197 protein-coding genes, 1 tRNA gene and 3 pseudogenes (2 of these 201 cut by a window edge) are annotated in these 230,686 nt (G+C 66.1%); 100 read left to right on the top strand and 101 right to left on the bottom strand.

What is annotated here, in order from left to right; all coding sequences use genetic code 11:
• The 6 genes from hisA to BM244_RS09500 all read left to right on the top strand — a co-directional run.
• Positions 1-158: the final stretch of a 1-(5-phosphoribosyl)-5-[(5-phosphoribosylamino)methylideneamino]imidazole-4-carboxamide isomerase gene (hisA, locus tag BM244_RS09520; protein WP_093399076.1), read on the top strand. It extends 580 nt beyond the left edge of the window; 158 of the gene's 738 nt are visible here — the last part of the coding sequence; its start codon lies beyond the left edge, outside the window; its stop codon occupies positions 156-158.
• Between the two features lie 253 nt (positions 159-411).
• Positions 412-1,182 carry an imidazole glycerol phosphate synthase subunit HisF gene (hisF, locus tag BM244_RS09515; protein WP_093398674.1) on the top strand — a complete coding sequence of 257 codons (771 nt, stop codon included), beginning with the start codon at positions 412-414 and terminating at the stop codon, positions 1,180-1,182.
• A 22-nt stretch (positions 1,183-1,204) separates the two neighbouring features.
• A complete protein-coding gene (locus BM244_RS23080) occupies positions 1,205-1,381 on the top strand; it encodes a hypothetical protein (protein WP_175518147.1) in 177 nt (58 codons plus the stop codon).
• 32 nt (positions 1,382-1,413) lie between these two features.
• Complete coding sequence (locus BM244_RS09510; protein WP_093398673.1) at positions 1,414-1,731, top strand: phosphoribosyl-ATP diphosphatase; 318 nt, start codon at positions 1,414-1,416, stop codon at positions 1,729-1,731.
• A 116-nt stretch (positions 1,732-1,847) separates the two neighbouring features.
• A complete protein-coding gene (locus BM244_RS09505; RefSeq protein WP_093398672.1) occupies positions 1,848-2,225 on the top strand; it encodes a histidine triad nucleotide-binding protein in 378 nt (125 codons plus the stop codon).
• 111 nt (positions 2,226-2,336) lie between these two features.
• On the top strand, positions 2,337-3,869 hold the full coding sequence (locus BM244_RS09500; RefSeq protein ID WP_093398671.1) for an amino acid permease: 1,533 nt from the start codon (positions 2,337-2,339) through the stop codon (positions 3,867-3,869).
• 128 nt (positions 3,870-3,997) lie between these two features.
• On the opposite strand, the gene BM244_RS09495 is transcribed toward BM244_RS09500, so the two are convergent.
• Complete coding sequence (locus BM244_RS09495) at positions 3,998-4,996, bottom strand: adenosine kinase (protein ID WP_093398670.1); 999 nt, start codon at positions 4,994-4,996, stop codon at positions 3,998-4,000.
• 499 nt (positions 4,997-5,495) lie between these two features.
• On the opposite strand from BM244_RS09495, the gene BM244_RS09490 reads away from it, so the two are divergent.
• Together BM244_RS09490 and BM244_RS09485 are read left to right on the top strand one after the other, a co-directional pair.
• Positions 5,496-6,185 carry an EI24 domain-containing protein gene (locus BM244_RS09490; RefSeq protein WP_093398669.1) on the top strand — a complete coding sequence of 230 codons (690 nt, stop codon included), beginning with the start codon at positions 5,496-5,498 and terminating at the stop codon, positions 6,183-6,185.
• A complete protein-coding gene (locus tag BM244_RS09485) occupies positions 6,182-6,553 on the top strand; it encodes a hypothetical protein (protein ID WP_093398668.1) in 372 nt (123 codons plus the stop codon). Before BM244_RS09490 ends, BM244_RS09485 begins: the two co-directional genes overlap by 4 nt.
• Here the strand turns inward: BM244_RS09485 and BM244_RS09480 are convergent.
• Together BM244_RS09480 and queG are read right to left on the bottom strand one after the other, a co-directional pair.
• Entirely contained in the window at positions 6,466-7,509 is a 1,044-nt protein-coding gene (locus tag BM244_RS09480; RefSeq protein ID WP_093398667.1) for a phosphatase PAP2 family protein, read from the bottom strand. The genes BM244_RS09485 and BM244_RS09480 overlap by 88 nt on opposite strands.
• Before the next feature lie 61 nt (positions 7,510-7,570).
• Complete coding sequence (queG, locus tag BM244_RS09475) at positions 7,571-8,635, bottom strand: tRNA epoxyqueuosine(34) reductase QueG (protein ID WP_093398666.1); 1,065 nt, start codon at positions 8,633-8,635, stop codon at positions 7,571-7,573.
• 44 nt (positions 8,636-8,679) lie between these two features.
• Here queG and BM244_RS09470 point away from each other — a divergent pair, with 44 nt between their 5' ends.
• The 4 genes from BM244_RS09470 (at position 8,680) to msrB (ending at position 12,765) form a co-directional block, all read left to right on the top strand.
• On the top strand, positions 8,680-9,606 hold the full coding sequence (locus BM244_RS09470; RefSeq protein WP_093398665.1) for an ABC transporter ATP-binding protein: 927 nt from the start codon (positions 8,680-8,682) through the stop codon (positions 9,604-9,606).
• A complete protein-coding gene (locus tag BM244_RS09465; RefSeq protein WP_093398664.1) occupies positions 9,603-10,838 on the top strand; it encodes an ABC transporter permease in 1,236 nt (411 codons plus the stop codon). The genes BM244_RS09470 and BM244_RS09465 overlap by 4 nt, the downstream gene beginning before the upstream one ends.
• 141 nt (positions 10,839-10,979) lie before the next feature.
• Complete coding sequence (locus BM244_RS09460) at positions 10,980-12,215, top strand: cytochrome P450 (protein WP_093398663.1); 1,236 nt, start codon at positions 10,980-10,982, stop codon at positions 12,213-12,215.
• A 49-nt stretch (positions 12,216-12,264) separates the two neighbouring features.
• Entirely contained in the window at positions 12,265-12,765 is a 501-nt protein-coding gene (gene msrB, locus BM244_RS09455; RefSeq protein ID WP_217649109.1) for a peptide-methionine (R)-S-oxide reductase MsrB, read from the top strand.
• Between the two features lie 371 nt (positions 12,766-13,136).
• Here msrB and BM244_RS09450 read toward each other — a convergent pair whose 3' ends face one another.
• The 4 genes from BM244_RS09450 to BM244_RS09435 all read right to left on the bottom strand — a co-directional run bounded on the left by BM244_RS09450 (position 13,137) and on the right by BM244_RS09435 (position 18,344).
• Complete coding sequence (locus tag BM244_RS09450; RefSeq protein ID WP_093398662.1) at positions 13,137-13,754, bottom strand: CHAP domain-containing protein; 618 nt, start codon at positions 13,752-13,754, stop codon at positions 13,137-13,139.
• A gap of 137 nt (positions 13,755-13,891) precedes the next feature.
• A complete protein-coding gene (locus BM244_RS09445; protein WP_093398661.1) occupies positions 13,892-15,769 on the bottom strand; it encodes a M1 family metallopeptidase in 1,878 nt (625 codons plus the stop codon).
• Between the two features lie 302 nt (positions 15,770-16,071).
• Positions 16,072-17,520 (bottom strand): MFS transporter, encoded by a 1,449-nt coding sequence (locus BM244_RS09440; protein ID WP_368086064.1) that lies wholly within the window; start codon positions 17,518-17,520, stop codon positions 16,072-16,074.
• Entirely contained in the window at positions 17,517-18,344 is an 828-nt protein-coding gene (locus BM244_RS09435) for an SDR family NAD(P)-dependent oxidoreductase (protein ID WP_093398660.1), read from the bottom strand. The genes BM244_RS09440 and BM244_RS09435 overlap by 4 nt, the downstream gene beginning before the upstream one ends.
• 130 nt (positions 18,345-18,474) lie before the next feature.
• Here BM244_RS09435 and BM244_RS09430 point away from each other — a divergent pair, with 130 nt between their 5' ends.
• Positions 18,475-19,263, top strand: coding sequence for an SDR family NAD(P)-dependent oxidoreductase (locus BM244_RS09430; RefSeq protein ID WP_093398659.1), 789 nt, complete (start codon positions 18,475-18,477; stop codon positions 19,261-19,263).
• Positions 19,264-19,419: 156 nt separating this feature from the next.
• Here the strand turns inward: BM244_RS09430 and BM244_RS09425 are convergent, their stop codons facing one another.
• The gene (locus BM244_RS09425) at positions 19,420-21,675 is read right to left on the bottom strand and encodes an NADP-dependent malic enzyme (RefSeq protein ID WP_093398658.1); all 2,256 of its coding nucleotides are present in this window, start codon (positions 21,673-21,675) and stop codon (positions 19,420-19,422) included.
• A 251-nt stretch (positions 21,676-21,926) separates the two neighbouring features.
• On the opposite strand from BM244_RS09425, the gene mutS reads away from it, so the two are divergent.
• The 3 genes from mutS (at position 21,927) to BM244_RS09410 (ending at position 26,353) form a co-directional block, all read left to right on the top strand.
• Positions 21,927-24,506: a DNA mismatch repair protein MutS gene (mutS, locus tag BM244_RS09420; protein ID WP_093398657.1), complete on the top strand. Its 2,580-nt coding sequence runs from the start codon at positions 21,927-21,929 to the stop codon at positions 24,504-24,506.
• 375 nt (positions 24,507-24,881) lie between these two features.
• Positions 24,882-25,841 (top strand): cation diffusion facilitator family transporter, encoded by a 960-nt coding sequence (locus tag BM244_RS09415; protein WP_093398656.1) that lies wholly within the window; start codon positions 24,882-24,884, stop codon positions 25,839-25,841.
• A 65-nt stretch (positions 25,842-25,906) separates the two neighbouring features.
• Entirely contained in the window at positions 25,907-26,353 is a 447-nt protein-coding gene (locus tag BM244_RS09410) for a hypothetical protein (protein ID WP_093398655.1), read from the top strand.
• Between the two features lie 61 nt (positions 26,354-26,414).
• On the opposite strand, the gene BM244_RS09405 is transcribed toward BM244_RS09410, so the two are convergent.
• On the bottom strand, positions 26,415-27,731 hold the full coding sequence (locus BM244_RS09405) for an Nramp family divalent metal transporter (RefSeq protein WP_093398654.1): 1,317 nt from the start codon (positions 27,729-27,731) through the stop codon (positions 26,415-26,417).
• 316 nt (positions 27,732-28,047) lie between these two features.
• Complete coding sequence (locus BM244_RS09395; RefSeq protein WP_093398652.1) at positions 28,048-28,671, bottom strand: DNA-3-methyladenine glycosylase family protein; 624 nt, start codon at positions 28,669-28,671, stop codon at positions 28,048-28,050.
• 60 nt (positions 28,672-28,731) lie between these two features.
• Between BM244_RS09395 and BM244_RS09390 the strand changes: the two genes are divergently transcribed.
• Complete coding sequence (locus tag BM244_RS09390) at positions 28,732-29,049, top strand: 2Fe-2S iron-sulfur cluster-binding protein (protein WP_093398651.1); 318 nt, start codon at positions 28,732-28,734, stop codon at positions 29,047-29,049.
• 165 nt (positions 29,050-29,214) lie between these two features.
• On the opposite strand, the gene rlmB is transcribed toward BM244_RS09390, so the two are convergent.
• The gene (gene rlmB, locus BM244_RS09385) at positions 29,215-29,958 is read right to left on the bottom strand and encodes a 23S rRNA (guanosine(2251)-2'-O)-methyltransferase RlmB (protein WP_056055070.1); all 744 of its coding nucleotides are present in this window, start codon (positions 29,956-29,958) and stop codon (positions 29,215-29,217) included.
• A 161-nt stretch (positions 29,959-30,119) separates the two neighbouring features.
• On the opposite strand from rlmB, the gene BM244_RS09380 reads away from it, so the two are divergent.
• The 8 genes from BM244_RS09380 (at position 30,120) to BM244_RS09345 (ending at position 41,875) form a co-directional block, all read left to right on the top strand.
• Positions 30,120-30,206, top strand: a tRNA-Tyr gene (locus tag BM244_RS09380).
• A gap of 185 nt (positions 30,207-30,391) precedes the next feature.
• Positions 30,392-32,788 carry a glycogen/starch/alpha-glucan phosphorylase gene (locus BM244_RS09375; protein ID WP_217649120.1) on the top strand — a complete coding sequence of 799 codons (2,397 nt, stop codon included), beginning with the start codon at positions 30,392-30,394 and terminating at the stop codon, positions 32,786-32,788.
• Positions 32,785-34,947, top strand: coding sequence for a 1,4-alpha-glucan branching protein GlgB (gene glgB / locus BM244_RS09370; RefSeq protein ID WP_093398649.1), 2,163 nt, complete (start codon positions 32,785-32,787; stop codon positions 34,945-34,947). The genes BM244_RS09375 and glgB overlap by 4 nt, the downstream gene beginning before the upstream one ends.
• Before the next feature lie 87 nt (positions 34,948-35,034).
• Positions 35,035-36,297: a glucose-1-phosphate adenylyltransferase gene (gene glgC, locus BM244_RS09365; RefSeq protein WP_093398648.1), complete on the top strand. Its 1,263-nt coding sequence runs from the start codon at positions 35,035-35,037 to the stop codon at positions 36,295-36,297.
• A 154-nt stretch (positions 36,298-36,451) separates the two neighbouring features.
• Entirely contained in the window at positions 36,452-37,900 is a 1,449-nt protein-coding gene (glgA, locus tag BM244_RS09360; RefSeq protein WP_093398647.1) for a glycogen synthase GlgA, read from the top strand.
• Positions 37,897-39,516 (top strand): alpha-D-glucose phosphate-specific phosphoglucomutase, encoded by a 1,620-nt coding sequence (locus BM244_RS09355; RefSeq protein ID WP_093398646.1) that lies wholly within the window; start codon positions 37,897-37,899, stop codon positions 39,514-39,516. Before glgA ends, BM244_RS09355 begins: the two co-directional genes overlap by 4 nt.
• Positions 39,516-41,042, top strand: coding sequence for an alpha,alpha-trehalase TreA (gene treA, locus BM244_RS09350; RefSeq protein ID WP_093398645.1), 1,527 nt, complete (start codon positions 39,516-39,518; stop codon positions 41,040-41,042). Before BM244_RS09355 ends, treA begins: the two co-directional genes overlap by 1 nt.
• Complete coding sequence (locus tag BM244_RS09345; protein WP_093398644.1) at positions 41,039-41,875, top strand: HpcH/HpaI aldolase/citrate lyase family protein; 837 nt, start codon at positions 41,039-41,041, stop codon at positions 41,873-41,875. The genes treA and BM244_RS09345 overlap by 4 nt, the downstream gene beginning before the upstream one ends.
• Positions 41,876-42,009: 134 nt before the next feature.
• Here the strand turns inward: BM244_RS09345 and BM244_RS09340 are convergent, their stop codons facing one another.
• Genes BM244_RS09340 through BM244_RS09320 form a run of 5 tightly spaced genes read right to left on the bottom strand, consistent with a single transcriptional unit; the run spans position 42,010 to position 45,924 of the window.
• Positions 42,010-42,303: a plasmid stabilization protein gene (locus BM244_RS09340; RefSeq protein ID WP_093398643.1), complete on the bottom strand. Its 294-nt coding sequence runs from the start codon at positions 42,301-42,303 to the stop codon at positions 42,010-42,012.
• A 48-nt stretch (positions 42,304-42,351) separates the two neighbouring features.
• Positions 42,352-42,933, bottom strand: coding sequence for an ABC-type transport auxiliary lipoprotein family protein (locus BM244_RS09335; protein WP_093398642.1), 582 nt, complete (start codon positions 42,931-42,933; stop codon positions 42,352-42,354).
• A gap of 8 nt (positions 42,934-42,941) precedes the next feature.
• The gene (locus tag BM244_RS09330; protein ID WP_093398641.1) at positions 42,942-43,907 is read right to left on the bottom strand and encodes an MlaD family protein; all 966 of its coding nucleotides are present in this window, start codon (positions 43,905-43,907) and stop codon (positions 42,942-42,944) included.
• Positions 43,907-44,815: an ABC transporter ATP-binding protein gene (locus tag BM244_RS09325; protein ID WP_093398640.1), complete on the bottom strand. Its 909-nt coding sequence runs from the start codon at positions 44,813-44,815 to the stop codon at positions 43,907-43,909. The genes BM244_RS09330 and BM244_RS09325 overlap by 1 nt, the downstream gene beginning before the upstream one ends.
• Positions 44,815-45,924, bottom strand: coding sequence for an ABC transporter permease (locus tag BM244_RS09320; protein WP_093398639.1), 1,110 nt, complete (start codon positions 45,922-45,924; stop codon positions 44,815-44,817). The genes BM244_RS09325 and BM244_RS09320 overlap by 1 nt, the downstream gene beginning before the upstream one ends.
• Positions 45,925-45,986: 62 nt before the next feature.
• Between BM244_RS09320 and BM244_RS09315 the strand changes: the two genes are divergently transcribed.
• Positions 45,987-46,691: an HAD family hydrolase gene (locus tag BM244_RS09315; RefSeq protein WP_254784362.1), complete on the top strand. Its 705-nt coding sequence runs from the start codon at positions 45,987-45,989 to the stop codon at positions 46,689-46,691.
• 241 nt (positions 46,692-46,932) lie between these two features.
• Here BM244_RS09315 and BM244_RS09310 read toward each other — a convergent pair whose 3' ends face one another.
• The 5 genes from BM244_RS09310 to BM244_RS09290 form a co-directional block, all read right to left on the bottom strand.
• A complete protein-coding gene (locus BM244_RS09310) occupies positions 46,933-47,547 on the bottom strand; it encodes an RloB family protein (RefSeq protein WP_093398638.1) in 615 nt (204 codons plus the stop codon).
• A gap of 82 nt (positions 47,548-47,629) precedes the next feature.
• Positions 47,630-48,937 (bottom strand): AAA family ATPase, encoded by a 1,308-nt coding sequence (locus tag BM244_RS09305; protein ID WP_175518146.1) that lies wholly within the window; start codon positions 48,935-48,937, stop codon positions 47,630-47,632.
• Between the two features lie 315 nt (positions 48,938-49,252).
• Complete coding sequence (locus BM244_RS09300) at positions 49,253-50,521, bottom strand: DUF445 domain-containing protein (RefSeq protein WP_244655486.1); 1,269 nt, start codon at positions 50,519-50,521, stop codon at positions 49,253-49,255.
• A 254-nt stretch (positions 50,522-50,775) separates the two neighbouring features.
• Positions 50,776-53,997, bottom strand: coding sequence for an efflux RND transporter permease subunit (locus tag BM244_RS09295; protein ID WP_093398635.1), 3,222 nt, complete (start codon positions 53,995-53,997; stop codon positions 50,776-50,778).
• A 4-nt stretch (positions 53,998-54,001) separates the two neighbouring features.
• A complete protein-coding gene (locus BM244_RS09290) occupies positions 54,002-55,192 on the bottom strand; it encodes an efflux RND transporter periplasmic adaptor subunit (RefSeq protein ID WP_175518145.1) in 1,191 nt (396 codons plus the stop codon).
• Positions 55,193-55,420: 228 nt separating this feature from the next.
• Here BM244_RS09290 and BM244_RS09285 point away from each other — a divergent pair, with 228 nt between their 5' ends.
• The gene (locus tag BM244_RS09285) at positions 55,421-56,158 is read left to right on the top strand and encodes an SIMPL domain-containing protein (RefSeq protein WP_093398634.1); all 738 of its coding nucleotides are present in this window, start codon (positions 55,421-55,423) and stop codon (positions 56,156-56,158) included.
• Positions 56,159-56,391: 233 nt separating this feature from the next.
• On the opposite strand, the gene BM244_RS09280 is transcribed toward BM244_RS09285, so the two are convergent.
• The 3 genes from BM244_RS09280 to BM244_RS09270 form a co-directional block, all read right to left on the bottom strand.
• On the bottom strand, positions 56,392-56,649 hold the full coding sequence (locus tag BM244_RS09280; RefSeq protein ID WP_056484797.1) for a GlsB/YeaQ/YmgE family stress response membrane protein: 258 nt from the start codon (positions 56,647-56,649) through the stop codon (positions 56,392-56,394).
• 93 nt (positions 56,650-56,742) lie between these two features.
• Positions 56,743-57,042, bottom strand: coding sequence for a CtrA inhibitor SciP (locus BM244_RS09275; RefSeq protein WP_056061087.1), 300 nt, complete (start codon positions 57,040-57,042; stop codon positions 56,743-56,745).
• 103 nt (positions 57,043-57,145) lie between these two features.
• Entirely contained in the window at positions 57,146-57,373 is a 228-nt protein-coding gene (locus BM244_RS09270; protein ID WP_093399071.1) for a hypothetical protein, read from the bottom strand.
• 196 nt (positions 57,374-57,569) lie between these two features.
• Here BM244_RS09270 and mnmA point away from each other — a divergent pair, with 196 nt between their 5' ends.
• The gene (gene mnmA, locus BM244_RS09265; RefSeq protein WP_093398633.1) at positions 57,570-58,691 is read left to right on the top strand and encodes a tRNA 2-thiouridine(34) synthase MnmA; all 1,122 of its coding nucleotides are present in this window, start codon (positions 57,570-57,572) and stop codon (positions 58,689-58,691) included.
• A 15-nt stretch (positions 58,692-58,706) separates the two neighbouring features.
• Positions 58,707-58,955 (top strand): UvrB/UvrC motif-containing protein, encoded by a 249-nt coding sequence (locus BM244_RS09260; protein ID WP_093398632.1) that lies wholly within the window; start codon positions 58,707-58,709, stop codon positions 58,953-58,955.
• A 134-nt stretch (positions 58,956-59,089) separates the two neighbouring features.
• Here the strand turns inward: BM244_RS09260 and BM244_RS09255 are convergent, their stop codons facing one another.
• From BM244_RS09255 to pdxH, 3 genes are read right to left on the bottom strand one after another with little or no spacing between them, the layout of a single operon-like run.
• Positions 59,090-59,881: a PhzF family phenazine biosynthesis protein gene (locus BM244_RS09255; RefSeq protein WP_093398631.1), complete on the bottom strand. Its 792-nt coding sequence runs from the start codon at positions 59,879-59,881 to the stop codon at positions 59,090-59,092.
• A complete protein-coding gene (locus BM244_RS09250) occupies positions 59,878-60,825 on the bottom strand; it encodes a cation diffusion facilitator family transporter (protein ID WP_093398630.1) in 948 nt (315 codons plus the stop codon). The genes BM244_RS09255 and BM244_RS09250 overlap by 4 nt, the downstream gene beginning before the upstream one ends.
• Positions 60,822-61,400 (bottom strand): pyridoxamine 5'-phosphate oxidase, encoded by a 579-nt coding sequence (gene pdxH / locus BM244_RS09245; RefSeq protein WP_093399070.1) that lies wholly within the window; start codon positions 61,398-61,400, stop codon positions 60,822-60,824. The genes BM244_RS09250 and pdxH overlap by 4 nt, the downstream gene beginning before the upstream one ends.
• A 113-nt stretch (positions 61,401-61,513) precedes the next feature.
• Between pdxH and BM244_RS09240 the strand changes: the two genes are divergently transcribed.
• The 4 genes from BM244_RS09240 (at position 61,514) to BM244_RS09225 (ending at position 68,885) form a co-directional block, all read left to right on the top strand.
• Entirely contained in the window at positions 61,514-62,395 is an 882-nt protein-coding gene (locus BM244_RS09240; protein WP_093398629.1) for a non-homologous end joining protein Ku, read from the top strand.
• A gap of 192 nt (positions 62,396-62,587) precedes the next feature.
• Positions 62,588-65,107, top strand: coding sequence for a DNA ligase D (gene ligD, locus BM244_RS09235; RefSeq protein ID WP_093398628.1), 2,520 nt, complete (start codon positions 62,588-62,590; stop codon positions 65,105-65,107).
• Between the two features lie 324 nt (positions 65,108-65,431).
• Positions 65,432-67,870 carry a circularly permuted type 2 ATP-grasp protein gene (locus BM244_RS09230; RefSeq protein WP_093399069.1) on the top strand — a complete coding sequence of 813 codons (2,439 nt, stop codon included), beginning with the start codon at positions 65,432-65,434 and terminating at the stop codon, positions 67,868-67,870.
• Between the two features lie 130 nt (positions 67,871-68,000).
• The gene (locus tag BM244_RS09225) at positions 68,001-68,885 is read left to right on the top strand and encodes a transglutaminase family protein (protein ID WP_093398627.1); all 885 of its coding nucleotides are present in this window, start codon (positions 68,001-68,003) and stop codon (positions 68,883-68,885) included.
• Positions 68,886-69,025: 140 nt separating this feature from the next.
• Here BM244_RS09225 and BM244_RS23075 read toward each other — a convergent pair whose 3' ends face one another.
• On the bottom strand, positions 69,026-69,172 hold the full coding sequence (locus tag BM244_RS23075; protein WP_175518144.1) for a hypothetical protein: 147 nt from the start codon (positions 69,170-69,172) through the stop codon (positions 69,026-69,028).
• A 94-nt stretch (positions 69,173-69,266) separates the two neighbouring features.
• Between BM244_RS23075 and BM244_RS09215 the strand changes: the two genes are divergently transcribed.
• The 6 genes from BM244_RS09215 to BM244_RS09190 all read left to right on the top strand — a co-directional run bounded on the left by BM244_RS09215 (position 69,267) and on the right by BM244_RS09190 (position 74,055).
• Complete coding sequence (locus BM244_RS09215; protein WP_093398625.1) at positions 69,267-70,202, top strand: DnaJ C-terminal domain-containing protein; 936 nt, start codon at positions 69,267-69,269, stop codon at positions 70,200-70,202.
• 82 nt (positions 70,203-70,284) lie between these two features.
• Entirely contained in the window at positions 70,285-71,160 is an 876-nt protein-coding gene (locus BM244_RS09210) for a YihY/virulence factor BrkB family protein (protein WP_254784361.1), read from the top strand.
• 23 nt (positions 71,161-71,183) lie between these two features.
• Positions 71,184-71,975 (top strand): enoyl-ACP reductase FabI, encoded by a 792-nt coding sequence (fabI, locus tag BM244_RS09205; RefSeq protein WP_060527290.1) that lies wholly within the window; start codon positions 71,184-71,186, stop codon positions 71,973-71,975.
• 60 nt (positions 71,976-72,035) lie between these two features.
• Positions 72,036-72,449 (top strand): endonuclease domain-containing protein, encoded by a 414-nt coding sequence (locus tag BM244_RS09200; protein ID WP_175518143.1) that lies wholly within the window; start codon positions 72,036-72,038, stop codon positions 72,447-72,449.
• Positions 72,446-73,513, top strand: a complete 1,068-nt coding sequence (aroC, locus tag BM244_RS09195) for a chorismate synthase (protein WP_093398622.1) — start codon at positions 72,446-72,448, stop codon at positions 73,511-73,513. Before BM244_RS09200 ends, aroC begins: the two co-directional genes overlap by 4 nt.
• Before the next feature lie 56 nt (positions 73,514-73,569).
• Positions 73,570-74,055, top strand: coding sequence for a hypothetical protein (locus BM244_RS09190; protein WP_093398621.1), 486 nt, complete (start codon positions 73,570-73,572; stop codon positions 74,053-74,055).
• A gap of 62 nt (positions 74,056-74,117) precedes the next feature.
• Here the strand turns inward: BM244_RS09190 and BM244_RS09185 are convergent, their stop codons facing one another.
• The 5 genes from BM244_RS09185 to BM244_RS09165 all read right to left on the bottom strand — a co-directional run bounded on the left by BM244_RS09185 (position 74,118) and on the right by BM244_RS09165 (position 79,944).
• A complete protein-coding gene (locus BM244_RS09185; protein WP_093398620.1) occupies positions 74,118-75,407 on the bottom strand; it encodes an adenylosuccinate synthase in 1,290 nt (429 codons plus the stop codon).
• 30 nt (positions 75,408-75,437) lie between these two features.
• On the bottom strand, positions 75,438-76,538 hold the full coding sequence (locus BM244_RS09180) for an ATP phosphoribosyltransferase regulatory subunit (RefSeq protein ID WP_093398619.1): 1,101 nt from the start codon (positions 76,536-76,538) through the stop codon (positions 75,438-75,440).
• The gene (locus BM244_RS09175; RefSeq protein WP_093399067.1) at positions 76,535-76,855 is read right to left on the bottom strand and encodes an endonuclease domain-containing protein; all 321 of its coding nucleotides are present in this window, start codon (positions 76,853-76,855) and stop codon (positions 76,535-76,537) included. Before BM244_RS09175 ends, BM244_RS09180 begins: the two co-directional genes overlap by 4 nt.
• Positions 76,856-77,007: 152 nt before the next feature.
• Positions 77,008-78,585 carry a phosphoglycerate dehydrogenase gene (serA, locus tag BM244_RS09170; protein ID WP_093398618.1) on the bottom strand — a complete coding sequence of 526 codons (1,578 nt, stop codon included), beginning with the start codon at positions 78,583-78,585 and terminating at the stop codon, positions 77,008-77,010.
• A 204-nt stretch (positions 78,586-78,789) separates the two neighbouring features.
• Positions 78,790-79,944 (bottom strand): phosphoserine transaminase, encoded by a 1,155-nt coding sequence (locus BM244_RS09165; protein ID WP_093398617.1) that lies wholly within the window; start codon positions 79,942-79,944, stop codon positions 78,790-78,792.
• 220 nt (positions 79,945-80,164) lie between these two features.
• On the opposite strand from BM244_RS09165, the gene BM244_RS09160 reads away from it, so the two are divergent.
• Genes BM244_RS09160 through BM244_RS09150 form a run of 3 tightly spaced genes read left to right on the top strand, consistent with a single transcriptional unit; the run spans position 80,165 to position 82,464 of the window.
• The gene (locus BM244_RS09160) at positions 80,165-80,878 is read left to right on the top strand and encodes a DUF4328 domain-containing protein (RefSeq protein WP_175518142.1); all 714 of its coding nucleotides are present in this window, start codon (positions 80,165-80,167) and stop codon (positions 80,876-80,878) included.
• Positions 80,862-81,533 (top strand): extensin family protein, encoded by a 672-nt coding sequence (locus BM244_RS09155; protein WP_093398616.1) that lies wholly within the window; start codon positions 80,862-80,864, stop codon positions 81,531-81,533. Before BM244_RS09160 ends, BM244_RS09155 begins: the two co-directional genes overlap by 17 nt.
• Positions 81,534-81,579: 46 nt before the next feature.
• Complete coding sequence (locus BM244_RS09150) at positions 81,580-82,464, top strand: LOG family protein (protein ID WP_056484830.1); 885 nt, start codon at positions 81,580-81,582, stop codon at positions 82,462-82,464.
• Positions 82,465-82,606: 142 nt separating this feature from the next.
• Here BM244_RS09150 and BM244_RS09145 read toward each other — a convergent pair whose 3' ends face one another.
• Complete coding sequence (locus BM244_RS09145; protein WP_093399065.1) at positions 82,607-83,323, bottom strand: c-type cytochrome; 717 nt, start codon at positions 83,321-83,323, stop codon at positions 82,607-82,609.
• Positions 83,324-83,480: 157 nt separating this feature from the next.
• Between BM244_RS09145 and BM244_RS09140 the strand changes: the two genes are divergently transcribed.
• Positions 83,481-84,383 (top strand): prephenate dehydratase, encoded by a 903-nt coding sequence (locus BM244_RS09140; protein ID WP_093398615.1) that lies wholly within the window; start codon positions 83,481-83,483, stop codon positions 84,381-84,383.
• A 143-nt stretch (positions 84,384-84,526) separates the two neighbouring features.
• Here BM244_RS09140 and BM244_RS09135 read toward each other — a convergent pair whose 3' ends face one another.
• The 3 genes from BM244_RS09135 to BM244_RS09125 all read right to left on the bottom strand — a co-directional run bounded on the left by BM244_RS09135 (position 84,527) and on the right by BM244_RS09125 (position 86,947).
• Positions 84,527-85,837 carry a sensor histidine kinase gene (locus BM244_RS09135; protein WP_093399064.1) on the bottom strand — a complete coding sequence of 437 codons (1,311 nt, stop codon included), beginning with the start codon at positions 85,835-85,837 and terminating at the stop codon, positions 84,527-84,529.
• 97 nt (positions 85,838-85,934) lie between these two features.
• Complete coding sequence (locus tag BM244_RS09130; RefSeq protein ID WP_056061146.1) at positions 85,935-86,600, bottom strand: response regulator transcription factor; 666 nt, start codon at positions 86,598-86,600, stop codon at positions 85,935-85,937.
• Positions 86,601-86,623: 23 nt separating this feature from the next.
• Positions 86,624-86,947, bottom strand: coding sequence for a hypothetical protein (locus BM244_RS09125; protein WP_093399063.1), 324 nt, complete (start codon positions 86,945-86,947; stop codon positions 86,624-86,626).
• A gap of 121 nt (positions 86,948-87,068) precedes the next feature.
• Here BM244_RS09125 and BM244_RS09120 point away from each other — a divergent pair, with 121 nt between their 5' ends.
• Positions 87,069-88,850 (top strand): ABC-F family ATP-binding cassette domain-containing protein, encoded by a 1,782-nt coding sequence (locus BM244_RS09120; RefSeq protein WP_093398614.1) that lies wholly within the window; start codon positions 87,069-87,071, stop codon positions 88,848-88,850.
• A gap of 124 nt (positions 88,851-88,974) precedes the next feature.
• Positions 88,975-89,199, top strand: a complete 225-nt coding sequence (locus BM244_RS09115; protein WP_093398613.1) for a hypothetical protein — start codon at positions 88,975-88,977, stop codon at positions 89,197-89,199.
• Positions 89,200-89,254: 55 nt separating this feature from the next.
• Here the strand turns inward: BM244_RS09115 and BM244_RS09110 are convergent, their stop codons facing one another.
• Genes BM244_RS09110 through BM244_RS09090 form a run of 5 tightly spaced genes read right to left on the bottom strand, consistent with a single transcriptional unit; the run spans position 89,255 to position 96,904 of the window.
• Entirely contained in the window at positions 89,255-90,058 is an 804-nt protein-coding gene (locus tag BM244_RS09110) for an ATP-binding protein (protein WP_093398612.1), read from the bottom strand.
• 53 nt (positions 90,059-90,111) lie between these two features.
• Entirely contained in the window at positions 90,112-92,109 is a 1,998-nt protein-coding gene (locus BM244_RS09105; protein WP_093398611.1) for a tetratricopeptide repeat protein, read from the bottom strand.
• Complete coding sequence (gene prsR / locus BM244_RS09100) at positions 92,102-93,460, bottom strand: PEP-CTERM-box response regulator transcription factor (RefSeq protein WP_093398610.1); 1,359 nt, start codon at positions 93,458-93,460, stop codon at positions 92,102-92,104. Before prsR ends, BM244_RS09105 begins: the two co-directional genes overlap by 8 nt.
• A complete protein-coding gene (prsK, locus tag BM244_RS09095) occupies positions 93,457-95,496 on the bottom strand; it encodes an XrtA/PEP-CTERM system histidine kinase PrsK (protein ID WP_093398609.1) in 2,040 nt (679 codons plus the stop codon). Before prsK ends, prsR begins: the two co-directional genes overlap by 4 nt.
• A 19-nt stretch (positions 95,497-95,515) precedes the next feature.
• Positions 95,516-96,904 (bottom strand): TIGR03013 family XrtA/PEP-CTERM system glycosyltransferase, encoded by a 1,389-nt coding sequence (locus BM244_RS09090; protein WP_093398608.1) that lies wholly within the window; start codon positions 96,902-96,904, stop codon positions 95,516-95,518.
• Positions 96,905-97,063: 159 nt separating this feature from the next.
• Here BM244_RS09090 and BM244_RS09085 point away from each other — a divergent pair, with 159 nt between their 5' ends.
• Positions 97,064-98,140, top strand: a complete 1,077-nt coding sequence (locus BM244_RS09085; protein ID WP_093398607.1) for a mannose-1-phosphate guanylyltransferase/mannose-6-phosphate isomerase — start codon at positions 97,064-97,066, stop codon at positions 98,138-98,140.
• Positions 98,141-98,574: 434 nt separating this feature from the next.
• Positions 98,575-100,389, top strand: a complete 1,815-nt coding sequence (locus BM244_RS09080) for a DUF885 domain-containing protein (RefSeq protein ID WP_093399062.1) — start codon at positions 98,575-98,577, stop codon at positions 100,387-100,389.
• Between the two features lie 254 nt (positions 100,390-100,643).
• On the opposite strand, the gene BM244_RS09075 is transcribed toward BM244_RS09080, so the two are convergent.
• The 7 genes from BM244_RS09075 to BM244_RS09045 form a co-directional block, all read right to left on the bottom strand.
• Entirely contained in the window at positions 100,644-101,873 is a 1,230-nt protein-coding gene (locus BM244_RS09075) for a glycoside hydrolase family 27 protein (protein ID WP_217649108.1), read from the bottom strand.
• On the bottom strand, positions 101,873-104,176 hold the full coding sequence (locus BM244_RS09070; protein ID WP_093398606.1) for a glycoside hydrolase family 3 C-terminal domain-containing protein: 2,304 nt from the start codon (positions 104,174-104,176) through the stop codon (positions 101,873-101,875). The genes BM244_RS09075 and BM244_RS09070 overlap by 1 nt, the downstream gene beginning before the upstream one ends.
• Before the next feature lie 144 nt (positions 104,177-104,320).
• Positions 104,321-107,857 carry a hydantoinase B/oxoprolinase family protein gene (locus BM244_RS09065; RefSeq protein ID WP_093398605.1) on the bottom strand — a complete coding sequence of 1,179 codons (3,537 nt, stop codon included), beginning with the start codon at positions 107,855-107,857 and terminating at the stop codon, positions 104,321-104,323.
• A gap of 7 nt (positions 107,858-107,864) precedes the next feature.
• Positions 107,865-108,929, bottom strand: coding sequence for a PLP-dependent cysteine synthase family protein (locus tag BM244_RS09060; protein WP_093398604.1), 1,065 nt, complete (start codon positions 108,927-108,929; stop codon positions 107,865-107,867).
• 8 nt (positions 108,930-108,937) lie between these two features.
• Complete coding sequence (locus BM244_RS09055; RefSeq protein WP_093398603.1) at positions 108,938-110,971, bottom strand: M3 family metallopeptidase; 2,034 nt, start codon at positions 110,969-110,971, stop codon at positions 108,938-108,940.
• A gap of 10 nt (positions 110,972-110,981) precedes the next feature.
• Positions 110,982-112,388 (bottom strand): L-serine ammonia-lyase, encoded by a 1,407-nt coding sequence (locus BM244_RS09050; protein WP_093398602.1) that lies wholly within the window; start codon positions 112,386-112,388, stop codon positions 110,982-110,984.
• Between the two features lie 164 nt (positions 112,389-112,552).
• The gene (locus BM244_RS09045; protein ID WP_093398601.1) at positions 112,553-113,218 is read right to left on the bottom strand and encodes a Crp/Fnr family transcriptional regulator; all 666 of its coding nucleotides are present in this window, start codon (positions 113,216-113,218) and stop codon (positions 112,553-112,555) included.
• Between the two features lie 115 nt (positions 113,219-113,333).
• On the opposite strand from BM244_RS09045, the gene BM244_RS09040 reads away from it, so the two are divergent.
• On the top strand, positions 113,334-114,113 hold the full coding sequence (locus tag BM244_RS09040) for a class II aldolase/adducin family protein (protein ID WP_093399060.1): 780 nt from the start codon (positions 113,334-113,336) through the stop codon (positions 114,111-114,113).
• Between the two features lie 25 nt (positions 114,114-114,138).
• Entirely contained in the window at positions 114,139-115,302 is a 1,164-nt protein-coding gene (locus tag BM244_RS09035) for an alpha-hydroxy-acid oxidizing protein (protein ID WP_093398600.1), read from the top strand.
• A 50-nt stretch (positions 115,303-115,352) separates the two neighbouring features.
• On the opposite strand, the gene BM244_RS09030 is transcribed toward BM244_RS09035, so the two are convergent.
• From BM244_RS09030 to BM244_RS09020, 3 genes are all read right to left on the bottom strand, one after another.
• Positions 115,353-116,111 (bottom strand): class I SAM-dependent methyltransferase, encoded by a 759-nt coding sequence (locus BM244_RS09030; RefSeq protein ID WP_254784360.1) that lies wholly within the window; start codon positions 116,109-116,111, stop codon positions 115,353-115,355.
• Positions 116,112-116,177: 66 nt separating this feature from the next.
• Entirely contained in the window at positions 116,178-116,450 is a 273-nt protein-coding gene (locus BM244_RS09025; protein WP_093398599.1) for a DUF1488 family protein, read from the bottom strand.
• Positions 116,451-116,540: 90 nt separating this feature from the next.
• Positions 116,541-119,747, bottom strand: a complete 3,207-nt coding sequence (locus tag BM244_RS09020) for an autotransporter outer membrane beta-barrel domain-containing protein (protein WP_093398598.1) — start codon at positions 119,745-119,747, stop codon at positions 116,541-116,543.
• Between the two features lie 136 nt (positions 119,748-119,883).
• On the opposite strand from BM244_RS09020, the gene BM244_RS22635 reads away from it, so the two are divergent.
• Positions 119,884-120,375, top strand: a complete 492-nt coding sequence (locus BM244_RS22635) for a hypothetical protein (protein ID WP_139226898.1) — start codon at positions 119,884-119,886, stop codon at positions 120,373-120,375.
• A gap of 129 nt (positions 120,376-120,504) precedes the next feature.
• Here the strand turns inward: BM244_RS22635 and BM244_RS09010 are convergent, their stop codons facing one another.
• The 4 genes from BM244_RS09010 to BM244_RS08995 all read right to left on the bottom strand — a co-directional run bounded on the left by BM244_RS09010 (position 120,505) and on the right by BM244_RS08995 (position 125,806).
• Positions 120,505-122,919 carry a TonB-dependent receptor gene (locus tag BM244_RS09010; RefSeq protein ID WP_093398596.1) on the bottom strand — a complete coding sequence of 805 codons (2,415 nt, stop codon included), beginning with the start codon at positions 122,917-122,919 and terminating at the stop codon, positions 120,505-120,507.
• A gap of 2 nt (positions 122,920-122,921) precedes the next feature.
• Complete coding sequence (locus tag BM244_RS09005) at positions 122,922-123,839, bottom strand: FecR family protein (RefSeq protein ID WP_175518141.1); 918 nt, start codon at positions 123,837-123,839, stop codon at positions 122,922-122,924.
• Positions 123,840-123,875: 36 nt separating this feature from the next.
• The gene (locus tag BM244_RS09000; RefSeq protein WP_093398594.1) at positions 123,876-124,388 is read right to left on the bottom strand and encodes an RNA polymerase sigma factor; all 513 of its coding nucleotides are present in this window, start codon (positions 124,386-124,388) and stop codon (positions 123,876-123,878) included.
• A gap of 107 nt (positions 124,389-124,495) precedes the next feature.
• Positions 124,496-125,806 carry a S1 family peptidase gene (locus tag BM244_RS08995; protein WP_254784359.1) on the bottom strand — a complete coding sequence of 437 codons (1,311 nt, stop codon included), beginning with the start codon at positions 125,804-125,806 and terminating at the stop codon, positions 124,496-124,498.
• Positions 125,807-125,901: 95 nt separating this feature from the next.
• On the opposite strand from BM244_RS08995, the gene BM244_RS08990 reads away from it, so the two are divergent.
• Complete coding sequence (locus tag BM244_RS08990; RefSeq protein ID WP_093398593.1) at positions 125,902-127,935, top strand: S9 family peptidase; 2,034 nt, start codon at positions 125,902-125,904, stop codon at positions 127,933-127,935.
• A 248-nt stretch (positions 127,936-128,183) separates the two neighbouring features.
• Here the strand turns inward: BM244_RS08990 and BM244_RS08985 are convergent, their stop codons facing one another.
• Entirely contained in the window at positions 128,184-129,119 is a 936-nt protein-coding gene (locus BM244_RS08985) for a DUF808 domain-containing protein (RefSeq protein WP_093398592.1), read from the bottom strand.
• A 133-nt stretch (positions 129,120-129,252) separates the two neighbouring features.
• Here BM244_RS08985 and BM244_RS08980 point away from each other — a divergent pair, with 133 nt between their 5' ends.
• The 3 genes from BM244_RS08980 to BM244_RS08970 all read left to right on the top strand — a co-directional run bounded on the left by BM244_RS08980 (position 129,253) and on the right by BM244_RS08970 (position 133,488).
• Entirely contained in the window at positions 129,253-130,275 is a 1,023-nt protein-coding gene (locus tag BM244_RS08980; RefSeq protein ID WP_093399058.1) for an adenosine deaminase, read from the top strand.
• Positions 130,272-131,252: a bile acid:sodium symporter family protein gene (locus BM244_RS08975; protein WP_093398591.1), complete on the top strand. Its 981-nt coding sequence runs from the start codon at positions 130,272-130,274 to the stop codon at positions 131,250-131,252. The genes BM244_RS08980 and BM244_RS08975 overlap by 4 nt, the downstream gene beginning before the upstream one ends.
• A 79-nt stretch (positions 131,253-131,331) precedes the next feature.
• Positions 131,332-133,488 carry a histidine kinase dimerization/phosphoacceptor domain -containing protein gene (locus BM244_RS08970; RefSeq protein WP_093398590.1) on the top strand — a complete coding sequence of 719 codons (2,157 nt, stop codon included), beginning with the start codon at positions 131,332-131,334 and terminating at the stop codon, positions 133,486-133,488.
• On the opposite strand, the gene BM244_RS08965 is transcribed toward BM244_RS08970, so the two are convergent.
• On the bottom strand, positions 133,489-135,768 hold the full coding sequence (locus BM244_RS08965; RefSeq protein ID WP_175518140.1) for a TonB-dependent siderophore receptor: 2,280 nt from the start codon (positions 135,766-135,768) through the stop codon (positions 133,489-133,491).
• A gap of 98 nt (positions 135,769-135,866) precedes the next feature.
• Here BM244_RS08965 and BM244_RS08960 point away from each other — a divergent pair, with 98 nt between their 5' ends.
• From BM244_RS08960 to BM244_RS08945, 4 genes are all read left to right on the top strand, one after another.
• On the top strand, positions 135,867-136,196 hold the full coding sequence (locus tag BM244_RS08960; RefSeq protein ID WP_093398588.1) for a hypothetical protein: 330 nt from the start codon (positions 135,867-135,869) through the stop codon (positions 136,194-136,196).
• Entirely contained in the window at positions 136,193-137,752 is a 1,560-nt protein-coding gene (locus BM244_RS08955) for a PepSY-associated TM helix domain-containing protein (RefSeq protein ID WP_093398587.1), read from the top strand. Before BM244_RS08960 ends, BM244_RS08955 begins: the two co-directional genes overlap by 4 nt.
• Positions 137,745-138,050, top strand: coding sequence for a DUF3325 family protein (locus BM244_RS08950; RefSeq protein ID WP_093398586.1), 306 nt, complete (start codon positions 137,745-137,747; stop codon positions 138,048-138,050). The genes BM244_RS08955 and BM244_RS08950 overlap by 8 nt, the downstream gene beginning before the upstream one ends.
• 85 nt (positions 138,051-138,135) lie before the next feature.
• A complete protein-coding gene (locus tag BM244_RS08945; RefSeq protein WP_093398585.1) occupies positions 138,136-139,482 on the top strand; it encodes an amidohydrolase family protein in 1,347 nt (448 codons plus the stop codon).
• A gap of 715 nt (positions 139,483-140,197) precedes the next feature.
• Here BM244_RS08945 and BM244_RS08940 read toward each other — a convergent pair.
• The 7 genes from BM244_RS08940 to rpmI form a co-directional block, all read right to left on the bottom strand.
• Positions 140,198-141,766: a peptide chain release factor 3 gene (locus BM244_RS08940; RefSeq protein ID WP_093398584.1), complete on the bottom strand. Its 1,569-nt coding sequence runs from the start codon at positions 141,764-141,766 to the stop codon at positions 140,198-140,200.
• Between the two features lie 341 nt (positions 141,767-142,107).
• Positions 142,108-142,989: an aldose 1-epimerase family protein gene (locus tag BM244_RS08935; protein WP_093398583.1), complete on the bottom strand. Its 882-nt coding sequence runs from the start codon at positions 142,987-142,989 to the stop codon at positions 142,108-142,110.
• A gap of 280 nt (positions 142,990-143,269) precedes the next feature.
• The gene (gene pheT / locus BM244_RS08930) at positions 143,270-145,768 is read right to left on the bottom strand and encodes a phenylalanine--tRNA ligase subunit beta (RefSeq protein WP_093398582.1); all 2,499 of its coding nucleotides are present in this window, start codon (positions 145,766-145,768) and stop codon (positions 143,270-143,272) included.
• Positions 145,765-146,877 (bottom strand): phenylalanine--tRNA ligase subunit alpha, encoded by a 1,113-nt coding sequence (gene pheS / locus BM244_RS08925; protein ID WP_175518186.1) that lies wholly within the window; start codon positions 146,875-146,877, stop codon positions 145,765-145,767. The genes pheT and pheS overlap by 4 nt, the downstream gene beginning before the upstream one ends.
• A 107-nt stretch (positions 146,878-146,984) precedes the next feature.
• Positions 146,985-147,314 carry a GIY-YIG nuclease family protein gene (locus BM244_RS08920; protein WP_093398580.1) on the bottom strand — a complete coding sequence of 110 codons (330 nt, stop codon included), beginning with the start codon at positions 147,312-147,314 and terminating at the stop codon, positions 146,985-146,987.
• 196 nt (positions 147,315-147,510) lie between these two features.
• Entirely contained in the window at positions 147,511-147,876 is a 366-nt protein-coding gene (rplT, locus tag BM244_RS08915) for a 50S ribosomal protein L20 (protein ID WP_056054375.1), read from the bottom strand.
• Between the two features lie 19 nt (positions 147,877-147,895).
• Entirely contained in the window at positions 147,896-148,099 is a 204-nt protein-coding gene (rpmI, locus tag BM244_RS08910) for a 50S ribosomal protein L35 (protein WP_093398579.1), read from the bottom strand.
• 168 nt (positions 148,100-148,267) lie between these two features.
• Here rpmI and BM244_RS08905 point away from each other — a divergent pair, with 168 nt between their 5' ends.
• Together BM244_RS08905 and BM244_RS08900 are read left to right on the top strand one after the other, a co-directional pair.
• On the top strand, positions 148,268-150,403 hold the full coding sequence (locus BM244_RS08905) for an AsmA family protein (protein WP_093398578.1): 2,136 nt from the start codon (positions 148,268-148,270) through the stop codon (positions 150,401-150,403).
• 193 nt (positions 150,404-150,596) lie between these two features.
• Positions 150,597-152,186, top strand: a complete 1,590-nt coding sequence (locus tag BM244_RS08900; RefSeq protein WP_175518139.1) for a hypothetical protein — start codon at positions 150,597-150,599, stop codon at positions 152,184-152,186.
• On the opposite strand, the gene BM244_RS08895 is transcribed toward BM244_RS08900, so the two are convergent.
• From BM244_RS08895 to BM244_RS08880, 4 genes are all read right to left on the bottom strand, one after another.
• Positions 152,149-153,294, bottom strand: coding sequence for a GNAT family N-acetyltransferase (locus BM244_RS08895; RefSeq protein ID WP_093399057.1), 1,146 nt, complete (start codon positions 153,292-153,294; stop codon positions 152,149-152,151). The two genes, BM244_RS08900 and BM244_RS08895, sit on opposite strands and share 38 nt — an antisense overlap.
• A 170-nt stretch (positions 153,295-153,464) precedes the next feature.
• A complete protein-coding gene (locus BM244_RS08890; RefSeq protein ID WP_093398577.1) occupies positions 153,465-153,929 on the bottom strand; it encodes a RidA family protein in 465 nt (154 codons plus the stop codon).
• Between the two features lie 214 nt (positions 153,930-154,143).
• Positions 154,144-154,770 carry a hypothetical protein gene (locus BM244_RS08885; protein ID WP_093398576.1) on the bottom strand — a complete coding sequence of 209 codons (627 nt, stop codon included), beginning with the start codon at positions 154,768-154,770 and terminating at the stop codon, positions 154,144-154,146.
• Positions 154,767-155,051, bottom strand: coding sequence for a DUF3572 domain-containing protein (locus BM244_RS08880; protein WP_056054478.1), 285 nt, complete (start codon positions 155,049-155,051; stop codon positions 154,767-154,769). The genes BM244_RS08885 and BM244_RS08880 overlap by 4 nt, the downstream gene beginning before the upstream one ends.
• A gap of 36 nt (positions 155,052-155,087) precedes the next feature.
• Between BM244_RS08880 and BM244_RS08875 the strand changes: the two genes are divergently transcribed.
• A complete protein-coding gene (locus BM244_RS08875) occupies positions 155,088-155,450 on the top strand; it encodes a response regulator (protein WP_093398575.1) in 363 nt (120 codons plus the stop codon).
• 343 nt (positions 155,451-155,793) lie between these two features.
• On the opposite strand, the gene rpmG is transcribed toward BM244_RS08875, so the two are convergent.
• Positions 155,794-155,961 carry a 50S ribosomal protein L33 gene (rpmG, locus tag BM244_RS08870; RefSeq protein ID WP_055881863.1) on the bottom strand — a complete coding sequence of 56 codons (168 nt, stop codon included), beginning with the start codon at positions 155,959-155,961 and terminating at the stop codon, positions 155,794-155,796.
• Between the two features lie 192 nt (positions 155,962-156,153).
• Between rpmG and BM244_RS08865 the strand changes: the two genes are divergently transcribed.
• The 6 genes from BM244_RS08865 to BM244_RS08840 all read left to right on the top strand — a co-directional run bounded on the left by BM244_RS08865 (position 156,154) and on the right by BM244_RS08840 (position 160,665).
• Complete coding sequence (locus BM244_RS08865; protein WP_254784358.1) at positions 156,154-156,486, top strand: hypothetical protein; 333 nt, start codon at positions 156,154-156,156, stop codon at positions 156,484-156,486.
• Positions 156,487-156,489: 3 nt separating this feature from the next.
• Positions 156,490-157,056: a TMEM165/GDT1 family protein gene (locus BM244_RS08860; RefSeq protein WP_093398574.1), complete on the top strand. Its 567-nt coding sequence runs from the start codon at positions 156,490-156,492 to the stop codon at positions 157,054-157,056.
• A 125-nt stretch (positions 157,057-157,181) separates the two neighbouring features.
• Positions 157,182-157,679, top strand: a complete 498-nt coding sequence (locus BM244_RS08855) for a Dps family protein (RefSeq protein ID WP_093398573.1) — start codon at positions 157,182-157,184, stop codon at positions 157,677-157,679.
• A gap of 69 nt (positions 157,680-157,748) precedes the next feature.
• Positions 157,749-157,934 carry a DUF1328 family protein gene (locus BM244_RS08850; RefSeq protein ID WP_093398572.1) on the top strand — a complete coding sequence of 62 codons (186 nt, stop codon included), beginning with the start codon at positions 157,749-157,751 and terminating at the stop codon, positions 157,932-157,934.
• A gap of 262 nt (positions 157,935-158,196) precedes the next feature.
• A complete protein-coding gene (locus tag BM244_RS08845; RefSeq protein WP_093398571.1) occupies positions 158,197-159,789 on the top strand; it encodes a cisplatin damage response ATP-dependent DNA ligase in 1,593 nt (530 codons plus the stop codon).
• A 111-nt stretch (positions 159,790-159,900) separates the two neighbouring features.
• Positions 159,901-160,665 (top strand): AcvB/VirJ family lysyl-phosphatidylglycerol hydrolase, encoded by a 765-nt coding sequence (locus BM244_RS08840; RefSeq protein ID WP_093399055.1) that lies wholly within the window; start codon positions 159,901-159,903, stop codon positions 160,663-160,665.
• Positions 160,666-160,884: 219 nt separating this feature from the next.
• On the opposite strand, the gene BM244_RS08835 is transcribed toward BM244_RS08840, so the two are convergent.
• Both BM244_RS08835 and BM244_RS23775 read right to left on the bottom strand, forming a co-directional pair.
• Complete coding sequence (locus BM244_RS08835) at positions 160,885-161,703, bottom strand: glutaminyl-peptide cyclotransferase (RefSeq protein ID WP_093398570.1); 819 nt, start codon at positions 161,701-161,703, stop codon at positions 160,885-160,887.
• A 46-nt stretch (positions 161,704-161,749) separates the two neighbouring features.
• Entirely contained in the window at positions 161,750-162,619 is an 870-nt protein-coding gene (locus BM244_RS23775; RefSeq protein ID WP_093398569.1) for a cold-shock protein, read from the bottom strand.
• A 303-nt stretch (positions 162,620-162,922) separates the two neighbouring features.
• Here BM244_RS23775 and BM244_RS08825 point away from each other — a divergent pair, with 303 nt between their 5' ends.
• The 6 genes from BM244_RS08825 to BM244_RS08800 all read left to right on the top strand — a co-directional run bounded on the left by BM244_RS08825 (position 162,923) and on the right by BM244_RS08800 (position 168,763).
• Positions 162,923-163,543 carry a ribonuclease D gene (locus BM244_RS08825; RefSeq protein WP_093398568.1) on the top strand — a complete coding sequence of 207 codons (621 nt, stop codon included), beginning with the start codon at positions 162,923-162,925 and terminating at the stop codon, positions 163,541-163,543.
• Positions 163,540-164,196 (top strand): LPS export ABC transporter periplasmic protein LptC, encoded by a 657-nt coding sequence (gene lptC, locus BM244_RS08820; RefSeq protein ID WP_093398567.1) that lies wholly within the window; start codon positions 163,540-163,542, stop codon positions 164,194-164,196. Before BM244_RS08825 ends, lptC begins: the two co-directional genes overlap by 4 nt.
• A 5-nt stretch (positions 164,197-164,201) precedes the next feature.
• Positions 164,202-164,750, top strand: a complete 549-nt coding sequence (locus tag BM244_RS08815) for an LptA/OstA family protein (protein ID WP_093398566.1) — start codon at positions 164,202-164,204, stop codon at positions 164,748-164,750.
• A 109-nt stretch (positions 164,751-164,859) separates the two neighbouring features.
• A complete protein-coding gene (lptB, locus tag BM244_RS08810) occupies positions 164,860-165,642 on the top strand; it encodes an LPS export ABC transporter ATP-binding protein (RefSeq protein ID WP_056474335.1) in 783 nt (260 codons plus the stop codon).
• 168 nt (positions 165,643-165,810) lie between these two features.
• Positions 165,811-167,310 carry an RNA polymerase factor sigma-54 gene (rpoN, locus tag BM244_RS08805; protein WP_093398565.1) on the top strand — a complete coding sequence of 500 codons (1,500 nt, stop codon included), beginning with the start codon at positions 165,811-165,813 and terminating at the stop codon, positions 167,308-167,310.
• A gap of 61 nt (positions 167,311-167,371) precedes the next feature.
• Complete coding sequence (locus tag BM244_RS08800; RefSeq protein WP_093398564.1) at positions 167,372-168,763, top strand: DUF418 domain-containing protein; 1,392 nt, start codon at positions 167,372-167,374, stop codon at positions 168,761-168,763.
• Between the two features lie 11 nt (positions 168,764-168,774).
• Here BM244_RS08800 and BM244_RS08795 read toward each other — a convergent pair whose 3' ends face one another.
• Entirely contained in the window at positions 168,775-169,773 is a 999-nt protein-coding gene (locus tag BM244_RS08795; protein WP_093398563.1) for a ligase-associated DNA damage response exonuclease, read from the bottom strand.
• 92 nt (positions 169,774-169,865) lie between these two features.
• Here BM244_RS08795 and lepB point away from each other — a divergent pair, with 92 nt between their 5' ends.
• Positions 169,866-170,804, top strand: a complete 939-nt coding sequence (gene lepB / locus BM244_RS08790; protein ID WP_093398562.1) for a signal peptidase I — start codon at positions 169,866-169,868, stop codon at positions 170,802-170,804.
• A gap of 56 nt (positions 170,805-170,860) precedes the next feature.
• On the opposite strand, the gene BM244_RS08785 is transcribed toward lepB, so the two are convergent.
• A complete protein-coding gene (locus tag BM244_RS08785; protein ID WP_093398561.1) occupies positions 170,861-171,466 on the bottom strand; it encodes a hypothetical protein in 606 nt (201 codons plus the stop codon).
• A 92-nt stretch (positions 171,467-171,558) separates the two neighbouring features.
• On the opposite strand from BM244_RS08785, the gene BM244_RS08780 reads away from it, so the two are divergent.
• The 3 genes from BM244_RS08780 (at position 171,559) to BM244_RS08770 (ending at position 176,613) form a co-directional block, all read left to right on the top strand.
• Positions 171,559-173,982: a ligase-associated DNA damage response DEXH box helicase gene (locus BM244_RS08780; RefSeq protein WP_093399054.1), complete on the top strand. Its 2,424-nt coding sequence runs from the start codon at positions 171,559-171,561 to the stop codon at positions 173,980-173,982.
• A 364-nt stretch (positions 173,983-174,346) separates the two neighbouring features.
• Positions 174,347-175,156 (top strand): retroviral-like aspartic protease family protein, encoded by an 810-nt coding sequence (locus BM244_RS08775; RefSeq protein WP_175518138.1) that lies wholly within the window; start codon positions 174,347-174,349, stop codon positions 175,154-175,156.
• Between the two features lie 59 nt (positions 175,157-175,215).
• A complete protein-coding gene (locus BM244_RS08770) occupies positions 175,216-176,613 on the top strand; it encodes a M20/M25/M40 family metallo-hydrolase (protein ID WP_093399053.1) in 1,398 nt (465 codons plus the stop codon).
• 199 nt (positions 176,614-176,812) lie between these two features.
• On the opposite strand, the gene BM244_RS08765 is transcribed toward BM244_RS08770, so the two are convergent.
• Positions 176,813-178,729: a potassium transporter Kup gene (locus BM244_RS08765; RefSeq protein ID WP_254784403.1), complete on the bottom strand. Its 1,917-nt coding sequence runs from the start codon at positions 178,727-178,729 to the stop codon at positions 176,813-176,815.
• A 226-nt stretch (positions 178,730-178,955) separates the two neighbouring features.
• On the opposite strand from BM244_RS08765, the gene pdeM reads away from it, so the two are divergent.
• Complete coding sequence (gene pdeM / locus BM244_RS08760; protein WP_093398558.1) at positions 178,956-179,618, top strand: ligase-associated DNA damage response endonuclease PdeM; 663 nt, start codon at positions 178,956-178,958, stop codon at positions 179,616-179,618.
• A gap of 163 nt (positions 179,619-179,781) precedes the next feature.
• Here the strand turns inward: pdeM and msrA are convergent, their stop codons facing one another.
• The 4 genes from msrA to pabB all read right to left on the bottom strand — a co-directional run bounded on the left by msrA (position 179,782) and on the right by pabB (position 184,020).
• Positions 179,782-180,441: a peptide-methionine (S)-S-oxide reductase MsrA gene (gene msrA / locus BM244_RS08755; protein ID WP_093398557.1), complete on the bottom strand. Its 660-nt coding sequence runs from the start codon at positions 180,439-180,441 to the stop codon at positions 179,782-179,784.
• Between the two features lie 64 nt (positions 180,442-180,505).
• The gene (locus BM244_RS23070; protein WP_175518137.1) at positions 180,506-180,655 is read right to left on the bottom strand and encodes a hypothetical protein; all 150 of its coding nucleotides are present in this window, start codon (positions 180,653-180,655) and stop codon (positions 180,506-180,508) included.
• A gap of 354 nt (positions 180,656-181,009) precedes the next feature.
• Complete coding sequence (locus BM244_RS08750; RefSeq protein ID WP_056054414.1) at positions 181,010-182,209, bottom strand: pyridoxal phosphate-dependent aminotransferase; 1,200 nt, start codon at positions 182,207-182,209, stop codon at positions 181,010-181,012.
• A gap of 50 nt (positions 182,210-182,259) precedes the next feature.
• Positions 182,260-184,020, bottom strand: coding sequence for an aminodeoxychorismate synthase component I (gene pabB / locus BM244_RS08745; RefSeq protein WP_093398556.1), 1,761 nt, complete (start codon positions 184,018-184,020; stop codon positions 182,260-182,262).
• 80 nt (positions 184,021-184,100) lie between these two features.
• On the opposite strand from pabB, the gene BM244_RS08740 reads away from it, so the two are divergent.
• The gene (locus BM244_RS08740; protein WP_093398555.1) at positions 184,101-184,778 is read left to right on the top strand and encodes an MBL fold metallo-hydrolase; all 678 of its coding nucleotides are present in this window, start codon (positions 184,101-184,103) and stop codon (positions 184,776-184,778) included.
• Positions 184,779-185,033: 255 nt separating this feature from the next.
• Here BM244_RS08740 and BM244_RS08735 read toward each other — a convergent pair whose 3' ends face one another.
• Together BM244_RS08735 and BM244_RS08730 are read right to left on the bottom strand one after the other, a co-directional pair.
• A complete protein-coding gene (locus BM244_RS08735) occupies positions 185,034-186,659 on the bottom strand; it encodes a M28 family metallopeptidase (protein WP_093398554.1) in 1,626 nt (541 codons plus the stop codon).
• A complete protein-coding gene (locus BM244_RS08730) occupies positions 186,656-187,099 on the bottom strand; it encodes an MAPEG family protein (RefSeq protein WP_093398553.1) in 444 nt (147 codons plus the stop codon). Before BM244_RS08730 ends, BM244_RS08735 begins: the two co-directional genes overlap by 4 nt.
• Positions 187,100-187,336: 237 nt before the next feature.
• Here BM244_RS08730 and rpmF point away from each other — a divergent pair, with 237 nt between their 5' ends.
• The 5 genes from rpmF (at position 187,337) to BM244_RS08705 (ending at position 190,397) form a co-directional block, all read left to right on the top strand.
• Positions 187,337-187,516: a 50S ribosomal protein L32 gene (rpmF, locus tag BM244_RS08725; protein ID WP_056054400.1), complete on the top strand. Its 180-nt coding sequence runs from the start codon at positions 187,337-187,339 to the stop codon at positions 187,514-187,516.
• 41 nt (positions 187,517-187,557) lie between these two features.
• The gene (gene plsX / locus BM244_RS08720; protein WP_056054397.1) at positions 187,558-188,586 is read left to right on the top strand and encodes a phosphate acyltransferase PlsX; all 1,029 of its coding nucleotides are present in this window, start codon (positions 187,558-187,560) and stop codon (positions 188,584-188,586) included.
• Positions 188,583-189,551: a beta-ketoacyl-ACP synthase III gene (locus BM244_RS08715; RefSeq protein ID WP_093398552.1), complete on the top strand. Its 969-nt coding sequence runs from the start codon at positions 188,583-188,585 to the stop codon at positions 189,549-189,551. Before plsX ends, BM244_RS08715 begins: the two co-directional genes overlap by 4 nt.
• A 95-nt stretch (positions 189,552-189,646) precedes the next feature.
• The gene (locus tag BM244_RS08710) at positions 189,647-189,946 is read left to right on the top strand and encodes an integration host factor subunit alpha (RefSeq protein ID WP_093398551.1); all 300 of its coding nucleotides are present in this window, start codon (positions 189,647-189,649) and stop codon (positions 189,944-189,946) included.
• Positions 189,947-189,953: 7 nt separating this feature from the next.
• Complete coding sequence (locus BM244_RS08705) at positions 189,954-190,397, top strand: MerR family transcriptional regulator (protein ID WP_093398550.1); 444 nt, start codon at positions 189,954-189,956, stop codon at positions 190,395-190,397.
• A 112-nt stretch (positions 190,398-190,509) separates the two neighbouring features.
• Here BM244_RS08705 and BM244_RS08700 read toward each other — a convergent pair whose 3' ends face one another.
• Positions 190,510-191,025 (bottom strand): Ros/MucR family transcriptional regulator, encoded by a 516-nt coding sequence (locus BM244_RS08700; RefSeq protein WP_217649107.1) that lies wholly within the window; start codon positions 191,023-191,025, stop codon positions 190,510-190,512.
• A 774-nt stretch (positions 191,026-191,799) separates the two neighbouring features.
• Between BM244_RS08700 and BM244_RS08695 the strand changes: the two genes are divergently transcribed.
• The 4 genes from BM244_RS08695 (at position 191,800) to BM244_RS08680 (ending at position 196,716) form a co-directional block, all read left to right on the top strand.
• On the top strand, positions 191,800-193,608 hold the full coding sequence (locus BM244_RS08695) for a diguanylate cyclase (protein WP_093399051.1): 1,809 nt from the start codon (positions 191,800-191,802) through the stop codon (positions 193,606-193,608).
• Between the two features lie 146 nt (positions 193,609-193,754).
• The gene (locus BM244_RS08690; RefSeq protein ID WP_093398549.1) at positions 193,755-195,470 is read left to right on the top strand and encodes a sensor histidine kinase; all 1,716 of its coding nucleotides are present in this window, start codon (positions 193,755-193,757) and stop codon (positions 195,468-195,470) included.
• Positions 195,467-196,075, top strand: coding sequence for a response regulator transcription factor (locus BM244_RS08685; RefSeq protein WP_254784357.1), 609 nt, complete (start codon positions 195,467-195,469; stop codon positions 196,073-196,075). Before BM244_RS08690 ends, BM244_RS08685 begins: the two co-directional genes overlap by 4 nt.
• A gap of 167 nt (positions 196,076-196,242) precedes the next feature.
• Positions 196,243-196,716: a PilZ domain-containing protein gene (locus tag BM244_RS08680; protein ID WP_093398548.1), complete on the top strand. Its 474-nt coding sequence runs from the start codon at positions 196,243-196,245 to the stop codon at positions 196,714-196,716.
• A gap of 202 nt (positions 196,717-196,918) precedes the next feature.
• On the opposite strand, the gene BM244_RS08675 is transcribed toward BM244_RS08680, so the two are convergent.
• The 5 genes and pseudogenes from BM244_RS08675 to BM244_RS23770 all read right to left on the bottom strand — a co-directional run.
• Complete coding sequence (locus BM244_RS08675) at positions 196,919-198,040, bottom strand: OmpA family protein (RefSeq protein ID WP_093398547.1); 1,122 nt, start codon at positions 198,038-198,040, stop codon at positions 196,919-196,921.
• Between the two features lie 119 nt (positions 198,041-198,159).
• The gene (locus BM244_RS08670) at positions 198,160-198,663 is read right to left on the bottom strand and encodes a DUF2793 domain-containing protein (protein WP_093398546.1); all 504 of its coding nucleotides are present in this window, start codon (positions 198,661-198,663) and stop codon (positions 198,160-198,162) included.
• 22 nt (positions 198,664-198,685) lie between these two features.
• Positions 198,686-200,146: pseudogene (locus BM244_RS08665) on the bottom strand (phage tail protein); the annotation flags it as partial.
• 153 nt (positions 200,147-200,299) lie between these two features.
• Positions 200,300-200,776, bottom strand: a pseudogene (locus tag BM244_RS23510) (phage major capsid protein); the annotation flags it as partial.
• A gap of 219 nt (positions 200,777-200,995) precedes the next feature.
• Positions 200,996-201,130 (bottom strand): annotated as a pseudogene (locus tag BM244_RS23770) (HK97 family phage prohead protease); the annotation flags it as partial.
• A gap of 877 nt (positions 201,131-202,007) precedes the next feature.
• Between BM244_RS23770 and BM244_RS08655 the strand changes: the two are divergent.
• Positions 202,008-203,927, top strand: a complete 1,920-nt coding sequence (locus BM244_RS08655; RefSeq protein ID WP_093398544.1) for a ribonucleoside-diphosphate reductase subunit alpha — start codon at positions 202,008-202,010, stop codon at positions 203,925-203,927.
• 139 nt (positions 203,928-204,066) lie between these two features.
• On the opposite strand, the gene BM244_RS08650 is transcribed toward BM244_RS08655, so the two are convergent.
• Complete coding sequence (locus BM244_RS08650) at positions 204,067-204,327, bottom strand: DUF2171 domain-containing protein (RefSeq protein ID WP_093398543.1); 261 nt, start codon at positions 204,325-204,327, stop codon at positions 204,067-204,069.
• Between the two features lie 71 nt (positions 204,328-204,398).
• Between BM244_RS08650 and BM244_RS08645 the strand changes: the two genes are divergently transcribed.
• Genes BM244_RS08645 through BM244_RS22625 form a run of 4 tightly spaced genes read left to right on the top strand, consistent with a single transcriptional unit; the run spans position 204,399 to position 207,305 of the window.
• Positions 204,399-204,602 carry a hypothetical protein gene (locus tag BM244_RS08645; protein ID WP_093398542.1) on the top strand — a complete coding sequence of 68 codons (204 nt, stop codon included), beginning with the start codon at positions 204,399-204,401 and terminating at the stop codon, positions 204,600-204,602.
• On the top strand, positions 204,599-204,787 hold the full coding sequence (locus tag BM244_RS08640) for a hypothetical protein (protein ID WP_060527255.1): 189 nt from the start codon (positions 204,599-204,601) through the stop codon (positions 204,785-204,787). The genes BM244_RS08645 and BM244_RS08640 overlap by 4 nt, the downstream gene beginning before the upstream one ends.
• A gap of 14 nt (positions 204,788-204,801) precedes the next feature.
• A complete protein-coding gene (locus BM244_RS08635; protein ID WP_056484648.1) occupies positions 204,802-205,854 on the top strand; it encodes a ribonucleotide-diphosphate reductase subunit beta in 1,053 nt (350 codons plus the stop codon).
• A gap of 5 nt (positions 205,855-205,859) precedes the next feature.
• On the top strand, positions 205,860-207,305 hold the full coding sequence (locus tag BM244_RS22625) for a P-loop ATPase, Sll1717 family (protein ID WP_139226894.1): 1,446 nt from the start codon (positions 205,860-205,862) through the stop codon (positions 207,303-207,305).
• A gap of 343 nt (positions 207,306-207,648) precedes the next feature.
• On the opposite strand, the gene BM244_RS08625 is transcribed toward BM244_RS22625, so the two are convergent.
• The 3 genes from BM244_RS08625 to BM244_RS08615 all read right to left on the bottom strand — a co-directional run bounded on the left by BM244_RS08625 (position 207,649) and on the right by BM244_RS08615 (position 210,962).
• The gene (locus tag BM244_RS08625; protein ID WP_254784356.1) at positions 207,649-210,249 is read right to left on the bottom strand and encodes a PAS domain-containing protein; all 2,601 of its coding nucleotides are present in this window, start codon (positions 210,247-210,249) and stop codon (positions 207,649-207,651) included.
• 168 nt (positions 210,250-210,417) lie between these two features.
• On the bottom strand, positions 210,418-210,639 hold the full coding sequence (locus BM244_RS08620) for a hypothetical protein (protein WP_093398540.1): 222 nt from the start codon (positions 210,637-210,639) through the stop codon (positions 210,418-210,420).
• Positions 210,636-210,962 (bottom strand): hypothetical protein, encoded by a 327-nt coding sequence (locus tag BM244_RS08615; RefSeq protein WP_093398539.1) that lies wholly within the window; start codon positions 210,960-210,962, stop codon positions 210,636-210,638. The genes BM244_RS08620 and BM244_RS08615 overlap by 4 nt, the downstream gene beginning before the upstream one ends.
• A 273-nt stretch (positions 210,963-211,235) precedes the next feature.
• Here BM244_RS08615 and bamA point away from each other — a divergent pair, with 273 nt between their 5' ends.
• Positions 211,236-213,827: an outer membrane protein assembly factor BamA gene (gene bamA, locus BM244_RS08610; RefSeq protein WP_093398538.1), complete on the top strand. Its 2,592-nt coding sequence runs from the start codon at positions 211,236-211,238 to the stop codon at positions 213,825-213,827.
• Positions 213,828-213,924: 97 nt separating this feature from the next.
• Here bamA and BM244_RS08605 read toward each other — a convergent pair whose 3' ends face one another.
• Entirely contained in the window at positions 213,925-216,294 is a 2,370-nt protein-coding gene (locus tag BM244_RS08605; protein ID WP_254784355.1) for a TonB-dependent receptor, read from the bottom strand.
• Positions 216,295-216,556: 262 nt separating this feature from the next.
• Positions 216,557-217,426 carry a 3-hydroxyacyl-CoA dehydrogenase NAD-binding domain-containing protein gene (locus BM244_RS08600; RefSeq protein ID WP_093398537.1) on the bottom strand — a complete coding sequence of 290 codons (870 nt, stop codon included), beginning with the start codon at positions 217,424-217,426 and terminating at the stop codon, positions 216,557-216,559.
• Between the two features lie 71 nt (positions 217,427-217,497).
• Between BM244_RS08600 and BM244_RS08595 the strand changes: the two genes are divergently transcribed.
• Positions 217,498-218,640, top strand: a complete 1,143-nt coding sequence (locus BM244_RS08595) for a DUF1176 domain-containing protein (protein ID WP_093398536.1) — start codon at positions 217,498-217,500, stop codon at positions 218,638-218,640.
• A 143-nt stretch (positions 218,641-218,783) separates the two neighbouring features.
• On the opposite strand, the gene BM244_RS08590 is transcribed toward BM244_RS08595, so the two are convergent.
• The 3 genes from BM244_RS08590 to BM244_RS23065 form a co-directional block, all read right to left on the bottom strand.
• Entirely contained in the window at positions 218,784-219,254 is a 471-nt protein-coding gene (locus BM244_RS08590; RefSeq protein WP_093398535.1) for a hypothetical protein, read from the bottom strand.
• 886 nt (positions 219,255-220,140) lie between these two features.
• Complete coding sequence (locus BM244_RS08585; RefSeq protein WP_175518136.1) at positions 220,141-220,692, bottom strand: hypothetical protein; 552 nt, start codon at positions 220,690-220,692, stop codon at positions 220,141-220,143.
• Between the two features lie 169 nt (positions 220,693-220,861).
• Positions 220,862-221,014, bottom strand: coding sequence for a hypothetical protein (locus tag BM244_RS23065; protein ID WP_175518135.1), 153 nt, complete (start codon positions 221,012-221,014; stop codon positions 220,862-220,864).
• Between the two features lie 304 nt (positions 221,015-221,318).
• Here BM244_RS23065 and BM244_RS08580 point away from each other — a divergent pair, with 304 nt between their 5' ends.
• Complete coding sequence (locus BM244_RS08580; protein WP_093398533.1) at positions 221,319-222,035, top strand: hypothetical protein; 717 nt, start codon at positions 221,319-221,321, stop codon at positions 222,033-222,035.
• 102 nt (positions 222,036-222,137) lie between these two features.
• Here BM244_RS08580 and egtD read toward each other — a convergent pair whose 3' ends face one another.
• The 4 genes from egtD to BM244_RS08560 form a co-directional block, all read right to left on the bottom strand.
• On the bottom strand, positions 222,138-223,115 hold the full coding sequence (gene egtD, locus BM244_RS08575) for an L-histidine N(alpha)-methyltransferase (protein WP_093398532.1): 978 nt from the start codon (positions 223,113-223,115) through the stop codon (positions 222,138-222,140).
• Complete coding sequence (gene egtB, locus BM244_RS08570; protein WP_093398531.1) at positions 223,115-224,383, bottom strand: ergothioneine biosynthesis protein EgtB; 1,269 nt, start codon at positions 224,381-224,383, stop codon at positions 223,115-223,117. The genes egtD and egtB overlap by 1 nt, the downstream gene beginning before the upstream one ends.
• Before the next feature lie 48 nt (positions 224,384-224,431).
• Entirely contained in the window at positions 224,432-225,016 is a 585-nt protein-coding gene (locus BM244_RS08565) for a cob(I)yrinic acid a,c-diamide adenosyltransferase (protein WP_093398530.1), read from the bottom strand.
• Between the two features lie 148 nt (positions 225,017-225,164).
• The gene (locus BM244_RS08560; protein WP_056052241.1) at positions 225,165-225,395 is read right to left on the bottom strand and encodes a twin transmembrane helix small protein; all 231 of its coding nucleotides are present in this window, start codon (positions 225,393-225,395) and stop codon (positions 225,165-225,167) included.
• Between the two features lie 83 nt (positions 225,396-225,478).
• Between BM244_RS08560 and BM244_RS08555 the strand changes: the two genes are divergently transcribed.
• Positions 225,479-225,829 (top strand): DUF3147 family protein, encoded by a 351-nt coding sequence (locus BM244_RS08555; RefSeq protein WP_093398529.1) that lies wholly within the window; start codon positions 225,479-225,481, stop codon positions 225,827-225,829.
• 306 nt (positions 225,830-226,135) lie between these two features.
• Here the strand turns inward: BM244_RS08555 and gluQRS are convergent, their stop codons facing one another.
• Positions 226,136-226,969, bottom strand: coding sequence for a tRNA glutamyl-Q(34) synthetase GluQRS (gene gluQRS, locus BM244_RS08550; RefSeq protein WP_093398528.1), 834 nt, complete (start codon positions 226,967-226,969; stop codon positions 226,136-226,138).
• An 89-nt stretch (positions 226,970-227,058) separates the two neighbouring features.
• Between gluQRS and BM244_RS08545 the strand changes: the two genes are divergently transcribed.
• From BM244_RS08545 to ppc, 3 genes are all read left to right on the top strand, one after another.
• Positions 227,059-227,625 carry an HNH endonuclease gene (locus tag BM244_RS08545; RefSeq protein ID WP_056052248.1) on the top strand — a complete coding sequence of 189 codons (567 nt, stop codon included), beginning with the start codon at positions 227,059-227,061 and terminating at the stop codon, positions 227,623-227,625.
• Between the two features lie 25 nt (positions 227,626-227,650).
• Positions 227,651-228,025, top strand: a complete 375-nt coding sequence (locus BM244_RS08540) for an EF-hand domain-containing protein (protein ID WP_093398527.1) — start codon at positions 227,651-227,653, stop codon at positions 228,023-228,025.
• A gap of 105 nt (positions 228,026-228,130) precedes the next feature.
• A protein-coding gene (ppc, locus tag BM244_RS08535; RefSeq protein WP_093398526.1) for a phosphoenolpyruvate carboxylase crosses the window boundary here: on the top strand, positions 228,131-230,686 show its 5' portion. Its footprint extends 120 nt past the window's final position; only the first 2,556 of its 2,676 coding nucleotides appear in the window; it begins with the start codon at positions 228,131-228,133; the stop codon falls past the right edge of the window.

Raw genomic sequence — 230,686 nt, 5'->3', positions numbered from 1 at the left:
CGGTGATCGCCAGCGGCGGGGTCAAGGGGATCGCCGAGATCCATGTGCTGGCTTTGCATGTGCGGGATGGTGTCGAAGGCGTGATTACGGGGCGCGCGTTGTACGATGGTCGGCTCGATCTCGCGGCGGCGATGAGCGTGGCAAAGGCCGCAGGATGATTCACGCGGAGACGCGGAGACGCGGAGATAGTGGTTTCGCGCAGAGACGCGGAGGACGCAGAGCCGCTTGTGGCGCCGCAGGCAGAAACTTGTTCGCGCAGAGGCGCAGAGGCGCGGAGAGTAAGAAGTTAGGCCTTGCTCCCTTCCTCTCTCTCAGCGCCTCTGCGCCGCTGCGCGAAATATTCTTCTTAGCGGCTTTGCCGCGTCTCCGCGTCTCCGCGTCTCCGCGTGAACAAAACCTTCGGCGCAGCGCATGACGGTCCGCGCGCGTGTGATTCCGTGTCTCGACGTTGCCGATGGGCGCGTGGTGAAAGGCGTGAACTTCGTCGAACTGCGCGATGCGGGCGATCCGGTCGAGCAGGCGCGGGCGTATGATGCGGCCGGGGCGGACGAGTTGTGTTTCCTCGATATCGGTGCTTCCCATGAGGGTCGGGGTACGATCCTCGACGTCGTGCGGCGGACCGCGGCGGTGTGCTTCATGCCGCTGACGGTCGGTGGCGGGGTGCGGACGGCGGACGATGCGCGCGCGCTGTTGCTGGCGGGGGCGGACAAGGTTGCGGTCAATTCGGCGGCGGTCGAGCGGCCGGAGCTAGTCGCGGATATTGCCGAGCGGTTTGGCAGCCAGTGCTGCGTCGCGAGCGTCGATGCGCGGCGGTCGGGCGAAGGCTGGGAAGTGTTCACGCATGGCGGCCGGCGCGCGACCGGGATCGATGCGATCGCGCATGCGCTGAAGCTCGCCGAACTGGGCGCGGGCGAGTTGCTCGTCACGTCGATGGACCGGGATGGGACGCGGAGTGGCTACGACCTCGACCTGATCCGGGCGATCTCGGACCGGGTAAGCGTGCCGGTCGTGGCTAGCGGCGGGGTTGGCGGGCTCGATGATCTCGTGGCAGGCATCCGCGATGGGCATGCGAGCGCCGTGCTGGCGGCGTCGATCTTCCATTTCGGGCAGGCGTCGATCGGCGACGCGCATGCCGCGCTGGCAGCGGCGGGAATCCCGGTTCGCTCGCCGGTGCGCGCTTGACGGTACCGGGTGGCTCGGTCCGATGATCGCCCTGCCCTTCCTCGCGGTGCAGTCGGGTCATAGCGGCATCGTTCATCCTCGGACCGGACCCGAACTGTCGGACGTCGCGCTGTTCGTGTTCGCGGTGATGGGCGTGTTCCTCGTGCGGCGGGCGTTGCGGAAGCGGTTCGCGAAGACCAAACCGCCCGCGGAGGATTGACCCGCCCTGCCCGCTGCGTCAGCACGTGAGCCATGGACCCCGTATTCGACCGCCTCGAGGCGACCATCCGCGCGCGTCGCGATGCACCCGCCGACACCTCGTACACCGCGAGCCTGTTCGCCAAGGGCCGGCCCAAGATCGCGCAGAAGCTCGGCGAGGAAGCCGTCGAGACGGTGATCGCGGCGTGCTCGGGCGACGAGGCCAGCATCGTGCCGGAAGCGGCGGATTTGATGTTCCATCTGGCCGTGTTGCTGGCGGATGCGGGGTTGAGCCTGGACGACGTGCGGGCGGAATTGGAGCGGCGCGAGGGTGTCGGCGGCTTGACCGAGAAGGCCGGGCGGACGGGCTGACCTGCCCCCCTTCCGCTTGCGGGAGGGGTCGGGGGAGGGCATGACGCACATGCTCCGCCGGGATCGGGATGGCCCAGCCCCTCCCCTAACCCCTCCCGCAAGCGCGAGGGGAATATATGCCGATCGACGCCACGCAGCCTTACGACGACCAGAACATCTTCGCGAAGATCCTGCGCGGCGAGATTCCGTCGAAGCGCGTCTACGAAGACGACTTCGCGATCGCGTTCCACGACATCAATCCGCAGGCGCCGACGCACCTGCTCGTGATCCCCAAGGGCGCCTATGTCTCGTGGGACGATTTCTCTGCGCGGGCGCCCGATGCGGAGATCGCAGGCTTCATCCGCGCGGTCGGCACCGTCGCGCGGGCGGCGGGGCTGGTCGAGCCGGGCTATCGCCTGCTCGCCAACATCGGCCAGGACGGACACCAGGAGGTGCCGCATCTGCATGTTCATGTCTTCGGCGGCCGCCCGCTCGGACCGATGCTGATGCGATAGGCCAGCTTTGCCGCACTAAAGGATTGCGCGTAATAAAATTGCCATTAGGCTCGGGGGATTGAGCAAGGGGGCCTTCTGACCGGGCCCCTGCAATCCCCGGGGGGTACCGAATTGATTTTTGGTCGCGTAAAATCACTGGACGCCATCCTGGCGACGGCGCAGAAAAAATCGCTGCACCGATCGTTGGGCGCGTTCCAGCTTACCATGCTCGGCATCGGCTGCGTGATCGGGACGGGCATCTTCGTGCTGACCTCCGCCGCCGCGCAGAAGGCCGGGCCGGGCATGATCCTGAGCTTCATCGTCGCGGGCGCGGTCTGCGTCGTCGCAGCGCTCTGCTATGCCGAGATCGCGGCGATGGCGCCGGTCGCCGGCTCCGCCTACACCTATACCTATTCGGTGATGGGCGAGCTGCTCGCCTGGACCGTCGGCTGGGCCCTGATCCTCGAATATGCCGTCGCCGCGAGCGCCGTGTCGGTCGGGTGGTCCGGCTATTTCTCGGGCTCGATCCTGCATGAGACGTTCGGGATAACGTTGCCGACATGGCTCGCCGCAGGGCCGTACGTGCCGGGCGGGTTCATCAACCTGCCCGCGGTCGTCATCTCGCTGCTCGTCACGTGGCTGCTGATGATCGGCACGACCGAGAGCGCGCGCGTCAACGCGGTGCTGGTTACGATCAAGGTCGTCGCGCTGACCGCGTTCGTCGCGCTGACGCTGCCCAAGACGCATGGCGGCAATTTCGAGCCGTTCCTCCCCACGGGCATCCTCGGCAGCAACGGCCTTGGCGTCGTGGGCGCGGCGGCGACGATCTTCTTCGCCTATGTCGGCTTCGACGCGGTCTCGACCGCCGCCGAGGAGACCAAGGATCCGCAGCGCAACGTGCCGATCGGCCTGATCGCGTCGCTCGGCATCTGCACCGTGTTCTACATGCTGGTCGCGGCGGGCGCGATCGGAACGATCGGTGGCCAGCCGCTGTTCGACGCGAGCGGCGTGCCGTTCACGACCGGGTCGCCCGAGCTGGCACGCGCGTGCCTCATTCCGGCCAATGCGCAGGCGCTGGTGTGCTCGAACGAAGCGCTCGCGCACGTGCTGCGCCAGATCGGTTACGCGAACGTCGGCAACTGGATGGGCTATGCCGCGGGCCTCGCGCTGCCGTCGGTGATCCTGATCCTGATGTTCGGCCAGACCCGCATCTTCTTCGTGATGAGCCGTGACGGCCTGTTGCCCGAAGTGCTCAGCCGCGTGCATCCGAAATGGAAGACGCCGTATATCGTGACCGCGATCACCGGGTTGTTCGTGGCGTTCGCCGCGGCGTTCCTGCCGGTCGGGCAGCTCGCGGACATCGCCAATGCCGGCACGCTGTACGCGTTCATGATGGTCGCGATCGCGCTGCTGATCCTGCGCAAGCGCGAGCCGAACCGGCATCGCCCGTTCCGCACGCCAGCCGCGTGGATCGTCGCGCCGCTGACGATCGTCGGCTGCATCGGGCTGTACTTCTCGCTGCCGTTCGAGGCGATGGCGGTGCTGCCGATCTGGGGTGGCATCGGCCTCGTGATCTACTTCCTGTATGGCTATCGGAAGAGCTATCTCGGGCGCGGGATGACCGATGGCGGCGAGACCGACATCGACCTGACGCCGGGTCACTGAGACCGGACGCAGAAAGGGCCGCGGGAGGAAACTCCCGCGGCCCTTTTTTTGTGTCGTCGTTCCAAGGCTTGTTCTCCCGCGAAGGCGGGAGCCCAGTCTGGGTCCCCGCCTTCGCGGGGATACAATCTTCAGCCGATATGCTTGGCGGCGAGTGCCTTCATGTCGACCATAGGCCGGGCACCGACATGGCTGATGATCTCGGCCGCGCAGACCGCGCCGAGCTTGAGCGACGCGTGCAGGTCGTAGCCCTGCGCCTGGCCGTGGAGGAAGCCCGCCGCGAACAGGTCGCCGGCGCCGGTGGTGTCGACGACCTTGGCGATCGGCTCGGCCTTCACTTCGGCACGGTTGCCGTTCTGGATCGCACAGGCGCCGTGCTCGCCGCGGGTGACGACCAGCGTCGGGACCTGCGCGGAAATCTTGGCGACGGCTGCGTCGAAATCGTCGGTCTCGGCGAGCGCGGCGAGTTCGCTCTCGTTGGCAAACAGGATGTCGATCAGGCCGTCCGAGAGCAGCTGGCGGAAATCGCCGCCGTGGCGCGAGATGCAGAACACGTCGCTGAGCGTGAAGGCGACCTTCCGCCCTGCCCCGCGCGCGCAATCGATCGCGGCGCGCATCGCGGCGCGCGGCTCTTCGGGATCCCAGAGATAGCCTTCGAGATACAGGATCGCGCTGTCGGCGATCATGGCGGTGTCGATCGCGGCGGCGGGGAGGAACTGGCCGGCGCCGAGGAAGGTGTTCATCGTGCGCTGGCCGTCGGGGGTGACGAAGATCAGGCAGCGGCCGGTGGTCGGGTCGCCGGCACGCACGGGGGTGGCGAACTCGATACCGATGCTGCGGACGTCGTGCGCAAAGACCTGGCCGAGCTGGTCGTCGGCGACCTGGCCGATGAACCCGCATTTGCCGCCGAGCGCGGCGATGCCCGCGACCGTGTTGGCGGCCGACCCGCCGGAGATCTCCATGCCCGGGCCCATCTTGGCGTAGAGCGCATCGGCCTCTTCCGACGAGAACATGAGCTGCATCGAGCCCTTGGCGACGCCGATCTCTGCGATGAACGCGTCGTCGGCGGTGCTCAGGATGTCGACGATGGCATTGCCGATCGCGACGACGTCGTAGGTTGGGGTGGGCAAGGGAAAGTCTCCGGGCGGACGGTAAAGGCTCGCCGTAAATGGCGGGGGGGATTGGTGCAACTGGTGTGGGGGTGCGGTGACCGGCTGGATCTTTGCTGGAGTGGCATGAGCCTGCCGGGACAGGCCACCACCCCGGCGAAGGCCGGGGCCCAATTGGGGGACGGCAGTAACGACGGGCCGTGCATCATTACGACGACCTTCCCAATTGGGCCCCGGCCTTCGCCGGGGTGATGATCGTGGTTAGGGCGGTTCAAGCGGTTCTGGAGGTTACAGCAGTTCTCGGGGTGCTCGCAGTGCCGAAGAATGAGATACCTGCATGACACCAACCACGGCCCTTTGCCGTTCCCTGGCGAATGCGGGGGGCCGAAGGTCTCTAGTGGTGGTCGTGGTTTAGCTGGGCCCCCGCGTCCGCGGGGGAACGGTCAGGATTTGGATCTGGCGGGGCGCGCTGGAGCAGAGTCGCGTTGACCTTGTTGCGGCCGCGCGTCATTTCGAGCGGATGCTCCGCGCTCTCGTCCTCTCGCTCGGCCAACTCACCGATCCGCCGGTCCTCCGCGTGTTCGTGAAGTCGATGGTCGTCACGCTGCTCGTCTTCGCGCTGCTCGGCGTCGGCACGTGGTGGGGCACGCAAGCCGCACTGGCCGCGTGGCTCGACTGGCATGCCGGCGGGCTCGCCGCGGCGTTCGCGCTGTTCGTGACGATCCTCGCTCTATGGCTGTTGTTCCGCGCAGTCGCGATCGCGGTCGTCGGGATCTTCGCGGACGAAGTGGTCGAAGCGGTCGAGGCGCGGCATTATCCGGACGCGCTGAAGACCGCCCGCCCCGTCGCCTTCGCGCGCAGCCTCGCGATGGGGCTCCGCTCGGCCGTGCGCGTCGTGCTCGTCAACCTGGTGATGCTGCCGGTCTATGTCGCGCTGCTCGTCACCGGGGTCGGTACTGCCGCGGCGTTCTTCGTCGTCAATGGCTGGCTGCTCGGGCGCGATCTGGGGGACATGGTCGCGGCGCGCCATATGGATGCGGCGGCGATGCGGGGCTGGCGTGCGACGACCAGGCCGGGGCGGTTCGTGCTGGGACTTGCGAACACCGGGCTGTTCGTGGTTCCGGTTCTCAACATCGCTGCCCCGGTTCTCGGCGCGGCGATGGCGACGCATTACTTCCACCGCCAATATTCTCGCAAAGGCCGGCCATGACGCGATTGACGACGATAGCGATCACGCTGGCACTCGGCGGTGGACTGGCAGGCTGCGCGGTCCCGGTCGCCAAGCCCGCGGTGGGACGCCCGGCGATTCCCTATACGAGCGTCGGCCTGGAGCGCGTGCTGGGCCAGGATGCCGCCGGCCTGACCAAGCTGTTCGGCCAGCCCGACGCCGACGTGCGCGAGGGCAGCGCGCGAAAGCTACAGTTCCAGAGCGGCATCTGCGTGCTCGACGCGTACCTGTACCCCAAGGGATCCGACGCCCCCCGCGTCACCTATCTCGACGCGCGCGAACCCGACGGCAGCACGATCGACCGCGCCAGTTGCGTCGCGGCGCTGACGCGGCGCGACGGCGGACGATAGGCCGTCCGCCCCGCCGATGACGGCTCGGCGATCCTGCGGGTGATCGCAAGTCCAAGCGCCGCCACGACGCAGCCCGCGACGATATCGATCAGGTAATGCCCGCCGATCGGGACCGCGGACACGAGCATGGCGCCGTTGAGGACGATCGCCGGCCACCGGATCGCCCGCAGCGACCACGCCGCCCAGGCGAGGATCACCGCCGCCGCGGCATGAAAGCTGGGAAAGGTGACGATCCCGTCGAGATCGACGAACCCGACATGGTGCAGGGTTCCGCCACGCAGTTCGGCAAGCAACGCCGCCTGGTGCCAGGGCGTCGGATCGCGCATGGCGGGGACGTCCGCCGCCGCCATGCCAAAATACGCATAGGCGCCGATACCGGGAAACAGCGCGAACAGCGCGCACGTGACGAACAGCGTTACCAGCCACGCCGTCAGGAACGTCCAGACCCGGTGTTCCTGGCCTGACTGGCCGAGTATCGCGATGAGCAGCACGGGCTGCCAGCCGATGCTTTCATACACCCAGTTCGCGGCGGCCATCAGCGATGCGCGGTGCGAGAGCCAGAGCATCGCCGCGGGCCAATCGAGAGTCGGGACCAGCGTGCGATCGATCGCCGCGAGCACCGGATCGACCAGTGGTCGATCGGCTGTCCCCAGAACGAAAGTCAGCAGCGTCATGCCGAGACACCCGGCCATGAACAGGCCGCAACCCTGCGCGATCGTCCCCAGCCGATCGAGCCCGCGTCCCCGCAGGCACAGGCCCATGCCGATCGGCGCACCGACGATCACGGCGGCCATGGCGAATTCGTCCACCGCGATCGTCAGGTGACGCGCCGCCACGCCGAGCAGCGCGATGATCCAGGCGATCGCGACCGCCGCATAGGCTGCACCCGCCCCCTCCGCGAGGATCGGTCGCGACGACGGCTCGAACCGGGCGATCGATACGATATTCGCGCGCATGAACCCTCCAATGGTCGCGACGCCGTACCAGCGGAGAGGTTACGAATACGGTAAGGGAGGGTTATGCGTCGAGCGTGTCGAGGCGGGACAGCGCCCAATCGGCAGCGTCGCGCACTACCGCGTTTTGGTCGGACAGCAGGCTTCGCACGAGAGGGGTCAGGCCAGCATCGCCGCTGTTGCCCGCCGCGATCAGGGCGTTGCGGATCATCTTGTCGCGGCCGATGCGCTTGATCGGCGAGCCGGCGAAAACCTGGCGGAAACCGGCGTCGTCGAGCGCAAGGATGTCGGCGAGTTCGGGCGCGACCAGTTCGGCGCGGGGGTGGAAGGCGAGGTTCGCGTTGGCCGCCGCGGCGAACTTGTTCCAGGGGCAGACGGCGAGGCAGTCGTCGCAACCGTAGATGCGGTTGCCGATCGCGGCGCGGAACTCGTGCGGGATCGGGCCGGCATGCTCGATCGTGAGGTAGGAGATGCAGCGGCGGGCATCGAGCTGGTACGGCCGCGGGAAGGCGGCGGTCGGGCAGGCTGTCTGGCACGCGTCGCAACTGCCGCAGGTGTCGACGCCGCCCCTGTCCGGTTCCAGATCGAGCGTCGTGTAGATCGCGCCGAGGAACAGCCAGCTGCCATGCTCGCGACTGACGAGATTGGTGTGCTTGCCCTGCCAGCCGAGCCCGGCGGCTTCGGCGAGCGGCTTTTCCATCACCGGCGCGGTGTCGACGAACACCTTTAGATCGAACGGCGGCAGGTCGCGCCCCGCCTCCGCCGCCAGCCACCGTCCGAGCGCCTTCAACTGGCGCTTCACGACATCGTGATAATCGGGCCCCTGCGCGTAGACCGAGATTCGCCCTACCCCGCCCTCGTCCGCGAGCCGCAACGGATCGTCCTTCGGCGCATAGCTCATGCCGAGCGCGATCACGCTGCGGACTTCGGGCCACAAGCCGGCGGGACTCTCGCGGTGGTGCTTGCGCTCCTCCATCCAGATCATGTCGCCGTGGCGCCCGTCAGCGAGCCACTGGTGTAGCCGTTCGCCGGCACGCGGCGCAGCGCCCGCATGCGCGATCCCGCACGCGACGAAGCCCAGTTCCGCCGCTTTGGCCTTGAGCCTGTGTTCCAGCTTGTCTTGCGCCACGTCCGCCCGCTACCACGACGCCACCCTCGGTAGGAAGATTGCGCGTGAACGATGAATGGGCGGTCACCGCGAACGGGATCGTGAAGCGGTTCGGCGATCGGCGCGTGGTCGACGGGGTGGACATGATGGTGCCGCGCGGATCGGTGTACGGCGTGCTCGGGCCCAACGGCGCGGGCAAGACGACGACGCTGCGCATGCTGCTGGGGATCATCGAGCCCGACGAGGGTAGCCGCACGCTGCTCGGCTACGACAATCCGCGCGATGCGAGCGACCGGGTCGGGTATCTGCCCGAGGAGCGCGGACTGTATCCGGCGATGAAGGCGCGCGAGGCGATCGCGTTCCTGGGGGCTCTGCGCGGGCTAGACTGGAAGACCGGGCGCGAGCGGGCGGTGGTGCTGATGGAGGCCGCGGGTCTTGGCCATGCGGTCGACGAGAAGATCCGGAAACTGTCCAAGGGCATGGCGCAATTGGTGCAGTTGCTCGGCTCGGTGGTGCACCAGCCCGACCTGCTGGTGCTCGACGAGCCGTTTTCGGGGCTCGATCCGGTCAATCAGGAGCGGCTCGAGAAGCTGATCCTCAACGAGCGGGATCGCGGCGCGACGATCCTGTTCTCGACGCATATCATGAGCCATGCCGAGCGGCTATGCGACCGGCTGGCGATCATCGCCGGCGGCAAGCGCCGGTTCGAAGGCACCGTGGCCGACGCGCGCGGGATATTGCCGCAGCGCGTCCACTACACGCCGCACCGTCCCGATCCGGCGATACGCGGCGTCTTGCCGGGGGATGCGGTGCAGGACGGGGATAGCTGGCGGTTCGAGCTGCCGAACGAGGGGATCGAGAGCTTGCTCGTGAGACTGATCGAAGCGGGATACGGGATTTCGGGGCTGTCGATCGAGCGGCCCGGCTTGCATGAGGCGTTCGTCCGGATCGTCGGGCAGTATGCGGACGTCGCGAAGGAGGATGCGGCATGAGCCGTTTTCGCCGGACGCTCCGCCAGACCTTCACGATCGCGCGCCGCGACTTCATCGCCACGGTGTTCACGCCGATCTTCCTGCTGTTCCTGTTCGCGCCGGTCATCATGGGATCGTTCGGCGCGATCGGCGGACTGGGTGCGGCGAGCGTCAGTGGGGGCGCACAGGACAAGACGCGGATCATCGCGATCGTCCCCGCCGCCATCACGCGCCCGATCGCCGAAGCCGACACGCGGCTGCGCGGCGTGTTCCGCGACGACGAGGCCCCACCGGGGCTGACCACCACCGCGCCCTCGGCTGACCCCGCGGCGCAGGCACGCGCGGCGTTCGAGACCAAGGATATCGACGCGTCCGCGGTGCTGTACGGTCCGCTCGACGCGCCGCAGATCCTGTACGGACCACGCGGCCAACGCTCGGCAGACTATCTCGGGATGCTCGCGCAGACGACGCTTGCCGCGCAGAAGCTGGGCGGCACGCTGCCCAGGATCACGGCGACCAAGACGCAGATCACGCGCGCGACCACCTCGGTCGGTGGCCAGCACCAGTCGGCGTTCTTCGCGGTGTTCGGGATCTTCTTCCTGACGCTGTTCCTGTCCGGCCAGGTCGTCGGCACGATGGCCGAGGAACGCAACAACAAGGTGATCGAGGTGCTCGCCGCCGCAGTGCCCTTGGAGTCGGTGTTCTTCGGCAAGCTGATCGGCATGTTCGGCGTCGCGGTGCTGTTCGTCGCGTTCTGGGGCACCGTCGTCACGCAGATCACGTCGCTGATGCCCGCCGCCGCCGCGGTCGCGCTAGGCGACCTGACGCCCGCGGTCGGCGCACCGATGTTCGCGCTGCTGTTCGCGGCGTATTTCAGCATGGCGTATCTGCTGCTCGGGTCGGTGTTTCTCGGCGTCGGGGCGCAGGCGACGACGATGCGCGAGATCCAGATGCTGTCGTTGCCGATCACGATCCTGCAGGTCGCGATGTTCGGACTGTCGTCGGCAGCGGTGTCGCATCCCGGCAGCTGGATCGCGACCGCCGCCGAACTGTTCCCGTTGTCGTCGCCGTTCGCGATGGCGGGCCGGGCGGCGAACTCGCCCGAGCTTTGGCCACATGTCGCGGCGCTTGCGTGGCAGGCGTTGTGGGTGACGATCTTCATTAGCGTGGGCGCGAGGCTGTTCCGGCGGGGCGTGCTGCAATCGGGCAGCGCCCGGCCGTTCTGGCGGCGGAAGGCGAAGGCAGTCGCTTAACCGTTCTCCTGCGAACGCAGGAGCCCAGGACCGCGAGGGATGGCGTTTGTTACCCTGGACTCCTGCGTTCGCAGGAGAACGGCGACTATTGACATAAGTGTCAGCAAAGCCTCTCCTGTGGCAAAACAGGGGAGAGAGACGATGGCGACTCTGGCAAGAGACGTGGCGCAGACGGTCGATCCGCTCGACGTGAGTCGCGCCGAACTCTACCGCGACGACCTCTGGCAGGCGCCGTTCGCCCGGCTCCGCGCCGAGGCGCCTGTCCATTACGTCGAGCATTCGGACTACGGCCCCTATTGGTCGGTCTCCACCTACAAGGGCATCGTCGAGGTCGAATCTCTCCCCGATCTCTACTCGTCCGAGGCCGGCGGGATCACGATCGCCGATTTCATCGCCGAGCGCGACGTATCGATGCCGATGTTCATCGCGCGCGATCGCCCCGTGCATACCGGCCAGCGCCGCACCGTCGCGCCGGCCTTCACCCCCAGCGAAATGACCCGGATGTCGGGCGATATCCGGCGGCGGACCGCGGACATGCTCGACAGCCTGCCGTGGAACACGCCGTTCGACTGGGTCGATACGGTCGCGATCGAGCTCACCACGCAGATGCTCGCGATCCTGTTCGACTTCCCATGGGCCGACCGGCGGAAACTGACCTTATGGTCGGATTGGGCAGGCGATATCGAGATCGTGAAGAACGAGGAACTCCGCGGTCAACGGCTCGCGCACATGTTCGAATGCGGCTCGTATTTTAAAAACCTCTGGGACGCGAAGATCGACAAGGATCCGACGCCCGACCTGATCTCAATGATGATCCATTCGGACGCGATGAGCCACATGGATCACAACGAGTTCATCGGGAACCTCATCCTGCTGATCGTCGGCGGCAACGACACGACGGGCAATTCGATGTCGGCGCTCGCCTACGGCCTCGACAAATTTCCGGAGTCGCGCGCGAAGCTGGAGGTGGACCCGACGCTGATTCCCAACGCGGTGAGTGAGATCCTGCGCTGGCAGACGCCGCTCGCGCACATGCGCCGCACCGCAACGGCGGACGCGGAATTGATGGGCCAGCAGATCAAGGCCGGCGACAAGCTTGCGCTCTGGTACATCTCGGCGAACCGCGACGAGAGCGTATTCGGCGACGATGCGGATTCGATCGTCGTGGATCGGCCGAACGCGCGGCGGCACCTGGCTTTCGGGCATGGCATCCACCGCTGCGTCGGCGCGCGGCTGGCCGAGATGCAGATCGCGATCCTGCTGGAGGAGATGGCCGCCCGCCGCATGCGGATCAACGTGCTCGCCGAACCGACGCGGGTCGCCGCGTGCTTCGTCCACGGCTATCGCACGCTGCCGGTGGAAATCAGCAAATACTGAAGCTTGGCGTAACCTTATCGGGTGGTTCGGACGTACCTATATCCGAACCATGGAGACGAACATGACCCAGGACCGCCGCGCTTTCCTCACGCTTGCCGGAGCGGGCGTCGCCGGCTTCGCGCTCTGGGGGTGCACGTCGCAACCCGCGCAGGCTGCCGAGCGGTTCGAGGTGACGCTGACCGACGCGCAGTGGCGCAAAAAGCTGTCGCCCGACGCCTATGATACGCTGCGCAAGGAGGGAACCGAGCGGCCCTATTCGAGCCCTCTCAACGGCGAACATCGCGCGGGGATATTCTCGTGCGGCGGCTGCGCGCTGCCGAACTTCTCGTCGAAGACCAAGTTCGAGAGCGGCACGGGTTGGCCGAGCTTCTGGCAGCCGTTGCCGAACGCGGTGCGGACGCGGGTGGATTCGACGATGGGGATGGGGCGGACCGAGGTGCATTGCCGGCGGTGTGGCGGGCATCTGGGGCACGTGTTCGACGATGGGCCCAAGCCTACGGGGAAGCGGTATTGCATGAATGGCGATGCGCTGACGTTCAAGGTTGCTTGAGGGCGCTCGTTTGAACGTGTTCGGCGCGTACTGGAACTGAGCAGGTAGCGTGTTCCCCCGCGAAGGCGGGGGTCCAGACTGGGCTCCTGCCTTCGCGGGAGAACAAGAAGGTGGCGGGGCCGCAACTTTTTTTGCCCCCCCCCCGGCGGAGGCCGGGGTCCAATTGGGAAACGCCGCTGATAGACGGCAGCGTTCCGTTACTGCGACCTTTCCAATTGGGCCCCGGCCTTCGCCGGGGGGGGTGCAATCTGGGGAAGCTGAAGTGCATATCTGTCAGGGGGCGATCAGTAGCGAAACGCTAGACTGGCGAGTTGGGGACCAAGTGCCGCAGATGCCGGACCGAGCCCCGCACCCCACCGCAAAAACGAACCTCAGTTCGCCTCGTTCACCAGCGTGAAGATCCCGCGGGGGTCGGTCGGGCCGTGCTGGATCGTCGCGAGCTGCGCGGCGTTGGCGCGCTGCGTTGCGGTGATGGTGTGGGTGGCACTGGCCATCTGGTACGAAGGCTGTGCGTCGAGCGTGTCGCCAGCCGGAGCGTGGCCCGAGTAGATGAAGCCCTTGGTCGGGTAGGCCGAGGTGCCGAGGTCGCCTTGCGGGCCGTACCACACCTTGACCATGCTCCAGTCACCGGCCGGCGAGACGTCGACCGCGCGGACGTTGGTCTCGATCGCGCCGGGGCGCGACCAGTTGGCATGCGTAAGGAGGACTTCGCGGTCGCTGACGACCTTCGAGACCATCGCGACATGGCCGACGCGCATCCGCGAGGTGGCGGCGAATGCTAGGACCGCGCCTGCCTTGGGAGCATGGCCGCGCTCGTAGCGACCCTCGGCTTGCCCCCACCAGGTGTTGGCGTTGCCGCGGATTTCGATCCCCGACACCGAGCGCGCGAACGTCACGCACTGCCAGAACTGGGCTGCTGCCGGTGTGGCCGTCATCAGACCGCACGATACCACCAGCGCAAAACGCGCTGCTAACGCCTTGAAATTCATCGAGACCCCCCGGCCAAAACCCGTTCGTCACAGTCTGGCTACGGGAGGTTCGATTTAATTGAAACCCGGCCGGGAACCATATCCGACGAAGCGTGTTACCGCGCCGACCAACGCCCCGAATGGGCAGCCTCGCTGGCTCAGTTCATGAGTTTCCAGCCGGTTATGCGGTCCACGGTGACCTGCGTGACCGCGTGATAGCCCGGCCGCGCCTTGCCGTAGATCTCCATCGCCAGCTTGTGGCCCCAGTCGCCCGACTCCATCAGCTGCTGGAACAGCGGCGCGACGAATTTGCGCCTGCCCTGCGAGGTGAGGAACTGCTCGGCCGAGGCGTCGGCGGGCGCATAGTGATTGGCGAGCGCGAGTTGCAGCCAGGCGAAGCGGATCTCGGCATTGCCGGTGGTGTTCCAACCGAACGCGGTGTCGAGCGTTTTCAACCGCTCGACCGAGAGTTTGCGCGGTAATTGCGTGATGAACCGCGTGATCTCCTGCGTCGTCGCCTTGCCCGGAACGGCGGACACTGGACCGCCTGCTGCGTATGCCTTGGCCGCAGCATCGACCGCGGGGAACGCGGCGGACGTCACGTGCACCGCGTTCGCCGGGATGCCGGGGCTGTAGACCCACGCATCGACGCCGATCGTCTTGGCTTCGGCGGGGGTGAGCAGCTTCGACTTGAGGTCGGCGAGGAAGCCGGCGCTGGTCTGCGGCTGGAAGGCGTGGCGGTCGAAATAGCTGCGGAGATACGCGTCCCACCGTGCGCGGCCGACCTGCTTCTCGATCGTGCGGAGGAAGGCGGCGCCCTTGTCGTAGGCGATCTGCGTCATGCCGTCGTCGGGATCGCGTGCGGCGTCGAGGTCTAGGTGGAGCTGCGTGTCCTTCGCGGCGGGGCCACCAGCGTCCTTCACCGCGGCGAGCATGTCGGTCCAGGCGAGGTCGGCCTCCATGTCGGCGCGGCGCTTGCCGTAGAGCGCCTCCATGATGCGGTTCTCGAAATAGCTGGTGAAGCCTTCGTTGAGCCAGAAATCGTCCCAGGTCGCGTTCGTCACGAGATTGCCCGACCAGCTGTGCGCGAGTTCGTGCGCGATCAGCGAGACGAGGCTGCGATCGCCGGCGATCGCGGTCGGCGTGGCGAAGGTGAGCGTCGGGTTCTCCATGCCGCCGAACGGGAACGACGGCGGCAGGACCAGCACGTCGTAGCGGCCCCAGCGATACGGACCGTACAGCCCTTCCGCGGCGGCGACGAACTTCTCGAGCTCGCCGAATTCATAGGCTGCCTTGGGCAAGGTCGCGGGTTCGGCCCAGATGCCGGTGCGCGGGCCGGTCGACTTGAACGCGATGTCGCCGACCGCGAGCGCGATCAGGTATGGCGCGACGGGCTTGTCCATCTTGTACTGGAACGTGCAGCGATCTGCGACGCAGGCGGGCTTGCCGGTCGCGAGCCCGCTCATCACCGCGGTGAGTTGCTTGGGGACGACGATCTTGGCCTCCCAGGTCTGGCGGATGCCGGGGGAGTCCTGCGTCGGGATCCAGCTGCGGTTGAGGATCGCCTCGCCCTGGCTGAACAGGAACGGCTGTTTCTTGCCCGCGGTCTGCGCAGGGGTGAGCCATTGCAGCGCCTTGGCGTCGGGGGACGAGGCGTAGGCGATGCGGATTTTCTTCGCGCCGTTGAGCGTGACGGTCAGTGGTGCGCCGTGGATCTTGTCGACCGCTCCGACTTCGTAGGGGAGCGGCTTGCCCGCAGCGTCGGTGATGTTGACGATCTTCAGGCCGTTGTCGTCGAGCACAAGCTTCGCGCCCGGTTTCGCCAGGATGTCGAGCGTGGCGATGCCGCGGATGACGTGGGTGTCGAAGTCGGCGGCGAGATCGAGCGCGACGTGCGTGACGCGCGCCTCGGCGGGGCGGGCGTAGCTGTGCGGGTCGTGCGCGTCGGGGGTGGTTAGGATCGGGGCGATAGTCTGCGCGACGGCGGGGGATGCGAGGACGAGACCGAGGGCGGTGGCTAAGGCGGGGATACGCATGGGAACTCCGATATCGCCGTTCCAAGGGGGAAGGCCAGGCGTCGGTCCTACCGTGCCGCCCCGCTCGCTGGAAGGGTGGCTGTCACCGTCCTGCCCCCCCTCCCTGGAAGGGAGGGGTTGGGGGTGGGTCGGCCCGTTGGCTGACGGAGCGATCGACAAGCAGCCGACCCACCCCCGCCCCCCCCCTTCCAGGGAGGGGGAAGAACAGGGTCCGCGTGGCGTGGGTCGGCCTGTTGGCTGACGGAGCGGTCGACAAGCGGCCGACCCACCCCCGGCCCCTCCCTTTCAGGGAGGGGGGAAGATTAGGATTCGCGTGGGGCTGCGTCGACGATGGGCGCTCCGGCCAGTCTCGCTAGTCGGGCCTCGTGCTCGCGCCGGCCGAAGGGGAAGCGGGAGAAGAAGTAGGCCGAGACGCACGCCAGCGCGATGTAGAGGCCGGCGTAGATCAACGTCAGCCGGTCGATCGTCTCCACCGGCACCGTCCCCGGCGTCGCCTTCGCCGGGAACCCCGCCACCGCGAGGATCATCCCGGCGAAGAATATCCCGATCCCACTCGTGCATTTCTGGACGAAGAACGAGCCCGCGAAGAACACGCCTTCCGACCGCCGCCCCGTCTTCGCCTCCGAATCCTCGACCACGTCGGCCATCATCGACGCGCCGAGGATGAACCCGGTGACGTTCGACGCGGTGCCGAGGATGAAGAACCCGAACAGCATCGGCAGCAGCGTGGGCTCGCCGACCTCCGGAAACACGCCGAGCATCCGCAGCCAATAGGGCGACGTGTTGAGCGCCGCGCCCAGCAACACCGCGCCCATCGCGGCCTTGGGCTTGCTGCCCGTCCTGCCGAGCCGGGGCGCGGCGAGGAACGCGAGGAACACGCCCGAGAACAGCGCGATCGTCAGGTAGACGAACACCGGCCCCTTGAAGCCCCACACATAGGTGTAGAGGTAGTTCGACATCGCATAGCTGATGCCCTGGATCGTGTACGCGCAGACGCCCGCCGCCATCAGGATCGCGAAGGCGCGGTTCTTCACGGTCTGGCGGAGTTCGGCGAAGGATTCGCGCAGGGTCTGCTTGGCGATCGGCGGGTTCGGCAGATGCCTGATCTCGTGATGCGTGCCGAGCGCGGAGACGAGGATCGCAACGCCGATGAAGATCGCGCCCGCCAGCGCGAAGCCACTGTAACCGGCGCGGTTGAGCAGGCCGTTCGGGAACGCCGCGGTGGGCGCGAGGAAATACTGGTACGCCGATAGCAACATCAGCAGCCCCCCGACCCAGCCGAACAGATAGCGATACGCCATGATCCGCGTGCGTTCGTCATACCCTGACGTGAGCTCGGGCGTCAGCGCGACCGACGGCACCTCGTAACAACTCACCGCGCTGCGCACGATCACCGCCATAACGAACAGCCAGATCAGCGTCTGCGGCTCGGACATTATCGCGGGCGGGTTCCACAGCAGCAGCCAGCCGATCATGATCGGTAGCGCGGATGCATACATCCATGGGTGCCGCCTGCCCCATTTCGTCCGCGTGCGATCGGAGAAGAAGCCCACCGCCGGATCGACGAACGCATCGATCAGCAGCGCCATCATGATGACGAGGCCGACGGTGGCGGAGGGAAGCCCGACGACCTGGTTGTAGAACAGCAGCAGGAACGTGCCGAACCCGGCGTCCTTCACCCCGTACGCGACCGCGCCGAAGCCGTAGCTCGCCATCGTTCCGTTGGAGAGGCGGCGGGCGGGTGCCGTCACTTCAATTTGTCGAGCATGGCGAACAGCGAGGGTTGCGCGGGGTCCCAGCTTGGGCGCGTGCCGATCGTCATGCCGCCATCGACGAGGATGTGCGTGCCGGTGATGAAGCTGGCGTCGTCGCTGGCGAGGAACGCGACCGCGGCGGCGATGTCCTCGCTGGTGCCGGGGCGGCGGATCGGTTGTGCGTCGGCAGCGATATGCGCGATCATCGCGTCGGCCTGCGTCGTCTTTGCGGCGTCGAGTTCGAGCGTGCGCGTGAAGATGTTGGTGACGATGAAGCCGGGGACGACCGCGTTCACGCGGATCTTGTGCTGCGCGAGATCGGCGGCGGCTTGCTTGGTGAGGTGGAGGACGCCCGCCTTGGCGGTGGAATAGGCGGTCGGCGCGTAGCCGGTGCCGAGCGCGGACACCGACGAGGTGTTGACGATCGCGCCGCCGCCGCGTTTCGCCATCAAGGGTGCTGCGTAGCGGATGCCGAGCGCGACCGAGCGGAGTAGGAGCGCCTGGGTGCGGTCCCAATCCTCGGGCGAAATCTCGCCGATCGGATCGCGCGAACCGCCTGCGCCGGCATTGTTGAACAGGATGTCGAGCCCGCCCGCATCGTCGGCGGTCTGCATCAGCGCCTCGATATCGCCCGCCTGGAGGACGTCGGTACGCTGGAACAGGATCCGGCCACCGGATGCGTCGGCGATCGCGTGGCCGCCGCTCTCGTCGATGTCGCCGATCAGCACGGTGGCGCCTTCGTCGGCGAGTCGGAGTGCGGTCGCCCGGCCGATGCCGGACGCGCCGCCGGTCACGACGGCACGCTTGCCTGAAAACCTCACACGCTCTCTCCTATTTTTTGGCGAGCATAGTACGGGCTTTGCACTCGTCAATGATCGCTGGTTCGAAAAACGGGTTTGCGGCGGGCGGCGCTCGGCGATACCAAGCGGGCAAACATTCGGAGGATGCGTGATGGATACGACCAACCTGTTCCGGCTCGACGGCCGCGTCGCGCTCATCACCGGCGGCAGCCGCGGGATCGGCAAGATGATCGCCGCCGGCTTCATCGCGCAGGGGGCCAAGGTGTATATCTCGTCGCGGAAAGCCGATGTGTGCGAGGCGGCGGCGGCGGAACTCGGGCCGAACTGCATCGCGTTGCCGCAGGACGTCTCGACGGTGGCGGGGTGCAAGGCGCTGGCGGCGCAGTTCGCCGAGCATGAGACGCAGCTCGATATCCTGGTGAACAATGCTGGTGCGGCGTGGGGCGTGCCGTTCGAGGAGTTTTCGGAGGTGGGCTGGGACAAGGTCATGGACCTGAACGTGAAGTCGCCGTTCTTCCTGACGCAGGCTTTGCATGCTGCGTTGAAGGCTTCTGGGTCGCGCGCGAAGCCGGCGAAGGTGATCAACATCACGTCGATTGACGGGCAGCGGCTCAACCCATGGGAGACGTACAGCTACCATGCGTCGAAGTCGGCGCTGATCTACCTGACGAAGCGGATGGCGGCGCGGCTGGTGACGGACTCGATCAACGTGACGTCGATTGCTCCGGGGGCTTTTGCTAGCGACATGAACAAGGCGGCGCGGGATCATGGGGACGCGGTGGCGCAGGGGATTCCGGCGAAACGGGTTGGGGTGGACGAGGATATGGCCGGGGCGGCGATCTACCTCGCGAGCCGCGCGGGGGATTATGTGATCGGGGAGACGATCACGGTGGACGGCGGCCTGGTGCACGCTTCGCTGGGCACAAGCATAGACGCCTGAGCCAATTCCCTCGCCCCTCCGGGGAGAGGGAGGGAGGAGCACTTGCGACGGAAGGGAGAGGGGCGTTGGGATGAACCGTCCCGAGCCTCACGCCCCTCTCCCTTCCCACGGCAAGTGCCGCGGGCCCCTTCCCTCTCCCCGTAGGGGCGAGGGAGATTAGCGCGCGATTCCGCCTGCTGCGAGGACGGCTAGGGTTACGAGTTCGCTCGCCGTGCTCGTCATGGGCGCGACCTGGACGGGCTTTTCCATCCCGATCAGCATCGGCCCAATGACCGAGTCCCCACCTAGTTCTCGGAGCAGTTTCGCCGAAATGTGGGCGGACTGGAGCCCCGGCATGATCAGCACGTTCGCCGGCCCCGAGAGCCGCGCGAAGGGGTAGTTCGCCAGTTGCTTCGGGTTCAGCGCGACATCCGGCGCCATCTCGCCCTCGTACTCGAAGCCGACCTTGCGAGCATCCAGCACGGTCACCGCATCACGGATGTTGTCGAGCCATTCGCCCTTCGGATTACCGAAGTTCGAATAGCTGAGGAACGCCACGCGAGGCTCATGCCCCATCCGGCGCGCGACCGCCGCGGTCTGCTCGGCGAAGTCGGCCAGTTGCTCGGCGGTCGGGCGCTCGTTGACCGTGGTGTCGGCAATGAACACCGTGTGGCTCTGCCCGACGAGCAGGTGGATACCGAACGGCGTCTTCCCCGCGGCCGGATCGATCACGCGATAAATCTGGCGCATCGTCTCGCCGTAGGTGCGCGTGATGCCGGTGATCATCGCGTCGCCTTCGCCGAGCTGGAGCAGCAGCGCGCCAAAGATGTTGCGGTCCTGGTTGACCATCCGCTCGCAATCGCGGCGCAGGTAGCCGCGGCGCTGGAGCCGCGAATACAGGAAGTCGACCATCCGCGGTACGAGCGGCGAGACGCGGCTGTTGTGGAGTTCGAAGCTCTCGGGATCGGTGACGCCCAGCGCGCGCAACCGGTCGGGCACGTCGTCGCGACCGACCAGCACCGGGGTGCCGTAGCCGCCCTCCTTGAAGGCGATGGCGGCGCGGAGGACGACCTCTTCCTCGCCTTCCGCGAAGATCACGCGCTTGGGGTGCGCGCGGGCGCCTTCATAGGCCATCGAGAGGACCGAGGTTGTCGGGTTGAGGCGGGCACGGAGCGAGTGGCGATACGCCTCGATGTCGAGGATCGGCTTGGTCGCGACGCCCGAGGCCATCGCCGCCTTGGCGACCGCGACGGGGACGACCTCCATCAGCCGCGGATCGAACGGCGCGGGGATGATGTACGCCGGGCCGAAGCTATGGCTGACGCCGTATGCCGCCGCAACTTCCTCGGGGACGCGCTCGCGCGCGAGTTCGGCGATCGCATTGGCGGCGGCGATCTTCATCGCGTCGTTGATGCCGGTCGCGCGGACGTCCAATGCCCCGCGGAAGATGAACGGGAAGCCGAGCACGTTGTTGACCTGGTTCGGATAGTCCGAGCGGCCGGTGGCGACGATCGCATCGGGGCGCGCGGCCATCGCGAGTTCGGGGCGGATCTCCGGCTCGGGGTTGGCCATCGCGAAGATGATAGGCGCGGGGGCCATGTCCTTGACCATCTCCGGCGTCAGCGAGCCCGCCGCGGAGAGCCCCAGGAACACGTCGGCGCCAACCAAGGCCTCGGTCAGCGTGCGCGTCTCGGTGACCGCGGCGTGCGCGGACTTCCACTGGTCGACGCCCTCGCGGCCCTGGTAGATCACGCCCTTGCGGTCGCAGAGGATGACGTTGTCGCCGCGCACGCCCATCGCCTTCACGAGTTCGGTGCAGGCGATCGCCGCCGCACCGGCGCCGTTGACGACGATCTTGACCTCGGAGAGCTTGCGCCCGGTGAGCAGGCAGGCGTTGATCAGGCCGGCGGCGGTGATGATCGCGGTGCCGTGCTGGTCGTCATGGAAGACCGGGATGTTCATCCGCTCGCGCAACGCCTGCTCTATGATGAAGCATTCGGGCGCCTTGATGTCCTCGAGGTTGATCCCGCCGAAGGTCGGCTCCATCAGCTCGACCGCGTCGATGAAGCGGTTCACGTCCTCGGTCTTCAGCTCGATATCGATCGCGTCGACGTCGGCGAAACGCTTGAACAGCACCGCCTTGCCTTCCATCACCGGCTTCGATGCGAGCGGGCCGAGATTGCCCATGCCGAGGATCGCGGTGCCGTTCGAGATCACCGCGACGAGGTTTCCCTTCGCGGTATAGTCATAGACGGTCGCGGGGTCGTCGTAGATTGCCTGCACCGGCACCGCGACGCCGGGCGAATAGGCGAGCGCGAGATCGCGCTGCGTCGCCATCGGCTTCGATGCGATGATCTCGATCTTCCCCGGGCGGCCTTCCGAATGGAAGAGCAAGGCTTCGCGTTCGGAGAATTGCAGCGTTTCGTCGGACATGGGCGGGGCCTCTCTCTGTGGCCTGTGTCTTTACGCAGACGATGCCGCGATTGGAACGGCCTTCTCCCCCTCGGGGAGAAGGTGGCGCGGATGCGCCGGATGAGGGGTGGTTAGGGTGCGCGCCCGAGCCTACTCCCCCTCACCCTCCCACGCTATGCGCGGGCCCCTCCCTCTCCCCGAGGGGAGAGGGGTTTTATGATGACGGCCTTTTCGCTACCCGCACCTTGATGTCGCACCCCGCTCCTACCCCCATGATGACGCAGTATCTCGGCCTGAAGGCGGAGGCGCGGGATTGCCTGCTGTTCTACCGGATGGGCGATTTCTTCGAACTGTTCATGGACGATGCGCGTGTCGCAGCCGGCGTGCTCGACATCGCGCTGACCGCGCGCGGCGAGCATGAGGGCAAGCCGATCCCGATGTGCGGCGTGCCGGTGCATGCAGCGACGGTGTACCTGCAACGGCTGATCAAGGCCGGGCACAGGGTGGCGATCGCCGAACAGGTGGAAAGCCCGGCGGAGGCGAAGGCGCGCGGTGGATCTAAGGCGCTCGTGGCGCGCGCGATCGTCCGCGTGGTGACCGCGGGGACGCTGACCGAGGAAGCGTTGCTCGACGCCCGCTCGGATAACTGGTGCGTGGCGATCGGCGAGGCTGGTGGGTCGGTGGCGATTGCCGCGGCGGACGTGTCGACCGGGCGGTTCGAGATCGTCGAGGTTGCGGGCGATGCGGTCGAGGCGGAACTCGCGCGGTTTGCCGCGGCCGAGGTCGTGGCTTCGGAGGCTAGCGCGTTTGAGGACGCCGCGACGACACTGCGCCCCAAGATCGACTTCGACAGCGGCGCGGGCGAGGCTCGGTTGAAGCGGCTATACGGCGTGGCGACGCTCGACGGGTTCGGGCAGTTCGGGCGCGCGGGGCTCGCCGCGGCCGGAGGTCTGGTCGCGTATCTGGAGCATAATGCGAAGGGTGCGATGCCCTTCCTGCGACCGCCGCGGATCGGTCGGGCCGCGGAGACGATGGCGATCGACGCCGCCACGCGGGAGAGTCTGGAGCTTACCTGCACCACCGGCGGCGTGCGGAAGGGGAGCCTGCTCGACGCGGTCGACCGGACCGTGACGGGAGCCGGCGCGCGGTTGCTCGGCGCGGATCTCGGCGCGCCGTTGATGGACAAGGCGGCGATCGATGCGCGGCTCGATCTGGTGCGGCTGTTCCACGACGACCAGGCAGCGCGCGCGCGGTTGCGATCGACCTTGCGCGCGCTGCCGGACATCGGGCGGGCGCTCGGGCGGCTCGCGGCGGGGCGTGGCGGCCCACGCGATCTGGGGCAGTTGCGCGATGGGCTCGACGGCGCCTGGAGCCTCGGCGAGCGGATGGACGCGATCGTCGATCCGCCCGTGCTGTTACGCGACATCGCCCCGAGATTGCGCGGACACGGCGCGCTGATCGACCTGCTCAAGCGCGCGCTGGTGCCGTCGCCGCCGATCGAGGCGTCGGACGGCGGCTATATCGCGGCAGGCTATGACGCCGCGCTCGACGATCTGCGCGATGCGGGGGCTGGCGGGCGGCGGGCGATCGCCGCGCTGGAGGCGGAGTTCCGCACGGCCACCGGCGTCACCGCGCTGAAGATTCGGCATAACGGCGTGCTCGGCTATCATGTCGAGGTGCCGGCGCGGGCGGCGGACCCGTTGATGAAGCCCGAGAGTGGCTTCACGCATCGCCAGACGCTCGCGGGCGTGGTGCGGTTCAATACCCCTGCGCTGCACGAGGTCGCGGCTAAGGTGTCGCAGGCCGGCGCGCATGCGTTGGCGGCGGAGGCGGCGCATCTGGAAGAACTGACGGCGCAGGCTCTGGCCGGGCGCGAGGCGATTGCGGCGACGGCGGATGCGCTCGCGCGGCTAGACGTCGCCGCAGGGCTGGCCGAGCGTGCGGCGGAAGGCGCCTGGGCGCGGCCTCAGCTCGTGGATCACGCGTGCTTCGAGATCGAGGGCGGCCGGCATCCGGTGGTCGAGGCGGCGGTGGCGAAGTCGGGCGACCGGTTCGTCGCCAACGACTGCAATCTGTCGGAGGCGTCGCGGCTGTGGCTCGTCACCGGCCCGAACATGGGCGGTAAATCGACCTTCCTCCGCCAGAACGCGCTGATCGCGGTCCTCGCGCAGGCGGGGTCGTACGTACCCGCGACCAAGGCCACGCTGGGGCTGGTCGATCGCCTGTTCAGCCGCGTCGGCGCGTCGGACAATCTCGCGCGCGGGCGGTCGACGTTCATGGTCGAGATGGTCGAGACCGCGGCGATCCTGGCGCAGGCGACGCCGCGGTCTTTCGTGATCCTCGACGAGGTCGGGCGCGGGACTTCGACCTATGACGGGCTCGCGATCGCCTGGGCGGTGGTCGAGGCGATCCATGAGGATAATCGCTGCCGCTGCCTGTTCGCTACGCATTATCATGAGCTGACGCGGTTGGCGGAGCGGTGCGAGGCGCTGTCGTTGCATCATGTCCGTGCGCGGGAGTGGAAAGGGGAGCTGGTGCTGCTCCACGAACTCGCCGATGGGCCGGCGGATCGGAGCTACGGGCTGGCGGTGGCACGACTGGCGGGGATGTCGCCGGTGACGGTGGCGCGCGCGAAGGCGGTGCTGGCGAAGCTCGAGGCTGGGCGCGCGAAGACGGGTGGTTTGGCGGCGGGGTTGGACGATCTGCCGTTGTTTGCGGCGGCGGCTCAGGTCGAGGAGGCGGCGTGCGATGTGTTGCGCGAGGATCTGGCGAAACTGGATATCGATGCGATGAGCCCGCGGGATGCGCTGGAGGCGTTGTACCGGTTGAAGGCGTTGGCCAACGAGGGCTGACCGCTTCCACCGTCATGCCGGACCCTTCGGCTTCGCTCAGGAGAGCCTCGTTCCGGCATCCACTGTTCCGCATGGTCGGGAGAACTGAGCGTGCGGGCCGGTGGGCCCCGGCCTCCGCCGGGGTGACGGAGTGGCGGGTGACGTGGTGACGGAGCGGGTAAGCTGCTCCCCTCCCTGGAAGAGAGGGTTGGGGGTGGGTCGGGTTCCGCATGTCCTTGCCGTTGCGGCATAAACCGGCCTACCCACCCCCGGCCCCTCCCTTCCAGGGAGGGGAGCCCGTTGTATTTCAAGCGGGCGGGAGAATGCTCGCTCACGTCCTAGTATCTCACGATACGTCAATGCTAGGCGGCGGCCGGATTTAGCGGAGCGCGGGCTTTGGGCGGACATCATCACGGGCACGACCACGGCCATTCGCATGGTCACTCACACTCCCATGGCGGACACGGCCACAGCCACGCCCCGGCCTCGTTCGACCGCGCCTTCGCGATCGGCATCGGCCTCAACATCGTGTTCGTCGTCGTCGAGGCGATCGTCGGCCTGCGGATCGACTCGGTCGCGCTGCTCGCCGACGCCGGCCACAATCTGTGCGACGTGCTCGGCCTCGTCGTCGCCTGGGGCGGCACGATGCTCGCGCGCACGGCACCGACCAAGCGCTACACCTACGGGCTGAAGGGCTCGACGATCCTTGCCGCACTGGCCAACGCGTTGCTGCTGCTGGTCGCGCTCGGCGCGATCGTGCTGGAGGCGTCGCAGCGCTTCTCCGATCCCGCCCCCACCGCCGGCCTGACCGTGTCGATGGTCGCGGGCATCGGCATCGCCGTCAACGCGCTCACCGCGTGGATGTTCGCACGCGGTCGCAAGGGCGACGTCAACATCCGCGGCGCCTATCTCCACATGGCCGCCGATGCGCTGGTGTCGGCGGGCGTCGTGATCGCGGGCTTCGTGATCTGGCGCACCGGCCTCACCTGGATCGACCCTGCGGTCAGCATCGTCATCGCGGTCCTGATCTTCTGGCAGACCTGGGGCCTGCTCCGCGAGACCGTCGAGATGTCGCTGTCCGCCGTCCCCCGCGGGATCGAGTTCGACCATGTCGACGAGGCGCTGTGCGGCCTGCCCGGCGTCAGCGAGATCCACGATCTCCACATCTGGCCGATGAGCACCACCGAACCCGTCCTCACCGCGCACCTGGTGATGCCCGCCGGTCACCCCGGCGACCGGTTCCTCAGCGACGCGAGGACGATGCTCCACGATAAATTCGGGATCGGCCACGCGACGTTGCAGGTCGAGACCGGCAACGGCCACGACTGCTCGATGGCGGATTCGGCGACCGTCTGAACTAGGCGGTTTGAACTTTTCCGGTGCCGTGCGGGTTACGCTGCCATGCATCAGGAGCAAAGTTCATGAAGAAGCATCTTATCGCAGCGTTGATGTCGGTCGCCGTCGCAGCGCCGGCGATGCTGCCGACCGCCGCGACCGCACAGCGTTACGACGATCGCCGCGACAACAACGACCGTCGCGATCGTGACGATCGGCGTTACGACAACGACCGCCGCGGCAATGATCGCAACTGGCGTGGCGATGACCGTAACTGGGATCCGTCGAACAGCTACCGCGATGGCAAGTATCGTGAGCGCCGCCTGAGCCGCAACGACCGGATTTATCGTGGTCGCGATGGCCGCGCCTATTGCAAGCGCAACGACGGCACGACAGGCCTCGTGATCGGTGCACTCGGCGGCGGCGCGCTGGCGAACCTGATCGGTGGCGGTACGCTCGGCACGCTGGCGGGTGCCGGTGGCGGCGCCTTGCTCGGCCGCTCGGTCGACCGCGGCAACGTGAAGTGCCGCTGAGCTTCAGCCGAAGCTAACTATGACGACACGGCGGCCGAGCGATCGGCCGCCGTTTTCGTATCTACAGCATGCCGTAGAGCAGCGTGCCGTTCAGCCCGATGATCACGGCGGCGATCACCCATGCGAGGATCTTTAGCCAAGCCGGACTGACCAGGTCTCCCATGATCGTGCGGTCGCCGGTGAACTTGACGAGCGGCACGACCGCGAACGGGAGCTGCAGGCTGAGCACGACCTGGCTGAGCACCAGCAGTTTCGTCGCCCCGGCGTCGCCCGACGCACCGACTACGAACACCGCGGGCACGATCGCGAGCAGCCGCGTCACCAGACGCCGTGCCCAGACCGGCATGCGCAGGTTGAGGAAACCCTCCATCACGATCTGACCGGCGAGCGTGCCCGTCACCGTCGAGTTCTGTCCCGACGCGAGCAGCGCGACCGCGAAGAGCACACTCGCCGCGCCCATGCCGAGCATCGGGGCGAGCAGTTGGTACGCCTGGTCGATCTCGGCGACGTCGGTGCGGCCGGCGACGTGGAAGGTCGCCGCCGCAAGGATCAGGATCGCCGCGTTGATGAAGAACGCCAGCCCGAGCGCGACGGTACCGTCGATCGTCGCCATCGTGATCGCGTCGCGCTTGCCCGCGGTGTCCTTGGCGAAGGCGCGGGTCTGGACGATCGACGAGTGGAGGTAGAGATTGTGCGGCATCACGGTCGCGCCGAGGATGCCGATCGCGATGTAGAGCATCGCCGGGTTGGTGACGATCTGCGTGGTCGGCACCAGCCCGCCGAGCACGCCTGCCCATTCGGGCCGCGCGAGGAACAGCTCGAAGACGAAGCAGCCCGCGATGATGACGAGCAAGGCGACGACGAACGCCTCGAGCTTGCGGAAGCCGAAGCGTTGCAGCGCGAGGATCAGGAACACGTCGAGCGCGGTGAGGACGACGCCGTAGACCAGCGGCAGGCCGAACAGCAGCTTCAGCGCGATCGCGGTACCAAGCACTTCGGCGAGATCGCAGGCAATGATCGCGATCTCGCACAGGAACCAGAGCGCGACCGAGACCGGCTTCGAATAATGCGCGCGACAGGCCTGCGCGAGGTCGAGCCCGGCGACGATGCCGAGGCGTGCGGAGAGCGCTTGCAGGACCATCGCCATCAGGTTCGACAGCAACACTACCGATAGCAACGTGTAGCCGAACGCCGAGCCGCCGGCGATGTCGGTCGCCCAGTTGCCGGGGTCCATATAGCCGACCGCGACGAGATACCCCGGCCCCACGAACGCGAACAGCCGCCGCCAGAACGATGCGCCTTCGGGAACGACTACGGTGCGGTGGCTCTCGGCGAGCGAGTTGGCGAAGCCGGACGCGGGGAGATTGGGGGCTGACATCGGGGGGTGCTTTGCCGGAACGAGGGGAAGGGGACAAGGCGTGGCTGGCGAGTCGGGTGACAATGCGTTCACCTCCGGCCCGTCACTCCAGCGATAACTGGGGTGTTCCGGCTGGCGGGTGTCGCGGTTTGAATTGAGAGATGCCGGCTTTCGCCGGGCCGACATGTGCGGCGTAAGTAAGGAATACATAGGAAGCGTCTCCCCTCCCTGGAAGGGAGGGGTTGGGGGTGGGTCGGCCCGCTTGAGCCACCAATGTCCGAACATGTGGAAACCGACCCACCCCCGCCCCCTCCCTTCCAGGGAGGGGAGTAGGAAGTTAGATGACCTTCATGTCCGCCTGATAATGATGCCACGCGAAGATCGCCGCGGCGCCGCGGTGCGGACGCCAGGCTTCGGCCACTTCGCGCGTGAGTTTCTCGCTGGGGCGCGTCTCGTGGCCGAGAATCCGACCAACCTCGATCTGAATCGCTAGGTCGCCAGCCGGCCAGATGTCAGTGCGGCCTTCCGCGAACAGCAGGTAGATTTCCGCCGACCAGCGGCCGATCCCCTTCACGCGGACCAAAGCGGCGATCGCCTCCTCGTCGTCCTCGGGCAGGTTAGTGAGGTCGAGCCGGCCGCTCGTCACCTCGTCGGCGAGGCTGCGGGCATAGCCGAGTTTCTGGCGGGAGAGGCCGGCGCTCTTCAGCAACTCATCGCTGGCGGTGGCGATCTTCGCCGGATCGCCTGCGCCGCCGACCACCGCGTCGAGCTTGTTCCACACCGCCGCAGCCGAGGCGACGCTAACCTGCTGCCCGACGATCGTCCGCAGCAACGTCGCGAAGCCGCGCTCGCTGATCCGGGGTGCGGGGTGGCCAGCATTGCCGATCGCGACCGCGAACGCCGGCTCGATTTCGCACAACGCCGCCATCGCGGTGTCGAGTTGGTCTGCGCTCAGGCCCATGATGCTTGATCCCTGGCGCGCGCAACGGCATGAACGCACGAAGATTTTTCGGAGAATGACATGCCCAAGCTTATCGTCGTGACGCGCGAAGGGGAAGAACGCGAGATCATCGGCGAGGCGGGCCTTTCGGTGATGGAAGTCATTCGCGACGCCGGCATCGACGAGATCCTGGCGCTGTGCGGCGGCTGCTGCTCGTGCGCCACCTGCCACGTCCATGTCGACCCGGACTTTGCGGGCAAACTGAAGCCGATGGGGCCGGACGAGGATGATTTGCTTGATTCGACGAGTGATCGTGATGAGTTTTCACGGCTGTCTTGCCAGATCGAGCTGACCGAAGGGCTGGATGGCCTGAAGGTAAAGATCGCCGAAGAGGACTGATTCCCCCTGTCCCTCGCCCCTCCGGGGAGAGGGAGGGAGGCGCGCTTGCGACGGAAGGGAGAGGGGCTGTTGGGATGAACCGTCCCGAGCCTCACTCCCCTCTCCCTTCCCACCGCAAGGGCGGCGGGCCCCTTCCCTCTCCCCGTAGGGGCGAGGGAGTTCAGGTCACCGCGTCGTTATCGCATACAACGCGATCGCCGCGGCGTTCGACACGTTGAGGCTCTCCACCTTCTCCGAGATCGGCAATTTCGCCAGCTCGTCGCAATGCTGCTCGGTATTCTGCCGCATGCCCTCGCCTTCCGCGCCGAGCACGATCGCGATCCGCTGCGTGCCCATCGCTTCCGACAGCGTCTGCGTCGCGTGGCCCGTCAGCCCGATCCGCCAGAACCCCGCCGCCGCAATCTCCTCCAGAGCGCGCGCAAGGTTCACCACCCGGATCCAAGGCACGCTCTCGAGCGCACCCGAAGCCGCCCGAGCGATCGTCCCCGATTCCGGCGGCGCGTTGCGATCCGGCGTAATGATCCCGAGCGCATCGAATGCCGCCGCCGAGCGCAGAATCGCGCCGACGTTATGCGGATCGGTCACGCCGTCGAGGATCACCAGCGGACGGTTGTCGTCCTTGCCGTGCTCGAGCAGGTCGGCGAGCCACATGTCCTCGAGCGGCTCGACCTCGATCACCACGCCCTGGTGCGGCGCGTCGCCCGGCACCAGCCGCGCCAGATCCATCGCCTCGGCATAGGTCACCGGCACGTCGGCGGGCAGGTCGAACCCGGCCAGCGCCTCGCGCGTGCCGAGGATTTTGCGGACCGTGCGCTCCGGATTGGCGAGCGCCGCCCCGACCGCGTGCTTGCCCCAGAAGCGGGGGCGGCCTGCCGGTGCCTTGCTCGGCCTGTGTCCCTTGCGTGCCATATTCGCTCTCTATCGTGTCTGTGTATGCCGCGTCCTTGTCGGCATTCCGCTCCCGCGGCAACTATGAACCACGAAACTTCGCAAAACCTGCGTTGACACACCGAGCGCGCTTCGCCATTGAGCCGCCTCGCTTGAAAGAGCGGCGCTTGCAAAAGCGGCCTGGACAGGTGGCCGAGTGGTTAAAGGCAGCAGACTGTAAATCTGCCGGAGTTTCTCCTACGTAGGTTCGAACCCTACCCTGTCCACCACCGCCCCAGCGCGGTGATGGATCATCCCAAATTCAAAGCATTGATCGACAACCTTCTTTTCCATCACGGGAAGGAAGTCCGCGTGACATCGGCTCGCGGACGGCTAGGATCGCCGCGACCGTAACGATTTCGGAAACCGCGTGACCTCAGATCCTGCCGTACAGCCGCCCGTTCAAGCACCCGTCATCCAGGATCTGGCCGACTCGATCCTCGACACGCTGGTCCACCGCATCGGCAAGGATGCGCAGGCCGCCCGCCCGCACGACTGGCTCGCCGCGACGATCCTGACCGTCCGCAACGACATCGTCGAACGCTGGATGGCGTCCACCAAGGCGGCGCACGCGGCTGGCGCCAAGCGCGTCTATTATCTCAGCCTCGAATTCCTGATCGGCCGGCTGCTGCGCGACGCGGTGACCAACCTCCAGCGCAACGACGAAGTCACGCAGGCGCTGAAGCTCCACGGCGTCGACCTCGCCGAACTCGAAGAGATCGAGCCCGACGCGGCGCTCGGCAATGGCGGCCTCGGCCGGCTTGCCGCCTGCTTCATGGAGAGCATGGCGAGCCTCGCGCTGCCCGCCTACGGCTACGGCATCCGCTACGTGAACGGCATGTTCCGCCAGCGGATCGACGATGGCTGGCAGGTAGAGATGCCCGAGAACTGGCTCGCGCACGGCAATCCGTGGGAGTTCGAACGCCGCGAGAGCGCCTATTTCGTCGGCTTCGGCGGCGAAGTGACGGCATCAGACAGCGGCCAGGTCCACTGGAGCCCATCCGAGGCGGTCGAGGCGACTGCCGTCGACACCCCCGTCGTCGGCTGGCGCGGCAAGCACGTCAACACGCTCCGCCTGTGGACCGCCCGCGCGTTCGATCCGATCAAGCTCGACCGCTTCAACGCCGGCGATTTCACCGGCGCGCTCGCCGACCAGTTGCGCGCCGAGACGCTCACGCGCGTCCTCTACCCCAACGACTCCACCGCCGCCGGCCAGGAACTCCGCCTGCGCCAGGAGTATTTCTTCTCGTCCGCGTCGATCCAGGACATCGTCCGCCGCCACATCCAGTATTTCGGCGACATCCGCACGCTGCCCGACAAGGCCGCGATCCAGCTCAACGACACGCACCCCGCGGTGTCGGTCGCCGAATTGATGCGGCTGCTGATCGACCATCACGAATTCGCGTTCGACGAGGCGTGGAAGATCACGCGCGCCACCTTCGGCTACACCAACCACACGCTGTTGCCCGAGGCGCTGGAGAGTTGGCCGCTGCCGCTGTTCGAACGCCTGCTCCCCCGCCACATGCAGATCGTCTACGCGATCAACGCCAAGCTGCTACGTGAGGCTCGGGGTACTGACGGCATTGACGACCGCGCAATCGCGGCGATCAGCCTGATCGACGAGGGTGGCGAGCGCCGCGTGCGGATGGCGAACCTCGCCTTTGCCGGCTCGCACAGCGTCAATGGCGTCGCCGCGCTGCATACGCAGCTCATGAAGAAGACGGTCTTCGCCGATCTCCACAAACTCTACCCGACGCGGATCAACAACAAGACCAACGGCATCACGCCGCGTCGCTGGCTCCAGCAGTGCAACCCCGGCCTGACCGCGCTGATCCGCGATGCGATCGGCGACGGCTTCCTCGACGATGCCGAAAAGCTCGTCGATCTGGATGTTTTCGCCGACGATTCCGGTTTCAGGGAGCGCTTTGCGAGCGTGAAGCGTTCGAACAAGGTGGCACTGGCTAATCACATCAAGGAGACGATGGGGCTCCGCGTCGACCCGGACGCGATGTTCGACGTCCAGATCAAGCGCATCCACGAGTATAAGCGCCAGCTTCTCAACATCATCGAGACGGTCGCGCTCTACGACCAAATCCGCAGCCACCCGGAACGGGACTGGACGCCCCGCGTGAAGCTGTTCGCGGGAAAGGCGGCGTCGAGCTATCACAACGCGAAACTCGTCATCAAGCTGGCGAACGACGTCGCGCGCCGGATCAACGCCGACCCGTCGGTCGGTGGGCTGCTCAAGGTCGCGTTCCTGCCCAACTACAACGTGTCGCTGGCGGAGAAAATCATCCCCGCCGCCGATCTGAGCGAGCAGATCTCGACCGCCGGACTCGAGGCGTCGGGCACCGGCAACATGAAGTTCGCGATGAACGGCGCGCTCACGATCGGCACGCTCGACGGCGCGAACATCGAGATCAAGGACCGCGTCGGCGACGACAACATCTTCATTTTCGGCATGACCGCGGACGAGGTCGAGGCGAAGCGCGCCAATGGCTATGATCCGCGCAGTGTCATCGATGGCTCGAACGAACTCCGCCAGGCGGTATCGGCGATCGCGTCCGGCGTGTTCTCGCCCGACGACAAGACGCGCTACGCCGGCTTGATGGGCGGGCTGTACGACGGCGACTGGTTCATGCTCGCCGCCGATTTCGACAGCTATGCCACAGCCCAGCGCGCGGTCGACACGCGCTGGAACGACCGCGATGCGTGGGTCGCCTCGACCGTGCGCAACGTCGCGCGCGTCGGCTGGTTCTCGTCCGACCGCACGATCCGCGAATATGCGCGCGAGATCTGGACGGTGATGTGAAGCCACCCGAAGGCGCCATCGTTGCCCTGCTGGAAGGGCGTCACGACGATCCGTTCTCGTTGCTCGGCGTCCACAGCGGCCCGACCGGCGTGTTCGCACGCGTCTGGCTGCCGGGCGCGGACACGGCGGAGGCGCACGCACTCGACGGCACCGCGCTCGGCACCCTCCCCCGCATCGACGATCGCGGCCTGTTCGAGGGTCCGATCGACGGCACGCAACAGCCGGTGAAATACCACGCGGAGGCGGGCGACACGTCGTGGTGGGTCACCGACCCCTACAGCTTCGGCCCCGTGCTCGGCCCGATCGACGATCTGCTCATGGCGGAGGGCACGCACCGCCGCCTCCACGACAAGATGGGCGCGCACCTGATCGAGCACGAGGGCGCGCACGGCGTCCACTTCGCGCTCTGGGCCCCCAATGCGCAGCGCGTCTCGGTCGTCGGCGACTTCAACGACTGGGACGGCCGCCGTCACGCGATGCGCAAGCGCGGCGACGTCGGCGTGTGGGAGATCTTCATCCCCGACATCGCCGAATACCGCGCGTACAAGTTCGAGATCGTCGGCCCCGATGGCCAGCTACAACCGCTCAAGGCCGACCCGTTCGCGTTCGCGTCCGAACTCCGCCCCGCCAACGCCTCGATCACGCGGAAACTCGCGCACGACTGGGCCGACACCGATCATCGGAAACACTGGTCGTCGGTCGATCCACGCCGCGTGCCGATCAGCATCTACGAGGTCCACGCCGGATCCTGGGACCGTGACGAGAACGACTGGTTCCTGACCTGGGACGCGCTTGCTGACCGCCTGATCCCGTACGTGGTCGAGATGGGCTTCACGCACATCGAATTCCTGCCGATCAGCGAACATCCGTACGACCCGAGCTGGGGTTACCAGACCACCGGGCTCTACGCGCCGTCCGCGCGCTTCGGCGACGTCGATGGCTTCGCGCGGTTCGTCGATGGCGCGCATATCGCCGGGATCGGCGTCCTGCTCGACTGGGTCCCCGCGCATTTCCCGACCGACGCGTTCGGGCTGGCGAAGTTCGACGGCACCGCGCTGTACGAACACGAGGATCCAAGGCTCGGCTTCCACCCCGACTGGAACACCGCGATCTATAATTTCGGGCGGCGCGAAGTCGCGTCGTTCCTCGTCAACAACGCGCTGTTCTGGGCCGAGCGCTATCATATCGACGGCCTGCGCGTGGATGCGGTCGCGTCGATGCTGTACCGCGATTACTCGCGCAAAAGCGGCGAATGGATCCCCAACGAAGACGGTGGCCGCGAGAATTGGGAAGCCGTCGCGTTCCTCCGCGACATGAACCGCGAGATCTACGGCCAGCACCCCGGCGTCTTCACGATCGCCGAGGAGTCGACCTCGTGGCCGGGCGTCTCCGCGCCGGTGAGCGACGACGGCAAGAGCGGCGGCTTGGGCTTCGGGTTCAAGTGGAACATGGGCTTCATGCACGACACGCTCCAGTACATGGCGCGCGACCCGCTGCACCGGAAACACCACCACGGCGAGATCAATTTCGGGCTGGTGTACGCGTTCAGCGAGAATTTCGTCCTGCCCTTGAGCCATGACGAAGTGGTCCACGGCAAGGGCTCGCTGCTGACCAAGATGCCCGGCGACGACTGGCAGCAATTCGCAAACTTGCGCGCCTATTACGCGTTCATGTGGGGCTATCCGGGCAAGAAGCTGCTCTTCATGGGCCAGGAGTTCGCGCAGCGCCGGGAATGGTCGGAAGCGCGCGCGCTCGATTGGGACCTGCGCAACGCGCGCAGCCACGAAGGCATCCGCAACCTCGTCCGCGACCTCAACACCGTCTACCGCGAGAAGCCGGCGCTGCATGCGCGCGACTGCGAGGCGGAGGGCTTCGAGTGGCTGGTCGCCGACGACGCCGCCAATTCGGTGTTCGCGTGGTTGCGCAAGGCCCCCGGCGCGAAGCCGATCGCGATCGTCGCGAACATGACGCCGATCGCCCGCGCGCCCTACCGCGTGCCGCTGCCGCACGATGGCCGCTGGTGCGAGATCATCAACAGCGACGCGCATGACTATTGGGGCAGTGGCCTCGGCAATCTCGGCGGCGTCGTCGCGAAGGACGGTGCGGCCTGGGTCACGCTGCCGCCGCTGGCGACGATCATGCTCGAATACGAAGGCTGATCGAGTTCGAAGACCGATCCGGCGCAACGACGGAACAACCGGCGGGTGACGGCGCGTTATACTGCCGAATATTAGGGAGAGACTGACATGGTGGAACGGCGGGGACAGCCATTGGCGCGCGACGCGATGGCGTATGTGCTGGCCGGCGGCCGCGGCAGTCGCCTGATGGAGCTGACCGATACGCGCGCCAAACCCGCGGTGTATTTCGGCGGCAAGGCGCGCATCATTGATTTCGCGCTGTCCAACGCGATCAACTCGGGCATTCGCCGGATCGGGGTCGCGACGCAGTACAAGGCGCATTCGCTGATCCGCCATCTCCAGAGCGGCTGGAACTTCCTCCGCTCGGAACGCAACGAGAGCTTCGACATCCTGCCCGCGTCGCAGCGCATCAGCGAGTTCCAATGGTATGAGGGCACGGCCGACGCGGTCTACCAGAACATCGACATCATCGAGAGCCACGCGCCCGAATACATGGTCATCCTGGCAGGCGACCACATCTACAAGATGGATTACGAGCTGATCCTGCAACAGCATTGCGAGACCGGCGCGGACGTCACCATCGCCTGCCTCGAAGTGCCGCGGATGGAGGCGGTCGGCTTCGGCGTGATGGCGGTGGACGAGCACGACAACGTCACCGCGTTCGTCGAGAAGCCCGCCGATCCGCCCGCGATCCCCGGCAACCCGGACATCGCGCTGGCATCGATGGGGATCTACGTCTTCCACACCAAGCTGCTGTTCGACGAGCTCCGTCGCGACGCCGAGACGCCCGGTTCCTCGCGCGATTTCGGCAAGGACATCATCCCCTACCTCGTCAAGCACGGCAAGGCGGTCGCGCATCGATTCTCGGACAGCTGCGTCCGCTCGGGGCTCGAGGTCGAGGCCTATTGGCGCGACGTCGGCACGGTCGACGCCTATTGGGAGGCGAACATCGACCTCACCGATGTGGTGCCCAAGCTAGACCTCTACGACCGCAGCTGGCCCCTCTGGACCTATTCCGAGGTCACGCCACCCGCGAAGTTCGTCCACGCCGACGACGGCCGCCGCGGCGAGGCGGTGTCGAGCCTCGTGTCGGGCGACTGCATCATCTCCGGCTCCTCGATCCATCGCAGCCTGATCTTCACCGGCACCCGCGCGCACAGCTATTCGATGTTGGATCAAGCGGTGATCCTCCCGCACTGCGTGATCGGCCGCGGCGCGCGGTTGTCGAAGGTGGTGGTTGATCGCGGCGTAGAAATCCCCGACGGTCTGGTCGTAGGCGAGGACGCGGAATCGGACGCCCAACGCTTCCGCCGCACCGACAACGGCGTGGTGCTGGTAACCAAATCCATGATCGACCGGCTGACCGCGTGATGCACTTGGCGATACCTGCCCCCCTCCCTGGAAGGGAGGGGTTGGGGGTGGGTCGGCCCATTGGCAGTCGGTTCGCACGCCCCACACCAACCCACCCCCGGCCCCTCCCTTCCAGGGAGGGGAGCAGTAGTATCTTCCCAACCGGAGCGCCGATATGATGCGCGTCCTCTCCGTCGCCTCCGAAGCCTATCCCCTCATTAAAACCGGCGGTCTCGCAGATGTCGTCGGCGCGCTCCCGGCCGCGCTCGCGCCGCATAACGTAGCCCTCACGACCTTCCTCCCCGGCTACCCAGCCCTCGCCGCCGTCACCAAGCGCGCGAAAGTCGTCCATCGTTACACCGACCTGCTCGGCACCGAAGCCCGCATCCTCAAGACCAAGATCGGCGACCACGCGCTACTGGTCCTCGACGCCCCCGCACTGTTTGCCCGAGGCGGCGGCCCGTACGGCGACGCGACCGGCGCGGACTGGTCCGACAACTGGCGTCGCTTCGCCGCGTTCAGCCGTGCCGCCGCCGATCTCGCCTCGGGCACGGTCCCCGGCTACGACTTCGACATTCTCCACGCGCACGACTGGCAGGCAGCGATGGCCCCGGCCTATCTCCGCTACGCCCCCGGCCCCGGCGCCCCCGCCAAGACGGTCGTCACGATCCACAACATCGCGTTCCAGGGCCGCTACGGCCACGACATCTTCGCCGACCTCGCGCTCCCCGATGAAGCCTTCGCGCTCGACGGCGTGGAATATTACGGCGGTGTCGGCTTCCTCAAGGCCGGCCTCGAAGCCGCCGACGCGATCACCACCGTCAGCCCGACCTACGCTGCCGAAATCCGCCGCGGCGAATTCGGGATGGGCCTCGAAGGGCTCATCAACGACCGCGCCGGTCGCGTCACCGGGATCGTCAACGGCATCGACCCCGCCGTCTGGAACCCCGAGACGGATGCGGCCCTCCCCGCCCGCTACACCGCTCGCACGCTCGCCCGCCGCCGCACCAACAAGCGCTCGGTCGAAACCCTGTTCGGCCTCGACGCCGGCGACGGCCCGATCTTCACCGTCATCAGCCGCCTAACCTGGCAGAAGGGGATGGACGTCCTCGCCGGCGCTCTCGACGAACTCGTCGCGCTCGGCGGTCGTCTCGGGCTGCTCGGCTCGGGCGATGCCGAACTCGAACTCGCGTTCCTCGCCGCCGCCGAACGCCATCCCGGCCGGATCGGCGTCCGCATCGGCTATGACGAACCCGTCTCGCACCTGCTCCAAGGCGGTGCCGACGCGATCCTGATCCCGTCGCGGTTCGAACCCTGCGGCCTGACGCAGCTCTACGGACTCGCCTACGGCTGCATCCCCGTCGTCGCGCGCACCGGCGGCCTCGCCGACACCGTGATCGACGCGAACGAAGCCGCGATCGCCGCGGGCGTCGCCACCGGCGTCCAGCATGACGGGGTCACGCCCGAAGCACTCAGCCACGCGCTGCGCCGAACGATGGCGCTCTATGCACGCCCCGATCGCTGGTCCATGTTGCAGCGCAACGCGATGCGCGCGGACTTCTCGTGGGACGAGAGCGGCCGCCGCTACGCAGACCTTTACGCAAGCCTGACGGGGACCGCATGATCCGCACCGTATCGACCACGCCGTATACCGACCAGAAGCCCGGCACATCGGGACTGCGCAAGAAGGTGAAGGTCTTCCAGCAGCCGAACTACGCCGAGAACTTCGTCCAGAGCGTGTTCGACGTGGTCGCGGACAAGGCCGGCTCGACGCTGGTCATCGGTGGCGACGGCCGCTTTCTCAACCGCGAAGTCATCCAGGTCGCGATCCGCATGGCGGCAGCGAACGGCTTCGGCCGCGTGATCGTCGGCCGCGGCGGCATCCTCTCGACCCCGGCGGCCAGCCACATGATCCGTAAGAGTGGCGCGATCGGTGGCCTCGTCCTCTCGGCAAGCCACAACCCCGGCGGTCCCGACGAGGACTTCGGGATCAAGTACAACATCGCCAATGGCGGGCCCGCGCCCGAGTTCGTGACGGACGCGATCAACGCGCGCACGCTCGAGATCGACCGCTGGCTGACCGTCGACGCCGACGATATCGACCTCGACACCGACGGCGAGGTCACGGTCGGGGATATGCCCGTCGAGGTCGTCGGCCCGGTCGAGGATTACGCCGCGCTTATGGAGACGCTGTTCGATTTCGACGCGATCCGTGCCGCAAAACTGACGATGGCGTTCGACGCGATGAGCGCTGTCACCGGGCCCTATGCGACCGAGATCCTCGAACGCCGCCTCGGCTTCGCGCCCGGCACCGTCCGCAATGGCGAGCCCCTGCCCGATTTCGGTGGCCACCACCCCGATCCCAACCTCGTCCACGCGCACGCCTTGTACGAGACGATGATGGCTCCGGATGCGCCCGATTTCGGCGCAGCGTCGGACGGCGACGGCGACCGCAACCTGATCATCGGCAAGCACCGCTTCGTCACTCCCTCGGACAGCCTCGCGATTCTGGCCGCCAACGCGCACCTCGCGCCGGGCTATGCAGGCGGGCTCAAGGGCATCGCGCGTTCGATGCCGACCAGCGCCGCCGCCGACCGCGTCGCGCAAGCGCTCGGCATCCCCGCCTACGAGACGCCGACCGGCTGGAAGTTTTTCGGCAATCTGCTCGACGCCGGCATGGCGACGATCTGCGGCGAGGAAAGCGCCGGCACCGGCTCCGACCATGTCCGCGAGAAGGACGGCCTGTGGGCAGTCCTCCTATGGCTTAACATTCTCGCCGTCCGCGGTGAAAGCGTCGACGCGATCGCCCGCGATCACTGGGCGAAGTTCGGCCGTAACTACTATGCCCGCCACGATTACGAAGGCGTCGAGACCCCGCGCGCCGACGCGTTGATGGCGGCCTTGCGCGCGAGCCTCGCCACCCTCCCCGGCCAGCAATTCGGCGACCTCACCGTCGAGACCGCGGACGAGTTCGCCTATACCGACCCGACCGATGGCTCGATCAGCCGCAACCAGGGCGTCCGCATCCTGTTCGAAGGCGGCAGCCGCGTCGTGTTCCGTTTGTCGGGCACCGGCACCACCGGTGCGACCTTGCGCGTGTACCTAGAACGCTACGAGCCCGTCGGCGGCAACCTAGACCGCGACACCGGCGAGATGCTCGCCAGCATCGTCGCCGCCGCGGAATCGATCGCGAGGATCGCGGAGCATACCGGCCGCACCGCGCCGGATGTCGTCACCTGATGCGGTACGGCCTGCTCGCGCTGTCGACGGTGCTGGTCGCGGCATCGCCCGCGCCGCGGTCCCCCGCGCAACTGTTCGGCCCGCTCTACAAAGCCGTGCAGATGCGCGGCCTGTTCCCGGACTCGAAGACCTTCGCCGACGCGACGCCGAAGCGTCCGGCGAAGGCGATCCTGGCCGACTACGCCAAATGTCGCTGCGACGCCGAGCCGGCACTGCGCCAGTTCGTGGAGACGAACTTCACGATCCCGACTACGCCAGCCGCGCGCGCTTCCACCGAGCGCCTCACCCTGACGGTGCATATCGACGCACTCTGGCCGCAACTCACGCGCACCCAAACGACCGTCCCCGCCGGCTCGTCCGCGCTGACCCTGCCGAAGCGCTACGTCGTCCCCGGCGGACGCTTTCGCGAGATGTATTACTGGGACAGCTATTTCACGCTGCTCGGCGTCCAGCGTTCCGGCCGGCAGGATCTGGTCGAGGACATGGTGGTCGATTTTGGCAACCTGATTGACCGCTACGGCCATATCCCGAACGGCACGCGCACTTACTATCTCAGCCGTTCGCAACCGCCGGTCTTCTACCTGATCGCCGGTCTCTCGCGCGATCCGAAGACACTCGCCAACCGCACCCGCCAGCTTCGCGCCGAACACGCATTCTGGATGGCCGGCGCCGACACGCTCAAGCCCGGCCAGCAATCGCGCCGCGCCGTCCGCCTTCTCGACGGCGCGCTGCTCAACCGCTATTGGGACGACCGCGCCGATCCACGCGACGAGAGTTATCGCGAGGACGCCGAACTCGCCGACCGTACACCGTCGCGTAGCCGCGGCGAACTCTTCCGCGATCTGCGTGCGGCGGCGGAAAGCGGTTGGGACTTCTCGTCGCGCTGGCTCGCCGACGGCCGCACGCTCGCCACCATCCGCACCACCCGGTTCGCGCCGGTCGATCTCAACAGCCTGATGGTCGGCATGGAACAGGCGATCGCCGCGAACTGCCGGACGCTCGGCGATACCGCCTGCGCAACGTCCTACGCGGCCCGCGCGACCGCCCGGACGGCGGCGATCCGCAAGCATCTGTGGAACGGCCGCTTCTTCGCCGACTATGACCTGGACACCAACCGCGCGAACGACTTCGCCAGCGCGGCAATGGCGTTCCCGCTGTTCGCCAAGGTCGCCACGCCCGACCAGGCCAAGGCGACCGCCACCGCGCTACGCCCATTCGTCGGCGAAGGCGGCCTGCGCACCACCCTGATCGGCAGCGGCCAGCAATGGGACGACCCCAATGGCTGGGCCCCGCTCCAGTGGGTCTCGATCGAAGGCCTGCGCGGTTACGGCGAAACAGCCCTCGCGGATCAGATCACCATGGCTTGGCTCGCTTCGGTCGATCGCGAATACCAGGCGAGCGGGAAGCTGCTCGAGAAATACGACGTCGTCGAGCGCAAGCCGGGCGGCGGTGGCGAATACCCCAACCAGGACGGCTTCGGCTGGACCAACGGGGTCACGCGGGCATTGATGGCGGGTCGCCCATGACGCTCCGACGCCGCCGCAGCGCGCTCTATATGCCCGCGTCCAACGCACGGGCGATCGCCAAGGCGCGGACACTGGCGTGCGACGTCGTCATCCTCGACCTGGAGGATGCCGTCGCGCCCGACGAGAAGGCGGCGGCGCGGGACCGCGTGGTCGAAGCAGTGCGCGAAGGCGGGTTCGGCGAGCGCGAGCTCGTCGTGCGGGTCAACGGCCTCGACACCGCCTGGTATGCGGACGACATCGCCGCGATCCGCGCGACCGGCATCGCCGCAGTGCTCGTCCCCAAGGTCTCTTCGGTCGCCGACCTTGTCACGGTCCGCGCATCGCTTGGTGAAGATGGCCCGCCGATCTGGGCGATGATCGAGACCTGCGCGGCGATCCTGGCGCTCCCCGCCCTCTCGGCGGCAGCAGCCGAAACGCGCCTCACCGCACTGATTGCCGGCACCAACGACCTCGCCAAGGAGATGCGTTGCCGGCTCGGAGCCGATCGCATGCCGCTGATCCCGGCGCTCACCGCAACGATCATGGCCGCCCGCGCTGCCGGTATCATCGCGCTGGACGGCGTGTGCAACGCGCTGGACGACCCGCCCCGGTTCGCCGCGGAGTGCACGCAAGGCGCGATGCTGGGATTCGATGGCAAGACCCTGATCCACCCGTCCCAGATCGATGCGGCCAACGCCGGTTTTGGGCCCAGCGAGGAGCAGTTGGCATGGGCGCACGCGGTCGTGGCGGCGTTTCAAGATCCCGAAAACGCTGACAAAGGCGCGATTCGCCTCAAGGGCCAGATGGTCGAGCGTCTCCATTTGGCCGAAGCGGAGGCGATGCTGGCTCTCTGATCCCTCTCCGCTTGTGGGAAAGAGCCTGGGTGCCGCTTTCCAGTTGGGAAGGTGACGGGGGTGGAGGAAGCCCCCCTCATCCGGCGCTGCCGCGCCACCTTCTCCCCCGAGGGGAGAAGGGTAGAAGACGCTAGCTAGCTGGAAGCCTTTTTTCGGCGGGTCTCCCAGCCTTTCTTCGCCGCCGCAGACTTCGCAGCATCGCTACGCCCAGCCGCCTGCTTTCCGCCCTCGCGCGAAGACGCGTGCGTATCGGGCTTGCCGCGACCCGAGCCGGACAGGTTACCCCCGCCCGAATCCTTGTTGACCGCAGCCCAGGCCCGCGCCTCGGCCTCCTTCTCGGGAACGCCGCGCTCTTCATAGCCGTCCGCGATATGCGCGGCCTTGCGCTTCTGCTTGTCGGTGTACGCGCTCTTGTCGCCCTGTGGCATCGTCGCTCTCCTTAACAGAGAGCGTCAACGTTCAGGCCGACCGGACGTTCACCGACCGATCCAGTCCGCCACTTCGGTCGCGACCTGGTTCGCCGCCTGATTGATCCCCGCCGCTGCCGAGGGCGCATCGATCGCCGAGACCGGCACGCGCGCTTCGAAGCGATGCTTCTCGACCGTCGTCTTGCCCGTCCGGGTCAGCGATGCATCGAACGTGACGACAGCCTCGCGAGTCGTCGCGTCCAGTCCGAAGCTGCGCAGCTCGCCACCCAGCAGCCCGCCGGGATCGCCGATCGACTGTGCGGTCGATAACACCACGCGTCCGGTACGCGCCGCGACGGTATCCGACACCAGCCGCGCGAACAGGCGTGCCGGGGGCTCGGCCCACTGCGCATCGGTCACGTAGGCGATCGAGGTCGGCGTCGCCTGCACCGGCACGCGCGCGGTTGCGAGCGACTGCGGCACGACCGGAACCTGGATCGTGATCGACTTCGCGGTCGCCGAATCCTGGTTCTGGCCGACCGGCACCGACGATGCACTCGTCAGCGTCAGCAGCGTGGGGGGCGGTTTCGCGCCGAAGCTGATGCACCCGGCAAGTGGCAGCATCGCGATCAGGATGAGCGGTGTCTTCATGGCGTGCCTCACTTACCCTTGTAATCCGGGAGCTTCTGCTGCCCGATCAGCGAACTCGCACCCTGCTGGTCGACCTTCTCGGCGACCGACGACAGCGCCGCGGCGGTCGTGCGGAGATCGCGAACCAGTCGGTTGGCCTCGGGGATCGTCGTCTTCGAGAAGGCCTGCAACCCCGGCCGCGCGTCGCCGATCGCCGAATTCAGCGTTTCGGCGCTCTGCTGCGCGGAGACGATCGCCTTGTTCAGGTTCGCCATCGCCGGCTTCACGTCTTCGGACAGAACGCCGTTGGTGGTCTTGGCGAGCACCCCGAACTGCTGCGCGGCATCGCCCGCCTGCTGGATCGCAACCCGCGTCTGCGCGAGCGTCGCGGCGATCTCCGGCCCGCGATCGGCGAGCGCATCGGTCAGGCGATTGGTGTTCTCGAGGATACCCGCGATCGATGCCTGGTTACGGTCGGTCAGCAGGCCCGTCAGGCGCTCGGTCAACGTCGACAGACGCTCGAGCAACTGCGGTGCCGAGTTCAGGATCGCGCCCAGGCCACCGAGCTTGGTCGGGATCACCGGCACGCCGTACGGGCATTCGGTCGGCGTCTTCGTGTCGGGGCAGCCGATCGCCGGCGCACCCTTGCGCGCGCCATCGAGCGAGATCTGGCTGACGCCCGTGAAGCCGACGCCCGAGATCGACGCGGTCGTGCCCTGCAGCACCGGCGTCTCGTCGTTGACGCTGATCCGGACGCGGACGAACTGCGGATCGTTCTTCCACAGCGAGATCGTCTTCACCTGCCCCGACGGCACGCCCGAGAACACGACGGCAGAGCCGCGCGCGAGTCCATCGACCGACTGGCGGAAGAAGATGTCGTATTCCTTCTCTTCCTTGCCGCCGATCCGCGCGATCCACACGGTGAACAGCGCCAGCAGGGCCAGCAGGATCAGCACGACGGCGCCGACTAGGACGTGGTTCGAACGGGTTTCCATCAGCGCGTCCTTGCTTCTTTCTCGGCGTATGTCGCGTCGGCGTCGTCCGGCGCGGACTGCTTGGACTGGACTTCGGTAGGATGTTGGGCAGCTTGCTCGTCGGCGCGATCGTGCGCCTCCTGAGTCGCGACCGCGGCACGGCCGCGTGGCCCCTTGAAATATTCCTCGATCCACGGATGATCGAGCGCGATCAGCTCGTCGATCGTCCCGACCGCGATGACCTTCTTGTCGGCCAGCACCGCGACCCGGTCGCAGATCGCATACAGCGTATCGAGATCGTGCGTGATCAGGAACACCGTCAGCCCCAGCGTCTTCTGCAACGACTGAGTCAGCCCGTCGAACGCCGCCGCCCCGATCGGATCGAGACCCGCGGTCGGCTCGTCGAGGAACAGCAGTTCGGGATCGAGCGCGAGCGCACGGGCAAGACCGGCGCGCTTCTTCATGCCACCCGACAGCTCGGCCGGAAACTTGTTCGCGGCGTCCGCGGGCAGGCCCGTCATCACCACCTTGTACGACGCGATCTCCGCGAGCAGCGCCGGCGACAGATCCGGATAGAATTCGCGCAACGGCACTTCGACGTTCTCGGCCACGGTCAGCGTCGAGAACAGCGCACCACCCTGGAACAGCACGCCCCAGCGCTTGCGGATCTCGGTCGCCTCGGTTTCCTCGCGGCCGATATTGGGCTCGCCGAACACCGTGATCTCACCCGCGACCGGCGTCTGCAGCCCGATGATCGAGCGCATCAGCACCGACTTGCCGGTACCCGATCCGCCGACCACGCCGAGAATCTCGCCGCGCCGCACGTCGAGGTCGAGCCCCTCGTGCACCACCGAATCGCCGAACGCGTTCTTCAGCCCCTTCACGGAGATGATGAAATCGTCTGTCTTGTTGTCCGTCTTGCGGGGCATCAGTCCCAACCCAACCAGGTGAAGAACACCGCGAAGAACGCGTCGAGCACGATCACCAGGAAGATTCCCTGGACGACCGCCGACGTGGTGCGCAGCCCGACCTGCTCGGCGTCCGATTCGACCTGCATCCCCTGGAAACAGCCCGCGATCGCGATGATCGCGCCGAACACCGGTGCCTTGATCAGCGAGATATAGAGATCCGTGATCGGCACGACTTCGCGGATACGCGCGATGAACGTCACCGGCGGGATGCCGAGCTGGACCCAGCACAACAGCCCGCCGCCGATGATCGCGATGATCGACGCATAGAAGCCGAGCAGCGGCATCATCACGATCGCCGCGAACACGCGAGGCAGCACCAGCGCCTCCATCGGCGACACGCCGATCGTCCGCATCGCGTCGATCTCTTCGGTGAGCTTCATCGTGCCCAACTGCGCCGCGAAGGCCGAGCCCGAGCGGCCGGCGACCATGATCGCGGTCATCAGCAGGCCGAGTTCGCGGATCGTCAGGCGACCGACGAGGTTGATCGTGAACACCTCCGCGCCGAACTGCCGCAGCTGGACCGCGCCTTGTTGCGCGATGACCATGCCGATCAGGAAGCTCATCAGCCCGACGATGCCGAGCGCGGCGACGCCGACGACCTCGAACCGCTGGACCACGGCATTGAACCGGAAGCGGCGCGGGTGGCGGATGACGCTGCCGAACGCGATCGTCGTCGCGCCGAGAAACCCGAGCAGGCCGAGCATCGTCTTGCCCGACAGCACCACCGCGTCGCCGATCTCGCCGACCACGCGGGAGACCGCGCCGACCTTCACGGGCCTGGCGGCAACCGGCTGGTCGGAGGCGACGACCTGGTCGAACAACGCCTGGTCGTTCGCGTCGAGCCCATCGATCGTCGCATCGTTGCGCGCCGCGAACCGGTGGACGACCCAAGCGCCGATCGTATCGATCCGGTCGACCCCGCTCAGGTCGACATGCTTCACCGACGCCGCGTCGATCGCCTCGAGCCGATCGGGCAGATTGCCGATCTTTGCGAGCGACAGATCGCCGGTAAAGCGAAGCGTGCCGGTATCGGCACCGTCCTGCTGGAAATCGGCCATCGCGCTCATCGGGGGCACCTTTGCGGCAAAGTGACTGGATCGGCAAGATGAATGCGGCGTAAGCGACGACGATGATCGAAATGCCTTCCGCCGCCCCGTCCGTCCGTCTCGCGATCTACGACATGGACAAGACGATCACGCACGCGCCGACCTGGACGCCGTTCCTCCTCCACACCGCGAAAAAGGGCGGCGCGCCATGGCGGCTGGCGCTCGTCCCGTTCGCCGGAGTCGCCGCGCTCGGATATGTCGGCAAGCTGATCAGCCGCGGCCGGCTCAAATACCTGATGCAGCGGATGATGCTCGGCAAGCGCATGACGCCCGCCGAAGAACGCCGGGCAGCCGAAGCCTTCGCCGACCGCGTCATGCGCGACGGCGTCTTCGCCAGCGCCCGCGCGCAGATCGAGGCCGACCGCGCCGCCGGCTACCGGCTGGTCATGGCGACCGCATCGTACCGGTTCTACGTCGAGGCGATCGCGCGGCGACTGGGCTTCGACGCGGTGATCGGCACCGAGAGCCTGCGCGACCGGGACGGCGTCCTGCTCGCCGGCATCGAAGGCGAGAATTGCTACGGCCCGGCCAAACTGCGGATGATCCAGGCCTGGATGGACCGCGAAGGCATCCCCCGAGACGGCGCACACGTCCGTTTCTATTCCGACCACGTCTCGGACGCCCCGACCTTCGAATGGGCCGACGAACCCTTCGCGGTGAACGCGCATGGGCCGCTGCGGTTGTTAGCGAAGGCTAAGGGCTGGCCGATGCCGGATTGGGAGCGGTAGCTCCGTAGCGCAACGAACGCGCGATCAACAAACTTTGTCAGCAACCATTGCCCACACGCGGTCGCCATCGCTGCCAAGGCATCTGCCGATTGCCGCCATTCGGTAGTTCGATCGGCCCTCTTAGTAGATATTGATGACGTTCATCGTTCAAATGTTGTCGGTTAGATTGATGCGTGGTTCGGTTGGGCGACCGCATGTCTCGTAAGTTGTATTGCCCTTCAAGCGCACACTGCCGCAGCGTTTACCCTTGAAGTTCTTTTGGCAAGACCTGATCGAGATCGCCTTTTATCAGGTTCATTATCAAAGAGACAACCAAATGAACCCTAGTTGATGGGTTCATATTTCCCGAAGAACTGGCTGCCTTGTATGTTGACTCGGCGTTTTCAATGGCAACTGTGGTTTTGTCAAAAAGCGCTTTCATCGGGTCAATGGCATTTTTAGCGTAGTTCGGCAGATGTTTCTTAAGCTCGGCAACTACCATATCACCCGGAGACTTTTTACCGCTCTTAGAAAATGGCTTCGTTGTCCTCACATAGTGCATCAAAAGCCAATATTCGAAACTTGGGTAAGATACAATTACGTCAAATGCCCGGGGAATTTGTACCCGACCTATGAAGGTTGATGCATAGTCCATTGCTTCATCAAAATTCGCATGCGAATCACGGTCAATAATGCAGAAACAGCGGTCTATACCAACGTCATCATCGAATTTGGTCATTCCAAATGTAATGAAGGATTTCGGGTCAGTACCGCACTCCCTAGGCGGTATTTCTAGCTGAACGTTGGCAGCCCGAAGTGCAGTAGCAAAAAGCGAGAAATAGATTCTCTCTGTTTTTTCCCCCTCGCAGACAATCATGATGCGAAGCCGCGGAGTCAGCTTTGCAGGACGCCTTCGCAGTTGTGTTAGTGTCGTCCTTCTTGCCACCTTACATGCCTTCTTAGCTGACAGGATCCCAAAGACTTGATGCGCCCATCAACGGTTGAATCGGCCCGATAAATGGAATCCCACCGTATCGGCCATGCATGTATCCACGGTCAAGCGCCTCACCCTTCCTTGGCGAATAATCACTGAGAGGAACTAGCACGCTTTTTCCATCAACGGACTTATCAACAAACCAAATCTGATCTCTGCGAAGGTATCCATCTCTCAATGTGCTTGTATCATGCGAGGTAAATATTAATTGGGCACGCTTACGATTAACAGAAACGTTAGAAAACATTTCAACAAGTCTATGAAGTATTAAAGGGTGTAAGCTGGTATTTATCTCATCAACAATTAAGCAATATCCGTTGGCAAGCGCGTCAAATATTGGTCCGGCAAGCCCAAACAAAGCTCGCGTACCAGTCGACTCTTCGCTCAGCTCCAGTGAGACCGGACCCTTACCAGTACCTTTATGAAGAAACTCGACTTTTCGTGATTTAACAAATTCGGGATCACTTTTGACCATCTGAGCAAGTAGAGTAGGCGAAAGTGCCTGTGAAAGAGTTTCGCTAATATCCTCCACCTCAATGCGAATATCTTCGACATCAATGTCCAGTGATCGCAGAAACTCCATTATGTTTCTGCGATTATTTTCAACTTCGCAGTGCTGAGAAGTGTATTTTCCGAAACTGCCACTTGCCGCGTCAACTCCACGTAAGTACGTGGAAAACCAGACAAACGGTTCTCTTAATTGTTCAGAATTCAGTTGATTAGCGGTCGATAAAAATAACGCATTACCCCTCGTTGCAGATCGCCACGTCGCCTTGTCACCGCGAAGAGAATCACCAAAAGAGTAATCATAGGATTCTGATTTGGGCACATAAACCCGATCGAATAACTTGCGAAATCGTGCCGTTCGATCAGCTATTTCCAAACGCTCTTCCAAAACTCTGACACTATCAACCGCAAAACTATACTGGTACACTACGGGCCCCATCGAAAAAAGTAGCCGGAAACTACAGGGGGCACTCGAAAATTCCGTATCAAGGCGATGAACTTTCACATCAATAAGCTCACCATGTTGACCGTCACTAGCCGAATTGACCACAAAAGAGCGAACAAAGCGCATAGCTTCCACCAAGCTGGATTTACCGCTTCCGTTTTTCCCCATAATTATCGCGCTAGTTAAGACTGGCAGTTTTTGAGGGCCGTCGACCCATGCAACCCTGTCTTGATGACCGTCTGTCAAATTGCTTGCGATCAAACTGAACGTCTGCTCGTTCGCAAAAGATTTGAAATTTGTGACAGCGAATTCGAGCAGCACGGCCGCCTCCGAAGTTAAATCTGCAGATTTTATGCGCATTCAACCCTTAAGGCGGGATTACCTGTGGTCAACCCGCTAACGACCAGCGAACCGGAAACGCTGTCAGCGGTGCCGTATGGGGGTGATCGGAAGGGCCGCACCAGTCGGCTCGCTATCTAATGTGAGTTTTCCAGCATGCTATCCTGACCGCCCGCCTGTTTGCGGTAGTATTTTGTTTGACAGCAGTTCTTCCGCTTATCCCCCAACCGCCGCCGTTTAATGGTCACAGACTAACAGACAATTCCGATGCTATCGAGAAACTCCACGTCGTCCCCATTACAACAGCACATCGACGCTGTGGATCACCAGCCCGACCAGCCCGCCGACGATCGTGCCGTTCACGCGAATATACTGCAGGTCCCTCCCGACGGCGTTTTCCAGGCGGCGGGTGATCGTGTCGGCGTCCCAGCTGCGGACCGTTTCCGAGACCAGCTTGACGATGCCGTCGCCGTAATCCGCCGCCGCGCCGACCGCCGCGCGCCGCACGAACCGGTTGATCGTCCGCGACATCCGCGGATCGTGCTGCAACGTCTCGCCGAGCTGGCGCAGGATGTCGCCGAGCTTGCCCGCCATCGCGCGCTCCGGATCGCGCGCGATCGCGAGAAGCGCGCCGCGTGCCTGCTCCCACAGGCCGTCGAGCCAGCGCTGCATCGCCGGATTATCGAGCAGGTCATTCTTCATCGTCTCGACCCGCTCGCGCATGCGGCGGTCATATTGCAGGTCCCAGGCGAGCCGATCGAGCCCCTCCTCCGCCTTCAGGCGCAGTGGATGCTCGGGGTCTTCCGCCATCTCCGCGAGCAGCTTGTCGAAGCCGCTGATGAGCTTGTCCGCGACGGTCGTGTCGAGCCCGGTCCAGCGCAGGATCGAGCCCGCCTTGTCGTGGACCATCGCGCGGACGAGGTGATCGTTCGCGGCCAGCGTCTTCGCCGCCCAGCGGATCGCGCTTTCGAGCAGCGGCGCGTGGCGGCGCTCAGCGATCGCGGCCTTGAGCAACTGGCCGAGGATCGGCGACACCTCCGTCGCGCGCAGGCGGGCGCCGATCCCGGCCTTGACCATCCCGCCGAGCCGCGCCGGATCGAGACCCTCGAGAACCTGCGCGACCAGCTTCGACGCGCCCTGGCGAAAGCGCCCCCCCGCCCCCTCGGGCGGATCGGTCAGCCAGCGTGCGATCGCGCCTGCTACGTCGAGACGGCGGGTTCGCCGGGCGATGACGACGGGGATCAGGAAGTTCGCGCGGAGGAACTGCGCGAGCGTGTCGCCAATGCGGTCCTTGTTGCGCGGCACGATCGCGGTGTGCGGGATCGGCAGGCCGAGCGGATGGCGGAACAGCGCGGTCACCGCGAACCAGTCCGCGAGGCCGCCGACCATCGCCGCCTCGGCGAACGCGCGGACGAACGCGAAGGCGGGGTGAACGGGGACGAGCGCGCGGCTGACGAAGAAGGTCGCGGCCATGAACACGAGCAGCCCGGTCGCGACGATCCGCATGCGGACGAGGGCGGGCGGCGTTGCTTCGCTCGCCGGGCGCGTGCGGGTTGAAACTGTCATGCCCGAAACAATCCCCCAGCGCGGGGATAGTTCACGACCGCGGCGGATCTGGCTTTGGCCGGACGCAGGCTCGACTGGCGTGCGCTCGACACGTGCACGCTCGACTGGCCCGCGGTTACTCGGTCCGCGCTCGACCAGATGGCTCGGGCGCGGACCGTTGGTGCTACCCTCCACCGATGCGCCATGCCGACGCGCGGCACTTCGACGTCGGTTAGCACGCGGCGACGTCGCTCAACACGAGGGGCGCAATGGCGTCACTCGGCTGGCTGTGTGCCATCACCGAGCTTGGGGGTTGCCGGTCCGAGCCGTGGCCCCGACGGTCCGGCGAGCCCGATGACTTCGCTGCCGTCGTCGCCGGGGCGATAGGTGAGCAGGCTGCGGCCGAGGCGTGGGCCGATATACCGCTCGATCCCGACCGCGAGGCTGAACGCCGCGGGGACGATCAACAGCGTCAGGATGGTCGACAGGACGAGCCCGCCAATCACGACGATGCCCATCGGCGCGCGCCACGATCCGTCGCCGCCGAGCGACAGCGCGGTCGGGATCATGCCCGCGACCATCGCCACCGTGGTCATCACGATCGGCTGCGCGCGCTTGTGGCCGGCATCGACCACCGCGGTCCAGACGTCGACGCCCTTGCCCATCTCCTCCAGCGCGAAGTCGATCAGCAGGATCGAGTTCTTCGCGACGATGCCGAGCAACATCAGGATACCGATGAACACCGGCATCGACACCGGATTGCCCGTCGCCCACAGCGCCAGCAGACCGCCGAGCGGGGCCAGCAACAGCGACCCCATGTTGACGAACGGCGGCAGTGCGCGCCGGTACAGCAGCACCAGCACCGCGAACACGAGGAACGTCCCCGCGATCACCGCCAGGATGAAGTTGTTGATCATCTCCGCCTGGAACTTCGACTGGCCAAGCACGAGCTTGTTCACGCCGGTCGGCAAGTTCATCATCGTCGGCAGCGCATCGATCTGCTTCTGCGCGACACCGGAGACGATCCCGGGCGCGAGATCGGCGCCGATCGTCAGCTGGCGCTGTTGATTGACGCGGTCGATCTTGGTCGGGCCCGAGCCGAGCGTGATCTCGGCCACTAGGTTGAGCGGCACCGACCCACCCGAGGCGGTCGAGACGGGCAGGTTCTGGATCGTCGAGAGTTCGCTCCGCGCGCCTTGATCGAGCGCGACGCGGATCGGGATCTGGCGATCGGACAGCGAGAACCGCGCCGAGTTCTGGTCGATATCGCCGAGCGTCGCGATCCGGATCGCCGACGACAGCGCCTGCGTCGTCACGCCGAGATTGGCGGCGAGATCGAAGCGCGGCTTGATGACGATTTCGGGGCGCTGCATGTTGCCGGCGACGCGCGGCGCGACTAGCGTCGGCAGACGCGACATCTCGGTCACGATCTTCTGCGCGGTCGCATCGAGCAGCTTGGGATCGTCGCCACCCAGCGTCACGCTCATGTCGCGCGTGCTCCCGCCCCAGCCATTCTGCGACCGGAACGAAACGCGCGCATCGGGGATCGCCGCGAGCTGGGGCGCGAGGCTGCGCTCGAACTCCGTGCTCTTCATCTTGCGGTCGTCCTTCAGCGTCGCGGTGACGCGACCGGCATTGACCGAACCGTTGGCGCCGCTGCGTGCGTAGACCGACTCTACGTCGGGCTGAGACCCGATCAGTGCCGCGACCTTGGTCACCACGGCTTCGGTTTGTGCCAGCGTCGTGCCCGGCACCATGTCGATCACCGCCATCGACGTGTCGTTGTCCTGCGCGGGCTGGAACGTCATCGGCAGGACGGCGAACATCACGATCGTCAGGAGGAACGCGAACACGCCAAGCCCGAGCACCCAGAAGCGGTGATCGCGGAAGCGGCTGGTCAAGCGGTGGAACCCGCCGCGCGCGGCCGAGGCCTTCGCCTTGCCGGTTTCCAGCGTCCATTTCAGCGTCGCCATATAGCCGTCCATCAGGACGCCCTCACCGTGAACGGCGGGGCCGGCGGACTTGAGGAAATACGCCGCCAGCATCGGCGTGACGAGACGCGCGACCGCGAGGCTCATGAGCACCGAAGCGACCACCGTCAGGCCGAAATTCTTGAAGAACTGCCCCGAGATACCCGGCATCAGGCCGACCGGCAGGAACACCGCGACGATCGCCATCGTCGTCGCCAGCACGGCGAGACCGATCTCGTCGGCGGCGTCGATCGACGCCTGATAGGCGGACTTGCCCATCCGCATGTGTCGGACGATGTTCTCGATCTCGACGATCGCGTCATCGACCAGCACGCCCGCAACCAGGCTGAGCGCGAGCAACGTCATCTGGTTCAGGTTGAAGCCGAGCAGGTCCATGAACCAGAAGGCCGGGATCGCCGACAATGGGATTGCGAGCGACGAAATCACCGTGGCGCGCCAGTCGCGGAGGAACAGGAACACCACGATCACCGCGAGCACCGCGCCCTCGATCATCGCGTGGATCGCGCTCTCATATTGCATCTCGGTGTATTTGACGCTGTTCGAACGCAGCACGAAATGCACGTTCGGGTTGCGCTTCTCCATCGCCGCGAGCTTTTTCACCGCCTCGTTGAAGACGGTGACGTCGGACGAACCCTTGGAGCGCTGGAAATCGAAGCTGATCGTCTGGCGGCCGTCGATCGCGGCGCGGCTGCGCTGCTCGGCGTAGAGATCGCGGACCTGCGCGATGTCGGCCAATCGTACCGTGCGGCCGTTGCCGACGTTGATCTGCGTCTGCGCGAGCGCGACCGCGTCCTTCGCGTTGCCGAGCACGCGGACCGACTGTTCGGACCCGGCGATCTCGGCACGGCCACCCGCCGCGTTCAGATTGACCTGCCGGAGCTGGGCGTTGACCTGGCTCGCGGTCAGCCCCTGGCTTTGCAGCTTGAGCGGATCGAGGATGATGCGGATCTCGCGACTGACGCCGCCGTTGCGGTTGACCGCGGCCATGCCGGGGACCGACAGCAGTTCCTTCGCGACGTTGTTGTCGATGTACCAGCTGAGCTGTTCGACCGTCATGTCCTTGGCGATCACGGAATAGCTGGCGAGATCGTTGTCGGTGGTGTTCGCGCGGAACACCTGCGGCTCGAGGATACCCTCGGGCAGGTCGCTGCGGATCTGTGCGATCGCGTCACGCACATCGGTGACGGCGCGGTCGATCGGCGTGCCGATGCTGAGCTGGACGACGGTCTGCGACTGGCCCTCGGTGACGGTCGAGGTGATCTCGTCGATGCCCTGGAGCGAGCGGACCGCGGCCTCGACGCGCTGCGTGACCTGCGTCTCGAGCTCGGTCGGCGCGGCACCCGGCTGGTTGATGACGACGATTGCGATCGGGAAGTCGATGTCCGGATCGTTGTTCACGTCCATCCGCATGAAGCTGACGATACCCGCCAGCGTCAGCGCGATGAACAGAACGATCGGCGGCACCGGGTTGCGGATCGCCCAGGCCGAGATGTTGCGAAAGTTCATGCGCTCAGCTCGCTTTCTTCGTGACCGGCTTCACCTTCTGCCCGGGCGCCAGGAACCCGCCCGCAGACAACACTACCCGTTCGGTTCCGTCGAGTCCGCTGAGAATCGTCACGCCCGCATCGGAGACCTGGCCGATCTTGATGTCGCGGCGCACGGCCTTGTCGTCGGCGCCGATGACATAGACGAAGCTGCCCTTCTCGTCGCTTTGCAGCGCCGAATCGGGAAGCAACGGTGCCTGGGTCGCACCGCCGACGATCGTCGCCGCGGCGAAACCGCCCGGCCGCAGCGCGGGGTCGTACTTCACCGCGATCCGCGCGATGCCCTGGCGGCTCTGCGGGTCGATGACCGGCGAGACCTGCCATACCTGGCCGGGGAAGCCCTGAGTCGTGCCGACCGGAACGACCGTCGCACGCGCGCCGGGGTGGAGCCCGGCGAGGTCGGCTTCGCTCAACTGCGCGCGCATTTCCATTTGGCCGTCCGCAGCCATGCGGAACAGCACGCCGGTGCCCGCGCCGACCACCTGACCCGATTCGACGCCGCGCGTCAGCACGAGGCCGGCGGCGGGCGCACGGATATCGAGCCGGCCGTTGCGTGCGCGGGCTTCGCCGAGCGTCGCCTGCGCCACCTTCACGCGCGCGGCGGCGGCGTCGCGAGTCGCGGCCTTGCGCTGGAGATCGGCCTTGGAGATGAAGCCGCGATCGACGAGCTGCTGGGCGCGATCGAGTTCGGCCTGCGCGATCGTCTCGTCGGAACGGGCGACGCTGACCGAGGCGGCGAGCGAGGCGGCGGTCTCGGTCTGGACCGAGCGATCGACCGTCGCCAGCACCTGACCCGCCGCGACCCACTGGCCCGGCTCGACCAGCACGCGCGTGATCATCCCGCCCTCGCCCGCGACGCCGACCGGCATCTCGCGACGTGCGGCGATCGTGCCGGTCGCGGAAATCGTGCGATCAACGGTCTTGCGACCCGGCACCACGACCGAGACGGTCGGCACCTGCTCGACGACGGGCCCGGCGGCGACATCCTTCTTGCCGCCCTTGAACGCGAAGACGGCGGCGACGATCGCCAGCACGAGGACGACCGCGATGATGATGTTGCGACGGCGGTGCGACGGCGCGGTGTAATCGGGGAGCACGAGCTGGTCTTCGCTATCGCTCGCGCCACCGTGACCGGCCATCTTCGTCTCGTAGTTCATGCGCGTCACAATCCCAATTTCTACCGGTCTTGTCTCGACCCGCTTCGCCATTCGCAAGCTGTATTATCTGAATAAGTCACCGTGCTCAAGCCCCTCGACGAGCACAGGGCGCAGACATGCTTCGATTTCGATCTATTCGCAATGCGGTTCGCAGAGTTTGGGACGCGTTCAGCTTGTGTTGAGCCGATCGGGGCGACACGCACGGACAGTTCAACGGGAGACACCATCATGAAGACCGCATCGTTCCTGACCATATTGGCGAGCGCCGCCGCGATCCTGCCTGCGGCCGCTACTGCCCAAGCCGCTCCGACCACGGTCGAGCCGATGGTGCCCGCCGCCGGAACCGTGCTGGACGTGACCGCCGAGGGGCGCACGACGCGCGTGCCCGATCTCGCGACGATTCGCGCCGGCGTCGTGTCGCAGTCGCCGACCGCCGCGGCCGCACTCACCGACAATGCACAGCGGATGGCCAAGGTGCTGGACGCGCTCAAGCGCGCGGGCGTCGCGCCGCGCGACGTCGCCACCTCGAACGTCCAGTTGGCGCCGCAATATCGCTATGCCGACAACCAGCCGCCGGTGATCACCGGGTATCAGGCGACCAACACCGTCTCGATCCGCTTCCGCGACGTCGCCAAGTCCGGCACGATCCTCGATGCGCTCGTGGCGCAGGGGGCGAACCAGATCGACGGGCCGAACCTGTCGATCGACAAGCCTGATGCGGCGCTCGACGAGGCACGGACGGACGCGATCGCCCAGGCCAAGCGTCGCGCGGACCTCTACGCCAAGGCCGCCGGCCTCCGCGTGTCGCGAATCGTGTCGATCGCGGAATCGGGCCAGGATGCTGGCGGCCCGGCGCAACCGATGTTCATGATGGCCCGCGCGTCGATGGCCAAGGACAGCACGCAGATCGCGCCGGGCGAGAAGGACGTGACGGTGACGCTGTCGGTACGCTTCCTGCTGAACTGACCTTCTTACGATCCTCCCCCGCCAGGGGGGGCTGGCACTTGTGAGACGGAGGGGGAGGATCGGAAAACCTCGGTTCCGTGCCCTCCCCCTCCGTCACCTTCGGCGACACCTCCCCCTGGCGGGGGAGGATAGGAAGGGCGGCTGCGGATCCGCCAAAGATCATACGCACGAAAAAAGGGCCGCCCGGTTGCCCGGACGGCCCTTTTTCCTGTTTCGCGTGACGAAGGCGAAGCTTAGCGGACGCTACCGCGACGCACGAGGTTCACGATCGCGAGCAGGACGATGGCGCCCAGCAGCGACACGATGAACGAGGTCAGCGTGAGCGGCGCGTTGTTGATCGAACCACCCGACAGGATCAGGCCACCGATGAACGCGCCGACGATGCCGACGATGATGTTCAGGAAGATGCCCTGCTGCGCATCGGTGCGCATGATCATGCTAGCGATCCAGCCGATGACGCCGCCGATGATCAGCCAAAGAATGAGACCCATGATATTTTCCCTCCGTTGAACCCGTATCCGGGCGATGGCGGAAAGACGTGCGAGCGGCGTTTTTTGTTCCGCTCGCGTTTTGAGTTTTGCCGATCAATACTTTTGTTGGCGCTCGTACAACGACTTGTAGTGTTGAATTCGCGTAACCCGCAGTCCGGGCATGCCTGATCGGTCGATCGCGCGCTGCCAGCCGGCGAACTCCTCGACCGTCAGGCCATAGCGCGCGCAGACGTCGTCGACGCTGAGCAGGCCGCCATTCACCGCTGCGACCACCTCGGCCTTGCGGCGCACCACCCACCGCGTGGTGCTGGGGGGTGGCAGGCTGTCGAGCGTCAGCTGCTCGCCCAATGGCCCGATGACCTTGCCGGGACGAATTTTCTGGTTCTCGATCATTTGAAACCTCTGGTCGGGGCGGGGGGCCCCCTCTCGATACGCACACACGACTTGTAGTCGCAGGATTTGAAGATCGGCTGAAACGCCGCGGTAAACAGCATCTTCATTCGTCCTTCCACCGGGTTAACGCCGCTGCCATCGGCCCATTGAACGCACCATGAAGCGGCGCGAACAGTTTCGAGTCTATCGTGCCCCGCGCAAACCCCGCTTGCACCGCCGCTGTCGGGCTCGCCGCCTGTCGAGCGGCGATACCGACGATCAGGACAGCGAGGTCACCCGGAAGAACGGTGACCTCGGCATCGCGATCGAAACGGGGAAAACTAAGGTCCAACGGGATACTCGCGGCGGTCTCTGGGATCTCCGGTATACTGCGAGGGGGTGAAGGGACCGTAAAACTCCGGCCCAAGTTTTCGAATCTGTCCGTTTTTTCCAATGGCCGGTCGCGTTTTTCACTCGCTTCGTCCTGATGCAGGTTAGCGCACCGCATCTTTTTGCAACCGACGCCCTGCGCGCTTATGTAGCGCCGCATGGATCAGACCGATTTTCAGCTCGGCGCCGGTGCCGGTGCGGGCATGGCCGGAAAGCGTATCGTCGTGGCGATGTCGGGCGGCGTCGACAGCTCGGTCGTCGCGGCGCTCGCGCACGCCACCGGCGCCGAGACGATCGGCGTGACGTTGCAGCTCTACGACCACGGCGAGGCGGTCGGTCGTGCCGGTTCTTGCTGTGCCGGCCGCGATATCCGCGATGCACGCGCGGTGTGTGACCGGCTCGGGATCGCGCATTACGTGTTCGATCACGAGACGAGCTTTCGCGAGCAGGTCGTCGACAAGTTCGCCGACGAGTATCTGGCGGGACGGACACCGATCCCGTGCGTCCAGTGCAACATGGGGCCGAAGTTCACGGACCTGCTGAAGCTCGCGCGCGACCTCGGTGCGGACTGCCTTGCGACCGGGCATTACGTGCGGCGCGTGGAAGGTCCGAACGGTGCGGAGCTTCACCGCGGTGCCGATCCGGCGCGCGACCAGAGCTATTTTCTGTTCGCCACCACCCAGACGCAGCTCGATTATCTCCGCTTTCCGCTCGGCGGGCTGCCAAAGGCGCGGGTGCGCGAGATCGCGGCCGAACTCGGGCTCGGCGTCGCGGCCAAGCCGGACAGCCAGGACATCTGCTTCGTACCCGACGGCGATTATGCCGGCCTCGTCAAGAAACTACGTCCCGAGGCGGCGGAGACCGCGGGGGATATCGTCGATCTCGGCGGGGCAAAGCTTGGCGAGCATCGCGGGTTGATCCACTTCACCGTCGGCCAGCGCCGCGGGCTGGAGATCGGCGGCAGTCCCGAGCCGCTCTATGTCGTGCGGGTCGAGCCCGAGACGAAGCGAGTCGTCGTCGGCCCCCGTCGTGCGCTGGCGGTCGAGGCTGCGCGGATGACCGACATCAACTGGTTGGGCGGCGACTTCGCCGGGCCGCTGACCGCCAAGGTGCGGTCGATGGCCAAGCCGGTCCCGGCGCGCCTAGTGGGCGACCGCGTGGTGTTCGATGCGCCTGAATATGGGGTAGCGCCGGGTCAGGCCGCGGTGCTGTACGCGGGCGAGCGCGTGCTCGGCGGCGGCTGGATCGCGGATACCGAAGCGGCACTCGTCGCCGCCTGACGCGTTGGGTGCGGCATGGATATGGAAACCTTGCGCCGCCAGATGGAAGCCGCCGCCGCTGCGATGGATTTCGAGACCGCTGGCAAGTTGCGCGATCAGATCAGCGTGTTGCGTGGCGGCGGCGAGGTGGCGGACACCGCCGGGCTGACGCGGCAACAACCCGGCGCGATGGGGCTCGGCACCAGCCAGCAGCGGATGACGCCGCCGCCGGGCTGGGTGAAACCGAAGAAGCCCGATCCGATGACCAAGGGGCGGAAGCGGTAGCTTTTCTTCGCCCCCCTCCCTGGAAGGGAGGGGTTGGGGGTGGGTCGCTCCCCGAACCTGCGCTGCACCCGCCAAGCAGCCGACCTACCCACGGCCCGTCCCTTCCAGGGAAGGGGAAGATCGCGGCGCCTAGGTCACGGCAGCAGGAACGTGCCCTCGATCGTCGTCACGCACGCCCCGCCGAGCACGACGCGGTCGCCTTCGAGGCGACACGTCAGTTTTCCGCCGCGCGCGCTTGCCTGGTAGGCCGTGAAGCTGTTTCCTAACGTAGGCGCCCAATACGGTACCATCACCGCATGCGCCGAGCCCGTCACCGGATCCTCGTCGATCGCGTAATAGGGCGTGAAGACGCGGCTGACGATGTCCGTAGCGTCACCGCGCGCCGCGACCACCGCGACGATCGGAAACTTGGCCAGCGCCGCGAAGTCCGGCTTCAGCTCGCGCACCACCGCCTCGTCGTCGACGATCACGAGCGCATAGCCCTTCTCGTGCCACAACGTCTCGACGGGCTCGGCGATGTTCAACGCCGCGACGATCTCCGGGATCGCCTTCGGAGTCGGTCCCCACGCCGGCAGTTCCAGCGTGTACCCGCTGGCTGCGCGCGCAACCTCGAGCATCCCCGCCTGCCGCGTCCGGAACCGCACCCGGTCGAGCGCGGTGTCCGACGACAACACGAAATGTCCGCTCGCCAACGTCGCGTGCCCGCAGAGTGCGATTTCCGCCCCCGGCGTGAACCATCGCAGGTCGAAATCCACGCCCTCTTCGTCCGACGCGACGATGAACGCGGTTTCGCTCAGATTGTTCTCCTGGGCGATCTTCAGCAACACCGCGTCGTCGAGCCACGCGGAGAGCGGCATCACTGCCGCCGGGTTGCCGCCGAACGGCGTATCCGAAAATGCGTCGATCTGCGCGAACGGTATTCTCATATGCGTTTCCCGAACCAATGCGGCGTCACGTCCGCTTCTACTAACGGATTGTCGGTGTCGACATGCCCCTCGGGATCGAGATGGATCAGCACCTCGACCTTGGGGAACGCGGTGCGCAGGTTACGCTCGACCGCCTCGACGATGTCGTGTGCGTGCTCCACGGTCAGGTCGCGCGCGACCTCCATGTGGAACTGCGCGAAATCGTGGCTGCCCGAACGGCGCGTCCGGAAATCGTGGATGCCGCGAATGCCGGGCTGGCGCGCGGCGACGTCGAGGAATTGTGCGCGGAAATCCTCGGGCCATTCCTTGTCCATCAACTGGTCGATCGCGTTCGACGACGCCTGGAACGCACCCCAGGCGAGCCACAGCGCGATGACGATGCCGAAGATCGGATCCGCCCCGCTCCACCCGACATATTGATCGAGCACCAGCGCGACGATCACCGAGCCGTTGAGCAGCACGTCCGACTGGTAGTGCACGTTGTCCGCCAGGATCGCGACCGAGCCCGTCTGGCGGATGATCTTGCGCTGATAGCCGAGCAGGAACACCGTCGCCGCAATCGCGATCACCGACACGCCGATGCCGAAATCGGCGCCGGTCGTCGGCTGCGGATCGCCGAACGCGAGGATCGCGCGCCAGGCGATGCCGACCGCCGAGGCGGTTATCAGCATGACCTGGAACAGCGCGGCGAGCGCCTCCGCCTTGCCGTGGCCGAAGCGGTGGTCGTGATCCGCCGGAGTCGCCGCTAGCCGAACGCCGTACAGCGTGACCAGCGACGCGAGCAGGTCGAGCGCGGTATCGGCGAGCGAGCCAAGCATCGCCACCGAACCCGTCGACCATGCCGCAAAGCCCTTCAGCAGCAGCAGGAAACACGCCATCGCGACGCTGGCGAGCGCCGCGCGGGTTGCGAGAGGTATGACCTTGCGGCGTTCGTCCTGCGTCATGGGAAGAGCAACCCTTCGTTCCAGTTGCCGTCTTCGCGCACGAACAGCCGCCGTTCGTGGAGCCGATGCGCGCGGTCCTGCCACAGTTCGATGCGGTCGGGGGCGATCCGGTAACCACCCCAATGCGGCGGGCGCGGCACGTCGCCACCCTCGAACCGCGCCTGCATTTCGGCGAAACGGTGCTCGAACGTCTCGCGCGAATCCAGCGGGCGCGACTGGTCCGACGCCCAGGCGCCCAACTGCGAATCACGACCGCGCGATGCGAAATAGGCGTCCGACTCGGCGTCCCTGACCAGGGTCACGCTGCCCTCGATCCGGACCTGCCGACGCAGCGACTTCCAGTGGAAGAGCAGCGCGGCGTAGCGGTTCACCGCGAGGTCGCCGGCCTTGCGGCTTTCGCGATTGGTGTAGATCACGAAACCGTCCGGGCCATGGCCTTTCAGCAGCACCATCCGCACCGACGGACGGCCCTCCGCATCCGCAGTGGCAAGCGCTACCGCGTTGGAGTCGTTGATTTCTGTTTTGCGCGCCTCGGCGTACCAGGCGTCGAACAGCGCGATCGGATCTTCGGACATGGCTGCGCCATAGCGAAACTTCGGCCCGAGCGAAACCATTGGGAGGGAACGACTCTGCCCCGCCGACGATTGACGGATAATCGAATCGTTTCCGCAACGAAGGAACATGCAGGGTGGCAGCGCGCGCGTATTGGCAGGGGCAGATCCGTCTCGCCCTCGTCTCGATCCCGGTCGAGATATATTCCGCGACGAAATCCGGCGCGGCGGTGTCGTTCAAGCAGATCCACGAGCCTTCGGGCCAGCCGATCCATTACGACAAGGTCGTCACTGGGGTGGGGCCGGTCGATGCCGACGAGATCATGAAGGGATACGAGGTCTCGAAGGGCGAATATGTCCTGCTGGAGCAGGACGAGATCGACGCGGTGAAGCTCGAGTCGAAGAAGACGCTGGAGCTAACGCAGTTCGTCGATGCGAGCGAGATCGACGTGCTTTATTACGAGAAGCCGTATTTCGTGGTGCCCGCGGATGACCTCGCGGAGGAGGCGTTCATAGTTCTGCGCGAGGCGTTGAAGCGCACGAAGAAAGTCGGGCTTGGGCAACTGGCCATGCGCGGGCGGGAATACGTGGTGAGCCTGAAACCGTGCGGGCGCGGGATGGTGCTGGAGACGCTGCGTTATGCCGACGAGGTGCACAAGGCGCAGGGCTATTTCCGGGATATTCCCGACGACAAGCCTTCGGAGGAATTGCTGGAACTGGCCGAGGCGCTGATCGGGAAGCGGAGCGGCGATTTCCACCCGCAGGAGTTCCACGATCGCTATGTCGATGCGCTGAAGGACCTGATCGAGCGCAAGCGCAAGTCGAACGGGAAGAAGATCATCGAAGACAAGGATACGGGTGCGAAGACGGGGTCGAACGTGGTCGATTTGATGGCGGCGTTGAAGAAGTCGATGGAGAAGAGCGGTGGTGCCGCGGAGAAGGCACCCGCGAAGAAGGCCCCCGCCAAGCGGGCACCGGCAAAGACGGCGGCGAAAACGCCCGCGAAGAAACGTGCGTAACGCTTCTCCTTGTTTCCCCGCGAAGGCGGGGACCCAGACTGGGCTCCCGCCTTCGCGGGAGAACAAACTTGTTGAGGTTGCCACCCCCTGCCCCGTCATCCCAGCGAAAGCTGGGATCTCCCCATTGCAGACCGCGCCCCTGCCGCGCGAGGTCCGGGCTTTCGCCGGGATGACGAAGACGGGACGCTCTTGATGGCCACGCCCCCGGATCCCCTCGCGCTCTACAATGCCAAGCGGAACTTCACCAAAACCGCCGAACCCGCCGGCACGCTGGCCCCCGGCAACGGCAACAGCTTCATGGTCCAGAAGCACGACGCCACCCGCCTCCATTGGGACTTCCGCCTTGAGATCGACGGCGTCCTCAAAAGCTGGGCCGTCACCCGCGGCCCCAGCCTCGACCCCAACGAGAAGCGCCTCGCCGTCCGCACCGAGGACCACCCGCTCAGCTACGCCACCTTCGAAGGCACCATCCCCGCGGGCGAATATGGCGGCGGCACGGTGATGCTGTGGGACCGCGGGACGTGGTCACCGATCAAGGGCAAGTCGGCGAAGGATCTCGACAAGGGCCACCTCCACTTCGTCCTCGATGGCGAACGGATGAAGGGCGAATGGCTGCTCATCCGCCTCAAACCGCGCGCAAAGGAGAAACGCGAGAACTGGCTCCTCCGCAAGATCGACGACGCCGCGGTCGGCGGCACCGACACGCTCGTCGAGGAAGCGCTGACCAGCGTCACGACCGGCCGCACGATGGTCGAGATCGAAAAGGGCAAATCCTCCCCGGCACGGGGGGGGGGACCAGCGAAGCTGGTGGAGGGGGCGGGCCGCAAGAGCACTGCCAGCCGCAAAAGTCTCGCCAGCGGCAAGCCCCCCTCCACCACCGCGAAAGGTCGCGGCGGTCCCCCTCCCCGTGCCGGGGAGGAATTTCAGGACCTCCAACTCTGCACGCTGGTCGACGCCGTCCCCACCGGCTCCGCTTGGCTCCACGAAGTCAAATACGACGGCTACCGCGCGCTGATTTCCGTCGCTAATGGCAAGGCCAAGGTCTTCACCCGCACCGGCCTCGACTGGACCGACAAATTCGCCGCGATCGCCGACGCCGCCGCGAAACTCCCCGTAAAATCCGCGCTGATCGACGGCGAGATCGTCGCGTTCAAGGACGGCCACCCCGATTTCTCGACGCTGAAGGACGCGATCTCAGCGGGCGGCGACATGACGCTGTTCGCGTTCGACCTGCTCGCACTCGACGGCGAAGACCTGACCGGCCTCTCCAACCTCGACCGCAAGGCGCGACTGCAACCGCTGATTCCCGAGGACGAGGACCGCCTCCGCTATTCCGACCACGTCATCGGCGCGGGCGAGCAATTGTTCGAAACGATGTGCCGCGAAGGCCTCGAAGGCATCGTCTCGAAACGCGCCGACGCGCCATATGCCGGCAAGCGGACCAAGGCGTGGCTCAAGGTCAAATGTACGCACCGCCAGGAGTTCGTGATCGTCGGCTGGCTGCCCTCCGACAAGAAGCGGGGGTTCAAGTCGCTGTTGCTGGGCGTGCGCGAGGGCAAAGGCTATCGCTACGCGGGGAAGGTCGGCACCGGGTTCGACCAGGCGTTGATGGACGAAATTCGCGACAAGCTCGATGCGCTCGATCGCAAGACGCCGACGGTCGAGGCGCCCAAGGCGGCGGTCCGCGGCGCGAAGTGGGTGACGCCGAAGCTGGTTGCGGAGGTCGCCTTTGCCGAGATCACGCCAGACGGCGTGCTCCGCCATTCGAGCTTCATCGGCCTGCGCGAGGACAAGGCGGCGAAGGACGTCGTCGCCGAAACGCCCGCGCCGCTGCCGGACGCCGCGCCCGCGACGAGCATCAAGGTCAGCAGCCGCGACCGCGTGATCTTCGACCAGTCGGACGTCACCAAGGGCGATCTCGCGGACTATTACGTCGCGGTCTCGGGGATCATGCTGCCGGTCGCGGGCAACCGTCCGATCAGCCTCGTGCGGTGTCCACAGGGTCGATCACGTGCCTGCTTCTTCCAGAAACACGATGCTGGGAGCTTCGGCGACGCGGTGCACAAAGTGCCGATCCGCGAGAAGGACGGCTCGACCGAGGACTATCTGTATGTCGACGATGCGGACGGGCTGGTCGCGTGCGTGCAGATGGGGACGATCGAGTTCCACGGCTGGGGGTCGTCGAATGCGGCCTTGGAAAAGCCGGACCGGCTCGTGTTCGATCTCGATCCCGACGAGGGGCTCGATTTCGGCGACACGAAGAAGGCGGCGGAGCATCTGAAGAACCAGTTGGCGGAACTGGGGCTGGTTAGCTTCCCGATGCTCTCGGGCGGCAAGGGCGTGCACGTGGTCGTGCCGCTGACGCCGGACGCGGAATGGCCTGCGGTGAAGGACTTCGCGGATCGCTTCGCGCGGGCGATAGCGGGGGCGGAACCCGAGCGCTTCGTTGCGACGATGGCTAAGGCGAAGCGGAAGGGGCGGATCTTCATCGACTGGCTGCGGAACCAGCGTGGGGCAACCGCGGTGATGCCGTATTCGACGCGGGCTCGGGCGGGCGCGCCAGTGGCGGCGCCGGTGTCGTGGACTGAGTTGCGGGATATCGAGACGGCCGCGAGATGGGGTGTGAAGGATGGGGCCGAGTTGATCGCGCGGGCCGGGGCGCGAGCGCTGGCGGGGTGGGGTGTGGCGGATCAGGTGCTGCCGGATTTGTGAGCCTTGCCCCTCCTGCCCCAGTTCACAACCACCCCGGCGAAGGCCGGGGTCCAATTGGAAAGGTGGTGGTAACGGAGCGATGCCCTCCATTATCGCCGTCCCCCAATTGGGCCCCGGCCTTCGCCGGGGTGGTGGTTTGTGGAGGCGACAGCTCATCCCCTTACTGGTCCCTCGCGAACGCGGAGGAACAGTAAGGCATGGCCCCCGCGACAATTTATGTTGCACCGCCGCGTTGAAAGGTGAAACACCGCCGCCTGTATTCGGGGGCTTGAGGCATTGAACACGGCGGACACGGCGACGCACACCGCGCCCCTTTTCGACGCTATGATCCATGCCGAGCGTTGGATCGCCGACTATTGCGCGCGTACCACTGGCGCCGACGTGCTCTGCGAAGATGCAGACCCCGCCTGGGCGGCGATGTTCGCCGAGCTCGCGATGGTCGCCTCGGACGACCTCGGCCACATCCGCGAACGCGTCCAGCGGCATGCGGTCGATATCGGCACCGGCTTCCGCATCGCCGACGAACCCGATGAGCGCCCCTGGCCCGTCTCCCCCGTCCCGCTGCTGATCGAGGCCGGCGAATGGGCGGGCATCGAGCGCGGCGTGATCCAGCGCGCGACGTTGATGGAGACGGTGATCGCCGATCTCTACGGCGCGGGCAAGCTGGTCGCCGACGGCCACATCCCCGCCGCGCTCGTCACCGGCAGCCCGTTCTTCCTGCGGCCGATGGTCGGGCTCGACCCGCCCGGTGGCCGTCATCTCGACTTCATCGCGATCGATCTCGGCCGCGGGCCGACCGGCGAATGGCGCGTGCTCGCCGATCACCTTCGCGCACCCGCCGGCGCCGGGTATGCGCTGGAGAACCGCATTGCGGTCAGCCGCACGCTCGGCGGGTTGCAGGATCGGCTCAACGTCCAGCGGCACGCGCCGTTCTTCGCCGCGTTTCGCGCCGGGATCGCGGCGATGTGCAAGCGGACCGACCCGCGGATCGGGCTGCTGACCCCCGGCCGGTTCAACCCAAGCTATCCCGAGCAGGCGCATCTCGCACGCTATCTCGGGCTGCTGCTGGTCGAGGGCGCCGATCTCGCCGCGCTCGAGGACAAGGTCTATGTCCGCACCATCGGCGGGCTCAAGCGGATCGATGCGCTGTGGCGGCGGCTCGACCCGCGGCTGCTCGATCCGCTGGCGTTCGACACGCATTCGCAGATCGGCGTGCCCGGGCTGATCGACGCGTACGCGGCCGGCAACGTCGTGCTGTCGAACGCGCCGGGCTCGGCCGTGCTGGAGGCGCCGGCGTTCTCGGCGTTCCTGCCGCAACTTGCACGGTCGCTGCTCGGCGAAGACCTGCTACTGCCCAACATCGCGACGTGGTGGTGCGGGCAGGACGGCGCGCGCGCGCAGGTCGAGGCGAATTTTGATCGTTTGCTGATCGGTCCGGCATTCCACTCGCGTCCGCTCGGCATGACCCGTGCACCGACCGCAGGCGCCGATATTGCTGGCGAGGAGCGGGCGCGTCTGCTCGCCGACATGGCGAACAGGCCGCAGGATTATGTCGGGCAGGAACTGGTCCAGCTCTCGACCATGCCGGTCGTGGTCGGCGATGCGCTCGTCCCCCGCCCCTTCACCCTGCGCGTCTTCGCGGCGCGTAACGGCGACGGCGAATGGACCGTCCTCCCCGGCGGATTCGCGCGGATCGGGGAGCATCCCGACGCACGGGCGGCGGTCATGGGCGAAGGCATCTGGTCCGCCGACGTCTGCATCTATGGTGCCGAACCGGTCGCGCCGGTGTCGTTGCTGACCGCTGCGGACTCGCTCCAGGTGCGGCGCAATCCGGGGACGTTGCCGAGCCGGGTGGCGGACAATTTCTACTGGCTGGGGCGCTATCTGGAGCGCGGCGAAGCGCTGCTCGGCGCAATCCGCGTGATGCTCGGCAATTCGATAGACGTCGATGGGGGTGCCGTCTTGTCGCCCACCACGGTCGGCAAGCTGGTCGGGCTGATCGTTGGGGCTGGGAGCGCGCCGCATCCGCCGTCGCTGCGCCGTGCCGACCTGACCGCGCTCGCGCGGACCGCGATGGAGGACGAGCGCTGGCAGTCGATCCTCACGCTCAACCGCCATGCGCGCGAGATCGGCGAGGGCTCGCGCGATCGGTTGTCGGCGGACATGGTGCGGTTGCTCGAAGCGCCCTTCCCTACGCATCGCGGGATGCTGGAGCGGGCGGGGTCGCTGCAACGGCGGTACGCTGCGATCGCGGGGTTGTCGGCGGAGCATATGGGACGGACAGCGGCCTGGCGCTTTCACGATCTCGGGCGGCGGATCGAGCGGGCGATGGCGATGGCGCGGGCGATCCGGTTGTTCGGGATGCCGGGGGCGTCACCGGACGATCTGTCGGTGCTGCTCGACCTGGCCGATAGCCAGATCAGTTATCGGCAGCGCTATCCGACGGGTATCGCGCGCGTGCCCGTGATGGATCTGGTGGCGCTCGATCCGGGTAATCCGCGCTCGTTGGCGTTTTCGGCGGAGCGGATCGCGGCGCGGTTGGCGGAGTTGCCGGTGCTGAGCGACGACGAGATGGCGGAGCCGCAACAGGCTCAAGCGACCGGGTTGCAGGCGATCGTGATGACGGCGACCGCCGCGGAGCTGAATGCGGAGACGCTGGGGGATATCGAGCGGCGGCTCGGCGCGGTGTCGGATGCGCTGGCGCGGCGGTATTTCCTGCAGGGGGCTGAGCCGTTGCGGACTAGTGGGCTGACGTTGGCGTGAGGGTGGGCGTGCGTAGCCTACTCCCTCTCCCCCCCGGGGAGAGGGTCGGGGTGAGGGGCAGCCAAGCAATGCTGCGCCTGGAACAGCCCCTCACCCCAGCCCTCTCCCCGGAGGGGAGAGGGAGCAGGTCATGATCTACGACATTCGCCACGTCACCACGTTCGACTACGGCGCGAGCGTTAAGTTTGCGCGGTGCAATCTGCGGTTGAAGCCGATCGATTGGCCGGGGCAGCATCTGGATAGCTATGCGCTGTCGGTGCATCCGGCCGGGCGTACCAGCGCGGCGCGGGCGGAGGCGGGGCTGGCCAACGTGACGCGATTGGTCGTCGACAGCCCGGTTCGCCACCTGACGATCGAGAGCCGGTCGCGGATGACGGTGGATCGCCTCGTGCCGGTGCCCGATGCGAGCGATCCGACGTTGGGCGAGATCGCGGCGATGGCGCGGGCGAGCACTGATCTTTCCGCGGCGAGTCCGGCGAACTACATCTATCCCTCGCCGCTGATCCCGCTCGACCAGGCGATCGCGGACTATTGCGCGGTGGATCTCGATCCTTCCCGGGGCGCACTGGAAGCCGGGATCGCGCTTGCGCGCCGGATCCAGGTAGAGTTCGAATTCGATGCGGACGCGACGTTGGTCGATACGCCGCCGCACGAGGCGTTCCTCCAGCGCAAGGGCGTGTGCCAGGATTTCGCACAGATCATGATCACGGGCTTGCGCGCGGCAGGGCTGCCGGCGGCGTATGCGTCTGGGTATATCCGGACGATCCCGCCCGAGGGTCAGCCGCGGCTGGTCGGGGCCGATGCGACGCATGCGTGGGTGCTGCTGTGGTGCGGGCCGGTGCGCGGCTGGGTCGGGGTCGATCCGACCAACGGGATCTGGATGGCGAGCGATCACATCGTGATGGCGGTCGGGCGGGATTATGCCGAGATCGCGCCGGTCGACGGGGTGGTGCTCGGGTCGGGGGCGCAGAACATGGATGTTAGTGTCGATGTCGCGCCGTTGGAATTCACATAGGGAAAATGTGATCCTCCCCTGCAAGGGGAGGTGGCTGGCGCTTGCCAGACGGAGGGGTGTTGCCCTCTCGATGGCGGGTCACCCCTCCGTCAGCCCAAGCAGGCTGCCACCTCCCCTCATAGGGGAGGATAAGGTCGACCTTACTTCTTCTCGTCGTGCGGGTTCGGATACGAGCCGCCGCCACTTTCGCCGCCCTTGTCCTTGGCCGGCGCGTTGTTGACGCCGTCCTTCTGCTTCGCGCCGTCGTCGTTCTTCGGCACGCCCTGCATCGGTTGCTTCTCAGTCATGATCGTTCCTCTCGTGCAACCAAACACCCCGCGCGCAATTGCGTTGCGCTGCGCACCGCCCCACATAGACGCGCAAGTTAGAATGGGGACGTAAGTGGCCGATCCGTACAAGACTCTGGGTGTAGCGCGCGACGCGACCGAAGCCGACATCAAGAAGGCGTACCGCAAGCTCGCGAAGGAGCTTCATCCCGATCGCAACAAGGACAACCCGAAGGCGTCGGAGCGGTTCAGCACGGTCACCAACGCGTACGACCTGCTGAACGACAAGGACAAGCGCGCACGGTTCGATCGCGGCGAGATCGACGGCGACGGCAATCCGGCGTCGCCGTTCGGCTTTGGCGGCGGTGGCGGGCGACCCCAGCCCGGCGGCGGCTTCCGCAGCGAAGGCTATGAGAGCGGCGCCGGCGGGGCCGACATGAGCGATATCTTCGAGGGCCTGTTCGGTGGCGCGCAGCGTGGCGGCGGCGGCGGGTTCTCCGGCGGCTTCGGTCGGCGCCCGCAGCCCAAGGGCGAGAATGCCGCGTATCGCCTGCAGGTGCCGTTCGTCGAGGCCGCGACGCTGGAGCCGCAGCGCGTGACGCTCGCGGACGGCAAGACGCTCGATCTCAAGCTCCCCGCCGGAGTCGAGACCGGCACGCAGATGAAGCTGGCCGGCAAGGGCGAGCAGGGTCCGGGCGGCGCGGGCGATGCGATCCTGACGATCGAGGTTCAGCCGCACAAGTTCTTCACGCGCGACGGCGACGACGTCCGCCTCGACCTGCCGATCACGCTCGCCGAGGCGGTGCTGGGGGGGGCGATCAAGGCGCCGACAGTCGACAAGCCGGTGATGCTGACGATCCCCAAGGGTACGACCTCGGGGAAGACGTTGCGCCTCAAGGGCAAGGGTTTCCACAAGAAAAGTGGCACGCGGGGCGATCAGTTGGTTACGCTGATGATCGACATTCCAGCGAACGATGCGGCGCTGACGGCGTTTGTCGAAAGCTGGGATGGACGCGAGGCGGGGAACCCTCGGGGGGCCATGGGCGTCTGAACGCCTTGTGAATGATAGTCCCCTTTCGCCCGAAGCGCGCGCCCATGATCATGGTGCAACGCGTGCCCGTCTCAACCGCGGCATGGCGAAGGTCAGGCCGGGCAGCTACGCGTTCGAGGTGTTCAAGCGTGCCGCGATCGGCGTGTTCAACGACGGGTTCATCCACGCCGGGAACCTGGCCTATCTTGCGTTGATGACGGTGTTTCCGTTCTTCATCGTCGCAGCCGCGATCCTGTCGATCTTCGGGCAGAGCGTCGAGACGGTGCGCGCGGTCGAGTCGTTCCTCAACGTCCTGCCGCCGAACGTCGGCGACCTGTTGCGCAAGCCGATTGCCGACGTGCTCGCCGCGCGGACCGGGTCGCTGTTGTGGCTCGGCGCGCTGGTCGGGCTGTGGACGGTCGGCAGCTTCGTCGAGACGATCCGCGACATCTTTCACCGCGCCTACGGGATCAAGGCGACCGCGCCATTCTGGAAATCGCGGCTTGGATCGTCCGCGGTGATCATTCTGTCGGTGGTGATCGCGCTGCTGTCGTTCCTCGTCCAGGGTATCCTTACCGCGGCGGAGCAGTTCATCTACCGCCTCGTCCCCTTCGCGCAGGACGCGGCGGGGTGGGTCGGGCTGTCGCGGCTGATTCCCGGCCTGCTCATGTTCGGTGCGCTGTACCTGCTGTTCTACTCGGTCACCCCGTCGCGCTATCGCTATTCGAAGTGCCGCAAATGGCCGGGTGCGCTGTTCACCACCGCGTGGTGGGTCAGTGCGACCGCGCTGCTGCCGGTGATCCTGTCGCGGCTCGGTGGCTACGACCTCACCTATGGCAGTCTGGCGGGTGTCGTCATCATGCTGTTATTTTTCTATGTCATCGGGCTCGGGCTGGTATTCGGTGCGCATCTCAACGCAGCACTGGCGGAACCACCCGAAACAACGCTAGAGCAGCCTGCTACGGATATGCAGGTATAGGCGGGGACGGCGTGAACGGTTTGATGGCGGGCAAGCGTGGGCTGATCATGGGCTTGGCGAACGACAAGTCGCTGGCCTGGGGGATCGCCAAGAAGCTGTCCGAGGCGGGCGCGGACCTCGCGTTCAGCTACCAGGGCGAGACGATGGAGAAGCGCGTCCGCCCGCTCGCCGAGCAGTTGGGCGTGGCGCGGCTGTTCGATTGCGACGTGTCGGACATGGGCGCGCTCGATGCGACCTTCGACAAGCTGGCGCAGGAATGGCCGACGATCGACTTCGTCGTCCACGCGATCGGCTTTTCGGACAAGAACGAGCTGCGCGGGCGGTTCGTCGATACCAGCCTCGACAATTTCCTGATGACGATGAACATCTCGGTCTATTCGTTCGTCGCGGTGGCGCAGCGCGCGGCCAAGATGATGACCGAGGGCGGCGCAATGCTGACGCTCAGCTATTACGGCGCGGAGAAGGTCATTCCGCATTACAACGTGATGGGGGTCGCGAAGGCGGCGCTGGAGACGAGCGTGCAGTATCTCGCGGTCGATCTGGGTCGCGATAATATCCGCGTCAACGCGATCTCGGCGGGTCCGATCAAGACGCTGGCGGCGAGCGGGATCGGTGATTTCCGCCTGATCCTGAAGTGGAACGAGCTGAACTCGCCGCTAAAGCGCAACGTCACGATCGACGACGTCGGCGGTGCTGGGCTGTACTTGCTGAGCGACCTTGCCTCGGGCGTGACGGGCGAGACGCACCACGTCGACGCCGGCTACAACGTGATCGGCATGAAGGCCGAAGACGCGCCTGATATTGCTTTGGTATAACCCTCTCCCCCTCCGGGGAGAGGGAGGGGCCCATGCAAAGCATGGGAGGGTGAGGGCAAGGTGAGGCAACACGACGGCACCGAAGCACTGAACCGAGCCCGAGAGCTACGTCGCGATGCGACCGAAGCGGAGGACCGGCTTTGGTACCGTCTCCGAAACCGTCGTCTCGGCAACTTCAAATTCCGCCGCCAAGTCTGGATCGGCCCCTTCATCACCGACTTTCTCTGCATGGACGCGATGCTGGTCGTCGAGGTAGACGGCAGCCAACATATCGGGGACGTCGCCTATGACGACAGCCGAACCGCTTTCCTCGCCACCAAGGGATATCGTGTGATCCGTGTCTGGAACAACGACGTGATGCAGCGGATGGACGGCGTGCTCGCCGCGATCCTTGATGGACTCACGCGCGTGCCCTCACCCTCCCATGCTTCGCACGGGCCCCTCCCTCTCCCCGTTGGGGAGAGGGGCAAGTGAGCTTCAATACGTTTGGACGACTGTTCCGCTTCACCACCTGGGGCGAGTCCCATGGCCCTGCGCTCGGCGCCGTAGTCGACGGGTGTCCTCCCGGCATCCCGCTGACCGAGGCCGATATTCAGCCGTGGCTCGACAAGCGCCGGCCCGGCACCTCGCGCTTCACGACGCAGCGGCGCGAGCCGGATACGGTGCGCATCCTCTCGGGCGTGTTCGAGGGGCGCACCACCGGCACGCCGATCAGCCTGATGATCGAGAATGTCGACCAGCGCTCGAAGGATTATTCGGACGTCGCCAAGGCCTATCGCCCCGGTCACGCCGACTATGCCTATGACGCGAAATACGGGTTTCGTGATTTCCGTGGTGGTGGGCGGTCGTCGGCGCGCGAGACGGCAGCGCGCGTTGCCGCCGGTGCGGTCGCGCGGCTCGTCGTGCCGCAGGTCCGCGTTCGCGCGTGGGTCGAGGCGATCGGTGGCGATGCGATCGATCCGGCCAACTTCGACGATGCGCAGATCGACCAGAACCCGTTCTTCTGCCCGGACGCCGCCGCCGCCGCCCGCTGGGAGATACTCGTCGACGCAGCGCGCAAGTCAGGCTCGTCGCTCGGTGCGGTGATCGCGTGCGAGGCGACCGGCGTGCCGGCCGGCTGGGGGGCGCCGCTCTATGCCAAGCTCGATTCCGAACTCGCGTCGGCCTGCATGAGCATCAACGCGGTCAAGGGCATCGAGATCGGAGACGGGTTCGCCGCTGCCGCTCTGTCGGGCGAAGCGAATGCCGACCCGATGCGGCCAGGCGTGGATGGCCCGGAGTTTCTCGCCAACCATGCGGGCGGCATCGCTGGAGGCATCGCAACCGGCCAGCCGATCCGGCTCCGCGTCGCGTTCAAGCCGACCAGTTCGATCCTCACCCCGGTCGAGACGATCAGCCCGACCGGCGAGGCCGCGACAATCGCCACCAAGGGGCGTCACGACCCGTGCGTCGGCATCCGCGGCGTCCCCGTGGTCGAGGCGATGGTGGCGCTCGTGCTGGCCGACCAGGCGTTGCTGCATCGGGGCCAGTGCGGCTGAGGTCGGAACCTATGCAGGACTGAAGCGCTTGCTCTTCAATAACATAGGAGAGCGAAATGCGTATTCTGACTTCGATCGCAGCGGCGGCGCTGATCATTCCGGGCGTGGCAATGGCGCAGACGGGCACCGGCGGCTCGATGGGCGGCACCACGGGTGGCACGATGAGCGGCGGCACCATGGGCGGTTCGACCGCAGGCAGCACGACCGGCGGCATGTCGACCGGCACGATGGATCAGGCCAATCCCTCGACCAGTACCCGTTCGACGACCACGACTCGCACGCAGCGTGGCACCAAGGCTCGCAGCCGTACGCGGGGCACGACGTCGGGCACCATGAGCGGCACCGGCACGACGGGCAGCACGATGTCGGGCACGACCGGTAGCACGATGGGCGCCGACACGATGGGCGGTACGACTGGTACGATGGGTACGACCGGCACGATGGGCGGCTCGACCGGAACCACGGGCACGATGGGTGGCACGACCACCGGCACGATGGGTTCGACCACGGGCGGAACGACCGGCACGACAACTCCGCGCTGATCCGACGTCTCTACAGTAAATGAAAAGCCGGGCGAGCGATCGCCCGGCTTTTTAGTGTCTGCTCAGTCCGAGAACGGATCGCGGACGAGGATCGTGTCAACCCGCTGCGGGCTGGTCGACACCAACGTCACCGGGCAGCGGATCAGCTCCTCGATACGGCGGATATACTTGATCGCCTGCGCGGGCAGGTCGGCCCAGCTGCGTGCACCCGCAGTCGTCTCCTGCCAGCCTTCCATCGTCTCGTAGATCGGCTCGACCAGCGCCTGGTCCGCCGCATGCGCCGGGAAATAATCGAGCGTCTCGCCGCGCAACTTGTAGCCGGTGCAGATCGACACGGTCTCGAACCCGTCGAGCACGTCGATCTTGGTCAGCGCGATCCCGGTGATGCCGCCGACCGCTGCCGCCTGGCGTACCAGCACCGCGTCGAACCAGCCGCAGCGGCGCTTCCGCCCGGTGACGGTGCCGAATTCATGCCCACGTACGCCCAGCCGTTCGCCAGTCTCGTTCTCGAGCTCGGTCGGGAAAGGCCCCGAACCAACGCGCGTCGTGTACGCCTTGGCGATACCGAGCACGAAGCCGACCGCCGATGGCCCGAGGCCAGAACCGCCAGCCGCTGCGCCCGCAATCGTGTTCGACGAGGTGACGAACGGATACGTGCCGTGGTCGACGTCGAGCAGAACGCCCTGCGCGCCCTCGAACAGGATACGCTTACCGGCCGATCGCGCGGCATTGAGATCGCGCCATACAGGCTTGGCGAACGGCAGCACGAAGCCAGCGATCTCGCGCAGTTCCGCGATCAGGCGCGCGCGATCGATCGGCGGCTCGCCGAAGCCGGCACGTAGCGCGTCGTGATGCGCGGTGAGGCGATCGAGCTGCGGGCCGAGATCGTCGAGATGCGCGAGGTCGCAGACGCGGATCGCGCGGCGGCCGACCTTGTCTTCATACGCAGGGCCGATGCCCCGACGCGTGGTGCCGATCTTGCCGGCGCCGCTCGCATCCTCACGCAGTCCATCGAGATCGCGGTGGAACGGCAGGATCAGCGCGCAGGTGTCGGCGATCCGCAGCGTCTCCGGCGTTGCGGTCACGCCTTGCGCGCCCAATCGCGCGATCTCGTCCTTCAGCGCCCAGGGATCGAGCACCACGCCATTGCCGATGAACGACGGGGTCCCGCGCACGATGCCCGACGGCAGCAGCGACAATTTGTACACGTTGTCGCCGACGACCAGCGTGTGGCCGGCATTGTGCCCGCCCTGGAAGCGCACGACCATGTCGGCACGCTCGGCGAGCCAGTCGACGATCTTGCCCTTGCCTTCGTCGCCCCATTGCGCGCCGATGACTGCTACGTTGGCCAAACTCTATCTCCTGAGGATTACGCGCAGCGCCTACAGCGCGCGGGGCTCGCCTGCTACCCATAGATGCGTGCAGACTTGTGCTTCGGGGGTGTCGCCTGCGTCGAGTGCAGCGACGGTGACCCAGCCTTGCGCGCGCATTGCTGCGCCTTCGCTGGCGGGCGTGCCGAACGGGAGGAAGAGGCGACGGCGATCGACGGTGGCGACGCGTTCGACGAGCGCATCGGCATAGAGCGAGAAACCCGTCGCGGCTTCCTCGGCCCCGGTTTCGTGGACCACGGTGTAGGTGCCGCCGCGGCCGACTTCGCGTGGCGAGCCGTCGGCGAAGAGCGAGAAGCCGAGCCAGGTCTGATATTCGAACCCGTGGCGCTCGGTGGGATCGAGTGTGAGCGCGACGCGGCCGTCCAGCGCTTCGGCGATGCGTGCGAGACCGTCGAGGCGAGAGGCGAGTGCACCGGTGGTGTCGAAGGCGCGGAGGCGGTCCATCGCCTGGTCGAACGGGCCGGCGGCTTCGATCAGGGGGAGGTAGGCGGGCGCGAGCGCGGCGACGGCACCTGCGTCCTTCGCGTCGAGCCGATCGCGCAAGGTTGCGACGAGGTCATCCGCGACGGGGAAAGGTCCGGCGGCCAGCGTCGGCACCAAGTCAGGCAGCGTGAAGTCGATCGACGCGCCGGTAACGTCGGCGGCCGCGATCATGTCGACTGCAACCGCGACGAGCTCCTGCGCCGCGGCAACCGAGTCGAGCCCGATCAACTCACAGCCGATCTGCCGGGTCTCACGGGCGGGGGCAAGCTGCGACGCCCGCAGTTTGAGGACGGAGCCGGCGTAGCTCAGGCGGACCGGACGTGGGTGATGGCCCATCCGCGTGGCCGCGATCCGCGCGACCTGTGCGGTGATGTCGGGGCGGATCGCAAGGGTGCGTTGCGACACCGGATCGACGAAGCGCACTGCGTCGTGAAGGCCACCCGCTTTAAGGCGCATCTCCAGCCCGTCGGCGAATTCGGCGAGCGGCGGATCGACACGCTCGTAGCCGTGGAGACGCGCTGCTTCGAGCACGCGCGCTTCCAGCGCCGCCGCCGAATCGGCGAACGGGGGGAGGCGATCTCGGAAACCTTCGGGGAGGAGTGCGGTCATCGTATCAGGTCCACGCGCGTCACCAGTGCATCGCCGAGCACCTGCAAAACGCCTTCGAGATTGGTCATCACATCGGTATTGGCGAAACGGATCACCCGATATCCCTGCTCTTCCAGCCACGCCGTCCTGCGGGCGTCGCGTGCTTGATCGGTGTGCGTATCGCCGTCAAGCTCGACGACAAGCATGTGCGAGCGCGCGACGAAATCGGCGATAAATGGGCCGATCACGACTTGGCGGCTGAACTTCACGCCTTGGAAGCGCTTGGCGCGAACTTCGTACCAGAACCGCATTTCCGGCCCAGTCTGTCCGGACCGCATCGCCTTCGCCCGGCCCAGCATGCTGTCATCGGTTTTGGCCACGACTCCCTCTCCCCTTCGGGGAGAGGGCCGGGGAGAGGGGCCGCCCCAAACGCCATCTCTCGGTACTGCCCCTCTCCCCTACCCTCTCCCCAAGGGGAGAGGGAGTCTTGTTAGAAGTTCAGGCCCATTGCGGTCTTCACGCCTGGCAGCGCGCGGACCTTGGTCAACAGGTCGGGCGTCACGGCTTCGTCGACCGAGAGCAGCAACACCGCCTCGCCGCCCGCCGAACGACGACCCAGATGGAACGTCCCGATGTTCACCCCAGCTTCGCCAAGCGCCGTCCCCAGACGCCCGATGAACCCCGGAGCATCCTCATTGACGACGTACAGCATCGGACCCGCCAGATCGGCCTCGATCTTAATCCCCAGCAGTTCGACCAACCGCGGCGCCGAATCACCGAACAGCGTGCCGGCCACAGACCGCTCGCCATCCTCGGTCTTCACCGAGACGCGCAGCAGCGTGTGGTAATCCGCCTCGCGCTCGGTACGCACTTCGCGCACTTCGAGGCCACGCTCACGCGCCAGCACCGGTGCGTTGACCATGTTGACCGTCGCGGTCTGCGTCTGGAGATAGCCCGCGAGCACCGCACTCACGATCGGCTTCGCGTTCAGATCGGCCGCGGCACCCTCGGTATGCACCGAAATCCGCGACACCGCACCCGTCGTCAACTGCCCGACCAGCGACCCAAGCTTTTCCGCCAGCGCCATGTACGGCTTCAGCTTAGGCGCTTCCTCGGCCGACAGCGACGGCATGTTGAGCGCATTCGTGACGCCGCCCGACATCAGGAAATCGGCCATTTGCTCGGCGACCTGGATCGCGACGTTGACCTGAGCCTCGGTTGTCGACGCGCCGAGATGCGGCGTGCTGACGAAGTTCGGCGTGTTGAACAGCGGCGATGCCTTGGCGGGCTCCTCGACGAACACGTCGAGTGCTGCGCCGCCGACCTGCCCCGAATCAAGCGCCGCCTTCAGCGCGACCTCGTCGATCAGGCCACCGCGGGCGCAGTTGATGATCCGCACGCCCTTCTTGGTCTTGGCGAGCGCCTCGGCCGAGAGGATGTTGCGCGTCTGGTCGGTCAGCGGCGTGTGCAGCGTGATGAAGTCGGCGCGCGCGAGCAGTTCGTCGAGCGTGACCTTCTCGACGCCGATCTCGATCGCGCGCTCGGGCGTCAGGAACGGATCGAACGCGACGACCTTCATCTTGAGGCCACGCGCACGGTCGGCCACGATCGAGCCGATATTGCCCGCACCGATCAGGCCGAGCGTCTTCGACGTCAGCTCGACGCCCATGAAGCGGTTCTTCTCCCACTTGCCGGCTTGCGTCGAAGCGTCCGCCTCGGGCAGCTGGCGGGCGAGCGCGAACATCAGCGCGATCGCGTGCTCGGCGGTGGTGATCGAGTTGCCGAACGGTGTGTTCATCACGACCACGCCCTTAGCCGAGGCGGCGGGGATGTCGACGTTATCGACACCGATGCCGGCGCGGCCGACGACCTTTAGGTTGGTGGCGTGCTCTAGGATTTCCTTGGTAACCTTGGTCGAGCTGCGGATCGCGAGGCCGTCATACTCGCCGATGATCGCGATCAGCTCGGCGGGCGTCTTGCCGGTGATCTCGTCGACCTCGACCCCGCGCTCGCGGAAGATCTGGGCGGCGCGGGGATCCATTTTGTCGGAAATGAGGACTTTTGGCATGGGATTGCTCCTGGAAATTCGGTGAATTGGGGTGCCGCCTTCCGTTCTGATCCTCACCCCTCCCCGTCATCCCGGCGGACGCCGGGACCCACGGTTGCGGTCCGCTTCATAAGCGGATGCTCCGTGTCCATGGGTCCCGGCGTGCGCCGGGATGACGGATGGGGGTGGTTGTTGGAAGAAAGACGTAAAAGACGCGGTAGCTAGTTAGGCAGCCTTGGCGGTTGCGTAGGCCCAGTCGAGCCAGGGGCCGAGCGCTTCGATATCGGCAGTGTCGACGGTCGCGCCGCACCAGATGCGGAGCCCCGGAGGCGCATCGCGGTAACCCGCCACGTCATACGCCGCGCCAGTCTTCTCCAACGCAGAGGCCATCGCCTTGATCAACGCCTCGTCCGCACCCTCGACCGTGAGGCACACGCTGGTCTTCGACCGCGTCGCCGGATCGACCGCCAGGTGACCGAGCCAATCACGCTCCGCCACGATCCTGTCCAAAGCAGCCGCATTCGCATCCGACCGCTTGATCAACCCATCGTCACCCAGCGACTTCGCCCATTCGAGGCTGAAGATCGCATCCTCGACCGCCAGCATCGACGGCGTGTTGATCGTCTCGCCCTTGAACACGCCCTCGGTGAGCTTGCCCTTCGAGACGAGGCGGAACACCTTCGGCAACGGCCACGCGGGCGTATAGCTCTCAAGCCGCTCGACCGCGCGAGGCCCAAGGATCAGCACGCCGTGCGCGCCCTCGCCGCCGAGTACCTTCTGCCACGAGAAAGTCGCCACATCGATCTTCGTCCAGTCGATGTCGTACGCGAACACTCCGGAGGTCGCATCGGCGAACGAGAGCCCCTCGCGGTCGTCCGGGATCCAGTCCGCGTTCGGCACGCGCACGCCGCTGGTGGTGCCGTTCCAGGTGAACAGCACGTCGTTCGACCAGTCGACCGAACCCAGATCGGGCAGCTGGCCGTAATCGGCGCGCACCACCGTGGGGTCGATCTTGAGCTGCTTCACGGCATCCGTGACCCAGCCCTCGCCGAAGCTTTCCCACGCCAGCGCGGTGACGGGCTTGGCGCCCAGCATCGTCCACATCGCCATCTCGTAAGCGCCGGTGTCGGAGCCGGGGACGATGCCGATGCGGTGCGTATCGGGGAGCTTCAGCAGTTCGCGCATCAGGTCGATGCTGTACTGGAGGCGGGTCTTGCCGATCTTCGAGCGATGCGAGCGACCGAGCGAGTCGGTGGCGAGCTTGTCCGCGGACCAACCCGGAGGTTTCGCGCAGGGACCACTGGAAAAGAAGGGACGTGCCGGCTTCGTCGTCGGCTGGTCGAGCGCACCGTTAACGGGTGCGGTAAGCGTATTCGTCAATGTATCTCTCCTCACAGAGAGCACGCGCGGCGTTGGGACCGCGTGGCCCGTCGCCGGCCCTAACGGCGTTCGTCGGGGTGTCAACCGTATCGAGCACAGTTGTCTCGTTTCGCTACCGTCACTACCCTGCGTATTTTGGGGGAAACGACATGCGCAATTCTGCCAAAGGCGCTGGCGCGGCAAGCGCACGATTATTGCGCAGCATAATGGTCAAGGCGTCGTGATCGATCCGGCCTATATCCCCGTTGCCGACGGTCCCGAGCCACTGGTCGACACTGCGCGGCTCACGCGCATCGCCACGGCGCTGATCTGGACGTGGCTCGCGACCGACGCGGCGCTCGGCCTGTCCGCACTTTACACGATCGGCGCGCTGGGTGGCCTCGGCGGCGCGATCGCCCCGGCAGAGTCGTTCGCGGGTCTGGAGCAGGTCCTCGGTGCGACAGGCGTGCTCAATTTCGTTGCGGTCGTCGTTGCCGGCATAGCGGTGCTGCGCTGGATCTATCGCTCCAGCCGCAACGCGCAGGCCATCGGTCCGGCGATGACGCTCACGCCAGGCTGGGCGGTCGGCTGGTTCTTCGTGCCCATCGCCAATCTCTGGAAACCGTTCCAGGCGGTCAGCGAGACATGGCAGGTCTCCGCCGATCCGCACGCACCCGATGCCGTGCCCATTCCCGCGGTGCTGCGGATATGGTGGGGCTGCTGGATCTCATCGTCGATCATTTCCAACATCGACTTTCGCCTGTCCATGCACGCCGAGACCGCCGAGCAGTTGATCGCCGCCTCGTGGTTCACGGTCGCCGCGGTGCCGGTCGACATCGCGTTGACGATCGCCCTGGCGACGATCATGCGCCGCCTGTCGCAGATGCAGCGCGATAGGGCTGGCGACATCCGCCAAGCTCCGCCACAGATCGCGGAGGATGCGACGGTCGAATAATCTCTGGTTTCGCACGATAGTGCCGATCGCACTCGTCACGCTAGCCGGATGCGGTCGCGCCGTTCGGCCCAGCGCCCCACGACAGACTCGCCCCAACCTCTCCGTCCCGAGCAACCGCGAGACCGCGCAGTGCCTCGCCGATCTACGCGAATTGCACGTCTCGTTCCAGGTTCTGCCCGACCGCGAGACGGGGCCGGGTTGCGGGCTGAACGGCGCCGTGAAGCTTGTCGATATCGGCGTACCGGTCGCCAACCTCACCGCAGTCCGTTGCGGTGCGGCGCGCGCGTTCATTGGCTGGACGCGCAACGCGGTCGCGCCGGCCGCGTACCAGATGCTCGGTAGCGAACTCGCGCGGGTCGACAGCATGGGGAGCTATGCGTGCCGCAACATCGTCGGCTCGGCACGAAATACCGGCCGGCGATCGGGGCACGCGATCGCCAACGCGATCGATGTCGGCGGGTTCGTGCTGAAGGATGGGCGGCGGATCACGGTGCTCAACGACTGGAACTCGCCCGACCCGCAGGTCCGCCAGTTCCTCCAGACGATCCACGCATCGGCGTGCAAGCGGTTCGGCACGGTGCTCAGCCCCGACTACAACGCCGCGCACCGCAACCACCTCCACCTCGAAGACGACCGCGCCAATTTCTGCCGCTAGCGCACCACTCTAGCCCTGCCCTCGCGTTTCCTCTAATCGCGCCTGAATGACCGATACACGAGTACCATCGCGCGTTTTTCCGAACGCCAGCCAGGATGCCGAGTCCGCTCGCGACTCCGTTTCCACACCCCAGACGCAGCACCCGCATTACCGGCTCGCCTTCCAGGACATGGATTTCCTGTTGCGCGAAGACCTGCGGCCGGTGCGGTTCCAGCTCGAACTGCTGAAGACCGAACTCGTCCTCGACGAGGCGAAGATCGGTTCGACGTTCGTGTTCTACGGGTCGGCACGTATCCCCGAGCCTTCGAAGGCGCAGGCGCTGCTGAAGCTCGCCACCGACGAAAAGTCGAAGAAGATCGCCGAGCGGCTGGTCGAGAAGTCGAAATATTACGACGTCGCGCGTGAGTTGGCGGCGAAGGTCAGCGTGTTGCCGCGCGACGAGCGTGGTTGGCGGCAGTTCGTGGTGTGCTCGGGCGGCGGTCCGTCGATCATGGAAGCGGCGAACCGCGGCGCAGACGACGTCGGTGCCGAGTCGATCGGGCTGAACATCGTCCTGCCGCACGAGCAGGCGCCGAACCCGTACGTCACGCCGTCGCTGTCGGTGCAGTTCCACTATTTCGCGCTCAGGAAGATGCACTTCCTGCTGCATGCGCGGGCGCTTGCTGCGTTTCCGGGTGGGTTCGGGACGTTCGACGAATTGTTCGAGCTGCTGACGCTGATCCAGACGGGCAAGATCCAGCCGATTCCCGTGTTGCTGTTCGGGCGCCAGTTCTGGGAGCGGGTCGTGAACTTCGATGCGCTGGTCGAGGAAGGCGTCGTCAGCGAGAAGGACCTGGGAATCTTCCGCTACGTCGAGACTGCGGACGAGGCCTGGGACGCGGTGCAGTCGTTCTATCGCGAGCGGGCGGAGAAGGAAGCCGCCGAGGGCTGAGATTTCTCCGGGGGGTAATCCCTTCTGCTCCCTCTCCCCCTTCCGGGGAGAGGGCTGGGGTGAGGGGCTGTTCCAGGCGCCGCACTGCTTGGCAGCCCCTCACCCCGACCCTCTCCCCGGAGGGGAGAGGGAGTTGGTCGCCTTATTTCTCCGAGCGCGCGCCCTTGCGAGCTGCTTCCGGATCCACCGACGGCGCACCCGACGCCGGCGTTCCGGTGTTCGCGATATCCGCAGTCGGCGCGCCCTTCGTAGCCGCAGCCTCCGCCGCATTTGCCGTCGCAGGCTGATCCTTGGCCGCCGCATCCTTGGCAGCCGGCGCAGCGCCAGCCGCAGGGGCCGCCGGCAACGGCAGGTTCGATCCCTGCTGGTTGAGATACAGGATCACGTTCGCCCGGTCCTGCGCGTTGCCGAGGCCCGCAAACGTCATCTTCGTCCCGGGCGCGAACTTGCGCGGCGAGGTCAGCCACGCGTTCATCTTGTCGAAGTCCCACTTGCCGCCGATACCGGCCAATGCCGACGAGAAGGCGAAGCCGTTCTTGCCCTTGGCGATCTCCTCGCCGACCGTTGCGTACAGGTTCGGGCCGACGCCGTTCGCGCCGCCCTGGTTGATGGTGTGGCAGGCGGCGCACTTCTTGAACACTTCGGCGCCCTTGGCGGCGTCGGCGGTCGGCAGCAGCGAGGCGATCGGCACTTCGGCGGCCGCACCCTCGCCGCCCTCGGCGACCACGCCCTCGATCGCATAGCCCATCTTCTCGGGGCGCTCGCCGTGGAACATCATCCCGCCGACGATCGACAACCCGAGCGCCGCACCACAGCCTGCGAGCACCCAGCCGGCGATCGTATTGGTCCGATTGTCCATCTTGTGCATCCGCCCTGTTCTGTTTGGGATAGCCATAGAAAACGCGAGCGCGCACCGCAAGCCGCGCTTGTAGGGCAGGTATAGGGCGGACCTATGGTGGACCGGGGCTCTCCACCCGGCTTGAACAGGCCGGCAGCGCGCTTTAGGCGCTGAGCGCATGGAAAACTTCGCCGCACCCGCCCGCCCGATCGTTGCGCGGATGACCGACGCCGCCGCCGCCGAGCCGATGCGTGCCGTCGCGTTCCAGGGCGCGCCGGGCGCGAACAGCCATGTTGCCGCGATCGAGGCGTTCCCGGACGGCCTTCCCCTGCCCTGTTTCGATTTCTCCGACGCGATCGACGCGGTGAAGGACGGCCGTGCCGATTGCGCGATTATCCCGATCGAGAATTCGCTGCACGGCCGCGTGGCGGATATCCATTTCCTGCTCCCCGAATCGGGGCTGGTGATCACCGGCGAGCATTTCCTGCCAATCCGCCATGCGTTGATGGCCTGCGGTCCACGCGACGGCATCCGCAAGGCGATGAGCCATCCGCAGGCACTCGGGCAGTGCCGGCACTGGCTGAAGGCGCACGGGATCCAGCCGGTGAACTATCCGGATACCGCAGGTGCGGCGGCGGTGGTGGCGGAGTTGGGCGACCCGGCAATCGCCGCACTCGCACCGCCTGCTGCTGCCGCGCTATATGGGCTCGAGCTGCTCGCGACGGATATCGCCGATGCGGATCACAACACGACGCGGTTCGTGGTGCTGGCACGCGGCGGCAAGCCGCCCGCGGCGCAGGAACCGGTCGGCGGCGAATGGATGACGACGCTGATCTTCGAAGTCAGGAACGTCCCCGCTGCGTTGTACAAGGCGGTCGGGGGGTTTGCGACCAATGGGGTGAACATCACCAAGCTCGAAAGCTACCAACGTAACGGCAGCTTCTCTGCGACGGAATTCTATGCGGACGTGGTGGGTAAGCCCGGCGACGCTAACCTCGACCATGCACTGGAGGAACTGGGGTTCCATTCCAAATGGCTGCGCGTGCTGGGGACGTATCGCCAGGCGCGGTCGCGGGGCTGACCGTGCTTGCCCCCCTCCCTGGAAGGGAGGGGTTGGGGTGGGTCGGCTTCCGCGCATTCGGACCGTTGAGGGTCAAGCCGGCCGCCCCACCCCCGGCCCCTCCCTTCCAGGGAGGGGGGAAGGTAAGTTCATCGCTGGGAAGGTCAGTTCGCCGCGGGCAACCTCAGCCGGACCAGCAAGCCGCCGAGATCTTCGCTCTCTTCGAGAGCCACGGTCCCCTCGTAGATCTCCGCCACGTCGCGCACGATCGCCAGCCCTAAGCCTGTCCCCGGCTTGCCCGTGTCGAGCCGCACACCGCGGTCGAAGATGCGCACCCGCTCTTCCGCTGGAATGCCGACGCCGTCGTCCTCGACCAGGAACTCGACGAAGCCAGACTGCGCGCCGACCGTGACGAATACGCTGCCCCCACCGTATTTCGCGGCGTTCTCGATCAGATTGCCGAGCATCTCGTCGAGATCCTGCCGCTCGACATGGACCTGCAGTCCACGCGGCCCGGTCACGTCGATGCGGACGTGCCGGTACAGTCGCCCGACAGCCCGCTCGACCGACTCGAGGCTCGGCCACACGTCCGCACGGCTATGCGCAGACCCACGCCGCCCGACAGCCCGCGCCCGCGCGAGATGGTGGTCGACCTGCCGCCGCATCGTCCGCGCCTCGCGAATGACCGTGTCGGCGAGGTCGTCCGACTGCGCGGTGGCGGCGTTCATGATCACCGTCAGCGGCGTCTTCAGCGCATGCGCTAGGTTGCCGGCGTGACGCCGCGCCTCCTCCGCCTGACGCTCGTTATGCTCGATCAGCGCGTTCAGCTCCTCGACCATCGGCGCGACCTCGACCGGCATCGCACTCGACACGCGGTTCGACTGCCCCGCCCGCATCCGCGCGATCTCCTCGCGCACCCGCCGCAGCGGCCACAGCCCATAGAACGTCTGCAGCGCGGCCATCACGATCAGCCCGAGCGCGAGCAGCGCGAAGCTTCGCACCAGCGTCCGTCGTAACGTCGTGATCTGCGCGTCGAGCCCGTCGCGGCTCTGCGCCACCTGGAACCGCCAATGCACCTTCGACCCGGGGATCACCGCATCGCGCTCGACGACGCGAAGCTTCTCGTCGGGAAACTGCGTGCTGTCATAGAAATGCGCGTTGCGGTCGTCATGCGTTCCGCCGAACGCGAGCCGGCGATCCCACAGCGAACGCGACGGGAAATCCTCGCGACCCTTGCCCGACACCTGCCAGTACAGCCCCGAATAGGGCTCGACGAAGCGCTGGTCGGCCGCCGCCTCGCGCGAGAAGATCACCTCACCGTCGGGCCCGATCTCGGACGAATTGAGCAGCGACCGCAGCACATATTCGAGCTGGTCGTCGAAATTGCGCGTCACCGCCTGGCTCAGCACCCGGTCGAGCGCGAACCCGCCGCCGCTGAGCAGCACGCCGATCCACACCGCAGCGATCAGGATCATCCGCCGCGACAGCGATCCCTTGACCGCGGCGGGCACGCGGATCGGCCCGTCCGCTATCGGCGTGTCTGTGACCGGCGCGCTGTCCATCGTGAGCCGATCAGGCGTCCGGATCTTCGAGGCTGTAGCCCAGCCCGCGGATCGTCGTGATCACGTCCTGGCCGAGCTTCTTGCGGATCCTCGTCACGAACACCTCGATCGTGTTCGAATCGCGATCGAAATCCTGGTCGTAGATATGCTCGATCAGCTCGGTGCGGCTGACCACCTTGCCCTTGTGATGCAGCAGATAGCTCAGCAGCTTGTATTCCTGCGCGGTAAGCTTCACCGGCTCGCCGGCGCGCGTCACCTTGCCGCTGCGCGTGTCGAGGCGGATATCGCCCGCGGTCAGCTCGGACGAGGCATTGCCCGACGCACGGCGGATCAGCGCACGAAGACGCGCGATCAGTTCCTCGCTCTGGAACGGCTTGGCGACGTAATCGTCCGCGCCCGCATCGAGCCCGGCGACCTTGTCCGACCAGCTGTCGCGCGCGGTCAGCACCAGCACGGGCATCGTCTTGCCCTCCTTGCGCCAGCGGTCGAGCACGGTCAGCCCGTCGATTTCCGGCAGCCCGAGATCGAGCACGACCGCGTCGTAATTCTCGGTCGAGCCGAGGAAATGCCCTTCCTCGCCATCGACCGCGAGATCGATCGCATAGCCGGCCCCTTCCAGGGTATTCTTCAATTGCTGGCCGAGATTCGGCTCGTCCTCGACGATCAGAACGCGCATGACAATCCTCTCGATTACAGTGTTCAGCGACCCGTGCGGCCGACGATCTGGCCGTTGCGGCCATCGACGTCGACCCAGATGACGGTTCCATCGCGCAGGAATTTGAGCGTGTAAATGGCGCTGCCCGAATCATAGTCCGAGCCGAGATACTGCGCGCCCCGCATCGTCGGGATCACGCGCGACTCGATCTCGCGCAACGACGGCGCTCCGGTCTTCCGCGCCTGCAACGCCGACATCTGATCGCTGCGGCGTTGATCCGCGGCCGCCAGCATCGGCGCCGCACCCATCAGGAACGGCGTAGCGGCCAGGGTTGCCAGCAAGGTCGCAGGGAAAAGCAGCATCTTCATGGCGGTGGCATAGCCCTCCCGCATTGAACAGCCTGTGAATGATCGCGACAGGCCGCCGACAGCACGAAGCCCGCGCGGTGTAACTTGCCTGCATCACTTCGCCCCCCTACGTGGCGCGGACATGGCAGCACCAATCTTAGCATTCGAAGGCCTCGGACTCGTCCAGGGCTCGGGATGGCTCTTTCGCAACCTCGACATCCACATTGGCCCGCGCGACCGGCTCGCGCTGATCGGCCGCAACGGCGCCGGCAAGACGACCTTGCTCAAGCTGCTCGGCGGCAGCGTCATCGCCGACGAGGGGCGCAGGGTGATCGTCCCCGGCACGCGCGTCGTCATTCTCGAGCAGGAGCCCGATCTGCGCGGCTTCGCGACATTACGCGATTACGTGATGGCGGGCGACGATGCGCCAGTGAACTACGAGGCGGATTCGATCGCCGACCAGCTCGGCATCGACCTGTCGCGCGAGGCGGCCTCGGCCTCGGGTGGCGAGCGGCGCCGCGCTGCGATCGTCCGGGCGCTGTCGCAGGACCCCGACGTGTTGCTGCTCGATGAGCCGACCAACCATCTCGACATTGGCGCGATCGAGTGGATCGAGGACTGGCTCAAGCGCTTCCGCGGCGCGTTCGTCGTCATCAGCCATGACCGTACTTTCCTGACGCGGCTCACCAAGCAGACCCTGTGGCTCGATCGCGGCGCGATCCGCCGTGCAGAAGTAGGTTTCGGCGGGTTCGAGGCGTGGACCGAGCAGGTTTATGCCGAGGAACAGCGCCAGGCCGAGAAGCTCGACGCACGGCTGAAGCTGGAGGAGCATTGGCTGCTCCGCGGCGTCACCGGCCGTCGCAAGCGCAACCAGGGCCGACTGACCAAGCTGCACGAGATGCGCGCCGAACGCGCGTCGATGATCGGACCGCAGGGGTCTGCGAACCTGACGACCAGCAGCGACGACTCCAAGACGAAGGTCGTGATCGACGCCAAGAACGTCACCAAGGTGTATGGCGACCGCACGATCATCGGCGACCTGACGCTCCGGGTCACCCGCGGCGATCGCATCGGCATCGTCGGCCGTAACGGCGCGGGCAAGTCGACGCTGCTGAAGCTGCTGACCGGCGAGATCCAGCCCGATAGCGGTACGATCAAGCTGGCGCAGACTCTCGACGCTGTGGTGATCGACCAGCAGCGCAGCCTGATGGCGCCCGAGAAGACGGTGCGCGAAGTCGTCGTCGACGGCGGCGAATGGATCGACGTGCTCGGCGTGCGCAAGCACATCCACGGATACCTGAAGGACTTCCTGTTCGACCCGAACATGGTCGATGCGAAGATCGGCTCGCTGTCGGGTGGCGAGCGCTCGCGGCTGTTGCTGGCGCGCGAGTTCGCCAAGCCGTCGAATTTGCTCGTGCTCGACGAGCCGACCAACGATCTCGATCTCGAGACGCTCGATCTGTTGCAGGAAGTGATCGGCGATTACGACGGCACCGTGCTGATCGTCAGCCATGACCGCGACTTCCTCGACCGGACCGTGACGATCACGCTCGGGCTCGATGGCTCGGGTACGGTTGATGTCGTTGCGGGCGGCTACGAGGATTGGGAAAAGCGTCGCGTCTCGACGACCACGGGCAAGCGGGCCTCGAAGAAGGTCGCGGCGACTGCCCCGGCTGTTTCGGCCCCCCGCGCGAAACTGACCTACAAGGACCAGCGTGACTACGAGCTGTTGCCCAAGCGAATCGAGGAACTCGATGCGCAGATGGCAGCCGATGCGGTCAAGCTCGCCAAGCCGGACCTTTACATGCGGGACAATGCCCTGTTCGCGAAGCTGACCAAAGCGATCGAGACCGCACGTGCGGAAAAGGAGGCGGCGGAATTGCGCTGGCTCGAGCTGGCCGAGATGGTCGAAGGAAGCACCTGATCGTCCCGCGATTCGCGCTGTGACTGAATTGCAACACCGTTGAATTGCTGCGGAATTGGGTCAGGAACTATTTGACAAATATTGCGTTGCACAACACGGACGTGGTTTCACTGAGGAGATTTATATGAAGCTCAAGGCTCTTACCGCCGGCGCACTTGCCGCAGCAATGATGACGACTTCGGTTGCAGCGACCGCTGCTCCTGTCTCGGCCGTTCGCGCTGGGTCGGTCACGACCGACAAGAACGAACTCGCTGGCGGCGCTGGCATTTTCGCGATCCTGATTGCTGCCGGCGTTGCAGCCATCGGTATCGTTGCGATTGTCAAGGACGACAATTCGGACAGCAACTAATATCCTTGGGCCGGTGTGATGCCACACCGGCCCATCGTTATTGCCGCGGGCGCAGCTATAATGCCCGGCCGGCCCGACCTGCGAGGTCGGTAACATATTGCCACGCGACGCGCCCGGAGCGGCTTCCGCGTCTGGTCGACCAACCGATTGCCTCTTCGGGCTCATATGCAAGGCCATGCGCCGCCGCATAGCTCGCGACAATCGCCAGATATCCTTCCTGATCCAATGCATGGAACCCGAGGCTGAGACCGAACCGGTCCGCCAATGCCATGTGATCGTCCGCAGAATCGCGCGGATTGATAGCGCTTTCCTGTTCGGCGATATCGCGCGGCGCCAAATGGCGGCGATTGGCGGTCACGAGCAGTCGCGCATTCGCAGGACGGGGTTCCGCGCCTCCTTCCAGTACGGAGCGTAGCGCACGCGCCTCGGCGGGCACTTCGAATCCGAGATCGTCGATGAACAGCGCGAACGCACGGTCGATCGATGTCACCGCCGCGAACAGGTCCGGCAACCGTGCAAGGTCCGAAACCTCGATCAGTGCGAGATTGCCGCCCGTTGCCTGGATTGCCGCCACGGCGCTTTTGACCACGGCCGACTTGCCGGTGCCGCGTGCACCCCACAGCAGGACGTCCTGCGCAGCGTGGCGCTTGGCGAGCCGATCGAGGTTTGCGACGAGTGCCGCCTTTTGCCGGTCGATCCCAATCAGCCGGTCGAGCGGTAGCGGCGCAAACGCCCGTGCAGGAACCAGCCCACCCCCACGCCAGACATAGGCGGTATGCGCGAGAAGGTCGGTCGCGGGCGGCGGAGGGGGCGAGAGGCGCTCCAGCGCGGCGGCGATGCGGTCCATCGGATCGGTCATCGCCAACCCCTGACAACCCGCTCGCCGCAAGACAAGACCGCGTGTGGCCGCGTTCAGCCGAGTTGGCGGCGGTGATCCGCGATCGCAGCGTCGCCCGGCGCGAGCCGAACCGCCTTGTCCAACAGTTGACGGGCGCCGACGACATCGCCGTCGGCGGACAGCGCAGCCCCATAGGCATCGGCGGCGGCGGGACTCATCGGCGACAAGAGATAGGCAGCGCGACCATAGCGGACCGCGATCGCACCATCGTCGCTGCCCGCATAGGCGAGTGCGAGATCGACCAGCACGCCGCCGTCGCGGTTGCCGACCCGGCGGCGCACGCCTTCCAGCGTCTCGATCGCCGCGTCCCATTCGCCCGACGCCACCTGCCAATGACCGAGTAATCGCTGGCCCGCCAGACTTTGCGGGTTCTGCGACAGGTACAGCGCCAGCGTGGTGGCAGCATTCTCGGCCCGCCCGGCGCGACCCAACGCGTCGATCAGCCGCAGCATCGTCGGCTCGTCGAACGACAGGTCCGCGGCACGGGCGTAAACCGGTGCGGCCTCGCCGTACCGTCCGGCGGCGACGAGCGCATCGCCCAGCGCGAGCTGGGCGGCGGGAGCTTCGGGGGATGCCGCGACAAGCGAACGTGCGCCCGCGATCGCGCCAACGATATCGCCGCTGGCGAGTTGGCCGCGGATCACGCCCAGCGCATAGGTCGGGTCGTCGCGCGCGAGCGAGGCACCGGCCATCAGCGCACCGATCGACGAGTCGGTCGCGAACACTGCAGCGGGCGCCCTTGGCCCGGCGGCGGCACGATCGAGGAACGATGCCGCCGATACGCTGTCCCCGGCCGCCGAGAACGCGCTCGCGATCAGCCTCAACGAATAGCTGTCGGCGTCGGAGCGCGCACCGATCGGTTGGAGGGCACTGAGCGCGCCACGCGGATCACCCGACCGGAGCAGCGCCGCGCCGAGCAGGCGTCGCGCGACCACGTTGAGCGGCTGCAGCCCGACGAGCTGGCGCCAGGTAACGGCGGCCTGTTCGTATTTTCCGTCCGCGTAATCGAGGCTACCCGAGAGCAGCAGACTGCCCGGCAAACCACTGATCGCACCGCCGGTATCGCGCAGCAGGGACCGCGCCAGATCGATCCGGCCGGCACGCACGGCGAGCACCGCTTGCAGGTACAGCGCCTGCGGACTGCCGGGATGCGCGAGCAGGGCGCGACGCGTGACTGCGAGCATCTCGCCATAGCGCCCTGCGTCGCCGAGCGTGGCGGCATATTCGATCAGCGCGGGATGGTAATAGGCGTCGCGCGCCAACGCTGCCTCGAACCAGGGGATCGCTGCGATCAGGCCATAACGGCTGCGCAGCACCTCACCCTGCAACGTCAGCGCCGCGGGTTCGCCCGGTGCGAGCGCGACCGCGTGCGCCGCCGCGTCCGCCGCCCCGCCGACATCGCCCGCAGTCAGGCGAAGGCGACCGAGATCGGTCCACGCGGCTGCATCATTGGGCGCGCGTCCCAGCAATGTTTCGAGGCCGGTCCGTGCGCCGACGATATCCCCCTGCGACGCATGCGCGAGCGCGCCGATCCGGGCGGCGTAGCCAGCATAGCGCGGCAGTGCCTGTGCTGCTTCGTCGAGCGCGCCGTCGGGATCGCCCTGCAACAATCGAGCATGCGCCTGCAACTGATGAAGACGGTCCGCAGGCAGTCCCGCGTCTTCGGCGCGCGCCAGTTCGGCTTCGGCCGCGAGCCCATCGCCGAGTTCGAGATAGGCACGCGCCAGTACGGCATGCGCGATCGCCCAGTTCGGCGCCGCCGTTATCGCGGCCTGCGCGTTGGTCCGCGCGGCGCTGTAGTTGCCCGCTCGCAGCGTCGTCAGGCTGTTCGAGAGCGAACGGCGTGCGTTCGGCGCGGACGGGCGCGAGGCGAGCGCGATGCCGATCCCGACGACGGCCAGGCACAGCAGGCCGATCGCCAGCAGCCGGATGCGCTCCGCCGAAAGGGTGGCTGGCAGCCTGAACCGCCGGCGCCTGCGTCGCCGCAGCATCGGATAGGTCGCGTCAGGCATGGAGATCGTAGCTCTTCAGCAGATCGTACAACGTCGGCCGGCTGATCCCGAGCAGCCGCGACGCACTGGAGATGTTGCCATCCGTCCGCGCCAGCGCCTGACGGATCGCTTTCCGATCGGCGAGTTCGCGCGCGGTGCGCAGGTTCAGCGCGGACGTCTGTTCCATAGTCCCGTCGAGATCGAGATCGGTGGCGGTGACGAGCTTGCCGTCGGCCATGATCACCGCGCGCTTGATCCGGTTTTCCAGTTCGCGGACGTTGCCCGGCCAGCCCCAGCCATCGATCGCAGCGCGCGCGTCCGAAGCAAGGCCGGTGACGACGGGGTTCATCGACGTGGCGTAGCGCGTGACGAAGTGGCGTGCGAGCAATACCGCATCGCCCGTGCGCTCGGCGAGTTTGGGGATGCGGACGACGATCTCGGCAAGGCGGTAGTAGAGATCCTGACGAAACCGTCCATCGGCAACCATAGCGTCGACATTCTGGTGCGTGGCGCAGACGATACGGGTGTCGACCGGGATCGCCTTCCGTCCCCCGACGCGTTCGATCACGCGCTCCTGAAGGAATCGCAGCAGCTTCACCTGGAGCGACAGCGGCACGTCGCCGATCTCGTCGAGGAACAAGGTCCCGCCGGCGGCCTGTTCGATCTTGCCTTCGGTGGTTTTCACTGCGCCCGTGAACGCGCCCTTCTCGTGGCCAAACAACTCGCTCTCGAGCAAGGTCTCGGGGATTGCCGCGCAATTGATGGCGACGAAATTGCCACGCGATCGCGGCGACGCGTCGTGCAGGCCCCGGGCGAGCAGTTCCTTGCCGGTGCCGCTCGCGCCGAGCAGCATTACCGAGACGTTGGCCGGCGCGACCCGCTCGAGCGTACGGGTCACAACGGCCATTTCGGGCGAGGCGCTGATGAGGCCGCCGAACCCGCCGACATCGATCCGCGCAGCGAGGCGACGATTTTCGGTTTCCAATGCGTGGACGTGAAACGCGCGGCTGACGATGAGGCCCAGCGCATCGATGTCGATGGGCTTGGCGTAGAAATCCCAAGCGCCGTCGGCAATCGCCTGCAACGCGCTTTCGCGCGCGCCGTGGCCGGACGCGACGATCACCTTGGCATCGGGTTTCATCGCGAGGATATCGCGCAACGTCGCGAACCCTTCGGTGACGCCGTCCGGATCGGGCGGCAGGCCGAGATCAAGCGTGATCACTGCAGGCTCGTGCGCACGGATCGCGTCCAGTGCCTGTGTGCGGTCGCTGGCGACGACGATCTCATAGCCTTCATACGCCCAGCGAAGCTGGCGCTGGAGCCCGAGGTCGTCCTCCACGATCAGCAGGACGGGACGATCCTTGTCGGTCATGCCGCCACCTCCAGCGATGCTGCCGCCTTGAGCAGGATACGAAACCGCGTGCCTTCGTCTTCGCGACTGGCAACCTCGATCGAGCCACCCATCGCGTGAACGAGTTGCCGCGCCTCGAACGCGCCGATACCGAACCCGGCGGCCTTGGACGAGACGAACGGGCGGAAGAGCTGATCGCGAACGAAGCCAGGCGTCATGCCGCAGCCATGATCAACGACGTCGATCGCGACGCGGTCGCCGATCGTCTCGACCGTCAGCAGGATCGGGTCTTCAGCACCGCTCGCCTCGACCGCATTCTGGACGAGTTGGCCGAGCACCTGTTCGAGCCGCGCCGCGTGCCCCAGCGCGCACGCCGAGCGACTGCGCGTGACGATCGGGTGCTGGGTCTGGCGAACCGCCGCGACCCGCTCGACGATCGCGGCGACGTCCAGCGGCTGGAGTGGCTCGCCGCGGACGGGCCCGTGCTGCGAAAGGCGGGCGAGCAGCGCGTTCATGCGATCCGACGAGTCCTTGAGCGTGGCGACCATGTCGACGCGAAAATCGGGGTTGTCGGCGTGGCGCTCGGCATTGCGGGCGACCAGCGTCAACTGGCTGACGAGGTTCTTGATGTCGTGCAGGATGAACGCGAACCGGCGGTTGAACTCGTCGAACCGCGCGGCGTCCGCCAGTGCCGCGTGCGCGCGATCCTCGGCCAGGTAGCTTGCCGCCTGCCGCCCGGCGACGCGGAGCAGGTCGAAATCCTCCCAGTCGAGCGCCCGGTCGACGGGAGGGCGCGCCAACACGATCGCGCCGACCAGCACGCCACCGTGCAGCAGCGGGACGATCGCCCATGCCGCCATGCAGTCCCGAAGCCAGACGGGTACGCTCGCCACGTCATCGGCGGGAGCCGTGCCTGCACGAACCGGGTCCAGCTCGATGATCCGAGCGTCATTCACGAGATGGCGCGCCAGCGTCTCTTCGTACGGGCCGTCGACCGTCCATACCCAGTTCCACGTTGCGCCGATGCCGAGCGAAGCGCCGTCGGGCACCAGCAACAAGCCACCAGGCGAGTCCGTAAGATCGGCGATCGACTTGACGACGCGCGTATCGAGCGACTCGGCGCCGACGCCTGGCTTGCCGAGCGTGTCGGTGAAGCGCTGCCATTCCGCGCGGTAATCGTAGCGATGGCGGAACAGGTGCTTGGCGACCTTGACGCGTGTCCAGGCACGCAACCAGGGCGTCGACAGCAGCGTCAATACCGCGGCGGTCGCGCCGAACACGATCGCTGTCTGGGCCGCTCTGGCATAGGGCCCGGCGTAACTTGCCGCGATCAGTGTCGCGAGCGCGGTCATCCCGGCGTAGAGAATGAGCGCGACTGCCGACAACGCGCGTATCGCGGTCGGGCGGGACAGAGCGAGCGTCCAGTCGCCGCTGCGGTGTACACCGATGACCAGAAGCATCGCGACCCCGATCATCACCACCCCGCGCACGAGGATCGCAATCGGTATCCAGTGCGCTTCGCCGTACACGGCGCTCGACACGAGCAGATCAGCGCTCCACATCACGGCAAGCGCGAGCACGACCAGGCGGATCCCGCCGCGTGACGCAGGCGCGGCCTGGTAGAGATGGTGGACCAGCACGAGACTGCTGACCGCGCCCATCATCCGGAAAACGGTGCGCGCCGACGCGACAGCGACCAACGCATCGCCGTCGAGTCCGACCTGTTCGACGATGGCCAGCAATGCCGCAGCACCGGCCAGTGCCATCACGACGAGATACACGGCCCCGATCGAATAATTGCCTGCGCGGTCTCGCCTGACGAGCGCGAGCATGAACGAGAGCCACGCCACGTCGCGCACGCTGCCGGCGATCCGCGTGGCCACGTCGTGCGAGTCGATACCCGCGACCGCCAGCAGCCAGAGGCTGGTCGTTGCCAACGCGACGACGAACATGGCGTGCGGCCAGCGCCCGCTGGGACGCCGGATCTGCCCGAGCGCCAGCGCACCGAACAACAGCGCCGCGAGAGCATGGCTCCAGAGGATCAAAGTCGCGGTCACGCGGTCGTCACGATCGGCATCATCGTGCGCCGGCCGGCCAGAGCACGACGCGCAACGTCTGCAGCAGGATCAGCAGATCGAGGAACGGCGAATAGTTCTTCGCGTAATAGAGGTCATATTCGAGCTTGTGCCGTGCATCCTCGATCGACGCGCCATAGGGGTAATTGATCTGCGCCCAGCCTGTGATGCCGGGCTTCACCATGTGGCGCTCGGCATAGAAGGGGAGCTGGTCCTCCAACTGCTGGACGAACTGGGGCCGTTCGGGACGCGGCCCGACGAAGCTCATCTCGCCCTTCAGCACGGTCCAGGTCTGCGGCAGTTCGTCGATCCGCACCTTGCGGATGAACCGGCCGATCCGGGTGATCCGCGGATCGTCCTCGGCTGCCCAGACCGCCTTGCCCGCGACCTCGGCATCCTGGCGCATCGACCGCAGCTTCAGGATGTCGAACCCCTCGTTGTACAGGCCGACGCGGCGCTGGCGATAGAAAGCGGGGCCCTTCGATTCGAGCTTGATCGCGATTGCGGTGAGCAGGATGATCGGCAGCGTCACGACCAGCAACAGGCCGCTGGCGAAGATATCGAACGCGCGCTTGAAGACGCTCGACAGCATCCGGCTGGACGCGAACCCGTCGGAAAAGATCAGCCAGGATGGATTGACGCTCTTCAGGTCGATGCGGCCGGTCTCGCGTTCGAGGAAGCTCGATATCTCGCTGACCTGGACGCCGGTGGTGCGGACACGGAGCAGGTCCTTCATCGGCAGCGCGTTGCGACGTTCGTCGAGCGCGAGCACGACCTCGCTCGCATTCTGATCGACGATATGCGCCGCCAGATTGGGGATGTCGCCACGCGGCGTGGCGCCTTTGACGACTGGATCGACCTCGCCCATCAGGACGAAGCCCGCAACCACGAAATTGACACCGGGTTGTTCGGACAGGCTCTGGATCCGCGCGGCGCGTGCACCCGCGCCGAGCACCACGATCCGCCGCTTGAACGTCTCGCCGCCAAGCGTCTTGCCGAGCAACGCGCGCACGGTGACCAGCAATACGGTCGCGATCACGGTCGAATAGAGGAGGTTGGATCGCCACAGTGCAAGCGGCGGGACCAGGAAAAAGATCAGCGAGAGAACGATCACGCCGAGCGATAGTGCGACGGCAAGGCGGGCCGCCGCAAAACGCAGCGACAGGAACGAAGCGACGCCGTACGCACCGACGGCGACCAGCGAGACCTGCAACGCGACCGCAAACGTCAGCAGTTGCGCCATCCGCGTGTGGAACGGCGCGACCGCCATGCCGATCTGATGCGCGCGAACCACCCAGCCGATCTCTGCGGAGGTGACGAGCAGCACCAAGTCGACGAAGCCCAAAAGCAGGACCGCATAGGGCACGTAATGCTTGAAGAGCCGTATCATGGTCCGCTATCCCGACACATCATTGTAAACGCTACCGACACCGATCGGGTGTTTCGCACGAATTCCACAAAAAAGCCTGAAGATCGCATGTCCGATTGGATCATTCGGCGATTGCAGAGCCCGTCGCCGCTCTATAGCGCGGCACCATCAGGAGGCCCCATGACCGCACGTACCATCGTTCCCGTAATTCTCTCAGGTGGCTCGGGCACGCGCCTCTGGCCGATGTCGCGACCCGAAATGCCCAAGCAGATGCTGCCGCTGACGGCGAACGAGACGATGCTGCAATTGACGGCAGGCCGTGCCAAGGGCGAGCAATATGCCGCGCCGATCGTGGTGGCAAACGCCCGTCATGCCGACCTTGTCGAACAGCAACTCGCCGACGCAGGCGCCGTTCCGCAGGCGTTGATCCTCGAACCGGCAGGTCGCAATACGGCGCCGGCGATCGCGCTGGCTGCAATCGCAGCAGGCGGCGGGGGGGATGCCTTGCTGGTGATGCCGTCCGACCACGTCATAGGCGACATCGCGGCATTCCATGCGGCGATCGAGGCGGCGATGCCGCTCGTCACGCAAGGGTGGCTGGTCACGTTCGGGATTGCTCCCGACGCCCCCGAAACCGGCTATGGCTGGATCCAGATCGGCGACGAGCTTCGCCCCGGTGTCCACGCGGTTGCGCGGTTCGTCGAGAAACCGCCGCTCGACAAGGCGCAGTCGATGCTGGCGAGCGGCGATCATGCGTGGAATGGCGGCATCTTCCTGTTCCAGGCGGACGCCTATCTGGAAGCGCTGGCGCAGTTCAATCCCGGTATCCTGATCGCCACGCGCGAGGCGATGGACAAGGCCCGCACCGAGGGTACCCGGATCTATCCCGATGCGGTGGCCTTCGCCGCCTCGCCTGACGATTCGATCGACTACGCGGTCATGGAAAAGGCCGAGCGCGTCGCCGTGGTTCCCGTCGCGATGGGGTGGAACGACGTGGGCAGCTGGGACGCCCTGCACGCGATCAGCGATGTCGATCACGCCGGCAACGCGCATCGCAGCGAAGGCAACGGCAATGTGCTGGCGATCGAAACCAAGCATTGCTTCGTCCGAAGCGACGGGATCCGCGTCTCGCTGGTCGGGGTCGAGGACCTGATCGTGGTCGCGAGCGGCAACGACGTGCTGATCATGCCGCGCGGCCGCAGCCAGGAGGTCAAGAAGCTGATCGAGGCAATGAAGAAGGACGCAAAAGCGCAGTGATCGCCTACCGTCCGTAGGCGCGACCCAGCATGACCCCCGTCGATGATCGTGTCGGCTAGTCGGGTTTCCTACGGACCTTCGGAACGCGCGACAATTGCGTCAGAAGCGTCGGTATGTCGTCGGTAATCATCGTGTCGGTCGGCGTCTGCCAGGACGACCGCAAGGTTTCGCCGACATCCTGCAATCGGGCGCCGGCTCCACGTTTGGATGTCTCGTCTCGCACTTCAACCTCGACTACGCATACGAAACCCGACGGGTCCTCCGGGGGGGATGAGGACACCGTCGGGTTCCCACGTCCAACCGACGATCGCCGCTCTGGTTCCGCGGCATGCGATGGTTCTCGTGCAGCCCGTGTCGAATTTCCCCGCACGGCGATGCTGGCGATCACCGCGCCAATCGGCTTAGATGGCCGAAAGTTCACGGGAGAGTTCGTCATGGATCGTCGCCAGTTCCTCGCATCGGGCGGCGTCGCCGCGCTTGCCACCACGCTGTTGCCGTCGTCGGCGTTCGCGCAATCGGACGGCGACACCGCGCTCAACGCGGATTTCGAGCGGATCTTCCAGGCGAGCGTCGCCCGGTCGCCCGAACTCGCGACGTCGCTGGGGCTCGACAAGGGACCGCTGATGGGTCTGAAGAGCCAGCTGTCGCCACGCACGCCGGACAAGCGCGCGCGCGATGTCGCGGAGACGAAGGCGGCGCTTGCCAGCCTGGCCCGCTATGACGGCGCGGGCCTGTCGCCGGCGGCCAAGCTGAACCTCGAAGTGGTGCGCTACTCGCTCGATACCCAGATCGCCGCACCCGACACATTCGGCATGGACAGCCCGATCCGCCCCTATCGGATATTCCAGCAGGGCGGCGCCTATTTCCAGGTGCCCGATTTCCTCAACACCGCGCACACGATCGCGGCGACGCCGGATGCCGAGGCGTATCTGTCCCGGCTAGACCAGTTCGGCACGGTGCTGGATCAGGAAAGCGCGATGCAGCAGGCGGAGGCGGCACGCGGCCTGCTCGCACCCGGCTGGTCGCTCGACCTGACGCTAGGCCAGATGCGGAAACTGCGGAGCCAGCCGGCGGCGACGTCGAGTATCGTCCAGTCGCTGGTGAAGCGTGCCGCCGCAAAGGGCCTTACCGGCGACTGGCAGGCGCGCGCCGCGAAGATCGTCGACGCCAAGGTCTATCCGGCGCTCGATCGCCAGATCGCACTGATCGAACGCCTGAAGCCGACCACCCAGCCCGGCGACGGGATCTGGCGCGTACCGAACGGCGACGCGATCTATGCGATGGCGCTCAACCAGGCGACCACCACGACGATGAGCCCCGACGAGGTCCACCGCATCGGCCTCGCGCAGGTCGCGGAGATCACCGCGCAGCTCGACACGATCCTGAAGTCGCAGGGGTTCGCGACGGGCACGGTCGGCGAGCGGCTGGCAAAGCTGAACGTGACGCCGGACCAGCTCTACGCGAACACCGCGGAGGGGCGCACCGAGCTGATCGCCGGGCTGAACGACGGCATCAAGGCTATGTACGCCAAGCTTCCCCAGGCGTTCTCCGAGGTCCCGACGCAGCCGCTCGAAATCCGCGCGGTCCCGGTCGAGATCCAGGACGGCGCCTCGAACGGCTATTACAACCGCGCCTCGCTCGATGGCGCGCGGCCGGCGATCTATTTCGTCAACCTGAAGGACGTCGGCGACTGGCCGAAATACACGCTGCCGTCGCTGACTTATCACGAAGGCGTGCCGGGGCATCACCTCCAGATCAGCCTCGCGCAGGAATCGAAGGACATCCCGACGCTCAGGAAGATCGGGTTCTTCTCCGCCTATTCGGAAGGCTGGGCGCTGTATGCCGAGCAGCTTGCCGACGAACTGGGGGCGTATGCGTCACCGCTGGAGCGCGCGGGATATCTCCAGTCGTTCCTGTTCCGCGCGACACGTCTGGTGGTCGATACCGGCATCCATGCCAAGCGCTGGAGCCGCGAGAAGGCGACCGACTACATGGTCGCGACCACCGGCTTCGCGCGGCCGCGGACGCAGCGCGAGGTCGAGCGCTATTGCACGCAGGCGGGTCAGGCTTGCAGCTACAAGGTCGGGCATATGGCGTGGACGCGGGCGCGGCTGAAGGCGAAGGCCGCGCTCGGCGACAGGTTCGACCTGAAGCAGTTCCACGACATTTTGAAGGAAGGCGCGATGCCGCTGACCATCCTGGAACGCCGGGTCGACGAGCGGATCGCGGCAATCAACGCAAGGGGATGAGTAAAGGCTGACCTTCGCGGTTCCAGAAGTTCGGGTAACAGTAACGCCCCCTCTGCAACTGTTTCCTCGCGAACGCGGGGGTCCAGGATCACGAGCGCCATCGTTCATGGTCCTGGACTCCCGCCTTCGCGGGAGAACAAGGTGGGTGTGGTTGGCGGTAGTTTCTCCTTAGCATCGCCCCCACGATACGCCGCTCCGGCGCTACGCGACGGCCACTCGGGACGAACGGAGCTAGGGGGGTATGCCCGTTGCCCTCAAGAAGGCCGCGGACTCACCTTCACCATCACCACGCCGTGCGGTGGGACCATCGCCGAAAACCGTCCCTCACGCAGGCGCCGCGTCGTCCCCGACCAAAGATCGCGCAAGTCCGATGCCATCCCGGCCGTGTACCCGATTTCCGGCCACGCCACCGCAATCTCCGCCGGTGCCGTGCCCCGATTCAGCAACAACACCGCGCGACTTCCATCCGATAACGGCCGCGCCCAGACCTCGTGGTCGCCATCGTCGCGCACCCGCCGCCCCTGCATCCCGAGCGCATCCTGATCGACCGCGATCACGTCCTTGTTCAACAGGATCGCGCGCGTCGGGCCGTCCATCTTCGCGACGTCGTTGCCCGCGATCAGCGGTGCCGCCATCATCGCCCACAGGCTGAAATGCGCGCGATATTCGGTGTCGGTCATCCCGCCATTGCCGACCTCGAGCATGTCGGGATCGTTCCAGTGCCCCGGTCCTGCAAATGGATAGAGCGGCTCGTTCTTGTCGACGATGTCCATCATGCCGAGCGAATAGGTCACCGGCCCCGCCCACGCATCGCGGATGTCGCCGGTGGTGCGCCACATGTTGCCGATTTTCGCGCCCCATTCCCACGGGCGGTTGTTGCCCCATTCGCAGATCGAGAGCAGCATCGGCCTGCCGGTTGCGCGGATCGCGTCGGACATCAGCGCATAGGCTTCTTCGGCATTGCGCACGCCGGTCGAGCACCAGTCGTATTTGAGGTAATCGACGCCCCAGCGCGCATAGGTCAGCGCGTCCTGATACTCGTGCCCCTGGCTGCCGGGGCGCCCGCCGCAGGTCTTTCGCCCGGCATCGGAGTAGATCCCGAACTTCAGGCCCTTCGCGTGTACATAGTCCGCCAGCGCCTTGATCCCCGATGGGAACTTGCTCGCGTCGGCGGTGATGAAGCTGTCCTTGTCACGGTCCCCGTGCCAGCAATCGTCGATCACGACATAGCCGTATCCCGCCGCCTTCATGCCATTCGCGACGATCGCGTCGGCGGTGTCGCGGATCACCTGTTCGGTGACCTTGCACCCGTGTTTGTTCCAACTGTTCCACCCCATCGGCGGCGTCATCGCTAGGCCGTTGGCGGTGCGCCCCGCTTCACGCGAAGGACGCACCGTGTTGGGATCGACGAGCTGGTCCTGCGCCGCCGCGCCGCTGGTCGCGACGACCAGCATCAACGCGGCCAGGATCTGGCGCAGCATCATTACCGGCCGCTGCGATCGAGCGTCTGCGCCGGGACGCAGACAGTCACGGTCTGGACGATGTCGGTTGCCGAGGTGGCAAGCATCACCTTGTAGTCGCCGCCTGCGATCTTCCAGCCACCGGTCGTCACGTCGAACGTCGCGAGCAAGCGCGGATCGATCGTGACCGATACCGACTGGTCCGCACCCGGTGCGAGGTCGACCTTGCGGAACGCCCCCAGTCGCTTCGGTGCTTCCCAGCCTGCGCCCGACACATAGACCTGGGCGACCGCCTTGCCTTGCACCGCGCCCGTGTTCTTCACCGAGAAGCCGGCCTTGATCCCCTTGCCCTCGGGCGCGGCGGTCAAACCGCTCATCTCGAAATTCGTATAGGAAAGCCCGTAGCCGAACGGGAACAGCGGCTTGGCGCCGGTCTTGTCGAACCATTTATAGCCGACCGCGGCGCCCTCGATGTCGTAATTGCCCATCGAATGCGAATCACGGTCGAGCTTGGGATCGCCCTCGAGCTTGGGCCGCGGGATCTGCGCGATCGACGCGGGGAAGGTCGCGGGCAGGTGGCCCGACGGATTGACCTCGCCGGTCAGCACGCGCGCGATCGCCTCGCCGCCCGCCGTGCCCGGATACCACGCCTCCAGCACCGCGCCGACCTTGCCGAGCCACGGCATCACCACCGGACCGCCGGTTTCGAGAACCACGACCGTCTTCGCGTTCGCGCGCGCGACCGCATCGATCAACGCGTTCTGGCCAGCCGGCAGGTTCAGGTCGGGAACGTCGAACGATTCGCCCGTCCACTGCTCGCCGAACACGACGACAATGTCCGCTTTCCGCGCCGCCGCGGCAGCCGCCTTGACGTCCTTGCCATCGAGATACGTCACGCTCGCGCCGGTCCGGGCCTGCAACGCCTTCATCGGCGACGAGGCATGATAGATCTTGGGACCGGGGAAGCCGCTTGGGAATTCGTCGGGTACGATCAGGCCGTTGGTCGGCGCATTGTGCGAATACACCTGCGACGATCCACCGCCCGACAGCACGCCGACATCGGCATGCGCACCGATCAGCAGGATCGACTTGGCCGACTTGGCGATCGGCAGCAGACCCGCGGTGTTCTTGAGGAGGACGATGCCCTCTTCCGCATCCGCGCGCGTCACCGCGGCATGCGCGGCGTAGTCGATCCTGGTCGCCTGGTCGCCGTTCACCACCGTGTCGAACGCGCCGACCGACACCATCCCCCACAGCACGCGCCGCGCCATGTCGGTCGCGCGCGCTTCGCTGACATGGCCGTTGTTGACCGCCTCACGCAGGGCATCCGCGAAATAGGCCGAGCGATCGAACGCCCAGCCCGATTGCTGGTCGAGCCCGGCATTGGCGGCCTCGCTGGTCGAATGCGTCGCGCCCCAGTCGGACATCACATAGCCCTTGAAGCCCCAGTCGCGCTTGAGCACCTTGTTCAAGAGCCAGTCGTTCTCGCACGCATAATGGCCGTTCACGCGGTTGTACGAGCACATCACCGAGCCGGGCTGACCGACCTCGTTGGCGATCTCGAACGCGAGCAGATCGGACTGGCGTGCCGCCTGTTCGCCGATCTTGTGATCGATGTTGTTGCGGTTCGTCTCCTGGCCGTTGAAGGCGTAGTGCTTCATCGTCGAGACGACGTGCTGCGACTGGATGCCCTTGATCTCGTGGCCGGTGATGACGCCCGCCAGCAACGGATCCTCGCCGCCATATTCGAAGTTGCGCCCGTTACGCGGCTCCCTCGTGAGGTTCATTCCGCCGGCGAGCTGGACGTTGAAGCCCGACAGGAACGCCTCGTTGCCGATCATCGCGCCGCCGGCCTGCGCCAGTTCGGGATTCCAGGTTGACGCGGTCGCGATCCCCGACGGGAGCGAGCTGCGCAGGCGCGGCGTCGGCCCGCGCTGGCTGGCGACGCCGACGCCGGCATCGGTCTGCCACTGGTTCGGGATGCCGAGGCGCGGGATGCCGGGCACGATCCCGGCGGACGCGGGCAGGCCATCCTTCGGATAGACCCAGTTCTTGACCGGCGTCTTCAACCAGTCGGCATTGGTGGCGAAATAGCCGAAGGTGAGCTGCAACTTCTCGTCGAGCGTCATCGCCTGGAGCAGCAGGTCGACGCGCGCGTCGGCACTGAGCGCGGTGTTCATCCAGGGACGAGCCTTGGGTGCCTCGGTCGGCGTAGCCGCTGCACCAGGCGCGTTGTTGGTCGTCTGCGCCGCGATCGGTGTCGAGAGCGCCAACACCGATCCCGCAAGCAGTCGGACGAGCATATGGCGGGAGTGGGATACGGTCATGGGCCTCACCTGTATTTATATGACGAATTGCTACGCGGTTTGCCGTGTCTGTGGTCCGAGCACAACCAGCGCTAAGCGCAAATCGGCTGCAGGTGCCGTGATGTCGGGACATCGTGGTGGCCGGACTAAAGCCCTGGGCGAATTTTACGCGCCGAAACCGCCGCCGCCGGGCGTCTCGATCACGAACACGTCGCCAGCGGACATGGCGACGTTGGCGGTGGAACCGAGCCGTTCGACGCTGCCATCGGCGCGCTCGACCCATGCGCCTCCCAAACCCCCGATCGTGCCGCCAGCCATGCCGAACGGGGGGACACGGCGGCGGTTGGCGAGGATGCAGGCGGTCATCTCTTCGAGGAAGCGCACGCGCCGCGTCGCGCCGTCGCCGCCGTGGTGCGCGCCCGCACCGCCCGAGCCGCGGCGGATCGAGAATTCTTCCAGCAGCACGGGGAAGCGCGTCTCGAAGATCTCGGGGTCGGTCAGGCGGCTGTTGGTCATGTGCGTCTGGATCACCGAGGCGCCGTCGAAGCCCGGGCCCGCGCCTGCGCCGCCGGCGATCGTCTCGTAATATTGGTGCGTGTCGTTGCCGAAGGTGAAGTTGTTCATCGTCCCCTGGCTCGCCGCCATCGCGCCGAGCGCACCGAACAGCGCGTCGGTGACGACCTGGCTCGTCTCGACATTGCCGGCGACGACCGCGGCCGGGTAGCGCGGGTTGAGCATCGAGCCTTCGGGCACGCGGATCGTCACGCCGCGCAGGCAGCCGTCGTTGAGCGGTACCGCCTCGTCGATCAGCGCGCGAACGACGTAGAGCACGGCAGCGCGGACGATCGAGACGGGGGCGTTGAAATTGGTCGGGCGCTGCTCACTGGTGCCCGCAAAGTCGATGACCATTGTCCCGGCCTCGCGGTCGACGCGGACTGCCACGCGGACGACTCCGCCGTCGTCCATCTCATAGGCGAACGCGCCATCGTCTAGCGTTGCGATCAGGCGGCGGACTGCGGCCTCGGCGTTGGCCTGGACGTGCTCCATATAGGCCGCGACGACGTCCGTGCCGTACTCGTTCGCGAGTCGTGTGAGACCAGTCGCGCCACGCGTGCAGGCTGCCAACTGTGCGGCGAGATCGGCGATGTTCTGGTCGATGTTGCGCGCGGGATAAAGCCCGCTGGCGAACAGCGCGCGCATCTCCGCTTCGAGGAAGCGTCCTTCGTCGACCACCAGCACGTCGTCGAGCAGCACGCCCTCTTCCTCGACCGAGCGGCTTTCGGGCGGCATCGATCCGGGGGTGATGCCGCCGACGTCCGCGTGATGGCCGCGGGCGGCTACGAAGAACGCGGGCGCGTCGCTATCATCTGCGAACACCGGCATGATGACGGTGATGTCGGGGAGGTGCGTGCCGCCACGATACGGCGCGTTGAGCGCATAGGCGTCACCGCGGCGGATACCGCGGCCGTCTGCGCCGCCCCCTCGCGCGTCGATGATCGTGCGGATGCTCTCGCCCATCGAGCCCAGATGGACGGGGATGTGCGGCGCGTTGGCGACGAGATTGCCGTGCGCGTCGAACAGCGCGCAACTGAAGTCGAGCCGTTCGCGGATGTTGACCGAGGCGGCGGAGCGCTGGAGGGCGGCGCCCATCTCCTCGGCAATGCTCATGAACAGGCCGGCGAAGATCGCGAGGCGTACCGGATCGGATTCAGTACCGATACTCGCGCCGACACGGGGGGCGATGCGGTCGAGGACCAGATTGCCGATCGGATCGACGCGCGCGCGCCAGCCGGGCTCGACGATGGTGGTCGAGACGCTGTCGAGAATCAGTGCCGGGCCATCGATGGCGTGGCCGGCGGGGAGGCCTTCGCGCGCCAGGACGGGCGTGTCGTGCCAAGCGCCGGCCATGTAGACGGGGGCGACGGACAGGGGCGCGGCTGGCTCTTCGGGGAACGCGACGAGCGCGTCGTCGATCGGCGGACTCTCGGCGATCGCCTCGGCGACGATCCGGTCGGCGATCAGCGGTGCTTCGCTGGCAAACCCGAACTGCGCGATGTGTGCGGCGTCGAACGCGGCGATCATCGCGGCCGGTTCGTCGAGATCGAGTTCGATGGTGTGGTCGGTCTGGCCTCGACGCAGATGCACGCGCTGCTCGATCCGAACGTCGTCCGGCGTGACGCCCTGCGCTACCAATGCTTCGCGCGCAGCCTCCGCTAGCCCGTCCAACGCAGCGGCGATCTCAGCGGAATTCGTGAACGCCGCGCCCGACGTAGCCTCTCGGAGAACCCGGCGATCGGCGAGGCCCATGCCGTACGCCGACAGCACACCCGCCAGCGGATGAATCATCACCCGGTCCATCGCCAGCGCGTCGGCGACGAGACACGCATGCTGCCCCCCGGCTCCACCGAAGCAGGCGAGCGTGTAGCGCGTCACGTCATGCCCGCGCGCCACGGAGATCGTCCGGATCGCATTCGCCATGTTGGCCACCGCGACCGCGACGAACCCTTCCGCCGCGACCTGCGGATCGAGCGGCAATTCTGAGAACCGGGCGGTCACCGCCTCGGCATCGAGCGGCTGGTCGCCTGCCGGTCCGAACAGTGCCGGGAAGAATTCGGGGCGAACCTTGCCGAGCACTACATTGCAGTCGGTCACCGTCAGCGGCCCCCCACGACGATAACATGCCGGACCTGGCACAGCGCCCGCGCTTTCAGGCCCCACGATCAACCGCTCGCCATCGAACCGACAGATCGAACCGCCGCCTGCGGCCACCGTGTGGATCCGCAGCATCGGCGCGCGGATGCGAGCGCCGGCGATCAGCGTCTCGGTGTCACGCTCGTACGTCCCGGCGTAGTGCGACACGTCGGTCGAGGTGCCGCCCATGTCGAAGCCGATGATGTGCTCGAACCCGGCCTCGCGCGCGGTCGCGGCCATGCCGACGATGCCGCCCGCCGGCCCCGACAGGATCGCGTCCTTGCCGCGAAAGCCTGCGCCGTCGACCAGTCCGCCCGACGACTGCATGAACAACGCGCCCTGCCCCAGCGCGTCGCTCAGGCCCGCGACATAGCGATCGACGACCGGCGACAGATACGCGTCGACGACGGTCGTATCGCCACGCCCGATCAGCTTGATCAGCGGCGCGACGCGGTGGCTGACCGAGATTTGCGCGAAGCCGATCTCGGCCGCGATTGCCGCCAGGGCCTCCTCGTGCGCGGTGAAGCGATAGCCATGCATGAGGACGATCGCGACCGCGCGCAAACCGCTATCGAATGCCGTCTGCAAGTCCGCGCGCGCCGCATCCACGTCGAGCGGCCGGAGCACGTCGCCCTCCGCGCCGACCCGCTCCTCGATCTCCACCACATGCGCGAACAGCGGCGGTGGGCGGTTCACGTCGCGCGCGAAGATGTCGGACCGTTCCTGGTGGCCGATCAGCAGCGCATCGCCGAACCCGCGGGTGATCGCGAGACACGTCGGCTCGCCCTTGCGCTCGAGCAGCGCGTTGGTCGCGACCGTCGTGCCGATCCGCAGTTCCAGCGGCACGTCCGCGCCGTCGGTCAGCAGCCGGATCGCCTCGACTGCCGCATCATCATAACGCTCGGGATCTTCCGACAGCAGCTTGGCGGTGACGATCCGTCCGTCGGGCTGCCGCGCGACGACGTCGGTGAACGTGCCGCCGCGGTCGATCCAGAACTGCCATGTGGTCATCGGTTACTCAGCCCAGAAATTGCGTCATCCGCGCCGCTGCCCCGGTCCACGCGACGCCGCGATCGTCGAGCCATGCGTCGTCGTAATAGGTGCAGCCATAGCGATCGCCGCCATCGCACAACAGCGTGACGATGCTCCCCGTTTCACCCGCCGCCGCCATCTCCTCGACGATCTGCGCGCAGGCCCAGAGGTTGGTCCCGGTCGAGCCGCCGACGCGCCGGCCGAGCCGGTCGGACAGCGCGCGCATCGCACCGATGCTGTCAGCGTCCTCGACCGCGATCATCCGGTCGATCACGCTCGGCACGAAGCTCGGCTCGACCCGCGGCCGCCCGATTCCCTCGATCCGCGACGCGCACCCTTCCGGCAACGCGACCACCGATCGGTCCTCGAAATGGCGATGGAACACCGAGTGCACCGGGTCGGCGACGCAGAGTTTCGTGTCGTGCCGGCAATAGCGGATGAAGCGCCCTATCGTCGCCGACGTGCCGCCGGTCCCCGCGCCGCAGACGATCCAGGACGGGCACGGATGCTCCTCCTCCGCCATTTGCGCGAAGATGCTTTCGGCGATATTGTTGTTGCCGCGCCAGTCGGTCGCGCGCTCGGCATAGGTGAACTGGTCGAGATAATGCCCGCCGGTTTCGGCCGCGAGCCGGTGCGACACCGCGTAGACGGTGCGCGGATCGTCGACCATGTGGATCTCGCCGCCGTGAAAGCGGATCGCGTCGAGCTTGGGCTTGGCGGTCGTCGCGGGCACTACGGCAATGAACCGCAGCCCCAGCATTTTCGCGAAATACGCCTCCGACACCGCGGTCGATCCCGACGAGGATTCGATCACCGTCGTCTCCGGCCCGATCCATTCGTTGCACAGCGCGTACAGGAACAGCGAGCGCGCGAGCCGGTGCTTGAGGCTGCCGGTCGGGTGCGAACTCTCGTCCTTCAGGTACAGCACGATACCGGGGTATCGCGGCAAATCGACACGGATCAGATGCGTGTCGGCGGACCGGTTATAGTCCGCCTCGATCCGCCGCACCGCCTCCGACAACCAGCGCCGGTCGACGCGCTTCCCCGTCATTGCAGGCGTCATTGCAGCCCGTGACGGACCAGCATCGCGGTCGGCTCGGGATCGCGTCCACGGAACGCGCGGAAGCTCTCCGCCGCGGGCCGCGTCGCGCCGCGCGCGAGAACTTCCTCACGGAACCGGTCGCCGGTCTTGCGATCGACCAGGCCAGCCTCCGCGAACGCCTCGAAGCCATCCGCCGCGAGCAATTCCGCGTAGAGATAGCTGTAATAGCCCGACGCATAACCGCCCGCGAAAATGTGGCTGAACGCGTGCGGGAAGCGGTGCCATGCGGGCGGGCGGATCACCGCCACCTCGTCGCGCACCGCCTCGATCACCTCGATCGGGTCGCTGCCCATCGTCCCGAGATGCAGCAGCAGGTCGAACAGCGCGAACTCGACCTGACGCAGGATGAACATCCCCGCCTGGAAATGCCGCGCCTTCACCATCCGCTCGAACAGGTCGGCGGGGAGCGTCTCGCCGGTCTTGTAGTGGCCGGACATGCCGGTCAGCACGTCCTTGTCCCAGGCGAAATCCTCCATCAACTGGCTCGGCAGCTCGATCGCGTCCCACTCGAAACCGTTGGTGCCGGCGATGCTCGGCCGGTTCACCTTGGTGAAGAGCAGGTGGATGCAGTGCCCCGTCTCGTGCAGCAGCGTCGTCACGTCGTTGTGGCTCAGCAGCGACGGCGTCTCGCCGCCATCGGGCGCGAAGTTGCAGACGAGATACGCGACCGGCACCGTCACGGTGTTGCCGTCGTGCAACCGCGGCCGCGCCTGCGCCATCCACGCGCCGCCACGCTTGCCGGTCCGGGCGTGCAGGTCGAGATACAGCCCGGCGAACACCGTGCCGCTCTCGTCCACCACGTCGAAGAACCGCGCATCATCGTGATACAGCGACACGTCGTCGCGCTCGACCAGCTTGATCCCGAACAGCCGCTGCATCAGCGTCTGCCAGCCCTCCATCACGCGCTCGACCGGGAAATACGCCTTCACCACCTGCGCATCGACCGCATAGCGATCCTGCCGCAACCGGTTCGACACGAAACCCGCATCCCACGGCTCGAAATCGGCGATCCCGAGCTGCTCGGCGGCGAAAGTCTTCAGTTCGGCGAGATCACGCTCCGCCGCCGGCTTCGCCCGCCGCGCCAGATCGCGCAGGAACGCGATCACCTCGGCGCCATTGGGGGCCATCTTGGTCTCCAGCGACCACGCAACCGGATCGGTGAAGCCGAGCAGCTTGGCACCCTCATGCCGCAGTTCGAGGATGCGTGCGATCCGCGCACTGTTGTCGAACTCGCCCGCGTTCGGCCCCTGGTCCGACGCGCGTGTCGCGAACGCGCGGTACATGCGCGCGCGCAGCTCGCGGTTTTCGGCGAAGGTCAGCACCGCGTTGACGCTCGGCTGTTGCAGCGTGACCAGCCAGCCCGCCTGCCCCTTCGCCTTGGCGGCATCCGCGAACATCGCCTTGTCGGCGGCCGAGATCCCCGCGAGATCCGCCTCGTCCGTCACCAGTTCCGACCACGCATCGGTCGCATCCAGCACTGCGCTGCCGAACTCGTTCGACAGGCCCGACAGCTCGACCGAAATTGCGCTGAACCGGTCTCGCGCCTCGGGCTCCAGCGCCACGCCCGACAGCGTGAAGTCGCGGATCGCCTGCTCGACCGCGACCCGGTCTTCGACGGCCAAGTCGGCAAACTCGGGCGACACGCTCAGCGCGACGAACACCTCGTACAGATCGCGGTTCTGCCCGACCTTCATGTCGTTCTCGACAAGCCGCTTCTGCCCCTCCGAATACGCCGCGCGCAGCTCGGGGGTGTCCGCGACGCCGTGCAGATGCGACACCGCCGACCAGATCGCGCCGATCTCGGTATTCGCGCGCTCGTATGGCAGCCACGCGCCCGCGAAATCGGTCGGCCGCGCGGTCGTCAGCGCCTCGACCATCGCCTCATGCCGCGTGATCGCCTCGTCGAGCGCAGGCGCGATCTGGTCGGGCGACAGCTCGGCGAAACGGGGCAGCGACAGCGTATCGAGAAGCGGGTTCGTCGGGGCAGTCATGGGAAATCCTTCAGCATTCGACGACATTGACGGCCAGGCCACCAAGCGACGTCTCCTTATATTGCGAGCGCATGTCCTCACCGGTCTGGCGCATCGTCTCGATCACCGCATCGAGGCTGACGATATGGCGACCGTCGCCGCGAAGTGCCAGATAGGCGGCGTTGATCGCCTTGATCGCGCCCATCGTATTGCGCTCGATGCACGGGATCTGGACCAGCCCGCCGATCGGATCGCAGGTGAGGCCGAGGTTATGCTCCATGCCGATCTCGGCCGCATTCTCGATTTGCGCATTGGTCCCGCCGAGTGCCGCGACCAGCGCGCCGGCCGCCATCGAGCACGCGACGCCGACCTCGCCCTGGCACCCCATCTCCGCCGCCGAGATCGACGCGCGCTTCTTATAGAGGAAGCCGATTGCCGCCGCGGTCAGCAGGAAGTCGTGCGCGCCCTTCGGCGTCGGGTCCTTGGTGAACGTCTCGTAGAACCGCAGCACCGCCGGCAACACGCCCGCCGCGCCGTTGGTGGGAGCCGTGACGACGCGGCCCCCCGCGGCATTCTCCTCGTTCACGGCCAGCGCATACAGGCTGACCCATTCGAACACCGCGGAAGGATCCGCCGCGGTGTCGCGTGCCTGCAAGCCCTCGAACAACGCCTTCGCCCGACGCGGTACCTTCAGCCCGCCCGGCAGGATACCACCCTGCCGACACCCCCGATCGATCGACGCGAACATGGCGCCACGGACGGCATCGAGGAACGCATCGGTCTCGCTCTCCGGCCGCCAGGCGATCTCGTTCTCGCGGACGATGTCGGCGATCGTCATCCCCGTCGCGTCGCCGGTCGCGAGCAGTTCCGCGCCCGACGAGAACGGCCGCGGCAACAGGATGTTGGCCTTGACCGGCCCCGACCCCGCCTCGACGATCGCACCGCCACCGATCGAGAAATAGGTGCGTTGCACGCTCCGCCCATCGCCGAACGACGCGGTGAAGGTCACCGCATTGGGATGCCCCGGCAGGAAGGTCTTCGAATGAAACAGGAGGTGCTGGCTCTCCTCGAACCCGATCTCGACCCGCTCCGCCAGCATCAGCCGCCCGCTCGACCGGATCGCCGCCAGCCGCACCGGGATCAGGTCGGGATCGATCGTCTCGGGCTGCGCACCGCTCAGGCCCAGCATTACCGCGCTGTCGGTCGCATGCCCCCGCCCGGTCAGCGCCAGCGAGCCGTACAGATCGACGCGCACCGCCACCGGCTGCTCGTCCGCGACCAGATCGGCGAACAACCATGCAGCACGCATCGGCCCGACGGTATGGGAACTCGACGGCCCGATCCCGATCGTGAACAGGTCGAGGATACTGATCGCCTGGTGGCAATCGGGACGGGCACGTGTCTGCTCGTCGGGGCGGTCGGTCGTCAGCGGGGTCATGGCCGGTCGCTCGAGCCGTTTTCGGCAGGACGCAAGCCGTCGCCGTTCGTCAGTCTCGCGTTGCGCAAACCATCATCCTCTTATGCCCATGCCGCCTGCCCGGACCAACCGCCGCCATGCACGCAATTCCCGGCGGCGTCACCGGGTCTCGGTTCCGCTGAGCCTTACTCCAGGGCGATGCCCTGCAGCCCGGCGGGGTCGAGTATCCTGATCTGCGCATAGGATATGGCGACGAGCCTATCCCGCTCGAATCGCTTGAGATGTCGATTGAGCGTCTGTCGTGCGATACCGACGACGGCGGCTAGCTCCTCCTGTCGTATGTTCACCCCGCCCTCCCCCGCCGAGGAGGCGCGGATCAACGCCTGCGCCAGCCGCGCCCGGATCGACTGGCCGATACTCTGCGTGATGAACCGCAACGCGGTACGCTGGTGCGCGCAGACCAGCAGGCCTAGATCGCGGTAGAGTTCGGGGTCGGCGGTGGCGGCCCGTCCGAAGGCCGGCATCGCGATGTGGAGCAGCGATGTCGGGCCGAACGCGATCGCGTCATGCGGTCTCGGATGTCCGTCTAGCGTCGAGAGTTCGCCGAACCATGTTCCCGGGCGGACGATCAGCGCGAGCAATTCGCCGCCATTGGCCGACAGGCTCTTCAGCCGGACCTGACCGTGGAGCACCGCCCATAGTCCGTTAGGCGGATCGCCCGGTCCGTAGATTCTCGCCCCATTCGCCAGTCGCTCGGTTCGAGCTTCGCGCAACAGCAGCGCGCGGCGACCGGGGGCTATCCCGCTGAACCAGGAATCGCTCTCCAGCATGTCGAGATTTTCGTCGTGCATATCGTCACGATACGCGAATTTTCGAGATTGTCGCCATGGTGACACTCTTTGCGAGAAGCGCGGCGTATCAGGGGGTCAACGACCGCAGCAACGGCGCGGCAACAGGAGATGGATGATGGCGACGGCACTCAAGTCGGTCACGACCGTACAGGATCAGGTTTCGCCGGAAGAATGGGCGCTGCGCGTCGATCTTGCCGCCGCCTACCGGCTGGTTGCGCTATATGGCTGGGACGATTTGATCTTCACGCATCTGTCGGCGCGCGTGCCGGGGCCGGACCATCATTTCCTGATCAATCCGTACACTCACATGTTCGAGGAGATCACCGCATCGTCGCTGGTGAAGATCGACGTCGACGGCAACAAGGTCATGGACACGCCGGCGCCGGTCAACCGCGCGGGCTTCGTGATCCATTCGGCGATCCATAGCGGGCGCGACGATGCGGTCGCGGTGCTGCATCTCCACACGCCGCACGGGCAGGCGGTGTCGGCCATGGCCGAGGGGCTGCTACCGCATACCCAGACCGCGATGATCGCCGGGCACGACGTGGCCTATCACGACTTCGAGGGCATCGCGACCGAGTTGGAGGAACGCGAGCGGCTCGTCGCGGACCTCGGCATGAAGAACGCGATGATCCTGCGCAATCACGGCACGCTGACCGTCGGGGAATCGGTGCCGCAGGCGTTTCTGCGGATGTATTTCCTGGAGCGCGCGTGCGAGGCGCAGGTGCTGATGCTGAGCGCCGGCCGCGAAAACCTGAACAACCCGAACCAGGGCGTGGCCGAGAAGGTCGAGGGCCAGTCCAGCGGGACGGGCATGCGGATGCTCGCCGACGGGCTCGCCTGGCCGGCGTTGCTGCGCAAGCTCGACCGGGTCAATCCTGGCTATCGGGACTGACCGCGATACGCTTCGGAGTATAACGATGCCGCATTACGGCGATTACCAGAACGCGATCTATTTCGCCGGGCTAGCCGGGGTCGTGCCGACTGTCCCGGTCGACTTCGCATGGCTGGAGGCGCGCGCCGCGGCGGCATTGCCACCATCGGTTCTCGGCTATCTCCAGGGCGGGTGCGGGGACGAATTCACGCAGCGCCAGAATGCCGACGCGTTCCGCCACTGGGGCATGACGCCGCGGATGATGGTCGACTGCACGCACCGGGACCTGTCGATCGAGCTGTTCGGGATGACGCTGCTCAGCCCGATCTTCATGAGCCCGGTCGGAATCAACGGGATGTGCACGCAAGACGGGCATGGCGACGTCGCCGCAGCGAGCGCGGCCGCGATGACCGGCGTCCCGCTGATCCAGTCGACGCTGTCGAACGATCCGCTCGAGACGGTGGCCGGCGCGCTGGGCGATACCCCGGGGTTCTTCCAGCTCTACACGCCCAAGGACAAAGCGCTGACCGAGAGCCTCGTCGGCCGCGCCGAGGCGGCGGGCTACAAGGCGATCGTCGTCACGCTCGATACCTGGGTCACCGGCTGGCGCCCGCGCGACCTGAATGCCGCCAATTTCCCGCAACTGCGTGGCCATGTGCTGGAAAACTACTTCAGCGACCCGGTATTCCGCGCGATGCTTACCAAGCCTCCACGCGAGGACCTGCCCGCCGCCGTCCGGCAATGGGCAGGCACGTTCGGCAAGGTGCTGACGTGGGACGACATGCCGTGGCTGCGATCGCTGACGCGCTTGCCGATCGTCCTGAAGGGCATCTGCCATCCCGACGACGCCAGGCGGGCGATCGATCTGGGGGCGGATGCGATCTATTGCTCCAACCATGGCGGGCGCCAGGCGAATGGCGGGATCGCCGCGATCGACATGCTGCCCGCGGTGGTCGCGGCGAGCGGCGACGTGCCGGTGCTGTTCGATTCAGGCATCCGATCGGGCAGCGACGTGGTCAAGGCGCTCGCACTCGGCGCGACGGCGGTCGGTATCGGGCGGCCCTACACATACGGGCTGGCGCTCGACGGTGCGAATGGCGCCGCGCACGTGCTGAAATGCATCCTGGCCGAGGCCGACCTGCTGATGGCGGTGAACGGTTATCCGACAATCGCGCACGTCAGGGCCGCGGGTGCAGAGCGGCTAGGCTAGCGGACAATCGCCGGGGAGCGTCGATCGCCCCCCGGTCGACAGTGCTGCCTCTACGGCTTGCGGAACTTGTAGACGAACTGGTCCGTCTTGCCGCGGATTTCAGGATCGAAGACGGCCTTGCTGTGGTCGTCCGCAGGATTGCGCAGGACGGTCGATTCACCGACGAACTTAAAGCCTGCCGCCTGGACCTGCGCCTTCACCGCTGCCGGATCGATCCGGTGACGCGTCTCGGTGCCGGTCATCCCGCTGCCCGGTGCGTCGGCATGATCGATGACGATATAGGTGCCCCCGCGCTTGAGCATCCGGAACACCGCGGTGTCGAACGCGCGCAGCGCCGGTTCGCCCGCGCCGTTGTTCGGAATGTCGTGATAGTTCTGCGCGGTCCAGAAGACGTCGACCGGCTTGGGCGACGTCGGCAGGTTAGTCGCCTGAACCTCGGCGGTCACGTTGGCGAGACCACGAGCCTGCAGTGCCGGCAACGACTTGGTGGCATATTTGGCGCCTGCCGCTGGCCACACGGCATAGACATGCCCCTTGGGACCGACGACGCCGGTGAAGATGCGCGTCCAATACCCAGCGCCCGGCAGGTAATCGACGACGACGTTGCCTGGTTTGAGACCCGAGAACGCCACCACCTCAGCCGCCTTGCGCCGCGCGTCGTCGCCCTGCTGATCGGCGCGCGCGGGATCGGCCAGCGCCTTGGCGATTTCGGGGCTGGCCTTCTGCGCCTGCGCCTGCATCGTTCCCGTCGCGATCGTCCCCGTCGCGATCGTCATCGCCGCGGCCGCGCCCATCCAGATCGGTTTCATCATCGCTCTCCCATCGTTCCGGACGACACCGCCGGATCTACCGGCAGGATCGTCCGGAAGACGGCGCTAGTCCAGATCGTTCTCGCTGATCACGACGATCTCCTGGTCGGGATCGCGTGCCAGCGCGACGACGCCCAGTTCGGCGATCTCGTCCGCGTGCTGCCGGAAGATCGCCACCGCATCGCCCTCGGGCGACACCGTGCTGAGCGCCTCGAGCACGTCGTACTGGACGGCGAACTGATAGCGTTCCTCGCTCACCTCGGCCTCGAACTCGACCTGCCGCAGGTCGCTATTGTCCTCGAGAGTCTTGGTGTCGATGTTCAGACGGTCTTCGGCCATGGTATTCGCTCCTCGCTATGCGCCGATAACAGTCCGGGGGCGGAATCGAGCCATTCCAGCCCCGAAAAGTGCCGCCCCTAGAACGGCAACCTACAGTCCGATCTGGAAGTTCGCGCGCAGCGACAGCGCGACCCGGCCCTGCTGCTGCTCGGCGTTGAACTCGCCGCCCATCCGGAAAAGGCCGTTGCCACCGACGCCGCGCAGCTTGCCGACCCAGCCGCTGGTGCGCTTGTCGGGGGTCAGCGTAAACGACTGGCCGCCCTCGAACGACGCGGTGGTTGCGCCAAGCCCACCTCCGACGATCTGCCGGCGCCCGCCCTCGGCCTCGACGCGGAACCAGCCATCCTGATAGTCGGGACCACCGAAGTTCAGCCCCAGCGCGCCGCTGCCGGTGACCGCGAGTTCGTCGCTGGTCCGCGACCGGACGACGAGGTCGACCGCCTTGCCGCCGCCGGTCTCGCTATAGCCGTCCTCCTTGAGCTTGTAGTAATCGATCGAGAGCACCGGGCGAAAGATCAGCTTGCCCTTGCCCGCTTCGTACGAAATCCCGCCGGACGCTGCGTAAAGCGTGCCATCCCAGTCGCCCTTCGCGGTCCGGGCAACTGCCTCGCTGCCGACAGCGCCGGTGAACTGCCGCGAGCCGTCGAACTTGATCTTGGCGCCCGACGCGCGCGCATTAGCCTGCAGCCTGCCCCAACGCCCGCGCCAGTATCCGGCCAGCTCATACTGGTCAGAATTCACTTCATTGTCCGTGCCGTCGTCCGCATCCTGCCCGTGCAGATACGCGAGCGAGGTGCCGAAGTTACCCACGCCGGTCTTGTACTCCGCGCCTGCCGAGACGCCCCAGCCGCTGATGTCATAGCCTGCCGTATCGGCGACGCTCTTCGACGTCCCCCAGGCGACCTGCGTCACCCAATAGCCCCATTTGCCCTCGTCCTTGAACGGGCCGTGCGGGTCGGCGAGCACGCGGGCGGTCGCGCGCGAGCCCATCGTGACCGCCTCGAACGTGCCGCCGGCATGGTCGGGCAGCATCTGGCGGACCGAGCCGCGGAACGCGTCGCCGTCGGTGATGTTGAGAAACGCGCCGCCGACCTTGGCGTCGTTGCCGAGCGCCTTGTAGATCGCGTCATAGGCCGACGCCTGGGAGCGGTTGAGCCCCAGTTCGGTCGACGATTTACGCAGGACGTCGACCGCGAGATCGTTCCCCGTGCCGGTCGCGATGCTGCCCTTGTAGAGGAACGGGAGCAACGTCGTGGTCGCGGTAAGGTTGACGGCGCCCGTCAAACTGCCGGCGCGCAGGACGGTGTAGCGGCCCTCCGCATCGACGACACTGGTGAGCTTCAATGCGAGCTTCGAATCCTTGTCGAACGCGGCCGTGCCCGCGACCTGGATCATCGTGCCTGTGCCGCCGGTCTTGTCGAGCGTTACCGCCAACACACCACCGCTGCCGACCGACAAGGACGCGATCGATGCTGCCTTGGTGATGTCGAGCGTACCGCCGCTGACCGCGACCGCAAGGCCACCGGCATTGGCGAGCGTGCCGGAGAAGCGCGACGTGCCGCCGAGCGTCAGCGTGTCGGTACCGCCGCCAAAGTCCGCCGCGCCGCTGAACACCGAAGTCCCCGCGAGCGTGAGTGCGTCGTTGCCTGCACCGAACACTGCGCCGCCGGTGAAATTGGCGTCGCCCGAAAGCGCGAGGCGGTTGTTGCCGCTGCCGAAGCGCGCGGTACCGGCGACCGTACCGTCCGCGACGTCGAACACGTCGTTGCCGCTGCCGAAGCGCACGTCGCCGACGATCGCTGGCGCTGCGATGCCGGTCGCGACTGCGGTCTGGCGAACGATCGTGCCGGTCGTGTTCGCCGAAAGGCCGATCGCGACGTTGCGCTCGGACGTCGCAAGCGCGCCCGACGCGCCGATCCCGCCGCTGTTCTCGACCAGCGTGACGGTGCCCGACCGATCGAGGATGGCGATCGCGGTGCCGTCGGCGGCCTGCGCGGTCGCCTTGATCGTACCACTGTTGCGGATCGTGGCGACGGATGCGCCGGTGTCGACCAGGACCGCCGTCGAACGCGATGCTGTCGTACCGCCGCCTGCCGCGGAGATCGTGCCGGCATTACGGATCTCAGGGGTCGATGCCCCCGCGCCAAGCTTCAACGCGGTCGCACTCGCGCCGTTCGCGGTTGCCGCCACGGTGCCGTTGATGCCGATCCCGCCCGCGATCGTCACCGCGCCGCCGAGGCCACCGATCGCTAGGCCGTTGCCCTCGACACCACCATAGACACCGCTGCCCGCGATACCGCCGTCGACGATCAGGCCGTAGCCGGTCCCCGTTCCCGCCACCGCACCGATCGCGACCGTCCGCGTGGCCGATCCGATTTGCACCGCTGGCGCCGCGCCGAACGAGGTGACCGCCGCCGAGCCCTCGGTAGCGTCGGGAAGACCGTCCTTGTCCTCGTCGGTATCGGTCGTGCTCGCGTCCTTCGGCGGGATGGCGAAGATGATTCCGCCCGAAACGTTGCCCGCGACGACCAGCGCGGATCCTCCCTGCAACAGGTCGTCGGCATCGAGCTTGGTCGTATCAGCCGGCGCCGTCGCATAGCGATAGCCGGTCGAGCCGAGCGCGCCCTGCACCACCAGCGCGCCCGCGATGTCGCCATCGACGCGCGCGGCGACCGCGCCCTGCCCGATCGCAGCGATCGTGCCCGCGAGCCGGACGTTGCCGGTGACGTCGGCGATCCGCACGCCGGTCGATCCGTTGCCGGTGACCGATGTCTGGCCGTTATGCGTGAAGGCGCCGGTCAGCGGCCCGCCGAGCCAGATTCCGGCGGAGTTGTTGCCCTTCACGGTGATCGCGCCGCTGTTGACGATCGCGCCGGTGTACGCACCCGCGGTGCGGATGCCGGTGCGTCCGGTGCCCGCCGCGAACGGGCCGTCGAGGTCGCCGTCCTTGTCCGTGTCGGTCGCGACATAGCTTTCGTCGATGATGATCTTGCCGGCAGCCGCGTTGGTGATCCCGCCGCCAGTGCCGGCGTTGGCGAGGATGCCGGTCGATCCGTCGGCGTTGGTGACCTGGATCGTCCCTTCGTTGGTGACCGAGTTGACGCTGTCGATGGTGACCGCGGTGCCGGTGGTCGGCGTCACCGAACCCGCGGCGGCGATGCGGATATTGTCGGGGGCGCCGGCCTTGATCGTCGAGGTCCGCACCGCGTCGGTCCGCTTGGTGTCGATCACGGTCTGCGCCTGGGCGCTCGTCGTTACCGCGAACAGGCAGGTGGTGGTCAGCAGGAGACGACGCATACGGAACCCTTTTCGATGTGTTTTCGAGAAGAGGACGGAGACGCGGCTCGCGAACCTTGAAGCGCGCTCCATTATCGTGCGGCACAATGGCGGAGGCGGCGCGTTGTGCGGCGGATATCTTCAGGGAAATGCCAGCATGATCACCACCATCGCCGAACTCGACCGCATCCGCGACGACAGCAAGCGCCTCGTCACGACGCGCTCGGTGATGTCGGCGGGCGCGGCGGTCGTGCCGATCCCCGGCGCGGACATCGTCGCGGACATCGGCCTGCTCACCAAGCTGCTGCCCGAAATCAGCAAGCGCTTCGGGCTCGATCACGAGCAGGTGAAGACGATGGAGCCGCAGCTCGCGCAGCAGGCGCTGGTGATGGCATCGAGTCTCGGCAACACGATGATCGGCCGGATGGTGACCAAGCGCATCGTCGCCGCCCTCCTCCGCCGCGTCGGCGCCCGGGTAGCCGTGGGATCGATGGCAAAGTTCATCCCGTTCGCGGGCTCGGCGGTAGCCGCGACGATCAGCTTCGGCGCGATGAAGCTGGTCGGTAATTCGCATGTGGAAGATTGCTACAAGACCGCGCTGGCACTGCTACCGGCCGATCAGCGCGCGCTGGCGAACGCGAAGGGCTGAACTGTCGCCTTCTTACTCCCCTCCCTGGAAGGGAGGGGCTGGGGGTGGGTCGGCCCGCCTGAGTCACCATCGTTCGAACACGCGGAAGCCGACCCACCCCCGCCCCCTCCCTTCCAGGGAGGGGAGAAGTTAGAAGGCTGCGTCCAAGCCGATCCGGATCGTACGCGGACGCTGTGGCGTGATCTGCCCGCTGCCTACCTGGAACGGCGTTCCGAGCGCGAACCGGTTGCCGACGCTGTCCGTCAGGTTCGTTACCCTGAGCGTCACGCCCAACGACGGCCGCCCGACCCGCGCGGTCAGCGCCGTATCGAGATAGTCCCCCTGCTCCTCGCCCAGCACCGGCCCCACGCCCAACCGCGACCGCCCGACATAGCGCGCCCAGCCATAGACCCGCAGTTCCAGGTCCCGCCCGATATTACGCCGGTAATCCGCACCCAGCCGCCCGGCGTAACGTGCGATATTCGGCACCTGGCTCATCCGCGCGAGCGCCACGAACAGCGCTGCGCTCGGTTCGGTCACGCGGCTGTCGTTATACGTGAAGCCCGCGTCGAGCGTCAGCCCGGCGATCGGCTTCCACCCGCTCGCCGCGCTGAACGTCCAGATCCGCCCATCGCCGATGTTGGCGGTGCTCGGCAGCCCGGTCGCGTCGATGAAGTCCGCCTGGATATCCTGCCAGATCGTGTGCGAAACGCTCGCCGTCAGGTACGCGCGATCGACACCGGCGAGCCCGAAGCGCATACCGGTCTCCAGCGTCCGCACGCGATCATTCTCGAACCGCCGCACGAAATCGCTCTCGATCGCCAGCCCGCCGGGCCGAAACCCCTGCTGGTAACGGCCGTACAACGACACTTTCGGCAGCACCGCCGCGATCAGCGAGGCGGACGGCAGCACGCTCGTCTCGATCCGGTCCGCCGTCACGCGCGCACGGGCGAGCGCGACCGCCTCCAACCGCGCCGGTGCGATGTCCTCGCCGGTCCCCGCGAGCGACGCCCGGGTCACGCGCGCGCCGGCGGTGGCGGTCAGCCCTCGCACCAGTTGCACACTACCCTCGCCGTACAGCGTCGCCTCGTCGATGCTGTTGGTCACGCCCGTCACCGGCGCGGGCGCATCGACCGGGCCGAGCGAGCGCGACAACCGCGTGCGATTGTGCGTGTAACTGCCGCCGACCACCCAGCCGAACCCGTTTCGCATGGGCTGCCATACCCGCGTCTCGTTCGCAATCATGTCGGTCGCGTTGCGTTGCGCGAACACGCGCGGGCTGCCCGCGGCCGTCATCAGGGGGCTGCCGAATGCAGGCCAGTTGGTGATCGGTAGCGTTGGATCGACTGCTGGCAGGGTCGCGTCGTAGCGCTCGGTCAGCGTCTGGCTGACGATCCCGGTCGAGGACTTGACCTTCAGTCCGCCGATTGCGCCCGACACGACGACCTGCCCCATCGTGTAATCCGCCGAAAACCCCTGCACGATCGCGCTCGACCGCGTCAGAGGCGGCGCGTCACGGTCGGCATATTGGCTATCGTCGCCCTTGGTCCATTGCCCGATCCCGCCGAGATCGACCGTCCAGCCATTTCCCGCATCGAGCCGCAGCGCTGCCCGACCGCCACCGATCCGCGTCCGGTTGACGTCGCGGCGGTCTAGCACCGGATTGTCGATATACCCGCCCTCGCTCACGCCGTAGCCGACGACGCGGAGCGCCACGCGCTCGCCGAGCGGCACGTTCAGCGTCGCGCCGAGATCCGCGCCCGGATCGCCGTGCCACGTCGCGGAGAGGCCGCCTGCGATCGACGCCGACACCGCGCCCAGTTCCGGCGCGTTCGGCACGGTGCGGATAATGCCGCCGAGCGAGCCTGCGCCGTATAGCGTACCCTGCGGCCCTTCGAGCACCTCGACGGACGCGATATCGTACAACCGCAGATCGGGATCCGGCGCGTTGTAGCTCAATCGCAGGTCACCGAAATACTGGCCGACGGTGGTCTGGGTCGGTCCGGTAAAGCTGGAATCGGCGATGCCGCGGATGAACAGCTTGTTGCGGCCGGCGCCGAGATGCGTCGACGATACGCTGGCCAGCCGCGCGAGGATTGCCTCGGTCCCGCCCGCGCCGCCGAGCGCGAGATCGACGCCGTCGAGCAACGCGACCTGCCCTGCAAAATCGCGCAACCTGACGTCGCGCTTGCTGCCGGTGACGACGATGTCCGCGCCCTGTACCGCGGGTGGCGCGACGATCGGCACGACCTTCGGCCGCTTGACCCGAACGACGCGCGGTGCGCGAGCGGTCAGCCGCCACCCGAAAGCACCCGCTGCGACGACATCGGCATTCGCGGCAGTCGCCAGTCGGTCGAGCGCCTCGCGCGCGCTCATTCGACCGCGTACCGCGGGCACGCGCCGCGCCCAAAGCCCTGGGTCGCCGACGACGATACTCGTCCCCGACTGACGCCCGAGCGCCAGCACCGCGTCCCCAAGACGCCCCGCCGGCAAGTCGACCGCCCCCTGCCCCGCCTGCGCGGGAACGGCGACGGCGAGCGCCGCGACGACCAGACATCCGCGCATCCTCACGAGCGGGCGGACATCACCCAGTGACCGCCACGCTTGCGGATCGCGACACCCAGCAGCGGCGCGGCGAGGCGGGGATCGCCCGACAGCTTGGCCGTCGCGATGCTGCCGCTGAACGCGCGCTTCGCGACGCCCGGATCGGCGCGCAGGTCGACGCCCAGCGCGCGCGACAGGTCGTCCGCGACTTCCGCCAGCGTCGCGCCCTCGTACGCCAGCACGCTGTCGCGCCACGATCCGACGCTGGCGACATCGACTGCGGTCACGGTCGCCTTGCCGTCGCGCACGACCAGCCCCTGCCCCTTCACGAGCCGGATGCCGTCGCGTCCTGGGTTATAGTCAACCGCGCCTTCCGACACGGCGACACGCGTTTCGCCCCGCGCGCGCTTCACGTCGAACGCGGTGCCGACATCGACCAGACGCGCGCCGCCGACGCTCACCTCGAACGGATCGTTGTCGTCGTGCCGGACGACGAACATCGCCTCGCCGCGCTCCAGCGTCGCGACCCGCGGGTCGTCGTGGTCGAGCATCAGGCGCGTCGCACCACCCATCGCGATCGTGCTGCCATCGGCGAGCCGAACCGTCCGCATCGTCCCCGCCGCGGTTTCGACGGCATAAGGATGCGCCCGCGTCTCGAGTGACTCATACCCCACGAACAGCGCCAAGGAGGCGGCGATCGCTCCACCGGCCCAGACCGGCCAGCGCCTCCGCGGAGGCTGCATCACGATCGGCGCGACCGGCACGGGAGGCACCGCTGCCGCCATCTCCTCGAAATCCATCGCCGTCGCGTGATACGCCGCAGCATGGCGCGGGTCCGCCTCCAGCCAGGCGTGGAACGCCGGCCAGTCGTCGAACGCATCGCTGCCAGTCCGGACGACCCAGTCCAGCGCGCGTGCTTCGATGTCGTCATGCTCCGCCATCATGGCCTCCTATAGCCGAAGACGGAGACGTTGCGATCAAGCCTCATCGTAACGTCGCTTTGCATCGATCATCGCGCGATAGGCTTTCCGCAGATCACCCTCGACGGTACTGAGGCTTACGCCAAACTCGGCCGCGACCACGCGCTGCTCGACGCCGTCGATCCGGTGGCGCCGGAAGATCCGCGCCGCCCGGTCTCCGACCGACTGCAACGCCGCCTCCGCCAGCGCTGCTTGCTCGCGCGCAATCACGACGCGTTCGGCGGATGGCTCCTCGGATCGGTCGAGCGATGGTCCCCCGGTCGCCTCGGTCCATTCGCGATCGCGCTTCTCCGCTTGCCGCACAGCGCGGTGGCGATCGAGCATCAGGTTGTTCGCCATCCGGTACAGATACGACAGTGGCGACGCGATCGGCCCGGTCGGCGCCGTCTGGATCCGTACCCACAGTTCCTGCAGCAGATCCTCCGCATCGCCCGCGCCGAGCGAGCGAAGAAACCGCAGCAGCGTATCGCGGTTCGCGAGGAAAACGGCCTCTAGGCCCGAGGAGTCCATGTCATGCCCGTGTCGATAGGCCGCCGATCGGCGCTCGGCGGCGCCGTGTTCCCGGCGGGACGTACAGCGCTTGGCAGGGAGACACAATCGACCCGCCGGGCACCGTGTTACTGGTGCAGCAGCGTCCAGCCCTGCGGTAGATAGTCCGTCGACATGTAATAATAGAACAGGCACGTCCCGTCGCGACGATAGGTGCCGCCCTTGACGAGGCCGAGCGCGGTGCTGCCCTCGAACACCGGTGCGCCGCTGTCGCCGGCCTGGCAGGTCGGCCCTTCGACCGCGACCCAGGTCGGCAGGCACGCACCGCCGCACAGATCGCCCGCCGGCGCGAAATCGACCATCGCGATCACCGCGCAGCTATACCCGGTCCGCTCGCCGCGATGGCAGACGAAGTCGCCGGCGCGCGTGCTCGTGCGGTAGCGCCATGTCGCGACGGGCCGGGCGAGCTTCTTGGCGGTATCGGCGTAGAACAGCGGTGCGAAAGAGGTCGAAGTCGACGCCGGCGCGACGTTGACCTGCACGTCCTGATAGCCCCAGCCCCATTGCCCGACGAACTCCAGCGGCCATTCCTGGCGGCTGCCGTCCGACGGGCGCTTGCCGACATAGGACAGCGTGTCCGGGCAATGCGCCGCGGTGGCCACGCCGTTACGCACCCCATCGGACACGACGAAGCCGGTCGTGCAGGCATAGCGCTTGCCGTCGACGGTTCCGACGACGCGACCGCCACCCTCGATCGCGCCGCTGTCGATGGGGGCGGGTATAAAGGGGGAAACCGGAGCGACCTGGTCCTGCGACATGTTCACCGACGGCTTATCAACGGCTTCGATCCGCACCGGAACGCCGGTCATCGTCGCAATCCGAGTGCGCAGCGCGCCGTCACGGTCGAGATCGGCATCGCCCGACGCGATCATCACGACCAGTTCGCCGGTTCGCTGGTCCACGCCGAGCCCCGGCGGATGCGGGAGAGAGTCTCGAATTTTTGCCTGATACGCGGTGATCGCGGCGAGCACCGCGTCGCGAGTCGCGAGCGCGCCCGTATGAAAGACGATCGGCACGACCATCCCGCCCGCCATCACCGACTGATCCGCGACCGGATCGGTGCCGGTCAGCAGCACGACGATGCGGTAGCTCGGCCGATGCTCGATCGCGACGCCGGCCCAGCGATCCTTGAAGGTTTCGCGCAGCGCGTCGGTTGCCGGCACGCTGTCGCCCTGCGCGCGCATCCGTCGCAGCGCCTCGTCGAACGGCACGCCGAACCGGGTCGCATACTCTCCCGCGTCCTGCATGAGCGCATCGACCGGCAGTTGCACCTGTGCCGCCGATGCCGGCCCCACCCCGAGTACGAGCAACGCCACCGCCAGAAACCACCGAACCGGAATAGTGAACATGAACGACGAAATCCTGGGCGCGCGGGTCATCTGGCGTCTGATACCGCCATGATCTGAACCGTCGCTGTCATGCAAGCGATCGAGGTGATTGCGCGCGATCTCGCAAGCGTCCTATCAAGCACGCCATGAAGATCATGCTCTCCGCCAGCCTCGCCGTGCTCGCCTTTGCGAGTGCCCCTGCCGCCGCCCGGCAACTCACCATCGACGACGTGACGATGCTCAGCCGCGTCGGTGCGCCGACGGCGTCGCAGGACGGGCATTGGCTCGTCTGGGCGCAGCGCGAGACCGATCTCGCGGCGGACAAGGGGCGGTACGATCTCTGGCGGCTCGACCTGAGCACGGCGGGTGCGACTCCGGTGAAGCTGCTCGCCGATCCGCAGGTGAACGAGAACGACCCGCAGATCGTCGGTAACACCGTGTATTTCACCTCGGACAAGGGGGGTGAAGATGCGGTCTGGTCGGTGCCCGTCACGGGCGGTACGCCGCGCAAGCTGACGAGTTTCAAGGGCGGGTTCAGCGGCTTCAAGGTCGCGCCGACGGGCGACAAGCTGCTCGTCTGGGCGGATCGCAAGCCCGGCGCGCCGAGCCTCGAGCCGGCGATGGTGAAGAAGGATCCTAATGCGGGCGCCGGCCGGACGTACGACCAGCTGTTCGTGCGCCACTGGGACACGTGGGCGGACGGGACGCGATCGCAACTGTTCGTCCTGCCGCTGACCAGTGCCGGGGCGACCGGCAACGGTGTCGCGATCGTGGGTGCGCTGGTCGGGGATACGCCGTCGAAGCCTTCGGGCGGCGGTGAGGAAGTGTCGTGGAGCGCGGACGGCCGCACCGTATATTTTGCGATGCGTGAGGCGGGACGGATCGAGTCCCTGTCGACCAATCTCGATATCTTCTCGGTGCCTGCGGATGGCTCGGCCGCTCCGGTCAATCTGACCGCGGCGAACAAGGCGACCGACAACCTCCCTACCGTGTCGCCCGACGGCCGCACGCTTGCATATTTCGCGATGCGCCGGCCGGGGTTCGAGGCGGATCGCCAAGTGCTGACGCTGCGCGATATCGCCAGCGGCAAGACGGTGTCGCTGACCGAGCGCTGGGACCGGTCGGTCGGCTCGATCGCGTGGGCGCCGGACTCGAAGTCGCTCTACGTGACGGCGGACGATACGCAGGAGACGCCGCTGTTCCGTGTCGATGCGTCGAGCGGCGCAGTCACGCGGCTGACGCAGGAAGGGCATGTCGCCGCGGTCGCGATCACTCCGCGTGGGGCTGTGGTGGCAATGGACAGCCTGACCGCGCCGGACGATTTCTACCGCGTCGCGGGCACCGGTGCGCCGCAGCGGCTGACGCAGGTCAACGCCGCCAAGCTCGCCGGGATTGACATGCCGACGGTCACGCGGTTCAACTTCAAGGGCGCGAACGCGGACACCGTCTGGGGCTATGCGGTGAAGCCGTACGGTTCCACCGGGAAGGTCCCGATCGCCTACATGGTCCACGGTGGACCGCAGGGATCGAGCAACAACAGCTGGTCGTATCGCTGGAACCCGGCGGTATTTGCGGGTGCCGGCTACGGCCTGGTCGCGGTCGATTTCCACGGGTCGACCGGGTACGGGCAGGGCTTCACCGATGCGATCAGCAACAACTGGGGCGGCTGGCCTCTCGAGGATCTGAAGAAGGGGCTGGCTGCCGCGACTGACAAGTTCACATGGCTCGATGCCGACAATGCGTGTGCGCTCGGTGCGTCGTATGGCGGCTACATGATGAACTGGATCGAGGGGCAGTGGCCCGATCGCTTCAAGTGCATCGTCCAGCATGACGGCGTGTTCGACGCGCGCGCGATGGCGTACGAAACCGAGGAGCTCTGGTTCGACGAATGGGAGCATGGCGGGAAAGCCTATTACGAGGACCCGCAGGCGTTCGAGAAATGGAATCCGGTCAATTACGTGGCCAAGTGGAAGACGCCGATGTTGGTAATCACCGGCGAGAAGGACTTCCGGATTCCGTACACGCAGGGGCTGGCGACGTTCACCGCGTTGCAGCGGCGGGGAATTCCGTCGCGGTTGCTGGTCAATCCGGGCGAGAACCACTGGGTGCTGAAGCCGAAGAACTCGCGGCAATGGTATGGCGAAGTGTTAGGCTGGATGGGGAAGTGGACCGCTAAGTAGGGGCGCCTCCATCCTCCCGATACCGCCACCCCGGCGAAGGCCGGGGCCCAATTGGAAAGGTCGGAGTAACGGAGCGCACCCTCAGTTAGCCACGTTCCCCAACTGGGCCCCGGCCTTCGCCGGGGTGGTGCTTGGCGGTGGTAGCGCGTTACAACCGACCGCGACATGTGTCCCCGCGAAGGCGGGGACCCAGACTGGGCTCCCGCCTTCGCGGGAGAACAAGGAAGGGTGAATGACGCTCTCCCCGGTCAGTGCGCCTTCGGCTTCTTCACCGCGTGGAGCCCCAGCGCGATCGCCCCGCCCAGGATCAACCCGACGATCCCCGAGAAGAACGCGTTCATCACCCAGTTCACCGCGCCCTTGGCGAACGGCACCGCATGCGACGCAGCCTCCGCCGTATCGTGGATCCAGTGCGGCAAGGCGGTGAACCCGAACTCCTCGATCCCGTGAACGATGATCTGCCCGCCGACCCAGACCATCGCCGCGGTGCCGATCACCGACAGCGCCGACATCACGATCGGCATGCCCTTCACCAGTCCCCGCCCGACAGCCTGCACCGCCGTGCTGCTGCGCTGCGCCAGATGCAGCCCAATATCGTCCATCTTAACGATCAGCGCGACCACGCCGTAAACGCCGATGGTGATGACGATCCCGACCAGCGCCAACACGATCGCCTGCTCCCAGATCGGCTTGGTCGCCACGTCCGACAATGCGATCACCATGATCTCGGCGGACAGGATGAAGTCGGTGCGGATCGCGCCCGAGACCTTCTGTGCCTCGAGAGTCGCGGCATCGACCGGCGCCTCGACGACCTCCTCGGCGTGACCGCCGCCGAACGCCTCGAGGATCTTCTCCGCGCCCTCGAAGCATAGATAGGTGCCGCCGATCATCAGCAACGGCGTCAGCAACCACGGCGCGAACGCGCTCAACGCCAGCGCGGCGGGCAGGATGAAGACCAGCTTGTTGCGGAACGATCCTAGCGCGATCTTGCCGATCATCGGCAGTTCGCGCTTCGGCTCGAACCCGACCATGTAACGCGGCGTCACGGCGGCATCGTCGACCACCACGCCGATCGCCTTGCTGCCCGCCTTGCCGGTGGTCGCGGCGATATCGTCGAGGCTGGCGGCGGCGAGCTTGGTGATCCCGGCAATGTCGTCGAGCAGTGCGACCAATCCTGTCGGCATCGATGGTGTCCTTCGCGTAAGTATCGGCGCTCGGTAACGTGACAGGATTGTCATGCAACGGCTTTCGCACTTGCGGTAGTGCGCGGCGGGCGGAATGGTTGCAGCCGACGCGACCCAAGCGACAGGACGGATCATGACCCCCTTCCCGAACGACGACTTCATCACGAACCTGCCCAAGGCCGAACTGCACCTCCATATCGAGGGCAGCCTGGAGCCCGAGCTCATGTTCGCGCTGGCCGAGCGCAACAAGGTCGCGATCCCGTTCAAGAGCGTCGAGGACGTCCGCGCCGCGTACAGCTTCACTAATCTCCAGACCTTCCTCGACATCTATTATGCCAGCGCTGCGGTGCTCCAGACCGAGGAGGATTTCCGCGATCTGGCGGTCGCCTATTTCGACCGGGTCGCGCTGGACGGCGTGGTCCACGCCGAGATCTTCTTCGACCCGCAGACGCATACGCATCGCGGCATACCCTTCGATGTGGTCGCGCGCGGCCTGTTCGCGGGGATCGACGAGGCGCAGGCCAAGCACGGCATGTCGGTCGGACTCATCATGAGTTTCCTGCGCCACCTCGACGAGGAGGACGCGTTCAAGACGTTCGCGCAGGCGGAGCCGTGGCTCGACCAGTTCATCGGCGTCGGGCTCGATTCGTCCGAGGTCGGCCATCCGCCGTCAAAGTTCGCGCGCGTGTTCGCGGCGTCGGCGGATGCGGGACTGATGCTCTGCGCGCATGCCGGCGAGGAGGGCCCGCCCGCCTATATCCACGAGGCGCTCGACATCCTCCAGGTGGACCGCATCGACCACGGCAACCGCGCGCTGGAGGACCCGGCACTCGTCGCGCGGCTCGCGCGTGACGCGATGACGCTGACCGTGTGCCCCTTGTCGAACGTGGCGCTCCGCAACGTCGACCGACTGGAGAACCATCCGATCGACCGGATGCTCGATCTCGGCCTGCGCGCGACGATCCATTCGGACGATCCGGCGTATTTCGGTGGCTATATCGGCGAGAATTTCCGGCAGACGGCGCGCGCGAAAAACTTGTCTCGCGAGCAGGTCGTAACGCTCGCACGCAACAGCTTCCTCGGCAGTTTCCTCGACGACGAGACGCTCAGCGGCCACCTCGCGACGCTCGATGCGTATGTCAAAGCGCATCCATGATCGGACGGTTCCTGGCAGTCTTCGAGCCGTTCATCCTGCTGCTGCTCGGCACCGTCGTACTGGCGAGCCTGCTCCCGGCACGCGGCGAGATGGCGACGATCGTTGGTTACGCCGCCGATATCGGCATCGTCCTGCTGTTCTTCCTGCACGGCGCGAAACTGTCGCGTGACGCGATCTGGGCGGGCCTGCGCAACTGGAAGCTGCATCTGGTGGTGCTTGCCGTGACGTTCGTGGCGTTCCCGCTGTTCGGGCTGGGGCTGACCGCCTTGCCGTTCGTGACCGGGCCGCTCGCCGCCGGATTATTGTTCCTGACCTTGCTCCCTTCGACCGTCCAGTCGTCGATCGCCTTTACCGCGATCGCGCGCGGCAATGTCGCCGCGGCGGTGTGCAGCGCGTCGTTCTCGAACCTGCTTGGCATACTGATTACGCCAGCGCTGGTCGCGTTGCTGATGAACACATCCGGCAGCGCAGGATTTTCCGTCGAGAGCGTCGAGTCGATCGTGCTGCAACTGCTCGTGCCGTTCGTCGCCGGGCATCTTCTCCGGCCGTTGATCGGTGCGTGGGTAACGCGTAATAAGGCAGTGCTGACGGTGGTGGATCGGGGTTCGATCCTGCTGGTCGTCTACAGCGCGTTCGGGGCCGCGGTGGTCGAGGGCCTCTGGACCAAATTGTCGCTGGGTGACCTGATCCTTATCGGCCTGTTGTGCGCCGCGCTGCTCGCCTTCGTTCTCGCGCTCACCTTTGCGGTCGCGCGACTCATGAAGCTTCCCCGCGAGGATGCGATCGTGCTGCAATTCTGCGGGTCGAAGAAGAGCCTCGCGTCGGGCGTGCCCATGGCGGGCGTGCTGTTCCCGCCCGCGCAGGTCGGCGTGATCCTGTTGCCGCTCATGCTGTTCCACCAATTGCAATTGATCGCCTGCGCGGTGATCGCGCGGCGTTATGCCGCGTCAGCGCCCGTCGATACTGCCTCAGGTTAATACCGAAACCCGCTGCGGGTATTTGCTTTGTTCCGTTGGGACCGGCATGGTCGAGGCTCGATAGGAGAGTTTCGGGTCCATGAGCGCGTCGAGCGATACTGCCGGTTCCGCCAAGGACGTGGGGCTGGACCTGAATGCGTGCGACCGCGAGCCGATCCACATCCCGGGTGCGATCCAGCCGCACGGCCTGCTGCTCGTCGCCGATGCCGCCAGTCTCACCATCGTTGCGGGAGCAGGCGACCTCGAAGGACGTCTAACCCCCGACTGGCTCGGTCGTGACCTCTCGACATTGCTCGCACAGGACGTCGTGGCGATATTCGCTGCCAACGACACGGTCGCCGGAGTCGCCCTTGCCGGCCAGCCGGTGGCAGGACTGACCGAGCGTTTCGATGTCACCCTTCACCGTAGCCCTGAGCACGTGCTGGTCGAACTCGAACCCGTCGAAGCGGAGCCGGTCACTGCGGCCGGCATGCTCGGTCGGCTCAACGCAATGGCGATGACGTTCGAGCGCGCGAGCAATCTCCAGGCGTTGTGCGAGCGGGCAGCGACCGCGTTCCGGCAATTGACGGGGTTCGACCGCGTCATGGTCTATCGCTTCCTCGACGACGAGGCGGGCCGCGTGATGGCCGAGGACAAGGTGACGGGGCTCGGCACGTTCCTCAACCACCATTTCCCCGCGTCGGACATTCCGAAACAGGCGCGCGCGCTGTACGTGCGCAACCGGACGCGGACGATCCCGACGATCGATTACGTACCTGCGGTGCTGCGCCCGGCCGGGTTCGAGACGCTCGACCTGAGCGATGTCGCGCTGCGCAGCGTGTCGCCGATCCATCTGCGGTATCTCGCCAACATGGGCGTGGCGGCGTCGGCGTCGATTTCGATCGTCAAGGACGGGCTGCTCTGGGGCCTGATCGCGTGTCATCACGGCACGCCGAAGGGTCTGACTCCCGACATCCGTGCGGCGTCCGCGACCTTGGCAGGCGGTCTTGCACGCCAGATTCGGGCGAAGGAGGAAGCGGAGACGTACCGCGAACGGCTGCGGCTGCGTGCGGCCGAAGATGCGATACTGCCCAAGCTGGCTGCCGAACCGGCACCGCGTAGCATCGTCACGGCATTGCGCGACGAGTTGCGCAAGCTGATGGACGGCGACGGCTTCGCGTTCGTCCAGGGCCATATCGTCGATACCGATGGCGCCTGTCCATCCAACGACGATATCCTCGATCTTGCCGCCTGGGCGCGGACGCGAGGCGGGATCGATCCGTTCGCGACGCACGAATTGCCGTCGCTGTTTCCCCGTGCCGAATCCTATCGCGCGCAGGCAAGCGGCTTGCTCGCGCTGGCCCTGGTCGACGAGGGCGCGATCCTGTTGTGGTTTCGTGCCGAACAGATCGAAGAGGTCGAATGGGCCGGCAATCCGCACAAGGCGGTGTCGGTCGATCCGAACGCGATGCTGACCCCGCGCACGTCGTTCGAATCCTGGACGCAGGCGGTCAGCGGTCGCTCGCGGCGCTGGACTCGCGAGGAGATCGAGGCCGCGCACCGCCTGCGCCGCGCATTCCACGACGCGCATATCAACCAGCGCCTGCGCCTACTCAACGCCGACCTGCAACGGACGCTCGCCGACAAGGATGCGTTGATCGCGCAGAAAGACGTCCTGATGAAGGAGGTCAACCACCGCGTGCAGAACAGCCTGCAACTGGTCGCGGCGTTCCTGTCGTTGCAGGCGAAGTCGTCCGACGACGCGAAGGTGAAGGAGCATCTCGCCGAGGCGCAGGCGAGGCTTGCCGCGGTCGCGCTGGTGCATCGCCGGCTGTACCGCGACGACCAGGTCGAGTCGGTCGACCTTTCGCGCTATATCGAGGAACTCGCCGGCGACATGAAGACGTCGCTCGGCGACGATTGGGCGGGTCAGATGACGCTCGATCTCGCGCCCGTGCTCGTCGCCACCGATCGCGCGGTGAACATCGGGCTGGTACTGACCGAACTCGTCATCAATGCGAGCAAATATGCGTATCGCGGCGATGCCGGCCCGATCCACATCGTGCTCGAGCAACATCGCAACCGGCTGCGCCTGATCGTCGCGGACCACGGCGTCGGCAAATCGGGCACGCGGATCGGCTTCGGCAGCCGGATGATGACTGCTATCGTCGCCGGGCTGTCGGGCACGATCGAACAGGACGACAACATGCCCGGCCTGCGCGTGATCCTGACGGCGCCGGTCGACGACGTCCGCTGATCACCAGTTGAAGCGGAGCGATCCGACGACGGTGCGCGAGGCGCCGAAGTAACAGCTGTTGACGAAGAAACAGCTCGCGATGTGGCGTTTGTCGAACAGGTTGGCGACGTTCGCGGTCAGGCTCAGGCCCTTGAGCGACTCGTCGAACTTGCCGAGATCGTAGCCGAGCACCGCATCGACCAGCACATAGCCCGGCGACTGGAACCGGGTGGTGAGCGTCTGGTTCGCCGCCACGCGGGTCGCGGTGCCGTCGGACTTGCCGACATACCGCACGCCGCCGCCGATGTTGAACCCGGACAGCGCACCGCCACCGGTGCGTGACAGGTCGTAGTTGACGAAGCTCGATGCGCTCCATTTCGCGATGCCGAGCGGCTTGGTGCCGGTGACGCCGCTGAGCTGGTCGCCGGTGCCGACGACCGGCGTGCCCTGCGTGACTTCGGGGACGGTATAGGTGCCCGCGACCGTGACGGTCAGGCCCGGCGTGATCTCCCCTCGACCGTCGAGTTCGATGCCCCGTACCGCGACTTCGCCGATCTGGATCGAGAAGTTCGGGTTGGCGGGATCGGTCGTCGGCACGTTCTGGCGGCGCAAGTCGAAAGCGGAGAGCGTGAACAACGCGTTGGTGCCGCGTGGCTGGTACTTCAGTCCAGCCTCGTACTGGCGCCCGGTGACAGGCACGAACGATGCGCCGTCGAAGCCGGTGCCGGTCTGCGGCTCGAAGCTCTCCGAATAGCTGACGAACGGCGCGAGGCCGAACCTGGTCTCGTACAGCGCGCCGAGGCGGCCGGTGAACGCGGTCTGGTGGAGCCGCGTCACGCCACTCGCCGTCCCTGCCGCGGCGTTGCGGTTCACCGTCGTCTGGTCGTACCAGTCGTAGCGGCCGCTCGCGATCAGTTGCAGTGCGCCGATCGCGATCTGATCCTGCACATAGGCGCCGACCTGGTCGATCTTGCGGAAGCTGCGCGTCTGGGTGAGCGGGAAGTTCGGCTGCACGCCGCCATAGACGGGCGCGAACAGGTTCAGGTTCGGGATGCTCGTCGCCGGATTGGTGGTGACGCCGGTGTTGAATTGCTGGTCGTTGTTACCCTGGTTGTTCTGCCAGTCGACGCCCGCGAGCAGCGTGTGCTGCAACGGCCCGGTCGCGAACTTGGCGGTCGCGTGGTTGTCGATCGTGATCGTCCGGAACGATTCATCCGACCCGCCGCCGCCGCGCACGATCGTCGAGAAATCGGTGTTGCGATTGGCGCCCGTACCGGTGGTCGCGAACGCGGAGAGGTATATCTGGCGATAATGGAGGTCGACGTCGAGGTAACGCGCGCTGGTCGCCCAGCTCAGCTTGTCGTTGAAGTCGTGGCGGAACAGCACAGTGGCCGATTTCTGCTTGCGATCGAATGCCTCGTACGCCGGCTCGCTCACGTTGAAGTCGGTCGCGAACTGGCCGAGCGGATTGGCGAGCGCGGAGCCATAGACGGGCACGCCGCTGTATGACGCAGATTCCGGATCGCGCTGGTAGTTGAGGATCAGCGTCACGCTGGTCGCGTCGTCGGGCGCGAAGGTCAGCATCGGCCGCGCGTAATAGCGCCGGTTGCCGGTCATCGCGACGAACCCGTCCGACCGCTCCGCGCCGGCGATGACGCGGAACAGCCATTTGTGGTCCTTGTCGAGCGGCTGGTTCACGTCGATCGCCGACCGCAACAGGTCGAAGTTGCCGCCCGCCAGCTCGATGCGACCGCCGGCTTCGGCATACGGGACCTTGCTGGTGAGGTTGACCAGTCCGCCCGGCGTCGAGTTGCCGTAGAGGACCGAGGCCGGGCCCTTGATGACGTCGACGCGCTCGACGAGGTGGAAGTCGATCTGCGGCGTGGCATAGACGCCGCCGAGCAGTCGCATCCCGTCCATATACTGGCCGGGCGCAAAGCCGCGGACGTACAACTGGTCGTAGCGCGTAGCGACGTTGCCGCGCTGGTTGGGCGAGACACCCGCGACATAGCCGAGCGCCTGGTTGATCGACAGCGCGTTGCGGAGCGTCAGTTCCTTTTCGTCGATGCTGGTGATGACCTGCGGCGTGCGGATCAGCGGCGTCTCGGTCTTGGTGCCGGTGCTGCCGGTCTTGCGGATACGCTCGCCGTTGACGACGATCTCGTCCTTGCGCGTCTGGATATCGTCGTCCGTCGGCGCAAGGTCGACCGCGTCAACGACTGCCGGGGCAGGCACACGCTCGGCCGCGAATGCCGGCACTGCGATGCTGCCCAACGCCGTTCCCAACAGCATCCCGACCATGAAACGTCCTCGCATAAGCGATACCCATTTTGATATTGATAATGACTCGCAAAGTCCGCTAAAGGCGGTTTGGAAGCGCGGCAAGGAAAAATGACAGAATGTTCATGCATGGCCGGATCCTGAAAGCCGGCCCTTCTCCCTCGGGCCGAAAGGTGCGCCCGCTCGTCTGGACCATGGCGCTGCGGAGCGTGACGGCGCTGATCGGCGGCTATGTCGCGGCAGCGGTACTGGCGACTCTGCTCGCTCGCCTTCTCCCCATCGCGCGGGTCGAAGCTACGAGCTGGGGCATGATCCTGTCGTTTCCGATTTATGCCGGCATCGCCTTGTGGTGCTTCCACGAACACCGGCTCTCGCGGGTAACAGCGACAGTGTGGGGCATCACGATCATCGGCGGCGGCCTGCTATGGCTACTCGGCGTTCGCCCATGACTTCCGCCGTCAGAACCACGCTGCGCCAGAGCATGGCGTGGATTCACGGCTGGCTGGGGCTGCTTGCGGGATGGATCCTGTTCGCGATGTTCCTGACCGGGACGGCGAGCTATTTCCGGCCCGAGATCACACAGTGGATGCAGCCGGAATTCCGCGCGACGCCGGTATCGACGACGCACGCCGCCCAGACTGCGGTGGCGCATCTGCAACGCGTCGGCGCGGATGACATCCAGTGGTTCATCTATCTTCCCGATGCGCGGACCGCGGTCACGCGGATCTTCGAACAGCGCAAGCCGGACCCCAACGCCGCGAAACGCCGTGCACCCGAGATCGTGCTCGATCCGGCGACCGGCGATGTCGTGCACGCCCGAGAGACCCGCGGCGGCGAGCATTTCTATCGCTTCCATTTCCAGCTTCAATTGCCGCATCCCTGGGGACGCTGGCTCGCTGGGCTGTGCGCGATGTTCATGCTCGGCGCGATCGTGTCGGGCGTCATCACGCACAAGCGCATCTTCGCCGACTTCTTCACGCTGCGCTGGAACAAGGGGCAGCGTAGCTGGCTCGACGCGCACAACGTCTCGGCGGTGCTGGCGCTGCCGTATCACGCGATGATCACCTACACCGGGCTGATCACGCTGGTGGCGATGTACATGCCGTGGCCGATCGTCGCGAACTACGCCAAGCCCGCCGATTTCGCACAGGCGGCATTCGGCACGCCGACCGAGCGCGAGGCGACGGGTACGCCGGCTCCGCTAGCGGCGATCGGCCCGCTGGTCGCGGATGCGGAGCGGCGTTTCGGTGCGTCCGTGGCGACGGTCGTGGTGCGCAACCCAAACGACGCCGCGAGCACCGTCACGCTGTACCGCCATTCGAGCGCCTCGCTCAACGGGCGTGGGCCGTCCGTCACCTACGCCGGCAACGATGGACGGTTCCTGGAGGGTGCCGCCGATGTCGGACCCGCGCTCGCCACGGCAGGCGTGATGCTCGGGCTGCACGTCGCCCAGTTCGCGGGCCCTGCGTTGCGCTGGGCGTATTTCGTGCTGGGGCTGACCGGCGCGGCGATGGTCGGGACCGGACTGCTGCTGTGGACCGCCAAGCGTCGCAAGCCGGGCGCGGTGCCGTTCTTCGGACTGAAGCTGGTCGAGCGGCTGAACATCGGCGTCATCGCTGGCCTGCCGATCGGGATGGCAGCGTATCTCCTCTCCAACCGCCTGATCCCGGCCGACGCCGCGAACCGTGCCGACGCCGAAGTCGCGACGATGTTCTGGGTGTGGGGCGGCGTCGCGCTTCTCCAATTGCTGCGACCCGCACGCCGCGCGTGGACCGAGGGGTTCACGATCGGCGCGCTCGCGTTCGCGGCGATCCCGGTGGCCGATACGCTCACCACATCACGCGGCTTGCCCGGATCGATCCTGTCCGGCGACACGCTGTTCGCGGCGTTCGACTTCTCCATGCTTGCGGTCGCCGCCCTGCTCGCGCTCGGCGCGTGGCGCTCCGCCCGGAGCAAACCAGTCGCAAAGATCCGCAAACCCCTCTCGGAGACCGTTCATGCTTGAGGCCACGATGTTGTGCTTCTTCGGCTGGCTGCTGCTCGCGGCGACCGCATTCAAGTACCGGCGGGACCTCGGGATCGTCACCCCCTCCGCGATCCGCGCACTGCGCCTCGTCGCGGCGCTCGTGCTCGCGGTGGCGCTGTTCCACTGTGGCGCGCCGCTGACCGGGGAGCGGTTCGTGCGGTTCCTCGGCGCAGCGTCGATTGCCGGGGTCACGCTCGTGATGCTCCTATCGTTCAAGCCGGTCGAGACGATGCAGCCGGTGCGGATCGCACTGAAGGCCGTACGCGCGCGGCGCTGACGACACGGCGCGGAACGGGCGTGATCCGGTGACGTTTCGGGGAGGTGGCGTCCTGTCGGCGCATCCTCCCGGGAAGGACACTAGCATGCGTCGAACCGAAATCTCCGCTCGTCTCTGCACCATCGTCGTCGCGGCATCGGCGCTCTCCGTAGGGTCCGCCACCGCGCAGACGGTTGCGCTGACCGGTGCCCGGTTGATCGACGGCCGCGGCGGCGCACCGGTGGACGATGCGACCATCGTGATCGCGAACGGGCGGATCGTCGCGGCCGGGAAGGTCGCGGTGCCGGCCGGTGCAGAACGGCGCGACTATCGGGGGCGCACCGTGATGCCCGGCCTCGTCTCGGACCACAGCCATGTCGGACAGGTGAGCGGCACGGACACGGGCGCAAGGAACTACACGCGCGCCAATATCGTCGCACAGCTCGCCCAGTATCGCCGCTACGGCGTGACGACGGTGACGGCACTGGGCAACAACGGTCCGGCGTTCGTCGGGATACGCGCCGACGCGCATGCCGGACGGATCGACGGGGCCGACTTGTTCGGCGTGATGCAGGGGATCGGCGTCCCCAATGGTGCGCCACCGCAGGCGATGCTCAAGATCGGGCCCGACCAGCTGTTCCGGCCTTCGACGCCTGACGAGGCGCGCAAGGCCGTGGCGATGATGGCCGCCGAGAAGACCGATCTCGTCAAGCTGTGGCTGGACGATTTCGGCGGCAGCGTGCCCGCCAAGATGAGCCCGGCCATCTACCGTGCGGTGATCGCCGAGGCTCACGCGCGCGGGCTGCGGGTCGCCGCGCATATCCACGATCTCGCGGATGCGGAGGCGATCGTCGCGGCGGGTGCGGACATCATCGCGCACGGTATCCGCGACATGGCGGTGACTCCCGCGTTTACCGCGACGCTGAAGGCGAAGGGCATCTGGTATATTCCGACGCTGCAGCTCGACGAGGCGACGTTCGCCTGGGCCGATCGCGCACCGTGGACGCAGACGCCGTTCGCCCGCGCGGCGCTATCGCCTGCCCTCGCCCACCAGGTCGACGATCCGGCGTGGCGCGCGAAGATTCTGGCGGATCCGAAGACCGCCGATGCGCGGAAATCGCTGGCGATGAACCTACGCAACCTGAAGACGCTGTACGACGCTGGCGTGAAGATCGGGTTCGGCACCGACAGCGGCGCGAGCGCGGTGCGCGTGCCAGGCATCGCCGAACACCGTGAACTCGCCCTCATGGTCGAGGCGGGACTGACGCCGATGCAGGCGCTGCGCGTTGCCACGGCGGAAGGTGCAAAATTGCTCGCACTCCATGACCGCGGTATCGTCGCACCGGGGATGCGCGCGGACCTGCTCGTGGTGGACGGCGATCCATCGCAGGCGATCGCCGATGCCGACAAGATCGTGGAGACTTGGGTCGTAGGGCACGCGGCGTCGTTTTGACGCCACCTATCGGTCAGTCCTTCGGGATGGGCGTAGTCGTTCGCAGCAGGCCAGGGCGCGCTAAGTGCTTGTTCGGCTTGCTCGACGACGTTCCGGCAGACGCCGGAGACATAACACTGTTTCTATCTGGATCCGCGACTCCAATGATTAAGTCGAATTAACCTTGCTCAAGACTGTTGGTACTGTGCGAGATGCCGCACGTACATCATGCGTGAAGGCGTATTTCGCGTTTTTACTTAAGCTCTCCAAGCAACAAATACACGAAAATGCTCGATTGAGCCGATGTTAATGGTTTCCATTCAACATCTTGCGCCTCATTTTACGCAGAAACATGAAAAACAACGTTTCGCACCCGATATGATGCTAGTGTAGGCACCGCACTGCGGAGCTTAGTGATGACACCCCAAGTTTTAGTACCAGTTCTCCTGCTCGCCACGCTGTCGATCTGGGCGTGGCGAAAACAGCGGAGACTGACGCGACTGAAGCGTTATGGCAGGCGTTCACAGCCCATCTACGTACGGACGCGGCGGGACGGCTGGTTCAAGTCGCTATTGAGTGGGAAGGGTTCGAAGCGGATGTCCGAGCGGGTTCATCAACGCGTACAGACCCGGACCGACCAGACGTTGTAAACCCGTCCAGGCAGTACCCGATCACCCGATGACAAGACAGCGCATAGCAGGTGCCGACCACATAGTGGGATCGGCACTGTGCAGGACTACCGCTCGCGCGTGGCGGCGAAGCGGATCTTCGCATAGCGCTCGGCGATATAGTTCACTTCCCATGCACTCTTCGCAAGGAAGACGGGGTTGCCGTCGCGGTCCTTGGCCATCGCGCCGCGATTGATCTCGGCGAAGGTCTTTAGTTCGAGCGGGTCTTCCGCCGTGATCCAGCGCGCGGTCTCGTAGGGAGCGGGTTCGAGCCCGGCCGCGACCTTGTACTCCGCGTCGAGGCGCGAGAGCAGCACCTCGAGCTGGAGTTGGCCTACCACGCCGATGATCCAGTTCGAGCCGATGTCGGGGTAGAACACCTGCGTCACCCCCTCCTCAGCCATGTCGTCCAAGGCCTTGCGCAACTGCTTGGTCTTGGTGAAGTCCTTGAGCACGACGCGGCGCAGGATTTCTGGCGCGAAGTTCGGCAGGCCGGTGAAGCGGATCGTGGCCTTCTCGCTGAGCGTGTCGCCGACCCGCAGCGTGCCGTGGTTGGGGATGCCGATGATGTCGCCGGGGAACGCCTCGTCCGCCAGCTCGCGGTTTTGCGCGAAGAACAGGATCGGCGAATGGACTGCGATCGGCTTGCCGTGGCCAGTGGGCGTAAGCTTCATGCCGCGCTTGAACACGCCCGAGCACAACCGCATGAACGCGATGCGGTCGCGGTGGTTGGGGTCCATGTTCGCCTGCACCTTGAACACGAAGCCGGTGACTTCGGGCTCGTCCGGCGAGACGGGCGCAGGCTCGGCGGGCTGCGCGCGCGGTGGCGGGGCATAGTCGGCGAGCGCGGCGATCAGTTCGGCGACACCGAAGTCCTTGAGGGCCGAGCCGAAATACACCGGCGTCAAATTGCCCGCGCGATAGGCCTCGGGGTCGAAGCTCGAATAGCCGCCCTGTGCGAGTTCGGCTTCGTCGTTCAGGCGGACCATCGCTTCGGGGCTGAGGATCTTGGCGAGTTCGGGATCGTCGATGCCGGTGAACGGGATCGCCTTGCCCATGAACTCGCGGCTGTCGCCTTCGGGGCGGCTCAGCGTGTTGGCGTAGAGATCGTAGACGCCCTCGAACTCGCCGCCCATGCCGACCGGCCAACTCATCGGGCAGACGTCGAGCTGGAGCATCTCGGCCACCTCGTCGAGCAGCGAGAACGGATCGCGGCCCTCGCGGTCGACCTTGTTGACGAAGGTGATGATCGGCACGTTGCGCAGGCGGCAGACCTCGAACAGTTTCCGCGTCTGCGGCTCGATGCCCTTGGCGGCGTCGATCACCATGACCGCCGAGTCGACCGCCGTAAGCGTGCGGTAGGTGTCCTCGGAGAAGTCTTCGTGGCCCGGCGTGTCGAGCAGGTTGAAGGTGATCCCCTGGCGCTCGAACGTCATCACCGACGAGGTGACCGAGATCCCGCGCTGTTGCTCGATCTTCATCCAGTCGGAGCGGGCGCGGCGGGTCTGGCCGCGCGCCTTCACCTCGCCGGCGAGATGGATCGCACCGCCGAAGTAGAGGAGCTTCTCGGTCAACGTGGTCTTGCCGGCGTCGGGATGCGAGATGATCGCGAAAGTGCGGCGGGGAAATTGGGTCATGGCGAGGGTCCGGTGCGCCGAGTCTGGGCTCGGAAGGTAAGGAAGTTCAGGCTACGTGCCGCTCGCAATCCCCTTCCCGCGCGGGACGCGGCGGGATCGGGAGGAGGAGGCATGCAGCGATCATCGCGTGCTATTGGCAGATGCGGGGCGTGTAGGACAGAGGGGGCTTGGAGCGGGGTGCTGTTGCTGTGCGGCAGGAGCGCCTCTGCTCCCCAAACGCAACGCTCTCCCCTCCCTGGAAGGGAGGGGTTGGGGGTGGGTAGGTCAGCTTTGGTCGCAACCGTGCCGTGATGCGGAAACCGACCCACCCCCTGCCCCTCCCTTTCAGGGAGGGGGGTTCGTCAGTGCTCCTGGACCAGCGTCACGCTCATTTCGATGCGCTTCGTACCGCCGACGGGGATCTCGAACACACCGGGTTTGTCGCGGTAGTCGCCGGTATAGCCCTCGGTGTCGGCGATGCCGTGCCAGGGTTCGACGCAGACATAGGCCGCGCCGGGCTTGGTCCAGATGCCGAGCTTGGGCGTGTCGGGGAAGGCGATCTTCAACTGCGGGCCGGTGTTGGCGCCGTAGGTGACCGCGTCGGAATGGATCGGGTCCCAGACCAGCGCATCCTTGGCGAACAGCTCGTCGCGCAGGGCGATGACGCGGTCCTCGACCGGCGAGGGGCGCTCGTCGACCGCGATCTGGCCGTCGGGGCTGATCGCCTTGAGCTTGCCGGGTTCGTCGGCGTCGAACGTGATGCGGTGGTCTGTGCGGGGTTCGCCGTAGGGGAGTGGCCACGCGAAGGCGGGGTGGAAGCCGAAGCTTGCCGGCATTGCAGCGTCGGTGCGGTTGTGGATGTGCGCCTCAAGCGTCAGCGTCGCGCCGTCCAACGTGAAGACGATGTCGAGTGCGAACGCGAACGGGTAGGCCTTCCGGGTTTCCTCGCTGTCGGTGAGGCGGAAGGTGGCGGAGCTTTCCGACTGCGCGACGACGTCGAACGTCGAATGGCGGGCGAAGCCGTGCTTCTGCATCGGGTAGGCCTGGCCGTCGAGGTGGATGACGCCTTCGTTGACGACCCCGACGACGGGGAAAAGGATCGGGGCGTGACCGGTCCAGAAGGCCGGGTCGGCGTTGGTCATCAGCTCGCGGCCATCGGCGTCGTGGAGGTGGGTGAGTTCGGCCCCGTGCGGGTTGATCTGCGCGGTGAGGTGGTCGTTGGCGATCGTGATCAGGTCGGTCATGAGGTTCCTTCCGTGAGCTTCAAACGCGCGAGGCCGCGTAACGCTCACCCCACCCTACCCCACCCCGGCGAAGGCCGGGGCCCAATTGGGAAACGTCGCCAACTGCGGGCATCGCTCCGTTACGACGGCCTTGCCACTTGGGCCCCGGCCTTCGCCGGGGTGGAGCTAGGGTACATGGCCCGTGCCCTCACCCTCGCCGCCTTTGGCGTCTCTCCCTCTCCCCTCGGGGGAGAGGGAAGGGGCCCGCGGCTGCTTGGCCGTGGGAAGGGTGAGGGCACGCTCAGACGCGCAGGCTCGCGCCTTGCTTTGCTGCCGCGGCGACCACCTTGTCGGCGATCGCCTTGATCTCTTCGTCGGTGAAGCTTTTGGCGGTCGGTTGCAGGACGATCTCGACAGCGACCGACTTGTGGCCATCCTCCACCCCTGCCCCAGTGAACACGTCGAACACGCGGGCCGAGACGATCGCGACCTTGTCGGCGCCCTTGACCGCGCGAACCAGCGTGTCGGTGGCGAGCGCCGCCGGCACGAGGAACGCGAAGTCTCGGCGAACGGCTTGCAGCGCCGGCGGCGTGTAGGCCGGACGCGCGAAGCCAGACGCTCGCTTGGGCGGGATGGCGTCGAGGTAGACTTCTACCGCGGCAACCGCGCCGTCGAGGTCGAACGCCTTCAGCACCGTCGGATGGAGCATGCCGAAGCTCGCCAGCACTGTCTTCGGCCCGAGGCGAAGCGTACCGGACTGGCCGGGGTGCCATGCGTCGCCGGCCTCCCCCATCACTTGCAGGTTATCGACCGGCGCGCCCGAGGCCGCGAGAAGCGCCAGCGCTTCGGCCTTCGCGTCATACGCGTCGAAGGCCGCCGCTTTCCCATCGCGCCAGCCGCGGGGGCGGCGGTCGCCGGCGAGGACTACGCCTAGCGTCGCGCGCTCGGCTTCGGCCAGGTAGCGGCGGCCGATCTCGAACAGGCGGACGCTCTGCTGGCCACGCTTGAGGTTGCGGCCGGTCGCTGCAAGCAGGCCGGGGAGCAGCGACGGGCGCATGACCTTCAGGTCTTCGCTGATCGGATTGGCGAGCGTCCAGGCGCCGCCGCCGAAGGGGGCTGCTTCGGCTTCGGAGAGGAAGCTCCACGTTACCGCCTCGTCGAGCCCTCGGGCCGCCGCCGCACGACGCGCCCTACGTTCGAGCTTCTGCTCGGGCGTGGCGGTCGGCTTGGCGACGCCGGGCATACGGGGGAGCGGCGTCGAGTGGATGTTATCGATGCCCTCGATACGGACGACCTCCTCGACGAGGTCGGCGGGGCCGTCGACATCGCGGCGCCAGCTTGGGACCGTGACCGGCCATTTGCCCTCGATCGTCGAGAACAGCGCATCGCTGAACGCGTCGGCCGACTGGATCGCGCCGATCGTGAAGCCGAGCGACAACAAGGTCCGCGCCTGCCGTTCGGGGGCGACGTGGAGGCCGCCGAGGTCTGCACTCAAGCGTGGATCGTAGTGGATCACGCGCGGTTCGAGCGGGGGTTCGCCCGAGCGGGTGACGTCGCTGGCCGTACCACCGCAGATGTGGAGGACGAGCGCAGTGGCGATGGCCAGGCCGTCTTCGAGGAACGCCGGATCGACGCCGCGTTCGAAGCGGCTGCGCGCGTCGGAGGTGAGCGTGAGCTTCTGCCCGGTGCGGGCGATGTGGTCGGGATCGAAATACGCGCATTCGATCAGCACGTCGGTGGTGTCCGCCGAGACGCCCGAATGCTCGCCGCCCATGATCCCGCCGATGTCGTGCACGGCCGCGTCGTCGGCGATGACGGTCATGGTCGCGTCGAGCGTGTAGGTCTTGCCGTTGAGGGCTACGACCTGTTCGCCGTCCTTGGCCTTCCGCGCGACGAGGCCGCCGGAAAGTTTGGCGCGGTCGTAGACGTGCAACGGGCGGCCGAGGTCGATCATCAAATAGTTGGTGATGTCGACGAGCGCGGAGATCGGCTTCTGGCCGATCGCGATGAGGCTGCGGCGCATCCACGCGGGGGATTCGCCGTTGGTTACGCCGGTGACGGTCTGCGCGAAGAGGGCGGGGCAGCCTTCGGGGTCTAGCGTCGCGACATCGGGTCCGTCCCCAGTCCTTGCTCCGTCATTGCCGCGACGGCGGGGATCGAGTTCGCCGTTTGCCCCTGCCGCACCTTGGGTCCCGGCGTCCGCCGGGATGACGGAGGGGGTGGGGATGGTCAGTGGCGTGAGCGTGCCGAGGCCGGCGGCGGCGAGGTCGCGCGCGATGCCGCGGACGCCCATGCAGTCCTGGCGATTGGGGGTGATCGCGACGTCGATGACTGGGTCGGTCAGGCCGGCATAGTCGGGATACGCGGTGCCGATCGGCGCGTCCGCCGGCAGTTCGATGATGCCGTCGTGATCTTCGCCGAGTTCGAGTTCGCGCGTCGAGCACATCATGCCGTGGGATTCGACGCCGCGGATGCTCGCGAGCTTGAGCGTCACGTCGAGGCCGGGGACGTACGCACCGGGTGCGCCGAACACGCCGACCAGGCCGGCGCGCGCGTTGGGGGCGCCGCAGACGACCTGGAGCGGACCGTTACCGGCGTCGACCGACAGGATCTGGAGCTTGTCGGCTTGCGGATGGCGTTCGGCGCTAAGCACCTTGGCGATCTTGAACGCGGCGAGCTTCTCGCCGGGGTTCTCGACGCCTTCGACTTCCAGGCCGATGCGGGTCAGCGCCTCGACGATCTGGTCGAGCGTGGCGGTGGTTTCGAGATGCTGCTTGAGCCAGCTGAGGGTGAACTTCATGCGCCGACTCCGCCGGACAAGGTGGGGACGTCGAGGCTCGAAAAGCCGTAATGCTTGAGCCAGCGGATATCGCCGTCGAAGAACGGGCGTAGGTCGTCCATGCCGTATTTCAGCATGGCCAGCCGGTCGATGCCGCAGCCGAACGCGAAGCCCTGCCATTCGTCGGGGTCGAGCCCGCAGGCCTCGATCACCTTGCGGTGGACCATGCCGGAGCCGAGGATTTCGAGCCAGCCATCGGGCTCGGCGCCGCCGACGACGCGCTTGCCCTTGACCAGCGTGTAGCCGACGTCGATCTCGACCGAGGGTTCGGTGAACGGGAAGTAGCTGGGGCGCAGGCGGAGCACGATATCGTCGCGCTCGAAGAACGCCTTCACGAACGTCTCGAGCGTCCACTTCAGGTGGCCGAGCGTGATGCCCTTGTCGATCACGAGGCCCTCGACCTGGTGGAACATCGGCGTGTGCGTGGCGTCGGAATCCGAACGGTAGGTGCGGCCGGGGGCGATGATGCGGATCGGGGGTTTCTGGCTCAACATCGTGCGGATCTGGACCGGGGACGTGTGCGTGCGGAGGAGCGAGAAGGTCGTCTTCTCGTCGGCGGTGCCGGCGGCCTTCGCGTCGATCCCCTGCTGGAGATAAAAGGTGTCGTGCATCGCGCGCGCGGGGTGCGTCTCGGGGATGTTGAGCGCGGTGAAATTATGCCAGTCGGTCTCGATCTCGGGACCGGTCGCGACCGCGAAGCCAAGGTCTGCGAAGATCTCTGCGAGTTCGTCCATGACCTGCGACACGGGGTGGATCGTGCCGGCGGGCGTGGCGTCGGCGGGGAGCGTCATGTCGAGCGTCTCGCTGGCGAGACGCGCGTCGAGCGCGGCGCGTTCGAGCGTTGCCTTGCGCTCGGCGATGCCGTTGGCGACGGCTTCGCGGAGGCCCTGGATCAGCGGGCCCTGCACGAGGCGCTCCTCCGGCGTCATCTTGCCGAGCGTCTTGAGCAGCGCGGTGATCGTGCCCTGCTTGCCGAGCGCCTCGACCCGGCACGCGTCGAGCGCGTCGAGCCCGGATGCGGCGGCGATCGCCGTCAGCATGTGGTCGCGCATCTGGTTCAGGTCTTCGATCACTGTTTCGCCATCCTAACTTCGCGCGTCTCTATCGCTCTACTTGTCATTCCCGCGAAGGCGGGGATCCATATGCGCTACCGGTTCGATCGTCATAACCGTAGCGGTTATGGTTTCCCGCCTTCGCGGGAATGACGGAAAGGCGGGAAGCCCAACCCTATCGCCAGATCGTCCCAATCGAGATTGCCCTCTTCGATCAGCCGCAGCTTCCAGTCGCGGTTCCACTTCTTTAGCTGCTTTTCACGCTTGATCGCTGCTTCCATCGTATCGGCGATTTCGTAGTGCACCAGCCGATGGATGCCGTAGCGGGAGGTGAAGCCCTTGATCAAGCCTTCGCGGTGCTGGTGGATACGGCCGAGTAAGTTCGAGGTGACGCCGATATAGAGCGTGCCGTGCCGACCGCTGGCGAGGATGTAGACGCAGGGCTGCCAATCCATCCGCTATCCCCTTGCCGTCATTCCCGCGGAGGCGGGAACCCATACTGGCTGACGTTTTGGGTAATCACAACGGTTCGTAGTTTATGGGTTCCCGCCTGCGCGGGAATGACGGTCTTCAAAGCTCGAACCCCCAAACACAGAAAGGGCGCCGGTGGTCTCCCACCGACGCCCTTCCGAAACTCACCTCAGTCGCGAATTACGCGGCCTGGGGGAGAGCCGCCTTCACCTGGGCGACGATGGCGCTGAATGCAGCGCCCTCGTGCATGGCGATGTCGGCCAGGACCTTCCGGTCGAGTTCGATCCCTGCCAGCTTCACGCCGTGCATGAACTGCGAATACGTCAGACCCTCGGCGCGGACACCGGCGTTGATGCGCTGGATCCAGAGGCCACGGAAGGTGCGCTTCTTTACCTTGCGGTCGCGGTAAGCGTACTGTCCGGCCTTCTCGACGGCCTGACGGGCGATGCGGATGGTGTTCTTGCGACGGCCATAATAGCCCTTCGCCTGAACCAAAATACGCTTGTGCTTGGCGCGGGTGGTAACACCCCGTTTTACGCGTGCCATTGTCTAATTCCTTCTCAGCTCAACGCAGGCCGTAAGGCGCCCAGGCCTTCACTGCTGCGGTATCGGCCTTCGACAGCAGCTTGGTGCCGCGGTTCTGACGGATGTACTTGCCGTTGTGATGCGCCAGACGGTGACGCTTGCCGGCGACGCCGTGCTTGAGCAGGCCGGTGGCGGTGATCTTGAAGCGTTTCTTGACGCCGCTCTTGGTCTTCAGCTTGGGCATTTTTATCCTTTCGGTTACGAAGGAGGACGCTGAAATCGCCGCGGCAGCCCACACTGGCCGGGCGATTCGTCGAACGCGTTCCCTTCGAGGAAGCGGGCCGCATAGACGCATTAATGCGGTATATCAACCGTTGTGGAACTGACGCGGCTGTCGTGCGATAGGCGAATCATGGACGAGAGCACGACGCAGCCGATCGAGACCCCTCCCCCGGCCCCTGCGCCGGTCGACACGCAAAAACGTCGCAAGCGGCGGATACTGCGCAACATCCTGCTCGGGATCGTCGCGGTCGTCGTCGCGATCTGGCTGGTGCTGTACATCACTAAGGGGCGCTTCCTGAAGCATCCGTTCGAGCGCGTCGTCGGCTCGCTCACGCACCGGACGCTGACCGTGCGCGGTGATTTCCAGCTCTATTTCGCGCCGTTCCGCATCAAGCTGTACGCGGAGAATTTCACGCTCTCGAACCCCGACTGGGCGAGCAAGCCGAACCTGTTCCAGGCGGACAAGCTCGACACGCGGATCGCGCCGCTGTCGCTGCTATTCGGCAAGCGGCGGCTGTACTGGCTCGATCTCGTCAACGGCGCAGTCGACCTGGAGTGGAACGCGCCGCATTCGGCCAACACCTGGACGTTCTCGAACAAGAAGGGTGGCAAGCCGCTCGAATTCCCGCGGATCGACGTGGCGACGGTCACGGGCACGACGGTGCGCTATCTCGATCCGCGGATGCGCGTGCTGGCCGACCTCAAGGTCGCCGATATCCGATCGGTAGATGCGACGATCGGCCGCGCGGTCGGGCTCACCGGCAAGGGCCGGCTGCGCGAGACGCCGTTCACCGTGACCGCGCAACTGCTGTCGCCGGATGCGACCGCCAACCGCGGACAGAACAAGCTGGTTGCGCGGGCGCGGGCGGCGGGGAACATCATCGACGTCGCGGGGACGCTGCCGAGCATCGCCGATGTCGAGAACGTGCCGCTCGCCGTGACCGCGCGCGGCGCCAATCTGTCGACGCTGCTAGGCGTGATCGACGTCGCGATCCCGAACACGCGGACCTACAAACTGCGCGCGCAGCTGATCAAGCAGGGCGACGAATACGCCTTCACACACCTGCGCGGCTTTGCAGGCCGAACAGATCTCGCGGGCAAGCTGACGATCGTGAACGGCGAGCGCATCCATCTCGATTCGGTGCTCACGACCAAGAGCCTCGACATCATCGATGCGGCCCCCTTCATCGGCTTCAATCCCGACATCGTCGAGTCAAAGGGCGCGGTGGCAGCCGCCGCCGCGACGGGCGCCGCACCGCAGCGCCTGTTGCCTGACGGGAACCTGCCGGTCGCGACGATGCAGATCTTCGATGCCGACCTGAAATGGACGATCGGCGTGGTGAAGTCGCGCAACCTGCCGATCTCCGACATCGATCTGACGCTCGACCTGGAACGCGGGCGGCTGGCGCTGTCGCCGCTGACCTTCTCGATGGCACGCGGCAACGTGGCCTCGGACGTCATCTTCGACACGCGCGCACGGCCGAGCGCGGTGTCCTACGATATCCGGCTGGCGCCGACACCGCTGGGTCGACTACTCAAGGGCTATGGCCTGACCGAGGCCGGGACGACCGGCACAGTCAAGGGGCGGATCAAGCTGGAGGGGCGTGGCGATTCGATCCACGATTCGCTCGCGTCATCGCACGGTCGAATCGCGTTCGTGCTGCCGTCGGGAGCGCTGTCGGTGCGCAACGTGCAGCTGGCGGAACTCGACATCGGCACGTTCGCGCAGCGGATGTTCCAGGGGAAGCTCGACGAGCCGGTGCAGATGAATTGTGGGCTGATTGGCTTTACCGTGCGCGGCGGCGTCGCGGCGGCGGATCCGATCCTGATCGACACGCGCAAGAACGTCATCGTCGGCCGCGGTGGGTTCAGCTTCCGAAACGAAGCGCTCGACCTGGCCTTCCGTGCGGATTCGAAGAAGTTCAGCCTGTTCGCGGGCCAGTCGCCGGTCGGGGTCGGCGGTTTGTTCGCGGCGCCCAAGCTCAGCGTGATCTCGAAGGATCTGCTCGCACGGGTCGGCAGCGGGCTCGGGCTGGCGCTGGTCGCGACGCCGGTCGCGGGGATCCTGGCGTTCGTCGATGTCGGCGACGCAAAGTCCACCGCATGTGGCCCGGTGCTGGCGGGAGCCACGGCTGCGGCACAGCGGACCACCAAGGGGCAGCCGCGTGACGACGTGGGCCATGGGACGACGGCGAAGGCCGAGGACGGGAAAACGAATGCTGCGGAGAAGAAGGGGCAGCGGAAGAAGTTTCTGGGAATCTTCTGACCCATCCTTCAGCGGCTGAGACCCCCACCGGCGCAGAATTTCGACGGCAGTACGCAGACCGGCTGCTCGCCCGCGCAGGTCTGCCACGCAGCGACATATTGCGGCACTCTTTCACGCCGCATCACGGCCCAAACCGTCGCATCCTGTCACGCAGGCTTGTCGAAGCCCCCCCTGCGGCGCTAGGCGTCGATCAATGACGCGGGGGCAAGACACGGGACTACACTGGTGGCAGACGCGCGGCTTCGTCCTCGCGGTCGCGCTCGCGTCGATGATACCGTTGCTGTGGCCGGAAATACCGCCGCTCGTCGACCTGCCCGGCCATATGGGGCGCTACCGCGTCCAGCTGGCGATCGGCGACAATCCCTGGCTTTCCCAGTGGTATAACTTCCGCTGGCAGATGATCGGCAACCTCGGCATCGACCTGCTGATCGTGCCGCTCGCGCCGATCTTCGGGTTGCAGCTGGCGGTAAAGCTGATCGTGATGGCGATCCCCGCGCTCACCGTGACCGGGTTGTTGTGGATCGCGCGCGAGGTGCACGGGCGAATCCCCGCGACCGCGTTGTTCGCGCTGCCGCTCGCCTACAGCTATCCGTTCCAGTTCGGATTCGTGAATTTCGCGCTCGGCATGGCGCTCGCGCTCAACCTGTTCGCGCTGTGGCTGCGGATGGGGCGGCTCGACCGGCGGCAGCTGCGGACCCTCATCTTCGTCCCCGTCTCGTGCCTGTTGTGGCTGTGCCATACGTTCGGCTGGGGCGTACTGGGCGTGCTCGCCTTCTCCGCCGAACTGATCCGCCAGCACGACATCCGCCGCGACAGCGATCCCAAGAGCTGGGCGCATGGCTGGTTCAAGGCGTGTATCCAGGCGGGGCTGAACTGCCTGCCGCTCGCGCTGCCGATGGTGATGATGGTGGTCTGGCGGTCGGGCGATCATGTCGGCGGCAAGACGCAGGACTGGTTCAACTGGCGCTGGAAGATGAACTGGATCACGATGGTCCTGCGCGATCGGTGGATGACGTTCGACATCGCGTCGGTCACCGTGCTGTTCGTAATCCTGTTCCGCGGCGTGCGCGACCAGACGATCGAGTATTCGCGCAACCTGAGCCTCTCGGCGCTGTTCCTCGCGATCGTGTACATCCTGTTGCCGCGGATCGTGTTCGGCTCGGCCTATGCCGACATGCGGCTCGCGCCGTTCATGCTCGGGATCGCGGTGATCGCGCTGCGGCCGCGGCATGGGCTTTCGTTGCGCGGTGCGGCGGTGCTCGCGGTGCTGGGGTTCGCGTTCTTCGGCGTGCGGCTGGCGGGGACGACGGTCAGCTACCTGATCTACGATCGCAGCTACGACCAGGCGATCGCGGCGATCGATACGGTACCCGAGCGATCGCGCGTCGTGTCGTTCGTCGGGCGGCGCTGTCGCGACGACTGGGCCTATTCGCGGCTCGAGCATGTTCCCGCGCTGCTGCTGGAGCGGCGGCTGGCGTTCACCAACGACCAGTGGTCGATGGCCGGCGCACAGTTGATGACGACGCAATATCCGGCGGCCAAGGGCTTTGCGCACGATCCGTCTGAGATTGTCAGCGACATCAAGTGCCGTGGCCAGTTCTGGCGGCCGATCTCGATGGCGCTGGAGAAATTTCCGCGCGATGCATTCGATTACGTGTGGCTGATCCACCCGCCGAAGTTCGATCCGGCGCTGGTCCGCGACCTGACGCTGATCCGCCGCGATGGCACCAGCCTGCTTTACCGCGTCAACCGACCTGCTGCTCGCCCCGCCGGAACGGAGTAAGCTCGCCGAGATACTCCTGCTGTTCGGCGACGGCCTCGCGTTCACGGACAAGATAGTCGGCGATCGCGCGGCGGAAGCTGGGGTCGGGGATGTAATGGGCGGAATAGGTCGCGACCGGCGCATAGCCCCTTGCGAGCTTGTGTTCGCCCTGCGCGCCGGCCTCGACGGTCTTCAGGCCGCGCGCGATGGCGGCGTCGATCGCCTGGTAATAGCAGAGTTCGAAGTGGAGGAACGGCACTTCCTCGGTGGCGCCCCAGTATCGGCCATAGAGCGTGTCATTGCCGATCAGGTTGAGCGCACCCGCGATCGGTACGCCGTCGCGCTCGGCGAGGATGAGCAGGACGCGGTCGCCCATCGTCTCGCCGATCTGATCGAAGAAGCCGCGCGTGAGGTACGGCTGGCCCCATTTGCGGCTGCCGGTGTCCTGGTAAAAGACCCAGAACGCGTCCCAGTGCTCGGGCGTGATCTCGGCGCCGATCAGGTGGCGGATCGTCAGGCCTTCGACGGCAGCGGCGCGTTCCTTGCGGATCGCCTTGCGCTTGCGGCTGGCGAGGACGGCGAGGAAGTCTTCGAAGCTGGCGTACCCCTCGTTCTTCCAGTGGAACTGCGTGCCCTGGCGGATCAGCCAGCCTGCCGCCTCGAACAGCGGCACCTCGTCTGGGTCGATGAAGGTGGCGTGCGCGGAGGATAGCCCACTCTGGTCGGTGACCGCTTCCAGCGCGGCGATCAGTGCGGGGGCTTGCTCGCGGTCGCGGAGCAACAGGCGGGGCCCCGGCACCGGGCTGAACGGTGCGGCGATCTGGAGCTTGGGGTAGTATTGCCCCCCTGCCCGCTCCCACGCGTCGGCCCAGCCCTGGTCGAACACGTATTCGCCCTGGCTGTGGCTCTTGGCATAGGCGGGGGCGATTCCCGCGGGCTTGCCGTCGGGACCGTCCACCACCACCGGCAGCGCCTGCCAACCGGATCGGCCGCCGACGCTTTTCGAGGCTTCGAGCGCGGAGAGGAAGGCGTGGCCGACGAACGGGTTGGCGGTGCCGGAGCACGCCTCCCAGTCCTCCGCCGCGATCGAGGTGACGCCTTGGGCGATGCGGGCTGTGACGGCGTTCATCCGCGACATTTGGGGTAGCGGGGTGCCGATAGCAAAGGGCGCGTCAGCTTATCTCGAAGGAAAACAGCCGTCCGCCCCATAGGCTGTTCTCCCGCGAAGGCGGGAGCCCAGGACCACATGGGCTGCGCTTGGTAACCCTGGGCTCCCGCTTTCGCGGGAGAACAAGTCCGTCAGGCGGAAACCTGCACGATCGCGTCGATCTCGACGGCGGCGCCGAGCGGGAGGACGGGAACGCCCACTGCCGAGCGCGCATGCTTGCCGGCATCGCCGAACAGCGCAACCATCACGTCCGATGCGCCGTTGGCGACCTTGGCCTGATCGGTGAAATCGCCGGTCGAATTGACGAACACGCCGAGCTTCACGATCCGCTCGACGCGGCCGAGCGTGCCGAGGGCCGCCTTCATCTGTGCGACGAGCATGAGCGCGCAGAGCTTGGCCGCTTCCTGCGCGTCTTCGAGCGACACGCCGTCGCCGACGCGACCGGTGACCAGCGCGCCGTCCTTGAACGGCAACTGGCCCGAGATGTGGAGCATGCCGTTCGCCAGCACGGTCGGGACGTAGGACGCCACGGGTGCGGCGGCCTGCGGGAGGGTGAGGCCCAGCTCTTCGAGCTTGCGGTCGATACGATCGGTCATGGGTGAGGTATCACCACAGCGGTGGGGGATGGGTCAAGTGGGGGCGGCTCGCGCGTCGATCGCCCCCTTCTGCTCCCCTCCCTGGAAGGGAGGGGCCGGGGGTGGGTTGGCTTCCGCATTTGTCGGAACGGTTGCGGCCAGAGCTGGCCGACCCACCCCCAACCCCTCCCTTCCAGGGAGGGGGGAATGGTGTGTTCGTGGTGAACCGAGCGGCTCAGGCGTCCGCGGGCAACCCAGCTTCGAACCGCGCGGAAATCCAGTCCGCCGCCTCGCGCCAGTCGTCGATCCGCGCGTGGGCCTCGGGCGCCTTCGGCACGCTCACCGCCAGCGTCGGCTCGGAGACCATGTGCAACCGGTGCACCCCCGGCGCGTGCTTGGCGACCGACTCGTGGTGCACCGCAAGGTCATCGACGAACACCGTCACCGGCGAACCATATTCCTCGACCAGCCGCGATACCGGGGTGCCCTTGCCGCCCTGGTTGCACTCGACCCGGTGCTCGATGCCGAACTTGGCTAGCTGTTCGATCCGCGGCTGGCGGCATTCGTCCTGGAGATTGGTGAGGATGACGATGTCCGCCACCTGCGCCAGCCGCTCCAGCGCGTCGACCGCGTGCGGCACCAGCGTCTGGCGGTGCATCTCGCCGGGGAAGAACTCGCCGAGCATCGCCCACATGTCCTCGCGCGACGGCGGCGGGCCACCGTCGCGGCGCGTCATCGCGGTCGAGAAATCGCCGTGCTGGATCTGGAAGTCGATATCGTGGCGCTCGTCGAGCCAGACGCCGAAATGCTTGACCATGTGCAGCAGCACTTCGTCGCAATCGCTGATCAGCAGCGGCCTCATGCTTCAAACTCCCCCTGGTCCAGTTTGGCATGGGCGCGGACCAGCGCCTCGGGCTTCACGCCGAGCGATTCGGCGCAGGCGATCAGGTCCGGCTCATGGTTTTCGAGAAAGCCAAGCGCGGCGGACAGCACGGTCGGATCGCTCGCCCTTGCGCGCAGGTCATGCGGCTCAAGGCCGGTGACCGACAGCAGCCGCATCGCCCGATCGGGCTCGACCAGCGTCCATACCAGCGCGCGCAGGGCGAGCGCTTCGGCGTCTTCGTTTGAATCGCGGTCGCGCATTGCCTATCGTGCCTTCTTTCCGGATAAGGTGGATCGGTGGCAAAGAAGGTGCTCGTTGTCGAGGACAACGAACTCAACCTCAAACTATTCTGCGACCTGTTGCGCGCGCACCAGTTCGCCGTCGAACCCGTGCGCGATGGCCGCGAAGCCGTTGCGCGCGCGCGAGAATTCGTGCCCGACCTGATCATCATGGACATCCAGATGCCGCACGTCACCGGCTACGAGATCATCCTCGAACTGAAGGCGGACGAGGACTTGAAGGCGATCCCGGTGATGGCGGTGACCGCATATGCGGGACGCGAGGACGAGGAGCGGATCCGGGCTGCGGGCGCGGACTCGTATGTGTCCAAGCCGATCAGTCTGGCGCGGTTCATGGATGCGGTGGGGGCGCTGATCTGAGGTGGGGGGCGCGCGGATACCGATCTGCTCAGCCTGCCCGTTGCTTAACTGGCACATTCCGTTGCCAAACCCCCAACCCCGTTCGTGCTGAGTAGAGACCGAGTAGCTCCGCAAGGAGCGTATCGAGGGCTCGTATCGAAGCATGCGTTCCGCGCGCCAACCTGTCCTTCGATACGCCATCTCGATACGCCGCCTACGGCGACTACTCGACGGCTACTCAGGACGAACGGAAGGGGGAGCGTGAGGGAACGAAGCCCAACACAAACGCCAAAAGCCGCGGATATCGCTATCCGCGGCTTTTTGGATCTCAGCAATCAGACGGCGGCTTGCACCGCCGACCGGATTACTTGATCTTGGCTTCCTTGAACTCGACATGCTTGCGCACGACGGGATCGTACTTCGAGAAGGAGAGCTTCTCCGTCTTGGTACGGGGATTCTTCTTGGTGACGTAGAAGAAGCCGGTGTCAGCGGTGCTGAGCAGCTTGATCTTTACGGTGGTCGGCTTGGCCATGAGCCCAATTCCTATGGCTTGAAAATGCGAAAGCGGCGAACTCGCGCCGCCGCTCCATCAAGGGCGGCGCATGGCGGACGGAGGGAGCGAAGTCAAGCTTTACCCCGTCGCTGCGTGCCGAGTTCGTTCATTTAATCCGCTATTCACTGTCCGGGGCGCATTGTACCGTCAGATAAAGACAGGAGCGGGATCGTGGGGCAGGCGCTGGTTCGAATCGACGACATGATGGCGGTGAAGGCCGATCTCGCGGCGCGAATCGCGGCGATCGATGTCCGTGCGCCCTATTCCCGCCCCTGCGACATCGCCACCGAGATCGATGCGATCCGCGTGATCGCGCATACCAACGGCCTCAACCCGGCGGTGACCGTCGCCCACTTCGTCGATTCCGCCCTGTCGCGCGGCGAGCATGGCGCGCTGGTGCATGGCTGGCTGTCGATCCTGCGCGATGCGGTCGGGTGCGAGCGGCAGGACGTCCAGGCATGCCACGCGTTCGCCGCGGCGTGTTCGGTGCGCCTTGCGGGATAATCCATGGACGCCTTGATGGCGGCCCTCGTCGCGGCCGCGCTCGCGCAGGTCGGCGACCGCACCGCGTGGCTCGCGGCGATCCTGTCGGACCGCTATGCGAGGCCCGGATTGGTGATCGCGATGGCGGCGCTGGCGTTGCTGGCGGCAAGCGGCCTTGCCGCGACGCTCGGCGCGGTGATCGGGCCGAAGCTCGCGCCCAATGCCCAGCAACTGATGCTCGCGCTCGCGTTGCTGTTGCAGGGCGGCGGCGCGTTCTTTCCGGCCAAGGCACCCGAGCGGCTCGATCGCTGGAAGATCGGTGCGATCGCCACCACTGCACTCGGCCTGTTCATCCTAGCCTTCGGCGATGGCGTGCAGTTCATCGTCCTCACCCTCGCCGCGCGGACGCCCGTTCCCGCGCTTGCGGCGATCGGCGCGACGGTCGGCTCGCTGGTCGCGATCGTCCCCGCCGCGCTGATGGGCGAGGCCGCCTGGCTGAAACTACCGCTCAAGCCGCTGCGCATCGCCATCGGCATCATATTCCTGATCTTCGGCATCGTTCTCGCACTCGGCGCCTTGCGATTGGTCTAGCGATCGGGTGGTCTGGCGATCGGGTGGTCTAGCGATCGGATGGTCTAGCAATCGGGGGGGCCAGTCGCCGGGGGCAATTCTGCGTTCGGATCGTTCACGCAACGACTTTCAAACCGGAGCTCCACATGGCCGACATCAACCCCGCCCTCGACACGCCGACCGATCTGCCGAGCAACAGCACCAAGTCGGTCGCGGACGCGCTGAACGCCGCGCTCGCCGATTGCTATGCGCTGTACCTCAAGACGAAAAATTTCCACTGGCACATGTCGGGGCCGCATTTCCGCGATTATCACCTGCTGCTCGACGACCAGTCTGCGCAGATCATCGGCGTGACCGACGCGATCGCCGAGCGCGTCCGCAAGACCGGCAACACCACGCTGCGCTCGATCGGCGATATCTCGCGGCACCAGACGATCGCCGACAACGACATGGCGTTCGTCGGCCCGACCGAGATGCTCGCCGAACTGCGCGAGGACAATCTGAAGCTCGTCGAGCAGTTCCGCATCGTCAAGGACGCCGCCGACGCCGCCAAGGACAACGCGACGAGTGGGATCGTGGATGAATGGACCGACCACGCCGAGGAGCGCGCGTGGTTCCTGTTCGAGGCCAGCCGCAAGGCCTGATCGTTACAGGTCAGGAACAAACCGGTCGTCGCGCCGGTTGAGCGATCCTATCGAAAACAGGAGGCCGTCATGTTGAAGCTCGCAATCACCTTTCTCGTCATCGGCGCCGTACTCGCGCTGCTCGGCTTCGGCGGCATCGGTGGCGCGTTCATCGGCATCGCCAAGGTCTTGTTCTTCATCGCGATCGCACTGTTCGTGATCTTCCTCGTGCTCGGGCTGCTTGCCGGCAAGGGCATCAAGAACGCGGTCGACTGACGCTGGCGATCCGATCGCATGACAACGACCGTCGTCGGACCTTCCGGCGGCGGTCGTTTCGTGTCTGGATCCGAAATCCTCGCAAGGGGGAGGTGGCTGGCGCTTGCCGGACGGAGGGGGAGGAAAGGAAAACGGGCGTTCAGTGTCCTCCCCCTCCGTCACCTTCGGTGCCACCTCCCCCTTGCGGGGGAGGATTGAGAATGGAGCGAGCGGTGTAGGACCTGTTCTGCATCCCTTCGCGCGGCAGGAGCGTTCTCCCACGATGCACGCATTCGCCGCCCTGCTCGATTCGCTCACCTACACCCGGTCGCGCAATGCGAAGTTGAAGCTGATCGCGGATTACCTGCGCGCGACGCCCGACCCCGATCGCGGCTGGGCAATGGCGGCGCTGACCGGGGACCTCGATCTCAAGGGCGTGAAGTCGGCAGTGATTCGCGGACTGATCGAGGAACGCGTCGATCCGGTGCTGTTCCGGATGAGCCGCGATTATGTCGGCGATACCGCGGAAACGGTCGCGCTGCTTTGGCCCGAGCCGACGGTGCCGGTCGACCCCACCCCCTTGTCGATCACCGACGTCGTCGAGCGGCTGGCGGCGTTGTCGCGTGCCGATGCACCGGGTGCGCTCGCCGAGATGCTCGACCGATCCGATGCCGAGGAGCGGTTCGCGTTGCTCAAGATGGCGACGGGGGCGCTGCGGATCGGCGTGTCGGCGCGGTTGGCGAAGACGGCGCTGGCGGATGCGTTCGGGCTCGATGTCGATGCGGTCGAGGAGGTCTGGCACGGGCTGGATGCACCGTATGCGAGCCTGTTCGCCTGGGCGGAGGGCACGGGCGCACAGCCGACGCCCGCCGACGTTCCGGTGTTCCGACCATTCATGCTGGCGCACGGACTCGAAGACCTTCGCGTCGACCTCGTCGACTATGCCGCCGAGTGGAAATGGGACGGCATCCGGGTGCAGATCGTCCACGTCGCGGGCGAGACACGGCTTTACAGCCGGACCGGCGACGACGTCACGGGCAGCTTCCCCGAGATCGCCGCCGCGTTTCGGACGCCGGGAACGGTCGACGGCGAACTGCTGGTGAAGGGCGAGCATCAGGGCGGCACGCTGGAAGATGGCGGCGGCGCGGCTAGCTTCAACGCGCTCCAGCAAAGGCTCGGGCGCAAGACCGTCTCGGCGAAGATGCTGGCGGACTATCCCGCGTTCGTGCGGCTCTATGACCTGTTGCTCGACGGCGACGAGGATCTGCGGACGCTGCCCTGGACCGAGCGGCGCAAGCGGCTCGAGGCGTTCGTGCCGCAACTCGATCCCGAGCGGTTCGATCTCAGCGTCGTCATCGAGGCGGACGACTTCACCGCGCTGGAGGCGATCCGGGCGACCGCGCGCGACTCGGCGATCGAGGGCGTGATGCTGAAGCGCCGCGATTCGCCGTACGTCGGCGGGCGTCGCGCCGGGCTCTGGTATAAGTGGAAACGCGATCCGCTGACCGCCGATTGCGTGATGATGTACGCGCAGCGTGGCTCGGGGCGGCGGTCGTCCTATTATTCGGATTACACCTTCGGCTGCTGGACCGAGGAGGGCGAGTTGCTCCCGGTCGGGAAGGCATATTCGGGGATTACCGACGAAGAACTGAAGATGCTCGACAGCTTCGTGCGCAACCATACCCAGAACCGGTTCGGGCCGGTGCGCGAAGTCGAGAAGACGCTGGTGCTGGAGATCGCGTTCGATTCGCTCCACGATTCGAAACGGCATAAATCCGGCGTGGCGATGCGCTTTCCGCGGATCGCGCGGATCCGGACGGACAAGCCTGCGGCGGAGGCGGACCGCATCGAGACGCTCAAGCGGATGATCACGTGATCCGCCGACACGAATTTCGGGTGGTTGCCGCGCGGGATTTCCCCGCTATCGCCGCAGACTGATCGGCGTTCCGCACGCATGGCGCCGGTTTCGCTCAGTTTGGAGAGCCCGATGGACGTTACCCGCGCGAAGACCCGACGGCGCGTCCGGCGTGGCAGCTGGGTCACCGGGATCGTTTCGGCGATCGTCGTGCTGTTCGTCTACCTCGCCGGGTATTTCGATCGCGATCCGGTGCATGTGTATCCGGCGATCGGCGTGCGCGTGTCGGGGCCGCCGCCGATCGCGGTCGTGAACTTCTCGGGCGACATGGGGCTTCGGTTCCTGCTCGGCGCGTCGACCTCTCGTGGACTGACCGAACACGGCATCCCGGTCGTCGGCATCACGACGCCGGCCTTGTTCGCGCATCATCGGACGCGCCAGGAGCTGGATGCGATCATAGCGGACGGCGTGCGGACGGCGCTGGTACGCACGGGTGCCAAACGGGTCGTGGTGATGGGACAGTCCTACGGTGCGGATATCGTCCAGACCGGCATGGTGAACCTGCCTTCGACGTTGCGCGCTCGGGTGGCGGCGATCGTGTTGATCCTGCCCGGCGATACGGTGTTCTACCGCGCCGATCCGTCGGGGCTGCTGTACGATCACGGCACGCCCGACAGCATGGGCGCGACGACGGGCAATGCGCTGACCTGGGCGCCGGTTACGTGCATCTACGGGTTGGAGGAGACCGACAGCCTGTGTCCGCTGCTGACAACGGCGAACGCGCGGAAGGTGGGGATGCCGGGGGGACATAATATCCACCACGATGCGGATGGCTTGCTGGCGCATGTGCTCGCGGTGGTCCGGTCGGTGGCACCGGGGGCTGGGCGGGGGTTCTGAGGTCGGGCGACGCGCGACGGTGTACGCTTCGACCGGCCCCCGCGCTGTTCGAGACTTTGCCCTTGCCCAACCGTCATCGCAGCGAAAGCCGGAATCTCATCGTGTAGGGCACGCGCCCGCCAAACGGGGATACCCCAGCTTTCGCCGGGGTGACGGTCCGGCTCTACGCCGCGGGAAACACGTAGCAGAGCGTTGTTGGGGACCGTCACTCAACGCAGACTATTGCGGCGCGGCGGCGATCTTTATCTCGAAGAGCGTCGGCCAGTATTTGCCCGTCACGAACAGCCGGTCGGCCTTCGCGTCCCAGGCGATCCCGTTGAGCACCGCCTCGCGGTCGGTCGCAGCGATTTCGGCAACCAGCGGGCGGAGGTCGATCACCGCGGCAACCTTGCCAGTCGCGGGGTCGATGCGGACCAGAAAGCCGGTGTGCCAGACGTTGGCAAGTAGCGCGCCGTGGACATATTCGAGTTCGTTGATGTCGCGTAGGGGGCGCCCGTCGATCGTCACCGCCACCCGCCTGCGCTCGGCCAGCGTCAGCGGATCGCGGACGATGATGTCGGAACTGCCGTCGGACTGGAGCAGCGAGACGCCGTCGCTGGTCAGCCCCCAGCCTTCGCCGGTGTAGCGGTTCTGCCCCTTGGGCTTCAGCGTGCGAACATCCCAGCGGTGCGCGATGCCGTCATGCCAGGTGAGGCTGACGAGCTGGTCCTTCCACAGCGCAAGGCCTTCGCCGAACTGCGCCGGGTCGATCCGCGCCCTGGCGAGAATCTTGCCGTCCTTGAGCGAGACGCGGCGGACGTCGGATTGCCGCTCCTGCCCCGTGCTCTCGTACAGCGCACCGTCGTGCCAGAGCAGCCCTTCGGTGAACGCAGTCCGGTCGTGCGGGTAGCGCGCGACGATCGTCGCCGAGAACACCGGCACGCGAGTCGGCTCGCGCGGAGCCGCGACAGCACCCTGCCCGGCCTGCGCCACGGACGACAGCGAGGACGATGAAACGAGAACGGCCGGTCCCGCCAAAGCGAAACCGGCCGCAATCATTATCCTACCGAACACGGTACGATCAGCGTTCTGAGTCAGGCAGCTATCAGCCGCCTGCGCTCAGGTTCACCGCTGCGTACTTGCCGCGACGATCGACCTCGAGCTCGAACTCGAGCTTGTCGCCCTCGTTCAGCGTCGACATGCCGGCGCGCTCGACGGCCGAGATGTGGACGAATGCGTCAGGCTGTCCGTCGTCGCGCTGGATGAAGCCGAAGCCCTTCATCGCGTTGAAGAACTTGACCGTACCGGTCGCCTTCTCGCCGGTGAGCTGACGCTGTGCGCCACCTGCACCACCGTCACGGTCGCGATCACCACCACGGGGCGCGCCCGGGCCGGCATCACGGTCACGCGGCGGGCCGCGATCGGTGACGGCCATCGGCTCGCCGTCGATCTTCAGCTCGGTTGCCGAGATACGACCACCGCGATCGACGAGCGTGAAGCCGAGCGGCTGACCCTCGGCGAGAGCAACCATGCCGGCCTGCTCGACGGCGCTGATGTGGACGAAGACGTCCTCGCCGCCGTCATCGCGAACGACGAAGCCAAAGCCCTTCTGCGCGTTGAAGAACTTTACGACGCCGGTGCCTTCGCCGACAACCTGAGGAGGCATGCCGCGACCACCGCCGCCGCCGCCACCGCCCGAGAAGCCGCCGCCACCGCCGCCGCCGCCGCGGTAACCACCGCCGCCGCCGCTGTTGCCGCCGCCGAAGCTGCTGCCGCCGCCGTAGCTGCTGCCACCGCCGCCACCGTAGCTCGAGCCACCGCCGCCGCCGTAGCTGCTACCGCCGCCGCCGAACCGATCGCCGCCGCCACCAAAGCTGCTGCCGCCGCCGAACTCGTTGTCGCCGCCGCCGAAGCTGTCGCGCTTGTCGCGGCCACGCCCGCCACGGTTCCCGCGGCCACCTTTATCGAAACCCATAAGCTCTGTTCGTCTTCCCGGTTCGCCCGCAAATTTCTCAAAACCCTTGTGCCGGACGACGAACGCAGGTTTTCCAGCGCGAAACCTTTTGCGCCTTGAGGGGACCCTTAGCGCAAAATACAAGCCGTCGCGAATAGATTCTGATCCGAGAGCGCGCGATATGGACCGATACTGACGCAAGTGTCGCTTGTGAGCCACGACTCGTCGCACCGACCGCACGCGAGCCATCTTATCGCCCGATTCCGTGCCGCAGCCTCGTATAGAACCATTGAGCGTTCCGCCGCGGGCGGCTACGGCCGGGACATGACAGTTCATCTCCACGAAGGCGACATCCCCGCCGACCTGTTCGCGGCCGGCGCCGCGATCGCCGTCGATACCGAGACGATGGGGCTGATCACGCCGCGCGACCGGTTGTGCCTCGTCCAGCTTTCCGATGGCGGCCCCGACGAGCATCTCGTCCGATTCGCCGCGGGTGCCGGCTACGACGCGCCCAATCTGAAGGCCCTGCTGGCCGATCCGGCGCGGGTGAAGCTCTATCATTTCGGCCGGTTCGATATCGCCGCGGTCCAATATTATCTCGGCGTCGTCGCCGCGCCGGTATATTGCACCAAGATCGCTTCGCGGCTGGTGCGGACCTACACCGATCGTCACGGTCTCAAGGAGATCGTGCGCGAACTGCTCGGTCAGGATATCTCGAAGCAGCAGCAGTCGTCCGACTGGGGCAGCCCCGAGCTGTCCGACGCGCAGAAGGATTATGCGGCGTCCGACGTGCGCTTCCTTCACCGGTTGCGCACCGAGCTCGACAAGCGCCTGATTCGCGAAGGACGGATGGAGCTCGCGCAGTCGTGCTTCGACTTCCTGCCGACTCGCGCGGCGCTCGATATCGCCGGCTGGCCCGAAATCGACATTTTCGCGCACGCATGATCGACGTTCCGCCACCCTCGCCGGTCGCCCGTCGCGTGCGTAGCGCGCGGCAGGACTGGGCCGCGCCCGGTGGCAGTCATGACCGGCTGGTCGCGATTGCGCGACTCGCGCTGCCGACGGCGATCGGGGTGCTCGCGGCGTTCCTCGTGATGGCGCCGCTGACGGCGGGCGGCGACGTGTCGTTCCTGCTCGACAAGAACAAGGTCGATGTCGCGCAGGAGCGGATGAAGATCCAGGCAGCGCGCTATCGGGGCGAGGACAGCAAGGGACAGGCTTTCACGCTCGACGCGAAATCCGCGATCCAGAAGAGCTCGGCCGAGCCGATCGTCCAGCTCAACCAGCTCGCCGCGCAGATCCAGCTGACCGACGGCCCCGCCAACATCAAGGCGAACACCGGCCGCTACGACATGGATACCGAGAAGGTGCAGCTGTTCGGTCCGCTGAACGCCACTGCGGCGGGCGGCTACGACCTGAAGACCACCAACGCGACGATCGACATGAAGGCGCGCACGCTCGAAAGCGGCGGGGCTGCGACCGGCACCGTCCAGCAGGGGACGTTCAGCGCGAACAAGCTGCGTGCGAACCTGGAAGAGCGGACCGTGACGCTCGATGGCAATGCGCGCTTGCGGATCATCCCCAGAGGGCCGAAATAGCCGCCATGCGCGCCACTCACATCTTCGCCGGCCTGTCCGCCGTTCTGCTCTCCACGACCGCGGTCGCGCAGCAGGCGCACAATTCCAACGCCCCGATCGATTTCGGCGCGGATCATATCGAGCTTCAGGACAAGGCGAACCGCGCCATCCTGTCGGGCAACGTCGCGGTCAAGCAGGCCGAGATGACGCTGAACTCAGCGCGGATGACGGTGGCGTATACCGGCCAGGTGATCGGCGGGAACCCGCAGGTCTCGCGCCTCGACGCATCGGGCGGGGTGGTCGTCAAGCGGCCCGACCAGACCGCGCGGAGCCAGTACGCGATCTACGATCTCAACCGTCGCGTCATCACGATGCTCGGCGCCGTCACGCTGACGCAGGCGGGGAACACCGTGAACGGCGGACGCCTGACGATGAACCTCGACACCGGGCGTTCGGTGATCGACGGGTCGTCGGTCGCAGGGGGCAGCGCGGCCGGTTCGGCGGCGGGCGGTGGCACCGTCACGCAGACCGGCGGTCGCGTGACCGGGACCTTCTCGGTCCCCAAGCGCAACTGAACCTGCTCGACATGTCGTGGGGGCTTCCCTCCGACGGCGTGGTCATGCATCTTTCCTGCCAATCCCCCGCCGAGCATCCGGCGATCGACTTTTGCGAGGGCCTGACCCCATGGACGCCACCACGCTGCCCCCGATCGAGGCCGTAGAACCGATCTCGGAGCCACCCGTCAGCAACGGGCTCCAGGTCGTCTCGATCGCCAAGTCCTACGACAAGCGCGTCGTGCTGACCGACGTGTCGGTCTCGGTCGGGCGTGGTGAAGTGGTCGGACTGCTCGGCCCCAACGGCGCGGGCAAGACGACGTGCTTTTATTCGGTGATGGGCCTGGTGAAGCCGGACTCGGGCCGCATCATGCTCGATGGCGAGGACATCACGAAGCTGCCGATGTACCGGCGCGCGATCCTCGGGCTCGGCTACCTGCCACAGGAGACCTCGATCTTCCGCGGACTGACGATCGAGAAGAACATCCTGACGGTGCTGGAGCTGTCCGAGCCGGACAAGGCCGCGCGGCAGCGGAAGCTCGATACGCTGCTCGAGGAGTTCGGTTTGACCCGGCTCCGCGCGGCGCCGGCGATGGCGCTGTCGGGCGGCGAGCGGCGGCGTGCGGAAATCGCCCGTGCGCTGGCGGCGGATCCGTCGATCATGCTGCTCGACGAGCCGTTCGCGGGCATCGATCCGATCTCGATCGCCGACATCCGCGACCTGGTGAAGGACCTGAAGCGCCGCGACATCGGCGTGCTGATCACCGACCACAATGTCCGCGAGACGCTGGAGATCGTCGATCGCGCGTACATCATCTATGACGGCCGCGTGCTGTTCTCGGGCTCCCCCGAGGAACTGGTCGCGGATGCGAACGTGCGCCGCCTGTATCTCGGCGAAGGCTTCTCGCTTTAAGCCGGTTCGACATTCACTGTTTACGATCCTCCCCCGCCAGGGGGAGGTGGCGCCAAAGGCGTCGGAGGGGGAGGACATGAAACACCGGTTGGCTCTTACCTCCCCCTCCGTCAGGCTGTGCCTGCCACCTCCCCCTTGCGGGGGAGGATTGGAACGCTCCTTCGCGTCATGAGCCTCGCCCCTCGCCTGGACATCCGTCAGTCGCAATCGCTGGTGATGACCCCGCAGCTCCAGCAGGCGATCAAGCTGCTTGCGCTGTCGAACCTGGAGATCGAGGGGTTCATCGCCGAGGAAGTCGAGCGCAACCCGCTGCTCGAAGCCAGCGCCGCCGAGGATAGCGACGCCCCCGACCGCGAGCCCGCCGCCGAAGTCCGCGACGAACGCGTCGCCGCCGACGAACTGGTCGCGGGCACCGGCGCAGGCGACGAACCGACGCTCGACGTCGACTACGCCACCGAAAGCCACCAGCAGGACAGCGTCGCCGACGGCGGCAGCGGGATGGACGGCGCGCTGTCGATGACCGGCGCGAGCACGGGGGGAGCCGGCGGCGAAGACGGCCCCGATCTCGACGCGTTCGCGGATACCAGTCTCAGCCTCGCGGATCACCTGCTCGCACAGGCCGGTCCCGCGATCGCCCGCGACGACGCGTTCATCGCCGCGCACCTGATCGACCAGATCGACGAGGCGGGCTATCTCACCGTGTCGCTGCTCGACATCGCCAATCGGCTCGGCGTTCCGCTGGTCCGCGTCGAGAGGGTGCTGGCGACGATCCAGACGTTCGATCCGACTGGGGTCGGCGCGCGCGATCTATCGGAATGCCTCGCATTGCAGGCGAAGGAAGCGGATCGTTACGATCCGTGCATGGCGCGGTTGATCGACAATCTCGACCTGCTCGCGCGCGGCGAACTGACTCGTCTGAAACGCATGTGCGACGTCGACGACGAGGACATGGCGGACATGATCCGCGAACTGCGCGGCTATGACCCGAAGCCGGGCTGCCGCTATGGCGGCGAGCCTGCGCAATCGGTGACGCCGGACCTGTTCGTCGCGCGTACCAAGGCAGGCTGGGCGATCGAGGTCAACGCATCGACCCTGCCGCGCGTCCTGGTCAACCGCAGTTACTATACCGAACTGTCGGGCGGGCAGCAGGACAAGGCGTCGAAGGCGTGGCTGTCGGATTGCCTCGCGAGCGCGAACTGGCTGGTGAAGGCGCTCGACCAGCGCCAGCGGACGATCATTAAGGTCGCGACCGAGATCGTGAAGCAGCAGGAGGCGTTCTTCCTGAAGGGCGTCGCGCACTTGCGGCCCCTGACGCTGCGCCAGGTCGCGGACGCGATCGAGATGCACGAATCGACGGTCAGCCGCGTGACGAGCAACAAATACGTCTCGTGCGCGCGCGGGCTGTACGAGCTGAAATACTTCTTCACGAGCGCGATCCAGTCGGCGGACGGCGGCGAGGCGGTCTCGGCGCAGGCGGTCAAGTCCGCGATCCGGGCGCTGATCGACACCGAGGGCGCGAAGATCCTGTCGGACGACACCCTGGTCGATCTGCTGAACGCCAAAGGCTTCGACATCGCGCGCCGGACCGTTGCAAAGTATCGCGAGGCGCTGGGCATCGGAAGCTCCGTACAACGCCGCCGGGCCCGAACATTAGAGGGTGCCGGCTAAGCTTGCGTTTCATCGCGATAGGCCTAGCGTCGAGCGTGTCATCTCGGGGGGGCCCAGAGCGATGAACGACCAAACTCTACGCGACTCAGGCTTTACAGCGGCGGGACCGGCGTTGTTGCCGGCAACCGAGCCCGATGGGGCGCCGCGGCTTCCCGTACTGGACATCCTGCGCGGGATCGCGATCCTCGGTATCCTGTTCATGAATATCAACGACATGGGCGGCTCGCTCTGGGCCTCGTTCGGCGACGTCCGGCACTTGGGCTGGAGCGCAGCCGACCGGATCGCGTGGTGGCTGCGCGAGGTCATCGCAAACGGCACGGCACGCTGCATGCTCGAACTGCTGTTCGGTGCAGGGATGGTGATTCTCACCGACCGCGCCGCGCTGGCGGTCGGCAGCCGCGTCGTGATGAAGCGCTATTACCTTCGCAACCTGCTGTTGTTCGGGTTCGGCGTCGTGCACGTCTTCATCCTGCTATGGCCTGGCGACATCCTCCACACTTACGGTCTGGCGGCGATGGTCGCATTCCTGTTCCGACGGATGCGGCCCCGTTGGCTGATCACGATCGGGCTGGTCGCGGCCGTCGCGCAACTCGGCGGCGCGGGGTATTTCGGCTATTACCAGACGCTGCACGAGCAGAGCCGGGTCGCAGCGATCCAGGCCGCGCAGGCGACGGGTCGCGCCATCACCGCGGACGACCGCAAGCTGCTGGCAACGGTTGCGAAAGGCGATGTGAAGCGCGCCAAGAGCAAGGCCGAGACGCATGCCAAGATCGCCGCGGAGGATAAGGCGCGGACCGGCAGTTTCGCGACCTGGGCGGCGATGCAGTGGAGCGTCACGATCTTCTTCGAATCGCACGGGTTCGAGCTTCTGTTCGTCCTCGAATCGGCCAGCGTGATGCTGATCGGGGCTGCGCTCTACAAGCTCGGCATCCTGCAGGGTGCCCGGTCGCGTGGCTTCTACCTGCGCATGATGCTGATCGCCTATGCCGTGGCCATTCCGTTGCGGATCATCGGTGCGGTCGAACAGACGCGGTTCGACGAGGCGCCGAGAACGATATGGGCGACCGTCGAGGTCGCGCGCGAGGCAATGACGCTTGGCCATATCGGCGCGGTGTGCCTGCTGATCGGGACGGTATCCGGCGCCCGGATGCTGCAGCCGTTCATCGCGGCGGGGCGGACCGCGCTGTCGATCTACATCCTCCAGACCATCGTCTGCCTGTGGATCCTGTTCCCGCCGTTCGGCTTCGCGCTGTACGGCACGCTCGGCTGGGCCAGTCTCATGGCAACCGCGCTGGCGATCAACATCGCGCTGTTGCTGCTCGCCAACGCCTATGTCCGGCAGTTCGACATCGCCCCGGTGGAGTGGGCGTGGCGATCGCTGGTGGAGGGGCGTGCGCTGCCGTGGCGCAAGGCAATGCCGCCGCCATTCTCCGGAGAACTACGCCCGGTGTGAGATACCAGGGCTCAGTCGTCCTCGTCCTCGAACCCCACCAGCGCGAGCGCGCGCGCCTTGATCTGGCGGGTCATGCACCAGTGGACCAGCGCGTCCTCCCGGCCGTGCGTGACCCAGACCTCGCGGGGCGCAATCTCGGTCAGCGTGGCGATGAGTTCGTCCCAGTCGGCATGGTCGCTGAGGATCAGCGGGAGTTCGACGTTCTTCTGGCGTGCGCGGCCCCGTACCCGCATCCAGCCGCTAGCCATCGCGGTGATCGGATCGGGTAGCCGCCGCGACCAGCGATCGTTGAGTGCACCGGGCGGGCACATCACGACATGCCCGGCCATGTCCGCCTTCTTCGCGTCGGCGACGGGGAGGAGTTCGCCGAGCCTGACGCCGTGCTCGGCATACAGGTCGCACAGGCGTTGCAGCGCGCCGTGAATGTAGATCGGCGCTTCGTGACCGCGCTCGCGCAGCTCGGCGATAACGCGCTGCGCCTTGCCCAGCGCATAGGCGCCGACGACGACGCAGCGATCGGGGTTGGCGTGGAGCGCGGCGATCAGCTTGTCGATCTCGTCGCCGGTGTCGGGGTGGCGGAACACCGGCAGGCCGAACGTCGCCTCGGTGATGAAGACGTCGCATTTGACGGGTTCGAACGGCGTGCAGGTCGGGTCCGCGCGGCGTTTATAGTCGCCCGATACGACGATCCGCTCGCCGCGATAGTCGAGCACGATCTGCGCGGAGCCGAGGACGTGACCGGCGGGGACGAAGCCGATGTCGACCTCTCCCATGCGGATCGTCTCGCCGTAAGCGACCGGGTTGCCGTCCTGCGGGCCGTAGCGCGCGTCCATGATTGCAAGCGTTTCGGGCGTCGCCCAGACCGCCTCGTGGCCACCGCGCGCGTGATCGGCGTGGCCGTGCGTGACGAGCGCCTTGGCGGTCGGGATCGACGGATCGATCCACGCGTCGATCGGCTTGACGAGGATGCCGTGCGGATGCGGTTCGAGCCAGTCGCCGAGTTTTGCCATCACGGTACTACGCGTGAACCAGGCCCTGGGTGCCAGCATTGTCTCTCGCCCAGTGTCCGGTAAGATGGCCGCATACACCGGGGGGATATCGATTGAGCGATTCGATTAAGGACCCGGTCGATCGACGAGGTGTGCCAGCGCGGCTAGGCCTCTCCGCACTCAACCTGATCCTGCCCGGACTCGGATTGATCCGCCTCGGCGATCGACGCGGCGCTTTGCTGGCCTTCGTGGCGCCGTTCGCCCTCGCCGCACTCGTGACGTTGGGCTTCGGTTACCTCCCCATCACCGGTTACGGCGTCGCGGTAGCGGCGTTGGTGCTGGTCATCGCGTTGCTGGGTGCGATGTACATCGTGCCGACGGTGCTCACCTGGCGGGAAAGCAGGCTTCGCGAGCCAACGCATTGGTGGTCGCGCTGGTATGCGCTGACGCTGATCGCGGTCGTCGTGCTGGGCATTTGGGAACGCGTGCCTCTGCTGATGCACCACTTCTACAAGCCGTTCTACGCACCGTCCGATAGCATGGCGCCGACGATCGGTAACGGCGACAAGTTCGTCGTCGACATGCGCTGGCGTGGGCCGCCGACGCGAGGCGACATCATCGTCTTCCAGGCGGCCGACAGCGCCCGGGTCTATCGGATCGCCGCAATCGCAGGGGACAGGATCGCGATGCGCGCAGGCCGTCCGATCGTGAACGGCGTCGCGATTGCGCAGCACGTCGAGCGCAAGGTGATGGTCGACGATCTCGACGGCGCGCACCCCATAACGATGCTGACGGAACGCCTGCCGGGCGAGCGCTCCAGCCATTGCCTATTCGACATCGACGCGTCACCGTTCGACGACATGCGCGGGGTCACCGTCCCGCCAGGCCATGTCTTCGTCCTGGGCGACAATCGCCACCGCTCCGCCGACAGTCGCGTATCCCCCGAGCAATTGGGCGTCGGGATGGTGCCGACGACTTCGATCATCGGCCGGGCGATGTACATTCACTGGAGCAGCGATCGCGCGAAGATCGGCAGTCGGCTCGATCGCTGAGCCGGTACGGGCGTCCCCACAGAGGATCGACGGTTTTAGAACGGGGGGCCAGCGGATCAGCGCCGTCCGCCGACCTTGATCGTGGCCAGGATCGCGTCCATCCGCGCCGCCGCAACCGCTTGTGTCGGCGCGTTGCGGCTGGCCGGGGCGGCCGCCTTCACCGCGTAGGTCACGCGATCGATCGCGTAGCAGGCGCCGTTGATGACGCTGCGGAAGTTGGTCGCGGTCACCTGCTGGCTCATGCCGGCATCGCCGTTGGTGTAGACCGTCCAGCGATGGCCGCCGAGCATCCGGTTCGGCAGGCGCCTGGCGCTGCCCGAGACCATGCCCGCGGTGCCGCAGGTCGCGACCACGTCGGCGCTGCGGCTGAAACCGACCTGGATCAGCTCGGTCACCTGCCCCTGGCCGTCGGTCGGCTTGGCGACTTCCCAGAAGCGGACGATGCCGACGCCGCGGCCGACCGGCGCGCCATCCCACATCTGGCGCCAGCCGCGGTTCATCAGCGCGCGGCCGGCGAAATTGCGCGTCGGCGTCAGGCTGGAGGCGTAGGACAATCGGACGATGCCGCCGCCCCCGACGAACGACTTGTCGGCGGCGGTGGCATTGGCGAACGGCAGGAGTGCGAGCAACGGCAAGGGCAGGAGATAACGAAAAAGCGACACCGATCGTCTTTCACAACAGAGCTTTGGCCGAAATGCCGGTCGTTACGCGCGCGGTCCATAGCGGTGCGGCGCGACGCCCCCATATGACGCTAATGCGTGAACAGGCCGTGAGCGACCTCCCCTCCCCCTTGGAAAACTGGTTTGCCACACGGGGTTGGCGGCCGCGGCGGCATCAGCTGGAGATGCTGGCGGAAGGCCGTGCCGGGCATCATGCCCTGCTGGTCGCGGCGACCGGCGCGGGGAAGACGCTGGCCGGGTTCCTGCCGACGCTTGCCGAGCTGATCGAGGCGCCGACGACGGGTCTCCACACGCTCTACGTATCGCCGTTGAAGGCACTCGCGGTCGACGTGCAGCGCAACCTGCTGACGCCGATCGACGAGATGGGCGTCGACATCCGCGTCGAGACTCGTACCGGCGATACGCCGTCGGACCGGAAGGCACGACAACGGATCAAGCCGCCGCAGATCCTGCTTACCACCCCGGAGTCTCTGTCGCTGCTGCTGAGCTATCCGGACAGCATCACTATGTTCGAGAACCTCCGCACGATCGTCGTCGACGAGGTGCACGCGTTCGCGACCGGAAAGCGCGGCGACTTGCTCTCGCTCTGCATGGCGCGGCTCCGGAAGATTTCGCCGGGGATGCGCCGCGTCGCCCTGTCGGCGACGGTCGCGGATGCGGACGGCTATCGCGCGTGGCTCGCGCCCGACGGCGATATCGACCAGGTCGCGATGGTCCGGGGCGAGGCCGGCGCGGATCCCAACATCGCGATCCTGCTGCCCGAAGGCCGCGTGCCATGGTCGGGGCATTCGGGCCGCTATGCCGCCGCGCAGGTGATGGCGGAGATCGAGGCGCACGAGACCTCGATCGTGTTCTGCAACACGCGCAGCCTGGCGGAACTGATCTTTCAGGACCTGTGGAAGGTGAATTCGGCCAACCTGCCGATCGGCGTCCACCACGGCAGCCTGGCGAAGGAGGCGCGCCGAAAAGTCGAGAACGCGATGGCCGAGGGGAAACTGCGCGCGCTGGTCGCGACGTCGAGCCTCGATCTGGGCGTCGACTGGGGCAACGTCGATTGCGTGATCCAGATGGGCGCGCCGAAGGGATCGTCGCGACTGTTGCAGCGGATCGGGCGCGCCAACCACCGGCTCGACGAATCGTCGCAGGCAATCGTCGTGCCGGGCAACCGATTCGAATATCTGGAGGCGCGCGCGGCGCTGGACGCGGTCGAGGCGGGCGAACTCGATGCGGACATTTTCCGCGTCGGTGCGCTCGACGTGCTGGCGCAGCACGTGATGGCGTGTGCGTGCGCGGCACCGTTTCGTGAAGCCGATCTGCTCGACGAAATCCGCTCTGCGCTCCCCTATTCCGCACTGCCGACCGAGACGTTCGAGCGCGTTCTGCACTTCATCAGCGACGGCGGCTATTCGCTGAAAGCCTATGACCGGTTCAAGCGGCTGACCAAGGACGCGGACGGGACGTGGCGCGTCAGCCATCCCAAATTCATTGGTCAGCATCGGCTGAACGCAGGAATCATCGTCGAGGCGACGATGCTCAACGTGCGGTTCGGCAACGGTCGTGTGCTCGGCCGCGTCGAGGAGGCGTTCGCGGCGCAGTTGAGCCACGGCGATACGTTCTTCTTCGCCGGGCTCAGCCTGGAGGTGATGAAGATCGACCTCGAGGATCTGGTCGTGCGTGCGACGTCGAAGCCCGCGCGGATCCCGACCTATGGCGGCAGCCGGATGCCGCTGTCGACCAACCTCGCCGACCGCGTCCGCGGGTTCCTCGCGCATCCGAGCGACTGGGCGCGCTTCCCGGACGACGTGCGCGAATGGCTGGAGATGCAGGCGTATCGATCGGTCATGCCGGAGCCCGGCCAACTGCTGGTCGAGACGTTCCCGCGCGAGGGGCGGCACTACATGGTCGCGTACAGCTTCGAGGGCTGGAACGCGCACCAGTCGCTTGGGATGCTGATCACGCGGCGGATGGAGACGCAGGGGCTGAAACCGCTTGGCTTCGTCGCGAATGATTATGCGCTGGCGGTGTATGGGCTGGAGAAGATCACCGATCCCGCCGCGCTGTTCTCGGCGGATATCCTCGAGCACGAGTTCGTCGAATGGGTGCAGCAATCGCATCTGCTCAAGCGTGCGTTTCGGGAGGTCGCGGTGATCGGCGGGCTGGTCGAGCGCCAGCATCCGGGCAAGCGCAAGACCGGCAAGCAGGTGACGTTCTCGACCGACCTTATCTACGACGTGCTGCGCAAGTACGAGCCGACGCATCTGCTGCTGGAGGCGGCGTGGGCGGATGCGCGCGCGCGGATGACCGATGTGGGGCGGTTGGCGTCGTTGCTCGATCGCGCCGCGGCGACGATGGTGCATGTCGATCTGGAGCGGGTCACGCCGCTCGCAGTGCCGGTGCTGACACTGATCGGGCGCGAGAAGATCTCGACGAACAGCTCGGACGACGCGCTGCTGATCGAGGCGGAAGCGATGATCGCGGATGCGATGCGGCCGGATTGAGGGGCAAGGGCGGCCCCGTTAAAAGCACCACCCCGGCGAAGGCCGGGGCCCAATTGGAAAGGTGGCCGTAACGAAGCGCTGTCCTCCATTAACAACCGCCCCCAGTTGGGCCCCGGCCTCCGCCGGGGTGGAAGCGCTTGGGAGGGACGTTCGTCCTTAACAACGTTAGTTGCGCGTGTACGAAATCAGGCGCAGCATTTGCAGCATGCGCAGGTGGCTAGCCCCTCTACTGCTAGTCATCGCCGCCCAAGCAAGCGCTCAGGACGCCGCCCCTTCGCGCTCCAATGCTGCACCCCCGGTCAGTGCAGCATCCGCAACAGAGCCCGACCCCGCCACGCTGCTGTTCGGCGACGACCAGACCCGCATGACGGTACCCGTCACAATCGCCGGCGCAGGCCCATTCCCCTTCGTCGTCGACACCGGCGCGCAGCGGACCGTCATCGCCCGCGAACTCGCGGCGACGCTCGGTCTCGCACCAGGCCGGACCGTCCGCGTCACCGGCATGACGGGTTCGGACAGCATCGGCACCGTCATGATCCCCTCGCTGAAGGTGAGCGTGATCGGCAGCAAGGCGATCGAGGCGCCAGCGATCAGCGCGATCAATCTCGGCGCACGCGGGCTGCTCGGGATCGACACGTTGCAGGATCACGCGGTGAGCATCGACTTCGACACCAGGACGATGACCGTCGTCCCCTCGCGCCAACGCCAAGTTCGCGAGCGTGCGGGTCCAGACGAGATCGTGATCCGCGCGCGCAGCCTGTTCGGACAGCTGGTCGTCACCGACGCCTATTGCAACGGCATCCGCATCCGCGTCATCCTCGATACCGGCACCTCGATCAGCATGGCCAATGACGCGCTGCGGCGGAAGGTCACGCGCAAGCGCATGGGCCGGGCCGGAACGTCGCAGCCGGTGTCGCTGACCGGCGTCACCGGAGAGACCGTGGTGGCGGATTACACGACGATCGACCGCGTCACGATCGGCAGCCTGACGATAGGCGACCTGCCGATCGCCTTCACCGCGGTCGACGCGCCGCCGTTCCGCATTTTCGGGCTTGCGGATCGACCGGCGGTGCTGCTCGGGATGGACGTGCTGCAGCTCTTCCGCCGCGTCGACATCGACTTCGCCAACCGCGAGGTACGGCTGGCACTGCCGCGGGGAACGCTGCGTCGTTGAGGTTGCACCGGCACGCGTTCGCTGCAACTCTCCCGTCATAAACCATCAAGGGGATGACGATGCGCGCGACTGGCTGGCTACTTACGGCGGCGATTCTGACGACACCATTCTCGGCGCACGCGCAGTCGCGGCCCGACCAGAAGGCGTTCTTCGGGCTCTACAAGGAACTGGTCGAGACCAACACGACGCTGTCCGCGGGCAGCTGCACGCAGGCCGCGGCGCAGATCGGAGCACGGCTGAAGACGGCGGGCTATGCCGACGCCGACATCACCTATTTCTCGGTGCCCGAGCATCCGAAGGACGGCGGGCTGGTCGCGGTACTGAAGGGGTCGGACGCGGCGCTCAAGCCGATGCTGCTGCTCGCACATCTCGACGTGGTCGAGGCCAAGCGCGAGGATTGGGTGCGCGATCCGTTCAAGCTGATCGAGGAAGGCGGCTATTATTACGCGCGCGGCACCGTCGACGACAAGGCGCAGGCGGCGATCTGGTCCGACGCGATGATCCGCTTCAAGACTGGCGGGTACAAGCCGAAGCGGACGATCAAGCTCGCGCTGACCTGCGGCGAGGAGACGACCTTCGCGTGGAACGGCGCGCAGTATCTGGCGAAGGAAAAGCCCGACCTGATCGCCGCCGAGTTCGCACTGAACGAGGGCGGCGGCGGGCGTACGGACGATAACGGCAAGCGGCAGCTGCTTGCGATCCAGGTCGGCGAGAAGGCGGCGCAGAACTATACGTTCCTCGCCACCAACCCGGGCGGGCACAGCTCGCAGCCGACCCCGGAGAACGCGATCTACGAGCTCGCCGACGCGGTGAAGGCCGTGCAGGGCTACGAGTTCCCGGTGAAGTTCACCGATACCACCAAGGCCTTCTTCGCGGCGAGCGCCAAGGCGATGCCCGGCGAGATGGGCAGCGCGATCACCAAGCTGCTCACCAACCCTGAGGACAAGACGGCGGACGCGATCGTCAGCCGCGACAAGGCGATGCACTCGACGCTCCGGACGACGTGCGTGGCGACGTTGCTGAGCGCGGGGCACGCCGAGAACGCGTTGCCGCAGCGCGCGACCGCAAACATCAACTGCCGGATCTTTCCGGGAGAGACGGTCGACGGCACGCTCGCCAAGCTGAAGGAACTGGCGGGGGCCAAGGTGACGGTGACGGCGAACCAGCCGGTGCGGCCGACCGCGATCCCGCCGACGCTCGATCCCAAGATCATGGGGCCGGTGACCAAGGTCGCGGCGAAGCATTTCCCCGGCCTGCCGATCCTGCCGCTGATGTCGACGGGGGCGACCGACGGGATCTTCTTCGAGGCGATCGGGATCCCGGTCTACGGCGCGCCCGGCGTGTTCATCGACAAGGATATGGGGGGTATTCATGGCCTCAACGAGCGGATCCGGGTGGCTTCGCTGTATGATGGCCGCGACTACCTCTTCGACTTGGTGAAGGCGTTCGCGGGGTGAGCGCACTGTCCCTCGCCCCTCCGGGGAGAGGGAGGGAGGAGCCTTAGGCGACGGAAGGGAGAGGGGCTTGAGGCTCGGGACGGTGCCCGACAACGCCCCTCTCCCTTCCCACGGCAAGTGCCGCGGGCCCCTTCCCTCTCCCCGTAGGGGCGAGGGAGCACGCGCTTCCCGCCCCCAAAACCGTCCCCCTGCGCTCGGCTTACACGGTAACCTGTTCGCCTAGTTCCAGCACCTTGCCCGGCGGGATCTTCAGGAAGTCGGTCGGGTCGCTCGCGTTGCGCTGGAGGAACATGAAGATGCGATCCTGCCATGGCGGCATGCCCTTCTCCGCATCGGGCTTCAGCGTGTTGCGGCCGATGAAGAACGACGTGCGCATCGGGTCCAGCCCGAGTTGCTCGGTCTTGTTGCCGACGCCCAGATCGCGCGGCACGTCCGGGGATTCCATGAACCCATAGGTCAGCACGACGATCGAGAAATTCTCGTCGACGCGTTCCACCTTCGCGCGCGACGCTTCGTCGACGAACGGCCGGTCGGCGGTGCGGATGCTGACGATCAGGTTGCGCTCGTGGAGCACCTTGTTGTGCTTGAGGTTATGCAGCAGCGCGCCCGGCGTCGCATGCGGGTTTGCGGTCAGGAACACCGCGGTCCCGGACACACGCTCGGGCGGGCGCTTCTCCAGCGCGGCGGCGAGATCGCTCAGCGGGATGCTCTGGCGCTTCTCGAACGCGCTGACGATCTTCTTGCCGCGCACCCAGGTGAAGATGATCAGCCCGATCGCGGCGGCGATGACCAGCGGCACCCAGCCCCCCTCGATCACGCGCAGGATGTTCGCGCCGAAGAAGACGAGGTCGAGCGTCAGGAACGGCAGGATCGCCGCCAGCGCGAGCGGGCGCGACCAGTTCCAGCGATGCCGAACCACGATGTACGCGAGCAAGGTGGTGACGACCATCGTGCCGGTCACCGCGATGCCGTACGCCGCCGCCATCGCCGACGACGTCTTGAACTGGATCACCAGCACCAGCACGCCGATCAGCAACAGCCAGTTGATCGCGGGCAGGTAGATCTGGCCGGCGAACACCGCGGAGGTCTGGCGGATGCGCAGGCGCGGGAGCAAACCGAGCTGGATCGCCTGCTGCGTCAACGAGAACGCGCCGGTGATGACGGCTTGGCTGGCGATGACCGTCGCGAAGCCGGCGAGGATGATCAGGGCGGGGCGCAGCGATTCGGGTGCCATCAGGAAGAACCAGTCCTGGTTCACGAACGGCACGCCGCGCGCCGCCGCATCCTCGAGCCGCGACAAGGCGAACGCGCCCTGCCCCAGGTAATTGAGCGCGAGCGCCGGGAAGACGAGGAAGAACCAGCCGATGCGGATCGGCAGCTTGCCGAAATGGCCCATGTCCGCAGTCAGCGCCTCGGCGCCGGTAACGGTCAGGAACACCGCGCCGAGCACGAACAGCCCGGTGACGCCGTGGCTCGCGAGGAACGAGATGCCGTAGGTCGGCAGGAACACGCGGACGATCGAGGGTTCGTCGGCGATGTGCCAGATGCCGAGCGCACCGATCGCGACGAACCAGAGGATGCAGACCGGGCCGAACAGCTTCGATACCTGCGCAGTCCCGCGCGACTGGATCAGGAACAGCGCGATCAGGATGCCGATCGTCAACGCACGCACCACGCCTTCGTCGAAGATGTGCGCCGCGCTCGGGATCGTCCGCAGGCCCTCCATCGCGGACAGCACCGACAGCGCCGGGGTGATGATCGCATCGCCGTAGAACAGCGACGCCCCCGCCGCGCCGAGCACGATCGCGATCCGCGACCGCATGCCGAGCGCGCGACGGGCGAGCGCCGCGAGCGCCAGTACGCCGCCCTCGCCCTGGTTGTCGGCGCGCATCAGGAAGATGACGTATTTGACGGTCACGACCAGGAACAGCGACCAGAGCGCGAGGCTCAGCACGCCCAGAATCTCGGTTGGATCGATGCCGCCCGCGGACGTCTGGCCGAGCGCCTCGCGGAAGGCGTAGAGCGGGCTGGTGCCGATATCGCCGAACACCACGCCGATCGCGCCGACGGTCAGCGCGGCGAGCGCCGGATGCGGGTGGAGATGCGCTGCGGACAGATCCGACGGCGCACACGCCTGCGCCCCCCCCTGTCCAGCCGAGCTATCGGCGGACGGTTCGGTCACGACTGCAGTTTGCGGTGTTCCGGCGACGGACGTCATGGCGCGAAGAGCGCTCCTCCTGAGGGGACGGCGCGCTTTACGCCGATTGGGGGCATGCGCAAGTCCTGCTGGTTTGGGGCGATGGCGGGTTGATTCACAGGGCGTGCACCGGCATGGCGAGGAAATGGTTCCCTTTTCGTTCGGCGGGCATACGCTTCTGGCGTTGGCGCAAGGCGCGCTGTTCTGGCCGGAGCGGCGTGCGTTGCTGGTCGCCGACCTGCATTTCGAGAAGGCGAGCTGGTTCGCCAAGCGCGGCCAGATGCTGCCGCCGTATGATTCGATCGCGACGCTGGCGGACCTTACCGCATTGGTTGCCGCGACCGGCGCGCGCGAAGTCTGGTGCCTCGGCGACAGCTTCCACGATAGCGACGGCTGCGAGCGGCTGCCGCAGCGCGCGCAGGACATGTTGCGGGCGATGACCGACGGGACGCGATGGACGTGGATTACGGGCAATCACGATCCAGCGATCCTCGATCGGTGTGGCGGGGACGTCGTCGACGAGGTGGTCGTCGACGGGTTGGTGCTACGGCATGAAGCGGACCGGGCAGAGACGCGGCCGGAACTGTCGGGGCATTTCCATCCCAAGCTTCGGTTGCGGGTGCGGGGGAAGTCGGTCGCGCGGCGGTGTTTCGTGGCGACGGCGACTAAGCTGATTTTGCCGGCGTTCGGGTCGCTAACCGGGGGACTGGATGTGGATCATCCAGAGATCGTGCGCGCGGTGGGGGTTGGGGCCGAGGCCATGGTGCCGGTGGCGGACCGGATGCTGCGGTTTCCGGTTGCTGCCTGACGTTTGTTGCTGGTCAGGTAGACAAGTAAATAAGTACCACCCCGGCGAAGGCCGGGGCCCAATTGCGGGCGGCGTATAACGAAGGTCGTCCGTCGTTACTGCAACCTTTCCAATTGGGCCCCGGCCTTCGCCGGGGTGGAACGCCCTTACGGCAGGTGCAGCCTCAGCTGGAAATCGTCGGAAACGCCGCGCGGAACGCCGCGACCTTGGGCTTGTCCCACATCACGACATACGGGTGCGTCGGGTTCCGGTCGTAGAAATTCTGGTGATACGCCTCCGCCGGATAGAACGTCCCGGTCTCCAGCTTCGTCACGATCGGCCCGGAGAACGCATGAGTCGCCCCGAGCTGCGCGATGTACGCGCGCGCCACCTGCGCCTGCGCCGGCGACTGCGGGAAGATCGCCGAGCGATAGCTGGTGCCGCTGTCCGGTCCCTGGCGGTTCAGCGTCGTCGGATCATGCGCGATCGAGAAATAGACGCGGAGCAGCGTGCCGTAACTGACGATTCGAGGGTCGTACGCGATCCTGATCGCTTCGGCATGCCGAGTCGTCTCGGCGGAAACCTGGTCGTAGGTCGCGGTCGCCTTGGTGCCGCCGTCGTAGCCGGTCGTGACCGACTTCACGCCCTTCACATGCTCGAACACCGCTTCCATCGTCCAGAAGCAGCCGCCCGCGAGCACCGCGGTCTGCAAGCCGGGGGTCGCGGGAAGGTCGGTCTTGGCAGCGGGGATGACGACGGCGCGGGCGCCTTGCGCGGTGCCGGTGGCAATAAACGCACCGGCGATACCGACGGCGGCGAGCGTGGCGAGAAGCGGCTTTTTCATGTTTCGATACATGGGGTTGCCGCTCGTCTTCGCTAGGCCATCGCCATAGTTATCAGATGGGTTGTTATCGCGCGGTGGCGGAAACGCTGTGCTCGAAATGGCTGGCGAAGGTCTGGCGTGCCTCGGCAGGCTGCAGTGCGAACAAGCCGATGGCGCCGAGGACGAAACCGCCGCTGAACTGCCAGAAGAAACTCGACTTTACGATGCTGCGCATGATGCGATCCCAATGAAACCCGGTGATGGCGCCGACCGGATAGGTCGGCGTCAGCTACGTACCGGCATGTCGTAGAGATGCCGGCCAACCACAATGTCGTTTTTAGAAACTCTCGATTAACGCGCCGTGGCCGATGCGTTCATCGTGCAGCAGGCATCGCCCGGCAGAATTGCCGGGAGATGTCGCCGCGTGTCTCGATTGTTGCTCGATCTCGAATTCTCCCCCGGCAGGGGGAGGTGGCTGGCTCTTGCCAGACGGAGGGGGGAGGTAAGGGAAACAAACGTTCCGTTTCCTCCCCCTCCGTCACCTTCGGTGCCACCTCCCCCTTGCGGGGGAGGATCGTTCAGCTTCGTATTACTTCAGCGCGGCGCAGGCCGTCTGGATGCGCGTGCACGCCTCGCGGAGCAGCGCGTCCGACGTGGCGTAGCTGATCCGGAACGCCGGCGAGAGGCCGAACGCGGCGCCCTGCACCACCGCCACCTTGGCGTCGTCGAGCAGATAGCCGACCATCGCCTCGTCGGTGTCGATCAGGCGACCGTTCGGTGTCGTCTTGCCGATCAGTTCGGCGAACGAAGGGTACACGTAGAACGCACCCTCCGGCGTCGGGCAGTGCATGCCGTCGATCTCGTTGAGCATCGACACGACGAGGTCGCGACGGCCCTGGAACGCGGTGTTGCGCTCGGCGAGGAACGACTGGTCGCCGTTGAGCGCCGCTACCGCCGCCGCTTGAGCGATCGAGCAGGGGTTCGAGGTCGACTGCGACTGGAGCTTGGCCATCGCCTTGATTAGCCACGATGCGCCGGCGCCGTAACCGATCCGCCAGCCGGTCATCGCATACGCCTTCGAGCAGCCATTGACGGTCAGCGTGCGCTCGAACAGCTCGGGGCATGCCTCGGCGATGGTCGCGAACTTGAAGCCGTCGTAGACGATGTGCTCGTACATATCGTCGGCGAAGATCCAGACGTGCGGATGCCGCGCGAGCACCGCGCCGAGCGCCTTCAGCTCGTCGATCGTGTAGCCGGCCCCCGTCGGGTTCGACGGCGAGTTGAGGATCACCCACTTGGTCTTCGGCGTGATCGCGGCGTCGAGCGCGGCGGGATCGAGCTTGTAGCCGACCTCGGGGCCCGCCTTGACGATCACCGGCACGCCGCCAGCGAACTGGACGACGTCGGGATAGCTGACCCAGTACGGTGCGGGGATGACGACCTCGTCGCCCGGATCGATCGTCGCGACCATCGCGTTGAACAGGGTGTGCTTGCCGCCGACGTTCACGCTGATCTGGTCGGTGGTGTAGGTGAGGTTGTTGTCGCGCGCGAACTTGGCGACGATCGCCTGCTTCAGCTCGATCGTGCCGTCGACATTGGTGTATTTGGTCTTGCCGTCGCGGATCGCCTGGATCGCGGCTTCTTTCACGAAGTCCGGCGTGTCGAAATCGGGTTCACCCGCGCCAAGCCCGATCACATCGACGCCTGCGCGCTTCAGTTCGAGAACGCGCGAGGTGATCGCGAGCGTCGGCGAGGGGCTGATGCGGCCGAGCGCGGCGGATGCGTGCATGGTGTAACCTTTGCGGTTGTCCGCGAACGTCGCCGCGGAATTCGCGGGCGCTATACGCGCCGATCGGTCGAATTCGCAACCGTAACGATGGCGGGAATGAGCCCGCGGACCGCATTTCCGATGAAGAATCCGGCGGTCAGGTCGGCTCGGGTCAGCAGGGCTTCGGTTGCGCGGCCCGATTCGAGGAGGTCGGCTCGTAATATCCCGGGGAGCAGGCCATGCCGTAGCGGCGGCGTGACGAGTGCTTCGCCGCGCTGGACAAACAAGGAGGTGAAGCTGCCTTCGGTCAGGAAGCCTTCCGCATCCTCGAACACCACCTCGAACGTCCCCGCGGCTTTGCGCGCGTCGTCATAGAACGCCCGCGCGCTCGTCTTGTGGCGGAGCCGGAAGTCGGTCGCGGCGACGGGTAGCAGGACGATCGCAACGGTCGCCTGCGCAGGCGAGTGCGGGAGCGGTGCCGCCTCGATCGCGATCGCACCCGAAGGGCTGAGCAACAAGCGGATGCGGCGGGGGCCGCGCAACCGGAAGGTGGCGGCCTGGAGTTCGTTGCGCGCGGCGTGGCGGTCAAACGTAAATCCCAGGACCTCCGCGCTCGCCTTCATCCGCGCGAGATGCGCTTCGAGGCGGGTCAGGCCGTCGTCGGGATCGAACGCCATAGTTTCGATCAGGTCGAAGCGGCGCTGGCCGGCGGTGACGAAGGCGCCTTTCGCGTGGCATTCGTCCCACTCCGCGTCGCCCACGCTGTCGGCGACGATGCCGGAGCCGAGGCTCATCGTCGCCACGCCGTCTTCGATGGCGATCGTGCGGATCGCGACGTTGAAGATCGCATCGCCGTTCGCATCGAAACGGCCGATCGAGCCAGTGTAGATGCCGCGAACGCGCGCGCGCTCGACCTCGGCGATGACCTCCATCGCGCGTTGTTTCGGCGCGCCGGTGATCGAGCCGCAGGGGAACAGCGCGGTCAGGACGTCCACCGCGTCGCAGTCGGGTTTCAAGGTTGCGGTGACGGTCGAGGTCATCTGGTGGACGGTCGGATAGGTCTCGACGGTGAACAAATCGGGGACCGCGACCTGCGTAGCGACGCGCGACAGGTCGTTGCGCATCAGGTCGACGATCATGAGGTTCTCGGCGCGCTGCTTCGGGTCGGCCGCGAGCGCTTCGGCGAGCGCACGGTCGGCATCGGGCGTGTCGCCGCGCGGCGCGGTGCCCTTCATCGGGCGGCAGGTGAGCGTGTCGCCATCGAGCGCGAAGAAGAGTTCGGGCGAGAGCGACAGGAAGCGCGTCTCGCCGGTATCGATCAGCGCACCGTACCCTGCGCGGGCCTGACTCCGCAGCCGGGCATAGAGCGCGAGCGGGTCGCCGACGAACGGCACGCTGGCGGCGAAGGTGAGGTTGGCCTGGTAGATGTCGCCCGCCGCGATCAGGTCGAGCACGCGCGTCAGGCTGGCGTCGTAGGTGTCGCGGTCGATCAGCGGCTCAGGCGCACCGGTCCAGGCGCCGGCGGGGTCGGGGAGCAAGCCGGCAACGTCTTCGGGCGCTATCGTCCGGTACTCGGCGAACAGGCCGAACCAGAGCAGCGGGCCTTCGGTGCGGACGTCGACTGGCCTCGACGCGAGTGCCGCGCCGGCTTCGTAGGTGAGGTAGCCGGCAGCGTGCAGGCCCTCCGCGCGGGCGTTTCGTAACGCATCGAGCGCAGGGCGGACCTCGGCGAGCGTATCGGCGCGGACGATCCGGACCGGGTCGCGGTACAATCGTGCAGGAGCGCCCCCCTCGCGGGCGTCATCGAGCAAAACGAAGGGCGCGGTCCACATCGCCGCGACTGTTGCACGGGGCACGGGGCAAACCGCAAGCGGCGATTGCTCCAACGGGATCGCTATCCTATTTCAGCGGCATGACAAATCCTCCCCTCCGCGCTGCGCCCCCGCTCCGTGCTGCCATCGTGCCGGTCACGCCGATCCAGCAGAACTGCACGATTATCTGGTGCACCGCGACGATGAAGGCGGCGGTGATCGATCCGGGCGGCGACCTGCCGCGGATCATGGCGGCGGTCGAACAGGCCGGGGTGACGGTCGAGAAGATTTTGCTGACGCACGGGCATATCGATCATGCCGGCGGTGCCAAGCGGCTGTCGAACGATCTCGGCGTGCCGATCGAGGGCCCGCATGAGGCGGATCGCTTCTGGTTGCAGCGGCTCGATCAGGACGGGCCGAAATACGGGATTTCGGGAGTCAATTTCGAGCCGGACCGGTGGCTGGTCGAGGGCGATACGGTGTCGGTCGGGGACCTCGTGCTCGATGTGTACGAGACGCCTGGGCATACCGAGGGGCACGTGATCTTCCACCACGCGCCATCGAAGTTCGCGCAGGTGGGGGATGTGCTGTTCCAGGGGTCGGTCGGGCGCTCGGACATGCCTGGGGGGAATCACGAGACGCTGGTGAAGTCGATCGTCGAGAAGCTGTGGCCGCTGGGGAGCGATACGAGCTTCATCCCGGGGCACGGGCCGGCGAGCACGTTCGCGCATGAGCGGGCGACGAATATGTTCGTTAGCGATCGGGCGCTGGCGGGATAACGTCCGCTTGTAAACCTAGCTGTTCCCCCGCGGAGGCGGGGGCCCAGACTCAACCAGGGGCGGTACGCTTGGCCCCTGGGCCCCCGCCTTCGCGGGGGAACAAGAAACAGGAGCACCACCATTCAACGGCCCCACCCCGGCGAAGGCCGGGGCCCAATTTGGGGACGAAGTTTGGCGTAGGCCGCGCCCCGTTACGACAACCTTTCCAATTGGGCCCCGGCCTTCGCCGGGGTGGTTACCAACGGGGGAAGGGTCTTACTTTCGCTCCCCGGCCGTCTCACCCCGCACCGACTTGAACTCCGAGCCGTCGCGCCATTCCGGCCACGACCGGCTGTTTGCCAGCTTCGTGCCGATCGTCTTGAACAGGTCCACGTCCTGCGCAGCGCCGCGCAGATCCCAGTCCGCGCCCCACGCGTCGCACGTCTGGTGGTAGCATTTCATATAGCCATCGAGCCACGCCTGCCCCGCGGTCCGGCCGCCCGCGACCAGATCGGGCGCGCCGCTGATCGCCATCAGCAGCAGCGTCGGCACACCGCGGCGCGCGACCGAGAAATGGTCGGCGCGGTAGAACAGCCCGCGTTCGGGGAGCGCTTCGGGGGTGACGACGCGACCTTGCGCCTTCGCGGCCTCACCCAGCATGTCTTCGAGACTGTTCTGGCCGGCGCCGACGAGCATCACGTCCTTTGCAGGCCCCGCCGTCTGGAGGATATCGAGCGTCAGGTTGGCGACCGTCTTGGCCGCCGGATAGACCGGGTTCACCGCATAGGTTTCCGAGCCGAGCAGCCCGCGCTCCTCGCCACTCCACAATGCGAACACGAGGCTGCGATCGGTGCGCGGTGCCTTGGCGAAGGTGCGCGCGAGTTCGAGCACGCCCGCCACGCCGAGCCCGTCGTCGTTCGCGCCGGGTCGGATCGTCCGCCCCTGCGCATCGGGCGTGCCAATGCCGTAGGCGTCCCAGTGCGCGCCGAACATCACGATTTCGTCCGCGTGCTTCGTGCCCGGCAGCTTGGCCAGCACGTTCTGGCTTACGGCGGTGTCGTGCCTGACCGGCAGGTCGGTGGTGAACGCCTGCTTCAGCGCGACCGGGCGGAAGTCGCTCCGCCGCGCCGTCTTGCGCAACGCCGCCAGGTCGAGGCCCGAGGCTGCGAACAACCGGGTCGCCGCGCCGCCTTCGAGCCAGCCCTGGAGCATCACCCGCGACTCGGGATCCTTCCGAACGATGTCGTAATTCTCGCCGGCGGGGGCGGTGACGGTGTTCCAGCCGTACCCCGCGCCCGCCGTGTCGTGAACGATCAGCGCGCCGACCGCGCCACGTCGCGCGGCCTCCTCGTATTTGTACGTCCAGCGGCCATAATAGGTCATCCGGCGATCGCCGAACCTGCCCTTCGCATCGTCGCCCGCGACCGCCTCGAAATCGGGGTCGTTGACGAGGAACACGGCGACCTTACCCTTGAGGTCGAGGCCCTTGAAGTCGTCCCAGCCGCGCTCGGGCGCGCTGACGCCGTAGCCGACGAACACCATCGGTGCGTTTGCAATGGCGACGCGGTCGACCCCACGGACGGTGCTGAGATAGACATCACGCCCCTGCACCAGCGCGATATCGCCAGCGCGGACGGTGCCCGAGCCCATCCGGGTGTGGACGAGCGGCACGGGTTGCGTCCAGCTGCCGCCCGGCCCGCCGGGTTGCGCCTTCATCGCCTTGAACTGCGCGATCAACCACGCGATCGTCTTGGTCTCGCCCGGCGTTCCGGGCGCCCTGCCCTCGAACGAGTCGGAGGCGAGCGTCTTGACGTCGGCCGACAGTCGGTCCGGCGAGACTTGCGCGAAGGCGGGGGACGCAGCCAGCAGGGTGGCAGCACCCACAAGACGAAGAGCCCTCATGCACGGCCACCCGACGGCACGACCTGGAAGGTCTTGGCGGCCGGCACGCTGTTCGCCTGATACGCGATCGTCAGCGCCCACCCGGCCAGCACCGCCATCAGCGCCCATGTCGCCAGCGCACCCCCGGCCCGCGGCACGCTCGACGTCGTGCGGTCCATCCCGAAGGCGTGGGCGATTCGCGCGATCACGAACACCGCGCCGGCGATCCACAGCCACAGCGTCGATCCGCCGGCGAGTTCGATCAGGCCGATCAGGATCAGGATGAACGGCGCGTATTCGGTGAAGTTGGCGTGCGCGCGCATCCGCGCCTGCAGGCGCTGGTTGCCATCGTCGCCGATCAGCACGCTCTCCTTCATGCGCATCGGCACGATTCGGAAGGCGAGCCACAGGTTGACGACGGCGGCGGCCGCCGCGATCGTCAGCGTTACGGGTAATATCACGGCGTTGCCCCTCGAATATCGTGTCTTTTGTCAGGCGTATGCCCTGCCACTGGACATCAGGGGTTGCAACGTGGGGGGCGGAAGCTTGCAACGCGGGGTGAAATCGCTATAGCGCCACGCTTCGCGAGCGTCAGGCCGCATGGGTTGCTTCAGGCGGCCGGCATTCTTGTCGGTTGCCTGTGTCCCGTGTCCGGACGTACTCGGAGCCCCGACCTTTAGATTGAACAAGGTGCCGAAATGGCCGTCCCCAAAAGAAAAACCTCGCCCTCCAAGCGCGGCATGCGCCGTGGCCACGACTCGCTCACGATCGCGTCGTTCCAGGAATGCCCCAACTGTGGCGAACTGAAGCGTCCGCACAACCTGTGCGGTTCGTGCGGTCACTATAACGGTCGTGAAATCCTCTCGATCGAGGGCTGAGGCTTCCGTCCGGAACCTCTAACTTGAACGAAGGATAAGCGATGCCCGACAGCGGCTGGATCGCGGTCGATGCGATGGGTGGCGATGACGGGCTGGCAGTGATGCTCGCCGGTGTCGCCCGCGCGCGTCATCAATTCGAGGGCATGCGCTTCCTGCTGGTCGGCGACGAAGCTGCGATTCGCGAGGGGCTGAAGGCCCATCCGAACCTGTCGCAGCACTCGGAGATCGTCCACGCGCCGGAAGTCGTCGGGTCGAGCGACAAGCCGACCCAGGCGATTCGTCGTGCCAAGAAGACCTCGATGGGCATCGCGATCGATCTGGTGAAACAGGGTCGCGCCGCCGCCGCGGTGTCGTCGGGCAATACCGGCGCGCTGATGGCGATGGCGAAGCTGTCGTTGCGGATGCTGCCCGGGATCGACCGGCCGGCCCTCGCGGCGCGTCTGCCGACGCTGGGCGACACCGACATGGTGATGCTCGACCTCGGTGCGAACACCGAGTGCGACGCGCGCAACCTCGTCCAGTTCGCGATAATGGGCGCTGCCTATGCGCGCACCGCGCTCGACATCCCGCACCCACGCGTCGCGCTGCTGAACATCGGCAGCGAAGACATGAAGGGTACGGACGAGATTCGTGACGCGGCAGCCCAGCTGCGCGCGACGCCGGCCGTGGACATGCAGTTCAACGGCTTCATCGAGGGCGACCGTCTGTCGCGCGGTGAGGTCGACGTCGTCGTGTGCGACGGCTTCTCCGGCAACATCGCGCTCAAGACCGCCGAGGGCACCGCGCGATTCGTCGCCGACCTGCTCAAGCGCGCGTTCCGCAGTTCGGTGCGCTCGAAGCTCGGCTTCCTGATCTCACGCCCGGCGACCGAATTGCTGCGCGATCACCTCGATCCCAACAATCACAACGGCGCGGTATTCCTCGGGCTCAACGGCATCGTCGTGAAGAGCCACGGCGGCGCCACCGAGCGCGGCGTCGCGACCGCGATCGGCAACGCCGCCAAGATGGTCCGCAACGATCTGGTGCGGCGCATCGCCGACGATCTCGGCAGCGTGGAGAAGGCGGCATGATCCGGTCTGTGGTCATCGGCACCGGCTCCGCCCTGCCCGCGCGTCGCGTCTCGAACGCAGAACTCGCGGAGCAGGTCGACACCAGCGACGAGTGGATCGTCGAGCGCACCGGCATCCGCTTCCGCCATATCGCCGGCGAAGGCGAGACGACCGCGACGCTGGCAGCCGACGCATGCAAGGCTGCGCTCGCCGCCGCCGGTATCGAAGCACAGAGCATCGACCTGATCGTGCTCGCCACCGCGACGCCCGACCAGACCTTCCCGTCGAGCGCCACCAAGGTGCAGGCGATGCTGGGCATCGACGACTGCGTCGCGTTCGACGTCGCCGCAGTGTGCTCGGGCTTCCTGTACGCGGTCCAGGTCGTCGACAGCATGATCCGCAGCGGCGTCGCCAAGCGCGCGCTGGTGATCGGTGCCGAGACGTTCAGCCGCATCCTCGACTGGGAAGACCGGACGACCTGCGTGCTGTTCGGCGACGGCGCCGGTGCGATCGTGCTCGAGGCGCAGGAGACCGCGGACGACGGCGGTCGCGGCATCCTGACGACCAAGCTGCACGCGGACGGCCGTCACAACGAACTCCTCTATGTCGATGGCGGCGTCTCGACGACCGGCACCGTCGGCAAGCTGCGCATGAAGGGCCGTGAGGTCTTCCGCCACGCGGTCACCAACCTGGCCTCGGTGATGACCGAGTCGCTGGCGATGGCCGGGCTGTCGTCGGACCAGGTCGACTGGGTCGTGCCGCATCAGGCGAACGCCCGGATCCTCGACGCGACCGCGCGCAAACTCGGCCTTGCACCCGCCAAGGTCGTGGTGACCGTCGACCAGCACGCCAACACCTCCGCGGCCTCCGTTCCGCTCGCACTGGACGTTGCGGTGCGTGACGGACGTGTCCGACAAGGACAGATCGTCGTGCTGGAGGCGATGGGCGGTGGGTTTACCTGGGGTGCGGCGGTTATCCGCTTCTAATCCTTTCGAAACCTGCCGCTTCACTTGTAGAACAAAAGTTCTTCCGATCGCATCCGCGCATGTGTAGGAGAAGCGCCGAGTCTGGGAGCTTGCGAATGACGATGACCGGTACTTTGACGCGGGCCGATCTGGCCGAATCCCTCCACCGCGAGGTGGGATTGTCGCGCGCTGATTCCTCGAAGATCGTGGAACAGATCCTCGCGGAGATGTGCGGCGCGCTGTCCGAGGGCGAGAACGTCAAGATTTCGGGGTTCGGCACGTTCGTGCTTCGCGACAAGGGCGAGCGCGTCGGTCGCAACCCCAAGACCGGTATCGAGGTGCCGATCGCACCCCGCCGCGTCCTGACGTTCCGTGCGAGCCAGATGATGCGTGAGCGCATCGTCGGTGCCGACTGATCCGGACATGCCCGCTCCTGCCGACGACGGCGTGCATTCCGTCGCGGTGACGGATTCCCCGGCGAGGATCGGCGCGATCGGAAAGACCGATACCGCGTTTCGGACGATCGGCGAGGTGTCCGCAGAAACCGGATTGCCCCAGCATATCCTGCGCTATTGGGAAACGCGATTTCCCCAGCTGCGTCCGCTACAGCGCGCCGGAAACCGCCGCTATTATCGCGGAGAAGACGTCGCGCTGGTTCGGCGGATCGATATCTTGCTCAACCGCGATGGCTATACCGTCCGGGGTGTCCAGCAATTGCTCGCCGCGGAAAAGCCGACGCCGGCTACCGCCTCCACAGAGCCCGCACCGATGCCGGCGCCTCCCGTTCCGGAGGCGAACCCGCAGATGGTGGCGTTGAAGGCGATCCGCGCGTTGCTGGCCCAGGCCCTGATCGAGGACGTTGCCTGAATTGGTCGAGCGCGCGTCCGGTGCCTTTGCTCGGCGACCCGGATGCAGGCACGCCGACCCAGTTCACGGGATAGCCAAATAGCGGGGGAAGGCGCGCCCTCCCCCGATTGGCTCAGGCGTCGCTGCCGAGCGTCTTCTTGGCGGCATCGAGCGCGGCCTTGCCCGTCTTGCGCACCGTCTTGACCGCCCCATCGGCAGCCTTTTCGACGGTCGTACCAGCCTTGCGACCAAGACCGATCGACTTCGCCATCGCCCGACGCGCTTCCGAATAGGTCGCAGCGACCATCGGATAGTCCGGCTTCAGGTTGAACCGCTCGCGATACTGCTCGGGCGTCAGGCCATTGGTCGACAGATGCCGACGCAGCGTCTTGTACTTCTTGCCATCGAGCATCGAGACGATGTGATCCGGCGATGCGAGCGACTTGCGCACCGAAACCGCAGGTTCCGATACTGGCGTTGCATCGGCTTCAGGCTCGACTTCACCGGTACCGGCAAGTTTCGCCACGGCCGCATGCATCGCGAGCAGGAATGCCGGAACGTCGTCTGCCGCAGTGCGGGTATTTGGGTTGGCAAGCCATGCGGCTGTGAGTTCGGCAGCCAGTTCGACCGTATTTATTGTATCCGTCACGCTGTGTCCTTGAATTCGTCGTAAGCCCCCCACATCCGTCTCCTACGACTTTACGCAGCGAATGAACACCAACGTTTAGTCGATCACAAATATTAAAATTCTCGTCATCCGACAGACAGGAAAACACGCGAGAAGCTTAGAACGGATCGACTGCCGCCAAATCACCTTCGATCGATGAATAGTATCGGGCACCATCGTCGTCAGCGACGTTCAAGAGCCCGCTGACCCCCGGATAGATCAGCTATGCTGTCGAGTTCGACAGTACGGCATCTTCATCCCGTATAGTTCCAGGAATAAATTTCACCGAACCGGGAACGATCGCGGCAGCAGCCATTCTACGCTTGCAAGGGGCACCATGTCGTTTGTTATGCTCGCACCCGCAACGCTCCCCAGCCTGACGTGAAGCACGGCGTCCCCGTGGCTGTGCTTGACTGTGCAACCGCTATTCGCGGCGGCGCTGCTCGGGCCCGGCGTACCGACCATGTGCATCGAATTGCTCTCGACCGTCCGAACCGACCCGTGACGGTGATCACCCGCAGAAACAGTATTGCCCAATGAACGTCCGTCGGCCGATGCATCGTGAGCGGGGCATGGTGCTCGGTATCGGATGTCTCCCGTAAAGATTACTGTTCTGAAAACCATCCGACAGTTACTGCGTCGATCATACAAATGTTAGGCCAATCCGACACATGTCAAAAGCGCATCGTTGAACGCTTTTTGCGCATCGTTACGTAGCGTTAACTTGCTGATAGCAAAGTCATGCTATGCCGCGTCATGCGCTTGGTAACGATCACGAACTGGGCGTACGGCATCACCGTCGCGTTGACGCTTGCTTCGGGCACCACGATGCTGCTGGCGTCGTCGGCGCAGGACCGCGAGCGTGCCGCCGTCAACCAGCGCTACGCGCTCGACCGGGCGACCGCCTCGATCGAGGACGACGTGCTGGCGCTCAGCGAACTGGCGCGGCAATTCGCAATCAACGGCGAGACCGCCGATCTGCTGGCCTTCCAGCGGGGACGGGCCGAGCTGCGGCCGATCGAGCAACGGACCAGGCACATCCGCGATGCGGGCGCAGGCGAGGACGAACTCGCCAGTCTTCACCAGGCGCTGCGATGGGCGGATGCCTTGCAGGCGCAACAGCAGCAGGCCGTCGAAGCGCGCCGTCGTGACGATCGAACCGCCGCGGTCGGCATCCTGTTCGCGCCCGAATACGAACGAGAGCTCGATCGCTCGCGCGCTGCCGTGGAGCGTTTTCAGTACCGCCTGGACCAACGCACCGGCGACGAACTGCGCGCCGCCGAGTCGACCGCGCGGGCATGGCGCTCCGCCTCCGAAGCGATGCTCGCAATCACCGGGCTGCTGTTCCTGTTCGTGCTGTATTTCGTGTTTCGCCGACGCGTCCTTCATCCGGTCGTCAGGCTTAGCGACGTGATCGGTCGCCTCGCGGCGCAGGATTACGATGCCGAGCCGCCGAAGTACGAACGGATCGACGAGATCGGCGACATGGCCAAGGCGCTGCAGGTATTCCGGGAGAACGGGATCGAGCGCCAGCGGCTCGAGCAGGAACGCGATGTCGATCGGGCGGTCCGCGACCTGCTGTCGCGCATGACGCAGCGCATGCAGGGCTGCGATACCGTTGCCGAACTCGAGACGGTCGTTAGCCGGTTCGTCCCGAAGGTCGCGCCCCACCTCGCCGGCTGCCTGTTCCTGCTCGATACGACGCGCAACGTCTATGTCGCGGGCTGCTCGTGGCTGGATCCAGCGCATTCGACCGTCGAGTTCTCGCCCTTCGCCTGTTGGGGCGTCAGGCGCGGCGCCGCGCATCGGCCGTCGGGGGACGCCTTCGACGTGCCGTGCGACCACATCGTCGGCGACGCGCTTCCCGACAGCGTGTGCCTGCCCCTGGTTGGCCAGAACGGGATGCTCGGGCTGCTCTATTTCGAACGGCGCGACGACACCGACAGGCCGACCCTCGACCAAGTCGGACTCAACGACGTGTATCTCCAGATGCTCGCCGAGAATATCGGCCTGGCACTCGACAACCTCCGCCTGCGCGAGGCGCTTCGATCGCTCGCGATGGCGGATCCGCTCACGATGCTGCCCAACCGACGCCAGCTCGACGACGTCCTCGCGCGCACGCTCGTCGATGCCGAGCGCAACGGAACTCCGGTGAGTTGCGCGATGATCGACATCGATCATTTCAAGCGGTTCAACGACGATCATGGCCATGACGCGGGCGACGCGGTGCTCCGCGCGGTCGGCGCGACGCTGAAGGATGCGGTGCGCGACGCCAATCTGGTGTTTCGCTATGGCGGGGAGGAGTTCCTGCTGCTGCTGCCCGGCCTGACGGCGGACGTCGCAGCCGACCGTGCCGAGGACATCCGGGCGCGCATCGGCGCGATGCGCGTCCAGTATGAAGGGCGCGATCTCGGGCCGGTCACGGTATCGATCGGCGTTGCCGGCGCACCGCTGCACGCCGACTGGCAGTCCGTCGTGCAGACCGCCGACGCCGCACTGTTCCGCGCCAAGCAGGCGGGGCGCAATCGCGTCCTTCCCGCCACCGCGAGGCAGCGCGTCGCATAGGCCTGCCCCGATCGACCAGGTCGCGCGCCCGCTACCTTGCCGTACGCCATCATACCCCACCGCAAATATTGCAAGCCCCCGGCTGGATCCGTTCCGGGATTTGCCCGGATAGGCGATGAGGCTCGGATCGTGCACAACGCGGCTTGATGAGCATTCTCGCCCGACCCGATGCAACGCCGCGCCCCCATGCCCACCCGCTCAGCGCGACGATGCGCGCCGCGAGGACGCCGGTCGCGACGGGTGCATCCTCTCGGCCGGTGCGCGAGCCGACCGCGTTCGCGCGCGCCAAGCTCGCCGCACGCAGTCGTGCCGCCTTGCCGCGCGCAGCCGACCTCCCCTGGCTGATCGGCTACGCGCTCGCGTTCCTCGCGATGCATCACATCGCCGCCGAATGGGGTGGCCGCGGGTTCTACTCGCTTCTCTACCCCGCCGCGGGTTTCCGGATCGCGTTGCTGTGGCGCCGTGGACCACGATTGACGCTCGGGATCGTCGTCACCGAAGTCCTGGTACAGCTCGCCACCGGCGTCATCGATCTCCGCTCGGCGGAATGGGCGACGCAACTGATCGGCGTCGTCCGACCACCGCTTGTCTACGGCCTGGTCGTCCTGGTCGTCCGCAAGATGGCGGATCGCGCACAGACCAGCCTGAGCGTGGCACCGATGCCGCTCGGCCTCGCCTCGGTCGGCGCGCCGGTCGCGGCGGCGCTCTCCGCTTTGCCGTGGTCGCTGTTGCGCCCGGATCTCACCGGCGTCTCCGGGCTGCGCGAGACCTTCGCCTCACTGACCGGTTTCGTGGTCGGCGACCTGCTCGGCGTCCTGCTGCTCGCACCGCCCTTGCTATGGCTGGTGGAACTCGCGACCGGCACCGGATCGCGACCATCGCGGCCGCGCCTCGCACCGGTCGCCGAGGCCGTGCTGGTCCTGGCGGCGTCGTTCGCCAGCGAAATCCTGCTCGCCAGGATCGGTCTCGGGACACCGCTGACGCCGGTGCTGCTGTCGGTCGCGTGGATCGGCCTGCGCTTCGGCCGCACCGCGAGCTGGCTGGCGATCCTGGTCGTCGCGGCGGTAGTCCTGCCGCAGACCGCGATGCCGATGCGGATGGACGCACGGCTGGCGCTGCACATGGGCCTCGCCTCGGTCATGGTCGTCGGTTATCTCGCGGGCAGCTTCGCCGATGCGCAAGCGCGGGCGCGGACCGATCTCGAACGCCGCGATCGCCTGTTGTTCCAGGCCGAGCGCCTCAAGACCCTGCGCGCCATGTCGGTCGCGGTCATCCACGAGATCAGCCAGCCGCTCTCGACGCTGGCGATCGAGGCCAAGCACCTGCACGAACTCACCGTCTCCGCCGATGTCGAGATCGCGACTACCGCCGCGCTGATCGATCGCAAGGCCGCGGCACTGTCGACCCTGGTCCGCAGGCTGCGCCGGTTCGGCGGCCGCACGGTCGACGAACCGACCCCGCTGCCGCTCGCCGCGCTGATCGATACGGTCGCCGCGCTGGCGCAGCCGGAGGCGAAGTCGCATAACGTCCGGCTGGCGATCGACGCGGTCGACCCGGACCTCGTCGTGCTCGCCCAGGAAGTCGAACTGGCGCAGGCGATCGTCAACCTGGTCCGCAACGGCGTCCAGGCGTGCGGCAAGGGCGAGGTGACGCTCACCGCGACTCGCGACGACGGCCAGGCGCGGATCGTCGTGGCGAACCGGTGCCGGACGGATCGCAATCCGCAAGCGGGCATGGGGGTCGGCGTGCTTGTCGCCCGCGCGATCGTCGAGGCGCACGGCGGCAGCCTGACACGCGTGACGGCGCCCTCCGGCGAGACGCGCGCGACGATCGCCCTACCCCTCATGGGACAGTTTGCATGACCGACATGGCTGCGGGACCGATTGGTGGAGAAGGCGGCGGATTGGTCTATGTCGTCGACGACGATCCCGATCTCGGTGCGGCCGTCGCGCGATTACTGTGCCGCCACGGCCATGTCGCCAAGCCGTTCCTCGATCCGGCGCCGTTGCTCGACGTCTATGCGGACGCGCCCGCGCACTGCATCGTCACCGACGTGATGATGGGCGATATCGACGGGTTCGATTTCGCCGATCGCGTGCGGATCGCCGATCCGGCCGTCGCGATCGTCTTCATGACCGCATGGCCGACCACCGCCAACGCAGTCGACTCGGTGCGTCGGTACGGCGGCCTCGACTATCTGGAAAAGCCGATCGACGAGGATCGACTGATCGCCGCGGTCGGCGAAGGTGTCGCGTGGTCGAAGGTCCAGCAGGCAGCCCTGGCGCGCACCGCCACGCTGACCCCGCGCCAGCGCCAGGTGTTCGACCTGCTCGTGAAGGGGCACAACAACCAGGCGATCGCTGCCTCGCTCGATATCAGTCCCAAGACGGTCGAGGATCATCGTGCTGCGATCGTCGCGAAGACCGGCACCAACGGCATCGCCCAGCTCATCGCACTGGCCCGCTGACCCGCCGACCCGCTGACCCACTGACGTTCGCCTCCGCCCGATCCTCCTGACATCGACCGGCACAACGTTGATGTAGATCGGTATATTTCCCGGATTGGACGCGGCGGTGAACTCGGGGACACCGATCGGCGAAGTTGCATCGTCAGATCGGATATCGCTTGCTCGCTATGAAGGAACTCTCGGTTCCCTGCCGGATGAACGTGACCGGCCGATGGTCGGATGCCCATATCCACGACGTCTCGGACAAGGGCATGCTCGTTTCCAGCATCGAGCCGCCGGCGATCGGCACCTATGTCGACATTCGGCGCGGCACGCTGGTCATCATCGGGCGGGTCGTGTGGAGCGGTGGCAGGCGCTTCGGCGTGCGGACGCAGGACCCGGTCAGTCTCGCGGCCCTGCTGAGCGAGCCCGTGCTCGACAGTCGGCCTGCGTCCACAGACCGCCGCAGCCTCAAGCGCGAGCAGGCGGCTCGCCGCCATTCGGAACAGGCAGACCGCAACAGACATCGCGCGTCGCTCTTCCAGTTCATCTGCCTGACGATCATCGGATTGGGGATCGCCTGCTTCTCCGCATCCTACTGCTACCGCGCGCTCGCGGTGCCGCTCGGGTCGGTCTCGAACGTACTCGGCGCGGCCACCTGAGGCTTTCCTCACACGGGCAGCACTGGCCGACGGTTCGGCGCGCAGCCCGTGTCGACCGCCAGATGCCGTGACCGCGGGAAATCCTGCGACGATACCTAGCATCCCCGCCGATCCAGCACGCAAAAGAAAAGGGAGACCGGCTTCACGCCGACCTCCCCGATCTTCATTCCGTAACCGACCCGAGGGCCGGTTGGCGAAAGTCTTACTGGCCCGAACCCGGACCGTAGGTGACTTCCACGCGACGGTTCTGCACTTCGCGAACGCCATCGGCGGTCTCGACGCGCGGACGGCTCTCGCCGAATGCTTCCGTCGAGATGACGCTGTCCGGGATGGCATGCGAAGACAGATATGCCTTCACGCCATCTGCGCGACGCTGCGACAGACCGACGTTGTACGAAGCCGAACCCGACTTGTCCGCGTGACCTGCGAGCATGACCTGCGCGTTGCCGCACGACTGGTACTGCGTGATCGCGTTGTCGAGGATCGACGCTGCCTCTGGCGTGATGTCCGACTTGTCCCATTCGAAGAACACGATGAACGGACCAGGCGAGCAGACCACTTCGACCGGCGCCGGCGGCGGCGGCGGGGGAGGAGGCGGCGGGGGCGGCGGCGCAGGCGGCGGCGGCGGAGCAGCAGGCTCGCCGAAGTTGTACGTCACACCACCAAGGATGCTGTGCGAACGATAGCGACCGTCGAACACGCGGTTCGAAACGTCGACCAGCTTGACGTTCTCGGCGTTGAAGAAACGATACTTCAGCGTCGCGTCGATGTGGTCGGTCAGCGGTGCACGGATACCGGCAAGACCCTGATACGCGAACACGGTGTCCGAGTCGTTCAGGAAGTCGCCGTTGTTGTTGAGTGCGTACTGCGCCTTGACGCGAGCAACACCAACACCACCGCCGACGAAGCCCTGGATGCCATCGTCCGGACCGAAGTCCAGAAGGCCGTTCAGCATGAAGCTGAGTGCCGACGAGGAACCACCGGCATAGTCGTAGCTGCCAGCAGCCGCGTTGCCGCGAACGCCGGTTGCACCGAACACAGGCGTGGTCGTCGACGACGTGTAGCCGTCCACGGTTGCCTTACGGTAGCCGACTTCGGTTTCGAGGCGGAAACCGCCAAAGTCGTAGCCCATTACGGCGTCGACATCGTAACCATAGTCATGATCGACAGAACCGGCCTTGCTCAACGAGCCGATATCATAGTCGATGTCTTCAACGATCATCGCACCGCCTTCGACGCCTACGTACCACGACTTGTCGCGGGCGAGGGCGGGAGTGGCGAGTGCGGTGGAGGCGAGTGCCAGAACGACGGCAAGCTTCCGCATACTAATCCCCTTTCATGAGTGTCACACGGACATCGCAAACTCCCTATCCTCGGGCTTGTTTCCACGCAAGCTGACAAAAGTTAGAGGTGTTGCCGGAACGACACAGTTTTCGGGGTGTTTTAGCCCGTAATCAGTCCGTGCCCCCGCAAAGCTCCCAATATGGCGCCAATCGCGGTCCGCGCCTGACTGTCGACGATGGTGCCGCCGGTCGGATCGGGAATCGCCGCGCGCCGCGCCCCGACCACGTCGACTCCGCCAATCGTCACGCGCGTGCCGGCCAGCACGCCGGTCGTCCACGCGCCGCCTGCGAACCGTGCCGCCTGTGCGTCGGCGACGCTCCACGCCGTCATGCCTTCGCGCGGAACGACGAACCGCCAGCCACCGCTCGTCCACCCTGCGATCGCCCGTGCCTGTCCCGCCCAGCCGCCGGTCGGCGCGGAGCCAACGATCCAGGCGTTGCCCGCCACCGGCGCGACCGGCGGCACGTTGGTTCCCACCGCCAGCACGCTCGCCTGCACCGCCAGGTCGAGCAGCGCGAGCGCCTCGTTATGCGTCGTTTCCTTTTGCGCCTGTGCCGGCTGCAGCATCGGCAATGCCAGCCGCGGTGTGTGGTCGTCGCTCATTATTCGTTCCCCCGTTGGTGAATCACGCCGGTACGATCAGTTCGGTCGGCAGCGATTCGCCGAACACGCCGCGCTGCCGCACCGTCACGCTGGCCGACCCCGCCCGTTCCGCTGCCGTCACCGACACGACGGGGGCCACGACCTCGACGTCGCGCGCGCCGGAGGTGGTCGAGATCGTTACGCGGTACGCCTCGCCTTCCTCCGAAAGCGGTGCGTCGACCCCGTCGATCCAGCGCCACCCGGCCCTGCTCCGTCGCGTCCAGCGCACCGTGGCGCTTCCGTCCGCCTCGCCCACGCTCCGCATATGCACCGGGGCCGGCGGCACCACCGAGGCCCCGCGCATCACGCACCGCGTCTCGACCGGCGTATCGTCGCCGACTCCGGAAGCGATCACGCGAACCTCACGACCCAGCACCGACACCGGCAGGTCGAACGCCCGCGCCGCGCCCGTTTCGAGCAGCACGAACCGGTCCCCGACGATTTGCGCGCCGGTCGCCGGCTCGGTCCCCCGCCGCCCGCGCAGCAATCCGCTCAGCCGCCACCGCGCACCGCCCAGCGGTTCCGCCCGCCCGAACTGCACCAGCTCGTCCCCCAGCAAAGCCAGGTTCGTCCCCCGATCGAGCGCCGCCGCATCCGCGTCGCCCAGGTCCATGGCCGCATGCGCAAGAACGACCTCGAACGCCCCCCGCAGATCGATCAGCGTCGCCGGTGCGCCGGGCGCCACCACCGCGATCGTCCCGATCACCGCGGGCGCAGCCGTCGCCCCGGCCGCCACCCAGCTCACGCCATCGTCGATGCTGTAGAGCAGGGCCGCCTGCCGCCAAGCCACGCCCGTACCGGCTGCAACCACCGTCATCCGCGGCGCACTCAACGGAGCCTCCTCCAATCCAGGCACCTCGAACGCCCGCACGATCGTCGCCCCGACGACCGCATCCACCGCCCCCGAAACCCGCCCGCTCGTCGCACTCGCCGGCAACGAAGCCACCACCAGCGGCACCAGCCCGAGCGTCGTCACCATCCCCTCGATGCTGACATCAGCCACTCGCCACGTGCCGCCCTCCCCCGCAATCGTAACGCAAGCCCCCGGCGCGATCGCCATCGCCCCGAACCCGGTCGCAATCGTCCGCCGCACCCGTCCAGCCTCGGCCCGCGCCAGCATCGCCTCCGCCACCGTCTTCGCCGCGCCCGCCTCCAGCACCGCCGGCACCTCGACGCGGTCGTCACGCACGCCCGCCCCCGGTCGCCGCGCCCGCTGCACGCCAGCCTGATAATCGCGCGCCGCGTCGTAACAGCCGACCGTCACCGTCCGCGGCACCGTCTCGATCGCAGCGACAGCCCGAGCCCGCCGCACGCCCTTCCCCTCAACCGCAAACCCCTCATCCGCCACGACGACCGTCGCCGCCGCGGCATCCCGCATCACCAGTCCCGCGCCGGACGGTACGAACCAGGCCCCACCAGCCTGCCCCAACATCTCCAGCACCGCCCGCACGCTCCCGCCGGACGCCGCGAACCCGCCCACCGCCAGCGCCACCGTCCCCGAAACCTCCCCCGCGAGCGCCTTCGCGATCGTCGACACCAGCACCTGCCCCTCGTCCGCGATCACCTCGAACGTCAGCGAAGGAATCCGATTCCCGAAACCCGACACGAAAGCCGCCCCCTCGGCCTTCGCAAACTCCATCGCGATCTCGCCCGCCAGCCACTCCTCCACATCGAAAGCAGCATCGTCGAGCATAGCCTGGCTAGCCGAAGGATTGGCATACAGCTCCCCCGTAGGCGGCGCGATCTCGACGAACACCGGCGAAGCCGTCTCCGGCCGAGCCGCATTCTCCGCCGCCCAACCGGACGGCGTACCGCCCGTGGTCACGAGCTTGCGATACCCGGCCGACCCTACCTTCACCACATTGGCGATCGACCGGATCGGCGAGATTCCCTTCAGCAAAGTATCGATCTGAGCATCGATCTCCCGCGGCACCGCAAACCCGCCCGCGTCGCCGGTTACCCCGGTAAAAGCCTTCATCTCCAGCGTAGCGCCAGTCCGAACGAACCCCGCAAACGCCGCATTCTGCATCAAGGGGGAAGCCCCCGCCAAAACCGGCCGGTCAACAACACTCATGTCCATCTCCTCGCGTGAAACGAAAAAAGGCGCCCCGCAGGACGCCTCATGAAACTCTCTGAAACCCTCGCCCCTCCGGGGAGAGGGAGGGGCCCGCGCGCCCTTGCGCGTGGGAGGGAGAGGGGAGTGAGGCACGAAACCCCCGCGCCAAAGCCCCTCACCCTTCCGTCGCCAAGCGGCTCCTCCCTCCCTTTCCCCGACAGGGAGAGGGACAAGCCGCTAAGGCACCACCTCAACCCGAGCCAAAGCCTGCATCGGCACAGCCACCAAACTAACCTCCACCAGCGCCACCTCCAGCAACTCCCGCCGAACCCCCTGCCGCACGGACGTCGCCCGATACCCAACAGACAACCCAACTGGGCCCCGGCCTCCGCCGGGGTGGCACTCGCTCTTTATAAGAGGACGAACGCCCCATCCCGTTCCCCCGCGAAGGCGGGGGTCCAGGAATCAAGCAGGACGTCGCTGGTGGCCTCTGGGCCCCCGCCTCCGCGGGGGAACTAGAAAGGGCGGAAGCTGAATGGAAAGTCGAACACCGCGCGCCCCACTTCCTCCAATCGTCACTTCCCCCAATCCCGGCCCCAGCCCCACCCCCAGCCCCGGGCCGGGGTCCGGGCTCCAAACCCCACCCGTCCCCGCACCCTTACCTCCACCCCGGCGGAGGCCGGGGCCCAATTGGCAAGGCCGCAGTAACGACCCACCCGCTCAGTCGGCAACGCCTTCCAACCGAACCCCGGCCTCCGCCGGAGCGGTGCCGTCGAGCAAGGCCTCGATGGATCATCAACCAGATTTCGATCCTCCCCCGCCAGGGGGAGGATCGTCAGGCTACCCAACATCCACCGCCCCCAACCGAAGCAACATTTGCCACCTTCCACCCCGAAATAATTTTTCGTTCCCGCTTCGCCCCCTTGCGCTTCGCGAACCCCGCAGAACTCCACGCGTCGCGAATATGCCGGTCGGCCAACCCGCGCCCGAACGCGACGAACCGAGCCCCCGACCACCCCCGCCCCCCCTTGCGTCTCTTCGCGCTTTGGCACAATCTCTTGGGGTTGCGTTCGGGGGCGGACCCAATCGCTGGTAGAACAACCCTCGCATAGCCATATGCGATATGACCGTAAGCGCGCCTTCCACCGCCGCGATGGTCACTTTTTGTTCTCCCGTTAGGGGCCGTCCGATGGTAGCATGGCGACATGACGCCGATTCGAACGAATACAGAACACTAGGAGCGGTTTCGATGGATTTCAGAGACAGCAGCCGGGATAGCGACATGACCACAGATACGATCGAACAGACCACTGCCACCATCGAAGCCGAGGCTCCGAAGGCCCCCCGCCAGGCGCAGGACAGCCACTCCGTGCGCGCACAGATCTACCCGGTCGAGGTCGATCACAGCCGCGACGCGCTCCTGACCGAATTCGGCAAGGACACGCTCAAGGATCGCTACCTGCTCCCAGGCGAGAGCTACCAGGACCTGTTCGTCCGCGTCGCGTCGGCCTATGCCGATGACGCCGGCCACGCGCAGCGCCTCTACGACGCGATCTCGAAGCTCTGGTTCATGCCCGCCACCCCCGTTCTCTCGAACGGCGGCACGGGTCGCGGCCTGCCGATCTCGTGCTATCTCAACTCGGTCCCCGACAGCCTCGGCGGGATCGTCGACACTTGGAACGAGAATGTCTGGCTCGCCTCACGCGGCGGCGGCATCGGCACCTATTGGGGCAACGTCCGCGGCATCGGCGAGCCGGTCGGCCTCAACGGCAAGACCAGCGGCATCATCCCGTTCGTCCGCGTCATGGATTCGCTGACGCTCGCGATCAGCCAGGGTTCGCTGCGCCGCGGGTCGGCCGCCGTCTACCTCGACGTCTCGCATCCCGAGATCGAGGAATTCCTCGAAATCCGCAAACCCTCGGGCGATTTCAACCGCAAGGCGCTCAACCTCCACCACGGCGTGCTGATCACCGACGCCTTCATGGAAGCCGTCCGCAACGGTGACGAATGGCACCTTCGCTCGCCGAAGGACCAGGCGATCCGCGCCACCGTCGACGCGCGCTCGCTGTTCCAGAAGCTCGTCGAGACCCGTCTCCAGACCGGCGAGCCGTACATCGTCTTCGCCGATCACGTGAACAAGGCGATGCCGAAGCATCACCGCGAGCTCGGCCTCAAGGTCTCGACCTCGAACCTCTGCTCGGAGATCACGCTGCCGACCGGCAAGGATCACCTCGGCAACGAGCGGACGGCCGTGTGCTGCCTGTCGTCGCTGAACCTCGAGACATGGGATCAGTGGAAGGACGAGAAGGGCCTGATCGAGGACGTCATGCGCTTCCTCGACAACGTCCTGCAGGATTACATCGACCGCCACGAGCCCGGCATGGAACGTGCCGCCTACTCCGCGGGCCGCGAGCGGTCGGTCGGGCTCGGCGTGATGGGCTTCCACTCGTTCCTCCAGGCACGCGGCATCCCGTTCGAGGGCGCGATGGCGAAGTCGTGGAATCTCCGCATGTTCAAGCACATCAGCAGCCAGGCCAACGAAGCCTCGATGCAGCTCGCGATCGAGCGTGGCCCCTGCCCCGACGCCGCCGATGTCGGCGCGATGGAGCGGTTCAGCTGCAAGATGGCGATCGCACCCACGGCTTCGATCTCGATCATCTGCGGCGGCACGTCGGCGTGCATCGAGCCGATCCCGGCGAACATCTACACGCACAAGACGCTGTCGGGCAGCTTCTCGATCAAGAACCCGTATCTCGAAAAGATGCTGAGCGAGAAGTCGAAGAACTCGGACGCGGTGTGGAACTCGATCCTCGAACAGGGCGGCTCGGTCCAGCATCTCGACTTCCTCTCGGTCGAGGAAAAGGACTGCTACAAAACGTCGTTCGAGATCGACCAGCGTTGGCTGCTCGAACTCGCCGCCGATCGCACGCCCTACATCGACCAGGCGCAGTCGCTGAACCTGTTCATCCCGGCGGACGTCGAGAAGTGGGATCTGCTCATGCTCCACTTCCGCGCCTGGGAGCTCGGCATCAAGTCGCTCTATTACCTGCGTTCGAAGTCGGTCCAGCGCGCGGGCTTCGCCGGCGGCGTCGAGGCGGACAACACGATCGACCTGCGCCAGATCGACGTCGAGTCGAAGGATTACGATGAGTGCCTTGCCTGCCAGTAAGGCCTTTCGGCGTTCAAGCGTGACCCCGGCCCGTCAATCACGGACCGGGGGGCGCCTGACGCAAAAAACCCCGGCCCGCGCGAAGCGGACCGGGGTTCGAGCTGGCTATGCGGCGCGTTCGATACGCACCGCAGAGGGCTTATTCCTCTTCTTCGAACGTCACCGCCACGTCGGCGTTGGCGGAAAGCCGGACCTTGCCGTCCTCGATATCCGCGACCAGCCCGAGCGAGATGAAGTGATGATGCCCTTCATGGCTGCCCGTGCCCTCGACGACCTGCGCGCCCGAGTCCTTCTTGGTCAGCTTGATGCGGTTGCCTTCGACCTTGTCGACGGTGCCGACATGGACGCCGTCCGCGCCGATGACTTTGGCATGTTCCTGGATCTGGGTTGCATCGACCATGATCGTTCTCCTGTGGTGAAAGCCCCAATACGGGGTTCGGGTGCTGAACGCGCGCCGCGCGAGTTGGTCGCATGACGTACGGCAGCGCTATCATGTTCGTGGTCGCGGGCGTGCTCGGAATCGTCGGCGTCGCGATGCTGCTCCGTTTGCGCAGCCCGAGCATCTCCGAACCGCAGACCTACGCGTTCCGCATGATCGGCATCATGCTCACCTCGGGCGCGATCGTCCTCGCAATGTCCGCCGCCGCAATGTGGCAGTGGAGCACAGAGACATGACGGTTTCCCTGGATACCGTGCTCGATGCGCTCGCATTGGCAGCGCTCGTCGCGCTGCTGTACGCCTTGACCAAGCCGACTCGTTTCACGCCGTCACAGCGGGATGCCGTGCGCATCGCCGCCTCGACCGCTCTCATCCTCACCGGAACGTTGCACCTCGCGCTACGCTTTCATCTTATCGTCTGACCGGAGCTTACCCCATGTCCCTCCTTCACGCCTCCAAGCAGTACAAGCCGTTCGAATACCCTTGGGCGTTCGAGTTCTGGAAGCGCCAGCAACAGCTCCACTGGCTCCCAGAGGAAGTGCCCCTGGGCGAGGATTGCCGCGATTGGGCGCAGAAGCTCAGCGATCACGAGCGCAACCTGCTCACGCAGATCTTCCGCTTCTTCACGCAGGCCGATGTCGAGGTGCAGGATTGCTACCACGAAAAGTATGGCCGCGTGTTCAAGCCGACCGAGATCAAGATGATGCTGACCTCGTTCAGCAACATGGAGACGGTCCACATCGCCGCCTACAGCCATCTGCTCGACACCATCGGCATGCCCGAGAGCGAGTACGGCGCCTTCCTCGAATATGCCGAGATGAAGGAAAAGCATGATTACATGCAGCAGTTCACCGTCGACAACGACGAGGACATCGCCCGCACGCTGGCCATGTTCGGCGGCTTCACCGAGGGCGTCCAGCTGTTCGCGTCGTTCGCGATGCTGATGAACTTCCCGCGCTTCAACAAGATGAAGGGCATGGGCCAGATCGTCACCTGGTCGATCCGCGACGAGAGCCTCCATTGCGAGGGCATCATCAAGATGTTCCACACCTTCTGTCAGGAGCGCCAGTGCCTGACCAAGGCGGTCAAGGACGACATCGCCGACGTCTGCCAGACGACGATCCGCCTCGAGGACAATTTCATCGACCTCGCCTTCGAGATGGGCCCGGTCAACGGCATGACCCCCAAGGAGATCAAGAAGTACATCCGCTTCATCGCCGACTGGCGCATGACTCAGCTCGGCCTGAAGCCGATCTACATGATCGACGAGCACCCGCTGCCCTGGCTCGCGCCGATGCTCAACGGCGTCGAGCACGCCAACTTCTTCGAACAGCGCGCAACGGAGTATTCGAAGGCCGCAACCAAGGGCCAGTGGAACGACGTCTGGGACTCGTTCGACAAGCGCCAGACCGCGAAGAAGGGGCCGATCGCGAATGTGGACCTGAGCGAAGTCCGGGACATGTTCAGCGACTCGGTCGCGGCGGAGTAGATTAGATGGGTTATCTTTCCGATATTAAGACCTTCGGGGATGTATCAGCAGAAGAAGACGACTCGGTCTTATCGTATTTTCTTAAAACCGATGCAGTTGACGAAATTGAGTCTGGTCAGAAGTTGGTCGTTATTGGACGAAAGGGCTCCGGAAAAACAGCCCTAGCCAAATACTTTGATCATACTACGAAAGAATATGTCACGACATCGGTAAGTCTCAGAACTTACCCATGGAACATGCATGCCGAGCGTCGAAATTTGGGCGCTTCGGAGATAGAAAGTTACGTCAGCTCGTGGCGTTATCTATTGGCAATTAAGGCTACATCTTTAGTATTATCAGCTAAAGGTACTAAGCTTCAAACTGATGCGCAAAGATCGGCGCATCAGTTTTTGCATGACAACTATGGTGGGATAAACCCATCTCTCTCAGACATACTCCGTCCAAAGTCTCTCAAGCTCAAGAAGAGCTCGTTCTCTCCCTCTATTATGGGAAATAAGATCGGAAGTGTTGATTTTGAAACCGACTCAGGTGGAGTATCGTCGGAACTTGATGCCCTGACCGACGTAATTATGAACAACGTTCTGACGATATGTTCACAAACCGGGGTAAAAAAGCTGTTTTTGCATATTGACGAGCTAGATCAAGGCCTTTCTACTCTAGATGATCAAAGAAGTCAGATGATAATCGGCCTCATTTTAGCCGGCCGGACAATTAGGTCCGTCTCGTTTAATGAGGCTCGCATCCACCCAATAATCTATGTTCGCTCAGACATATGGGACGAGTTACGATTTTCTGACAAAAATAAGGTTTCTCAGTCGTCTGCCGTATACTTAGAGCGGAATGCCGACTCGCTTAAGGAGATGATCAACGAGAGAATCCGAGTAAAGCTAGGCAATGGCATTTTCTGGGAAGACATTGAAGATGGCTACCTCATGCGCGGCTCACAAAGCAAATGGAGCCATATAATATCTCGAACTTTTCTTCGGCCTCGAGATATAATACAGTTCTTAAACTACGCACTATCAAAAGCACTTAAAGAACTTCCCAATGCAGACGGCTTCGATAATACTGACATTCAGACTGCTCGCGAACCGTATTCGCGTTATCTGAAGCAGGAATTAGACGATGAGATCGGGCCTCACTGGGATCGCTGGTCTGAAGCATTGCAAGCCTGCTCCGATGTTGCAACGGTGACGTTGTCTAGGGACGACTTTGAAAAGGCTTATCACAAGAAAAAATCTTCTCGTAACAAAGTAAGCGCGAGCGAGGCTCTAGAACTACTCTATCAGTTTTCGGTTATTGGATATCGTAAGGGAATAGGAACCGGTGGTAGCGGCTGGGTATTTCAATATACTGACCCCGATGCCGGTTGGGACAGTGGCGCTACGCGACTTAAGGTTCATCCCGGACTAAAGGAATTTGCAAAACTTCGCGAAGAGCGTGCAGTTTAGCAATTACTGTGAACTTTAATTTAATCCCAATATCTTTAGATATATCGCTCGAATTCGGCCCGGTGCCTTCTTCCGTTTTTGAAAACACAGCAGTGCTTGGCGAGACGGAATTGAGCATTAGGGCGTTGAGATGTCGGCGACGCGTATCTAGGTACACGCCATCCGGAACGTGTCGTCGCCGACCATGCAGTCAATCCGCTTAGCGTGGCTGCAGATCGTGAAGCGCGCGACGACCGCCTTGCCGCCCAGGAGGCAGGACGCCATTGCGCTGGCAATGCCCGCCGCGGCTGCCGACACCTCTCCCGACCACAGCGAAAACCGCCGAACCTTAACCCCAGCCCCCCTACCCAGCAACCTTGCGCAGCACCCGCGACAATTGCTCCACTGAATACGGCTTGTGCAGCAGCTCGAACCCGTGCGTGCCGTCCTGCGCCAGCACGTTGCTGTACCCCGAGGTCAGCACCACCGGCAGGTCGGGATAGCGCGCGCGGATCGCCTTGCCGAGCTCGATCCCGTTCATCCCCGGCATCACCACGTCCGAAAACACGATGTCGAACCGCGCCGCATCGCGGTCCAGCTCGGCCAGCGCGTCCTGCGCATTCGCCGCCCACACCGTCAGATACCCGAGTTCCGCCAGCGACTGGGTCGTGAACGTGCCCACCTCGCTATTGTCCTCGACCACCAGCACGCACGTCCCGTGCCCGTCCGCCAGGCTCTCGAGCGTGTCGTCGTCCGCAGCCGAGACGCCCTCCTCCACTTCCGGCAGGTACAGCGTGAAGGTCGTGCCTTCGCCCAGCACGCTCTCAACGACGATATCGCCGCCCGATTGCTTGGCGAAGCCGAACACCTGGCTCAGCCCCAGCCCGGTACCCTGGCCGACGCCCTTGGTGGTGAAGAACGGCTCGAAGATCCGCTCCAGCTTGTCGGCGGCGATCCCAGAGCCCGTATCGCGCATCGCGATCGCGACGAAACGCCCCTCGACCGCGGGGTGCGATCGCACCGCGGGAATGAACGATGCGGTCCGCACGGCGATGTCGATCCGCCCGGCGCCATCCATCGCATCGCGCGCGTTGACCGCCATGTTGACCAGCGCGGTGTCGAGCTGGCTCGGATCGACGCTGGTGAAGCACGGCGTTTCCGGCACGTCGATGCCGATGACGATCCGCGATCCGGTCAGCGTCCCCAGCATGTCGGCGATGACCTGAAGGCTGTGCCCGACATCGATCACTTCCGGCTGCAACGCCTGCCGCCGCGCGAACGCAAGCAACTGCCCCGTCAGCTTCGCCGCGCGGTCGGCGGTATCGGAGATCGCATCGATATACCGCTCGCGTCGCTCAGCACTCAGGTCGGGCCGCTTCAACAGGTCGGTCGCCGAACGGATCACCGTCAGCAGATTGTTGAAATCATGCGCGACGCCGCCGGTCAGCTGGCCGACCGCCTCCATCTTCTGCGACTGCCGCAGTGCGTCCTCGGCATGATTGAGTTCATTGGTCCGCGCCGCCACCTGTTGCTCGAGCGATTCGGCCAAGGTCGCCAGCGCCTGTTCGGTACGCCGCCGTTCGGATGCGATGCGGGTGCGGTCGGCGGCCTCGCGCACGAACGCCACTTCGTCCGGGCGCCAGCGCCGCGCCCCCGCATCGGCCAGGTACAGCATCGCCACCAGCTGGCCGTTTTCCATGACCGGCACGTTGATGATCGCGCGTGCATCCAGCTCCACGAGTGCTTCGCCGGTGTCGCGGGTCCGCGGATCGGTCCGCGAATCCTCGATGCACACTTCGTCGCCACGTTTCAGGTCGTCGACATAGGTTCCCAGGTCGCGGAGTGCGAAGCTGCCGGAGAGAGGCTCGACGCCGGGCGCGCTCCAGTCCCGAACGATCCGGATCGTCTCGCTGTCGGCGTCGACTTCGCCGTAACCCGCCCGGCTGACGTCGATCGTCCGCCCGATGATCCGCGCAGCCTCGAACGAGAGGTCGTTCGCGTCCTCGGTATCGCGGAACACGTCGCCCAGTTCGACCAGCGCGGTGCGCGTGATCTCGGTGCGACGCTGGTCGGTGATGTCGGTCGACACCCCCGCGATCCGCAAGGCCGTTCCCTCGGCACTGAAGAAGGGCTGCCCGCGCGATCCGATCCAGCGCATCTCGCCGTCGGGACGATAAATCCGGTACACGACGTCGTAGTCGGTGCCCTCGTCGACGCAGCGCCGGACTTCAAGGACGCTCTTCTCCCGGTCGTCGGGATGAATAGCCTGAAGCCGATCCTCATAGGTGAAGGGCTGGTCAACCGGCCTGCCGAAGATCTCCTTGCACGTTTCGGACGCGGTCAGCCGCCTGGTCGCGATCTCCAGGCTCCACGTCCCGAACCGCGCGGCGCGCAGCGTAAACGCCAGCTCGCGCTCCTGCTCCTGTTGCAGCCGCAGGCGATCGGTCAGCTCGGCCATCAGCGACGCGTTGCTCGATTCCAGCCCCTTCAGCCGCTCGCGCTCGATCGTCACGTCGACCTGGCTGGCGAAGAAATAGGCGAGCACGCCTTCGGTATCGAACACCGGCGCCAGCAGCAGCCGGTTCCAGAACGTCTCGCCGTCCTTGCGGTGGTTCCGGATATCGATCTCGATCGATTCGACGCGGCGCACGGCCTCGCGGATCAGGGCGACGGTGTCCCGATCGGTCTCGGGCCCCTGCAGGAATCGACAATTGCGCCCGAGGATGTCCTCGCGGTCATACCCGCTCAGCCGACAAAAGGCGTCGTTCGCGAACACGACCGGGTTGTCGGGCAATCGCGGGTTGGTGATGATCATCGGCATCCGCGTCGCACGCACCGCGGCGACGAACGGGTCAGTCCCGACGTCCTGCCCGATCACCTGGGCGGCAATGCGCTCCGCGTCGGCGGTTATCGCTCCCGGACTGGGCGGCGCGCGCTCGACGGCGCCGTCTGTGCTCTCGGTCAAGGCCGTCTACTCGTCAATCCGGGCTAAGTGACTGACATCTAATAACCGGGTTGGCTTACTGCAACGTTACGACCGAAACATCCGTCCGAATGCCGGTATTCGCTTCGGTCGCGCTGCCGGAGCGTCGCGGCCCGACGCATCCGACTTTGACTGCGACCTTCGCGAAACCTAGATCGTCCGCACCGCAAAGATGATCCGCCGCACGCGGATCCGGGGCAGCGCAGCCGCGATCCGGACGATTCGGCTCGCCAGCACCCGCCCCGACACCATGATCGGATCGAACCGCACGGTCTGGTGGATCGATCCATAGGCGACGATGGTGGCCAGCGGAGCCATCCGCGTGCCGGTTGCCGGCCGCGGTCCTCCGATGCCGTTCGCGGGCGCGCTCATTGAAACGTCGCCCCGCCCGCCATCGCCTTCGACGGGCTCAATCCCTGCTGCTCCAGGAACTGGTTGAGGCCCGCCACCAGGTCCTGCGCGGCACCGCTGGTCAGCGCGATCCGGCCGACGACGACCCGGTCGACGGCGGGCGGCTGGCGGCTATGGTCGCATCGCGCGCTTTCCAGCGTCAGCACGATCACGCCGCTCAAATTGGCGAGTCCTGCAAAACCGGTCGCGAAGATCTCGGGCGCGAACGGGTTGTCGATGATCGGCGGCGAGGCGGCGGGGCGGATGGGTTCGGGTGCCGGGACACCCTTGATGGCAACGCGCATGATGGCCTTTCACTCATGCAGGCGGGGCATCGACCTGCATGAGGCTCACTATCCGCGCCGAATGTCCCGGGCATGTCCTCCACCGTGCCGGCGGACATGATTGCGACATGCGGCGACATACGCTGACATGCGTTGCCGGGGTGCGTGCGATCGCGCCGCGCGCGCCGCGCCGATGTGTTGGCGTGTTGCAGTCCTGCGATCTCCCGACACATCGGAACATCCCGGGGAAACATGCCCCCCACAGCGCCGCGGTTCACCCCCGGAGACGCAGGCATGAAGTTCGATTTAGGCGCCGGTTCGCTGGCATTGGTCATAGCCGGGACGATGGTCACGCCAGCTGCGGCACAGGTCCCGCTAGCGCCACCCGCCGTTCCCGCCGTTCCCGCTACCCGCACGATCAAGACCCTCCGCGTCGAGGGTTCGCAGCGGATCGAGCCCGAGACGGTGCTGAGCTACACCAAGCTGCGGGTCGGCGCGCCCTATTCGGCGGAGACGCTCGACCAGGCGCTGAAGGATCTGCAGGCGAGCGACCTGTTCGCGGATTACTCGATCGCCGGCGTCGCGGATGGCAACATCGTGCTCCGCGTGCGCGAGAACCCGATCGTCAACCGCGTCCTGATCGAGGGCAACAAGGCGCTGAAGAGCGACAAGATCACCAAGGAGATCAAGCTCGCCCCGCGCCAGATCTTCACCCGCACCGCAGTTCGCCAGGATATCGCGCGGATCATCGAGCTCTACCGGCGCCAAGGCCGGTTCGCCGCGGTGATCGATCCCAAGATGGTCAGTCTCGACCAGAACCGCGTCGATGTCGTGTTCGAGGTCAGCGAAGGTCCCAAGTCAAAGGTCCGCCAGATCAACATTCTCGGCAACACCGTCTTTTCGCAGGATCAGATCCGCGCGCAGATGGCGACCAAGCAGGCGCGCTTCAAACGGCTGCTGTCGTCGGCGACCAGCTACGATCAGGATCGGCTGAGCTACGACCAGCAGAAGCTTCGCCAATTCTACCTGACGCAAGGCTATGCCGATTTCCGCGTCACCTCCGCGGTGGCCGAACTGACGCCGGACAAGAAGGACTTCATCATCACCTATGTGGTGGAGGAGGGGAAACGCTATAAATTCGGCGACGTCAGCGTCGACAGCCAGATCCGCGATTTCGACAGCAAGAAGCTCGCTGCGACGCTGCCGCTCAAGAAGGGCGACTGGTACAACGCCAAGCTCGTCGAGGATTCGGTCGACAATCTCAGCCAGACCGCGGGCCTGTTCGGCTACGCCTTTTCCGAAGTGAACCCGGAGTTCGCCAAGGACGCCGACACGCTGACGATGGGGATCAACTTCAACATCGCCGAGGCCAAGCGCACCTATGTCGAGCGGGTCGAGATCAACGGCAACACGCAGACCAAGGACAAGGTCGTCCGCCGCGAGATCCGCCTAGCCGAAGGCGATGCGTTCAACAGCTTCCAGGTCAAGCGCTCGGAGGACCGGATCAACTCGCTCGGCTATTTCCAGGACAAGATGACGATCAAGCAGCTGCCGGGCTCCGCGCCCGACCGCGTGATCCTCGAGACCAACCTCGAGGAGAAGGCGAGCGGCGAGCTCCAGCTGTCGGCGGGCTATTCGAGCCTCGAGAGCTTCATCGCTTCGGCCAGCATCACCCAGCGCAACTTCCGCGGCATGGGGCAGGAGCTGCGCGCCAACGTCAGCGTGTCGAGCTATTCGAAATCGGTCAATCTTGGCTTCACCGAGCCCTATCTGTTCGACACCAACATCGCGCTCGGTGGCGACGTCTTTCGCCGCGACTACAGCTCGTACAGCACCACCGGCGACAGCGACGACACCACCTACGAACAGATTTCGACCGGCTTCCAGATCCGCGCCGCGGTGCCGCTCACCGAATATTGGTCCGCCACCGCACGCTACGGACTGTCCTACGATCAGGTCACGCTCGACCAGGACACCTATTACACCAACGGCGTCTGCGATCCGGGGATCGCCGGCACGTATCTGTGCGACGCGGTCGGCAATCGCTGGACCTCGTCGATCGGCTATTCGCTGGTGTACGACAACACCAACAGCCGCCTGCGCCCGACCAAGGGCAGCAAGTTCAGCGTCAGCCAGGATTTCGCCGGGCTCGGCGGCGACACGAAATACATCCGCAGCACCGCCAACTACACCAAGTACATGGACCTCGGGTCGAGCTTCATCCTGTCGGCGCATGCCGAGGGCGGGTATATCAAGGGTCTCGGCCAGGACGTCCGGCTCACCGACCGCTTCTATCTCGGCGACCCACAGATGCGCGGCTTCGACATTCGCGGCGTCGGCCCGCGCGTGACGCGCACCTATTACGACACCTCGACCGTCCCCGCGACGCTGTCGACCAGCAGCACCTCGAACACCCAGACCGCGCTCGGCGGCACCGCCTATTACCAGGCGCGTCTGGAGCTCGAACTGCCGCTCGGTGCTGGCGCGCGCGAACTCGGCCTGCGCCCGTCGATCTACATGGATGTCGGCGCGGTGTTCGGCGGCAAGACCCCGACGCTGACCGACACCTGCGCGACCGCCAATGCGACCTCGGTCGCCTGCGTCGCCGGCACGCGCCAATACACCAACACGGCGGGCGACCTGCTGTATCTCGACTCGGCGGGTGCCAGCACGACGACCAATACCGGCACGCCCTACACCTACGCGCTCGGCACCTATAAGGAGACCTATTCGGGCAACACCGCCAGCCCGCGCCTGTCGGTCGGCGTCGGCGTCAACTGGACCTCGCCGTTCGGCCCCTTGCGCATCGATCTCGCCAAGGCGTTGCTCAAGGCTCCCGGCGACGACAGCAAACTCATCACCTTCAACGTGGGCGGCCAGTTCTAGCCCGACCGGAGTTACGAATCCGGGTGCCGCATCCGATCTGGATACGAGCACCCGGCGAAAGCAATGTCGGCCGGTCCCGCAGGACCGGCCGACCGGATCAGAACTTCAGCGATCCCTCCAGCCCGAACGTGCGCGGCTCGTTGAAGTTCGCGTAATCGCCCAGCGTCGCCTCGTTCTCGGGCGACCGGCGATAGATGTGCGACTCGTTCAACAGGTTCCGCGACCAAGCCGACACCGTCAGCAGACCGCCGTGGCTCATCGGGATGTCCGCGATCGACAGGCGTCCGTTGACGATGAACGACGAATCGTTCTTCGTCGCATATTGATCGAACGTCTGTGTCGCCTGCGCGTAGTTCGCATCGACATGCGCCTTCAGCGTCAGCGCGCCCAGCGGGTAGGCATAGTCGACCGCGCCGCTCGCGGCATTGCGCGGCGTGAAGACGATGTAGACGGCCTGCAGCGCATCGTCCTTGAACGGGTTCGCGGTCGGCGGCACCTTGGTATAGGTATAGGCATAGGATGCGGTCAGCGTGAGGCGGTCGACCGGGTTGACGCTGACATCCGCCTCGACGCCGCGGATCTTGGTGATGCCGGGCGCATTCACCGTCTCCAGCACGTTCACGTTCGATCCGTTCGAGACATAGATCGCGTTGAAGTCGATCTGGCTGTTCTTGCGGTCCATGATGTAGCCGGCAAGATTGAAGCGGACCTTGTTGTCGAGGAACTGCGACTTCAGGCCGACCTCGTACGACTTGACCTCTTCGGGATCGAACGTGCGATAGGTCGGCGACCGCGAACTCGCGCCGCCCGCACGATAGGCGGTCGCGTATTTGGCATACAGGTGGACGTCGGCGCTGGCGTCGTAGGCCAGCGTCGCCATCGGGTTGAACCGGTCCCACGACTTGTCGAAGGTCGATCCGTTGGCGACGTTGCGGAACGTGACCAGCGTGCCGTCCTTGTCGTCGCGCGTATAGCGGCCGCCGACCGTCAGGTGCAGCGCCTCGGCGAGCACGTTCGGGGTATAGGTCGCCTGGCCGTAAGCGGCATAGCTTTTCGAATGCGCGATGCTGGCGCGGTCGATCGATGCGAACGGATTGACGAGCGCGGCCGAGTTGATCGTGTAGCCGGTGCCGTCCGCGTTCCAGATGTTGGAGTTCGGCGTCGCCGCATTGTCGCTCGAGGTTTCGTTGAAATAATACAGCCCGCCGACGTAATCGAGCTGCGCGCCGCTGCCGACCGCCTGCAATTCCTGGCTGAACTGGTGCTGGTTCAGGTTGGCCAGGCTGTAGCGGCTGAACGCCCCCGTCGAGGAATAGACCGGCACGCGGTGGGCGCCGCCGCTATTGTCCCACTGCGTCGCGCTGACCCGGCGCCAGGCGGTGATCGAGCGGAGTTCGAGGCCCGGTGCCACCTCCCATTTCAGATTGGTCGTCGCGCCGGCGGTCTTCGACACGCTCGGCTGCTGCGGTACGCCGATATCGGCCACCGTCATGCGCGTGTCGGAGACCTGGACGATCGACGGGATGGTCGCGGTGCCGGTATAGTTGACCAGCTGGCTGTAATAGGGCGTGCTCGCATCATAGCCGGCGTCGAGCGCGAAATCGGCGGTAAAGTTGCTGGCCGGTTCCCAGCGGACCGCGACGCGCCCGCCGCGACGCTCGTACTGGTTGAAGCCGCTCGCGCCGGCAAGCGGGTTCTTGACGGTCGGGCCGCGCTTCTGGAGCACGCCGTCGACCTTGACGCTGAAATCGCCGAGCTTGTCGAAATCGACATGGATGTCGCCGCTATAGCCGCCATAGTTGCTCAGGCCGCCATTGACGCGGACGCCGAACTTGCCGGTCGGCGCCTTGGTGACGAGGCTCAGCGCGCCGCCTTCGGTGTTGCGACCGAACAGCGTGCCCTGCGGCCCCTTCAGCACCTCGATCCGCTCCAGGTCGAGCAGCGCGACGTTCAGGCCGTGCTGGCGCCCCAGGTACACGCCGTCGATATAGACGCCGACGCCCTGTTCGCGCGCGGGCTGGTTGGCGTCGAGCGGCACGATGCCGCGGATCCCGATCGTCAGCGCGGACTGGCGCGCCTCGAACGTCGTCACCCGCAGCGACGGCACCGCGCCGTCGGCGAGATCGAGCAGGCTCTGGACATGGCGATCCGCGAGGTTCTGCGCGCTCAGCACGGAGATCGCGATCGGCGTCTTCTGCAAATTGGTCTCGCGCTTGGTCGCCGTCACGACGATATCGCCAAGCCCGCCGGATGATCCCTCACCCTGCACCGTGCCCTGGCCAACACCCTGACCAGCACCCTGCCCGTCCGAACTCGCGGCAGGCGTCGCGCCCTCGCCGGTCTTGCCATCCGTCGGCGCGTCCGGCGCCTGCCCGGTTTGTGCATGAGCGGGAATGACGAGCGCGGACATCGCCGCCCCGCCCATCAACACGCAAGCAAGATTACGCAGTCCACCAATGAAACGCATCGAATATAACCCCCCAGAACCCGACGAGATGGTCGGGATATGCTGGGCGGGCTAATACAGATCGAAGGCAGTTTTGTTACGTCATCCCATGTTGCTAAAGATGACAGATTATAGTGTCAAATCACAAATCGCCAATACTTGCGAACATTACCGATCATGACATCACGAACCGAAATATACCTGATTACTCAGGGTCCCGCTGCTCGCCACCGCAGCGGGACCGTCACCCCCCGAGCATATCCTCGGAACGTGCCCGGCTCGCTCACCGCGTAGGCACAGGCTCCGCGCCCGAATAATCGTAGAAGCCGCGCTTGGTCTTCCGCCCGAACCACCCGGCCTCGACATATTTCACCAGCACCGGCGCCGGCCGGAACTTCGGATCGCCCGTCCCCTCGAACAGCACGCGCGTGATCTCCAGGCACGTATCCAACCCGATGAAGTCCGCCAGCGTCAGCGGCCCCATCGGATGGTTCAGCCCGAGCTGGCATGCGAGATCGATGTCCCGCACGCTCGCCACGCCCTCGCCCAGCGCGAAGCACGCCTCGTTGATCATCGGCATCAGCACGCGGTTGACGATGAAGCCCGGCGCGTCGTTCGCGTGCACCACCTGCTTGCCGAGCTTTTCCGCAAACGCCTCGACCGCCGCCACCGTCGCGTCCGACGTCGCCAGGCCCCGGATCAGTTCGATCGGCCGCATCACCGGCACCGGGTTGAAGAAATGCACGCCCATGAACCGCGCCGGATCGGGTGCCGCCTGCGCCAGCCGTGTGATCGGGATCGACGACGTGTTCGACGCCAGGATCGCGTCCGGCCCCAGCACCTTGCCGACCTCGGCGAAGATCGCACGCTTCACCGCCTCGCGCTCGGTCGCCGCCTCGACGACGAGTCCACAGTCGCCCATGTCCGCCACGCTCGCGACCGGCTCGATCAGCGCGAGTGCCGCATCACACGCCTCGCCCGCGATCTTCTCCTTCTCGACCAGCCGGCCAAGTGCCTTGGCGATCCCCGCCTTACCCTTGGTCGCCGCCTCCAGCGACACGTCCGCCAACAGCACGCGGTACCCCGCCTGCGCCGACACCTGCGCGATCCCCGCGCCCATCTGTCCTGCACCAATCACGCCGATCGTCTGCACATCACTCTCCTGATTTGTTGCCCCCTCCCTAGCCGCTTTTCCCCGCGCAGCCAGAGCGCTAGACTGCAACAATGCTGTGCAAACCGATCTTTTCCGCCCTCGCGCCCCTCGCCATACTGCCGCTCGCAGCCTGTTCGCCGAGCCAGCCCGCACCCCAGCCCAAGGCGGAGACGGCGCCAAAGACCGAGCCAGCCCCCGCCGCGCCGACGACACCCCAGCCGACCCCCGCCGCCGACTCGCACACGCCCCCAAAGCCGGGCGCGCTGAAGACCTTCACCGACTGGACCGTCGGCTGCGACAACACGCTGCGCTGCACGCTCGGCTCGCTCCTTCCCGAGGCGGGCGGCGAGAGCATGATCACGCTCAACCTCACGCGCGAGCCCGGCCCGGTGGCAAGCGGCGGCGGCAAGATCGCGCTGGCGCTGGACACCCGCAACGACGACGCGGCCACCAAGCGCCCGCCCGCCAGCTTCACGGTCGACGGCAAGCCCATCGCCCTGCGCAATGCCGCCGCGCTAGCCGCGGCGATCGCCAACGCCCAGTCGCTGAAGATCCTCGACGCGAACGGCGCCACGCTCGCCACCGTCTCGCTGAAGGGCGCCGCCGCCGCGCTCCGCTACATCGACGCACGACAAGGCCGCGCCGGCAGCACGGACGCGATCGTCGCCAAGGGCCCCGCCCCCTCGGCCGCTCCCGCGCCCCCGCTCCCGATCATCACCGCGATCGCGCCATCGGGCACCGCTGCAAAGCTCACCGCCGCCCAGGTCGCGACGATGCGCAAACGCGCCACCTGCGATCTCGCCAGCTTCCCCGACGGCGCCGGCGAGTCGATCACCACCCCCGAGACGCACGCGCTGGGCGGCGGCAAGTCGCTCGTCATCCTCCCCTGCTCGACCGGCGCCTACAACCTGATCGGCGCACTCTTCATCGTCGATGGCGCGAGCATCACCCCAGCCCAACTCGACGCCCCCGCAGGCTTCGAAGCGACCGGCGCCGACACCGGCACCCCCGTAAAGAGCGTCATCAACGGCACGTTCGAGGACGGCATCCTCACCAGCTACGCCAAGGGCCGCGGCCTCGGCGACTGCGGCTCCCGCCAGGGCTTCGTCTGGGACACCACCCGCTTCCGCCTCTCCGAACAAGCCGACATGAGCGAATGCCGCGGCAACACCGACTACATCACCACCTGGCGCGCCAAGGTCATACGCCCCTAACCTTCCCCCTCCCCTTCAGGGAGGGTCGGGGTGGGGCCATCCAACAATAGCTAAATGGCTGATTAGGAGAGAAAAGCGGACGTTTGCGGTAGTCGGAAGTGCGCGTTGCTTGCTCGTGCAGGACGCACCGATGCGCTGCGCATTTATGGCGAGCGATGATCGAACAAGCGCGTTACATAACTGAATAGGGCGGTTGCCGCCTCGGCTCGGCATCTGTCTTGCGCTGATGTTTGCGTGACGCGACCATCGGTCAGCATCAACGCCATCGGGCCCACCGCGTTACTGGTGACGATATCGTCGCCGGGACTCTTCCTGGCCTCACACTCTTTGTCACTCAGTCCGCTTTTGAACGCCTGCTCGGCAAGCGCGCGTGTCATCCGCAGGTTCTCGCCCGCCAATCGTCCTCGCCGTGCAACAGGTTGCGGTCTCGCCTCGGGCCAGCCCTCGGTTGGCGGCGTTACGACATAGCTGCCGGTCAATAGGTTGAGCACCAGGTTCTGCGATGGCGTCCACTCGGATAGATCGACACTCGCCCGCAATTCCGTTTGCGCCTTCGCCTCACCCCCGGTGACGAGAGTGGACACCAGCATAGCGACGGAAAGGACCAACCGCATTTCAGTTCTCCAGCCTACGGCGCCCTTGCAATCTAGGACAGCATCACCCCGCCGCCAACATCACGATACAAGCCGGCCGAGGGTTGCTTCAAGACAAGCAGGATCAGCCGGGTGCATGCGAGCGCTGCGAACACTGCGACGTCCGCCTCCGGGCGCAAGCGGAATGGCGGAAAGGAGAGGAGAGCGGACATTCACAGACGGGACAATTTAGAACCCGATGTTGTCCGTGAATGTCCCTACCACCCCGGCCAAAACTGAAAATCCTACCACAACGGCAACGGCACCCAAGGGCGAAACCGGTGCACCAGCGAACGCAGATGCAGCTACCATGATTGGCAGCACGACAAGGGAAATGACGAAATAATCTCGGCCCCTTCCCGGATTATACCCGCTCGGTGGCGGCCCAATTGCTGCCTTGAACTTCCTTCGTTGCCTCTTGCCCACATCGCCTCCACTTCGACTATCGGAGGCATGGTAGTCGGTTCAGCAGAATGTCCGCAATTGGGCGTTAGCGGAATGGCCGGTATGGGAAGGAAAGCGGCCTAACGTTGGCCCCGTGCTAACGCACCAAAATTGCGATTGCTGGCGCGAGCAGAGCATAAGCCGCAACGACTGCCCTCGTACTATTGGGATATCCCCTGCGAGCTAGAAACCAGCCGAACAACAATGGTATAGTCAAAAGCCCGAGCATCAGGGGGCCGCTTATATGGCGGGCTACAGGGCGAACTCGGTGATCATCATTGGGTGTTGTAGTATCAGGCACGCCACCTTTTAAGCATTAAGCTACGATGTCCGCAATTGGGCGATTGCGGAACGGCCGCTTTGAAGCGGAAAGCGGACGTTTTACAGCGCTTCGGTCGAGGTGGCAGCCTGACGAATATGTCCGTCAGCAGGATACCGAAACGGGCAAGCGTCGTCGAAGCCAGTCGGCAATTTGTAGTGCTTCGGGCGCGTCGACATGGGGAGCCAGGTGGATCGTTTCGGCGCCGTAGTCGAAGCGAACGGTGCCCCATTGTTGCTTCGTGAAAGGTACATACTGGGCTCCGTCAGTATCCTCTCCGGCCCATTGGGACATATCTATCCGCAGATTGTCGATCATGCGGGTGTCATACCGCCACGTACGTGCAAACGGGCCAGCACGTCTTGTGATCGCCAACTCGCCGTGATGTACCCGAATGATGTCGACGCCGACGAGTTGACCTACGAGTAAAACCGCTGTTGCGGCCAACACCAGCACGAATACGACAAGCCAAGCTAGCGTCATCGCATCCTGATAGTGGCTGATTACCGCCTTGCTGCCGCCCCAAGCCCAAAAGAGCAGCCAGATACTCAGGACTGCCGATCCGACCCACGCCTTCTGTGCCGGGAGCCGAAGATGCTCGACGCCGTCCTTCCACTCGACACGAAATTTGGGTCGACCTGTTTCCACACCATTCACATCCGGCCTGTTCGACGCCAGTCTTGTTATGAGCGCCAACGGTTAATACCGAATGAGCGAGATACCGGCCAAGTCCTCCGGCATAAGCGGAATGACCGGAATCGGGAGAGGAAAGCGGTCAGGCTGCTTTAGGCCCCAGGTAACCGACAATGCTCGAAATTGGCCCGGCTTAGCGCCCGCCGACGCCATCCCGGAAGCCATGATCAAAGTCGCGAACAGCGTCTTTCAAGCCAGCATATTGCGTGATCGCCACGACGACGATGACTGCTGCAATCAAGAGGTGCCTTCTTCCAGTTCGGCGACGTTCATCGGCGGCGTTCATGGGACTAGTCCTCGCTCGTAAAACTACCTGACCCTATGCCCGAGCCAAATCGAAGGCAACCGACCCAGCGGCCGATACAGCGCTTCACGCGCACAAAATCGCCGACATCACGACCTGGTGCGCCAAGTCAACGCCCCAATAAACGGTGCGAAGATCCAATGACTTACCCCCACCTCGAATGTCTTCGATACACTAAACCCAAAATGACTAGATCAATTGTAAGTCTTACTACGTTGATCATCTTGATTAGCTTATGATAAGCGCCCTCGAAGGTGGATGGGGATCCACCGTACATGGGGGCACAATGAAGACTTTGTTTATTTTCAGTGCGTTAGCACTGACGGCGACGCCTGCGTTCGCGAAACTCGAGATCAAGCCGGCGCCGACATCTACGCAGGTCGTTCGCTTCGATCGCGGCGTGCCGACGATCGAGGAGGACCTGCCCGATCAGCAGGCTGCCGTCCGCGTCGTTCCCCTGCCGGGTCTCGATCACGGAAGCCTGACGTTCCGGGTCGCGGTGTACAACAAGTCGAAAGCGCCGATCAACGTCGGCGTCGAGAACATGTCGTTCTTCTATGGAACCGAAACGCTGCCTGTCTTCACCAAGGAACAGGTGGAGTCGAAGACCAAGAAGCGCGCGATGTGGTCGCAGATCGGCTACGCGATGCTCGCGGGTGCCGCCGCCGCGGCGCAGAACAACAACACGACGGTGACGACCTACGCACCGGGCGGGCGCGTCTACCGCACGGTCATCGATCGTCCCGGTCTCAGCGATGGACAGCTCGCATCCGTTGCCGCCGGCGGTGGTGCGATCGCGCTGAGCCAGATCGGCCTGAACAAGACGCTGGAGATGCTCGACGACGAGTATGTCCAGACGACCACGCTCGACCCGGAGAGCGGGTATGGCGGGCGCATCATCTGCTCGAAGCTCAAGACGGCGAAGGTCGGGGAAATGGTGGTTCTCGCGGTCGAACTGAACGGCGAGAAGCACCTGTTCCAGTTCCGTGTCGAGAAAGCCTGACCGGATATAACGAAAGCGCCTCGTATCATTCGGATACGAGGCGCCGGATCTGCCCCCCCTAACGCCTGCAACCTCTGGCCAAAAGCGTGGCGGGTCCGCCGCTCAGGGCGCGGGCCGCTCCACCTGCGCCTCGGCGAGATACACGCCGAACAGTCCCTCGGGATCGGTCCACGCCGCCACCGGCGTCCACCCGCCCGACCGCAACAGGATCCGGGCATCGCGTGCGCCATATTTATGCGAGTTCTCGGTGTGGATCGTCTCGCCCGCGGCGACCTCGAACGATCGCCCATCGACGGTAAACGCGACATCGCGCACCGCTTCCAGATGCATCTCGATCCGCGCGCGATCGTCGTTCCAGACCGCCTTGTGCCGGAACGCGTCGACCGGGATATCGCCGTCCAGTTCGCGGTTGATCCGCTCGAGCAGGTTCAGGTTGAACGCCGCCGTCACGCCCTGCGCATCGTCATACGCGGGCACCAGCACGTCTTCGCCCTTGATCCGGTCCATCCCGATCAGCAGCATCGCGCCGACACCGAGCGACGACCGCATCGCGCGCAGCAGGTCGACCGCCATCAGCGGGATCATGTTGCCGATCGTCGACCCCGGAAAGAAGCCGAGCTTGGGCGTATCCGCGATCGTCTTCGGCAAGCTCAACGGCCGCATGAAGTCCGCCTCGAACGGCAGCACCAGCAGGTCGGGAAACTGATCGCCCAGCACCTTCGACGACTCACGCAGGAAATCACCCGAGATATCGATCGGCACATAGACCGACGGCGCGACGGCATCGAGCAGGATCGGCGTCTTGGTCGACGATCCCGAGCCGAACTCGACGACCGCACGGCCCTCGCCTGCAAGCGTCGCCACTTCGGGGCACGCCGTCTCCAGGATCGAACGCTCGGTCCGCGTCGGATAATATTCGGGCAGATCCGTGATCTTCTCGAACAGCTCCGAGCCGCGCCGATCGTAGAACCAGCGCGCCGGGATCGCGCGCGGCCGCCGCGCAAGCCCGTCCAGCACGTCCGCACGGAACTGCGGGTCGGCGAGCGTCTGCTGGCCGTCCTCGATCTCAGGCTTCAACATCAGATATCTTTCGCGAGACGCACGCCGGTGAACTGCCACCGTTGATGCGGATAAAAGAAATTGCGGTAGCTCGCGCGCGCGTGCCCGCGCGGCGTGGCGCAACTGCCCCCGCGCAGAATAAACTGCGAACTCATGAACTTGCCGTTGTATTCACCCACGGCGCCAGCTGCCGTCACGAACCCAGGATACGGGCGGTAAGCGCTGCCGGTCCACTCCCAGACATCGCCGAAAAACGCCGGACCATTTGCCGCTGGCCGAGGCTCGACCGGCCCAGCCACGTCCATCTGGTTGCCGCCGTTCGCGTCGTGCGAGGCCGCCGCCGCCTCCCATTCGAACTCGGTCGGCAACCGTGCGCCGGCCCAGCTCGCATACGCATCCGCCTCGAAAAAACTCACATGCGTCACCGGCGCCGCCGGGTCGATCGCGCGGCGGCCGTCGAGCCCGAACCGCGTCCAGCCCGCCTCGCCCTGCTCCCAATAGAGCGGCGCGACGATGCCCTCGGCCTTCACCCAAGCCCAACCATCCGCCAGCCAATGCCGCGCCTCGGTATAACCGCCATTGGCGATGAACGCCGCCCATTCGCCGTTCGTCACGGTCCGGTCCGCGACCGCATGCGGCACCAACAAAGCCGCGTGACGCGGTCCCTCGCAATCGAACGCGAAGCCGTCGCCGTCATGCCCGACCTCGACGATCCCGCTCTCGCGCGCGATCCAGTTGATTGGCCCCGGCATCTCGACCGGCACTTTCCGCGGCGCCGGCCACATCGCCGGCTCCAGCGGGTTTTCCGAAAACATGTGGAGGATGTCGGTCACCAGCAATTCCTGGTGCTGCTCCTCGTGATGACACCCGAGCGCCACAAGCGCCTGCGCATCCGCCGACAGCCCAGGCAGCGCGTCGAGCAACGCCGCATCGACATGCGCGCGGTACGCCCGCACCTCGTCGAGCGACGGCCGCGTCACCATACCGCGCCGGTCGCGCGCATGACGCCGCCCCTCCGCCTCGTAATAGCTGTTGAACAGGAACGGAAAACGCTCGTCATGCAACGCATAGCCAGCAACGTGATCGCGCAACACGAACGTCTCGAAGAACCACGTCGTATGCGCCAGATGCCACTTGGTCGGCGACGCGTCGTCCATCGACTGCACCGTCGCATCTGCATCCGACAGCGGCGCGGCGAGCGCCAGCGTCAACGCGCGTACGGCAGCGAAACGCTCGCTCAAATCCGACGAAAGGGCAACGTTGAGATCGGGACGAACAGGCTGCGGCATCGATTATCCTTCAACGCGTCGCCCGGTACCGCAACGCTCGAACGCCGATCACGCCTGCGCGCGCGTAGCCCCCGGTCGCCATAGAACGTCGCCGGCGCCGTTTTGGTTCACCGCCCGGGACGCCACGAACAGGAAATCGGATAGCCGGTTAACATACGCTAATGCCGCGGGATTCAGCGGCATATCGTGCGTCGCCGCGACCGCGGATCGCTCCGCGCGCCGCGAAATCGCCCGCGCCAGATGCAGCGCGGCAGCCTGCGGCGATCCGCCCGGCAGGATGAAGCTCCGCAACGGCGCGAGATGCGTGTTCATCGCATCGATCTCGCGTTCCAGCCGCTCGACCTGCGCCGGCACGATCCGCAACACCATCTCCGACGGTGCAAATCCGTCGTCGGTCGCAGGCGTCGCGAGGTCGGCACCAAGATCGAACAGGTCGTTCTGGATTCGCTCCAGCGCAGCGGCGAGCGGATCGTCGCCAAGCGCCACCACCGCCACGCCGATCGCCGAGTTCGCCTCGTCGACATCGCCAATCGCCTGCATCAGCGCACTCGCCTTCGACACGCGCGACCCGTCGACCAACCCCGTCGTGCCGTCGTCACCGGTTCGCGTGTAGATCTTGTTGAGCTTGACCATCGGTCGATTCCTTCTGTCCGACCATGCTGAGTCACAAGTCCGTCACCCCAGCGAAAGCTGGGGTATCCCTCGTGGCTCGCGACATCCGCCTAACGTCGAGATCCCAGCTTGCGCTGGAATGACGGTGGTTAGCAAAGCGCGTTAGACCCTAGTTCCGCCCTGCCGCGAACAGTATCACCACCACGATCAGGATCGCTAGCGCCTGGAAGAAGATCCGCTGCTGCATCATCCGATTCGACTTAAGCGATGCCGCGCTCGGCCCGTTGCCATCACGGACCTGCGCCGTGCCCTCCTGCAGGAACGACACGACGCCCCGCACCAGGGCCACGACGGTCGCGATCATCGCCGCGATCAGGAGGATGACGAGGAATGTGTTCATGAAAGGAATGTAAGCGCACCGGATGCTGCTAGCAATGGCCGTAGCAGTGTTGCGGAACCCTTCGTGATGCGTGCAAATGCTGCATGTTATACTTGACGCTGAAAGCCGTGATTTCCGGCATTCTTATCGCCGCCGCGTCGGAGATCGCCAAACGCTACCCCGGCTTTGGCGCACTCGTGGCGTCGCTGCCGCTGGTGTCGGTGCTCGGCATGATCTGGCTCTGGCGCGACAAGCCCGACCCGCGGACGATGGCGGCGCATGCCGGCGCGACCTTCTGGTACGTGCTGCCGTCACTGCCGATGTTTCTGCTGATCCCGGCGATGCTTCGGCATGGTGCACCGTTCTGGGTGTCGCTGGTGGCGGGGTGCGTGCTGACGATCGCGCTGTATGCGGCGATGACGTGGGCTGCGCCGAGGTTGGGGATCGAGCTTTAGCGCGCCAATTAGAACACCACCCCGGCGAAGGCCGGGGCCCAATTGGGAAAGCCAAGGTTACGAAGCGATAAGCCTCATCATAACTGTCCCCCAATTGGGCCCCGGCCTCCGCCGGGGTGGTGGTACTGGTAGGACACCGCGCTTCCTCCTTGTTTCCCCGCGAAGGCGGGGACCCAGACTGGGCTCCCGCCTTCGCGGGAGAACAAGGAATTGCAGGCTGCGCTGTGTTGGCGACCGCACCGTGTTCGAAGGATATTGGCACCAATCCGGTCATGCGCTCACCGTGCCCCCGCTAGCCGATCGCCATCATCCCCCACTCCGTACCCGAGCCGCCAACGCCACCCCATCCTCCCCCGCCGCCCGCATCTCCGCCAGCGACACCGCCCCATCCCGCTTAGCCAACCGCCGCCCCGCCGCATCCACCACCAGCGGATGATGATGATACGCCGGCACCGGCAACCCCAGCAAAGCCTGCAACACCCGGTGCACGTCCGTCGCCGCAAACAGGTCCACCCCGCGCACCACGTCCGTCACGCCTTGCGCCGCATCGTCCAGAGTCACCGCGAGATGATAGCTCGCCGGCGCATCCTTCCGCGCCAGCACGACATCCCCCTGCGCCAGCGGATCGGCGACAACCGTCCCGGCAATCGCATCCTCCCACGCAAGCACGCCCGTAATCGCCACAGCCTTCGCCATGTCGAGCCGCCAGCAATGCGCCACATCCCCCCGCGCAGCGACCTCGTCCGCGCTCTGGCCCCGACAGATCCCCGGATAGACCGGCCCGACATCCCCCTGCGGCGCCGACGCGCTCGCCGCAATCTCCGCCCGCGTACAGAAACAGGGGTAAACCAGCCCGCGCGCCTTCAACGCCTCCAGCGCAACATCATACGTAGCCAGCCGTTCCGACTGGAACACCAGCGAGTCCCACCGCAACCCAAGCCACGCCAGATCCTCCAAAATCCCCGCCACGAATTCAGGCCGGCTCCGCGTCCCATCGATATCCTCGATCCGCAGCAGGAACCGCCCGCCCCGCTCCCGCGCGTAATCGTGCGCGCGGATCGCGGACACCGCGTGGCCCAGATGCAACCGCCCCGTCGGGCTCGGTGCGAACCGCGTTACGACCGGTCCGTCGCTCAGCATGCTTGACCGACCGCCACGCGGCGTGCTGTCATGGCGGTGTCATCGCTGTCGTCCATAGGGCGCTCTGCGAAGCCTGAGTGGGAGGAGCCGTGTTTCACCCCGATCTGATGCGTCATCCGGATGGTTGTCCGGCGCTCGTGCTCAATGCCGATTATACGCCGCTTTCCTACTATCCGCTCAGTGTCTGGCCGTGGCAAACCGCGGTCAAGGCGGTGTTCCTCGACCGCGTCGACATCGTCGCCACCTATGAACGCGAAGTGCGCAGCGCCAATTTCGCGCTGAAGCTGCCCTCGGTGATCGCGCTCAAGCAGTTCGTCCGACCGTCGCAATTTCCCGCCTTCACCCGCTTCAACCTGTTCCTGCGCGACAAGTTCACCTGCCAATATTGCGGCAAGCTGCGCGATCTCACCTTCGACCATGTCGTGCCGCGCGCGCAAGGCGGTCGTACCACGTGGGAGAACGTCGTCACCGCCTGCTCGCCCTGCAACCTCAAAAAGGGCGGGCGCACGCCCAAACAGGCGGCGATGCCCCTCCATATTGAGGCGATCCGCCCGACCAACTGGCATCTGCAAGAACACGGCCGCAGCTTCCCGCCCAACTACCTGCACGACACGTGGCACGACTGGCTGTACTGGGACATCGAACTCGAGGCCTGACGGCATCGATACGACGGGAGATACTATGCAGGTGAAACTGGTAGCGGCGCTCGCCGCGACGGGAATTCTGGTGTCCGCGTGCGGCGACAAGGACGCGCAACGCGCGCAGGCCGACGCCAACGCGGTCGGCTTCGTGCCGCCCTCGGTAACCTCGCGGCTCGATTTCGGCGCCAGCATGGAACGCCGCTTCCGCACGCTCGACCGCAACGGCGACGATCGGGTCACCAAGGACGAACTCCCCTCGCCCAACACGCGCATCAAGGCGTTCGATCGCAACAAGGACGGCGTCATCACCGCGATCGAGTGGAGCGAAGGCACGCTCGCCTGGTTCGACAGGATGGACCTGAACCACGACGGCACGGTTACCTCGGAAGAGCGCGCGGAGTCGCGTAAGCGCTGATCTCCGCAACAATATGTCGCGTAAAGCTCTAAGTAAGCGACTATTTAAGCGTGTCGTGTGGTGTTCGTAGTTGACCTGATCCCTGCCGCAGCGCAGCAGGGAATCATGGCAAGCCTTCCCGCAATCGCGAACAATTCCGACATCCGCTTCCTCGGCAAACTGCTCGGCGACGTCATCCGCGCCTATGGCGGCGAGCGCCTGTTCGAAGCTACCGAGACGATCCGCAAGGCGTCGGTCGAGCGCCACCGCGACGCCTCCGAAGGCAAGCCCGGCGACGATCGCGCAGTCGATCTCAGCCTCGAGAAGCTCAGCCTCGACGAAACGCTCGATTTCGTCCGCGGCTTCATGCTGTTCTCGATGCTCGCCAACCTCGCCGAGGACCGCCAGGGCATCGCCGCGGAAGACGGCGCCGATCTCGCCTCCGCGATCGCCCAGCTCGAATCCGAAGGCATCGACCGCACCCAGATCCGCACGCTGCTCGACCACGCGCTGATCGCCCCCGTGCTCACCGCGCACCCGACCGAGGTGCGGCGGAAAAGCATGATCGACCACCGCAACCGCATCGCCGAGCTGATGGGCCTGCGCGATCTCGGCCGCGACACCACGCCCGACGGCGACAGCGTCGACGACGCGATCCTCCGCCAGATCGCTTTGCTCTGGCAGACGCGCGTCCTGCGCCGCGATCGGCTATACGTCACCGATGAGGTCGACACCGCGCTCAGCTACCTGCGCGACGTGTTCCTCCCCGCGCTCCCCGCGCTCTACCAGCGGTGGGACCGCGCACTCGGCGAACGCACGCCCAGTTTCTTGCGCCCCGGCAGCTGGATCGGCGGCGACCGGGACGGCAACCCGTACGTCACCGCCGACTCGCTCAAGACCGCGCTGTCGAAGGCGAGCGAGGCCGTACTCGGCTACTACTGCGACGCGGTGCACGCGCTCGGCGCGGAACTCTCGATCTCGACCGAACACGCCCCCGCCGATGCCGCGGTGCAGGCGCTTGCCGATGCCAGCGGCGACGATGCCGCCAGCCGCAGCGACGAGCCCTATCGTCGCGCGCTCTCCGGCATCTACGCCCGCCTGTCCGCGACGCACGATGCGCTCACCGGCAAGCACGCCCCCCGCCCCGGCCGCCTCGTCGGCGAGCCCTACGCCAACCCCGCCGACTTCCGCGCCGACCTCGTTACGCTCGCGCACGGCCTCGGCATCGCGCTCAAGACCGGCGGCGCGCTCGGCCGGCTGATCCGCGCGGTCGAGACGTTCGGCTTCCACCTCGCCACCTTGGACCTCCGCCAGAACAGCGCCGTCCACGAACGCGTCGTCGCCGAACTGCTCAAGGTCGCCGGGGTCGAGGACGATTACCTCACGCTCGACGAAGACGCCCGCGTCGCGCTGCTCCGCCGCGAACTCGCCAACGCCCGCCCCCTTACCTCGCGCTTCGCCGAATATTCGGAGGAAACCGCCGGCGAGCTCGCGATCGTCCAGGCCGCCGCCGACGCGCACGCCGCGTACGGCCCCGCCTGCATCACCAACTACATCGTCTCGATGGCGCAGTCGGTCAGCGACCTGCTCGAAGTGAACCTCCTGCTCAAGGAAGTCGGCCTCTACCGCCCCGGCGACACGCCGACGGCAGCGATCATGGCGGTCCCGCTGTTCGAGACGATCGGCGATCTCGAGGCCGCCCCCGCCGTCATGACCGCCTGGTTCGCACTCTCCGAGATCGCCACCATCTCCAAGGCACGCGGCCATCAGGAAGTGATGATCGGCTATTCCGACAGCAACAAGGACGGCGGCTACCTCACCTCCACCTGGCAGCTCTCGAAAGCCTCGACCGCGCTCAAACCTGTCTTCGCAGCCGCCGGCGTCGGCATGCAGCTGTTCCACGGTCGCGGCGGCGCAGTCGGGCGCGGCGGCGGCTCGGCGTTCCGCGCAATCCGCGCGCAGCCCTCGGGCACCGTCCAGGGCCGCATCCGCATCACCGAGCAGGGCGAGGTGATCGCCGCGAAATACGGCACGCGCGACGCCGCGATGACCAATCTCGAAGCGATCGCGTCGGCCACGCTACTCGCCAGCCTAGAACCCGAACGCCTGTCGAACGCCGACAACGCGAGCTTCTCGGCCGCAATGGACACGCTCAGCGACACCGCGTTCCACAGCTACCGCGACCTGGTTTACGGTACGGAGGGCTTCCGCACCTTCTTCCGCCAGATGACGCCGATCGCCGAGATCGCCGGCCTCAAGATCGGCAGCCGCCCCGCCAGCCGCACCAAGTCCGACCGCATCGAAGACCTCCGCGCGATCCCCTGGGTGTTCAGCTGGGCGCAGGCGCGCGTCATGCTCCCCGGCTGGTACGGGGTAGGCCGTGCGATCGCCGATTTCGAGGACAAGGCGCTGCTGAAGGACATGGCGCAGGGCTGGCCGCTCTTCGCCTCCGCGCTGGCGAACCTGGAGATGGTGCTCGCCAAGTCCGACATCGGCATCGCCGAACGCTATGCCGGGCTCGTGGAAGACGACAAGCTCCGCGAAATCTTCACCACGATCCGCGACGGCTGGCACCAGACGCATGATGGGCTTCTGCAAGTCACCGGCCAGTCCCGCTTACTCGAAAAGCACCCCGCCCTAGACGCCTCGATCCGCCTCCGCCTCCCCTATATCGAGCCGCTA

It is taken from the genome of Sphingomonas sp. OK281, assembly GCF_900115295.1.
Taxonomy (GTDB): Bacteria; Pseudomonadota; Alphaproteobacteria; order Sphingomonadales; family Sphingomonadaceae; genus Sphingomonas.
This window is presented reverse-complemented; position numbering and strand designations above follow the sequence as displayed.

What these genes read in the sequence shown, in the direction of transcription:
- BM244_RS08650 (WP_093398543.1), bottom strand. Translation starts at nt 204,327, where the DNA reads ATGGTCGATGCAACCCAGATCCAGGAACATGCCAAAGTCATCGGCGCG.
- BM244_RS09505 (WP_093398672.1), top strand. Translation starts at nt 1,848, where the DNA reads ATGCCGATCGACGCCACGCAGCCTTACGACGACCAGAACATCTTCGCG.
- BM244_RS09125 (WP_093399063.1), bottom strand. Translation starts at nt 86,947, where the DNA reads ATGAAGATGCTGCTTTTCCCTGCGACCTTGCTGGCAACCCTGGCCGCT.
- BM244_RS08970 (WP_093398590.1), top strand. Translation starts at nt 131,332, where the DNA reads ATGAGCGCGTCGAGCGATACTGCCGGTTCCGCCAAGGACGTGGGGCTG.
- BM244_RS08615 (WP_093398539.1), bottom strand. Translation starts at nt 210,962, where the DNA reads ATGCGCGTTGCCATCAAGGGTGTCCCGGCACCCGAACCCATCCGCCCC.
- BM244_RS08690 (WP_093398549.1), top strand. Translation starts at nt 193,755, where the DNA reads ATGAGCATTCTCGCCCGACCCGATGCAACGCCGCGCCCCCATGCCCAC.
- BM244_RS08960 (WP_093398588.1), top strand. Translation starts at nt 135,867, where the DNA reads ATGTTCATGCATGGCCGGATCCTGAAAGCCGGCCCTTCTCCCTCGGGC.
- BM244_RS09280 (WP_056484797.1), bottom strand. Translation starts at nt 56,649, where the DNA reads ATGGGTCTCATTCTTTGGCTGATCATCGGCGGCGTCATCGGCTGGATC.
- BM244_RS09115 (WP_093398613.1), top strand. Translation starts at nt 88,975, where the DNA reads ATGAAGCTCAAGGCTCTTACCGCCGGCGCACTTGCCGCAGCAATGATG.
- BM244_RS08840 (WP_093399055.1), top strand. Translation starts at nt 159,901, where the DNA reads ATGGACGTTACCCGCGCGAAGACCCGACGGCGCGTCCGGCGTGGCAGC.
- BM244_RS09260 (WP_093398632.1), top strand. Translation starts at nt 58,707, where the DNA reads ATGGATATGGAAACCTTGCGCCGCCAGATGGAAGCCGCCGCCGCTGCG.
- BM244_RS08590 (WP_093398535.1), bottom strand. Translation starts at nt 219,254, where the DNA reads ATGCGGTTGGTCCTTTCCGTCGCTATGCTGGTGTCCACTCTCGTCACC.
- BM244_RS08685 (WP_254784357.1), top strand. Translation starts at nt 195,467, where the DNA reads ATGACCGACATGGCTGCGGGACCGATTGGTGGAGAAGGCGGCGGATTG.
- BM244_RS08555 (WP_093398529.1), top strand. Translation starts at nt 225,479, where the DNA reads ATGTTATACTTGACGCTGAAAGCCGTGATTTCCGGCATTCTTATCGCC.
- rpmG (WP_055881863.1), bottom strand. Translation starts at nt 155,961, where the DNA reads ATGGCCAAGCCGACCACCGTAAAGATCAAGCTGCTCAGCACCGCTGAC.
- BM244_RS09145 (WP_093399065.1), bottom strand. Translation starts at nt 83,323, where the DNA reads ATGGACAATCGGACCAATACGATCGCCGGCTGGGTGCTCGCAGGCTGT.
- BM244_RS09325 (WP_093398640.1), bottom strand. Translation starts at nt 44,815, where the DNA reads ATGCCCCGCAAGACGGACAACAAGACAGACGATTTCATCATCTCCGTG.
- BM244_RS09090 (WP_093398608.1), bottom strand. Translation starts at nt 96,904, where the DNA reads ATGATACGGCTCTTCAAGCATTACGTGCCCTATGCGGTCCTGCTTTTG.
- pdeM (WP_093398558.1), top strand. Translation starts at nt 178,956, where the DNA reads ATGGTTCCCTTTTCGTTCGGCGGGCATACGCTTCTGGCGTTGGCGCAA.
- BM244_RS09430 (WP_093398659.1), top strand. Translation starts at nt 18,475, where the DNA reads ATGGATACGACCAACCTGTTCCGGCTCGACGGCCGCGTCGCGCTCATC.
- BM244_RS08815 (WP_093398566.1), top strand. Translation starts at nt 164,202, where the DNA reads ATGCGCGCCACTCACATCTTCGCCGGCCTGTCCGCCGTTCTGCTCTCC.
- BM244_RS09030 (WP_254784360.1), bottom strand. Translation starts at nt 116,111, where the DNA reads ATGAAACCGATCTGGATGGGCGCGGCCGCGGCGATGACGATCGCGACG.
- BM244_RS09050 (WP_093398602.1), bottom strand. Translation starts at nt 112,388, where the DNA reads ATGACCCCGCTGACGACCGACCGCCCCGACGAGCAGACACGTGCCCGT.
- BM244_RS09040 (WP_093399060.1), top strand. Translation starts at nt 113,334, where the DNA reads ATGGCGACGGCACTCAAGTCGGTCACGACCGTACAGGATCAGGTTTCG.
- BM244_RS08540 (WP_093398527.1), top strand. Translation starts at nt 227,651, where the DNA reads ATGCAGGTGAAACTGGTAGCGGCGCTCGCCGCGACGGGAATTCTGGTG.
- BM244_RS08955 (WP_093398587.1), top strand. Translation starts at nt 136,193, where the DNA reads ATGACTTCCGCCGTCAGAACCACGCTGCGCCAGAGCATGGCGTGGATT.
- BM244_RS09035 (WP_093398600.1), top strand. Translation starts at nt 114,139, where the DNA reads ATGCCGCATTACGGCGATTACCAGAACGCGATCTATTTCGCCGGGCTA.
- gluQRS (WP_093398528.1), bottom strand. Translation starts at nt 226,969, where the DNA reads ATGCTGAGCGACGGACCGGTCGTAACGCGGTTCGCACCGAGCCCGACG.
- BM244_RS08835 (WP_093398570.1), bottom strand. Translation starts at nt 161,703, where the DNA reads ATGATTGCGGCCGGTTTCGCTTTGGCGGGACCGGCCGTTCTCGTTTCA.
- BM244_RS09105 (WP_093398611.1), bottom strand. Translation starts at nt 92,109, where the DNA reads ATGCCTGACGCGACCTATCCGATGCTGCGGCGACGCAGGCGCCGGCGG.
- BM244_RS08595 (WP_093398536.1), top strand. Translation starts at nt 217,498, where the DNA reads ATGCTGTGCAAACCGATCTTTTCCGCCCTCGCGCCCCTCGCCATACTG.
- BM244_RS09180 (WP_093398619.1), bottom strand. Translation starts at nt 76,538, where the DNA reads ATGACCGCACTCCTCCCCGAAGGTTTCCGAGATCGCCTCCCCCCGTTC.
- BM244_RS09485 (WP_093398668.1), top strand. Translation starts at nt 6,182, where the DNA reads ATGACGCGATTGACGACGATAGCGATCACGCTGGCACTCGGCGGTGGA.
- BM244_RS09490 (WP_093398669.1), top strand. Translation starts at nt 5,496, where the DNA reads ATGCTCCGCGCTCTCGTCCTCTCGCTCGGCCAACTCACCGATCCGCCG.
- BM244_RS23775 (WP_093398569.1), bottom strand. Translation starts at nt 162,619, where the DNA reads ATGGGTTTCGATAAAGGTGGCCGCGGGAACCGTGGCGGGCGTGGCCGC.
- BM244_RS08770 (WP_093399053.1), top strand. Translation starts at nt 175,216, where the DNA reads ATGCGCGCGACTGGCTGGCTACTTACGGCGGCGATTCTGACGACACCA.
- BM244_RS09210 (WP_254784361.1), top strand. Translation starts at nt 70,285, where the DNA reads ATGGCGAAGGTCAGGCCGGGCAGCTACGCGTTCGAGGTGTTCAAGCGT.
- BM244_RS09060 (WP_093398604.1), bottom strand. Translation starts at nt 108,929, where the DNA reads ATGACGGGGAAGCGCGTCGACCGGCGCTGGTTGTCGGAGGCGGTGCGG.
- BM244_RS08735 (WP_093398554.1), bottom strand. Translation starts at nt 186,659, where the DNA reads ATGAGGGCTCTTCGTCTTGTGGGTGCTGCCACCCTGCTGGCTGCGTCC.
- msrB (WP_217649109.1), top strand. Translation starts at nt 12,265, where the DNA reads ATGGAGACGAACATGACCCAGGACCGCCGCGCTTTCCTCACGCTTGCC.
- BM244_RS09480 (WP_093398667.1), bottom strand. Translation starts at nt 7,509, where the DNA reads ATGCGCGCGAATATCGTATCGATCGCCCGGTTCGAGCCGTCGTCGCGA.
- BM244_RS09315 (WP_254784362.1), top strand. Translation starts at nt 45,987, where the DNA reads ATGATCGAAATGCCTTCCGCCGCCCCGTCCGTCCGTCTCGCGATCTAC.
- BM244_RS08705 (WP_093398550.1), top strand. Translation starts at nt 189,954, where the DNA reads ATGCCCGCTCCTGCCGACGACGGCGTGCATTCCGTCGCGGTGACGGAT.
- BM244_RS09025 (WP_093398599.1), bottom strand. Translation starts at nt 116,450, where the DNA reads ATGGCCGAAGACCGTCTGAACATCGACACCAAGACTCTCGAGGACAAT.
- rlmB (WP_056055070.1), bottom strand. Translation starts at nt 29,958, where the DNA reads ATGGCACGCAAGGGACACAGGCCGAGCAAGGCACCGGCAGGCCGCCCC.
- BM244_RS09020 (WP_093398598.1), bottom strand. Translation starts at nt 119,747, where the DNA reads ATGCGTCGTCTCCTGCTGACCACCACCTGCCTGTTCGCGGTAACGACG.
- BM244_RS08750 (WP_056054414.1), bottom strand. Translation starts at nt 182,209, where the DNA reads ATGCACGCATCCGCCGCGCTCGGCCGCATCAGCCCCTCGCCGACGCTC.
- BM244_RS22635 (WP_139226898.1), top strand. Translation starts at nt 119,884, where the DNA reads ATGATCACCACCATCGCCGAACTCGACCGCATCCGCGACGACAGCAAG.
- BM244_RS09445 (WP_093398661.1), bottom strand. Translation starts at nt 15,769, where the DNA reads ATGCGTATCCCCGCCTTAGCCACCGCCCTCGGTCTCGTCCTCGCATCC.
- BM244_RS09135 (WP_093399064.1), bottom strand. Translation starts at nt 85,837, where the DNA reads ATGATCCTGATCGCTGCGGTGTGGATCGGCGTGCTGCTCAGCGGCGGC.
- BM244_RS09075 (WP_217649108.1), bottom strand. Translation starts at nt 101,873, where the DNA reads ATGATGCTGCGCCAGATCCTGGCCGCGTTGATGCTGGTCGTCGCGACC.
- BM244_RS08620 (WP_093398540.1), bottom strand. Translation starts at nt 210,639, where the DNA reads ATGAGCGCGCCCGCGAACGGCATCGGAGGACCGCGGCCGGCAACCGGC.
- lptB (WP_056474335.1), top strand. Translation starts at nt 164,860, where the DNA reads ATGGACGCCACCACGCTGCCCCCGATCGAGGCCGTAGAACCGATCTCG.
- BM244_RS09070 (WP_093398606.1), bottom strand. Translation starts at nt 104,176, where the DNA reads ATGACCGTATCCCACTCCCGCCATATGCTCGTCCGACTGCTTGCGGGA.
- serA (WP_093398618.1), bottom strand. Translation starts at nt 78,585, where the DNA reads ATGCCAAAAGTCCTCATTTCCGACAAAATGGATCCCCGCGCCGCCCAG.
- BM244_RS08945 (WP_093398585.1), top strand. Translation starts at nt 138,136, where the DNA reads ATGCGTCGAACCGAAATCTCCGCTCGTCTCTGCACCATCGTCGTCGCG.
- BM244_RS09295 (WP_093398635.1), bottom strand. Translation starts at nt 53,997, where the DNA reads ATGAACTTTCGCAACATCTCGGCCTGGGCGATCCGCAACCCGGTGCCG.
- pheT (WP_093398582.1), bottom strand. Translation starts at nt 145,768, where the DNA reads ATGAAGTTCACCCTCAGCTGGCTCAAGCAGCATCTCGAAACCACCGCC.
- BM244_RS09410 (WP_093398655.1), top strand. Translation starts at nt 25,907, where the DNA reads ATGAAGAAGCATCTTATCGCAGCGTTGATGTCGGTCGCCGTCGCAGCG.
- hisF (WP_093398674.1), top strand. Translation starts at nt 412, where the DNA reads ATGACGGTCCGCGCGCGTGTGATTCCGTGTCTCGACGTTGCCGATGGG.
- BM244_RS08655 (WP_093398544.1), top strand. Translation starts at nt 202,008, where the DNA reads ATGGATTTCAGAGACAGCAGCCGGGATAGCGACATGACCACAGATACG.
- BM244_RS23075 (WP_175518144.1), bottom strand. Translation starts at nt 69,172, where the DNA reads ATGACTGAGAAGCAACCGATGCAGGGCGTGCCGAAGAACGACGACGGC.
- BM244_RS09175 (WP_093399067.1), bottom strand. Translation starts at nt 76,855, where the DNA reads ATGCGGTCCGGACAGACTGGGCCGGAAATGCGGTTCTGGTACGAAGTT.
- egtB (WP_093398531.1), bottom strand. Translation starts at nt 224,383, where the DNA reads ATGCCGCAGCCTGTTCGTCCCGATCTCAACGTTGCCCTTTCGTCGGAT.
- BM244_RS09460 (WP_093398663.1), top strand. Translation starts at nt 10,980, where the DNA reads ATGGCGACTCTGGCAAGAGACGTGGCGCAGACGGTCGATCCGCTCGAC.
- prsR (WP_093398610.1), bottom strand. Translation starts at nt 93,460, where the DNA reads ATGACCGACAAGGATCGTCCCGTCCTGCTGATCGTGGAGGACGACCTC.
- BM244_RS09355 (WP_093398646.1), top strand. Translation starts at nt 37,897, where the DNA reads ATGATCCGCACCGTATCGACCACGCCGTATACCGACCAGAAGCCCGGC.
- BM244_RS09390 (WP_093398651.1), top strand. Translation starts at nt 28,732, where the DNA reads ATGCCCAAGCTTATCGTCGTGACGCGCGAAGGGGAAGAACGCGAGATC.
- rpoN (WP_093398565.1), top strand. Translation starts at nt 165,811, where the DNA reads ATGAGCCTCGCCCCTCGCCTGGACATCCGTCAGTCGCAATCGCTGGTG.
- rpmF (WP_056054400.1), top strand. Translation starts at nt 187,337, where the DNA reads ATGGCCGTCCCCAAAAGAAAAACCTCGCCCTCCAAGCGCGGCATGCGC.
- rplT (WP_056054375.1), bottom strand. Translation starts at nt 147,876, where the DNA reads ATGGCACGCGTAAAACGGGGTGTTACCACCCGCGCCAAGCACAAGCGT.
- BM244_RS08855 (WP_093398573.1), top strand. Translation starts at nt 157,182, where the DNA reads ATGGCCGACATCAACCCCGCCCTCGACACGCCGACCGATCTGCCGAGC.
- BM244_RS08985 (WP_093398592.1), bottom strand. Translation starts at nt 129,119, where the DNA reads ATGCCGACAGGATTGGTCGCACTGCTCGACGACATTGCCGGGATCACC.
- BM244_RS09120 (WP_093398614.1), top strand. Translation starts at nt 87,069, where the DNA reads ATGGCAGCACCAATCTTAGCATTCGAAGGCCTCGGACTCGTCCAGGGC.
- BM244_RS08980 (WP_093399058.1), top strand. Translation starts at nt 129,253, where the DNA reads ATGACCCCCTTCCCGAACGACGACTTCATCACGAACCTGCCCAAGGCC.
- BM244_RS09395 (WP_093398652.1), bottom strand. Translation starts at nt 28,671, where the DNA reads ATGGGCCTGAGCGCAGACCAACTCGACACCGCGATGGCGGCGTTGTGC.
- BM244_RS09055 (WP_093398603.1), bottom strand. Translation starts at nt 110,971, where the DNA reads ATGACTGCCCCGACGAACCCGCTTCTCGATACGCTGTCGCTGCCCCGT.
- lptC (WP_093398567.1), top strand. Translation starts at nt 163,540, where the DNA reads ATGATCGACGTTCCGCCACCCTCGCCGGTCGCCCGTCGCGTGCGTAGC.
- BM244_RS22625 (WP_139226894.1), top strand. Translation starts at nt 205,860, where the DNA reads ATGGGTTATCTTTCCGATATTAAGACCTTCGGGGATGTATCAGCAGAA.
- fabI (WP_060527290.1), top strand. Translation starts at nt 71,184, where the DNA reads ATGGCGGGCAAGCGTGGGCTGATCATGGGCTTGGCGAACGACAAGTCG.
- BM244_RS08565 (WP_093398530.1), bottom strand. Translation starts at nt 225,016, where the DNA reads ATGGTCAAGCTCAACAAGATCTACACGCGAACCGGTGACGACGGCACG.
- BM244_RS09285 (WP_093398634.1), top strand. Translation starts at nt 55,421, where the DNA reads ATGAAGACCGCATCGTTCCTGACCATATTGGCGAGCGCCGCCGCGATC.
- glgA (WP_093398647.1), top strand. Translation starts at nt 36,452, where the DNA reads ATGATGCGCGTCCTCTCCGTCGCCTCCGAAGCCTATCCCCTCATTAAA.
- BM244_RS08670 (WP_093398546.1), bottom strand. Translation starts at nt 198,663, where the DNA reads ATGAGCGACGACCACACACCGCGGCTGGCATTGCCGATGCTGCAGCCG.
- BM244_RS09450 (WP_093398662.1), bottom strand. Translation starts at nt 13,754, where the DNA reads ATGAATTTCAAGGCGTTAGCAGCGCGTTTTGCGCTGGTGGTATCGTGC.
- BM244_RS09150 (WP_056484830.1), top strand. Translation starts at nt 81,580, where the DNA reads ATGACCGATACACGAGTACCATCGCGCGTTTTTCCGAACGCCAGCCAG.
- BM244_RS09000 (WP_093398594.1), bottom strand. Translation starts at nt 124,388, where the DNA reads ATGGACTCCTCGGGCCTAGAGGCCGTTTTCCTCGCGAACCGCGATACG.
- BM244_RS09340 (WP_093398643.1), bottom strand. Translation starts at nt 42,303, where the DNA reads ATGCCACAGGGCGACAAGAGCGCGTACACCGACAAGCAGAAGCGCAAG.
- BM244_RS09155 (WP_093398616.1), top strand. Translation starts at nt 80,862, where the DNA reads ATGCGACGGTCGAATAATCTCTGGTTTCGCACGATAGTGCCGATCGCA.
- plsX (WP_056054397.1), top strand. Translation starts at nt 187,558, where the DNA reads ATGCCCGACAGCGGCTGGATCGCGGTCGATGCGATGGGTGGCGATGAC.
- BM244_RS09335 (WP_093398642.1), bottom strand. Translation starts at nt 42,933, where the DNA reads ATGAAGACACCGCTCATCCTGATCGCGATGCTGCCACTTGCCGGGTGC.
- BM244_RS09045 (WP_093398601.1), bottom strand. Translation starts at nt 113,218, where the DNA reads ATGCACGACGAAAATCTCGACATGCTGGAGAGCGATTCCTGGTTCAGC.
- egtD (WP_093398532.1), bottom strand. Translation starts at nt 223,115, where the DNA reads ATGTTGAAGCCTGAGATCGAGGACGGCCAGCAGACGCTCGCCGACCCG.
- BM244_RS08905 (WP_093398578.1), top strand. Translation starts at nt 148,268, where the DNA reads ATGGACGAGAGCACGACGCAGCCGATCGAGACCCCTCCCCCGGCCCCT.
- BM244_RS08780 (WP_093399054.1), top strand. Translation starts at nt 171,559, where the DNA reads ATGCGTGAACAGGCCGTGAGCGACCTCCCCTCCCCCTTGGAAAACTGG.
- BM244_RS09300 (WP_244655486.1), bottom strand. Translation starts at nt 50,521, where the DNA reads ATGACAGTTTCAACCCGCACGCGCCCGGCGAGCGAAGCAACGCCGCCC.
- BM244_RS09085 (WP_093398607.1), top strand. Translation starts at nt 97,064, where the DNA reads ATGACCGCACGTACCATCGTTCCCGTAATTCTCTCAGGTGGCTCGGGC.
- BM244_RS08800 (WP_093398564.1), top strand. Translation starts at nt 167,372, where the DNA reads ATGAACGACCAAACTCTACGCGACTCAGGCTTTACAGCGGCGGGACCG.
- BM244_RS23070 (WP_175518137.1), bottom strand. Translation starts at nt 180,655, where the DNA reads ATGCGCAGCATCGTAAAGTCGAGTTTCTTCTGGCAGTTCAGCGGCGGT.
- BM244_RS08950 (WP_093398586.1), top strand. Translation starts at nt 137,745, where the DNA reads ATGCTTGAGGCCACGATGTTGTGCTTCTTCGGCTGGCTGCTGCTCGCG.
- pdxH (WP_093399070.1), bottom strand. Translation starts at nt 61,400, where the DNA reads ATGTCCGAAGATCCGATCGCGCTGTTCGACGCCTGGTACGCCGAGGCG.
- BM244_RS08850 (WP_093398572.1), top strand. Translation starts at nt 157,749, where the DNA reads ATGTTGAAGCTCGCAATCACCTTTCTCGTCATCGGCGCCGTACTCGCG.
- BM244_RS09065 (WP_093398605.1), bottom strand. Translation starts at nt 107,857, where the DNA reads ATGACCACATGGCAGTTCTGGATCGACCGCGGCGGCACGTTCACCGAC.
- BM244_RS09290 (WP_175518145.1), bottom strand. Translation starts at nt 55,192, where the DNA reads ATGAACTACGAGACGAAGATGGCCGGTCACGGTGGCGCGAGCGATAGC.
- BM244_RS08890 (WP_093398577.1), bottom strand. Translation starts at nt 153,929, where the DNA reads ATGACCGATCGTATCGACCGCAAGCTCGAAGAGCTGGGCCTCACCCTC.
- BM244_RS08775 (WP_175518138.1), top strand. Translation starts at nt 174,347, where the DNA reads ATGACGGTACCCGTCACAATCGCCGGCGCAGGCCCATTCCCCTTCGTC.
- BM244_RS09255 (WP_093398631.1), bottom strand. Translation starts at nt 59,881, where the DNA reads ATGAGAATACCGTTCGCGCAGATCGACGCATTTTCGGATACGCCGTTC.
- BM244_RS08975 (WP_093398591.1), top strand. Translation starts at nt 130,272, where the DNA reads ATGATCGGACGGTTCCTGGCAGTCTTCGAGCCGTTCATCCTGCTGCTG.
- BM244_RS08900 (WP_175518139.1), top strand. Translation starts at nt 150,597, where the DNA reads ATGACGCGGGGGCAAGACACGGGACTACACTGGTGGCAGACGCGCGGC.
- bamA (WP_093398538.1), top strand. Translation starts at nt 211,236, where the DNA reads ATGAAGTTCGATTTAGGCGCCGGTTCGCTGGCATTGGTCATAGCCGGG.
- msrA (WP_093398557.1), bottom strand. Translation starts at nt 180,441, where the DNA reads ATGAAAAAGCCGCTTCTCGCCACGCTCGCCGCCGTCGGTATCGCCGGT.
- BM244_RS09230 (WP_093399069.1), top strand. Translation starts at nt 65,432, where the DNA reads ATGATCCATGCCGAGCGTTGGATCGCCGACTATTGCGCGCGTACCACT.
- BM244_RS08965 (WP_175518140.1), bottom strand. Translation starts at nt 135,768, where the DNA reads ATGGTCGGGATGCTGTTGGGAACGGCGTTGGGCAGCATCGCAGTGCCG.
- BM244_RS09345 (WP_093398644.1), top strand. Translation starts at nt 41,039, where the DNA reads ATGACGCTCCGACGCCGCCGCAGCGCGCTCTATATGCCCGCGTCCAAC.
- BM244_RS08695 (WP_093399051.1), top strand. Translation starts at nt 191,800, where the DNA reads ATGCGCTTGGTAACGATCACGAACTGGGCGTACGGCATCACCGTCGCG.
- BM244_RS09405 (WP_093398654.1), bottom strand. Translation starts at nt 27,731, where the DNA reads ATGTCAGCCCCCAATCTCCCCGCGTCCGGCTTCGCCAACTCGCTCGCC.
- BM244_RS08580 (WP_093398533.1), top strand. Translation starts at nt 221,319, where the DNA reads ATGAAGACTTTGTTTATTTTCAGTGCGTTAGCACTGACGGCGACGCCT.
- BM244_RS09330 (WP_093398641.1), bottom strand. Translation starts at nt 43,907, where the DNA reads ATGGAAACCCGTTCGAACCACGTCCTAGTCGGCGCCGTCGTGCTGATC.
- mnmA (WP_093398633.1), top strand. Translation starts at nt 57,570, where the DNA reads ATGGATCAGACCGATTTTCAGCTCGGCGCCGGTGCCGGTGCGGGCATG.
- BM244_RS08995 (WP_254784359.1), bottom strand. Translation starts at nt 125,806, where the DNA reads ATGACCCGCGCGCCCAGGATTTCGTCGTTCATGTTCACTATTCCGGTT.
- BM244_RS09425 (WP_093398658.1), bottom strand. Translation starts at nt 21,675, where the DNA reads ATGTCCGACGAAACGCTGCAATTCTCCGAACGCGAAGCCTTGCTCTTC.
- BM244_RS09310 (WP_093398638.1), bottom strand. Translation starts at nt 47,547, where the DNA reads ATGATTGTCTGCGAGGGGGAAAAAACAGAGAGAATCTATTTCTCGCTT.
- BM244_RS09250 (WP_093398630.1), bottom strand. Translation starts at nt 60,825, where the DNA reads ATGACGCAGGACGAACGCCGCAAGGTCATACCTCTCGCAACCCGCGCG.
- rpmI (WP_093398579.1), bottom strand. Translation starts at nt 148,099, where the DNA reads ATGCCCAAGCTGAAGACCAAGAGCGGCGTCAAGAAACGCTTCAAGATC.
- pabB (WP_093398556.1), bottom strand. Translation starts at nt 184,020, where the DNA reads ATGTGGACCGCGCCCTTCGTTTTGCTCGATGACGCCCGCGAGGGGGGC.
- BM244_RS08885 (WP_093398576.1), bottom strand. Translation starts at nt 154,770, where the DNA reads ATGAGGCCGCTGCTGATCAGCGATTGCGACGAAGTGCTGCTGCACATG.
- BM244_RS08605 (WP_254784355.1), bottom strand. Translation starts at nt 216,294, where the DNA reads ATGCGTTTCATTGGTGGACTGCGTAATCTTGCTTGCGTGTTGATGGGC.
- BM244_RS08920 (WP_093398580.1), bottom strand. Translation starts at nt 147,314, where the DNA reads ATGGATTGGCAGCCCTGCGTCTACATCCTCGCCAGCGGTCGGCACGGC.
- BM244_RS08845 (WP_093398571.1), top strand. Translation starts at nt 158,197, where the DNA reads ATGCACGCATTCGCCGCCCTGCTCGATTCGCTCACCTACACCCGGTCG.
- BM244_RS09080 (WP_093399062.1), top strand. Translation starts at nt 98,575, where the DNA reads ATGGATCGTCGCCAGTTCCTCGCATCGGGCGGCGTCGCCGCGCTTGCC.
- BM244_RS08825 (WP_093398568.1), top strand. Translation starts at nt 162,923, where the DNA reads ATGACAGTTCATCTCCACGAAGGCGACATCCCCGCCGACCTGTTCGCG.
- BM244_RS09110 (WP_093398612.1), bottom strand. Translation starts at nt 90,058, where the DNA reads ATGACCGATCCGATGGACCGCATCGCCGCCGCGCTGGAGCGCCTCTCG.
- BM244_RS08740 (WP_093398555.1), top strand. Translation starts at nt 184,101, where the DNA reads ATGACAAATCCTCCCCTCCGCGCTGCGCCCCCGCTCCGTGCTGCCATC.
- BM244_RS08645 (WP_093398542.1), top strand. Translation starts at nt 204,399, where the DNA reads ATGACGTACGGCAGCGCTATCATGTTCGTGGTCGCGGGCGTGCTCGGA.
- BM244_RS09275 (WP_056061087.1), bottom strand. Translation starts at nt 57,042, where the DNA reads ATGATCGAGAACCAGAAAATTCGTCCCGGCAAGGTCATCGGGCCATTG.
- BM244_RS09140 (WP_093398615.1), top strand. Translation starts at nt 83,481, where the DNA reads ATGGAAAACTTCGCCGCACCCGCCCGCCCGATCGTTGCGCGGATGACC.
- BM244_RS09190 (WP_093398621.1), top strand. Translation starts at nt 73,570, where the DNA reads ATGCGTATTCTGACTTCGATCGCAGCGGCGGCGCTGATCATTCCGGGC.
- BM244_RS09005 (WP_175518141.1), bottom strand. Translation starts at nt 123,839, where the DNA reads ATGGCGGAGCATGACGACATCGAAGCACGCGCGCTGGACTGGGTCGTC.
- BM244_RS08880 (WP_056054478.1), bottom strand. Translation starts at nt 155,051, where the DNA reads ATGCGCGACCGCGATTCAAACGAAGACGCCGAAGCGCTCGCCCTGCGC.
- BM244_RS08560 (WP_056052241.1), bottom strand. Translation starts at nt 225,395, where the DNA reads ATGAACACATTCCTCGTCATCCTCCTGATCGCGGCGATGATCGCGACC.
- BM244_RS08895 (WP_093399057.1), bottom strand. Translation starts at nt 153,294, where the DNA reads ATGAACGCCGTCACAGCCCGCATCGCCCAAGGCGTCACCTCGATCGCG.
- BM244_RS08640 (WP_060527255.1), top strand. Translation starts at nt 204,599, where the DNA reads ATGACGGTTTCCCTGGATACCGTGCTCGATGCGCTCGCATTGGCAGCG.
- BM244_RS09510 (WP_093398673.1), top strand. Translation starts at nt 1,414, where the DNA reads ATGGACCCCGTATTCGACCGCCTCGAGGCGACCATCCGCGCGCGTCGC.
- BM244_RS09465 (WP_093398664.1), top strand. Translation starts at nt 9,603, where the DNA reads ATGAGCCGTTTTCGCCGGACGCTCCGCCAGACCTTCACGATCGCGCGC.
- BM244_RS08680 (WP_093398548.1), top strand. Translation starts at nt 196,243, where the DNA reads ATGAAGGAACTCTCGGTTCCCTGCCGGATGAACGTGACCGGCCGATGG.
- BM244_RS08715 (WP_093398552.1), top strand. Translation starts at nt 188,583, where the DNA reads ATGATCCGGTCTGTGGTCATCGGCACCGGCTCCGCCCTGCCCGCGCGT.
- BM244_RS08710 (WP_093398551.1), top strand. Translation starts at nt 189,647, where the DNA reads ATGACGATGACCGGTACTTTGACGCGGGCCGATCTGGCCGAATCCCTC.
- treA (WP_093398645.1), top strand. Translation starts at nt 39,516, where the DNA reads ATGCGGTACGGCCTGCTCGCGCTGTCGACGGTGCTGGTCGCGGCATCG.
- BM244_RS08990 (WP_093398593.1), top strand. Translation starts at nt 125,902, where the DNA reads ATGAAGATCATGCTCTCCGCCAGCCTCGCCGTGCTCGCCTTTGCGAGT.
- BM244_RS23080 (WP_175518147.1), top strand. Translation starts at nt 1,205, where the DNA reads ATGATCGCCCTGCCCTTCCTCGCGGTGCAGTCGGGTCATAGCGGCATC.
- BM244_RS23065 (WP_175518135.1), bottom strand. Translation starts at nt 221,014, where the DNA reads ATGAACGCCGCCGATGAACGTCGCCGAACTGGAAGAAGGCACCTCTTG.
- BM244_RS08940 (WP_093398584.1), bottom strand. Translation starts at nt 141,766, where the DNA reads ATGACCCAATTTCCCCGCCGCACTTTCGCGATCATCTCGCATCCCGAC.
- BM244_RS08635 (WP_056484648.1), top strand. Translation starts at nt 204,802, where the DNA reads ATGTCCCTCCTTCACGCCTCCAAGCAGTACAAGCCGTTCGAATACCCT.
- BM244_RS08675 (WP_093398547.1), bottom strand. Translation starts at nt 198,040, where the DNA reads ATGCGGAAGCTTGCCGTCGTTCTGGCACTCGCCTCCACCGCACTCGCC.
- BM244_RS09320 (WP_093398639.1), bottom strand. Translation starts at nt 45,924, where the DNA reads ATGAGCGCGATGGCCGATTTCCAGCAGGACGGTGCCGATACCGGCACG.
- BM244_RS08795 (WP_093398563.1), bottom strand. Translation starts at nt 169,773, where the DNA reads ATGGCAAAACTCGGCGACTGGCTCGAACCGCATCCGCACGGCATCCTC.
- mutS (WP_093398657.1), top strand. Translation starts at nt 21,927, where the DNA reads ATGATGACGCAGTATCTCGGCCTGAAGGCGGAGGCGCGGGATTGCCTG.
- ligD (WP_093398628.1), top strand. Translation starts at nt 62,588, where the DNA reads ATGGCCACGCCCCCGGATCCCCTCGCGCTCTACAATGCCAAGCGGAAC.
- BM244_RS09010 (WP_093398596.1), bottom strand. Translation starts at nt 122,919, where the DNA reads ATGCGCGGATGTCTGGTCGTCGCGGCGCTCGCCGTCGCCGTTCCCGCG.
- BM244_RS08935 (WP_093398583.1), bottom strand. Translation starts at nt 142,989, where the DNA reads ATGACCGACCTGATCACGATCGCCAACGACCACCTCACCGCGCAGATC.
- glgC (WP_093398648.1), top strand. Translation starts at nt 35,035, where the DNA reads ATGGTGGAACGGCGGGGACAGCCATTGGCGCGCGACGCGATGGCGTAT.
- BM244_RS08860 (WP_093398574.1), top strand. Translation starts at nt 156,490, where the DNA reads ATGGACGCCTTGATGGCGGCCCTCGTCGCGGCCGCGCTCGCGCAGGTC.
- BM244_RS09225 (WP_093398627.1), top strand. Translation starts at nt 68,001, where the DNA reads ATGATCTACGACATTCGCCACGTCACCACGTTCGACTACGGCGCGAGC.
- BM244_RS09130 (WP_056061146.1), bottom strand. Translation starts at nt 86,600, where the DNA reads ATGCGCGTTCTGATCGTCGAGGACGAGCCGAATCTCGGCCAGCAATTG.